General features: G+C 62.6%; 208 protein-coding genes, 3 tRNA genes, 1 pseudogene and 1 riboswitch (2 of these 213 only partly in view). Of the genes and pseudogenes, 103 read left to right on the top strand and 109 right to left on the bottom strand.

All coding sequences use genetic code 11. The features are described from left to right. Positions 1–759, bottom strand: the 5' portion of a protein-coding gene (locus QCE63_RS02140; RefSeq protein ID WP_309830081.1) for a BadF/BadG/BcrA/BcrD ATPase family protein. 171 nt of this gene lie to the left of the window's left edge; the window shows 759 of its 930 coding nt (coding positions 1–759); it begins with the start codon at positions 757–759; its stop codon lies off the left edge, out of view. 114 nt (positions 760–873) lie between these two features. Here QCE63_RS02140 and QCE63_RS02135 point away from each other — a divergent pair, with 114 nt between their 5' ends. The 3 genes from QCE63_RS02135 (at position 874) to QCE63_RS02125 (ending at position 2,763) form a co-directional block, all read left to right on the top strand. Then, positions 874–1,479 carry a DNA-3-methyladenine glycosylase I gene (locus tag QCE63_RS02135; protein ID WP_309830079.1) on the top strand — a complete coding sequence of 202 codons (606 nt, stop codon included), beginning with the start codon at positions 874–876 and terminating at the stop codon, positions 1,477–1,479. Positions 1,480–1,942: 463 nt separating this feature from the next. Further along, entirely contained in the window at positions 1,943–2,368 is a 426-nt protein-coding gene (locus QCE63_RS02130) for a hypothetical protein (RefSeq protein WP_309833647.1), read from the top strand. Positions 2,369–2,397: 29 nt separating this feature from the next. Continuing rightward, positions 2,398–2,763 carry a hypothetical protein gene (locus tag QCE63_RS02125; RefSeq protein ID WP_309830076.1) on the top strand — a complete coding sequence of 122 codons (366 nt, stop codon included), beginning with the start codon at positions 2,398–2,400 and terminating at the stop codon, positions 2,761–2,763. Positions 2,764–2,869: 106 nt separating this feature from the next. Here QCE63_RS02125 and rpsU read toward each other — a convergent pair whose 3' ends face one another. Both rpsU and QCE63_RS02115 read right to left on the bottom strand, forming a co-directional pair. Then, the gene (rpsU, locus tag QCE63_RS02120; protein WP_309807007.1) at positions 2,870–3,082 is read right to left on the bottom strand and encodes a 30S ribosomal protein S21; all 213 of its coding nucleotides are present in this window, start codon (positions 3,080–3,082) and stop codon (positions 2,870–2,872) included. Between the two features lie 377 nt (positions 3,083–3,459). After that, the gene (locus QCE63_RS02115) at positions 3,460–4,410 is read right to left on the bottom strand and encodes an aldo/keto reductase (protein ID WP_309830074.1); all 951 of its coding nucleotides are present in this window, start codon (positions 4,408–4,410) and stop codon (positions 3,460–3,462) included. A gap of 244 nt (positions 4,411–4,654) precedes the next feature. On the opposite strand from QCE63_RS02115, the gene QCE63_RS02110 reads away from it, so the two are divergent. From QCE63_RS02110 to QCE63_RS02100, 3 genes are all read left to right on the top strand, one after another. Continuing rightward, positions 4,655–6,166 carry a flagellin gene (locus QCE63_RS02110; RefSeq protein WP_309830072.1) on the top strand — a complete coding sequence of 504 codons (1,512 nt, stop codon included), beginning with the start codon at positions 4,655–4,657 and terminating at the stop codon, positions 6,164–6,166. A 196-nt stretch (positions 6,167–6,362) separates the two neighbouring features. Further along, a complete protein-coding gene (gene fliD / locus QCE63_RS02105) occupies positions 6,363–7,889 on the top strand; it encodes a flagellar filament capping protein FliD (RefSeq protein WP_309830070.1) in 1,527 nt (508 codons plus the stop codon). A gap of 9 nt (positions 7,890–7,898) precedes the next feature. Beyond that, complete coding sequence (locus QCE63_RS02100) at positions 7,899–8,198, top strand: flagellar protein FliT (protein ID WP_309830068.1); 300 nt, start codon at positions 7,899–7,901, stop codon at positions 8,196–8,198. 256 nt (positions 8,199–8,454) lie between these two features. Here QCE63_RS02100 and QCE63_RS02095 read toward each other — a convergent pair whose 3' ends face one another. Then, complete coding sequence (locus tag QCE63_RS02095; protein ID WP_309830065.1) at positions 8,455–9,465, bottom strand: sodium:calcium antiporter; 1,011 nt, start codon at positions 9,463–9,465, stop codon at positions 8,455–8,457. A 97-nt stretch (positions 9,466–9,562) separates the two neighbouring features. Beyond that, a riboswitch (yybP-ykoY riboswitch) is annotated at positions 9,563–9,747 on the bottom strand. Positions 9,748–9,959: 212 nt separating this feature from the next. On the opposite strand from QCE63_RS02095, the gene QCE63_RS02090 reads away from it, so the two are divergent. Beyond that, positions 9,960–11,558 carry an ABC transporter substrate-binding protein gene (locus QCE63_RS02090; protein ID WP_309830063.1) on the top strand — a complete coding sequence of 533 codons (1,599 nt, stop codon included), beginning with the start codon at positions 9,960–9,962 and terminating at the stop codon, positions 11,556–11,558. A gap of 7 nt (positions 11,559–11,565) precedes the next feature. Here QCE63_RS02090 and QCE63_RS02085 read toward each other — a convergent pair whose 3' ends face one another. Then, positions 11,566–12,639, bottom strand: a complete 1,074-nt coding sequence (locus QCE63_RS02085; protein ID WP_309830061.1) for an MBL fold metallo-hydrolase — start codon at positions 12,637–12,639, stop codon at positions 11,566–11,568. 104 nt (positions 12,640–12,743) lie between these two features. On the opposite strand from QCE63_RS02085, the gene QCE63_RS02080 reads away from it, so the two are divergent. The 4 genes from QCE63_RS02080 to QCE63_RS02065 are packed head-to-tail and all read left to right on the top strand — an operon-like array spanning position 12,744 to position 17,012. Then, on the top strand, positions 12,744–13,166 hold the full coding sequence (locus tag QCE63_RS02080; protein ID WP_309830059.1) for a MerR family DNA-binding transcriptional regulator: 423 nt from the start codon (positions 12,744–12,746) through the stop codon (positions 13,164–13,166). A gap of 28 nt (positions 13,167–13,194) precedes the next feature. Next, positions 13,195–14,997: a bifunctional isocitrate dehydrogenase kinase/phosphatase gene (gene aceK, locus QCE63_RS02075; RefSeq protein WP_309830057.1), complete on the top strand. Its 1,803-nt coding sequence runs from the start codon at positions 13,195–13,197 to the stop codon at positions 14,995–14,997. A gap of 31 nt (positions 14,998–15,028) precedes the next feature. Beyond that, positions 15,029–15,820, top strand: coding sequence for a carbonate dehydratase (gene can / locus QCE63_RS02070; RefSeq protein WP_309830055.1), 792 nt, complete (start codon positions 15,029–15,031; stop codon positions 15,818–15,820). Further along, complete coding sequence (locus QCE63_RS02065) at positions 15,813–17,012, top strand: acetyl-CoA C-acetyltransferase (RefSeq protein ID WP_309830054.1); 1,200 nt, start codon at positions 15,813–15,815, stop codon at positions 17,010–17,012. The genes can and QCE63_RS02065 overlap by 8 nt, the downstream gene beginning before the upstream one ends. A 45-nt stretch (positions 17,013–17,057) precedes the next feature. Here the strand turns inward: QCE63_RS02065 and QCE63_RS02060 are convergent, their stop codons facing one another. Genes QCE63_RS02060 through QCE63_RS02050 form a run of 3 tightly spaced genes read right to left on the bottom strand, consistent with a single transcriptional unit; the run spans position 17,058 to position 17,987 of the window. Beyond that, positions 17,058–17,477 carry a type II toxin-antitoxin system VapC family toxin gene (locus QCE63_RS02060; protein WP_309830053.1) on the bottom strand — a complete coding sequence of 140 codons (420 nt, stop codon included), beginning with the start codon at positions 17,475–17,477 and terminating at the stop codon, positions 17,058–17,060. Beyond that, positions 17,464–17,721 (bottom strand): hypothetical protein, encoded by a 258-nt coding sequence (locus QCE63_RS02055; protein WP_309830050.1) that lies wholly within the window; start codon positions 17,719–17,721, stop codon positions 17,464–17,466. The genes QCE63_RS02060 and QCE63_RS02055 overlap by 14 nt, the downstream gene beginning before the upstream one ends. After that, positions 17,721–17,987: a hypothetical protein gene (locus QCE63_RS02050; protein WP_309830048.1), complete on the bottom strand. Its 267-nt coding sequence runs from the start codon at positions 17,985–17,987 to the stop codon at positions 17,721–17,723. The genes QCE63_RS02055 and QCE63_RS02050 overlap by 1 nt, the downstream gene beginning before the upstream one ends. A 179-nt stretch (positions 17,988–18,166) precedes the next feature. On the opposite strand from QCE63_RS02050, the gene QCE63_RS02045 reads away from it, so the two are divergent. The 13 genes from QCE63_RS02045 to QCE63_RS01985 all read left to right on the top strand — a co-directional run bounded on the left by QCE63_RS02045 (position 18,167) and on the right by QCE63_RS01985 (position 30,011). After that, entirely contained in the window at positions 18,167–18,844 is a 678-nt protein-coding gene (locus tag QCE63_RS02045; protein ID WP_309830046.1) for an SDR family oxidoreductase, read from the top strand. A 37-nt stretch (positions 18,845–18,881) separates the two neighbouring features. Further along, entirely contained in the window at positions 18,882–19,487 is a 606-nt protein-coding gene (locus tag QCE63_RS02040) for a glutathione S-transferase family protein (RefSeq protein WP_309830044.1), read from the top strand. Beyond that, complete coding sequence (locus QCE63_RS02035; RefSeq protein WP_309830041.1) at positions 19,484–19,909, top strand: YchJ family protein; 426 nt, start codon at positions 19,484–19,486, stop codon at positions 19,907–19,909. Before QCE63_RS02040 ends, QCE63_RS02035 begins: the two co-directional genes overlap by 4 nt. 339 nt (positions 19,910–20,248) lie before the next feature. Next, positions 20,249–21,505: a prolyl oligopeptidase family serine peptidase gene (locus QCE63_RS02030; protein ID WP_309830039.1), complete on the top strand. Its 1,257-nt coding sequence runs from the start codon at positions 20,249–20,251 to the stop codon at positions 21,503–21,505. A 296-nt stretch (positions 21,506–21,801) separates the two neighbouring features. Continuing rightward, positions 21,802–23,109 carry an adenosylmethionine--8-amino-7-oxononanoate transaminase gene (locus QCE63_RS02025; RefSeq protein WP_309830037.1) on the top strand — a complete coding sequence of 436 codons (1,308 nt, stop codon included), beginning with the start codon at positions 21,802–21,804 and terminating at the stop codon, positions 23,107–23,109. Beyond that, positions 23,106–24,296, top strand: a complete 1,191-nt coding sequence (gene bioF, locus QCE63_RS02020; protein WP_309830035.1) for an 8-amino-7-oxononanoate synthase — start codon at positions 23,106–23,108, stop codon at positions 24,294–24,296. The genes QCE63_RS02025 and bioF overlap by 4 nt, the downstream gene beginning before the upstream one ends. Then, positions 24,293–24,994: a dethiobiotin synthase gene (gene bioD / locus QCE63_RS02015; protein WP_309830033.1), complete on the top strand. Its 702-nt coding sequence runs from the start codon at positions 24,293–24,295 to the stop codon at positions 24,992–24,994. The genes bioF and bioD overlap by 4 nt, the downstream gene beginning before the upstream one ends. Positions 24,995–24,998: 4 nt before the next feature. After that, a complete protein-coding gene (gene bioB / locus QCE63_RS02010; RefSeq protein WP_309830031.1) occupies positions 24,999–26,072 on the top strand; it encodes a biotin synthase BioB in 1,074 nt (357 codons plus the stop codon). A gap of 12 nt (positions 26,073–26,084) precedes the next feature. Then, positions 26,085–27,026 (top strand): glyoxylate/hydroxypyruvate reductase A, encoded by a 942-nt coding sequence (locus QCE63_RS02005; protein WP_309830029.1) that lies wholly within the window; start codon positions 26,085–26,087, stop codon positions 27,024–27,026. A 34-nt stretch (positions 27,027–27,060) separates the two neighbouring features. After that, positions 27,061–27,984, top strand: coding sequence for a hydroxymethylglutaryl-CoA lyase (locus QCE63_RS02000; RefSeq protein ID WP_309830027.1), 924 nt, complete (start codon positions 27,061–27,063; stop codon positions 27,982–27,984). Positions 27,985–28,000: 16 nt separating this feature from the next. After that, positions 28,001–28,498, top strand: a complete 498-nt coding sequence (locus QCE63_RS01995; RefSeq protein ID WP_309806979.1) for a YbaK/EbsC family protein — start codon at positions 28,001–28,003, stop codon at positions 28,496–28,498. Beyond that, complete coding sequence (locus QCE63_RS01990; protein ID WP_404990076.1) at positions 28,495–29,091, top strand: DUF1289 domain-containing protein; 597 nt, start codon at positions 28,495–28,497, stop codon at positions 29,089–29,091. Before QCE63_RS01995 ends, QCE63_RS01990 begins: the two co-directional genes overlap by 4 nt. Then, entirely contained in the window at positions 29,088–30,011 is a 924-nt protein-coding gene (locus QCE63_RS01985; protein WP_309830026.1) for an MBL fold metallo-hydrolase, read from the top strand. The genes QCE63_RS01990 and QCE63_RS01985 overlap by 4 nt, the downstream gene beginning before the upstream one ends. A gap of 203 nt (positions 30,012–30,214) precedes the next feature. Here QCE63_RS01985 and QCE63_RS01980 read toward each other — a convergent pair whose 3' ends face one another. Next, the gene (locus tag QCE63_RS01980) at positions 30,215–31,105 is read right to left on the bottom strand and encodes an alpha/beta hydrolase (RefSeq protein ID WP_309830024.1); all 891 of its coding nucleotides are present in this window, start codon (positions 31,103–31,105) and stop codon (positions 30,215–30,217) included. 246 nt (positions 31,106–31,351) lie between these two features. Between QCE63_RS01980 and QCE63_RS01975 the strand changes: the two genes are divergently transcribed. Beyond that, the gene (locus QCE63_RS01975; RefSeq protein WP_309830022.1) at positions 31,352–32,308 is read left to right on the top strand and encodes a nitronate monooxygenase family protein; all 957 of its coding nucleotides are present in this window, start codon (positions 31,352–31,354) and stop codon (positions 32,306–32,308) included. 77 nt (positions 32,309–32,385) lie between these two features. Here QCE63_RS01975 and QCE63_RS01970 read toward each other — a convergent pair whose 3' ends face one another. Next, complete coding sequence (locus tag QCE63_RS01970; protein WP_309830020.1) at positions 32,386–33,495, bottom strand: porin; 1,110 nt, start codon at positions 33,493–33,495, stop codon at positions 32,386–32,388. 518 nt (positions 33,496–34,013) lie between these two features. Then, positions 34,014–34,358, bottom strand: coding sequence for a hypothetical protein (locus QCE63_RS01965; RefSeq protein ID WP_309830018.1), 345 nt, complete (start codon positions 34,356–34,358; stop codon positions 34,014–34,016). A gap of 539 nt (positions 34,359–34,897) precedes the next feature. Here QCE63_RS01965 and QCE63_RS01960 point away from each other — a divergent pair. The 9 genes from QCE63_RS01960 to QCE63_RS01920 all read left to right on the top strand — a co-directional run bounded on the left by QCE63_RS01960 (position 34,898) and on the right by QCE63_RS01920 (position 42,675). Next, complete coding sequence (locus QCE63_RS01960) at positions 34,898–35,917, top strand: bile acid:sodium symporter family protein (RefSeq protein WP_309830016.1); 1,020 nt, start codon at positions 34,898–34,900, stop codon at positions 35,915–35,917. A gap of 293 nt (positions 35,918–36,210) precedes the next feature. Continuing rightward, on the top strand, positions 36,211–37,260 hold the full coding sequence (locus tag QCE63_RS01955) for an acyl-CoA dehydrogenase (protein ID WP_404990075.1): 1,050 nt from the start codon (positions 36,211–36,213) through the stop codon (positions 37,258–37,260). Beyond that, the gene (locus QCE63_RS01950; RefSeq protein WP_309830011.1) at positions 37,248–38,051 is read left to right on the top strand and encodes a PIG-L family deacetylase; all 804 of its coding nucleotides are present in this window, start codon (positions 37,248–37,250) and stop codon (positions 38,049–38,051) included. Before QCE63_RS01955 ends, QCE63_RS01950 begins: the two co-directional genes overlap by 13 nt. Then, the gene (locus QCE63_RS01945) at positions 38,048–38,659 is read left to right on the top strand and encodes a class I SAM-dependent methyltransferase (protein WP_309830008.1); all 612 of its coding nucleotides are present in this window, start codon (positions 38,048–38,050) and stop codon (positions 38,657–38,659) included. Before QCE63_RS01950 ends, QCE63_RS01945 begins: the two co-directional genes overlap by 4 nt. A gap of 198 nt (positions 38,660–38,857) precedes the next feature. Continuing rightward, a complete protein-coding gene (locus QCE63_RS01940; RefSeq protein WP_309830005.1) occupies positions 38,858–39,913 on the top strand; it encodes a LacI family DNA-binding transcriptional regulator in 1,056 nt (351 codons plus the stop codon). Beyond that, the gene (locus tag QCE63_RS01935; protein ID WP_309830003.1) at positions 39,910–41,163 is read left to right on the top strand and encodes an AGE family epimerase/isomerase; all 1,254 of its coding nucleotides are present in this window, start codon (positions 39,910–39,912) and stop codon (positions 41,161–41,163) included. Before QCE63_RS01940 ends, QCE63_RS01935 begins: the two co-directional genes overlap by 4 nt. A gap of 5 nt (positions 41,164–41,168) precedes the next feature. Further along, positions 41,169–42,080, top strand: a complete 912-nt coding sequence (locus tag QCE63_RS01930; RefSeq protein WP_309830001.1) for a carbohydrate kinase — start codon at positions 41,169–41,171, stop codon at positions 42,078–42,080. Between the two features lie 77 nt (positions 42,081–42,157). Then, positions 42,158–42,379: a hypothetical protein gene (locus QCE63_RS01925; RefSeq protein ID WP_309829999.1), complete on the top strand. Its 222-nt coding sequence runs from the start codon at positions 42,158–42,160 to the stop codon at positions 42,377–42,379. Between the two features lie 50 nt (positions 42,380–42,429). Then, positions 42,430–42,675 (top strand): hypothetical protein, encoded by a 246-nt coding sequence (locus QCE63_RS01920; protein WP_309829997.1) that lies wholly within the window; start codon positions 42,430–42,432, stop codon positions 42,673–42,675. Positions 42,676–42,711: 36 nt separating this feature from the next. On the opposite strand, the gene QCE63_RS01915 is transcribed toward QCE63_RS01920, so the two are convergent. Further along, positions 42,712–43,356 carry a glutathione S-transferase gene (locus QCE63_RS01915; RefSeq protein ID WP_309829995.1) on the bottom strand — a complete coding sequence of 215 codons (645 nt, stop codon included), beginning with the start codon at positions 43,354–43,356 and terminating at the stop codon, positions 42,712–42,714. 247 nt (positions 43,357–43,603) lie between these two features. On the opposite strand from QCE63_RS01915, the gene QCE63_RS01910 reads away from it, so the two are divergent. Beyond that, the gene (locus QCE63_RS01910; RefSeq protein ID WP_309829993.1) at positions 43,604–47,182 is read left to right on the top strand and encodes an indolepyruvate ferredoxin oxidoreductase family protein; all 3,579 of its coding nucleotides are present in this window, start codon (positions 43,604–43,606) and stop codon (positions 47,180–47,182) included. A 27-nt stretch (positions 47,183–47,209) separates the two neighbouring features. Here the strand turns inward: QCE63_RS01910 and QCE63_RS01905 are convergent, their stop codons facing one another. Beyond that, on the bottom strand, positions 47,210–48,529 hold the full coding sequence (locus QCE63_RS01905; protein ID WP_309829990.1) for an EAL domain-containing protein: 1,320 nt from the start codon (positions 48,527–48,529) through the stop codon (positions 47,210–47,212). A gap of 387 nt (positions 48,530–48,916) precedes the next feature. Here QCE63_RS01905 and QCE63_RS01900 point away from each other — a divergent pair, with 387 nt between their 5' ends. After that, a complete protein-coding gene (locus tag QCE63_RS01900; protein ID WP_309829988.1) occupies positions 48,917–50,584 on the top strand; it encodes a Na+/H+ antiporter in 1,668 nt (555 codons plus the stop codon). A gap of 45 nt (positions 50,585–50,629) precedes the next feature. Here the strand turns inward: QCE63_RS01900 and QCE63_RS01895 are convergent, their stop codons facing one another. From QCE63_RS01895 to QCE63_RS01875, 5 genes are all read right to left on the bottom strand, one after another. Then, complete coding sequence (locus tag QCE63_RS01895) at positions 50,630–51,931, bottom strand: solute carrier family 23 protein (RefSeq protein ID WP_309829986.1); 1,302 nt, start codon at positions 51,929–51,931, stop codon at positions 50,630–50,632. 171 nt (positions 51,932–52,102) lie between these two features. Further along, a complete protein-coding gene (locus tag QCE63_RS01890; RefSeq protein ID WP_309829984.1) occupies positions 52,103–53,659 on the bottom strand; it encodes a methyl-accepting chemotaxis protein in 1,557 nt (518 codons plus the stop codon). Between the two features lie 668 nt (positions 53,660–54,327). Next, positions 54,328–54,870, bottom strand: a complete 543-nt coding sequence (locus QCE63_RS01885) for a response regulator transcription factor (RefSeq protein ID WP_309806955.1) — start codon at positions 54,868–54,870, stop codon at positions 54,328–54,330. 42 nt (positions 54,871–54,912) lie between these two features. Beyond that, positions 54,913–56,202 (bottom strand): ATP-binding protein, encoded by a 1,290-nt coding sequence (locus tag QCE63_RS01880; RefSeq protein ID WP_309829983.1) that lies wholly within the window; start codon positions 56,200–56,202, stop codon positions 54,913–54,915. 137 nt (positions 56,203–56,339) lie between these two features. After that, positions 56,340–56,567: a cysteine-rich CWC family protein gene (locus QCE63_RS01875; protein WP_309829981.1), complete on the bottom strand. Its 228-nt coding sequence runs from the start codon at positions 56,565–56,567 to the stop codon at positions 56,340–56,342. A gap of 153 nt (positions 56,568–56,720) precedes the next feature. Here QCE63_RS01875 and argB point away from each other — a divergent pair, with 153 nt between their 5' ends. The 6 genes from argB (at position 56,721) to QCE63_RS01845 (ending at position 62,677) form a co-directional block, all read left to right on the top strand. Continuing rightward, positions 56,721–57,620, top strand: coding sequence for an acetylglutamate kinase (argB, locus tag QCE63_RS01870; RefSeq protein ID WP_309829979.1), 900 nt, complete (start codon positions 56,721–56,723; stop codon positions 57,618–57,620). 67 nt (positions 57,621–57,687) lie between these two features. Then, positions 57,688–58,437: a pyrimidine 5'-nucleotidase gene (locus QCE63_RS01865; RefSeq protein WP_309829977.1), complete on the top strand. Its 750-nt coding sequence runs from the start codon at positions 57,688–57,690 to the stop codon at positions 58,435–58,437. Positions 58,438–58,684: 247 nt separating this feature from the next. Then, positions 58,685–59,830, top strand: a complete 1,146-nt coding sequence (locus QCE63_RS01860; RefSeq protein WP_309829975.1) for a homoserine O-acetyltransferase — start codon at positions 58,685–58,687, stop codon at positions 59,828–59,830. After that, positions 59,827–60,435 (top strand): methionine biosynthesis protein MetW, encoded by a 609-nt coding sequence (metW, locus tag QCE63_RS01855; RefSeq protein WP_309806948.1) that lies wholly within the window; start codon positions 59,827–59,829, stop codon positions 60,433–60,435. Before QCE63_RS01860 ends, metW begins: the two co-directional genes overlap by 4 nt. Before the next feature lie 44 nt (positions 60,436–60,479). Further along, a complete protein-coding gene (locus tag QCE63_RS01850; RefSeq protein WP_309829973.1) occupies positions 60,480–61,766 on the top strand; it encodes an AmpG family muropeptide MFS transporter in 1,287 nt (428 codons plus the stop codon). After that, entirely contained in the window at positions 61,763–62,677 is a 915-nt protein-coding gene (locus QCE63_RS01845; RefSeq protein WP_309829971.1) for a M48 family metallopeptidase, read from the top strand. Before QCE63_RS01850 ends, QCE63_RS01845 begins: the two co-directional genes overlap by 4 nt. A 12-nt stretch (positions 62,678–62,689) precedes the next feature. Here QCE63_RS01845 and QCE63_RS01840 read toward each other — a convergent pair whose 3' ends face one another. The 5 genes from QCE63_RS01840 to gatC form a co-directional block, all read right to left on the bottom strand. Beyond that, on the bottom strand, positions 62,690–63,475 hold the full coding sequence (locus QCE63_RS01840; RefSeq protein WP_309829969.1) for an exodeoxyribonuclease III: 786 nt from the start codon (positions 63,473–63,475) through the stop codon (positions 62,690–62,692). A gap of 46 nt (positions 63,476–63,521) precedes the next feature. Continuing rightward, positions 63,522–64,361 carry a PPK2 family polyphosphate kinase gene (locus QCE63_RS01835; protein ID WP_309829968.1) on the bottom strand — a complete coding sequence of 280 codons (840 nt, stop codon included), beginning with the start codon at positions 64,359–64,361 and terminating at the stop codon, positions 63,522–63,524. Positions 64,362–64,443: 82 nt separating this feature from the next. Continuing rightward, entirely contained in the window at positions 64,444–65,916 is a 1,473-nt protein-coding gene (gatB, locus tag QCE63_RS01830) for an Asp-tRNA(Asn)/Glu-tRNA(Gln) amidotransferase subunit GatB (protein ID WP_309833644.1), read from the bottom strand. Beyond that, positions 65,916–67,412 carry an Asp-tRNA(Asn)/Glu-tRNA(Gln) amidotransferase subunit GatA gene (gene gatA, locus QCE63_RS01825; RefSeq protein WP_309829966.1) on the bottom strand — a complete coding sequence of 499 codons (1,497 nt, stop codon included), beginning with the start codon at positions 67,410–67,412 and terminating at the stop codon, positions 65,916–65,918. Before gatA ends, gatB begins: the two co-directional genes overlap by 1 nt. A gap of 92 nt (positions 67,413–67,504) precedes the next feature. Beyond that, positions 67,505–67,804, bottom strand: a complete 300-nt coding sequence (gene gatC / locus QCE63_RS01820) for an Asp-tRNA(Asn)/Glu-tRNA(Gln) amidotransferase subunit GatC (protein WP_309829964.1) — start codon at positions 67,802–67,804, stop codon at positions 67,505–67,507. Positions 67,805–68,181: 377 nt separating this feature from the next. Between gatC and QCE63_RS01815 the strand changes: the two genes are divergently transcribed. The 5 genes from QCE63_RS01815 (at position 68,182) to rodA (ending at position 74,646) form a co-directional block, all read left to right on the top strand. Then, positions 68,182–69,225: a rod shape-determining protein gene (locus QCE63_RS01815; protein ID WP_004189550.1), complete on the top strand. Its 1,044-nt coding sequence runs from the start codon at positions 68,182–68,184 to the stop codon at positions 69,223–69,225. Positions 69,226–69,453: 228 nt separating this feature from the next. Then, positions 69,454–70,578, top strand: a complete 1,125-nt coding sequence (gene mreC / locus QCE63_RS01810; protein ID WP_309829962.1) for a rod shape-determining protein MreC — start codon at positions 69,454–69,456, stop codon at positions 70,576–70,578. Next, the gene (gene mreD, locus QCE63_RS01805; protein ID WP_309829961.1) at positions 70,575–71,087 is read left to right on the top strand and encodes a rod shape-determining protein MreD; all 513 of its coding nucleotides are present in this window, start codon (positions 70,575–70,577) and stop codon (positions 71,085–71,087) included. Before mreC ends, mreD begins: the two co-directional genes overlap by 4 nt. A gap of 122 nt (positions 71,088–71,209) precedes the next feature. Then, positions 71,210–73,474 (top strand): penicillin-binding protein 2, encoded by a 2,265-nt coding sequence (gene mrdA / locus QCE63_RS01800; RefSeq protein ID WP_309829959.1) that lies wholly within the window; start codon positions 71,210–71,212, stop codon positions 73,472–73,474. Positions 73,475–73,497: 23 nt separating this feature from the next. Beyond that, positions 73,498–74,646 carry a rod shape-determining protein RodA gene (rodA, locus tag QCE63_RS01795; protein ID WP_309833643.1) on the top strand — a complete coding sequence of 383 codons (1,149 nt, stop codon included), beginning with the start codon at positions 73,498–73,500 and terminating at the stop codon, positions 74,644–74,646. Between the two features lie 13 nt (positions 74,647–74,659). Here rodA and QCE63_RS01790 read toward each other — a convergent pair whose 3' ends face one another. From QCE63_RS01790 to def, 14 genes are all read right to left on the bottom strand, one after another. Continuing rightward, entirely contained in the window at positions 74,660–75,340 is a 681-nt protein-coding gene (locus QCE63_RS01790) for a tetratricopeptide repeat protein (RefSeq protein ID WP_309829957.1), read from the bottom strand. Beyond that, entirely contained in the window at positions 75,337–76,119 is a 783-nt protein-coding gene (locus QCE63_RS01785) for an aldolase/citrate lyase family protein (RefSeq protein WP_309829955.1), read from the bottom strand. Before QCE63_RS01785 ends, QCE63_RS01790 begins: the two co-directional genes overlap by 4 nt. A 186-nt stretch (positions 76,120–76,305) precedes the next feature. Beyond that, positions 76,306–76,752: a 6-carboxytetrahydropterin synthase QueD gene (queD, locus tag QCE63_RS01780; RefSeq protein ID WP_309806937.1), complete on the bottom strand. Its 447-nt coding sequence runs from the start codon at positions 76,750–76,752 to the stop codon at positions 76,306–76,308. 5 nt (positions 76,753–76,757) lie between these two features. Continuing rightward, positions 76,758–77,390, bottom strand: a complete 633-nt coding sequence (gene queE, locus QCE63_RS01775) for a 7-carboxy-7-deazaguanine synthase (RefSeq protein ID WP_309829953.1) — start codon at positions 77,388–77,390, stop codon at positions 76,758–76,760. Positions 77,391–77,417: 27 nt separating this feature from the next. Next, positions 77,418–78,152: a 7-cyano-7-deazaguanine synthase QueC gene (queC, locus tag QCE63_RS01770; RefSeq protein ID WP_309829952.1), complete on the bottom strand. Its 735-nt coding sequence runs from the start codon at positions 78,150–78,152 to the stop codon at positions 77,418–77,420. A gap of 432 nt (positions 78,153–78,584) precedes the next feature. Continuing rightward, positions 78,585–78,660, bottom strand: a tRNA-Phe gene (locus QCE63_RS01765). Positions 78,661–78,780: 120 nt separating this feature from the next. Beyond that, entirely contained in the window at positions 78,781–79,491 is a 711-nt protein-coding gene (gene esaR, locus QCE63_RS01760; protein ID WP_309829950.1) for a response regulator transcription factor EsaR, read from the bottom strand. Further along, positions 79,492–81,921 carry a PAS domain-containing sensor histidine kinase gene (locus QCE63_RS01755; RefSeq protein WP_309829948.1) on the bottom strand — a complete coding sequence of 810 codons (2,430 nt, stop codon included), beginning with the start codon at positions 81,919–81,921 and terminating at the stop codon, positions 79,492–79,494. A 22-nt stretch (positions 81,922–81,943) separates the two neighbouring features. Continuing rightward, positions 81,944–82,540: a DUF4390 domain-containing protein gene (locus tag QCE63_RS01750; protein ID WP_309829946.1), complete on the bottom strand. Its 597-nt coding sequence runs from the start codon at positions 82,538–82,540 to the stop codon at positions 81,944–81,946. Beyond that, complete coding sequence (rsmB, locus tag QCE63_RS01745; RefSeq protein ID WP_309829944.1) at positions 82,537–83,991, bottom strand: 16S rRNA (cytosine(967)-C(5))-methyltransferase RsmB; 1,455 nt, start codon at positions 83,989–83,991, stop codon at positions 82,537–82,539. The genes QCE63_RS01750 and rsmB overlap by 4 nt, the downstream gene beginning before the upstream one ends. A 165-nt stretch (positions 83,992–84,156) precedes the next feature. Continuing rightward, positions 84,157–85,011 carry a zinc metalloprotease HtpX gene (gene htpX / locus QCE63_RS01740; protein ID WP_309829940.1) on the bottom strand — a complete coding sequence of 285 codons (855 nt, stop codon included), beginning with the start codon at positions 85,009–85,011 and terminating at the stop codon, positions 84,157–84,159. Positions 85,012–85,142: 131 nt separating this feature from the next. Then, positions 85,143–85,790 carry a LysE family translocator gene (locus tag QCE63_RS01735; protein ID WP_309829938.1) on the bottom strand — a complete coding sequence of 216 codons (648 nt, stop codon included), beginning with the start codon at positions 85,788–85,790 and terminating at the stop codon, positions 85,143–85,145. Positions 85,791–85,860: 70 nt separating this feature from the next. After that, complete coding sequence (fmt, locus tag QCE63_RS01730; RefSeq protein ID WP_309829936.1) at positions 85,861–86,838, bottom strand: methionyl-tRNA formyltransferase; 978 nt, start codon at positions 86,836–86,838, stop codon at positions 85,861–85,863. A 3-nt stretch (positions 86,839–86,841) separates the two neighbouring features. After that, positions 86,842–87,345, bottom strand: coding sequence for a peptide deformylase (def, locus tag QCE63_RS01725; protein WP_309829934.1), 504 nt, complete (start codon positions 87,343–87,345; stop codon positions 86,842–86,844). A gap of 201 nt (positions 87,346–87,546) precedes the next feature. On the opposite strand from def, the gene dprA reads away from it, so the two are divergent. From dprA to QCE63_RS01710, 3 genes are all read left to right on the top strand, one after another. Then, positions 87,547–88,752, top strand: coding sequence for a DNA-processing protein DprA (gene dprA, locus QCE63_RS01720; RefSeq protein ID WP_309829932.1), 1,206 nt, complete (start codon positions 87,547–87,549; stop codon positions 88,750–88,752). Positions 88,753–88,883: 131 nt separating this feature from the next. Further along, positions 88,884–89,261, top strand: coding sequence for a thioredoxin family protein (locus tag QCE63_RS01715; RefSeq protein WP_309829930.1), 378 nt, complete (start codon positions 88,884–88,886; stop codon positions 89,259–89,261). Positions 89,262–89,500: 239 nt separating this feature from the next. Continuing rightward, positions 89,501–92,155: a DNA topoisomerase III gene (locus QCE63_RS01710; protein ID WP_309829928.1), complete on the top strand. Its 2,655-nt coding sequence runs from the start codon at positions 89,501–89,503 to the stop codon at positions 92,153–92,155. 195 nt (positions 92,156–92,350) lie between these two features. Here the strand turns inward: QCE63_RS01710 and QCE63_RS01705 are convergent, their stop codons facing one another. Together QCE63_RS01705 and QCE63_RS01700 are read right to left on the bottom strand one after the other, a co-directional pair. After that, the gene (locus tag QCE63_RS01705; RefSeq protein ID WP_309829927.1) at positions 92,351–93,439 is read right to left on the bottom strand and encodes a LysR family transcriptional regulator; all 1,089 of its coding nucleotides are present in this window, start codon (positions 93,437–93,439) and stop codon (positions 92,351–92,353) included. A gap of 352 nt (positions 93,440–93,791) precedes the next feature. After that, positions 93,792–95,663, bottom strand: coding sequence for a phosphoenolpyruvate carboxykinase (GTP) (locus QCE63_RS01700; protein ID WP_309829926.1), 1,872 nt, complete (start codon positions 95,661–95,663; stop codon positions 93,792–93,794). 482 nt (positions 95,664–96,145) lie between these two features. Between QCE63_RS01700 and QCE63_RS01695 the strand changes: the two genes are divergently transcribed. Continuing rightward, complete coding sequence (locus QCE63_RS01695) at positions 96,146–97,162, top strand: D-2-hydroxyacid dehydrogenase family protein (protein ID WP_309829924.1); 1,017 nt, start codon at positions 96,146–96,148, stop codon at positions 97,160–97,162. Between the two features lie 7 nt (positions 97,163–97,169). Here the strand turns inward: QCE63_RS01695 and QCE63_RS01690 are convergent, their stop codons facing one another. From QCE63_RS01690 to QCE63_RS01680, 3 genes are read right to left on the bottom strand one after another with little or no spacing between them, the layout of a single operon-like run. Then, complete coding sequence (locus tag QCE63_RS01690; RefSeq protein ID WP_309829922.1) at positions 97,170–97,646, bottom strand: OsmC family protein; 477 nt, start codon at positions 97,644–97,646, stop codon at positions 97,170–97,172. A 16-nt stretch (positions 97,647–97,662) separates the two neighbouring features. Beyond that, positions 97,663–98,532, bottom strand: coding sequence for a patatin-like phospholipase family protein (locus QCE63_RS01685; protein ID WP_309829920.1), 870 nt, complete (start codon positions 98,530–98,532; stop codon positions 97,663–97,665). Then, positions 98,533–98,940, bottom strand: a complete 408-nt coding sequence (locus QCE63_RS01680) for a PaaI family thioesterase (RefSeq protein WP_309829918.1) — start codon at positions 98,938–98,940, stop codon at positions 98,533–98,535. Between the two features lie 163 nt (positions 98,941–99,103). On the opposite strand from QCE63_RS01680, the gene QCE63_RS01675 reads away from it, so the two are divergent. Next, positions 99,104–99,179 (top strand) — tRNA-Lys (locus QCE63_RS01675). 571 nt (positions 99,180–99,750) lie between these two features. After that, positions 99,751–102,333, top strand: a complete 2,583-nt coding sequence (locus QCE63_RS01670) for a DNA phosphorothioation-associated putative methyltransferase (protein ID WP_309829915.1) — start codon at positions 99,751–99,753, stop codon at positions 102,331–102,333. Between the two features lie 24 nt (positions 102,334–102,357). Here QCE63_RS01670 and QCE63_RS01665 read toward each other — a convergent pair whose 3' ends face one another. From QCE63_RS01665 to QCE63_RS01635, 7 genes are all read right to left on the bottom strand, one after another. Next, positions 102,358–103,575: a DNA phosphorothioation-associated DGQHR protein 1 gene (locus tag QCE63_RS01665; RefSeq protein WP_309829913.1), complete on the bottom strand. Its 1,218-nt coding sequence runs from the start codon at positions 103,573–103,575 to the stop codon at positions 102,358–102,360. An 11-nt stretch (positions 103,576–103,586) separates the two neighbouring features. Further along, a complete protein-coding gene (locus QCE63_RS01660; RefSeq protein WP_309829911.1) occupies positions 103,587–104,129 on the bottom strand; it encodes a hypothetical protein in 543 nt (180 codons plus the stop codon). Positions 104,130–104,193: 64 nt separating this feature from the next. Then, a complete protein-coding gene (locus QCE63_RS01655) occupies positions 104,194–105,726 on the bottom strand; it encodes a DndE family protein (RefSeq protein WP_309829909.1) in 1,533 nt (510 codons plus the stop codon). Then, positions 105,723–107,774: a DNA sulfur modification protein DndD gene (gene dndD / locus QCE63_RS01650; protein ID WP_309829907.1), complete on the bottom strand. Its 2,052-nt coding sequence runs from the start codon at positions 107,772–107,774 to the stop codon at positions 105,723–105,725. The genes QCE63_RS01655 and dndD overlap by 4 nt, the downstream gene beginning before the upstream one ends. A 15-nt stretch (positions 107,775–107,789) precedes the next feature. After that, positions 107,790–107,990, bottom strand: a complete 201-nt coding sequence (locus QCE63_RS01645; RefSeq protein ID WP_309829905.1) for a DNA modification system-associated small protein — start codon at positions 107,988–107,990, stop codon at positions 107,790–107,792. Beyond that, positions 107,983–109,161, bottom strand: a complete 1,179-nt coding sequence (dndC, locus tag QCE63_RS01640) for a DNA phosphorothioation system sulfurtransferase DndC (protein WP_309829903.1) — start codon at positions 109,159–109,161, stop codon at positions 107,983–107,985. The genes QCE63_RS01645 and dndC overlap by 8 nt, the downstream gene beginning before the upstream one ends. A 40-nt stretch (positions 109,162–109,201) precedes the next feature. Then, complete coding sequence (locus tag QCE63_RS01635; protein WP_309829901.1) at positions 109,202–109,501, bottom strand: helix-turn-helix transcriptional regulator; 300 nt, start codon at positions 109,499–109,501, stop codon at positions 109,202–109,204. Between the two features lie 828 nt (positions 109,502–110,329). Here QCE63_RS01635 and QCE63_RS01630 point away from each other — a divergent pair. The 5 genes from QCE63_RS01630 (at position 110,330) to QCE63_RS01610 (ending at position 114,497) form a co-directional block, all read left to right on the top strand. Then, positions 110,330–110,698, top strand: a complete 369-nt coding sequence (locus QCE63_RS01630) for a hypothetical protein (RefSeq protein ID WP_309829899.1) — start codon at positions 110,330–110,332, stop codon at positions 110,696–110,698. Positions 110,699–110,847: 149 nt separating this feature from the next. Continuing rightward, positions 110,848–111,822, top strand: coding sequence for a DUF932 domain-containing protein (locus QCE63_RS01625; RefSeq protein WP_309829897.1), 975 nt, complete (start codon positions 110,848–110,850; stop codon positions 111,820–111,822). 111 nt (positions 111,823–111,933) lie between these two features. Continuing rightward, complete coding sequence (locus tag QCE63_RS01620; RefSeq protein ID WP_309829895.1) at positions 111,934–112,932, top strand: lambda-exonuclease family protein; 999 nt, start codon at positions 111,934–111,936, stop codon at positions 112,930–112,932. A 43-nt stretch (positions 112,933–112,975) separates the two neighbouring features. Further along, complete coding sequence (locus QCE63_RS01615; protein WP_309829893.1) at positions 112,976–113,932, top strand: phage capsid protein; 957 nt, start codon at positions 112,976–112,978, stop codon at positions 113,930–113,932. 265 nt (positions 113,933–114,197) lie between these two features. Next, positions 114,198–114,497, top strand: a complete 300-nt coding sequence (locus tag QCE63_RS01610) for a hypothetical protein (protein WP_309829891.1) — start codon at positions 114,198–114,200, stop codon at positions 114,495–114,497. A gap of 373 nt (positions 114,498–114,870) precedes the next feature. Here QCE63_RS01610 and QCE63_RS01605 read toward each other — a convergent pair whose 3' ends face one another. The 4 genes from QCE63_RS01605 to QCE63_RS01590 all read right to left on the bottom strand — a co-directional run bounded on the left by QCE63_RS01605 (position 114,871) and on the right by QCE63_RS01590 (position 120,976). Then, on the bottom strand, positions 114,871–116,049 hold the full coding sequence (locus QCE63_RS01605; RefSeq protein ID WP_309829890.1) for an inovirus-type Gp2 protein: 1,179 nt from the start codon (positions 116,047–116,049) through the stop codon (positions 114,871–114,873). Between the two features lie 1,547 nt (positions 116,050–117,596). After that, on the bottom strand, positions 117,597–118,397 hold the full coding sequence (locus QCE63_RS01600; protein ID WP_309829888.1) for a hypothetical protein: 801 nt from the start codon (positions 118,395–118,397) through the stop codon (positions 117,597–117,599). A gap of 55 nt (positions 118,398–118,452) precedes the next feature. Beyond that, entirely contained in the window at positions 118,453–119,829 is a 1,377-nt protein-coding gene (locus tag QCE63_RS01595; RefSeq protein WP_309829887.1) for an integrase arm-type DNA-binding domain-containing protein, read from the bottom strand. 265 nt (positions 119,830–120,094) lie between these two features. Continuing rightward, a complete protein-coding gene (locus QCE63_RS01590) occupies positions 120,095–120,976 on the bottom strand; it encodes an AraC family transcriptional regulator (protein ID WP_309833641.1) in 882 nt (293 codons plus the stop codon). A gap of 189 nt (positions 120,977–121,165) precedes the next feature. Between QCE63_RS01590 and QCE63_RS01585 the strand changes: the two genes are divergently transcribed. Together QCE63_RS01585 and dbpA are read left to right on the top strand one after the other, a co-directional pair. Further along, the gene (locus QCE63_RS01585; protein ID WP_309829885.1) at positions 121,166–121,360 is read left to right on the top strand and encodes a hypothetical protein; all 195 of its coding nucleotides are present in this window, start codon (positions 121,166–121,168) and stop codon (positions 121,358–121,360) included. Between the two features lie 5 nt (positions 121,361–121,365). Further along, the gene (dbpA, locus tag QCE63_RS01580; protein ID WP_309829882.1) at positions 121,366–122,748 is read left to right on the top strand and encodes an ATP-dependent RNA helicase DbpA; all 1,383 of its coding nucleotides are present in this window, start codon (positions 121,366–121,368) and stop codon (positions 122,746–122,748) included. A 6-nt stretch (positions 122,749–122,754) separates the two neighbouring features. On the opposite strand, the gene QCE63_RS01575 is transcribed toward dbpA, so the two are convergent. Next, entirely contained in the window at positions 122,755–124,143 is a 1,389-nt protein-coding gene (locus QCE63_RS01575; protein WP_309829880.1) for an MFS transporter, read from the bottom strand. A 213-nt stretch (positions 124,144–124,356) separates the two neighbouring features. Here QCE63_RS01575 and QCE63_RS01570 point away from each other — a divergent pair, with 213 nt between their 5' ends. After that, positions 124,357–124,743, top strand: coding sequence for a DUF488 family protein (locus tag QCE63_RS01570; RefSeq protein ID WP_309833639.1), 387 nt, complete (start codon positions 124,357–124,359; stop codon positions 124,741–124,743). A gap of 9 nt (positions 124,744–124,752) precedes the next feature. Here QCE63_RS01570 and QCE63_RS01565 read toward each other — a convergent pair whose 3' ends face one another. From QCE63_RS01565 to dnaA, 4 genes are all read right to left on the bottom strand, one after another. Then, complete coding sequence (locus QCE63_RS01565; protein WP_309829878.1) at positions 124,753–125,676, bottom strand: phosphorothioated DNA-binding restriction endonuclease; 924 nt, start codon at positions 125,674–125,676, stop codon at positions 124,753–124,755. Between the two features lie 90 nt (positions 125,677–125,766). Continuing rightward, positions 125,767–128,250, bottom strand: a complete 2,484-nt coding sequence (gene gyrB / locus QCE63_RS01560; protein WP_309829876.1) for a DNA topoisomerase (ATP-hydrolyzing) subunit B — start codon at positions 128,248–128,250, stop codon at positions 125,767–125,769. 114 nt (positions 128,251–128,364) lie between these two features. Further along, complete coding sequence (gene dnaN, locus QCE63_RS01555) at positions 128,365–129,468, bottom strand: DNA polymerase III subunit beta (protein ID WP_309829874.1); 1,104 nt, start codon at positions 129,466–129,468, stop codon at positions 128,365–128,367. A 274-nt stretch (positions 129,469–129,742) separates the two neighbouring features. After that, positions 129,743–131,317, bottom strand: coding sequence for a chromosomal replication initiator protein DnaA (dnaA, locus tag QCE63_RS01550; protein WP_309829871.1), 1,575 nt, complete (start codon positions 131,315–131,317; stop codon positions 129,743–129,745). A gap of 415 nt (positions 131,318–131,732) precedes the next feature. On the opposite strand from dnaA, the gene rpmH reads away from it, so the two are divergent. The 4 genes from rpmH to yidC are packed head-to-tail and all read left to right on the top strand — an operon-like array spanning position 131,733 to position 134,496. Further along, positions 131,733–131,867, top strand: coding sequence for a 50S ribosomal protein L34 (gene rpmH / locus QCE63_RS01545; RefSeq protein ID WP_006998755.1), 135 nt, complete (start codon positions 131,733–131,735; stop codon positions 131,865–131,867). A 20-nt stretch (positions 131,868–131,887) separates the two neighbouring features. After that, positions 131,888–132,427, top strand: coding sequence for a ribonuclease P protein component (rnpA, locus tag QCE63_RS01540; RefSeq protein ID WP_404990110.1), 540 nt, complete (start codon positions 131,888–131,890; stop codon positions 132,425–132,427). 57 nt (positions 132,428–132,484) lie between these two features. Next, the gene (gene yidD, locus QCE63_RS01535; RefSeq protein WP_309833637.1) at positions 132,485–132,820 is read left to right on the top strand and encodes a membrane protein insertion efficiency factor YidD; all 336 of its coding nucleotides are present in this window, start codon (positions 132,485–132,487) and stop codon (positions 132,818–132,820) included. Between the two features lie 8 nt (positions 132,821–132,828). Further along, positions 132,829–134,496 (top strand): membrane protein insertase YidC, encoded by a 1,668-nt coding sequence (yidC, locus tag QCE63_RS01530; protein ID WP_309829870.1) that lies wholly within the window; start codon positions 132,829–132,831, stop codon positions 134,494–134,496. A gap of 125 nt (positions 134,497–134,621) precedes the next feature. Here yidC and QCE63_RS01525 read toward each other — a convergent pair whose 3' ends face one another. Beyond that, on the bottom strand, positions 134,622–135,038 hold the full coding sequence (locus tag QCE63_RS01525) for a transcriptional regulator (RefSeq protein WP_309829868.1): 417 nt from the start codon (positions 135,036–135,038) through the stop codon (positions 134,622–134,624). A gap of 308 nt (positions 135,039–135,346) precedes the next feature. Here QCE63_RS01525 and mnmE point away from each other — a divergent pair, with 308 nt between their 5' ends. Then, positions 135,347–136,735: a tRNA uridine-5-carboxymethylaminomethyl(34) synthesis GTPase MnmE gene (gene mnmE / locus QCE63_RS01520; protein WP_309829867.1), complete on the top strand. Its 1,389-nt coding sequence runs from the start codon at positions 135,347–135,349 to the stop codon at positions 136,733–136,735. Between the two features lie 2 nt (positions 136,736–136,737). Here mnmE and QCE63_RS01515 read toward each other — a convergent pair whose 3' ends face one another. Together QCE63_RS01515 and QCE63_RS01510 are read right to left on the bottom strand one after the other, a co-directional pair. Further along, positions 136,738–137,208: an SgcJ/EcaC family oxidoreductase gene (locus QCE63_RS01515; protein ID WP_309829865.1), complete on the bottom strand. Its 471-nt coding sequence runs from the start codon at positions 137,206–137,208 to the stop codon at positions 136,738–136,740. Further along, positions 137,205–137,831, bottom strand: coding sequence for a LysE family translocator (locus QCE63_RS01510; RefSeq protein WP_309833636.1), 627 nt, complete (start codon positions 137,829–137,831; stop codon positions 137,205–137,207). Before QCE63_RS01510 ends, QCE63_RS01515 begins: the two co-directional genes overlap by 4 nt. A gap of 401 nt (positions 137,832–138,232) precedes the next feature. Here QCE63_RS01510 and sap1 point away from each other — a divergent pair, with 401 nt between their 5' ends. Continuing rightward, on the top strand, positions 138,233–138,577 hold the full coding sequence (gene sap1, locus QCE63_RS01505; RefSeq protein WP_309829863.1) for a surface attachment protein Sap1: 345 nt from the start codon (positions 138,233–138,235) through the stop codon (positions 138,575–138,577). Positions 138,578–138,839: 262 nt separating this feature from the next. Further along, positions 138,840–139,382 (top strand): YaeQ family protein, encoded by a 543-nt coding sequence (locus QCE63_RS01500; protein ID WP_309829860.1) that lies wholly within the window; start codon positions 138,840–138,842, stop codon positions 139,380–139,382. Here QCE63_RS01500 and QCE63_RS01495 read toward each other — a convergent pair. After that, positions 139,372–139,803 (bottom strand): VOC family protein, encoded by a 432-nt coding sequence (locus QCE63_RS01495; protein WP_309829859.1) that lies wholly within the window; start codon positions 139,801–139,803, stop codon positions 139,372–139,374. The two genes, QCE63_RS01500 and QCE63_RS01495, sit on opposite strands and share 11 nt — an antisense overlap. A 322-nt stretch (positions 139,804–140,125) precedes the next feature. Here QCE63_RS01495 and QCE63_RS01490 point away from each other — a divergent pair, with 322 nt between their 5' ends. The 4 genes from QCE63_RS01490 to QCE63_RS01475 all read left to right on the top strand — a co-directional run bounded on the left by QCE63_RS01490 (position 140,126) and on the right by QCE63_RS01475 (position 145,096). Beyond that, complete coding sequence (locus QCE63_RS01490; protein ID WP_309829857.1) at positions 140,126–141,499, top strand: integrase family protein; 1,374 nt, start codon at positions 140,126–140,128, stop codon at positions 141,497–141,499. 273 nt (positions 141,500–141,772) lie between these two features. Next, the gene (locus tag QCE63_RS01485) at positions 141,773–142,690 is read left to right on the top strand and encodes a hypothetical protein (RefSeq protein ID WP_309829855.1); all 918 of its coding nucleotides are present in this window, start codon (positions 141,773–141,775) and stop codon (positions 142,688–142,690) included. 175 nt (positions 142,691–142,865) lie between these two features. Further along, the gene (locus QCE63_RS01480; RefSeq protein WP_309829853.1) at positions 142,866–143,075 is read left to right on the top strand and encodes a hypothetical protein; all 210 of its coding nucleotides are present in this window, start codon (positions 142,866–142,868) and stop codon (positions 143,073–143,075) included. Between the two features lie 875 nt (positions 143,076–143,950). Beyond that, positions 143,951–145,096, top strand: a complete 1,146-nt coding sequence (locus QCE63_RS01475) for an inovirus-type Gp2 protein (RefSeq protein WP_309829851.1) — start codon at positions 143,951–143,953, stop codon at positions 145,094–145,096. 64 nt (positions 145,097–145,160) lie between these two features. Here the strand turns inward: QCE63_RS01475 and QCE63_RS01470 are convergent, their stop codons facing one another. The 5 genes from QCE63_RS01470 to QCE63_RS01450 all read right to left on the bottom strand — a co-directional run bounded on the left by QCE63_RS01470 (position 145,161) and on the right by QCE63_RS01450 (position 153,693). Continuing rightward, positions 145,161–147,479 carry an ATP-binding protein gene (locus QCE63_RS01470; RefSeq protein WP_309829848.1) on the bottom strand — a complete coding sequence of 773 codons (2,319 nt, stop codon included), beginning with the start codon at positions 147,477–147,479 and terminating at the stop codon, positions 145,161–145,163. Next, positions 147,476–148,945 carry a metallophosphoesterase gene (locus QCE63_RS01465; protein ID WP_309829846.1) on the bottom strand — a complete coding sequence of 490 codons (1,470 nt, stop codon included), beginning with the start codon at positions 148,943–148,945 and terminating at the stop codon, positions 147,476–147,478. Before QCE63_RS01465 ends, QCE63_RS01470 begins: the two co-directional genes overlap by 4 nt. Positions 148,946–149,057: 112 nt before the next feature. After that, complete coding sequence (locus tag QCE63_RS01460; RefSeq protein ID WP_309829844.1) at positions 149,058–150,383, bottom strand: hypothetical protein; 1,326 nt, start codon at positions 150,381–150,383, stop codon at positions 149,058–149,060. Between the two features lie 307 nt (positions 150,384–150,690). Continuing rightward, positions 150,691–151,695 (bottom strand): hypothetical protein, encoded by a 1,005-nt coding sequence (locus QCE63_RS01455; RefSeq protein WP_309829842.1) that lies wholly within the window; start codon positions 151,693–151,695, stop codon positions 150,691–150,693. A gap of 216 nt (positions 151,696–151,911) precedes the next feature. Continuing rightward, positions 151,912–153,693 carry a hypothetical protein gene (locus QCE63_RS01450; protein ID WP_309829840.1) on the bottom strand — a complete coding sequence of 594 codons (1,782 nt, stop codon included), beginning with the start codon at positions 153,691–153,693 and terminating at the stop codon, positions 151,912–151,914. A 299-nt stretch (positions 153,694–153,992) separates the two neighbouring features. On the opposite strand from QCE63_RS01450, the gene QCE63_RS01445 reads away from it, so the two are divergent. Continuing rightward, entirely contained in the window at positions 153,993–154,340 is a 348-nt protein-coding gene (locus QCE63_RS01445; RefSeq protein WP_309829837.1) for a helix-turn-helix transcriptional regulator, read from the top strand. A gap of 36 nt (positions 154,341–154,376) precedes the next feature. On the opposite strand, the gene QCE63_RS01440 is transcribed toward QCE63_RS01445, so the two are convergent. The 6 genes from QCE63_RS01440 to QCE63_RS01415 form a co-directional block, all read right to left on the bottom strand. Beyond that, positions 154,377–154,676 (bottom strand): hypothetical protein, encoded by a 300-nt coding sequence (locus QCE63_RS01440; RefSeq protein ID WP_309829835.1) that lies wholly within the window; start codon positions 154,674–154,676, stop codon positions 154,377–154,379. A gap of 188 nt (positions 154,677–154,864) precedes the next feature. Further along, positions 154,865–155,206, bottom strand: coding sequence for a hypothetical protein (locus tag QCE63_RS01435; protein WP_404990074.1), 342 nt, complete (start codon positions 155,204–155,206; stop codon positions 154,865–154,867). A 61-nt stretch (positions 155,207–155,267) separates the two neighbouring features. Continuing rightward, entirely contained in the window at positions 155,268–156,497 is a 1,230-nt protein-coding gene (locus QCE63_RS01430; RefSeq protein WP_309829833.1) for a hypothetical protein, read from the bottom strand. A 405-nt stretch (positions 156,498–156,902) separates the two neighbouring features. Next, the gene (locus QCE63_RS01425; RefSeq protein WP_309829831.1) at positions 156,903–157,919 is read right to left on the bottom strand and encodes a phage capsid protein; all 1,017 of its coding nucleotides are present in this window, start codon (positions 157,917–157,919) and stop codon (positions 156,903–156,905) included. Between the two features lie 20 nt (positions 157,920–157,939). Continuing rightward, positions 157,940–158,938, bottom strand: a complete 999-nt coding sequence (locus QCE63_RS01420; protein ID WP_309829829.1) for a lambda-exonuclease family protein — start codon at positions 158,936–158,938, stop codon at positions 157,940–157,942. Between the two features lie 115 nt (positions 158,939–159,053). Further along, on the bottom strand, positions 159,054–160,028 hold the full coding sequence (locus QCE63_RS01415; protein ID WP_309829827.1) for a DUF932 domain-containing protein: 975 nt from the start codon (positions 160,026–160,028) through the stop codon (positions 159,054–159,056). Between the two features lie 180 nt (positions 160,029–160,208). Between QCE63_RS01415 and QCE63_RS01410 the strand changes: the two genes are divergently transcribed. After that, complete coding sequence (locus QCE63_RS01410; RefSeq protein ID WP_309829825.1) at positions 160,209–160,490, top strand: hypothetical protein; 282 nt, start codon at positions 160,209–160,211, stop codon at positions 160,488–160,490. Between the two features lie 206 nt (positions 160,491–160,696). Here the strand turns inward: QCE63_RS01410 and QCE63_RS01405 are convergent, their stop codons facing one another. Next, complete coding sequence (locus QCE63_RS01405) at positions 160,697–161,263, bottom strand: hypothetical protein (RefSeq protein WP_309829822.1); 567 nt, start codon at positions 161,261–161,263, stop codon at positions 160,697–160,699. 355 nt (positions 161,264–161,618) lie between these two features. On the opposite strand from QCE63_RS01405, the gene QCE63_RS01400 reads away from it, so the two are divergent. Together QCE63_RS01400 and QCE63_RS01395 are read left to right on the top strand one after the other, a co-directional pair. Beyond that, a complete protein-coding gene (locus tag QCE63_RS01400; RefSeq protein ID WP_309829820.1) occupies positions 161,619–164,300 on the top strand; it encodes a TrlF family AAA-like ATPase in 2,682 nt (893 codons plus the stop codon). 327 nt (positions 164,301–164,627) lie between these two features. Further along, positions 164,628–165,947 (top strand): phospholipase D-like domain-containing protein, encoded by a 1,320-nt coding sequence (locus QCE63_RS01395; protein WP_309829817.1) that lies wholly within the window; start codon positions 164,628–164,630, stop codon positions 165,945–165,947. Here the strand turns inward: QCE63_RS01395 and QCE63_RS01390 are convergent. Next, complete coding sequence (locus tag QCE63_RS01390; RefSeq protein WP_309829815.1) at positions 165,944–168,970, bottom strand: DNA methyltransferase; 3,027 nt, start codon at positions 168,968–168,970, stop codon at positions 165,944–165,946. The genes QCE63_RS01395 and QCE63_RS01390 overlap by 4 nt on opposite strands. A 217-nt stretch (positions 168,971–169,187) precedes the next feature. Here QCE63_RS01390 and QCE63_RS01385 point away from each other — a divergent pair, with 217 nt between their 5' ends. Beyond that, positions 169,188–170,429 (top strand): hypothetical protein, encoded by a 1,242-nt coding sequence (locus tag QCE63_RS01385; protein WP_309829814.1) that lies wholly within the window; start codon positions 169,188–169,190, stop codon positions 170,427–170,429. A gap of 167 nt (positions 170,430–170,596) precedes the next feature. Here QCE63_RS01385 and QCE63_RS01380 read toward each other — a convergent pair. The 5 genes from QCE63_RS01380 to QCE63_RS01360 all read right to left on the bottom strand — a co-directional run bounded on the left by QCE63_RS01380 (position 170,597) and on the right by QCE63_RS01360 (position 172,986). Continuing rightward, positions 170,597–170,672: transfer RNA gene (locus tag QCE63_RS01380), tRNA-Ala, on the bottom strand. 69 nt (positions 170,673–170,741) lie between these two features. Further along, positions 170,742–171,080: a c-type cytochrome gene (locus tag QCE63_RS01375; RefSeq protein ID WP_309833634.1), complete on the bottom strand. Its 339-nt coding sequence runs from the start codon at positions 171,078–171,080 to the stop codon at positions 170,742–170,744. A gap of 2 nt (positions 171,081–171,082) precedes the next feature. Further along, entirely contained in the window at positions 171,083–171,898 is an 816-nt protein-coding gene (locus QCE63_RS01370; RefSeq protein WP_309829812.1) for a BON domain-containing protein, read from the bottom strand. Positions 171,899–171,922: 24 nt separating this feature from the next. Then, the gene (locus QCE63_RS01365) at positions 171,923–172,510 is read right to left on the bottom strand and encodes a phosphoheptose isomerase (RefSeq protein ID WP_309829810.1); all 588 of its coding nucleotides are present in this window, start codon (positions 172,508–172,510) and stop codon (positions 171,923–171,925) included. A 122-nt stretch (positions 172,511–172,632) separates the two neighbouring features. Further along, positions 172,633–172,986: a YraN family protein gene (locus QCE63_RS01360; protein ID WP_309829808.1), complete on the bottom strand. Its 354-nt coding sequence runs from the start codon at positions 172,984–172,986 to the stop codon at positions 172,633–172,635. A 79-nt stretch (positions 172,987–173,065) separates the two neighbouring features. Here QCE63_RS01360 and rsmI point away from each other — a divergent pair, with 79 nt between their 5' ends. Beyond that, on the top strand, positions 173,066–173,980 hold the full coding sequence (rsmI, locus tag QCE63_RS01355; protein ID WP_309829806.1) for a 16S rRNA (cytidine(1402)-2'-O)-methyltransferase: 915 nt from the start codon (positions 173,066–173,068) through the stop codon (positions 173,978–173,980). Positions 173,981–174,051: 71 nt separating this feature from the next. Here the strand turns inward: rsmI and QCE63_RS01350 are convergent, their stop codons facing one another. After that, positions 174,052–174,660 carry a septal ring lytic transglycosylase RlpA family protein gene (locus QCE63_RS01350; protein WP_309829804.1) on the bottom strand — a complete coding sequence of 203 codons (609 nt, stop codon included), beginning with the start codon at positions 174,658–174,660 and terminating at the stop codon, positions 174,052–174,054. Positions 174,661–175,324: 664 nt separating this feature from the next. Between QCE63_RS01350 and QCE63_RS01345 the strand changes: the two genes are divergently transcribed. The 3 genes from QCE63_RS01345 (at position 175,325) to QCE63_RS01335 (ending at position 177,152) form a co-directional block, all read left to right on the top strand. Further along, entirely contained in the window at positions 175,325–175,969 is a 645-nt protein-coding gene (locus QCE63_RS01345; RefSeq protein WP_309829802.1) for an MBL fold metallo-hydrolase, read from the top strand. After that, on the top strand, positions 175,966–176,589 hold the full coding sequence (locus tag QCE63_RS01340) for an exonuclease (RefSeq protein WP_309829800.1): 624 nt from the start codon (positions 175,966–175,968) through the stop codon (positions 176,587–176,589). Before QCE63_RS01345 ends, QCE63_RS01340 begins: the two co-directional genes overlap by 4 nt. A 104-nt stretch (positions 176,590–176,693) precedes the next feature. Beyond that, complete coding sequence (locus QCE63_RS01335) at positions 176,694–177,152, top strand: Lrp/AsnC family transcriptional regulator (protein WP_008352298.1); 459 nt, start codon at positions 176,694–176,696, stop codon at positions 177,150–177,152. 30 nt (positions 177,153–177,182) lie between these two features. On the opposite strand, the gene QCE63_RS01330 is transcribed toward QCE63_RS01335, so the two are convergent. The 3 genes from QCE63_RS01330 to QCE63_RS01320 all read right to left on the bottom strand — a co-directional run bounded on the left by QCE63_RS01330 (position 177,183) and on the right by QCE63_RS01320 (position 179,896). Then, on the bottom strand, positions 177,183–178,358 hold the full coding sequence (locus QCE63_RS01330; protein WP_309829798.1) for a cation diffusion facilitator family transporter: 1,176 nt from the start codon (positions 178,356–178,358) through the stop codon (positions 177,183–177,185). A gap of 204 nt (positions 178,359–178,562) precedes the next feature. Then, the gene (locus tag QCE63_RS01325; RefSeq protein ID WP_309811155.1) at positions 178,563–178,865 is read right to left on the bottom strand and encodes an H-NS histone family protein; all 303 of its coding nucleotides are present in this window, start codon (positions 178,863–178,865) and stop codon (positions 178,563–178,565) included. 365 nt (positions 178,866–179,230) lie between these two features. After that, on the bottom strand, positions 179,231–179,896 hold the full coding sequence (locus tag QCE63_RS01320; RefSeq protein WP_309829795.1) for a DUF2470 domain-containing protein: 666 nt from the start codon (positions 179,894–179,896) through the stop codon (positions 179,231–179,233). Positions 179,897–180,047: 151 nt separating this feature from the next. On the opposite strand from QCE63_RS01320, the gene QCE63_RS01315 reads away from it, so the two are divergent. Continuing rightward, complete coding sequence (locus tag QCE63_RS01315; RefSeq protein WP_309829793.1) at positions 180,048–181,274, top strand: MFS transporter; 1,227 nt, start codon at positions 180,048–180,050, stop codon at positions 181,272–181,274. 57 nt (positions 181,275–181,331) lie between these two features. Here QCE63_RS01315 and QCE63_RS01310 read toward each other — a convergent pair whose 3' ends face one another. Then, on the bottom strand, positions 181,332–182,477 hold the full coding sequence (locus tag QCE63_RS01310) for a branched-chain amino acid ABC transporter substrate-binding protein (protein WP_309829790.1): 1,146 nt from the start codon (positions 182,475–182,477) through the stop codon (positions 181,332–181,334). 543 nt (positions 182,478–183,020) lie between these two features. On the opposite strand from QCE63_RS01310, the gene QCE63_RS01305 reads away from it, so the two are divergent. After that, the gene (locus QCE63_RS01305; protein ID WP_309829788.1) at positions 183,021–183,725 is read left to right on the top strand and encodes a dienelactone hydrolase family protein; all 705 of its coding nucleotides are present in this window, start codon (positions 183,021–183,023) and stop codon (positions 183,723–183,725) included. A 64-nt stretch (positions 183,726–183,789) separates the two neighbouring features. Here QCE63_RS01305 and QCE63_RS01300 read toward each other — a convergent pair whose 3' ends face one another. Both QCE63_RS01300 and QCE63_RS01295 read right to left on the bottom strand, forming a co-directional pair. Beyond that, complete coding sequence (locus QCE63_RS01300) at positions 183,790–183,972, bottom strand: hypothetical protein (RefSeq protein WP_309811135.1); 183 nt, start codon at positions 183,970–183,972, stop codon at positions 183,790–183,792. 242 nt (positions 183,973–184,214) lie between these two features. Beyond that, the gene (locus tag QCE63_RS01295; RefSeq protein ID WP_309829786.1) at positions 184,215–185,468 is read right to left on the bottom strand and encodes an MFS transporter; all 1,254 of its coding nucleotides are present in this window, start codon (positions 185,466–185,468) and stop codon (positions 184,215–184,217) included. Between the two features lie 325 nt (positions 185,469–185,793). On the opposite strand from QCE63_RS01295, the gene QCE63_RS01290 reads away from it, so the two are divergent. The 3 genes from QCE63_RS01290 to QCE63_RS01280 all read left to right on the top strand — a co-directional run bounded on the left by QCE63_RS01290 (position 185,794) and on the right by QCE63_RS01280 (position 188,001). Continuing rightward, the gene (locus QCE63_RS01290; protein WP_309811131.1) at positions 185,794–186,006 is read left to right on the top strand and encodes a hypothetical protein; all 213 of its coding nucleotides are present in this window, start codon (positions 185,794–185,796) and stop codon (positions 186,004–186,006) included. 54 nt (positions 186,007–186,060) lie between these two features. Next, entirely contained in the window at positions 186,061–187,101 is a 1,041-nt protein-coding gene (locus QCE63_RS01285) for a serine/threonine protein kinase (protein ID WP_309829784.1), read from the top strand. A gap of 171 nt (positions 187,102–187,272) precedes the next feature. After that, the gene (locus QCE63_RS01280) at positions 187,273–188,001 is read left to right on the top strand and encodes a PepSY-associated TM helix domain-containing protein (RefSeq protein WP_309829781.1); all 729 of its coding nucleotides are present in this window, start codon (positions 187,273–187,275) and stop codon (positions 187,999–188,001) included. Between the two features lie 35 nt (positions 188,002–188,036). On the opposite strand, the gene QCE63_RS01275 is transcribed toward QCE63_RS01280, so the two are convergent. The 12 genes and pseudogenes from QCE63_RS01275 to mgrA form a co-directional block, all read right to left on the bottom strand. Further along, positions 188,037–189,056, bottom strand: a complete 1,020-nt coding sequence (locus QCE63_RS01275) for an XdhC family protein (protein ID WP_309829780.1) — start codon at positions 189,054–189,056, stop codon at positions 188,037–188,039. Continuing rightward, complete coding sequence (locus QCE63_RS01270; RefSeq protein ID WP_309829779.1) at positions 189,029–189,592, bottom strand: carbon monoxide dehydrogenase subunit G; 564 nt, start codon at positions 189,590–189,592, stop codon at positions 189,029–189,031. Before QCE63_RS01270 ends, QCE63_RS01275 begins: the two co-directional genes overlap by 28 nt. Continuing rightward, positions 189,583–190,781: pseudogene (locus tag QCE63_RS01265) on the bottom strand (vWA domain-containing protein). Before QCE63_RS01265 ends, QCE63_RS01270 begins: the two are co-directional and overlap by 10 nt. Beyond that, positions 190,778–191,671: a MoxR family ATPase gene (locus tag QCE63_RS01260; RefSeq protein ID WP_309829776.1), complete on the bottom strand. Its 894-nt coding sequence runs from the start codon at positions 191,669–191,671 to the stop codon at positions 190,778–190,780. The pseudogene QCE63_RS01265 and the gene QCE63_RS01260 overlap by 4 nt, the downstream one beginning before the upstream one ends. Positions 191,672–191,676: 5 nt before the next feature. Then, positions 191,677–192,477: a xanthine dehydrogenase family protein subunit M gene (locus tag QCE63_RS01255; RefSeq protein WP_309829775.1), complete on the bottom strand. Its 801-nt coding sequence runs from the start codon at positions 192,475–192,477 to the stop codon at positions 191,677–191,679. 11 nt (positions 192,478–192,488) lie between these two features. Next, positions 192,489–194,870: a xanthine dehydrogenase family protein molybdopterin-binding subunit gene (locus tag QCE63_RS01250; protein WP_309829774.1), complete on the bottom strand. Its 2,382-nt coding sequence runs from the start codon at positions 194,868–194,870 to the stop codon at positions 192,489–192,491. 55 nt (positions 194,871–194,925) lie between these two features. Then, the gene (locus QCE63_RS01245; RefSeq protein WP_309829773.1) at positions 194,926–195,402 is read right to left on the bottom strand and encodes a 2Fe-2S iron-sulfur cluster-binding protein; all 477 of its coding nucleotides are present in this window, start codon (positions 195,400–195,402) and stop codon (positions 194,926–194,928) included. A 215-nt stretch (positions 195,403–195,617) separates the two neighbouring features. Next, the gene (locus QCE63_RS01240) at positions 195,618–197,111 is read right to left on the bottom strand and encodes an amino acid permease (RefSeq protein ID WP_309829772.1); all 1,494 of its coding nucleotides are present in this window, start codon (positions 197,109–197,111) and stop codon (positions 195,618–195,620) included. 145 nt (positions 197,112–197,256) lie between these two features. Beyond that, entirely contained in the window at positions 197,257–197,910 is a 654-nt protein-coding gene (gene rqpR, locus QCE63_RS01235; protein WP_309829770.1) for a response regulator transcription factor RqpR, read from the bottom strand. 8 nt (positions 197,911–197,918) lie between these two features. After that, on the bottom strand, positions 197,919–198,794 hold the full coding sequence (locus tag QCE63_RS01230; protein ID WP_309829767.1) for a sensor histidine kinase: 876 nt from the start codon (positions 198,792–198,794) through the stop codon (positions 197,919–197,921). A gap of 341 nt (positions 198,795–199,135) precedes the next feature. Then, on the bottom strand, positions 199,136–199,906 hold the full coding sequence (locus QCE63_RS01225; protein WP_309829765.1) for a ferredoxin--NADP reductase: 771 nt from the start codon (positions 199,904–199,906) through the stop codon (positions 199,136–199,138). 486 nt (positions 199,907–200,392) lie between these two features. Then, on the bottom strand, positions 200,393–201,436 hold the full coding sequence (gene mgrA / locus QCE63_RS01220) for an L-glyceraldehyde 3-phosphate reductase (RefSeq protein ID WP_309829763.1): 1,044 nt from the start codon (positions 201,434–201,436) through the stop codon (positions 200,393–200,395). Positions 201,437–201,666: 230 nt separating this feature from the next. Here mgrA and QCE63_RS01215 point away from each other — a divergent pair, with 230 nt between their 5' ends. Together QCE63_RS01215 and QCE63_RS01210 are read left to right on the top strand one after the other, a co-directional pair. After that, entirely contained in the window at positions 201,667–202,464 is a 798-nt protein-coding gene (locus QCE63_RS01215) for a mechanosensitive ion channel family protein (RefSeq protein ID WP_309829761.1), read from the top strand. Between the two features lie 90 nt (positions 202,465–202,554). After that, positions 202,555–202,758, top strand: coding sequence for a DUF3185 family protein (locus tag QCE63_RS01210; protein WP_309811085.1), 204 nt, complete (start codon positions 202,555–202,557; stop codon positions 202,756–202,758). A 15-nt stretch (positions 202,759–202,773) separates the two neighbouring features. Here the strand turns inward: QCE63_RS01210 and QCE63_RS01205 are convergent, their stop codons facing one another. Next, positions 202,774–203,550, bottom strand: a complete 777-nt coding sequence (locus QCE63_RS01205; RefSeq protein WP_309829759.1) for a phytanoyl-CoA dioxygenase family protein — start codon at positions 203,548–203,550, stop codon at positions 202,774–202,776. A 309-nt stretch (positions 203,551–203,859) separates the two neighbouring features. Here QCE63_RS01205 and QCE63_RS01200 point away from each other — a divergent pair, with 309 nt between their 5' ends. Then, positions 203,860–204,210 carry a hypothetical protein gene (locus tag QCE63_RS01200; RefSeq protein WP_309829757.1) on the top strand — a complete coding sequence of 117 codons (351 nt, stop codon included), beginning with the start codon at positions 203,860–203,862 and terminating at the stop codon, positions 204,208–204,210. On the opposite strand, the gene QCE63_RS01195 is transcribed toward QCE63_RS01200, so the two are convergent. Next, the gene (locus QCE63_RS01195) at positions 204,207–205,295 is read right to left on the bottom strand and encodes an alkene reductase (RefSeq protein WP_309829755.1); all 1,089 of its coding nucleotides are present in this window, start codon (positions 205,293–205,295) and stop codon (positions 204,207–204,209) included. The genes QCE63_RS01200 and QCE63_RS01195 overlap by 4 nt on opposite strands. 119 nt (positions 205,296–205,414) lie before the next feature. Continuing rightward, a complete protein-coding gene (metK, locus tag QCE63_RS01190; protein ID WP_309829753.1) occupies positions 205,415–206,602 on the bottom strand; it encodes a methionine adenosyltransferase in 1,188 nt (395 codons plus the stop codon). 276 nt (positions 206,603–206,878) lie between these two features. Between metK and QCE63_RS01185 the strand changes: the two genes are divergently transcribed. The 12 genes from QCE63_RS01185 to QCE63_RS01130 all read left to right on the top strand — a co-directional run bounded on the left by QCE63_RS01185 (position 206,879) and on the right by QCE63_RS01130 (position 220,088). Further along, complete coding sequence (locus QCE63_RS01185) at positions 206,879–207,763, top strand: lipid A biosynthesis lauroyl acyltransferase (RefSeq protein WP_309829751.1); 885 nt, start codon at positions 206,879–206,881, stop codon at positions 207,761–207,763. A gap of 61 nt (positions 207,764–207,824) precedes the next feature. Next, entirely contained in the window at positions 207,825–208,697 is an 873-nt protein-coding gene (dapF, locus tag QCE63_RS01180) for a diaminopimelate epimerase (RefSeq protein WP_309829749.1), read from the top strand. Between the two features lie 16 nt (positions 208,698–208,713). Beyond that, a complete protein-coding gene (locus tag QCE63_RS01175; RefSeq protein WP_309829748.1) occupies positions 208,714–209,433 on the top strand; it encodes a DUF484 family protein in 720 nt (239 codons plus the stop codon). Positions 209,434–209,436: 3 nt separating this feature from the next. Next, complete coding sequence (gene xerC / locus QCE63_RS01170; RefSeq protein WP_309829745.1) at positions 209,437–210,360, top strand: tyrosine recombinase XerC; 924 nt, start codon at positions 209,437–209,439, stop codon at positions 210,358–210,360. A gap of 48 nt (positions 210,361–210,408) precedes the next feature. Continuing rightward, positions 210,409–211,608, top strand: a complete 1,200-nt coding sequence (locus QCE63_RS01165) for a class I SAM-dependent rRNA methyltransferase (RefSeq protein ID WP_309829743.1) — start codon at positions 210,409–210,411, stop codon at positions 211,606–211,608. 129 nt (positions 211,609–211,737) lie between these two features. Continuing rightward, on the top strand, positions 211,738–212,817 hold the full coding sequence (locus QCE63_RS01160) for a GTP-binding protein (RefSeq protein WP_309829741.1): 1,080 nt from the start codon (positions 211,738–211,740) through the stop codon (positions 212,815–212,817). A 566-nt stretch (positions 212,818–213,383) separates the two neighbouring features. Further along, positions 213,384–213,800 carry an RNA polymerase-binding protein DksA gene (gene dksA, locus QCE63_RS01155; RefSeq protein WP_309829739.1) on the top strand — a complete coding sequence of 139 codons (417 nt, stop codon included), beginning with the start codon at positions 213,384–213,386 and terminating at the stop codon, positions 213,798–213,800. A gap of 377 nt (positions 213,801–214,177) precedes the next feature. After that, a complete protein-coding gene (gene hslV / locus QCE63_RS01150) occupies positions 214,178–214,714 on the top strand; it encodes an ATP-dependent protease subunit HslV (protein WP_309829736.1) in 537 nt (178 codons plus the stop codon). A gap of 12 nt (positions 214,715–214,726) precedes the next feature. Further along, on the top strand, positions 214,727–216,067 hold the full coding sequence (hslU, locus tag QCE63_RS01145) for an ATP-dependent protease ATPase subunit HslU (RefSeq protein WP_309829734.1): 1,341 nt from the start codon (positions 214,727–214,729) through the stop codon (positions 216,065–216,067). Between the two features lie 352 nt (positions 216,068–216,419). Further along, positions 216,420–217,502, top strand: coding sequence for a bifunctional DNA-binding transcriptional regulator/O6-methylguanine-DNA methyltransferase Ada (gene ada / locus QCE63_RS01140; protein WP_309829732.1), 1,083 nt, complete (start codon positions 216,420–216,422; stop codon positions 217,500–217,502). Positions 217,503–217,741: 239 nt separating this feature from the next. Continuing rightward, the gene (gshA, locus tag QCE63_RS01135; protein ID WP_309829730.1) at positions 217,742–219,361 is read left to right on the top strand and encodes a glutamate--cysteine ligase; all 1,620 of its coding nucleotides are present in this window, start codon (positions 217,742–217,744) and stop codon (positions 219,359–219,361) included. 154 nt (positions 219,362–219,515) lie between these two features. Continuing rightward, positions 219,516–220,088, top strand: coding sequence for a hypothetical protein (locus QCE63_RS01130; protein WP_309829729.1), 573 nt, complete (start codon positions 219,516–219,518; stop codon positions 220,086–220,088). 5 nt (positions 220,089–220,093) lie between these two features. Here the strand turns inward: QCE63_RS01130 and QCE63_RS01125 are convergent, their stop codons facing one another. Both QCE63_RS01125 and QCE63_RS01120 read right to left on the bottom strand, forming a co-directional pair. Then, a complete protein-coding gene (locus QCE63_RS01125) occupies positions 220,094–221,647 on the bottom strand; it encodes a DHA2 family efflux MFS transporter permease subunit (protein WP_309829726.1) in 1,554 nt (517 codons plus the stop codon). Positions 221,648–221,770: 123 nt separating this feature from the next. Then, on the bottom strand, positions 221,771–222,259 hold the full coding sequence (locus tag QCE63_RS01120) for a MarR family transcriptional regulator (RefSeq protein WP_309829725.1): 489 nt from the start codon (positions 222,257–222,259) through the stop codon (positions 221,771–221,773). 212 nt (positions 222,260–222,471) lie between these two features. On the opposite strand from QCE63_RS01120, the gene QCE63_RS01115 reads away from it, so the two are divergent. Both QCE63_RS01115 and QCE63_RS01110 read left to right on the top strand, forming a co-directional pair. Continuing rightward, a complete protein-coding gene (locus QCE63_RS01115; protein WP_309829723.1) occupies positions 222,472–222,774 on the top strand; it encodes a hypothetical protein in 303 nt (100 codons plus the stop codon). A 234-nt stretch (positions 222,775–223,008) separates the two neighbouring features. Then, positions 223,009–224,592, top strand: a complete 1,584-nt coding sequence (locus tag QCE63_RS01110) for an efflux transporter outer membrane subunit (RefSeq protein ID WP_309829721.1) — start codon at positions 223,009–223,011, stop codon at positions 224,590–224,592. Positions 224,593–224,603: 11 nt separating this feature from the next. Here QCE63_RS01110 and QCE63_RS01105 read toward each other — a convergent pair whose 3' ends face one another. The 5 genes in view from QCE63_RS01105 to QCE63_RS01085 are tightly spaced (at most 37 nt apart) and all read right to left on the bottom strand, a layout consistent with a single transcriptional unit that may run on beyond the window. Then, positions 224,604–225,383, bottom strand: a complete 780-nt coding sequence (locus tag QCE63_RS01105; RefSeq protein ID WP_309829719.1) for a type II secretion system protein N — start codon at positions 225,381–225,383, stop codon at positions 224,604–224,606. Next, positions 225,380–225,883, bottom strand: a complete 504-nt coding sequence (locus QCE63_RS01100) for a type II secretion system protein M (RefSeq protein ID WP_309829717.1) — start codon at positions 225,881–225,883, stop codon at positions 225,380–225,382. Before QCE63_RS01100 ends, QCE63_RS01105 begins: the two co-directional genes overlap by 4 nt. Beyond that, positions 225,880–227,232, bottom strand: coding sequence for a type II secretion system protein GspL (gspL, locus tag QCE63_RS01095; RefSeq protein ID WP_309829715.1), 1,353 nt, complete (start codon positions 227,230–227,232; stop codon positions 225,880–225,882). The genes QCE63_RS01100 and gspL overlap by 4 nt, the downstream gene beginning before the upstream one ends. A 37-nt stretch (positions 227,233–227,269) precedes the next feature. Further along, on the bottom strand, positions 227,270–228,397 hold the full coding sequence (gene gspK / locus QCE63_RS01090; protein ID WP_404990073.1) for a type II secretion system minor pseudopilin GspK: 1,128 nt from the start codon (positions 228,395–228,397) through the stop codon (positions 227,270–227,272). Continuing rightward, positions 228,394–229,010, bottom strand: the 3' portion of a protein-coding gene (locus QCE63_RS01085; protein ID WP_309829711.1) for a prepilin-type N-terminal cleavage/methylation domain-containing protein. The gene runs 67 nt beyond the window's last position; only the last 617 of its 684 coding nucleotides appear in the window; its start codon lies off the right edge, out of view — the gene reads right to left on this strand; its stop codon occupies positions 228,394–228,396. Before QCE63_RS01085 ends, gspK begins: the two co-directional genes overlap by 4 nt.

Raw genomic sequence — 229,010 nt, 5'->3', positions numbered from 1 at the left:
GCCGTGCGGGTCGAGCGCAGCCACGAGCGTTTCGATCTCCTGGGCCGCCTGCTGGAGCAACCGTGTGGCGACGGGGTGATCGCGGAAGGCGAAGACGGTGGGCGCGAGCGTGGCGTAAGCGGTTTGATTGGCGTTGCAGAGCCACACGACGAGACTGTCCCGATCCGTCGCGCCGGTTAGGGCGAGCAATTCACGGGACCAGCCGTCTTCGGCCGCCCGGCCGTCGAGCACGCGCTGCAGATGAACCACCGCGCGCAGCCCGAGCCAGGCCCCACTGGCCTCGTCGCCGCTCGGGAAGCCGTAGCCGCCGGCGATGCGGCATACCCCGGCCTCGTCCAGCGAAGCCGCGATGCTGCCCGTGCCCAACGCGACGATCACGCCGGGTTCACCGCCATGTGCGCCGACCACCGTGGTGCAGGCGTCGCTCTCGACGCGCAACGCGCGCACTTCGGGCGCGGCCGCGAGGAAGGCGGCCAGCCAGTCGGCGTTGTTCACGCCGGCGAGGCCGCAGCCGAGCGCGCAGGCACGCCAGTCGAACGGCAGCGCCGCGCTGGCGAACGCGCGGCGACACGCGTCCTCGATGGATTGCCACGCGCGCTCGACGCCAAGCCCGAGGCCCGACGGTCCGCCGCTGGAACGTGCAAGCTCGACGCCCTGCGCGTTTGCGAGAATCACGCGCGTTCCGCTACCGCCGCCGTCAATGCCGAGCAGAAAAGTGTCCGTTGCCGCGAAGGAAGTCATGGTCGAAATGGATTTCATGGACGCCAGCTTACCGGCCGCGGCGGCCTGCGCCAATTAGCCGAATGGACGAGGTGGCGGGACAGGCACGTTCCGCTATGCTGACGCGACCTTGATGACCACCGGGAACCGCACATGGCAGACACTCAACTGGCCCGCTGCGCGTGGGCAACCACCGACGCGATGATCGACTACCACGACCATGAGTGGGGCGTGCCGTCCCACGACGACCAGCATCTGTTCGAGATGCTGGTGCTCGAAGGCGCGCAGGCGGGGCTGTCCTGGTCGACCATCCTCAACAAGCGCGAGGGTTACCGCGCCTTGTTCGCGCATTTCGACATCGGCCGCGTGGCGCGCTTCACGGACCAGGACGTCGCGCGGCTCGTGCAGGACGCGCGCATCGTGCGCAATCGCGCGAAGGTTGCGTCGGCGGTGCTCAACGCGCGCGCGGTCCAGCAGATTCAGCAAGAGCACGGCTCGTTCGCGAACTTCGTCTGGTCGTTTGTTGGCGGCGTCACCATCGATACCCCGCGCGACGCGAAGCATCCCACGCCCGCATCGACGGCCGAGTCGGATGCCCTGAGCCGCGCCCTCAAGCAGTACGGCTGCAAGTTCGTTGGTACGACCATCTGTTATGCCTTCATGCAGGCGACCGGCATGGTCAACGATCACGCAGCCGGATGCATTGCCCGAACCGCTGCCAAGACCAAACGCAAGGGCGCCTCGCCAAGGTCGAAGTGAAGGTCTGCGAGTGCGGAGAGTTTTAGTTTTTTGGCCACTTTTTCGAGTGCGATGCCTCTTGCTAGGGAAAGTCCTGATATAGGCGTGTTTTTTTGCAGTGAAGCACGCGCGAAACCCCGAACAGCAAGGCTTTTGACCGGGTTTTCCGCACTGCACGAACGTACGGTACGTGTAAAAATGGCGTCCTCGCGTGCGCTGGCGCACCTTTTTACCGGACCGAACCGTTATAAAGACGGTGTACGGATCGTTCATCGAGTGTCGAAATCCGACGCGAGCACACAGGGCGAAAGTGAGACCGAACGCCCAGGCCGGGAAAAGTGCCGTGCTCGAAGCAGTAACCGGAAGGCATCAGCGTTTTTTGATGTTGCTGAACATCGCAACAACGCTGCCGTTCCGGAGCAGCAGGTGCAGGTTCTCGAATTCAAACGCATGGCCGCTGCGCAGGGGCGCAGGGGAGAAGATCATGAAAAGCTTGAACTTCCTGACCCATCAGGAGATTTTCAACAGCGCCGTCCAGCATCTGTTCCTGCAGGGACAAGCCGCATTGCTCCCGCATGGCGGCGGCGCCTATCGCGGCTACTGCGGCGGATGCCCTGTCGGCCGTTTCATCAAGCCGCGCGACTACGTCACCGCGATGGAAGGCGTGCCCATCCGCTACATCGCAAAGCCACCCGAGCATGTGCCGGCCTACATGGATGTCGGCGTCGCGGCGCTCAAGCGCGCCCTGCTCCGCGCGCGCATCAACGTGTTCGATCCCAATACCGTCGAATTGCTTTCTTGCCTGCAAAACGTGCATGACGTCTTCGGCAAGTGGGAATGGCGCGAACGTCTCTCGTCGATCGCGCGTCAGTTCGGGCTTTCTGCCGAACTTCTTAAAACGGCTGCTTGAGTACGGTAGGTGCTGTGATGTTGAGTCCGATGAAGATGTTGAGCCCCAAGGACATTTACGAACGCGTCAGCACGCATCTGCTGACCCAGCGCGCGGTGTCCGAAGACGACAACGGTTCCTGCCGCCTGCGCAGCCCGGACGGCCGCAAGTGCGCGATTGGTTCGCTCGTGCGTGACGATCTGTACGAAGCGGCGCTGGAAGGCGTCGGCATTTCTTACTATCGGCATGCGCAGGACGGCGAGCTGATGCGCGCGCTCTACGCGTCGAATGTGAACGCCTACGATCCCAACATCATCGATCTGCTGATCGAACTCGAACAGGTTCACGACGACGCCGACGTGGAAGAGTGGCCGCATCTGCTGGCGGCGCTCGGCAAGCGTCACGCGTTCGTCTGACGCCGGTTTCTCTCACACAAAGCAAAACGGCGGTGCGCCCTCACGGGTCGCACCGCCGTTTTGCCATGCAAGCCGAGGACGACACTCCCCGGCTTGCACGCGATGCTTAGTGCATCTTCTTCGGCAGCATCTGGCTGCGCAGGCGCTTGCGCAGACGCGCGACAGCGGCTGCCTTCTTGCGCTTGCGCGCGGTGGTCGGCTTTTCGTACGACTGGCGCTCGCGCAGTTCGGCGATGGTGCCGTTGCGCTCGATGGTGCGGCGGAAACGCCGAATCGCGACATCGAACGGCTCGTTTTCTTTGAGGACGATAGTGGTCATGTAAATCCTGGTTTGCTAAACGTATTTCTAAGCGCGCGACGATGAAACCGCCGCGCCCCGGCACTCCGATCGTCCACCGGACGCGGCACTGGATGACACCAGACAGCGCGGCGCAACGGACACGAGCAAAGCGGCCACGGAGGCCGGAACAGAGAGAGTTGGGATTCAGCCGCCGAAGCGGCATGCGCATTCGAAAGAACGACGTGAACGCGCGATTCGGAGCCGTTCGCCGCCGGATGTTGACAGTGTCGCTGTGGACGTTGTCATTCGGAAGCGAAGGCAGAAAATCGGGCACATTTCTCGATTCGGGCGCGATGTTACCAGAACAGCGCGCCGCTGCCAACACCTCGAGCCGCCCAACTCCTTGATGTGACAGATTATTTCTGCCACGCACTGGCTTCGTCGAGGAGCCTGACGTCTTCGCTCGACAAGACAAGGCGCGTCGCGGCCGCGAGGCTTTCCAGTTGTGCGACGGACGTGGCGCTCGCGATCGGCGCCGTGATGCCCGGACGCGCAATGAGCCACGCGAGCGCGATCGTCGCAGGCGTCGTGTCGTTGCGCTTCGCGACTTCGTCGAGTGCATCGAGGATCTTCAGGCCGCGTGCGTCCAGATATTTCTCGACGCGCGAGCCGCGCGCCTTGTTCTGCGTGTCCGCCTTAGAACGGTACTTGCCCGACAGAAAGCCGCTCGCCAGCGCGTAGTAAGGCACGACCGCCACCTTGTGCTTCTCCACGACCGGTTCGAGAGCAGTCTCATAGGCTTCGCGATCGTAAAGGTTGTATTCGGGCTGAAGGATCTGATAGCTCGGCAAGCCCGAGTCCTTCGCGATCTTCAAGGCTTCTTCCAGACGCTCGCCGGTGTAATTCGACGCGCCGATCACCCTGACCTTTCCCGCCTGGATCAGCTTCTGATAGGCGTTGAGCGTCTCGTCGAGCGAGGTGGCTTCGTCGTCGTGATGCGAGAAATAGACATCGATGTAATCGGTCTTCAGCCGCCGGAGCGAATCGTCGACGGCTGCGGCGATGTTCGCGGCCGTCAGCCCCGGGCGCGTGCTGAGCTTGCCCACTTTCGTCGCGAGCACGATCTTGCGGCGCTTGCCGCTCTCCTTGAACCACTTGCCGATGATCGTCTCGGATTCACCGCCCTGATGACCTTCGACCCAGGCGGAATAAACATCGGCGGTATCGATGAAATTAAGTCCGTGATCGACGAATGCGTCGAGGATGGAAAACGACGTGCGTTCGTCGGCGGTCCAGCCAAATACATTGCCGCCAAATACTAAAGGCGCGACTTTCAAATCCGATATACCGACATTACGTGTCTGCATGAATGCTCCGAATCCGCGTGGAAGAGGGACTGAAAAGCATACGCGTGATTCGGAAGGCTTGCTGGGCGGGCCTTCGAAGGCTTTCGACACTATTCGTTACACAAATCGGTTAGCCCGGCCTTAAGTTTTTTTCGAGTGGCCCGATAACCTCAAGTAGGCGGCCGGCTATCACCGAGCGCAGGACCGCCAGGCAACAACTCGGTGCCATTAGCCAAAGCCAGATAAGTCTCCCAGGAGAGAACAAATGATCGGTATCAATAGCAATATCAACTCGCTGGTTGCTCAGCAGAACCTCAACAGCACGCAAAGCGCGCTGTCTTCGGCGATCACCCGCCTGTCGTCGGGCAAGCGCATCAACAGCGCGGCCGACGATGCAGCAGGCCAGGCCATCGCTTCGCGCATGACCTCGCAGATCAACGGTTTGAATCAAGGTGTGTCGAACGCCAACGACGGCGTCTCGATGACCCAGACGGCTGCTTCGGGCCTGTCGCAGATCTCGGACAACCTGCAACGTATTCGCCAGCTGGCCGTGCAGGCTTCGAGCGGCTCGCTGTCGTCGAGCGACCAGGCTTCGCTGCAAAAGGAAGTGACGCAGCGTATCGCTGAAGTGAACCGTATCGCTTCGCAAACGACCTACAACGGCACGAACGTGCTCGACGGCTCGGCTGGCACGGTGTCGTTCCAGGTTGGCGCGAACGTCGGCCAGACGATCGGTATCGATCTGAGCAACGGCGTGTCCGCAGCTCAACTCGGTGGCGGTCTGCCGCAACAAGGCGCGACGATCGGTACGCTGTCGGGCCTGAGCCTGACGAGCGCAGGTGCTGCAACGACCGGTACGACCAAGGCCGACATCACGTCGATCAACGTGCTGGCTGACGGCAAGGGCGGTTTCACGTTCACCGACCAGAACAACCAGGCACTGTCCAGCGCCGCAACGACCGCGCTGTTCTCGGGCACGACGGCCGGCACGGGCACGTCGCTGACGCTGACGGCCAACACCGCGGGCGCACTCGGCACGGCGACGCAAACAAGCGCGAAGACGGCAGCTCAAACCGCACTGACCGCACTGAACACGGCCAGCGCTGCTGCAACGCTTCCGACGACGGGCAACACCGCAGTGTTCGGCACGGTCTCGGGCCTGAACGTGGACGCCACTGGCGCTGCCGCTGCGGCCGGCGCGGGCACGATCACGTCGATCACCATCACGCAGAAGGATGATGGCACGATGACGTACACCGACCAGAACGGCAATGATGCTGCTGCCGCTGGCGCTGCCCTGTTCACCGTCACTGCAAACGCGGGTACGCCGGCGAACGGCAGCTCGGTCGCGTTCAAGACTACCGGCGCTCTCGGCACGACGCCGACCGGCTTCTCCCTGAACAACTCCAACGCCACGGCCGCCACGACCGGCATCGCTCAAGCGAACGCGCAAAACGTGCCGCCGAAGGTTTCCGACATCGACCTGACGAAGGCCAATGGCGCGAACCTCGCGATCGAATCGATCGACAACGCATTGAACGACGTCAACTCGATTCAAGCTGACCTCGGCGCCGCGCAAAACCGCTTCTCGTCGATCGCTGCCACGCAGACGGCTCAGTCGACCAACCTGTCGTCGGCACAGTCGCAAATCACCGACGCGAACTTCGCGCAGGAAACCGCGAACCTGTCGAAGGCTCAAGTGCTGCAACAAGCTGGTATCTCGGTGCTGGCTCAAGCGAACTCGATGCCCCAGCAAGTTCTGAAGCTCCTCGGCTAAGCATCACAGCCGGCGTAGCAAGGCGGCGCGCATCAGGCAGTACAATGCGCGCCGCACGCAACAAATCGCAACAAAGCGCAGCAAAAGCATCAAAGCAGTCAGCGCAAAGGGAGCTCGTCTCCCTACGCGCGTTTTCGGAAGATGACGACTTCCGCCCTATTCCAAACGATCGCGAAGCAACACGAGCGGAGCACACATGACCACCGTAGCCACGACATCGAGTTCCACTGTCGATCCGACCAGCGCCGTACAACAGGCCGCACAGTCGATCATCAGCGGTTCGACCAACTCGACGATGGACGTGAACTCGCTCGTCACCGCGATCGTCAACGCGAAGGTCGCAGGCCAGACCGACGCGCTCAACAACAAGAAGACCGCCGACAACACGCAGCTCACCGCGATCGGCACGCTCAAGTCCGTGCTGTCGCTGCTGCAAAGCTCGATCACGAATCTCGCCAACGGCAAGACGCTCGGCTCGTTCACCGCCACCGCCGACGGCAAGGGCCTCACCGGCAGCGCCGACACCACGGCAGTGGCCGGCAGCTACGCGGTCAACGTACAGAACATCGCTTCGGCACAATCGATCACGTCCGGCACGTTCTCGACCACCGACGCGCTCGGCACCGGCTCGATCACGCTGAAGGTCGGCAACAACAGCAGCACGATCAAGCTCGACAGCAGCAACAACACGCTCTCGGGCATTGTGTCGGCGATCAACTCGGCATCCGACAATCCCGGCGTCACCGCGACTATCGTCAACGGCTCGGACGGCGCGCACCTCGTGCTGCGCTCCACGTCGACGGGTCTCGGCAACCAGATCGGCGTCGATGTCACGGCGGACGACAGCACCTCCGCCATCAACAAGCTTCAGGTCAGCTCGTCCACCACGACAACCGATCCGGACCCAACCGATCCGACCAAGACCATCACCGTCCCCGAGCACACCACGATCAGCAGCACCAGCGGCTGGACGCAATCCAGCGCGGGCGTGGACTCGCATTTGACGGTGGCCGGCACGCCGGTCACGAGTTCGAGCAACACGATCAAGGAAGCCGTGACGGGCGTCACGATGAACATCACCGCGGACTCGGTCGGCACGACGCAGACGCTCACGATCGGCCAGGACGTCACCGGCCAGAAGACCGCCATCGATGCCTTCGTCACCGCGTATAACAACTTCGTCAGCACGGCGTCGTCGCTGACGTCCTTCGACTCGACCGCCAGCTCGCAAGGTGCGCTGCTCGGCGACTCGATGATGAACACGATCAAGAACACGATCTCCAGCACGATCAGCAAGGGCATCGGCGTGGGCACGGGCAAGGTGAACCTGGCGTCGATCGGCATCACGCTGCAGCCGGACGGCACGCTCTCGACCGACGAAGACGCGCTCACCAACGCGCTCACCAACAGCAGCGGCACGGTCGCCTCGCTGTTCAACTCGACCGACGGCGTGGCCGCGCAGCTCAACACGAGCCTGACGGCGTTCCTGCAGACCGGCGGCATCATCGACACGCGCACGACCGCGCTCAACGACGACCTGACCAGCATCGCCGATCAGCAGACGCAGCTCACCGCGTACACCGCGCAGCTGACCACCTCGTACAACGATCAGTTCACGGCGCTCAACTCGTTGATGTCGTCGATGGCGACGCAGTCCAGCTATCTGACCGCCCTCTTCGGCGGCACCAATAGCGCCGGCGCGCTGGCCACCAACAAGAGCTAAGGACGGGACATGAACCAGCACGAACTGATTCAGGAAGCCTGGTCGCTGACCGAGGCAATCGAAACGGCAGTGGGCAACGAAGACTGGGCCCGCGCCGCCGAACTGACCCAAGCGCGCGCACCGCTCGTCATGGCAATGCGGGCCGAGCAGCCGGTGGAGTCGCTCGCGGTCATCCGCAGGATCCAGGCGAGCATGGATGCCGTCGCATCGCGCGCGCAGATGGCGCAGACGGCGCTTGCCGCGAACTATCGCCGTTCGATGGATGGCGCCAAAGCCGCAAGCCGCTATCAACAAGCCGCGCGCTTCTAAAGTTCTCAGCTGCCGCGCCGATAACACAAGAACAACAAGAACAACGCGTCGATGTCGGATGCGCTGCTTCGCTCTTGATGCCCGCCTCGTGCGGGCATTCTTATTTGCGGCGCGGCTGCAGGGTTCTGGCTTCAAGGCATCCGCTTCAACGCATCTGCATCAACGGCTCCGCTTCGGCGTCCCCGCTTCAACGTCTCTGCGTCAGCGCCTCCGCTTCAACGCCTCCGCATCCACGCCCCGCTTCAACGCCGCCGTTTCATCGTCCCAGCGTCAACGCCAGATACGCCGCATACAGCACGCCGTTCCCCAGCAACGCCCACAGCACCACGCCATTCGGCTTCGCGTTGAAGCGCAGCCAAGCCGCCGCCGCCAGCGTGATCAACACGCCGGTCAGCACTTCCACACGCGGTTCCCACGGCGTCAGCATGATGCCGATCGCGGGCAGCAAGGTGCCCTGGAACACCATCGCGCCGGTGATGTTGCCGAACGCGAGCGTGTCCTTGCCTCTGCGCGCCCACAGGATGCTGTTCACCTTTTCGGGCAATTCGGTGGCGATCGGAATGATGATCAGCGACAGCAGCAGCGCGGAAATGCCGAGTGCCTGCGACACCCCTTCGACGCCGTGGATGAAGCCCTTCGCGCCGCCCACCAGCAACACGATACCCACCAGAAACTGCAGCATGATGCTGCCCATGGACGTCTTCAACCCCAGGCGTGAAGCAAATAGCGCTTCCGGCGCTTCGGTGCCGTGCCCACTTTCGACCAGGTTCGCCGACGCCCTGAACGTCGAGATCACATACAGCACGTACAGCCCGACGAGCCCCGCTGCGAACATCGCCCGCACGGGCCACGCGTGATGCGGGACGAACATCGCCGCGCACGCGATCAGGAACGCGAACAGGAAGAAGTTGAGATCCCGCGTGAAACCGCTGCGCTCCGGCACGATCCGTCCATGCAGACCGCGCGACTGGAGTACCGCGATCGTCATCAGGCAGGTGGAGAGCGTCGCGAGCATCAGCGGGGCGCCGAGAATCGCGCCGACGCCGATTTCCTCGTTGACCGCGCGACTGGGCGTGCCGCCGAGCAGGGCGATGATCGGCACCGTGGTTTCGGGCAGCGCAGTGCCGACGGCGGCGAACAGCGAGCCGGTCACGCCTTCGGAAATGCCGAGCCGCTCGCCGAGATGTTCGAGCGCGTTCGTGAAGAGTTCGGACGCGATCAGGATGATCGCGAGCATCAGCGCGAGTTCGATGAAGAGCATCGTCATGCGGCACCTCGCATGAAGCGATGCGACGAACGCGACGGATGCGTCGAAAGACGCGTGAGAGGGAGACGTTGTAGTTGTAGGGACACGATCTTTCCACGGCCGGACGCTGAGCGAACCACGATGCACCACGCGCCGTCCGGCCAGGAACGACGCAGTGCATCGATGGTCTCGCCAAACCGGTCCGGTCGAACGCGCCACGGCAGCAGGGCCGAGGATGTTGACGCGTTCTCCTTCGCACGAAGCGCACGAAGGAAGGCTACTCCCCAAAGACGGCGCAAGTGTAGCCCGAGGCCTCCCGTTTCGGCAAGCCGCGCCTTTTCGCCTGGCTCACGATAGACATATGCGTATGCGGATCGAATCGTTGTCGATGCAACGAGCATTCGCTATGCTGGCCGCGCCGGGCGCGCTGCTTGCTGCGCCTGCCGACCGACCCTCGGACCTGATCCGCCAACCAGAACGAAACGCCGTGTGACCATCGGGTCACGGGAGATCTCATGCGCCTGACATTCGTCGCCGCCGCCGCCGCCGCGGCCATCCTGCTCGCCGCGCCGGGCATCGCGCTGTCGAAGCCGCTCACCGTCTGCACCGAAGCGTCGCCGGATGGCTTCGACGTCGTGCAGTTCAACTCGCTCGTGACCACCAACGCTTCCGCCGATGTCATCTTCAACACGCTCGTCGCCTACGACGAAGCCGCGAAGAAGGTCGCGCCCGCGCTCGCCGAGAAGTGGGACGTGAGCAGCGACGGCCTCACGTACACCTTCCATCTGCGTCCGAACGTGCAGTTCCAGACGACCGAGTGGTTCAAGCCGACGCGGGCGCTCGACGCCGACGACGTCGTGTTCACCTTCTCGCGCATGCTCGACGACACCAATGCGTGGCACAAGGTCGCGGGCGCAAGCGGCTTTCCGCATGCGCAGTCGATGGGTCTCGTGAAGCTCATCAAGGCCGTGACCAAGGTCGATGACCACACCGTGAAATTCGAGCTCAACGAACCCAACGCCACTTTCGTGCCGATCCTCACGATGGGTTTCGCTTCCATCTATTCGGCCGAATACGCCGACAAGCTGCTCAAGGCGAACCAGCAGACCGACCTGAACAGCAAGCCGATCGGCACCGGTCCGTTCGCGCTGAAGAGCTATACGAAGGACTCCGTGATCCGCTACGACGTGAACCCGGCCTACTGGGGACCGAAGCCGAAGATCGACCGGCTGATCTACGCGATCACGCCGGACGCCGCCGTGCGCGCGCAGAAGATCAAGGCGGGCGAATGCCAGATCGCGCTGTCGCCGAAGCCGCAGGACGTCACTGACGCGAAGAAGGACCACGCGCTGAAAGTGAGCGAAACGCCGGCCTTCATGACAGCGTTCGTCGCGCTCAATACGGAGAAGAAGCCGCTCGACAATCCCAAGGTGCGGCAGGCGATCAACATGGCGTTCGATCGCACGACCTACATGAAGACCGTGTTCGACAACACCGGTACGGCCGCGGTGAATCCGTATCCGCCGAATACGTGGAGCTATGACAAGAACATCGCGGCCTATAAATACTCGCCGGATGCAGCGAAAAAGCTGCTCGCCGAAGCGGGCTTCCCGAACGGTTTCGACACGACCATCTGGGTGCGTCCGAACGGCAGCGTGCTGAACCCGAATCCGAAGGTCGGCGCCGAGTTGCTGCAGGCGGACCTGGCGAAGATCGGCGTGAAGGCGCAGGTGAAAGTAATCGAGTGGGGCGAGCTGATCCGCTCGGCGAAGCTGGGTCAGCACGACATGCTCTTCATGGGCTGGGCTGGCGACAACGGCGACCCCGACAACTATCTGTCGCCGCTGTTCAGCTGCAACGCGGTGAAGTCCGGCATCAACTTCGCGCGTTACTGCGACCCGCAACTCGACAAGCTCATCGCCGACGGCAAGGCGACGCCGGATATCGCCAAGCGGACGCAGTCATACATGGGCGCGCAGAAGATCATTCACGATCAGGCACTGTGGATTCCGCTCGTCTACCCGACCGCCGCCGCCCTCACGCGCGCGAACGTCAGCGGCTTCAACGTGAGCCCGTTCGGGCGGCTGAACCTGGGTGGCGTGTCGGTGCAGTAAGTGCGGATCAGGCCGGCGTGAAGCGGATCACACCGTCGCCGCCGGTCTGGCGCTTGAGCGTTCCGTCGAGCCACAGCACATGCAGGTGGGCGAGCGCCTCACCAAGCGCGAACGTCATCTGATGAATGTCGAGCTTGCGCTTGAACATGATGGGGACGATGTCGGCAGCGCTGCACGGTTTCTCCGTGCACGCCTCGCGCACTTCCGCCAGCCGCGCGCGATGATGATCGCGCAGTTGCCCGATGCGCGTCCGCACGCCGCGGAAAGGCTTGCCGTGCGAGGGCAGCGCGAGCGTGTCGGCGGGCATCGGCTCGTAGCGGCCAAGCGATTCCAGAAACAGCGCCAGCGGATTGCTTTCCGGTTCCAGCGCGAACACCGACACGTTCGTCGAGATGCGCGGCAACACCATATCGCCTGAAATCAGCAGCTTGTCCGCCGCGCAGAACAGCGCGCTATGCTCCGGCGAATGGCCGAAGCCCGCCACCACCGTCCACTCGCGCCCGCCGATGCGGATGACGTCGTTGTCGCGGATACGCCGGTATTCATGCGGAATGGAAGGCACCAGCGTCGGATAGTAGCTGTCGCGCTTGCGCAGCGCGTCGAGCGAGGCTTCGTCGGTCAGGCCGTGCGCCGCGAAGTGCGCCGCCGCGCGCTCGCCGCCCGCATTCGAGCCGTCGCCCGCGGCCATCACGCGGCCCATTGCGTACTCGCCCAGTGAGATCAACAGCCGCACGTTCCAGCGCTGGCTGTCACCGCCCTTGCAGATCCAGTCGGCCAGGCCAAGATGGTCCGGATGACAGTGCGTGACGATCACGCGCAGCACCGGCAGGCCGTCGAGCACGGTATCGAACACACGTTCCCAGTTCGCGCGAATCGTCTCGTTCGAAATCCCGCAATCGACGACGGTCCAGCCCTGCTCGCCGTCGATCTCGTCGCGCAGCAGCCAGAGATTGATGTGATCGAGCGCGAACGGCAACGGCATGCGCAGCCAGAACACACCCGGCGCGACTTCCTTGACGCCGCCCGCTTCCGGCAATTCGTCCGCAAAAACATAGTCGAGCTGGCTTTCGAGTGCGTTCATTCGGTCCTTGCCTCCGGGTTTGCGCCGCGTTGCAATCTGGCGAAGTTGACGATAACGTAAACGTCCATTCTAACGTTGCGTGCGCTTTTGCGCTGCCGGCCGCGATGACCCAACCGACGCACTACACCATCACCGACCTGGCGCGCGAGTTCGACGTCACGCCGCGCGCCATTCGTTTCTATGAAGACCAGGGCTTGCTCGCGCCGCAGCGCGCGGGGTCGAACGGCTTGCGGCGCGTGTATTCGCCGCGCGACCGCACGCGTCTGAAGCTCACCTTGCGCGGCAAGCGGCTCGGTTTCACGCTCTCGGAAATCCGCACGCTGCTCGATCTCTACGACTCGCCCACCGGCACGAACACGCAGTTGCAGGCTTTCGTCGATACCATCGCGGCGCACCGGGAAGTCCTCGAACGTCAGCTGGAAGACCTGAACACGACGCTCGCCGAACTCGCCGCCTATGAGGAACAGGGCCGCGCGCTGCTCTCGGCAGGCGAGGAAAAGCGTCCGCGCAAGCCCAGGGCGGCATGAGCTGATCTCAGCGGAGGCGCAGGCCGACATGAATCACTTCCCCAAGCTGCTTTCGTCGCAGATCGGCTTCGACGTCGCGCAGACGATGCTCGAAGGATTCGATCGCCATTACCACGTGTTCCGCGACGCCGCCATCCGCGCCAAGCCGCTGTTCGAGCGCGGCGACTGGCCGGCCTTGCAGCAGCTCGCGCGCGATCGCATCGCGTCCTACGACGAGCGCGTGACGGAATGCGTGATGCGGCTCGAAGACGAATATGACGCCGAGAATATCGACGACGAGGTCTGGCAGCAGATCAAGCTGCACTACATCGGCTTGTTGACGACACACCGTCAACCTGAGTGCGCCGAAACCTTCTTCAACTCGGTGTGCTGCAAGATCCTGCATCGCTCGTACTTCAACAACGACTTCATCTTCGTGCGGCCCGCGATCTCGACGGAGTACATCGAGAACGACGAGCCCGCCGCCAAGCCCACGTATCGCGCGTATTACCCCGAGAAAGACGGACTTGCCGGGACGCTCGAGCGCATCGTCACGAACTTCCAGCTGGAGACGCCGTTCGAAGACCTGACGCGCGATGTGCAATGCATCCTGGAGGCGCTGCGCGACGCATTCGGCACGCTGACGCCCGCGCCCAACTTCCAGATTCACGTGCTGTCGTCGCTGTTCTTTCGCAACAAGGCGGCGTATATCGTCGGCCGCATCATCAACGGCGATGCGCTGCTGCCGTTCACCATCGCCATCCGTCATGCGCATCCCGGACGGCTTGCGCTCGATACCGTGCTGCTGTCGCCCGAACAGGTGCTGATCATCTTCAGCTTCTCGCACTCGTATTTTCTGGTCGACATGGAGGTGCCGTCCGCGTTCGTGCAGTTCCTGAGCACCATCATGCCGCGCAAGCCGAAGGCCGAGATCTACACGTCGGTCGGCTTGCAGAAGCAGGGCAAGAACGATTTCTATCGCGACCTGCTGCACCATCTGTCGCATTCGAGCGACCGCTTCATCGTCGCGCCCGGCATCAAGGGCCTCGTGATGATCGTCTTCACGCTGCCCTCGTTTCCCTATGTGTTCAAGCTCATCAAGGACGCGTTCCCGCCGCCAAAGGAAACCACGCGCGAGAAGATCCAGGACCGCTATCAGCTCGTGAAACGGCACGACCGCCTGGGCCGCATGGCCGACACGCTCGAATATTCGAGCGTCGCGCTGCCGCTCGCGCGCCTCGACGACGCGTTGATCCGCGAACTGGAGCGCGACGCGCCGTCGATGATCGAAGTCGAAGGGAACAACCTGGTGATCCGCCATGTGTATATCGAGCGCCGCATGGTGCCGCTCAACCTCTTCCTGCAGAACGGCAGCGACGAAGCGGTCGAGCACGGCATCAAGGAATACGGCGACGCGATCAAGCAGCTGATCCAGGCGAACATCTTCCCCGGCGACATGCTGTACAAGAATTTCGGCGTGACGCGACATGGCCGCGTGGTGTTCTACGACTACGATGAAATCGAGTACCTGACCGACTGCAACGTCCGCCGCGTGCCGCCGCCGCGCCACGAGGAAGACGAGCTTTCCGGCGAACCGTGGTATACCGTCGGGCCGCACGACATCTTTCCCGAGACGTACGGCACGTTTCTGCTCGGCGATCCGCGCGTGCGCGCAGCGTTCATGCGTCATCACGCGGATTTCTTCGATCCCGCGCTCTGGCAGCGTCACAAGGACCAGTTGCTGCGTGGCGAACTCGCCGACTTTTTCCCCTATGACCGCGATGTCCGATTCTGCGTCCGCTATCCGGAACGGTTCGGCGCATCCGGTCTAACGGATGCGCCCGGCGCCTGACGGCCGCGCATCCCTGCATCGACCATCGAACATGAACTCCAATCACGACCACGACGACGCTTCCAATCCCCTCGCCCATCTGTTCTCGAACAACCAGAGCTGGGTCGAGCGCAAGCTGGCGGAAGACGCCGAGTTCTTCCAGCGCCTCGCGCATCAGCAGGTGCCCGAGTATCTGTGGATCGGCTGCTCGGACTCGCGCGTGCCGGCCAACCAGATCATCGGCTTGCCGCCGGGCGAAGTGTTCGTGCACCGGAACATCGCGAACGTGGTCGTGCACTCGGATCTCAATGCCCTGTCGGTGATCCAGTTCGCCGTCGACGTGCTGAAGGTGAAGCACATCATGGTCGTCGGCCACTACGGCTGCTCGGGCGTGGGCGCGGCACTGGTGGGCCGGCGCGTGGGCCTCGCCGACAACTGGCTGCGTCACGTCGAGGACGTGCGCGAGAAACACGCCGCGCTGCTCGACGAATGGCCGATGGGCGAGGCGCGGCATCGCCGGCTGGTGGAATTGAACACGATCGAGCAGGCCATCAACGTGTGCCGCACGACCATTGTGGGCGATGCATGGGCGCGCGGCCAGACGCTCACCGTGCATGGCTGGACCTACGGCGTGCACGATGGCCGGCTGCGCAACATGGGCATGATGATCAGCGCGCCGGCCGAGGTCGATCCGGTGTATCAGTCGTGCATCGCCGCGATGAGCCGCAGCGGCGCGCATTCCGCGGAGAACGACGTCCTCGCGTCTGATGCGGCGCTGGCCGCGCGTCTGGGCGACGTTCCCGCCGTCATTCAAGGCGTCATCAAGGAGCTCAAACATGAGTGAGACACGCAGGGATCCGGTCGTCATCGTGGCAGCGGCGCGTACGCCGATGGCCGCGTTTCAGGGCGAATTCGCGCCGCTGACGGCGGCGCAGCTGGGCGCGGCGGCGATTGCCGCGGCGCGCGAGCGCGCCGGCATCGCGCCCGAGCAGATCCAGGAAGCGATCATGGGCTGCGTGCTGCCGGCCGGACAGGGACAGGCGCCCGCGCGTCAGGCGGCGCTCGGCGCCGGCCTGACGCTCGCCACTGGCTGCACGACGATCAACAAGATGTGCGGCTCGGGCATGCGCGCCGCGATGTTCGCGCACGACATGCTGCTGGCGGGCTCGGCCGAGGTGATCGTCGCGGGCGGCATGGAAAGCATGACCAACGCGCCCTATCTGCTGCCGAAGGCGCGCGCCGGCATGCGCATGGGACACGGCCAGGTGCTGGATCACATGTTCCTCGACGGGCTCGAGGACGCGTATGAGAAAGGCCGATTGATGGGCACTTTTGCAGAGCAGTGCGCGTCGTCGTATGCGTTTTCACGGGAGTCGCAGGATGCGTTTGCGATCGAGTCGCTGAGCCGCGCGCGGCGCGCGAACGAAGACGGTTCGTTCGGCTGGGAGATCGCGCCGGTGACGGTGACGGTGCAGGGCAGGAAGGGCGAGGTCGTGATCGACCGCGACGAGCAGCCGTTCAAGGCGAACGTGGAGAAGATCCCGTCGCTCAAGCCGGCGTTCGCGAAGGACGGTACGGTGACGGCGGCTAATTCTTCGTCGATTTCGGATGGCGCGGCCGCGCTCGTGATGATGCGCGAATCGACGGCGGAGCGGCTGGGCGTGACGCCGCTCGCGCGGGTCGTCGGGCACAGCACGTTCGCGCAAGAGCCTGCGCTCTTCACGACGGCGCCGGTTGGGGCGATCCGTGCGTTGTTCGAGAAGAACGGCTGGCGTGCGGGTGACGTGGATCTTTACGAGATCAATGAAGCGTTTGCTGTGGTGGCCATGGCTGCGATGCGCGAGCACGATCTGCCGCACGACAAGGTGAATGTGAACGGCGGAGCGTGTGCGCTCGGGCATCCGATCGGCGCATCCGGCGCGCGGATTCTGGTGACGCTGCTCGGCGCGTTGAAGGCGCGCGGGTTGAAGCGCGGGGTGGCGAGTCTGTGTATCGGCGGCGGGGAAGCGACGGCGATGGGCGTGGAGATGGTTTGAATGTCGCGGGCCGGTCTGGGTGGAGTGGGTGCCGGACCGGCCGCGTCAGTCTTCGAGGGGGTTGATCGCCCGTACGCCGGTTTGCTCAAAGTCCCGGACGTTGCGTGTGACGACCGTCAGGCCGTGAGAGATTGCTGTTGCCGCAATGAGCTTGTCCACAGAAGGTTCCAGGTGTCGCGAACGAAGCGTGCCCCAGAGTTCACCGATGTCCCGGTTGACTGACAAGAACTTGCCGTCGTACTCGACCAGGACATCCTTCAACCAGGCATCGATCCTTTCGGCTTGCACAGCGTCGCCCCGCCGTCGAAGTTGCTCCACGCCACGGCGCAGTTCTCCAACCGTGATAACGGACAGATGAATGTCACGTTCATCGACTCTAGCCTGCCGAAAGAACGCGCGAACGCCTTTGTTCGCGCGATGCAGTCGTCTGGTCTCACTGATGACGTTCGTGTCAGCCAGATACATCCGAATCTCCCCGGCCGGGATGTCTTGCAAAGATGTCGTCTTCGCAGTCGATCTCGGGAAAATTCAAAAGAGCGTCGATGAAGCGCTCGTTCAGATCCGGCGGATCCTCTTTTCCAAGAATCTTCCGAGCCAATGCCAGCGCCTCTCGCTCGGCCCTTCCGCGCTCGCGCAGCTCCTCAACCCATTCCCTGCTGAGCCAAGACGGCCACTCATGCTGCACTACTTTGAATTCAACTCTATCCATTACTTTCCTCCCTTCGTAGCCACCACGGCCGGTTGATTTGGATGCCGCGCGAAGATGTCGTCTTCGCAGTCGATCTCGGGAAAATTCATGAGATGGTCGATAAAGCGCTCGTTCAGACCCGGCGGATCCTCCTTTCCCAGAATCTTCCGAGCCAATGCCAGCGCTTCGCGCCTTGCCTTCCCGCGCTCGCGAAGCTCCTCAACGTATTCCTTGCTGAGCCAAGACGGCCACTTACCCTTCACCGCCTTGAATTCAACCCTATCCATCACCTTCCTCCTTCCCAAGCGGCCCCGGACGCTTCATCTTTCGCCAAATCAATCAGCATGACTAGTCATCCGGACGGCCAGGTTGCGCCCCGCTCATCCCCCGACGCATCCTAGCCGAAGCGCAAGCGCTTCTCACGCGCTATATTCCGAAAATCAACTCCCCAAGGAAAACTTCGCTCATGAAAACCGTCCTGATCGTCGGCGCTTCTCGCGGCCTCGGCCACGAATTCGCACGCGAGTATTGCCGCGACGGCTGGCGCGTGCTCGCCACCGCCCGCGACAAGGCCTCGCTCTCCGCCCTCGACGCGCTCGGCGCGCAGACCTTCTCCGTCGACGTCACCCAGCCCGAGCAGATCGGCGCGCTGGCGTGGCAGCTCGACGAAGAGCGCATCGATGTCGCCATCCTCGTCTCGGGCGTCTACGGACCGCGTAGCGAAGGCGTCGAGACGATCGGCGCCGACGACTTCGATCAGGTCATGCACACCAACGTCCGCGGCCCGATGCAGTTGATCCCCGTGCTCCTGCCGCTCACCGACGCCGCCCATGGCGTGCTCGCGGTCGTGTCGAGCAAGATGGGCAGCATCGGCGAGGCCAGCGGCACGACCGGCTGGCTGTATCGCGCGAGCAAGGCGGCGCTCAATTCGGCGCTGAAAACGGCGTCGCTCGAATCGCGCCATTCCACCTGCATCGCGCTGCATCCCGGCTGGGTGCGCACGGAAATGGGCGGGCCGAGCGCGGCAATCGACGTCGCGCACAGCGTGTCCGGCATGCGCGCGGTGATCGCCGAAGCCGGCGCCATGCGCGAACAGTTCAATGGAACCTTCGTGCAGTACGACGGCACCAAGCTCGAATGGTGATCAGACAAAACTGAAGGTAATCAAAGGAAACCCGCTCGTGACCTATCACGTCCACGGCGTCTCGCCGTCCGGCAATTGCCACAAGGTGCGCCTCGCGCTCGAACAACTGGGCCTCCCGTATGTCTGGCATGAAGTCGACATGATGAACGGCGCGACCCGCACCGAGGCCTTTCGCAAGATCAATCCGAACGGCAAGGTGCCGGTGCTCGTCATCGACGAACAGACGATCCTGTCCGAATCGAACGCCATCCTGTGCTATCTCGCCGATGGCACGCCGCTCCTGCCCGATGACCGTCTGGAACGCGCGCAGGCGCTGCAGTGGATGTTCTTCGAGCAATACAGCCATGAGCCGTATATCGCGGTCGCGCGCTTCATCCTGCAATTCCTGAAGCAGCCCGACGACGCACGCCTGCCCGACCGGATTGCCGGCTCCTATCGCGCGCTCGATGTGATGGAGCAGCATCTCGCAACGCGGACGTTCTTTGTCGCCGAGCGCTACACGGTCGCCGATATCGCGCTCTATGCCTACACGCATGTCGCCGATGAAGCGAACGTGGACCTGTCGCGCTATGCGGCCATCCGCGCGTGGCTCGAACGGGTGCGCGCGCAGTCGCGTTACGTCGCGATGCCGGGTGTCGAATGATTGCGCCCGTGGATTGTCCCTGCGGCGGCGCGGCGCCGGATGCGCGACCCCACGCGCCCGCACCACGTTACGAAGCCTGCTGCGGCCGCTTCATCGAACAGGGAGAGAAGCCCGCCACCGCACTCGAACTGATGCGCTCGCGCTACACCGCCTACGTGCTCGGCAACACGGCCTGGCTGCGCGCGACCTGGGCTGCGTCGACCTGCCCGCCCGACCTCGATGTCTCCGACACCATTAGCACCCGTTGGCTCGGCTTGCAGATCAAGCGGCACCAGCAGACCGACGAAGCGCACGCGGAAGTCGAATTCGTCGCGCGCTACAAGCTGGGCGGCCGGGCACATCGTCTTCATGAAGCAAGCCGCTTCGAGCGGAACAGCGCGGGCCACTGGCTTTATGTCGATGGAGAGGTCCAGGAAAAGTAAATATACCTTTAAGAAACGTGCGCTCTACCACGGTATTAATTTCCTGATAATCCTTTCAGATTAAACAGTTACGGGGTAACGCTTATTGTGCAGCGCAATTTTGAACAGTTAATCTGTTCACGTCAGGGCGTAGTCATTCCCGCGCCCGGCGCTCGCAGCGAAGCCCGTACGGAAGTCCTGTTTTGAAGCCATTTGTCATGCCTGTTCAGGGCATGACTCCCGGAACCCGCAACCGATACTGCTCACGCAGAGCAGCGCGACCGGTTTGTGACTTCAAAAACGCACGTCGGGGCCAAGCCGTATCAATGTCTCATTGGAAAGTGCGGTCGGAGTTCACGGATGGCGATCAGAACCTGGTTAGTCGGATGCAGCGTGGTGTGCTCGCTCGCGACGTCGTTCGTCACATCCGGCGCGCGCGCCGAACCCATCGGCGGCGTGCGTCAGTCCGAAGGTCTCCAGGCTCCCGCGTTTGGCCAGGCGCTCCCGCACATTCCCGATTCCCTCGACGCCGGCCTTCCCGCCGCCGCGAGCGGTCTGAACGAAGCCGTCATCGACATTCCCGAAGCTGACATCGCGCTCCAGACCACCGTGTTCAAGCCGGACGGCGCCGGCCCGTTCCCGATGATCGTCTTCAATCACGGCAAGCTTCCCGGCGACTCACACGCGCAACCGCGCAACCGGCCGGTCGCGCTGGCCCGTGAATTCGTGCGTCACGGCTATGTCGTGGTCGTGCCGAACCGCCGCGGGTTCGCGGGTTCGGGCGGCGACTACGCGGGCCATGGCTGCGACGTCGAAGCGAACGGCTTCGCGCAGGCCGAGGACGTCGCCGCGACGGTCGCCTACATGAGCGCGCAGTCGTACGTCGACAAGACGCATATGGTCGTGGCGGGCACCTCGCACGGCGGCCTGACGACCATCGCCTACGGCGCGCGCGATGCCATCGCCGCCCCGGGCGTGCGCGGCCTCATCAACTTCTCCGGCGGCCTGCGTCAGGACGAATGCGAAGGCTGGCAGAAAAATCTCGTCACCGCATTCGGCGACTACGGCCAGAACGTGCGTCTGCCGTCGCTGTGGCTCTACGGTGACAACGACTCCGTCTGGCAAGGCGATCTGTCCGCGCAGATGTTCACGGCCTTCACGTCGCACGGCGCGCGCGCCAACCTGATCGATTTCGGCAACTACAAGAACGACGCGCATCGTCTGGTCGGCGATCGCGACGGCGTGCAGATCTGGTGGCCGCGCGTGAAGACCTTCCTCACGCAGATCGGCATGCCGACCGCCGTGCAGTACCAGGTGTCGGAGCCGAGCATGCCGAAGGCCAGCGACTTCGCCAATCTCGACGCCGTGCAATCCGTGCCGTTCATCGATGAAAACGGCCGCGCCGGCTATCGCAATTTCCTGTCGCAGTACTCGAGCCGCGCGTTCGCCGTGTCCGATTCCGGCGCGTGGTCCTGGGCCGAGGGCGGCGACGACCCGATGGCGGTGGCCATCGCCAGCTGTGAGCGGCAAAGCGCCGACCCGTGCAAGCTCTACGCGGTAAACAATCGCGTAGTCTGGAACGATCAACAGGCCCAGACGCAGACCGCATCGCGCTGAAGCTCCTCCGCTTTTGCTGTCTTTCGAACGCCGGCCTCTGTGCCGGCGTTTTCACATCTTCCGCGCCCGATCGTCCGGTTACGCGACGGAATCGGCGAAGTTACCGGCCATAGCGCTTTCTTGCATTTCCATTGCGCGCGAGTGCGCGGCCCAAAAACCTTCCGATTACGGAAGGTTGCGGCGCTTTTAGCGATAATTGGGAAGCGCAGTTTCCCCCGCAATTCAACCGCCATGCAGGCGCCCGGCGCCTGCGCGACGTATCCGGCCCGCTGCGCGCGCGGGCCTGGGAGCCGTTTTTGACTATCGAAGCCAATCAGGACTGGGTTGCCCGCTCGCTAGCAGCCGTGTGGCATCCGTGCACCCAGATGAAACATCACGAGCGCGTGCCGCTCGTACCGATCGCGCGCGGCAAGGGCGCGTGGCTCTACGATCCGCAGGGCACGCGCTATCTCGACGCGATCAGTTCGTGGTGGGTCAATCTGTTCGGCCACGCAAACGACGACATCAACCGTGCGCTCAAGGCGCAACTCGACACGCTCGAACACGCGATGCTCGCGGGCTGCACGCATGCGCCCGCCATCGAACTGGCCGAGCGTCTCTCGGCACTGACGCAGCACACGCTCGGCCACGCCTTCTTTGCGTCGGACGGCGCCTCGGCCGTCGAGATCGCGCTGAAGATGAGCTTTCATGCGTGGCGCAATCGCGGCCGGAGCGAGAAGCGCGAGTTCGTGTGTCTCGCGAACAGCTATCACGGCGAAACCATCGGCGCGCTCGGCGTGACCGATGTCGCCCTCTTCAGGGACGCCTATGACCCGCTGATCCGCCACGCGCACGTGGTGGCGTCGCCGGCGGCGGTAGGCGAAGACGCGGCGCTCGACGCCATGCGCGCGCTCTTCGAGCAGCGCGCGCCGCAGTTGGCGGCGGTGATCGTCGAGCCGCTCGTGCAGTGCGCCGCCGGCATGGCGATGTACGACGCGTCCTATCTCACGCGCCTGCGCGCGCTGTGCGACGCCTTCGACGTGCATCTGATCGCCGACGAAATCGCGGTCGGCTGCGGCCGCACCGGCACTTTCTTCGCGTGCGAGCAGGCCGGCGTGTGGCCGGATTTCATCTGCCTGTCGAAGGGCATCAGCGGCGGTTACCTGCCGCTGTCCATCGTGCTGACCCGCGACGAAATCTACGCCGCCTTCTACGACGACGACGTCACGCGCGGCTTCCTGCATTCGCATTCGTACACGGGCAATCCGCTTGCCTGCCGCGCGGCGCTTGCAACGCTGGACCTGTTCGAGCGCGACGGCGTGCTGACGGAGAACCGCCGCAAATCGGCTTTGCTGCGCGAAGCCCTGCAGCCGCTCGCTGCGCATCCGCGTGTGAGCAAGCTGCGCGAGCGCGGCACGATCTTCGCGTTCGACGTGAGCACCGACGACCCCACTTTCTCGCGCCGTTTCTTCGCCCAAGGCTTGCAGCGCGAACTGCTGATGCGGCCGATCGGCAAGACGGTCTATCTGATGCCGCCGTACATCCTAAGTGACGACGAGTTGCTGCTGCTCGCCCGGCGCACGCGCGAGACGCTCGATGCCACGCTGGCCGGAGAGGCCGCATGAAGGACACATCGCAGGCGCTCTACGACACGCTGAAGCAAGGCCTCGCCGATATCGACGCACACGGTCTGCGACGTCGCCGCAAGATCATCGACGGCGCGTGCTCGGCGCATCTGAACGTGGATGGCCGCGACATCATCGGATTTGCGAGCAACGACTATCTCGGTCTCGCCGCGCATGAAGCGCTGCGTGCGGCGCTGGCGGAAGGCGCGTCGCTGTATGGCGCGGGCAGCGGCGGCTCGCACTTGCTGGGCGGCCACTCCCGCGCACACGCGCGGCTGGAGGACGAGCTTGCCGCGTTCTCGGGCGGATTCGTCGACAATCCGCGCGCGCTGTACTTCAGCACCGGCTACATGGCCAATCTCGCGATCGTCACCGCGCTCGCCGGTCGCGGCACGCTGGTGTTCTCGGACGCGCTGAATCATGCGTCGCTGATCGACGGCGTGCGGCTGGCGCGCGCACAGACACAGATCTATCCGCACGCCGACATGGAAGCGCTCGACGCCATGCTCGACGCCTCGCGCGACGAAGCCGCGACCCGCCTCATCGTGACCGACACCGTGTTCAGCATGGACGGCGACATCGCCCCGCTCGCGCGTCTCGTCGAGCTGGCGGAACGGTACGGCGCGTGGCTCATCGTCGACGATGCGCACGGCTTCGGCGTGCTCGGCCCGCAAGGGCGCGGCGCGCTCGCCGCACTCGCGCTGCGTTCGCCGCATCTCGTCTATGTCGGCACGCTCGGCAAGGCGGCAGGCGTCTCGGGCGCGTTCGTCGCGGCGCATGAAACGGTGATCGAATGGCTCGTGCAGCGGGCGCGTCCGTACATCTTCACGACCGCGTCGCCGCCGGCGGTCGCGCATGCGGTGTCGGCGAGCGTGAAGCTCATCGCGGGCGAGGAAGGCGATGCGCGCCGCACGCATCTCGCCGCGCTCATCGACACCACGCGCGCGATGCTGACACGCACGCGCTGGCTGCCGGTCGACTCCCACACGGCCGTGCAGCCGCTCGTGATCGGCGGCAACGACGAAACCCTCGACATTGCCGCCGCGCTCGACCGCCACGGTCTCTGGGTGCCCGCCATCCGTCCGCCGACCGTGCCCGCCGGCACCTCGCGCCTGCGCATTTCCCTGTCCGCCGCGCACAGCGAGGACGATCTCGCGCGCCTCGACCACGCCTTGACGACGCTATGACCGCCTTATCCTATTTCGTCGCCGGGACCGATACGGAGATCGGCAAGACCCTCGTCTCCGCCGCGCTGCTGCACGGCTTCGCGCGCGCCGGACTGCGCGCCGCCGCGATGAAGCCGATCGCCTCGGGCGCCGTCCTGCGCGACGGCGTGCTGCACAACGAAGACGCCGACCAACTCGACGCCGCCGCGAACGTCGCGTTGCCAAACGAGATCCGCACGCCGTTCATGATGCGCGAGCCGATCGCACCGCATATCGCCGCCGCGCGTGAAGGCATCGCGCTGGACATCGGCCGGATTGTCGACGCGCATCGCTTCGCCTTGACGCAGGCGGATGTCGTCGTGGTGGAGGGCGTCGGCGGCTTTCGCGTGCCGCTCGACGACACCCACGACACCGCCGATCTCGCCGTCGCGCTGAACCTGCCGGTGGTGCTCGTCGTCGGCATGCGGCTCGGCTGCATCAGCCATGCGCTGCTGACCGCCGAAGCGATCACCTCGCGCGGCCTGACGCTCGCGGGCTGGGTCGCGAACCGCGTGGACCCGGACATGCTTTACCCTGACGAGAACATCGCCACGCTGAAACAACGCCTGCGCGCGCCGCTGCTCGGCGTGATTCCGCATCTCGCGCCTCCAGATGCGAACCGCGCCGCCGCCGCGCTCGACATCGGCGCCCTGACACACCCGGTTCAATACAAGGATTGAGTTCATGACCCAGCACACCGCCACCGAGACGACCGCCACGCTCAGCGCGCAACCGCTGCAACGCTGGAGAGTCGCCGATATCGTCGCGCTGTACGACCTGCCGTTCAACGACCTGCTGTATCGCGCGCAGACCGTGCATCGCGAACACTTCGATCCGAACGCCGTGCAACTGTCCACGCTGCTGTCGATCAAGACCGGCGGCTGCGAGGAGGACTGCGCCTATTGCCCGCAGTCGGTGCATCACGACACGGGCCTCAAGGCCGAGAAGCTGATGGATGTCGACGAGGTGCTGAAGTCTGCCGAGATCGCCAAATCCAACGGCGCGACGCGCTTCTGCATGGGCGCCGCGTGGCGCAATCCGAAGGACCGCCATCTCGAACCGATCAAGGACATGATCCGCGGCGTGAAGGCGATGGGCCTCGAAACCTGCGTGACGCTCGGCATGCTGGAAGCGCATCAGGCGCAAGGTCTGCGCGACGCCGGACTCGATTACTACAATCACAACCTCGATACGTCGCCGGAGTTCTACGGCCAGATCATTTCCACGCGGACCTATCAGGACCGGCTCGATACGCTCGAACACGTGCGCGACGCGGGCATTAACGTGTGCTGCGGCGGCATTGTCGGCATGGGCGAATCGCGCCGCGAACGCGCGGGGCTGATCTCGCAGCTCGCCAACCTGAGCCCGTATCCGGAATCCGTGCCGATCAACAATCTCGTGCAGGTCGCGGGCACGCCGCTCACCGGCACTGAAGCGCTGGATCCGTTCGAGTTCGTGCGCACGATCGCGGTTGCGCGCATCACGATGCCGCGCGCCATGGTGCGGCTCTCGGCGGGCCGCGAACAGATGGACGAAGCGTTGCAGGCGCTGTGCTTCGCCGCCGGCGCGAATTCGATCTTCTACGGCGACCAGCTGCTGACGACGAGCAATCCGCAGGCGGAAGCCGACCGCAAGCTGATCGAACGGCTGGGCATGCGCGCCCAGCACGCGCAGCATGTCGGCGCGGAGCAGGCGGAACGCGGTTGCGGCCACGAGCCTGCGCACGCGCATGCGCATGCGCACACGCACGCGAACTGATCTGGCGCGCTCATGAAAATCATCTTCCATGAACAGAACGCCGATCTCGACGGCTGGCTCGGCGGCCTGCGGCGCGAGTTGCCGGACGCGGACCTGCGCGTCTGGACGCCCGGCGACACCGCGCCCGCCGATTACGCGATCGTCTGGAAAGCGCCGCGCGAGTTGTTCGCGAATCGGCCGGACCTGAAGGCGGTGTTCAATCTCGGCGCAGGCGTCGATGCGATCCTCGACGTGGAGCGTCAGCAGCCGGGAACGCTGCCGCCCAATGCGCAACTCGTGCGCCTCGAAGACACCGGCATGTCGCAGCAGATGATCGAGTACGCGGTCTACTGCGTACTGCGTTATCTGCGCCGCTTCGACGAATATGATCTGCTACAGCGCGAAGGCCGCTGGAAGAAACTGGAGCAGCACGATCGCGAGTCGTTCACGGTCGGCGTGCTGGGTCTCGGCGTGCTGGGTGCGGAAGTCGCGCGGCGCCTGCTCGCGCTCGGCGTGCCGGTGCGCGGCTACAGCCGTTCGCCCAAGGACATTGACGGCGTGCAGGTGTACGCGGGGCACAAGCAGTTCGACACGTTCCTCGATGGCGTGAAGGTGCTCATCAACCTGTTGCCGCATACGCCGGACACCGAGGGTATCCTGAACGCTCGCACGTTCGGCTGGCTCGCGCGCGGCGCCTACGTGGTGAACCTGGCGCGCGGTCCGCATCTCGTCGATGCAGACCTGCTCGCCGCGCTCGACAGCGGCCAGATCGCCGCCGCGACGCTCGATGTGTTCCACACCGAGCCGCTGCCGCAGGATCATCCGTACTGGACGCATCCGCGCGTGTCGGTCACGCCGCACATTGCGGCGGAGACGCTGCAGAAGGAGAGCATCGTGCAGATCGCCGGCAAGATCCGGGCGCTGGCACGCGGCGAACCGATCAGCGGCATCGTGGATATCACGCGCGGTTACTGAACAACATATTCGCCCATCCCAGGAGGAGACAAACATGATTCCAGCCAAAGTGAAGATCGTCGAAGTCGGGCCGCGCGACGGCCTGCAGAACGAGAAAGAGTTCGTGCCCACCGAGACCAAGATCGAACTCGTCAACCGGCTCGCGCGGGCGGGTATCGTGAATGTCGAGGTCACCTCGTTCGTGTCGCCGAAATGGGTGCCGCAGATGGCCGATGCCAACGCGGTCATGGCCGGCATCGAGCGTCGCCCGGGCACGATCTACTCCGTGCTCACGCCGAACATGCGCGGCTTCGAAGGCGCGCTCGAAGCGAAGGCTGATGAAATCGTGATCTTCGGCGCGGCCAGCGAAGCCTTCTCGCAGAAGAACATCAACTGCAGCATCGCCGAGAGCGTCGCGCGTTTCGAGCCGGTCGCGCGGGCCGCTAAGGAAGCGGGCATCCGTCTGCGGGGCAGCGTCTCGTGTGCGCTCGGCTGTCCGTATCAGGGCGAAGTAAGCATCGCGTCCGTGGTGGACGTGGTCGAGCGCTTCAAGGCGCTCGGCTGCGACGAAATCGATATCGCCGACACCATCGGCGTCGGCACGCCGAGGCGCACGCGCGAAGTGATGGCGGCGGCATCGAAGGCATTTCCGCGCGAGCGCCTGTCAGGCCATTTCCACGATACCTACGGTCAGGCCGTCGGCAATGTCTATGCGTCGCTGCTCGAAGGTATCGAGATCTTTCACGCGTCGGTAGCGGGACTCGGCGGCTGTCCTTACGCGAAGGGCGCGACCGGCAACGTCGCGACGGAAGACGTCGTGTACCTGCTGAACGGTCTCGGCATCGAGACGGGCATCGATCTCGGTGAACTCATCGAGATCGGCGACTTCATTTCACGCGCGATCGGCAAGCCCAGTTCCTCGCGCGCAGGCCGTGCGCTCCTCACCAAAAAACGCGACGGCGCCGCGGTCTGCGTCTGACCTCCGGAAAACCTCAATGATCGATCAATTGCCTGAATCCGCGCGCCGGGTCGCGCTGTTACTCAAGGAACGCGGCCATCCGCATGATGTCGTGATGCTGCCCGAGACCGGCAAGACCTCGGCGGAAGCGGCGGCCGGACTCGGCTGCTCGGTCGCGCAGATCGCCAAGTCGATTCTCTTTCGCCGGCGCAAGGACGATGCGCCCGTGCTGGTGATCGCGAGCGGCGCGAATCGCGTGGATGAAGCGAAGGTGGCCGCGCGCGTCGGCGAACTGGCGCGCGCCGACGCGAAGTTCGTGCGCGAGAAGACGGGCTACGCGATCGGCGGCGTCTGTCCGATCGGCCATGCGGTCGAGCCGGTCACGCTGATCGACGCCGACCTGCTCGCGCTCGACAGCCTGTGGGCCGCTGCCGGCCATCCGCATGCCGTGTTCAATCTGTCGCCGCAAGAACTGATCGAGCTGACCGGCGCGCCGGTGGCCGACGTCGCCCTGCGCGAAACCGCGGAATCATGAGCGCGGTGGCGTCGCCGTGCGTCGACGTCTGCCGCATGGACCCGGAAACGGGTTTCTGCGAAGGCTGCCTGCGCACGATCGACGAAATCGCCGCGTGGGCGTCGGGCGGCGACAGCGAAAAACAGGCGGTACTGGCGCGCGTGGAGAGTCGTCGCCGGGGGGCGCGCGTGGTGACGATCGGCGCATCGTTCGAAGCGGCGCTCACGCTGCAGCCGGACTCGATCCGTCATTTCGCCACACTCGTCAACGACACGAATCCGCTGCATCACGACGATACCTACGCGCGCGCCAGCCGCTTCGGCTCGCTGATCGCGTCGGGCACGCAGCCGACCGCGCATCTGCTGGCGTTGATCGCCGCGCATTTCTCGACTTTCGCGCAGCCGCTCGGACTCGAGTTCGGCATCCGCCTCAAGCGCGCGGTGAAAGCGAACGACACGCTGACGATGCGCTGGCAGGTCGTCGAGGCGAAATGGAAAGCCAGCCTCAACGGCGACCTGGTGAAGCTCGAAGGCGGCGCGCGCAACCAGTTCGGCGAGACGGTCATCGAAGCGACCGCGACCATCGTCGTGATGCCGCTGGAGCGCGCGACATGAACCCATTGCCGCAGCCGCTGCGTGAATCCATGAAAGTGTTCGAACGGGGCTGGCTCTCGTCGAACAACGTGCTGTTCGCGAGCGCCGAAGGCACGGCCATCATCGATACCGGCTATGCCGCGCATGCGTCGCAGACGCTCGCGCTGGTGCAGCAGGCGCTGGGCGTGCTTCCGCTCGACCTGATCGTCAACACGCATCTCCATTCCGATCACTGCGGCGGTAACGCGCTGCTGCAACGAACCTATGCGTGCGACACGCTGGTGCCCGCCGGCGACGCGCAGGCCGTGCGCGCCTGGGACGAAGAGGCGCTGTCCTTTCGCGCCACCGGGCAGCACTGCGAGCGCTTTGCCCTGAGCGCCACGCTTGCGCAAGGCGCGACGCTAGCGCTCGGCGGCTTCGAATGGAGCGTGCTCGGCGCGCCGGGTCACGATCCGCATTCGCTGATGCTGTATTGCCCGGAGATGCGCGTGCTGATCAGCGCCGACGCGTTGTGGGAAAACGGCTTTGGGGTGATTTTTCCGGAACTGGAAGGCGAGAGCGGTTTTGCAGAAGCGCGCGCGGTGCTCGATCTGATCGCCACGCTCGATATCGATGTCGTGATTCCGGGCCACGGCGCGCCGTTCACCGAGGTGGCGCGCGCGCTCGACACCGCCGTGTCGCGACTCGATTACCTGCAAGCCGATCCGGCCCGCAACGCGAAGAACGCGCTCAAGGTGCTGATTGTCTTCCGGCTGATGGAGGTCCGCACGATGACGCTCGACGCCATCGTCTCGATGACCGCGCAGGCCCGCGCGATGCGCGCCGCCGCTGAAGCCCTCGCGCCTGCCGCGCACCAGCGGGCGCTGATTGAGAAGATCGTCGGGGAACTGGCGCGCGGCGGTGCAGTGAGGGTGAGCGGCGAGCGTGTGTCGGCGGCCTGAAAAGGCGCACTGCCAGGCGCACTGCCAGGACCACGCGCTCAAAAAGAAAGCCGCTTGTCAGCTACGGCAAGCGGCGGAATCATAGGGACGTGATCAACGTCCAGCGTATCGTAGCGCGACACATTTGCACGTGCATCGGTGCTTTCCCTACAGAATTTTTGCGCTTACCTGACCTCGCGTAAGACAAGGTGCCGGTGCGCGTGTCAGGCGGATTCGGTAGCGAAGAACGCAAGCATCTCCGCGAGCAACGCGTCCGGCTGTTCCTCGGGGATATAGTGCCCGCACGGCAATGCGCGGCCGCTCACGTCGCGCGCCACGCGCCGCCATTCGGCAAGCGCATCGAAGCATTGCGCGATCACGCCTTCCTGTCCCCACAGCACGCGCAACGGACAGCCAATCTTCAAGCCGCGCTCGAGATCGGCGCGATCGTGTTCGAGATCGATGCCCGCCGATGCACGATAGTCCTCGCACATGCCGAAGATCGCGCCCGGCGATGCCAGCGCGTCGCGATACGCCTGCAGCGCATGCGGCGCGAACGGCGCAAGGCCAGCGTGACGATTGCCCATCACGCGATCGATATAGGCGTTGGGATTGCCTTCGATCAGCAGTTCAGGCAACGGCGACGGCTGGATCAGAAAAAACCAGTGGAAGTAGGCGGTCGCGAAGGCGCGATCGGTGGCTTCATACATGGCGAGCGTCGGCGCGATGTCCAGCAGCATCAGACGGTCCACCGAGTCGGGGAAATCCATGGCCATGCGATGCGCGACACGCGCGCCGCGATCGTGCGCGCACACCAGGAAACGGTCGAAGCCGAAATGGCGCATCACCGCGACCTGATCGGCGGCCATCGCGCGCTTCGAATAGGGCGTGTGCCGCGCGTCGCTCGGCGGCTTGCCCGACGCGCCGTAACCGCGCAGATCGGTGGCGATCACCGTGAAATGGCGGGCCAGTTGGTTGGCACATCGATGCCAGATCTCGTGGGTTTGCGGATGTCCGTGCAACAGCAGCAGCGGAGGTCCGTCGCCGCCCTTCATTCCGACGATATCGACGTCTCCTGCAGCAACGCGGAACGGTTCGTAGCCTGCGAAAGACATGGTGTGGGTTCGTGGCGTTGCGAAGCATTGTAGGCGCGGGGGTTCGGTGGCTGATGGCGGCCGCGCCATGAAACCCCAAAACCGAGGACTTCTTCGGGACCCCCCGAGTGGTCACGCCGCCTGCTTCATTTACAATCGAACGACCGTTCGCAGCACGTTGCGGTGCGTGATCGCATGTGCCGCAACGTGATCTGTGCTCGTAAAATCACTCAACGCCGCTCGCGCCCCATTCAGGAGACTCGTGCCATGGCCCTGCCCGCCATCCTGCAGCACCTTGCTTTGCCGGTCGTCGGTTCTCCCATGTTCATCGTCAGTTATCCGGAGCTGGTGCTGGCGCAGTGCAAGGCAGGCATCGTCGGTTCGTTTCCGGCGCTCAATGCCCGCCCCGCCGAAATGCTCGACGAATGGCTCACCCAGATCCAGGCGTCGCTCGCGGAGTACAAGGCCGCGAATCCCGCTGCGGTCATCGGACCCGTTGCGGTGAACCAGATCGTTCACCAGTCGAATGCGCGGCTCGAACAGGACGTGCGCGTGTGCGTCGAGCATAAGGTGCCGATCTTCATCACCAGCCTGCGCGCGCCGGTCAAGGAAATGATTGACGCTGTGCACTCGTATGGCGGCATCGTGCTGCATGACGTCATTAACCTCAGACACGCGCAGAAGGCGCTCGAGGCAGGCGTCGATGGACTGATCCTCGTCGCGGCCGGCGCGGGCGGACACGCGGGCACGACTTCTCCCTTTGCGCTCGTCGGCGAAGTGCGGCGCATGTTCGACGGTCCCATCGTGTTGTCGGGTGCCATTGCCAACGGCGGCTCGATTCTGGCGGCGCAGGCCATGGGCGCCGATCTCGCGTACATGGGCACGCGCTTCATCGCCACGCAAGAGGCGCATGCGCAGGAAAGCTGCAAGCGCGCGATCGTCGAGGCGAGCGCCTCCGACATCATCTACACGAATCTTTTCACTGGCGTACACGGCAACTACATTCGCGAAAGCATCGTCAACGCGGGACTGGATCCCGACGCGCTACCCGTCTCCGACAAGACCGCGATGAATTTCGCCGATCCCAAGGCGAAGGCGTGGAAGGACATCTGGGGTGCGGGACAGGGTGTCGGGCTGATGAGCGACGTGCCGAGCGTCGCGGAACTGGTCGCTCGTCTGAAGCACGAATACGACGACGCGAAAGCGCGTCTGGCGATCGGCTGAGTTCGATCGGTTGCTGAAATGCAAAACACCGCGCACGAGGCGCGGTGTCTTGCATTTGACGAGACGAAAGACGCGCGTCAGAACTTCGCGCGAATGCCGACGCCGAACGTATCGCCCGACGAGATGCCGGTGTACTTGTCGTTCAGGTAGGCCGCGTAGACGTCGGTGCGCTTCGAAAGCGGATAGTCGTAGCCGAGCGCCCAGCTCTTGTGCGTCTGGTCGAGGCCGCCGTTGCTGCGCGAGTACGCGTAGGACGCCATCACCGTGCCCGGGCCGAGCGGCACGGTCACGCCGCCTTGTCCCGTGTTGACGTGGAAGGTGCCGACGTCGATGTCGTTCTTCGTGTACATGTACTGGGCGAAGAACTTGACGAACTTCATGTCGAACGACGCGCCCAGTTGCGCCACGCTCTGGCTCTTGAAGCCGGGGATCGTGAAGGCATTGGAGGTCGGCAGGTCGCCCGGCGTGTTGTTGAAGTTGACGTACTGGTAGACGCCGGTTGCCGCGAACGGGCCGTGGAAATACAGGAACTGCGCGCTGTACTTCTTGGAGCGGCCATCGCCGGCATTGTTGCCAAACGCGTACATCACGCTGCCCGACAAGCCGTTGAAGTCAGGCGACGTGTACTGCACCGCGTTGTTCCAGCCCGAATCGCCCGTGACGCCCTGGTCCGTCGTGTAGGTCGGGAACGTGCCCTGGCCGAGGAACACGTGATAGACCATCGGCGAGAACACATACGAATCGACGAACGGATTGAACAGGATCGTCGAGACGAAAAGTTGCGTGGTCAGGCGGCCCGCCGTGAACGTGCCGATCGGGCCTTGAATGCCGACGTAGGAGTTGCGCGCGAAGAAGGTGTCGCCCTGGAAGCGGCCGTACTGACCGTTTTGCGCGCGGAAGAAGCTTTCCAACGTGAAGATGGCCTTGTAGCCGCCGCCCAGATCCTCAGCGCCCTTCATGCCCCAGTACGACGTCGACATGCCGCCGCCGCTCACGTTCCATGCGCGATCGCTGCCCGGAAACTTCGTGGCGCCGACCCATTCGTCGACCTGGCCGTAGAGCGAAACACTCGACTGCGCTTGTGCGGATCCCGCCGTGAACATGCCGAGCATCGCTGCGGCGACGACTGTGGCCTTGACCGTTGTCTTCACCGTAGTCTTCGGCGCACGGTTGACGGTTGGCTTCATGAACTCTCCTGTCTTTGTCGAAAATTGAATGCTTGGCGGGCGAGGAACGTTGCACTCGCCTCGTCTGACCGGTTGACGGTGAATGGGCGAGAGAGGCAGCGCGTGTGGAGCGGCACCATCTTTACGGACCATTTTTCCGGTCAAAAATGTTTTTGGTTATTGCGGGTATAGCGATTCGGATACTTCGTGCCGCGCGCGCCCGGGACGCATGCAGGACGCATCGCCCGCGCGCGCAGGGCGCGCGGATCATGTCGGCGCGCGCGGCCAGCACGGGCGCGCCTGATCGAAGGAACGAAAGCTTGGCGAAGTACTGGAACGCGACATTCATCCACGCAGGGCGCATTGTCCTTGCGCGGATAAAGGAGGGAAATATTTATGAGAAAGCGGACGCTTAACTGTGGCGAGATTGCGTCAATGTGACAGCGGAACTGGACGGAGAAATTTTTTTGTCGTTCCGCCTGCCGGACGAACGCACGTGACGGCCGCCGCTTCAGGGCGCGCGATGGTGCTTCAAACGATCAGTTGCGGAAATTGCCGTTGACGGGGGCGCGGCCGGCATCAGACGGACGCCCCGGCGGACGCGGCAGGCTGCGTTCTTCGTTGTAGCGCGTGATGTCGGCGCGGATGGATCCGGCGCCGCGCAGCGGAGCCGCTTGATCTACCTGCGGCACCGTACGCACTTCGGCGCTGACGGGCGTCAGGCCGTCTTTCGACGATACCGGCGTGTAACGCAGCGATTGCCTGCTCGCGGCGGAATCGTCGAACACCGCGGGCGACAGCCATTCGACACGCGGCCCCGCCAACGCAAGCGAACCCGCCACCGCGAGTGCGCCGAGCGCAGCGGTTGCAAAAAGCCGGGTCATAGTGCGAAAGCCTGTGAGCGTCATGTCGAAACTGCCTAGATCCGACCGATATCCTCGTTCGCAAACAGGTGATTCGTGGCTCGATGCTTGCGCCTTGATCTGCCCATTCAGCGAATCACCGGCTTTGGTCGGAGTAGCCAGTCCATGCCGTTGAAACGGATGGGCATGACGTGCAAACCGGTGTATTCAACAATTTATTGGGCGCCGCGGCGGCAGTCGAGCCAAAAAGTGTTATGTCCGCTCGATGGTTGTAACACCATGTTACGTCAGAGTTTTTCCTTCCGACCGGCCGTTTTGGACGCTTAATCATGTGAGGAAAAATGCTCGATATTCGGCGTTGCATAAAGATCGGGCACACACGCATTGGGCCAGCTTCGAGCAATGGGAATTGGCCGCCCCCATGCGCCAGACGCATCAATGGTTCCAGGAAATGAATTTGCCAATTCAATCTTCTCCGGGCGAGAATCATGGTTTTCACTAATACGACGCTGGAACCGCGACGCACAGACGACCGGCTTCCCTTTGCGCGAGAATTCTGAATGGCACGGCCCAAACTCCTTCCCGACAACTTCACGCTGGCGCTCGTCGGCACCGCCATTCTCGCCAGCCTCCTGCCGTGCCGCGGCAGCGCAGCCGTTGCCTTCAACTGGATCACCAACGTCGCCATTGGATTGCTGTTCTTCCTGCACGGCGCAAAGCTCTCGCGCGAAGCCATTGTGGCGGGTGCCACGCACTGGCGACTCCACCTCGTTGTCCTGCTCAGCACTTTCGCGCTGTTTCCCTTGCTCGGTCTCGTGCTCAAACCGGTGCTGATGCCCCTCGTCACGCCCGCGCTCTATACCGGCATCCTGTTCCTGTGCACCTTGCCCTCCACGGTGCAGTCGTCCATTGCCTTCACTTCGATGGCCAAGGGCAACGTGCCGGCCGCCGTCTGCAGCGCGTCCGCCTCGAGCCTGCTCGGCATTTTCATCACCCCGGCGCTCGTCGGGCTCGTGGTGAGCAATCACGGCGCGACAACCGGCTCGCCATGGCACACCGTCGGCAATATCACGCTGCAACTGCTGGTGCCTTTTATCGCGGGACAATTGCTGCGCCCGGCGATCGGCAGATGGGTGGACGCGCATCGCGCCATCCTCAAGTTCGTGGATCAGGGCTCGATCCTGCTGGTCGTCTACGTTGCCTTCAGCGAGGCCGTGAACGAAGGTATCTGGCATTCCATTTCCCTGGGCACGCTCGCGGGCCTCGTGGCCGTGAACATCCTGCTGCTGGCCGCAGCGCTCTTTATCACCGCATTCACGGCGAAGCGTCTGGGCTTCAGCCGCGCAGATCAGATCACCATCATTTTCTGCGGGTCGAAGAAGAGCCTTGCCTCGGGCATTCCGATGGCCAAAGTGATCTTCGCTTCGCACGCCGTAGGCGCGGTAGTCCTACCGTTGATGTTGTTCCACCAGATCCAGTTGATGGTCTGCGCCGTGCTCGCGCAACGCTGGGGCGCACGCAAGACCGCTGCTGAACCGGTGCGCAAAAGCGAGAGCGCCGGAGCGCCCGCACGCCGCTGACCTTTTTCCTGCCCGCTTCCTCCCTGACGAAGGCCGCTCCGCGCGGCCTTTGTGTCATTTGACGCCGGCTGCGCGTCGCTGTCGATTCGGCTGGATGGCATAGGCCGGAACATCGGCTTTCACTCAAGCATTCACGAAACTCCGCTGACTGACGTCCGGCGCTTTTGCCTATGTCTTCCGGCGGAATGGCGGCCGGGCATGTCCCTTGCCACACTTCTGTTCAAGACACGCAGCAGGAACCGTGAGGACATCATGCGAATAGCACTCGCGCCGAACCAGCCAAGGCGGAAGCAATGAATCGGGCAGAGACAGTCAGCACGCCTCGCGCAGAGGCCGGCGCCTTGCAAGCGTTTCTTGCCACGCTGGCGTTTGAACGCGGCAGCGCCGAGGCAACGGGCGGGGCACTGCGCGCGCTGATCAATGCGCGGCTGGACCGCCCGCCGCTGCCCGGTCATGGCGAAACCGCTGCGCGTTGGCGCGCGCTCGGCGCGGTCGCCGGCTTCGACCTCTCGGTCGTCAAGCTGTACGAAGGCCACACCGATGCCGTCGCCATCCTCGCCGAGCTCGATGAGCGCGAGCCCGAAGCTGGCAATGCCTGGGCCGTGTGGGCAGCTGAACCGCCGGATGCGCGGCTCACCGCCCTCGGCGACGCGAGCAACGGATCCGTGCTGCTGCAAGGCACGAAGGCCTGGTGCTCGGGCGCGGCATCCGTCACGCACGCGCTCGTGACCGCCTGGAACGAAGGGGGCGAGCCAATACTCGCCGCCGTCGCACTGGATCATCCCGGCGTGAAGGTCACCGGCTCCGGCTGGAGCGCTGTCGGCATGCGGGCCAGCGCGAGCGTCGAAGTGCGCTTCGAGCGCGTGCCGGCACGATGCATCGGTGGCGCGCGCGCCTATCTGGAACGCCCCGGTTTCTGGCAGGGCGGCGCGGGCATCGCCGCATGCTGGTTCAGCGCTGCGGCCGCCATCGCGCAGTTCGTCGCGCGCGACGTGCGCAAGCGCCCCGCGCCCTACAAGCTCGCGCATCTCGGCGCAATCGATACCACGCTCAGCGCAACAGCCGCCCTGCTGCGCGAGACCGCGACGTTCATCGATCGCGAGCCGCACGCGCACGCCATGGCACATGCGATGCGCGCTCGTCTCGCAGCGGAAGGCGCGGCGGCGTGCGTCATCGAGCGCGCCGGACGTGCGCTGGGCGCCGGGCCGCTATGCCGCGACCCGCACTTCGCGCAGCTGATGGCAGATCTGCCGGTATTCATTCGACAAAGCCACGCCGAGCGCGACGAAGCCGCGCTCGCTGAATGCGTCATCGAGGAGGAAGAGACTTCATGGCAAGTGTGACCACGAGAGCGCCAGCCGAACCCGAACACGACACCAGCGACCATGACCGCGCCATTGTCGGCGACGGCACGCCCGAAGCCGCATGGCAAGGCTGGGCGCGCCTCAGTGCGCTACCGGAGGTCGATCCAGCGGAGCTCGTGCCGTTTGGCGCGCGCGCGGTCGTCGTTGCGCCTCATCCGGACGACGAGGTGCTCGGCACCGGCGGCCTGCTTGCGCGGTTGTCGCAGCTCAGCCGGAGCATCCTCATCGTCGCCGTAACCGACGGCACCGCCAGCCATCCCGATTCCCACGGTTGGCCCGCCGAACGGCTCGCACGGGAACGCCCGCAAGAAACCAAGGACGCGTTGCAGCGTCTGCATCTGCGCCAGGTGCAGGTCGTCCGGCTCGGACTGCAGGACGGCGGGGCCAGGCAGTTCGAACCGGTTTTGGAAGAGCGCCTGTCGCGGCTCCTGCAACCCGGGGATGTGGTGTTTACGACCTGGCGCAACGACGGCCATCCCGATCACGAAGCCGCTGGGCGCGCCGTGCATGCGGCTGCCGGCGCACTTGATCTTCCCTGTGTCGAGGTGCCGCTGTGGACCTGGCACTGGGCGTCGCCCGACGATACGCGCGTGCCCTGGAGCCGGGCGCGCCGGATCGTGCTCGACGAAGCCACCCATGCGCGGAAGCTGCGGGCCGTGCAGGCGTTCCGCAGCCAGATCGAGCCCGACGCAACCACGGGCCGCACACCGGTCTTGCCGGATCATGTGCTGGCGAGGCTGACACGGCCTTTCGAGGTCGTACTCATATGAGCGCGCCCGGTCAAGAGCGCAAGCAGCACTTCGACAGCCTGTATCAGGACAGCGACGACCCCTGGGAAATCAGACAGCGCTGGTACGAACGCCGCAAGCGGGCGCTCACGCTCGCGGCGCTGCCCGAAGCGTATTACGCGCGCGCCTTTGAGCCAGGCTGCGGCAACGGCGAACTGACCGCGCTGCTCGCATCACGCTGCAGCGAACTCCTTGCCGCCGACATCGCGGAACACGCCGTGTCACTCACGCGCCGGCGCGTTTCAAGCGCGCTGAACGTGAAAGTCGAGCAGATGCAATGGCCGGACGTCTGGCCTTCCGGCACCGTGGATCTCGTCGTGATGAGCGAGATCGGCTATTACCTCGACGAACCGCAACTGCTGCGCGTCGCCGACTTCCTGCACGAACGCCTCTCCGCTTCCGGGGCGGTCGTCGCGTGTCACTGGCGCAAGGACATCGCGGGCTGGCCGCGCAATGGCGACGCCATACACGCCATGCTGCGCGGCCGCCTGAACCTGCCGCATCTTTGCCGCTATCAGGATGACGACCTGGTGCTCGACGTGTGGACCCGCGACACGCGATCCGTCCATGAGCGCGAAGGCCTGGCGTAATGTTTTGCGGTTTTACTAAACAAAAAAACCGCAAGGAATCGCTTATACATCAGGGTGATACTGGTTTTCTCCTAGCTTGATTCGGGTTTTTTGCCGCGATTTTTACTATACAATCGCCAAGACCAGAATAACCCGGCAGTCGCGATAAACACCGCACACACCAAGCGCGCCGGCAATAGCGGAGACAGGAACACTACGATGGCCACCACCATTCGCGATGTCGCACGCGCCGCCAGCGTCTCGATCGGCACCGTATCGCGCGCGCTCAAGAATCAACCCGGGCTGTCCGAGGCCACGCGCGTGCGCGTCGTCGAAGTGGCGCAGCAACTGGGCTACGACTCCGCACAACTGCGCACACGCATCCGTCGCGTGACCTTCCTGCTGCATCGGCAGCACAACAACTTCGCCGTCAGTCCGTTTTTCTCGCACGTGCTGAACGGCTTCGAGGAAGCTTGCCGCGACCGTCGGCTGGTGCCGTCCGTGCTCACCGCCGGTCCAACCCAGGATCTCGCGCAACAAATGCGGCTCCATGCGCCCGACGCCATTGCGGTCGCGGGTTTCGTCGAGCCGGAATTGCTCGCGCATCTGCACGCCCTTGCGCGCCCGACCGTGCTCATCGACCTGCGCGCGCCGGGTTTCCGCTCCGTCAATATCGACAACGCGCGGGGCGCAGCGCTCGCAATGCAGCATCTGTTCGCGTCCGGACGGCGGCGCATCGCGTTCATCGGCGGCTCGCTCGCGCATCACAGCATCGCGCAGCGCGCGCTGGGGTATCGCAAGGCTTATTTCGACGCGGGTCTCCTGTTCGATCCGATGCTGGAAATCATGACCCAGCCCGGCCTGCCGGCGGATCTCGCCGCCGCCGACGCCATGGAACGCCTGATCGCCGACGCGCGCGCGCAATCCGCGCCGCTGCCCGACGCTGTTTTCGCCTATAACGATGCAGCGGCCCTCGCGGCGATGCGTGTCTGCGTCGCTCATGGCTTGCGCGTGCCGGAAGACATCGCGTTCGTGGGTTTCGACGACATTCCCGCCGCCGCGCAGAGCACACCGCCGCTCTCGACTGTCGCCATCGACAAGGAAGCGCTCGGACGCCGCGGCGTCGAACTGCTGCTGGAGGACACGTCCGGGCCGCCGAATCAGGCCGATACGCTCGTCGCAGTCGACTTCATCCCGCGCGCGAGCTCCGGCGCGGGCCCTCAGGGGAAACCGGCATCAAGACAGCACGCGAACCAGGACATCAGCACGCCATGAACATGACTGCCTCACCCGCCTTCGCGGAAGCAGCGCCGGCAGAACGCGCGATCGACTTTCGCAGCCACGACTTCCTGCTCGCGCACGTGCGCGACACCCTCGCGTTCTACGCGCCCCACGCCCGCGACCCGTCCGGCGGCTTCTTCCACTTCTTCAAGGACGACGGCAGCGTCTACAACCACACGACGCGCCACCTCGTCAGCAGCACGCGTTTCGTCTTCAACTACGCAATGGCGTACCGGCAATTCGGCGACGCGCGCTATCAGGATGACGCGCGGCACGCGTTCGGCTTCCTGCGCGCGGCGCACTGGGACGCAGCGCTGGAAGGCTACGACTGGGAAATCGAGTGGCACGACGGCCAGAAACGCACCCTCGACGGCACGCGACACTGCTACGGCATGGCCTTCGTGCTGCTCGCGTGCGCGCACGCGGCGATGGCGGGCATCGACGAAGCCCGGCCGATGATCGATGAAACCTTCGCGCTGATGGAGCGACGCTTCTGGGACGCCGATGCCGGCCTGTACGCCGACGAAGCCACGCCCGACTGGCGTCTTTCGGACTATCGCGGGCAGAACGCCAATATGCACGCGACCGAGGCGCTGCTCGCCGCGTACGAGGCAACCGGCCATGTGGTCTACCTCGATCGGGCCGAAAAGATCGCGGGCAACATCACGCTGCGCCAGGCCCGACTGTCGAACGGGCTCGTGTGGGAGCACTTCAGGCCCGACTGGTCAGTGGACTGGCACTACAACGAGTCCGACAGTTCGAACATCTTCCGTCCGTGGGGCTTCCAGCCCGGTCATCAGACCGAATGGGCGAAGCTGCTGCTGATCCTGGAGCGGCATCGCGCGCTGCCGTGGCTCGCGCCGCGCGCGGTCGAACTGTTCGACGCCGGTTTCAACCGCGCGTGGGACAGCCGGCACGGCGGCCTGTACTACGGCTTCGGTCCCGACGACACGATCTGCGACCACGACAAATATTTCTGGGTCCAGGCGGAGAGCTTCGCGGCGGCGGCGCTGCTCGGCGCCCGCACGGGCCGGGAGCGTTTCTGGGACTGCTACGACGAACTCTGGCGCTACAGCTGGCAGCACTTCGTCGATCACGAATACGGCGCGTGGTATCGCATCCTGACCTGCGACAACCGCAAATACGGCGACGAAAAAAGTCCCGCCGGCAAGACTGACTATCACACCATGGGCGCGTGCTACGAAGTGCTGAACGCGCTCGCCTCGTCACAACATTCACGGTGAAATCGATGGCAAGCGAGCACAGCCCCTTCCCGCAATTCGTCTCCGCCGGCGACATCCTCACCGACATGATCCGCACGGACGTGTCGAGCTGGCTCTCGCGTCCGGGCGGCGCGGGCTGGAACGTGGCCCGCGCGGTCGCGCGCCTCGGCCTGCCGACCGCCTGCGCCGGCTCGCTCGGCACGGACAACTTTTCTGACGACCTGTGGGACGCCAGCGTCGCATCCGGCCTCGACATGCGCTTCATGCAGCGCGTCGAGCGGCCGCCGCTTTTGGCCATCGTCCACAAGACGCAGCCGCCTACCTACTACTTCATGGGCGAGAACGGCGCCGATCTCGCCTTCGATCCGTCGCGCCTGCCGCAAGGCTGGATGGAGCGGGTGAAGTGGGCGCATTTCGGCTGCATCAGTCTCGTGCGTCAGCCGCTCGGCGCCACGCTGGCGGCGCTTGCCCGGCAGTTGCGCGAGCACGGCGTGAAGATCAGCTTCGACCCGAACTACCGCAATCTGATGGAGCACGGTTACGAGCCGATCCTGCGCAACATGGCCGGCCTCGCGGACCTCATCAAGGTGTCGGACGAAGACCTGCACATGCTGTTCAAGGACAAGTCCGAGCCGGACGCCCTCGCCGCCATCCGCGCGATGAATCTGCACGCCACGGTGCTCGTCACGCGCGGCTCCGCGCAGGCGACGCTCTACGCCGGAGACGAGCAATTCAGCGCGCGTCCGCCGAGCGTGGAAGTGGCGGATACGGTCGGGGCCGGTGATGCGTCCATCGGCGGATTGCTCTACAGCCTGATGGCGCGCCACGGCGACTGGCCGGAGCATTTGAAGTTCGCGCTCGCAGCGGGTGCGGCGGCCTGCCGTCATTCGGGCGCGCATTCGCCGACGCTCGACGAAGTCGAAGCGCTGCTGAAATAAAGCAGCAGGCGGGCGTCGTACGCGTTACATAGCTGCGTGCTAGCATGGTTTCGTCCTTGCCCGGAGGCGTATCCACCATGGAAGACACCACCTACACGAAAGGCATCTACACCGCGAAGATCGGCGTGCGCGCCATCGACGACGGTCAGTTCCAGGGCCTCGTTTCGCTCACGCGCGACGACGGCGAGGACACCGAGGCGACGCTCCACGAAGTGGAGGCCGCCTCCAGCAATGAAGAAGAAGCGCTCAACGAAGCGCGCGCGCTCGCGCACCGCATCCTCGGGGAAATCGAACTGTAGCGGTCAGGCGGCGCTTGGTCTTGCGCCTGCTGACTGCAATGGAGGACACCATGCCGGAGCAGATCTTCCTATACGGCGTCTATGCGATCCACGTGAGGCCAGTCGAGCTGCAAGGCTCGCGCTGGGACGCGGAATACGAAATCCGCCACCACGACAAGGCCGTGCAGGCCTGGACGACGGTCGGCGGCGACGAAGGGCTGGTTGATCGTGCCGAAGCCGTCGAGCTTGCGCATCAACGCGGCGTGGCAGATATCGAAGCCGGCGCGGGCATTCCGAAACCGCGCGCCTTTCCCTGATCTTTCGCCCCGGCGCGAACACGCACGACGCTCCGCTCAGCGTGACGCGTGCGCCACGCCCGCTTGCGAAGCGGGCGCGAGCCGCGCGGCCTCGCGTCGATCGATCGCCGACGCACGCTCATGCCCCTCGCGTGCCAGTGAGCGCTCGACATACTCGAACAGCACGCCCTCCGGCGGAATCAGCTTCGCAACCAGCGCAATCTGCAGCGTGCTCGCCGCGAGCACATCGGCGGCGGTGAACTGTTCGCCGAGCAGCCACGGTCCCTCCTCCAGCGCGCTCTCGATCGCGTGCTCGACCCGCACCAGATCGCCCCAGCCGAAACTCACGGTGTTGCCCGGCGCGCCGGTCATGCGCTCGGCCATCGCGGGCTCCAGGCAGGAGCCGGTGAAAAACATCCATTGCAGGAAGCGGCCGCGCGCCGGATCGTCGACGGGCACGCCCAGCCCGCTCTGCGGATAGCGATCCGCCAGATACAGCAGCACCGCACCCGATTCCGCCACGCGCACGCCGCCGTCCTCGAGCGCGGGCAGTTTCGACATCGGATTGACGCGGTTGAACTCAGGGCCGTTTTGCGCACCCGCGCGAATGTTCACGTACTCGAGTTCGTACGGCGCGCGCATTTCCTCGAGCATCCACAGCGCGCGAAAGGCGCGCGTCTTCGGCCAGTAGTAGAGCTTCATCGGTCTCGTCTTCTTCGCTGGTTTCAGTGTCGTTCAGGTTAGTCCCAAAACTCTGTGGCACGTGGTCTGAACGATCCGGGTTAACGCGCACACGATCCAGATCGAGAAGATTTCTCTCGCATCGGCCGCAATTGATCCGTCTGTTTCTCGATTCCAGCCGAATCCCGGACAGTGCGCAAAAACATTCCGCTTTCGGCGGCAAAGAATGACGCATTGCCCCACATACCAGAACGAGACCGGAGATTCCATGAACGCTCGCGTCCCCGCCGATGCCTGCCTGACTCCCGCGCTGTCGGATTACCAGCTCGGCGACAACCTGAGCGCCACGCATGGCCGCATCTTCCTGACCGGCACCCAGGCGCTCGTGCGCCTCGTGCTGATGCAGCGCGAACAGGACCGCGCAGCGAACCTGAACACCGCCGGCTTCGTCAGCGGTTATCGCGGCTCGCCGCTCGGCATGGTGGACCAGCAATTGTGGAAGGCGAAGAAACTGCTCGCGTCGCACGATGTGCGCTTTCTGCCCGCCATCAACGAAGAACTCGGCGGCACCGCGGTGCTCGGCACGCAGCGCGTGGAGTCCGACCCGGAACGCACCGTCGATGGCGTGTTCGCAATGTGGTACGGCAAGGGACCGGGCGTCGATCGCGCCGGCGACGCCCTCAAGCACGGCAACGCCTACGGCTCGTCGCCGCATGGCGGCGTGCTGGTCGTGGCGGGCGACGACCACGGCTGCGTGTCGTCGTCGATGCCGCATCAGAGCGACCAGACGATGATCTCGTGGCACATGCCGGTGGTGAATCCGTCGAACGTCGCGGACATGCTGGAGTTCGGCCTGTACGGCTGGGCGCTGTCGCGCTTCTCGGGCGCGTGGGTCGGCTTCAAGGCGATTTCGGAGACGGTGGAATCCGGCTCGACCGTCGATCTCGACGCCGTCCACCGCGACTGGCCCGCGCCCGGCGACTTCACGCCGCCCGCCGGCGGCCTGCACAACCGCTGGCCGGACCTGCCGAGCCTGACGATCGAAGCGCGCCTCGCCGCCAAGCTCGACGCAGTGCGCCACTTCGCGCGCACGAACAGCATCGACAAGTGGATCGCGGCGAGTCCGCGCGCCAACGTGGGCATCGTCACCTGCGGGAAGGCGCATCTCGACCTGATGGAAGCGCTGCGCCGCCTGGACCTGACCGTCGCCGATCTCGACGCCGCCGGCGTGCGCATCTACAAGGTCGGGCTGTCGTATCCGCTGGAGACGACGCGCCTCGAAGAGTTCGTCGACGGCCTGAGCGAAGTGCTCGTGATCGAGGAAAAGGGACCGGTCGTCGAGCAGCAGATCAAGGAGCATCTGTACAACCGCACCGACGGCGCGCGTCCGGTGGTGATCGGCAAGCATGCGCGGGATGGCGCCGCGCTGCTGAGCGCGCTCGGCGAACTGCGGCCGTCGCGCGTGCTGCCGGTGTTCGCGCAATGGCTCGCGCATCACAAGCCCGCGCTGGATCGCCGCGACAAGGTGGTCGATCTGGTCGCGCCGCAGATTCTCTCGAACGTCGCCGACGCCGTGAAGCGCACGCCCTACTTCTGCTCGGGCTGTCCGCACAACACGTCGACGAAGGTGCCGGAAGGATCAATTGCGCATGCGGGCATCGGCTGTCACTTCATGGCGTCGTGGATGGAGCGCGACACGACCGGCCTGATCCAGATGGGCGGCGAAGGCGTCGACTGGGCGTCGCACTCGATGTTCACCAAAACGCCGCACGTGTTCCAGAATCTCGGCGACGGCACCTACTTCCATTCGGGCATTCTCGCGATCCGTCAGGCGGTGGCAGCGAAGGCCAACATCACCTACAAGATCCTCTACAACGACGCCGTCGCGATGACCGGCGGCCAGCCGGTCGACGGCAGCATTTCCGTGCCGCAGATCGCGCGTCAGGTGGAAGCGGAAGGCATTGCGCTGCTGGTGGTCGTGAGCGACGAACCGGAGAAGTACCAGGGTCACGAGGACCAGTTTCCGCGCGGCACGACTTTCCATCATCGCGGTCAGCTCGACGAGGTCCAGCGCCGCCTGCGCGACACGCCGGGCGTGACCGTGCTGATCTACGACCAGACCTGCGCGGCGGAAAAGCGTCGCCGCCGCAAGAAAGGCGAATTTCCCGACCCGGACAAGCGCCTGTTCATCAACGAAGCCGTCTGCGAAGGCTGCGGCGATTGCGGCGTGCAGTCGAACTGTTTGTCGGTGGAACCGGTCGAGACGGAACTGGGCCGCAAGCGCCGCATCGACCAGTCGTCGTGCAACAAGGATTATTCGTGCGTGAATGGCTTCTGTCCGAGCTTCGTCACGCTCGAAGGCGCGAAGCTGAAAAAGGCTGAAGGCCACGCGTTCGATCCGGCGGAACTCGCGCGCCGCGTCGAGGCGCTGCCGCCGCCCGCAACCCGGCTCGACGACGCGCCCTACGACATCCTCGTGACGGGCGTCGGCGGCACGGGCGTCGTGACGGTCGGCGCGCTGATCAGCATGGCGGCGCATCTGGAAGGCAAGAGCGCGTCGGTGCTCGACTTCATGGGCTTTGCGCAGAAGGGCGGCTCGGTGTTGTCGTTCGTGCGCTTCGCCGCCACCGATGCACTACTCAACCAGGTGCGCATCGACACCCAGCAGGCCGACCTGCTGCTCGCCTGCGACCTGGTGGTCGGCGCGAGTCCGGAGGCCTTGCAGACGGTGCGGCACGATCGCACGAAGCTCGTCGTGAACACGCACGCGATTCCGAATGCCACCTTCGTGCAGAACCCCGAGGCCAGTCTCCACGCGGACGCGCTGCTCGACAAGCTGCGCCACGCGGCCGGCCCCGGCGCGCACGATGCCATGCGCAGTTGCGATGCCCAGGCGCTGGCGCAGCGCTTCCTGGGCGACACCATCGGCGCGAATATCCTGATGCTGGGCTTCGCGTGGCAACTCGGCCTCGTGCCGCTCTCGCTCGCGGCGCTGATGCGCGCCCTCGAACTGAACAATGTCGCGGTCGGCGCGAACAAGCTGGCGTTTGCCATCGGCCGTCTGGCCGCCGCGGACGCAACGGCGCTCGAAGCCTTGACCGCGCAGGTGAGCGCGCCGCACGTGACGATGGAACAGATGTCGCTGCCGGAACTCGTCCGCGATCGCGAAGAACGCTTGCTCGCCTACGGCGGCGCGAAAGTCGTTGCGCGTTTCCGCAAGCTGGTGAATGCGGCGGCGGGCAACGAAGCGCTGGCACGCGCCATCGCTATCGCGTTCTACAAGCTGCTCGCGGTGAAGGACGAGTACGAGGTGGCGCGCCTGCACGCGGACCCGTCGTTCCGCGCCGCGCTGGCCGCGCAGTTCGAAGGCACGGCGGGCGAAAGCTACACCGTCAAGTTCAATCTCGCGCCGCCAACTTTGTCGCACGCGGCGCATGGCGGCGTGCCGAAGAAGAAAGTGTTCGGCCAGTGGATGTGGCCGGTCTTCGGCGGCCTCGCGAAGCTGCGCATGCTGCGCGGCACGCCGCTCGATGTGTTCGGCCGGACGCTTGAACGCCGCATGGAACGCCGCCTGGCCGACGACTTCGAGATCACCATGACGCGCGCGCTGGCCCGGCTCGACGCGGCGAATGCCAAGGACGTGCAAGCCCTTGCGTCACTGTACGAACGCGTGCGCGGCTATGGTCACGTGAAGCTCGCCAACGTCGCGATGGTCAAGCGCAGCGAGCGCGACGTGGCGGCGCGCATCGGCATCGAGGCGGCGACGGGCGACGCCGTGCGCGCCGCGCTCGATACGATGAAGGGCGCGACGTCGCTCAAGGGCATTCCGGTCGTGGTGGCGAAGTAAGCGAAATGAGCGAAGTAAGGCGCGGGTTCAATCGACGAGATCGTCGGGCAACCAGTCGATGTCGCCGCACAGCACGCAGCGCCGCCCCCTGGAGCGCGTCTCCACCGAGAGCGTGACGCACGGCATCGCCTCGTTGATCGACAGATACGGATTCGTCACGTGGACCCGCTCCGGGTCGCCGAGCGCCGCGCGGAAGTACGGGCGGCGCAGCCAGTTGGCGCCTTGCGCGTCGATCAGCGGCAGAAAGCGCGCCTCGTGCGCCGCGCGGTCCGCGCGCAGCACGACGTTGCGGCCGCTCTGCTTGCCGTTCTGGTCGAGCAGGAAACACCGCGCGGCGTTGTCGAGCGCCAGAAAGTTCCAGCAGACTTCGTCGAGCGGTTCGCCCGCGGCAAGCCGTTCGGCCGCGCGCTCGAAGGCGCGGATATACGGTTGCAGCCGCGTGGCGACGCGCCGTTCCCGCGCTTCCGTCTGCAAGCGGTAGCGTTCTGTCAGCTCGCCGATCACCGTCTGCGCGTGGGCGCCGTCCGCGAGTCCCGGATGCGGCCGCGCGAAGAAGAAGCCTTGCACGAAGTCCGCGCCGCTGGCGAGCGCGAGTTGGGCTTCATGCTCCGTCTCGACGCCTTCGATCAACACGAGCTTGCCCGCCTCGTGCAGCAGCGACACGATGCCCGACAGCACCGCTTCCATGTTCTGCCGCTGCTTGAGCGAACGCGGCGACAGTGGCGCATGCACGTTGTGGCCCGCGTGCGACAGCATCACTCGATCGAGCTTGACGATATCCGGATCGAGTTGCCAGATGCGCTCGATGTTGGTGTGCCCGGCGCCGAAGTCGTCGAGCGCGATCAGGAAACCCTGCTCACGGAACTGCTGCACGGCGAGCGCGAGCCGCTCGATGTCTTCCGCGCTCTGCTCCAGCACTTCCAGCACCACCCGGCGCGGCTCGATGTGCAGGCGCTTGAGGTTCGCCATCAGCGCGGCGGCGTGGTACGGCTCGGTCAGCGCGCCGGGATGCACGTTGAGGAACAGCCACTCGGTCTGGGCGCCGAGCATCTTGAAGTTTTCGAGGTGCAGGGCCTGCGCGAGCCGGTCGATCTGCAGCGCCTCGCCGACGCGCGATGCCTGGCCGAACACGTCGAGCGGCGACACCGGCCGGTCGAAGCCGTCGTGCGCGCGCAGCAAGCCTTCATAACCGACCGCGCGCATGTGCGACAGGCTGAAGACCGGCTGGAACACGCTCGAGAGCGTCCAGTCGCCATGCTCGACCGAATAGCGGTTGAAACCCGACATCACGCCCAGTTCGAAACTGCGTGCGGAAATCGTCGACTTCTCGGGGTTTGCGATCACCATGTCGATACCCTCGCCTGCTGCGTTCGGCGAAGCGCGCTCGACCTGCGCGTGCCTTGCGTCGTTGATGCCGCCGGACCCTTGCCGGATCCGTCCCGTAACGTCTTCATAAGAACAGCCCTCGATGATCTCGTCGGGAGTCTCGGTGTCCCGTGGCTTTCGTTAAAGCAAGCTCCATGCTCGGAGCGCGGCCGGTTTCGTCGTGCTTTTGCCGCCAGAATGCACCGCCGGCAGGCGATTTGTCGTGCAAACGCACCGTATCGGTGCAAAAGCCAAAGCAGCCCCGTCGCTGCCTGCAGCGCACGCACGGGCTAAACTTTCGGCTCATCCCAGACAATGCTAGACGCCGCGCGCGCCCGCCGGGCGCAGGTGTCGTGCTGTAGCGCACATATGGAAATCGTCTTTACCGTCCTCATCCTGCTGCTGGCCGTGGCGCTCTCGGGCCTCGGCCTGAGCCTGCTGCCGGTCAAGCTGCCGCTGCCGCTGATCCAGATCGCGATCGGCGCGTGTCTCGCCTGGCCGAAGTTCGGGCTGCACGTCACGTTCGACCCCGAGTTGTTCATGCTGCTGTTTATCCCGCCGCTGCTGTTCGCGGACGGCTGGCGCATTCCGAAACGCGAGCTCTACCTGCAACGGCGCGCGATCCTGATGCTCGCGCTCGGGCTCGTGTTCCTCACCGTCGGCGTGCTTGGCTATTTTCTGCACGCGATGATTCCGTCGATGCCGCTGCCCGTCGCCTTCGCGCTCGCCGCCGTGCTCTCGCCGACCGATGCCGTCGCGCTGACGGGCATTGCCGGACGCAAGCGCATTCCGGCGGGCCTCATGAACATCCTCGAAGGCGAGGCGCTGATGAACGACGCGTCCGGCCTCGTGGCGCTGAAATTCGCGATCGCGGCCGCGCTGACCGGCGTGTTCTCGATGCGCGACGCCACCATCAGCTTCTTCATCATCGCGGCGGGCGGACTGTCGATCGGCGCCGTGATCAGCTGGGCCGTCACCGAGATTCCCGCGCGCCTGCTCAAATTCTCCGAGGACGACGACCCCGCCGCGGGCGTCATCCTGACCATCCTGATTCCGTTCGCCGCCTATGTCGTCGCCGAGCGCGCGGGCTGCTCAGGCATCCTGGCAGCGGTGTCGGCGGGCATGGTGATGAACATCCAGAGCCTGCGCCCCAGCATCCCGAGCGCGGTGCGGGTGCGCATGACCAGCACGTGGACGATGATCGAGTTCGTCTTCAACGGCATGGTCTTCATCCTGCTCGGCCTGCAGTTCCCGCACATCCTCGGACGGGCGCTGATCGTGGCGCATCGCGACGGCAATGCGCAGGTCGGCTTGCTGCTCGGTTATGTGCTCGCCACCCTGGTCGCGCTGTATGCGCTGCGCTTCGTGTGGGTGTATTCGCTGCGCTGGCTCGCGGCGCGCCGGACGGCGAAGCAGGGACTCGAAAGCGCCGAGCCGGGTTTTCGGACGCTCGCGCTGACGACCATCAGCGGCGTGCGCGGCGCAGTGACGCTGGCAGGCGTGCTCTCGTTGCCGGTGACGCTCGACAACGGCACACCGCTCGCCGGGCGCGATCTGGCGATCTTCATTGCGTCGGCGGTGATTCTGGCGTCGCTGCTGATCGCGGTGGTCGGACTGCCGATCATGCTGAACGGCATCGAGCGCGAGCGTAATCCGCACGCGGCGGAGGAACGCATGGCGCGCCGCCGCGCGGCGCAGGCGGCGATTCACGCCATCGACGAAAGTCACGACGAAATGGTCGAGGAAATGGATGCCGCTGCATCCGCGCGTTGCGCCGATTCCACGGCCCGCGTGATGGGCATGTACCGGCGCAGGCTGGAGTCGCTCGGCGAAGACGAAGCGCCGCGCGTGGCCGCGAAGAAAAGCGAACTGATGGAGACAAAGCTGAAGATGGCGGCGCTGCGCGCGGAGCGGGCCGAGCTGCTCCGGCTGCGCGCCGCGCAGGACATCAACGACGAGACCTTGAACAAGCTGCTGCGGGAAGTGGATCTGTCGGAAACGGCCATTGTGAACCGGAAGCGGGGGACGGCGGGGTAGAACTGCCGGTCCGCGCGTTTCACGCAAACCGGCAGGCGGTCTGCTTCAGACCACGCCCGCCCCGCGCCGGCGCAACAGCGCATAGAAGATGATCGCGCCGAACGTCGCGGTCCCGATGCCACCGAGCGCGAAGCCGCCGAGCTTCAGCGTGAAATCGCCGGTGCCGAGCACGAGCGTGACCGCCGCGACGATCAGATTGCGGTTGTCGGAGAAGTCGACCTTGTTGACCACCCAGATGCGCGCGCCCGTCACCGCGATCAGCCCGAACACGACGATCGACACGCCGCCCAGCACCGGGCCCGGAATCGTCTGGATCAGTGCGCCGAACTTCGGCGAGAAGCCGAGCACGATCGCGAACAATGCGGCGATCACGAACACAAGCGTCGAATAGATCTTGGTGACCGCCATCACGCCGATGTTCTCGGCGTAAGTGGTCACGCCGGTGCCGCCCGCGAAGCCCGAAACGATGGTCGCGAGACCGTCGCCGATGAACGCCCGGCCGATGTATTTGTCGAGGCTCTTGCCGGTCATCGCGCCGACCGCCTTGATGTGGCCGAGGTTCTCCGCGACCAGGATGATCGCGACGGGCGCGAGCAGGGTCATCGCGGGCGCTTCGAACACGGGCGCGGTGAAGTGCGGCATGCCGAACCAGGCGGCATTCGCGACCACCGCGAAGTCGATGGGCTTGCCCATGCTCATGCCGTTGGTCAGCGTTGCATAGATGAGATACGCGATGGCGAGGCCGATCAGGATCAGGAGGCGCTGCGCCATGCCGCGCGCGAACACCGCGACCGCGCCGACGCACAGCACGGTGACCAGCGCCATCCACGACTCGAAGCTGCTGCCCATGACGCCCTTGACGGCGATCGGCGCGAGATTCAGTCCGATCACACAAACGATGGAGCCCGTCACGACCGGCGGCATCAAGGCCTCGATCCACTTCGTGCCGACCGCCGCGACGATCACGCCGATGATCGCGTAAGCCACGCCGCACGCGATGATGCCGCCCAGCGCCACCGGAATGTTCAGGTTCGGCCCATGGCCGCCGTAGCCCGTCACCGCGATCACGAGTCCGATGAACGCGAAGCTCGAACCGAGATAGCTCGGCACGCGCCCGCCGACGAGCACGAAGAACAGCAGCGTGCCGATGCCCGACATGAAGATGCACAGATTGGGATCGAAGCCCATCAGGAGCGGCGCGAGCACGGTCGAGCCGAACATCGCGACGACGTGCTGCACGCCCATCGCGATCATCTGCGGCCAGGGCAGACGCTCGTCGGGCGCCACCACGCGGCCCTCGCGGGCATCGGGCTGGACCGGCCAGCGGGGGAAGAAGGAATCGGACATCGGCGGGCCTCCTGTGCGGCGATGAAGCGCCGTCCGTGCGGCGCACTGATGAAAAATCAGGCGCGAGTGTACGGAGCGGGCTGTCGAGTGGCAAGCGAGCCGATGATACGGCCGTTTGGGCGTCGCCTGCCCGCCACGCGCCCGTGCTTGCGCCTGCTCGCGCCCGCCCGTTCAGGCGTGCTGCAACGTGAACACGGCCACCGCGTGCTTCAGCTGCTCGGCCTGGTCGGCCATCGCGCCTGCAGCCGCGGCGGCCTCTTCGACCAGCGCCGCATTCTGCTGCGTCACCTCATCCATCTGCGCGACGGCCAGGTTCACCTGCTCGATGCCCGAACTCTGCTCGTGCGACGCCGACGAAATCTGCGCCATGATGTCCGTCACGCGCTGCACGGCGTGGGTGACTTCAGCCATCGTCGTGCCGGCGCGTTCGGCGAGCGCCGCACCGCTGTCGACACGCGCCGTGGACGCCTCGATCAGCTCCTTGATTTCCTTCGCCGAGGTCGCGCTGCGCTGCGCCAGCGCACGCACTTCGCCTGCGACCACCGCAAAGCCGCGCCCTTCTTCTCCGGCGCGCGCCGCTTCCACCGCCGCGTTCAGCGCGAGGATGTTGGTCTGGAACGCGATGCCCTCGATCACGCCGATGATGTCCGTCATGCGCCTGGACCCGGCGGCCAGCTCGCGCATGGTGCCGGCCACGTCACCGACGAGTTCGCTGCCGCGCGCCGAGATGTCGGATGCACCGCGCGCGAGACCGCTGGCCTCGTCCGCGTGATCGGCGTTCTGGCGCACCGTCTGCGTGAGCTGCTCCATGCTCGACGCCGTTTCCGCAAGCGACGCCGCCTGTTCCTCGGTGCGCTGCGACAGATCCGTGTTGCCCTGCGCGATCTCGCGCGACGCATGCAGGATCGAATCGCTCGAATGACGAATGCCGCCGACGATGTCCGAAAGCTTCACGCTCATGTTGCCGAGACTCGCGAGCATGCTGCGCTCGTCGCCGGGACGCGTGGCGACACGCGTGGTCAGGTCGCCGCGCGCGATGCGGTCCGCGATGTCCGCCGCATAGCCCGGCTCGCCGCCGAGCTGCGCCGCCAGACGCCGGCCGATCAGCACCGCGAGCAACGCGCCCGCGGCCATCGCGCCGAACACCAGCGCCAGCATCACGGCGCGCATGGTCTCGTACTCCGACGCCGCGTGCTGGCGCGCTTCGGTCGCGCGCTTGCGCTTGAAGTCCGCGAGCTGCTCCAGCGAAGCACGCGCTTTCTCGCTCGACGCGATCGCGCGGCCAATGAGGCCCATCTGGTCGACGTCGATCGGCATGGGTTTTCTACCCATCTGCATCAGCACGATGTCCTCCCACGCCGACACCGACTGATGCGCGGCGTCGTAGAGCGCGGTGCCTTCGGCGGAGAGAATCGTCGGGCGCACGCGTTCGAACGCGCGGTGCATGTCATCGAGCGACGTCGACATGCCTTCCTTGAGTTTGGTCTTGCCGGCGTCGTCGGCGAAAGTCAGGTTGGCGGCGGCGAGATCCGTGTCGAGCTTGTGCTTGTTGATTTCCTCGACCCAATAGAGCCCGTCCAGATGACGTTCGCCAATGTCGCCGATCAGGCCGTTCATCTTCGCGAGCGATGCCACGCCGGTGACGCCCACGCACGCAGTGAACAGGATCACCACCGCGAACGACAGCAACAGCTTGTTGAGCACGGACAGGCGGTCAAACCATTTCATCGATGTCTCCTCTTGCGCGCCCCACGGACGGCGTCCATGGACAGCGCAGCGCGAACGCCGGTCCGCGCACAGCGTGGTTACGGCCCGGTGCAGGCCGTTCTTGAGCGCGTATGCAGGAGATAACGCGGGTGGGATATGCGCTGGAAGGCGCGTGTAAGCAAGGGGACCCGATGAAGGGATTTCAGGCCGCTCGCGTCTGATTGCAACGGCTAAGTCGAGACCTTCCCTTGATTAAGAGTTCTCTTTCCCTTGATTAAGAGTTCTCTGATAGGGAGGGAGAAAGGCGGCACGTATGCTGTTTGTGCGCGTGTGTCGATGTTCGCGCACGAAGTTGGCACATTCAGTTCGCGCATGTAGTCGTTGCAACTCTCCGACTCCCGCCCTTGGCTTCCCCGGCTTGGGCGGTTCTTTTTTTTGGGGCGGTGGGTTCGGCTGTTGTGCTGCCGCCTCTGGGCTTCGGCCTCTGGGCTTTGGCCTCTGGGCTTTGGGCTTTCGGCTTTGCGCTTTGGCCTCTGCGCTTTGGCCTTCGCGCTTTGGCCTCTGCGCTTTGGCCTCTGCGCTGTGGCCTTCCCGCTGTGGCCTTCGCGCTTTCGCCTCTGCGCTTTAGCCTTGCGCCGTGGCTGTTGCGGCTCGCCCGCCACAGCCACTTCCTCCAGCCGCTTCCCCCTTTACTGCCGCACCGGCTTCTTCGCCAGCTTGCGCTGCAGCGTGCGTCGATGCATGTTCAGCGCGCGCGCCGTCGCGGAGATATTGCCGTTGTTCTCGGCCAGCGCCCGCTGGATGTGTTCCCACTCAAGGCGCGCCACGGAAAGCAGCGTCGGATTCTCGATGGCTTCCTCGGCCGTCTGCTCGCTGGCCTGCTCGTGAAGCGCCGCGAGAATCGTCTCGACGTTCGCCGGCTTCGCCAGATAATTGTCCGCGCCGTCCTTCACCGCCTGCACCGCCGTCGCGATACTCGCGTAACCGGTCAGCACGAGAATGCGCGCATCAGGTTGCAGATCGCGCAGCGGCGCGACCAGCCGCAGGCCGGAATCGTTGCCGAGATGCAGGTCCACCGTGATCTGCCCGAACTTGTGCTGGTTCGCGAGCTTCAGCGCTTCATCCGCGTCGTGCGCCTGATGCGCGGTGTAGCCGCGCCGCGTGAGACCGCGGGCAAGGATGCCGGCGAAGACTTCGTCGTCGTCGATGATCAGAAAATTGGTATCGCTCATGCTGTTTTCTCCGTGATTCACCCGTAGCGTCCCGATTCGAGTTCAGGCCGCCTTGCTTCGTTCAGTTCGTCCCGCCTGCACCGCCGCGCCGCGATTCGGCAGACGCAGCACCGCGCGCGTGCCGTGCGGCTCGCCATCGTGCAGTTCGATCGATCCGCCCAGCCGCGCCGCCGCCGCGAACGCCAGATACAGGCCGACGCCATGTCCGCCCTGCGTGCTGTCCACCGGCGCCGCGCCGAGCGCCACACGCAACGCGGGCGGAATGCCGGGACCGCGGTCGGTGACGTCGAAACGCACGCACGGCGCGGCATCGATGGTTTCGGCGCTCGCCTGCAAGGTCACCGATTCACTGCTGGCGCGCGCCGCGTTGTCGAGCAGGATGGTGAGGATCTGGCCGACGGCCACCGGATCGTCGATCGACGCCTCCACCGGCGCCGCGCCGATCTGCGCGAACTTCACCTGCGGATGCCGCAGCCGCCATTGCTCGATGAAGCTGGCGAGCCATTCGTCCAGCGCCTGACGGCTGGACGGCCCGGTCGCGCGGCTGCGCAGGCGCGCGAGCGCCGAGGTGCACAGCGCCATCTGCTGTTCGAGCAGTTCGAAATCCGCGGCGTAGGGCGCGAGGTTGCGGTCGTGGGCAGCGGAATCGCGCAGTTCCTCGGACAGCATCGCGATGGTCGACAGCGGCGTGCCCATCTCGTGCGCCACCGTGGCGGCCTGAACGCCGAGGGCGACGGCGCGTTCGTCGCGCAAGTGGCGCTGCTGGGCGTCCGCAAGGGCGGCGTCGCGCACGCGCAGCGCCCGCGACATGCGCGCGACGAACCAGCCGATCAGCCCGACGCTCACCATGAAATTGACCCACAGCCCCATGCGGAAGTAGTCGAACAAGTTGGCCGGATTCTCGATATTGAGCGGCACGTAGTTGTAGCTGAGCAGCGCGTAGCACGCGACGGCGAACAGCGCGAGGCAGGTCATCATGCCCCACGGCAGCACGGCGGCCGCGATCGCGAGCGACGGCAAATAGAGCGTGACGAATGGATTGGTCGCGCCGCCCGAGAGGAACAGCAAGGCCGAGAGCGCGCCGAGATCGACGCACATCTGCCCGAACAGCTCCATGTTGGTTTCCGGCCGCGCCCGCGCGACGCGCAGCCACGTGAGGCCGTTGAACACCATTTCGAGCGCGATGACGAACAGCATCGCCGGCAGCGGCAGTTTCGCGCCGTAGAAGATCTGCACGACGGCGATGCTCGTCAGCTGGCCGATGATCGCGAGCGAGCGAAGCCAGAAGAGATGACCGAGATTGACCCGTCCGGTGGTGGTTATGCGATGCATCTGATTGAGTATCCGTCGACGCGTGGCGGAACGCCGGGCGCCAGGCGCGCGCCCTGACGACATTATCCCGCTTGCATCAGGCTTGCAGCGGCATCTGGCGCGATTTGTCGCACCTCGGCGCTACGGCATGGGTTCTGCTAACGAGGAAGTCCGGCACGCTCGATCGCGGCCGCCAGACACGACGGACACAGGCACGCCGCATCTGCCTGCAGCCGGTCGAACGGCAGTTTCGGAAAATCCGCGCACCAGCAGGCCGCGTCGCCCGCCAGCACGCCGCAGCGAAACGCCGCGCCACAGCGGGCGCAGGTCTGTGCAACCGCCATCGTGGCTGGCGGCGCCTGCGCGGCGACCTTTTTCAAAGCCATGTTCATCATCTCGTCACGGTTCTGACTGAACGATGATCGCATGCCGGCAGCCCGCCGGAGACGCTGATGCGGCGCGCGGCAATTCGTCCTGCTGCGTTGCGTCAGTCCTGTACAATTCGGCGTGTTTAAACGCTCCTCGCCTCATTTGCCGCCATGTCCGAGCTTCCCGACCTCACGCAAATCGCCCCGACCCTGAAGGCCGAAATCCTGGCCGAGGCGCTGCCCTATATCCGTCAGTATCACGGCAAGACGGTCGTGATCAAATACGGCGGCAACGCCATGACCGAGGAACGCCTCAAGCAGGGCTTCGCGCGCGACGTGATCCTGCTGAAGCTGGTCGGCATCAATCCGGTGATCGTGCACGGCGGCGGTCCGCAGATCGACCAGGCGCTCAAGAAGATCGGCAAGCAAGGCACCTTCATCCAGGGCATGCGCGTCACCGACGAAGAAACCATGGAAGTCGTCGAATGGGTGCTCGGCGGCGAAGTGCAGCAGGACATCGTCACGCTGATCAATCACTTCGGTGGCCACGCGGTGGGCCTGACCGGCAAGGACGGCGCCCTGATCCACGCGCGCAAGCTGATGCTGCCGGATCGCGACAATCCGGGCCAGTTCATCGACATCGGCCAGGTGGGCGAAGTCGAAGCGATCAATCCGGCCGTCGTGAAGGCGCTCCAGGACGACGCGTTCATTCCGGTCATCTCGCCCATCGGCTTCGGCGAAGACGGCCTCTCGTACAACATCAACGCGGACCTCGTCGCGGGCAAGCTCGCCGTCGTGCTGAATGCGGAAAAGCTCGTCATGATGACGAACATCCCCGGCGTGATGGACAAGGAAGGCAACCTGCTCACGGACCTCTCCGCGCGCGAGATCGACTCGCTGTTCGCGGACGGCACCATCTCCGGCGGCATGCTGCCGAAGATCTCCTCCGCGCTCGACGCCGCCAAGAGCGGCGTGCGTTCGGTGCACATCATCGACGGCCGCATCGAACATTCGGTGCTGCTCGAAATCCTGACCGAACAACCGTTCGGCACGATGATCCGCTCGCATTGAGCCGTATCGCATCCCTCCCGACGCCCGCCCCCGCGCGGGCGTTTTCTTTGGCGCCCGGCACCCCACCATGACTCCGCAACGTCCCGCTCGCCGTCGTCACGTGAAAACGCGCGGCCCCGTCTGGCTCTTCGACCTCGACAACACGCTCCATCACGCGTCACACGCCATCTTTCCGGCGATCAACCGCGGCATGACGCAGTACATCATCGACCGGCTGGGCGTGGACATCGACGAAGCGAACCGGCTGCGCGTCGGCTACACGGTGCGCTACGGCGCGACGCTGCTGGGTCTCGTCAAGCACCATGGCGTCGATCCCGCCGACTTCCTGCGCGTGGTGCACACCTTCCCCGACCTGCCTTCGATGGTGCGCGCCGAGCGCGGTCTCACGCGCATCCTGCGCGCGCTGCCCGGCCGCAAGATCGTGCTCACCAACGCGCCGACGCTCTATGCGCGCGCGGTCATGGCGGAACTGGGCATCGGCCGGCTGTTCGAGCGCGTGATTGCGATCGAGGACATGCGCGAAGGCGAGCGCTGGCGCGCCAAGCCTGACGCGACGATGCTGCGCCGGGAAATGCGCCGCGCCCACGTGCATCTGCGCGACGCGATCCTGGTCGAGGACACGCGCGGCCATCTGAAGAGTTACCGGCGGCTCGGCATCCGCACGGTGTGGATCGTCGGGCACTTGCCGGTGGCGAAGACGTCGAGCGGCGGTTTGTCGACGCGCCTGCCGGGCATCGGACGGCCGCATTATGTGGACCGCACGGTGCGTTCGTTACGCGCGTTGACGCTCGGCATGCGCGGCGGCGCGATGCGCTGAACGGGACTCGCAGGTCCACGTGCCGCCTCGGCGGCCTTATGACGTTTTCCGCTATACTTCCTCGCTAACGAGATTTTCTCGTATCACTCACACGCGCCGATTTGCTGACTCGATTGCGGGCGCGCGAACCTCACAGGGCATCATCGCGAGGTTCACTATAAATGCGGCTAAAGAGGTCGTCAGCCGCGCACGCTTTCCCCTCGCGCATCGCCGACACCCGTTTAGCCGCTCGAACAAGGCGGAATGAATGGAATCGATCGGCATCGTCACGCCCCAGACCCTGCGTTTCACCGAGCCGCTTGCCATGCAGAACGGCTCGTCGCTCGCCGACTATGAACTGGTCGTCGAAACCTATGGCGAACTCAACGCCGCGCGCTCGAACGCCGTGCTCGTGTGCCATGCGCTGAACGCCTCGCATCACGTGGCGGGCGTGTATGCAGGCGAGCCGAAGAACGTCGGCTGGTGGGACAACATGGTCGGCCCGGGCAAACCGCTCGACACGAACCGCTTCTTCGTCATCGGCGTGAACAATCTCGGCTCGTGCTTCGGCTCGACCGGCCCGATGAGCGTCGACGGCACCACCGGCAAACCCTATGGCGCGCGCTTTCCGGTCATCACGGTGGAAGACTGGGTGCATGCGCAGGCGCGCGTGGCCGACCGCTTCGGCATCGAGCGCTTCGCGGCCGTGATGGGCGGCAGTCTCGGCGGCATGCAGGCAATGGCGTGGAGCATGATGTATCCGGAACGGCTCGGGCACTGCATCGTCGTGGCGTCGACACCGAAGCTCTCCGCACAGAACATCGCGTTCAACGAAACGGCGCGCTCCGCGATCCTCTCCGATCCCGACTTCCACGGCGGCGACTACTACGCGCACGACGTGAAGCCGCGCCGCGGCCTGCGGGTCGCGCGCATGATCGGCCACATCACCTATCTCTCCGACGACGACATGGCCGTGAAATTCGGCCGCGCGCTGCGACGTGCCGAAGGCGCGCTCGATGCCTACAACTTCAACTTCGACGTCGAGTTCGAAGTGGAGTCGTATCTGCGCTATCAGGCGGACAAGTTCGCCGAATACTTCGACGCGAACACTTACTTGCTGATCACGCGCGCGCTGGATTATTTCGATCCCGCGAAGGCTTTCGACGGCGATCTCACGAAAGCGCTGGCCAACACGCAGGCCAAGTATCTCGTCACGAGCTTCACGACCGACTGGCGTTTCGCGCCCGCGCGCTCGCGCGAGATCGTCAAGGCGCTGCTCGACAACAAGCGCACGGTGAGCTACGCCGAGATCGATGCGCCGCATGGCCACGACGCCTTCCTGCTCGACGACGCGCGCTATCACAACCTGATGCGCGCCTATTACGAGCGCATTGCCACGGAGATCGGCGCATGAACCAGAACACACTCGATTCGCTCGCGCTGCGTTCGGATTTTCGCGCCATCGCGCGCTGGGTGGAACCGCGCTCGACCGTGCTCGACCTCGGCTGCGGCGACGGCTCGCTGCTCTCGCTGCTCGGCGAGGAACTCGACGTGACGGGCTATGGCATCGAGATCAACGATGCCGGCGTGCTCGCGTGCGCCCAGAAAGGCGTGAACGTGATCCAGCAGAATCTCGAAGACGGCCTGCGACTCTTCGAGGACGACAGCTTCGACTTCGCGGTCCTCTCGCAGACCTTGCAGACCATTCACCAGACGGCCGCGATCCTGCGCGAAACCGTGCGCGTCGGGCGTCAATGCATCGTGTCGTTTCCGAATTTCGGTTACTGGCAGCATCGGCTTTCGGTGTTGCAAGGACGCATGCCGGTGTCGCGCTCGCTGCCCTATCAGTGGCACAACACGCCGAATGTGCGCGTGCTGACCATCGAGGACTTCGAGGCGCTGGCGCCGGAGGTGGGCATCGAGATCCTGGATCGCGTGGTGCTGCATGGCGGACAGGTGGTCCGTTGGGGCGCGAACTGGCGTGGTAGTCTTGCGGTCTATCGCGTGAAGCGCCGGTAATCGCCGCCGGTGCGCTCACGCATCGACCACTGCCCGTACACGACATGCCCGATACGCCACACGAGGCGCCCGCTCTAACCGCTCACGAAGAACATCCAGGCTGGCGCGCGTTTCTCAACAAGCGCATCCTCATTTGCGTCTTTCTCGGCTTCACCTCCGGATTGCCGCTGTTCACGCTGTTCAGCCTGTTGCAGGCCTGGCTCACCACGGCGCACGTCAATGTGAAGGAGATCGGCCTGTTCGCGCTGATCGGACTGCCTTACACGTGGAAGTTCGTCTGGTCGCCGCTGATGGACCGCTTCGTCCCGCGCTTTCCGGGCTGGCGTCCAGGCCGGCGGCGCGGCTGGATGTTCGTCACGCAAGTGCTCGTCATGCTGGCGATCGGCTCGTTCGGGTTCTTCTCGCCTGAACAGAACATCTGGGCCGTCGCGGCCGTGGCCGCCCTGGTCGCGTTCTTCGGCGCGAGCCAGGACATCGTCATCGACGCCTACCGGCGCGAACTGCTCGCCGACACCGAACAAGGCCTCGGCAACGCCGTGCACGTCAATGCGTACAAGGTCGCGGGGCTGGTGCCCGGCTCGCTGTCGCTGATTCTTGCCGGCTTCCTGCCGTGGAAGACGGTCTTCATCATCACCGCTGCATTCATGCTGCCGGGGCTCATCATGACGCTCGTCGTCAAGGAACCCGAGATTCACGGCACGCCGCCGAAAAGCCTGCGCGAAGCGATCGTCGAGCCGTTTCACGAATTCATCACGCGCGACGGCTGGCGCGCCGCTTTGCTCGTGCTCGGCTTCATCTTCCTCTACAAGCTCGGCGACACCATGGCGACCGCGCTCGCCACCAAGTTCTTCCTCGACATCGGCTTCTCGCTCACGCAGATTGGCGTGATCGCCAAGGCGGTCGCATTCTGGGCGAGCATTGCGGGCGGCCTGCTTGGCGGCATTGCGCTGGTGAAGATCGGCATCGCGCGGGGGCTGTGGATCTTCGGCGCATTGCAGATCATCGCGACGCTCGGCTTCGCGTGGCTCGCGAAAATCGGGCCTTCGCCGCTGGCGCTCGCCGTGCTGTACGGCTTCGAAACCTTTGCCACCGGTCTTACGCTCGCCACGTTCACCGCGTACATTGCGAGCACCACCGACCCGCGCTACACCGCCACGCAATTCGCGCTTTTCACGAGCCTCGCGGCCGTGCCGCGTACCTTCGCCGCGGCGGGCAGCGGCTATCTCGTGAGCGAGGCCGGCTGGTTTCCGTACTTCCTGATCTGCGTCGCGCTGTCGCTGCCGGGCATGTTACTGTTGCCCAAAATCGCGCCCTGGAGAACTCAACGATGACGGTGTCTTACCCGCGTCGCGCCCTGATTTGCGTATTGGCATGGGCGACGTGCGCGCCTCTGTCCGCGCGCGCTCAGGATGAGAAAAGCGCGCCGCCGCCGTTCACCGCGCCGAACAACCAGATTCGTTTCGGCAATACCGCACTGTTTCGCAATCTGATTCCGCCCGCGACACTGGAAGCCCAATCCGCGCAGGAATACGCGCAGGTCATCCACGACGCCCAGCGCGACAAGACGCTGCTCCCGGATACGAATCCGCTGGTCAAGCGCGTGCGCGACATTGCGAATCACGAGATTCCGTTCGCGCTCAAGTGGAACGACCGCGCGAAGAACTGGAAGTGGGAGATCAACGTCATCAAGTCGTCCGACGAGCGCATGGTGTGTCTGCCGGGCGGGAAGATCATCGTGTATAGCGGGCTGATCGACCGACTTCATCTGAACGACAACGAGATCGGCATGATGATCGGTCACGACATCGCCCACGCGCTGCGCGAGCATGCGCGCGAGCGGCTCGGCCGGCAGCAGGCCGCGCAACTGGGCGCCGGCACGATGCCGCAATACCTGGGTTTGTCGAACTATGGGTCGCAGCAGCCGGATATCGGCGACCAACTCATGTCGATGCGCTACTCCCCCGCCGATGAAACCGAAGCCGATGTGATCGGCAGCGAGATCGCATCGCGCGCGGGATACGATCCGCGCGCAGCCGTCACACTGTGGAACAAGATCGATACCGGCACGCGCCGTACCGACGATGGCTTCATCTGGCTGCATCCCTACGGGCCGGACCGCCGGCAGGATCTGCTCAAGCGCATGCCGGACATGATGCCGCTGTATGCGAAGGCGGTGGGCAAGACCATCGATCAGTTGCCGAATTATGCGGGGCTCGGCCGGTTCAAGAAGTCCGGCCGCTGAGCCACGCCTGCATTACTTCTTCTTGCCCAGCTTCCAGTCGTAGTCGATGATCAGCGGTGCGTGATCGCTGAACTTGATGTCGCGGAAGACCGAGGTCTGCTTCGCCGTGGCGGCCACTTCCTGCGTCGCGATCTGATAGTCGATACGCCACCCGACGTTCTTCGCATACGCCTGGCCGCGATTGCTCCACCACGTGTACTGCTCGGGGCGCGTGTCGAGCGTACGGAACACGTCGACATAGCCGACGTCGTCGAAGAGCTTCGTGAGCCACGCGCGTTCTTCGGGCAGGCAGCCTGAATTCTTCTGGTTGCTCTTCCAGTTCTTGATGTCGATTTCCTTGTGGACGATATTCACGTCGCCGCACACGATCACTTCGCGCTCTTGCGAGAGTGCTGTGAGATGCGGCATGAATTCGTCCATGAAGCGATACTTCGCTTGCTGGCGCTCGTCGCCGCTGGAGCCGGACGGCACGTACACGGAGATGACCGAGAGCTTGCCGAAACGCGCTTCCACATAGCGCCCTTCCGGATCGAACTCCTCCGAGCCGAAGCCGATGATCACGTCATCCGGTTCATGGCGCGTGTACAGGCCCGCGCCGCTGTAGCCCTTCTTCACCGCATGCTGGAAGTAGCCTTGAAAGCCGTGCGGCGCGAGGAATTCGGGCGTCAGGTCGTCCTGCGAGCACTTGATTTCCTGCACGCACACGACGTCGGATTTCTGCTCGCCGAACCAGTCGAAGAAGCCTTTCTTCGCGGCCGAACGGATGCCGTTGAGATTGGCGGTGATCACGCGAAACATACGCTTCCTTTTTGTTGAGTTCGTTGCCTGGGTTGTGCTTCTCGACTCATTCCACCTTCACGCCCTTCAGCGATTCCTTCGCGGCCGGGAATTCCAGCTTCATGCCCTGCATCGTGCGCAGCAGCAGTTCGGCCACCATCAGGTTGCGATGCGTCTTCGAGTCGGCCGGAATGATGTACCACGGCGCCTCGTCCGTCGAGGTCGCGCCGAGCGCAGCGGCATAGGCGTCCTGATACGCGTCCCATTGCTTGCGCGCTTCGAGATCGGAGACGTCGAACTTCCAGTGCTTGGTCGGATCGTCGATGCGCGCCTGCAAGCGTTCGCGCTGCTCGTCCTTCGAAATATGCAGGAAGCATTTGACGATGGTCGTGCCGCTGTCCGCAAGCAGCGCCTCGAAGCCGCGCATATGGCGATAACGGCGCTCGCATTCGTCGGCGTCGATGGTCTTCAGCACGCGCGGCACGAGCACGTCTTCATAGTGGCTGCGGTTGAAGACCGCGAACTCGCCGGCCATCGGCGCCTGCGCGTGCACGCGCCACAGGAAGTCATGCGCGGCTTCCCGTTCCGACGGCGCGCGAAACGGCACGATGCGCAAGCCGAGCGGATCGACGTCATGGAACACCGCGCGCACGGTGCCATCCTTGCCGCTCGTGTCCATGCCTTGCAGCACGAGCAGCACACGTTGACGACGCTGCGCGTGGAGCTTTTCCTGCAGGTCGTCGAGCTGCGTGCCGATGGCCGCGAGCCGCTCGCGGTCCGCCTCCTTCGAGCCGAGCGAAAACGGCTTCGCGGCGGGATCGACCGCGCTCAGGTTGAACGGCTTCAGCTTCTTGTCCGCGTCGTAGAAAGGGATGCGGAAGTCGTCCAGTTCAGGTTTCTTTGCCATGTCTGTTCTTTGACGTCGCCAATGAAAACGGGCTGCGGCCAGGCTTAACCGGCAGCAGCCCGTTCATGCGTGATTCGGACGCTCAGGATAGCTTCTTCTTCAGCAATTCGTTGACTTGCTGAGGGTTGGCTTTGCCCTTTGTCACCTTCATCGCCTGGCCGATCAGCGCGTTGAACGCCTTTTCCTTGCCGGCGCGGAATTCCTCGACCGATTTCGGGTTTGCCGCAAGCACGTCGTCGATGATCGCTTCGAGCGCGCCGGTGTCCGAGATCTGCTTCAGCCCCTTCGCCTCGATGATGCGGTCGGCCGCGCCTTCGTCGGTGGCCTTCTCTTCCCAGATCGACAGGAAGATGTCCTTGCCGATCTTGTTCGAGATGGTGCCGTCCGCGATGCGCTGGATGATCTGCGCCAGTTGCGCGCTCGACACCGGCGACTCGCCGATCTCCAGCGACTCGCGGTTCAACTGGGCCGACACATCGCCCATGATCCAGTTCGCGGCGATCTTCGCCTGGCTCGCGCCCGCCTTCTGCACGAGCGCCTCGAAATACGACGCCATCGCCTTCGACGCCGTCAGCACGCCCGCGTCGTACGGCGTGAGGCCGTAGGACTCGACGAAACGCTGCTGCATGTCCGCCGGTAGCTCAGGCATTTCGCCCTTCACGCGATCGATCCACGACGCCTCGATCACCAGCGGCATCAGGTCCGGGTCCGGGAAATACCGGTAATCGTGCGCGTCTTCCTTGCTGCGCATCGAGCGCGTTTCGCGCTTGTCCGGGTCGTACAGACGCGTTTCCTGCACCACCGTGCCGCCGTCCTCGATCAGTTCGATCTGGCGGCGCACTTCATACTGAATGGCTTCTTCGAGAAAGCGGAACGAGTTCAGGTTCTTGATCTCGGCGCGCGTGCCGAACTCGGCCTGCCCCATCGGCCGGACCGAGACGTTTGCGTCGCAGCGGAACGAGCCTTCCTGCATGCTGCCGTCGCAGATGCCGAGCCACATCACGAGACCGTGCAGCGCCTTCGCATACGCGACCGCTTCCGCGGCGCTGCGCATTTCCGGTTCGGTGACGATCTCGAGCAGCGGCGTGCCCGCGCGGTTCAGGTCGATGCCCGTCATGCCCGCGAAGTCTTCATGCAGCGACTTCCCCGCGTCCTCTTCCAGATGCGCGCGCGTCAAGTTGACGGTCTTCGAATACGCTTCCTTGCCGGCCTTTTCGTTGGCCGGCACCTGGATCGTGAGTTGTCCGCCCTGCACGACCGGAATCTCGTACTGGCTGATCTGATAGCCCTTCGGCAGATCCGGATAGAAGTAGTTCTTGCGCGCGAAGATGCTGCGCGGCGCGATGTGCGCGCCGATGGCGAGGCCGAAGCGGATCGCGCGCTCCACGGCGCCGCGGTTCATCACCGGCAGCACGCCGGGCAACGCGAGATCGACGGGGCTGGCCTGCGTATTCGGCGCCGCGCCGAACTGTGTGGCCGTGCCGGAAAAAATCTTGGAGACGGTGGAAAGCTGCGCGTGCGTTTCCAGACCGATGACGACTTCCCACTGCATGATCAGACTCCCGCTGCCGATGGTGCCTTACGGTGCCAGTCGGTCGCGCGCTGATACGCGTCGGCGACCTGGAGCATCCGGGCTTCGTTGAAATAGTTGCCGATGATCTGCAGGCCGACCGGGCGCTGCGCGTTCGCACCCGCGCCGAAGCCGCACGGCACGCTCATGCCGGGCAGGCCCGCGAGACTGACGGACAGCGTGTAGATGTCGGCGAGATACATCTGCACGGGATCGTCGGCCTTCTCGCCGAGATTCCATGCCACCGACGGCGCCACCGGCCCCATGATGACGTCGCACTTCGTGAACGCTTCCTGGAAGTCGCGCGCGATGATGCGGCGGATCTTCTGCGCCTGCAGGTAGTACGCGTCGTAGTAGCCGTGCGACAGCACATAGGCGCCCACCAGGATGCGGCGCTTCACTTCCGGCCCGAAGCCTTCGGCGCGCGACTTCTTGTACATGTCGAGCAGGTCGCGGTAGTCAGCCGCGCGATGCCCGTAGCGCACGCCGTCGAAACGCGACAGGTTCGACGACGCTTCCGCCGGCGCAATGATGTAGTACACGGGAATCGAAAGCTCGGTCTGCGGCAGCGAGACGTCGACGAGCGTGGCGCCGAGCGCTTCGTATTGCTTCAGCGCGGCGTCGATGGACGCGCGCACGTCGTCGGCCAGACCGGCGCCGAAATACTCCTTCGGCAAGCCGATGCGCAGGCCCCTGAGCGGCTGGCTCGCGTCGTCCGAACCGTTCCAGCTCTTGCCGAGATGGCGCGTGTAATCCTCGTTCTCGCGTTCGAGGCTGGTGGAATCGCGCTCGTCGAAACCGGACATCGCGTTGAGCAGGAGCGCGCAGTCGGCGGCGCTCTGTGCCATCGGGCCGCCCTGATCCAGCGACGACGCGAACGCAATCATGCCGTAGCGCGACACGCGGCCATACGTGGGCTTGATGCCCGTGATGCCCGAGAACGACGCGGGCTGGCGAATGGAGCCGCCGGTGTCGGTGCCGGTCGCGGCGGGCGCGAGGCGCGCGGCCACGGCCGCTGCAGATCCGCCCGACGAGCCGCCCGGCACGGCCTTCGTGTCCCACGGGTTCTTCACCGCGCCGAAGTACGAGTTTTCGTTCGACGAGCCCATCGCGAACTCGTCCATGTTGGTCTTGCCGAGCGTGACCATGCCGGCCTGCTTCAGGCGGGCGACGACGGTGGCGTCGAACGGGCTCGCGTAGTTTTCCAGCATGCGGGAGCCGGCCGTGGACGCCCAGCCGCGCGTCACGAACACGTCCTTGTGCGCGACCGGCACGCCGGTCAGCGCGCCGGCCTTGCCTTCGGCGATCAGCGCGTCGGCGGCCTTCGCCTGTTCGAGCGTGAGCTCGCGATCCAAGCCGATGAACGCATTCAGGTCCTTCGCGGCCTCGATGCGCTGCAGATAGGTCTGCGCCAGCTCGACTGCGGAGATGTCCTTCGAGTCGAGCGCGGCGCGCAATTCGGTCAAGCTTTTTTGATGCATTGCAGTTCCCTGATGGGCGCGGCTGTCATGTGGCCGCGCGCGGTGTCGCTGTGTGGCTGAGTCCGGCGCGCGCAGCGCCGGCGGCCGTTGACTTATTCGATCACCTTGGGCACGAGATACAGGCCGTCCTGTACGGCAGGCGCGGAACGCTGGAACTCTTCGCGCTGAACGTGCTCTGAAACAGCGTCGTCGCGCAGACGCAGCGCGACTTCCTCGATCTGTTCGATCGGATGCGCGAGCGGTTCGATGCCGGTCGTGTCAACAGCCTGCATCTGCTCGACGAGGCCGAAGAAGTCATTGAGCCGCGCGAGTGTGAGTTCGGCTTCGTGCTCGGGCAGTTCGAGCCGCGCCAGATGCGCGATGCGTTTTACGTCGGTCAGGGTCAAAGACATGGGATCACCGGAGAAAAGCGTGGACCGCCCCAGTTGCGAAAACTCTAGCTGCGTCAGCCAGTTACGAACCTGGAAGGAGCCCCTGGAAGCAGGCTTTGGGATGACGGCGGATGCCATCCATTTCCTGTAGATGCCCCCAAATTATAAGGTATCATTACACGTTCGACTCACCTCTGGATCGGCCTGTCAGCGGCTTTCTCCCTGGATTCGTCCCTTGCGAGAAACGTTTGCATCGGACCATCCGCTCAGCAGTAGATTTTCTCCCGGTTTTGCGGCCTGCGGCGTCGGTTTGCCGCCCGGCAAACCGTTACTTTTCCGCTGCCGTTTCCGGCGCTTCGAGCGACGAACGGCCATCCCCAGCGAGACAGGATTTTTGAATGTTCGGTTTTTTGCGCAGCTATTTCTCCAACGACCTGGCCATTGACCTCGGCACCGCCAACACGCTGATCTACATGCGCGGCAAAGGCATCGTCCTCGACGAGCCCTCGGTCGTTTCCATTCGCCAGGAAGGCGGTCCCAACGGCAAGAAGACCATTCAGGCGGTCGGCAAGGAAGCCAAGCAGATGCTCGGAAAGGTGCCCGGCAACATCGAAGCCATCCGGCCGATGAAGGACGGCGTGATCGCCGACTTCACCGTCACCGAGCAGATGATCAAGCAGTTCATCAAGACCGCGCACGAATCCCGCATGTTCTCGCCGTCGCCGCGCATCATCATCTGCGTGCCGTGCGGTTCCACCCAGGTCGAGCGCCGCGCCATCAAGGAAGCCGCGCACGGCGCCGGCGCCTCCCAGGTGTACCTGATCGAAGAACCCATGGCCGCGGCCATCGGCGCGGGCCTGCCGGTTTCGGAAGCCACCGGCTCCATGGTGGTCGACATCGGCGGCGGCACGACGGAAGTCGGCGTCATCTCGCTGGGCGGCATCGTGTACAAGGGCTCGGTGCGCGTGGGCGGCGACAAGTTCGACGAAGCCATCGTCAACTACATCCGCCGCAATTACGGCATGCTGATCGGCGAGCAAACCGCCGAAGCCATCAAGAAGGAAATCGGTTCGGCCTTCCCCGGCTCCGAAGTCAAGGAAATGGAAGTCAAGGGCCGCAACCTCTCCGAAGGCATTCCGCGCAGCTTCACTATTTCAAGCAATGAAATTCTCGAAGCGCTGACGGACCCGCTGAACCAGATCGTGTCGTCGGTGAAGATCGCGCTGGAACAGACGCCGCCGGAGCTCGGCGCGGACATCGCCGAGCGCGGCATGATGCTGACGGGCGGCGGCGCGCTCCTGCGCGACCTGGACCGCCTGCTCGCCGAGGAAACCGGCCTGCCGGTGCTCGTCGCCGAAGACCCGCTGACCTGCGTGGTGCGCGGCTCGGGCATGGCGCTCGAGCGCATGGACAAGCTCGGCAGCATCTTCTCCTACGAGTAAGCCGCTCCGTGGCAGTGCCGCCGCAACGCCCGCTGATTCCCCCGCTCGCCGCTGTTCGCGGGCAATCGGCGCGGTCTTCGGCACGGCCACTACAATGTCCCGCGTAACGCGACGCGAGCACGGCCCGGCAGGCGTCCGGGCCGTTGTCGAACCCGCGTAGGGCAGGCCCCGCTTCTAGCGGCCAAGCCTGCAGCATCGATCCATCCGTTCACGCCCTCGGCGCCGACCATGGAATACAGTCCGCCGCCCCTTTTCAAGCAAGGCCCTTCCGCGCTCGCGCGCCTGATCTTCTTTGTGGTCCTCGCGATCGCATTGCTGGTTTCGGACGCGCGTTTCAGCACGCTCGAAATCGTGCGCGGCATGCTCGGCGCGGGACTCTATCCGCTGCAGCGCGCGGCGCTCGTGCCGCGCGACATCTTCATGGGCGCGGCGGATCTCGCCGTGACCAGCGCCACATTGCGCCATGAGAACAAGAAGCTCGCCGACAAGAACCTCGAACTCTCCGCGAAGGCCGGCGACGCGGCGCAACTCGCCGTCGAGAACGCGCATCTGCGCGCGCTGTTGAACCTGCAGTCGCGTGCCTCGACCGACGAAACCCCCGCCGAGATCCAGTACGACACGCGCGATCCGTTCACGCAGAAGGTCGTGATCGGCAAGGGTTCTCAGCAGAACATCCAGGACGGCGCGCCGGTCGTTACCGAAGATGGCGTGATCGGTCAGGTGACGCGCGTGTTCCCGTTGCAGTCGGAAGTGACGCTGCTGACGGACAAGGATCAGGCCGTGCCGGTGCAGATCGCCCGCACGGGCTTGCGCAGCGTCATCTACGGCACGCCGAAGGGCGACACGCTCGACCTGCGCTTCGTGCCGATCAGCGCCGATGTCCAGGCCGGCGACGACCTCGTGACCAGCGGTCTCGACGGCATCTATCCGCCGGGGCTGCCGGTCGCGAAGGTGCTGCGCGTCGACAAGCAGGCCGACACGGCGTTCGCGCGCGTGGTGTGCGTGCCGGTGGCGGCGGTGCGCGGCGCGCGCCAGTTGCTCGTGCTGCACTACAACCGCAACGAGCCGCCGAATCCGATCGAAGTGGAAGCCGCCGCGGCGGCCAAGGAAGCGAAGGAAAACAAGGGCAAGAAGAAGCCCGCGGCGAAATCGGCGGCAGTTGCAGCCGGGGCCAGCGGCGCATCGGCGCCGGCTGCGGGCTCCGCGCCCGCAGCCGCGGAAAAGCCCGCAGAGAAGCCGGCTGAAAAACCCGCCGCGAGGGCCGCAGCGCCCAAGGCGGCATCGAATCCGGCGGCGCGACCGTCGAAGAAAGCGCATATGCCCAAGCCCGCTTCATCGGGAGCCGCGCGATGAACCGCCCGCAATACATCCTGCAGCCGGTCAATCCGTACTTCATCACCTTCAGCCTGGCCGCCGCCTTCCTGCTGAACCTGATGCCGTGGGGACGCCTGATCGGCGTGCCGGACTTCGTCGCGCTGGTGCTGCTGTTCTGGAACGTGCATCAGCCGCGCAAGGTCGGCATGGGCATCGCATTCATGCTGGGCATCCTGATGGACGTCCACAACGCCAATCTGCTGGGCGAACACGCGCTGGCCTACACGCTGCTGTCCTACGGCGCGATCACCATTCACCGCCGCGTGCTATGGATGGCGCTGCCGGTGCAGATGTTCGTCGTGGCGCCTTTGCTGGTGGGCACGCATCTGGTGCCGTTCGTGATCCGCCTGATGACGGGCGCCGCCTTTCCGGGCTGGAGCTATCTGGTCAACGGTTTCGTGGAAGCGCTGCTGTGGCCGGTCGCGAGCTTCTTCCTGCTGATGCCGCAGCGCCGCGCCGCCGACCCCGACGACACCCGCCCGATCTGACCCGGCCCCGCCGCCGCAATCGAGCGCCAGCCGATGCAGCGCCCGCGGGCGGACTACACTTGAATCGCGAGACCCCGGCCGAACGAATCGCACACGAATCGCACGAGAAGCACACAACGCGCATGACCGAAATCAAGAACACCGAGCAGCAGTTGTCCAGGTTCCGCCTGCGCGTAGCAGCGGCGGGCCTGTTCGTGTTCGTCTGCTTCGGGCTGATCGGCTTGCGGTTCCTGTATCTGCAGGTCTGGCACTTCAGCAAGTATTCGTTGCAGGCGAACGAAAACCGCATCTCGGTGGCGCCGATCGTACCGAATCGCGGCATCATCACCGACCGCAACGGCGTGATCCTGGCGAAGAACTACTCGGCGTACACGCTCGAAATCACGCCGTCGAAGATCAACGGCACGCTCGACGAAGTGATCGACGAGCTCGCGCAGGTCATCTCGATCGACTCGCGCGACCGCCGGCGCTTCAAGAAGCTGCTGGAAGACTCGAAGAACTTCGAAAGCTTGCCGATCCGCACGCGTCTCACCGACGACGAAGTCGCCAAGTTCACCGCGCAGCGCTTCCGCTTCCCTGGCGTGGAAGTGCGCGCGCGGCTGTTCCGTCAATATCCGCTGGGCATGACGGCGGCGCACGTGATTGGTTACATCGGGCGCATTTCGCAGCGCGATCAGGAACGCATCGACGACGCCAGCGACGCCAACGACGAAAACTCCGACCACTACGATCCGCGCCTCGATGCCAACAACTACAAGGGCACGGATTACGTCGGCAAGATCGGCGTCGAGCAGAGTTACGAAACCGAACTGCACGGGCTGACCGGTTTCGAGGAAGTGGAAGTGACGGCGGGCGGCCGTCCGGTGCGCACGATGTCGCGCACGCAGGCCACGCCCGGCAACAATCTCGTGCTGTCGCTGGACATCGGCTTGCAGCAGGTGGCCGAACAGGCTTTCGCGGGCAAGCGCGGCGCGCTCGTCGCGATCGAGCCGTCCACCGGCGACGTGCTCGCGTTCGTGTCGGCGCCGAGCTTCGATCCGAATTCCTTCGTCGACGGCATCGACCAGCAGAACTGGGACGCGCTCAACAACTCGCCGGATCACCCGCTGCTGAACCGGCCGCTGCACGGCACCTATCCGCCGGGCTCCACCTATAAGCCGTTCATGGCGCTGGCCGCGCTCACGCTGCACAAGCGCACGCCGGGCTGGGGCTTCCAGGATCCGGGCTCGTACACCTTCGGCGGCCACACGTTCCGCAACGACGTGCGTTCGGGTCAGGGCTGGGTGGACATGAACCGCGCGATCGTGGTCTCGAACGATACCTACTTCTACATGCTGGCCCACGACCTCGGCGTCAACGCGATGGCCAACTTCATGAAGCCGTGGGGCTTCGGCCAGATCACGGGCATCGACATCGCGGGCGAGGCGCGCGGCATCCTGCCGTCCACCGAGTGGAAGCGCAAGGCGTATCGCCGGCCGGAACAGCAGCGCTGGTATGAGGGCGAAACGATCAGCCTGGGCATCGGCCAAGGCTACAACTCGTTCACGATTCTGCAGCTCGCGCACGCCATGGCTACGCTCGCGAACAACGGCGTCGTGATGAAGCCGCACCTCGTGCGCGACATCGAAAATCCGATCAGCAAGGCCATGCGCGTCGTTGTGCGCGATCCGAGCAACAAGATCAACGTGCAGCAGAAGGACATCGACTTCATCAAGCGCGCGCTGGAAGGCGTCGTCAACAACGGCACGGCGGCCAAGGTCTTCGCGGGCGCGCCGTATCAGGCGGCGGGCAAGACCGGCACGGCCCAGGTCTATTCGCTGCAGGGCGCGAACTACAAGGGGCATGCGCTCGCCGAACATCTGCGCGACCACGCGCTGTTCACCGCGTTCGCGCCGGCGGATCACCCGACGATCGCGCTTGCGCTGATCGTCGAGAACGGCGGCTGGGGCGCGGAATCGGCCGGTCCGATCGCGCGCAAGGTGCTCGACTACTATCTCGTCGACCGCCTCAAGCCGGGCGCCGAAGCCGCTGCGGTGGCCGCCGCCGCGTCCGCCACGACCGATGCCGGCCTGCCGATGATCGGCGGCACCGAGTCACCTGCCACGGCCGCATTGCCTGCGTCGGTCGCGAAGTCATCACCGGCGTTTTCGCCGCAGGCGGCGTCGAATCCCGCGGTCGCGAAAGCGGCTTCAGCGCCGCCGCTGCCCGCCTCCGCAGCGAAGGCGCAGAAGCCGCGCGCCGCGTCCGCCGCCGCCCTCCCCGCGTCCGCGCCCGGCCGCACGCCCGCGCCGAAGAAACGCCCGGCGGAAAGCGCGCCCTCGATGGTGCGCGGCAACGAGAACGACGGCGTGCGCGTGCTTGCGCCGACCGGCGGCATCGACGAATAAAGGAAACCGTCATGCAACTGCACATGCAATTCGACAAGCGCGAGTGGCTTGACCGCGCCAAGCGCATGTTTGCGGGCTTCGACAAACCGCTCGCGCTCATCGTGTTCCTGCTGCTGTGCGTCGGCATCGTGACGCTGTACAGCGCGAGTCTCGACGTGCCCGGCCGCGTGGAAGACCAGCTGCGCAACATCATGCTGACCTTCGGCCTGATGTGGGTGCTCGCCAACATCCCGCCGCAGACGCTGATGCGCTTTGCCGTGCCGCTCTATACGGTCGGCGTCGCGCTGCTGATCGCGGTTGCCACCTTCGGACTCACGCGCAAGGGCGCGAAACGCTGGCTCAATGTCGGCGTGGTGATCCAGCCGTCGGAGATCATGAAGATCGCGATGCCGCTGATGCTCGCCTGGTACTACCAGAAACGCGAGAGCAACATTCGCTGGTGGGACTACGTGGTCGGCTTCGTGATCCTGATGCTGCCGGTCGCCCTGATCGCCAAGCAGCCCGACCTCGGCACGGCCGTGCTCGTGTTCGCCGCGGGCGCGTTCGTCATCTATTTCGCGGGTCTCAGTTTCAAGCTGATCCTGCCGGTGCTCGCGGCGGGCGTCGTGGTGATCGCGTGCGTCGCGGTGTTCCAGGACCGCATCTGCCAGCCGGACGTCAATTGGCCGATGATGCACGACTACCAGAAGCACCGCATCTGCACGCTGCTCGATCCGACCTCCGACCCGCTCGGCAAGGGCTTCCACACTATTCAGGCGGTCATTGCCATCGGCTCGGGCGGCACGCTCGGCAAGGGCTGGCTGCAGGGTACGCAGGCGCACCTGGAGTTCATTCCCGAGAAGCACACGGACTTCATCTTCGCGGTGTTCTCCGAGGAGTTCGGGCTCGCGGGCGGGCTCGTGCTGCTGTTTCTCTACATGGCGCTGGTCGCGCGCGGGCTGTTCATCGCAGCGAACGGCGCGACCTTCTTCGGGCGCTTGCTGGCAGGATCGCTCACGCTCGCGTTCTTCACCTACGCGTTCGTGAACATCGGCATGGTGAGCGGGATTCTGCCCGTGGTCGGCGTGCCGCTGCCGTTCATGAGCTACGGCGGAACGGCGCTCGCGACGCTCGGCGTGGCGGTCGGACTGATCATGAGCGTTGCGCGGCAGAAGCGGCTGATGCAGAGCTAGTCCACACCGCGCCTTATTGCGGTTTCTGCTGTTCGAGTTCGGCGCTCAACTGCAGATACTTGAGCTTCGCGGCCGGATCGCCCTGCGCCGCCGCTGCCGCATAGTAGGCCCGGGCGACGTTCAGATTGCGTTCGACGCCATCGCCGCCGCGTTCATAGAATGATCCCGCCACATACTGCGCCGTCATGTCGCCGCCCTGCGCGGCCTTCTTGTACCAGGCGAACGCCTGCGTGTTGTCGCGCGCGGTGCCGCGGCCATCGAGAAACTGGTTGGCGAGCGCCAGTTCCGCCTGCACGTGCCCCTGATTCGCCGCGCGCAGGAACCAGCGATGCGCTTCCGCCGGATCCTTCTCGACGAACTGGCCATCGTCGTACATTTTGCCGTACACGTACTGCGCGTGCGTCATGTTGGCGTCCGCCGCGCGCCGCAGCCACTTCTTGCCTTCCGGCACATCCGCCGGGCCGCCTTCGCCGTTGAGCAGCATCATCGCGTAATTGAATTCGGCGAGACGGCTGCCTTTCTGCGCCGCGCGCCGGAATTCCGAACGCGCCGCCACGAGATTGCCGGCGTTGTAATCGGCGACGGCGTTCTGCGTGGCGAGATCGGTTGGCTTGGGCGCGGTGTCGGCATGCGCCCAAGCTGCCGCCAGCGACAGACTCATCGCCGCGATCACCCACGCCCGCGCGGTGTTCATGATCTCGCCTCCTGCAATGCCTGGCGCGTCGCCTTCAACAGCCACATCACGTCGGCGCCGATCGCCACCAGCTTGATGCCCGCCTGCGCGTACTGCTTCGCGCTGGCGGCATCCATCGCGAAGATGCCGCTCGCGATGCCCGCGCGCTGCGCCGCGTCGGCAATCTTCGTGATGGCGGCCTGCACGTCGGGATGCTTGCCGTCGCCGAGATGGCCGAGACTCGCCGCCAGATCCGCCGGCCCGATGAACAGACAGTCGACGCCCGGCGTCGCCGCGATCTCATCGACGGCTTCGAGCGCCGCCACCGATTCGATCTGCACGATGGTCACGATCTGCGCGTTGGCGGTGGTCACGTAGTCGCGGCGCATGCCGAAGGCCGCGGCGCGCACCGCGCCGGCGACGCCGCGCAGGCCGTCGAGCGCCGCCTCGGTCGGATATTGCGTGAGGCGCACGATACGCGCTGCCTCTTCCGCCGATTGCACGTTGGGGAACATCAACGTGCGCGCGCCGGCATCCAGCGCGCGCTTCACGAGCCAGCCTTCGCCGGAGGGCACGCGCACGATCGGCTCGCTTGGCAGATGCGCGGCGGCAATCGCGCGGAGTTGCGCGACCACGTCGACGCTATCGTTCGGCGAGTGCTCCATGTCGATGCAGAGCCAGTCGAAGCCCGCGTGCGCGAGCGCTTCGGCGGCATCGGCGCTGCCCAGCGACAGCCACAGGCCGAACAGGGGACCCGGCTCGGCGAGCCGCTGCTTGATGGGATTCGTGAAGGTGCTCATCGCGCGGCTCCCTCGTGGAGTGAGAGAGACGCCGCGCGCGGCCGCAGGGAGAAAAACGACGGAAGAAGTGACGGCATGCGTGCGCTCCGTGTCGTGTCGCCGTGGAGGGTGGCGACTTACCGGACGATCATACCGTGACACAAGCGCGGGCGTCGGACGTGCTTTCGCCCGCGACGGCCCGGCGTTTCAGCTGCGCTCGACGTCGGCCCAGCAGTTCGGCGTCTCGTACAGACGCAGGCGCTTCAGCTTCAGATTGACGCCGTAGTGCGCGTCGTAGACGTTCGCGAGGATGTCGAACGCGACGGCCGCCAGATTCTCGACGGTCGGAATGCGGTCCAGCACGACGGTCTTGTGATCCGTCAGCGTTTGCAGGAACTCCCGCACCTTGGTATCGCCCGAATAGACGATGAACGCATGGTCCCACTGATTGACGAGATGCTCCATCGCGAGCGCCTTGACGTCGGCGAAGTCCATCACCATGCCGCGATCCGGCGCGCCTTCCACGTCGACGAGATCGCCTTGCAGCGTGATTTCGAGCACGTAGCGATGGCCATGCAGATTACGGCACTGGCTGCGGTGATCGGGAATGCGGTGGCCCGCGTCGAATTCGAGTTTTCGGGTGATCGTCTGCACGGCGTTCAGGGGATGTTCAGGTATTTGTGGGTCTGCATCGACAGCCGCCACTTCGGATGACGCTTGCACCAGTCGATTGCCAGCTTCGTGTTGAGGTCGCGCGACGGGCCGTCCATCGGCTGGACGAGGAAGTACTCGAAGTCGAGCTTCTCATAGTCGGCCAGACGTTGGTTGTCTTGCGGCACCACGACCTTCAGTTCGTTGCCCTTCGTCACGACGAGCGGCGCGTCCGCCTTCGGGCTCACGCAAATCCAGTCGATGCTCTCCAGCACGGGCAAGGAACCGTTCGTTTCGATCGCCATCTCGAAGCCGGCTTCATGCAGCGCGTCGACGAAGGGCGCGTCGATCTGCAGCATCGGTTCGCCGCCGGTGCACACGACGAACTTGTGTTGCGCGCCTTCCGGCCACAGCGAGGCGATCTTCGCGACGAGGTCGGCGGGCGTGCGGTACTTGCCGCCATTCTCGCCGTCAGTGCCGACGAAGTCGGTGTCGCAAAACTGGCAGACGGCTTCCGCGCGATCTTCCTCGCGCCCCGACCACAGGTTGCAGCCCGCGAACCGGCAGAACACGGCCGGACGCCCGGCGTTGGCGCCTTCGCCCTGCAACGTGTAGAAGATTTCCTTGACCGCGTACGTCATGACTGCCCTGTGAACCTCGAATAGAAATCAGACTGGCGCTTCGGTGACCTGCTCGCCCGCGCGATACGCCTCGTAACCCCGCTTGCGCAGCTTGCATGCCGGACACTGGCCGCAGCCGAAGCCCCAGTCATGCAGTTCCGCGCGCTCGCCGACATAGCAGGTGTGCGTTTCCACGCGCACCAGTTCGACCAGCGCCTCGCCGCCGAGCGTTTCCGCGAGACGCCAGGTGTCGGCCTTGTCGAGCCACATGAGCGGTGTCTCCAACGCGTAACGCGTCTCCATGCCCAGATTGAGCGCGACTTGCAGCGCTTTCATGGTGTCGTCGCGGCAATCGGGATAGCCCGAGAAATCCGTCTCGCACATGCCGCCCACCAGCACCTTCAATCCACGCCGATACGCCAGCGCTGCCGCAATCGTCATGAACAGCAGATTGCGGCCCGGCACGAAGGTATTCGGCAGGCCGTTCGCGGTGGCCTCGATCTCGATCTCGCGCGTCATCGCGGTTTCGCTGATCGCGCCGAGCACCGAGAGATCGACCATGTGATCCTCACCGAGACGCTCGCTCCAGTGCGGGAATTCACGCGCGATCGCGGCGCGGAAACCGTCGCGGCATTCCAGTTCGACGCGATGCCGTTGCCCGTAATCGAAGCCCAGCGTTTCGACCGTTCTGTATCGTTCGAGCGCCCAGGCCAGGCACGTGGCCGAATCCTGGCCGCCCGAGAACAGCACGAGCGCACTGTCTTTAGCGTCTGTCCGAGTCACCGTGAAAACTCCGTACTCCGTGTATGAGAATGGCGTCGCGCGCCGTCAGGAAGTCGGAATGACCGGAATTCGCGATGAGCGGCACGGGCAGCGACGCCCCGCGCGTCCAGTATAGGCCGGCGACCTGCGCCCGGACCTGCACGCCCTTTTATGCCGTCGATAGCGGAACGGGAAAGCTCGCGTTGCGCCGCGCGATGCACGGCGCGACCGGTTCGGAGCGTCGAAAAGAAAAAGACTTGCGGGTCCGAGGACGAGGCAAGTCCTTAATTCGGCGCGAATTTTAGCATGGGAGGCGAGGATTCGCCGAGCTGGGCGCGGGGGCCGGATAAAGCGACTGCGAAGCAACCGCGCAAGATCCGATCAACGATGATCTGGCGACACGCCACAAAGAAAAAGCCCGAGAGCGTTGAGACTCTCGGGCTTTTAGCATTCTGGTGGCCTGGGTCGGAATCGAACCAACGACACGCGGATTTTCAATCCGCTGCTCTACCAACTGAGCTACCGGGCCAACGAAGAGGTGAAACTATAGCAGGATCCAACACACGCCTCAAGCCCCCGACGCAAATTTTGCTCGCTGCGGTGCGAAGAGGCGTTGGAATGAACGGCGCACGCGACGAAGTCAGCGGAATCAGACTTCGTTCTTGTTCTTGCCGAGATCCACGCCCAGTTGCTTGAGCTTGCGATACAAGTGCGTGCGTTCCAGTCCGGTCTTCTCCGCGACGCGCGTCATGCTGCCGTTCTCGCGTGCGAGGTGATATTCGAAGTAGGCGCGTTCGAAGGCATCGCGGGCATCGCGCAACGGAATGTCGAACGAAATGGACGCCGTCTGTCCCGTCTGCCCTTGCGCCGCGCCCGCTGCCGCCTCGCTCGACAGACCCGCGCCCGAGGCGCTCGGCAGCGCGGCGGCCACCGGCACGCCCGCTGCGCCCGCGCTCGCCGGCGGCTTCGCCGGGATGGCTGCGGGCGAAGGCGCCGTGCCGTGAGCCAGACCCTGCTCGACCGCCTTCAGCAGCTTCTGCAGCGCGATCGGTTTCTCCAGGAAATTGAGCGCGCCGATCTTCGTCGCCTCGACCGCCGTGTCGATGGTCGCGTGACCCGACATCATGATCACCGGCATCGTGAGCTTGCCCTGCGCGGCCCACTCCTTGAGCAGGGTGACGCCGTCGGTATCGGGCATCCAGATGTCGAGCAGCACGAGATCGGGCCTCTGTTGCAGACGGTAGTCGCGCGCGTGCTGCGCGTTTTCCGCCACGTCCACGACATGGCCCTCGTCGCTCAGGATCTCCGAAAGCAGTTCCCGGATCCCCATTTCATCGTCTACCACCAGGATGGTTGCCATTTACGCTGCCCTTGTCTGCACTGTTGCTTTTGTCGTTCCGTGACTCGCCGCCGCACCGCCGCCCGAGGCCGTGGCGCCGGGCGCCGCGGTATCGTCCGCCAGCTGTAGAAACAGGATCGATATCTGCGCGCCTTCAACCACATCCGCCGCCTTCGAGCGGTTGCGTATGTCGATGCGCGCGCCGTGCTCATCGACGATCTTCTTCACCGTTGCAAGTCCCAGGCCCGTGCCTTTCGCCTTCGTTGTGACGTAAGGCTCGAACGCGCGCGACAGAATCCGCGCCGGAAAACCCGGACCGTTGTCCGATACCGTCAGCCGGACCGCGACACGCGCGTGTCCGGAGGCATCGGGCTCGCCATATTCTACTGTTCTCGTTTCCAGCAGCACGCGCGGCTCCGCGACGTCCGCCACCGCATCCTGTGCGTTCTGCAACAGGTTGTGAATCACCTGGCGGATCTGCGTGGCATCGCCACGGATGACCGGCAGCTTCGTGAGGTCGACCTTTATCGGCGTCTTGCCGTCTTCGATGCCATACAGGGTCAGCACTTCGGCGACGAGTTCGTTCAGTTGCAGGTTGCCGAGCACCGCGGGCGGCGTACGCGCGTATTCGCGGAAATCGTCGACCATCTGCTTCATCGCCTGCACCTGATTAACGATGGTGGTTGACGCGCGCTTCAGCACCTCGGCATCCGGCTGCGAGAGCTTGTCGGCGAGCTTCATCTGCAGGCGCTCGGCCGACAGCTGAATGGGCGTGAGCGGGTTCTTGATTTCGTGTGCGAGCCGTCGCGCGACTTCGCCCCACGCCACCGAACGCTGCGCGGAAATCACGTCGGAGATGTCATCGAACACGACCACGTAGCCGGTGGTTTCCGCGTCCTCGGAATCGCCTTCGCTCACCCCCAGCAACTGCGTGCCGCGCACCAGCAGCGTGAGCGGATCGTTCTCGCCCGGCACCGTCACCGCCACCTGCTGCTGCCAGTGGCCACGGTCGCCGATCCGATGATCGCTGCCGCCCGCGGCCGCATCGCGTTCGGCGAACGCCTTCCTGACCATCGCGCCGAATTCGGCAAGCACGCCGATCTGGTCGAGCGGATGGTTCAGCAGCGCGCCGAACTGCTGGCGGAAGATGCGCTCCGCGCCGCGATTCACGGTAGTGAGACGGAACTGGCGGTCGAACACGAATACGCCCGCCGTCAGGTTCGCGAGGATACTCTCCAGATAGGCCTTCGAATGCTCCAGCGCAATGCGATTGTTTTCGACCGCCGCGCGCGCCTCGGACAGCTGGCGCGTCATCGCGTTGAAGGATTGCGTGAGGAAGCCGAGTTCGTCGCGCGAATTGATTTCACGCTTCGGCGTGTAGTCGCCTTCCGCGACCTCCTTCGTGCCCTGCGCCAGCAGGAACAGCGGCCGCGCGAGCTGATTGCCTAGCGCGAGCGCCAGCATCATCGCAATGAAGGTGGCGAGGAACAACGCGAGCGTCAGCGTGCCGATATACATCTTGCGCAGGCCGGTGCGCCCGAGGCGCTTCTCCTGATACTCGCGATACGCCCGCTGCACGGCATCCGCGTTGCGCGCGAGCTCCTGACTCACGGGCTGCTCGATCTGCAGGAAGCGGTCGACGTGCTGGAATTCCGTGGTGGTGGACGGGTCGGGAATCTTCGTAACCACCCGCAGCCGCAGTGCGCCCTTCGGCCCGTTCGAGGTTGGATCGCCGTCGATCTCGCCTTCAATCGCGCCATACGGATGATCCTGCGCCTGCTTGAGCATCGTGCCGGTGGGCTCGTTGGCGGGCAGCAGCGCGTAGTAGTTGCCGGACGCCTGCGCGACCGTGCGCAGACCCGGCACGCGCGACGAGCCGCCGTTCACCGAGAGGTCTTCGCGGTTGTACTGGTCGCGCGGACGTTCGAACACCACGGCGTCCTGCACGCCGTACTGGTCGCGCAGACGCAGCAGCGCGAGCGTGAGGCTCGACGGGTCGGCGCTGGCGAGCTGGTCGCTCATCTGACGGCCGCGGTTCTTGAAGTCAGCGAGCGAGGTTTCGAGCATGCCGCGCCCGAGCGTCAGACCCGACGTGAGCGCGGTTTCCACGTTCACGTCGAACCACGACTCGATGCTGCGCGAGACGAACTGATACGAAACCACGTAGATGATCGCGCCCGGCACCACGCCGACGAGCGCGAAGATGAACGCGAGCTTGGCCAGCAGCCGCGTGCCGAAGCGCCCCTGTCTCACCCGCGTCACGATGATGATGAACAGGCTGATGACGATCAGCATGAAGACGACTGCCACCGCGACGTTGGCCGCGTAGAGCCAGCCGTAATAGCGGTCGAAGAACTCCGTGTTCGCGCTCGCGAGCGCGAGCATCACGAGCAGGAGCACTGCCGTGACCGCCACCGTGGAGACCAGCAAGCGGACGACGAAACTCTTCATGTCCGTGCGGCCGCGTCGAAATCTATTTCGCACGTTCTGCCGCCGTAAAAGTGAAACGCTTCCAGTCGGAAGCGAGGTTCCAGTCGCGGTTGTTCACCGCGTCGATCTGGAACGGCTTGGGCATCAGCGCGATGTCGAGTTGCATGCGCACCGATGCGGTATACGTTTGGCCGCCCTGCACCTGATTGCGGTCGATCACATGCCACGAAGTGACATGCTTGATGACCGCGAGCGCTTCGTCCAGTGAGGCGAAACGCAACTGCAAGCCGCCTGTGGATACGCGATATTCGTTGGTCAGCGGCTGATAGGACAGGCGAATGCTTTGCGAGACATTGACCGGCTCTTCGTCGAACCAGTACCAGCGCGGCCGCGACAGATTGAAGTCGATCGTGAAGTAGAGCGGGACGCTGCGGTTCACGGCTTCTTCGAGGCTGCTGTTGAGGTCGAAGTCGAAATGCGCGTCGAGGCTCCAGCCGTTGCTGTCCGCCTGCAGCGACGCGCGCTGCACGCCGATGGTTTCGGCGTGGGCGGCATTGGGCGCGGCGAAACTCAGCCAGAGCGCCAGCGCAGTCCAGATGACGGCCGCGAGCCTGAGCGGAAGGAAGCGTTTGATCGTCACCGTTTCTGAAAGCGCGCGTAGAAGAATCCGTCGTGATCCGCGATGGCCGCCGCGTGCCGACCGGACGATGAACCGGCGCCTGGCGCCTCGACCGGAACAGAGCCTGCGAGATTTGTACCGTCCGGTAAACCGTGCGCCGCGCCCGCGCCTGCGTGCGCCGCAGTCGGCAGCAATTGCCCCGGCGCGTCCAATCGTACCGCATCTTCATGGACCGTTCCAAACCAGCGGGCCTGCTCCTCGCCTTCCTCGGGAAAGATCGAGCACGTCACGTAGAGCAGCTCGCCGCCCTTCGCCAGCAACGGCCACAGCGCGGACAGGATGCGCCGCTGCTCGGCGACGAGCGCGGCAATGTCCGACTCGCGCCGCAGCCAGCGAATGTCCGGATGACGACGCACGATCCCCGAGGCCGAACAGGGCACGTCGGCGAGGATGCGATCGAATGGCTTGCCGTCGAACCAGTGCGCGGGGTCGCCGGCGTCGCCGGTCTGGATGTGCGCTTCGAGTTTCAGGCGCGCGAGATTCTGTGCGATGCGGGTGGCGCGCTCGGCGTCGCTCTCCAGCGCGATCAGCTCGACGTTCGCCAGTTCGAGAACGTGACCGGTCTTGCCGCCGGGCGCCGCGCAGGCGTCGAGCACACGCATGCCGTCCTGCACGCCGAGCAGTTGCGCGGCGACTTGCGCGCCCGCGTCCTGCACCGAGACGACGCCTTCGTCAAAGCCGGGAATGCGGTCCACGGCCAGCGGCGTTCTCAGCCGCACCGCGTGCGTGCCGACGACGTCGGCTTCGATATGGGCTTCATGCAGGCGCGCCAGGTACGCTTCGACGCTCGCCCGGCGCGCGTTCACGCGCAAGGTCAGCGGCCCCTGATGATTGCCTGCTTCGAGAATGCGCTCCCAGGCCTCCGGCTGGCCGCGCTTCACCGCGTCGATCCACCACTGCGGATAGTTCCAGCGCACGACGGGTTGCGTGCGAGCTTCGTCGATCAACGCGTCGCGCTCGCGCAGGAAAGCGCGCAACACCGCGTTCACCAAGCCCTTCGCGAACGCGAATTCGCGGCGCGCCGCGATCGCGCCCACCGCTTGATCCACCACGGTGAATGGCGCGTAGGCGGCGTGGGCTTCGTCATCGGCGAGCAGGGTGAATGCGCAACTCAGCACGTTGCCGACGTGCGGCGGCGGCGCTTTCTTCACGAGCTTGCGCAACAGGGCATCGGCGAGAGCGAGGCGGCGCATCGTGCGATACGCGATGTCCTGCACCGCGCCGCGCGCGCTCGCCTGCCTCGATGCCGCGATGACCGTCTGCAACGCCGCCGGCAGCGACGAGCCAGCACGCACCGCGCCGACGGCCTGCGCCGCGCAATCGAGCGCGAACCCGAGTGAATCGGGCGCGAGGCGAAGCGCGCTCAGGCGTGAGTGCGCGGCGGCGGGCCGGCGGGAAGGCTGTTCGGTCATGAGGAAACGGAAACGGTCGGACGACAAGCGGACGGCTTGCGTGGAACGGGGATTGTAACGTGCAGGATTCGCGAGCCCGGACATGCGGCGGCGAGGCGCGTCCCGCGCGCAAAAAAAAGCCGTTCCGCTACCTCCGGAACGGCCTTCGTCACACGCCTGGAAGCGTCAGAAGCGGCCCGTGCGCGCCATTTCCATCAGCCGCGCGACGCGCTCTTCAGTGGCCGGGTGCGTCGAGAACAAGTTGGCGATGCCGCCGCCCGAGAGCGGATTCATGATCATCATCTGCGCGGTGGCCGGATGCGCTTCCGCCGTCGGGAACGGCACGCCGGACGCATAGGCGTGGATCTTCTCGAGCGCGCTCGCAAGCGACTGCGGATCGCCGGAAATCTCCGCGCCGCCGCGATCCGCTTCGAATTCGCGCGCCCGCGAAATCGCCATCTGGATCATGGCGCCCGCGATCGGCGCGAGGATCGCCACCAAAATGCTCGCTATGGGATTCGACGGCCGGCCTTCCGAATCGCGTCCGCCGAAGAACATCGCGAAGTTCGCGAGCGCCGAGATGGCGCCGGCCATGGTGGCCGAGATCGTCGAGATCAGGATGTCGCGGTGCTTCACGTGCGCCAATTCGTGCGCCATCACGCCGCGCATTTCACGCTCGGACAGCACGCGCAGAATGCCCGTGGTCGCCGCTACGGCCGCGTGCTCCGGATTGCGGCCCGTGGCGAACGCATTCGGCGCGTCTTCGTTGATCAGGTAGACGCGCGGCATCGGCAACTGCGCCCGCGTGGCCAGCTCCCGCACCATGCGATAGAACTGCGGCGCGGTCGTCTCGTCCACTTCCTGCGCGTTATACATGCGCAGGACCATCTTGTCCGAGAACCAGTACGAAAAGAAATTCATGCCCAGCGCGATGAGCAGCGCGAGCATCATGCCCTTCGACCCGCCGATCACGCCGCCGATCACGGCGAAGAGGGCCGTGATCGCAGCCATCAGCATCGCGGTTTTGACCCAGTTGAACATATGCGGAACTCCTCTCCCTATGTACGGTGCGCGCGAGGCGCGGTGCTCCCGGCCCATGCGACCGGAACAATGATTGTAAGCAAAATGTTAGATAGGGGTGTCCGTCGATAATTCAATTGGCCGGACGCGATTTATCGATGCGACGTCGCGAGCTTGATGCCCAGCCCGACAAAGGCGCCGCCGACCGTGCGGTCGAGCCATTTGCGCACGCCTGTCTTGCCTGCGAAGCGTTCGGTCACGCTGCCCGCAATCCACGCAACGAAGCTGTTCCAGACCGTGCTCATGGCAATGAAGACCATGCCGAGCGTCAGGAAGGCGAGCGTCTTGTGCTGACTATCGGCCGCGACGAATTGCGGGAAGAACGATACGAAGAACAGCACGACCTTCGGATTCAGCACATTGGTGATGAAACCTTGCGCGAACAGCCGGTGCAGCGGTTTGGGCGCGGCCTTTTCGGATGCTTGCGGGTCGTGGGATGCGGCCGCGTCCTCATGCTTCGCGAACAGCAAACGGACGCCGAGATAAATCAGATAAATCGCGCCGGCAATCTTGACGACCGTGAAGGCCGTTGCCGATGCCGCGAGAATCGCCGTCAAGCCGAACGCGGTGGCGAGCGTATGCACGATGCAACCCGCGGAAATGCCGAGCGCCGACACGACGCCCGCGCCACGCCCCTGCGCGACGCTTCGCCCGACGATATAGGCCGTGTCGGGACCCGGCGTGACGTTCAGCAGGAAAACAGCAATGAGGAAGAAGGTGAAACCGGTAATGCCGAGCATCGGGAACTCCAGACTGACAGACGCGTGTTGACAGCTTCTTATTTTAGCGCCGCGCCTGTTTGCACGTTCTTCAGATCAGCGTGAAACGCTGCCCTTTCACCAGCGGTGCGCCGGCAAGAAACTCGCGCACGGGCAGACGCTTGCCGCCCGGTTTTTGCAGTTGCGTGAGCTTGAGCGCCCCGCTGCCGCACGTCACGACGATGCCGTCCGGACCGATCTCCGCGATCGTGCCGGCGTTGCCCTGAGACGCGGCAGACTCGACTGGCTGGGCCGCCCAGATCTTGATCGCCGCGCCGTCCAGTGTGCCGAACGCGCCGGGGAAGGGATCGAGCGCGCGGATCTGGCGTCCGAGTTCCTGCGCGGAGCGTCGCCAGTCGAGCGCCGCTTCGTTCTTGGCGATCTTTTCGGCATACGTGATGCCTTCTTCCGGCTGAGGCGTGGACGGCAGCGCGCCGTCGCGTTCCAGGTCGCGCAGCGCGGCCACGATCAACTCCGCGCCCATCTGCGCGAGCCGGTCGTGCAGCGACGCGGTGGAATCGTCGGGACGAATGGCCGTGCGCCCTTCGCGGATCATCGCGCCCGTGTCGAGGCCGGCGTCCATCTGCATCAGCGTGATGCCGGTTTCGGCGTCGCCCGCCTCGATGGCCCGGTGGATCGGCGCGGCGCCCCGCCAGCGCGGCAGCAGCGACGCGTGAATGTTGATGGCGCCGCGCGGCGCAATGTCGAGCACTTCCTGCGGCAGGATCAGCCCATAGGCGGCGACCACCATCACGTCATGCGGCGTGGCCTTCAACAGATCGATGGCTTCGGCGGCTTCCTGCGGATACTTGCCCGCGCGGCGCAGCGAGGTGGGTTGCGCGACGGCCAAACCGTGCTCGACGGCAAAGCGCTTGACCGGACTGGCCGTCAGCTTCATGCCGCGTCCCGCTGGCCGGTCCGGCTGCGTCAGGACCAGAGGCACCGAAAAGCCCGCCGCGTGAATGGCCGCCAGCGCGGCGGAAGCGAATTCGGGTGTACCGGCGAAAACCACACGCAGCGACTGGCTCATGACTTACAGCGCCTTTTCCAGCTTTTTCATCTTGCCGCGAATACGGGTCTGCTTGAGCGTGGACAGGTATTCGACAAACACGTGACCCGCCAGATGATCCATTTCGTGCTGGATGCACACGGCAAGGAGCTCCTCGCAATCGAGTTCGAAGGTTTCGCCCTTTTCGTTGAGCGCCTTCACGCGGACCTTGTCCGGCCGCTCCACGAAGTCATAGATGCCCGGCACCGACAGACACCCTTCTTCCCACTCTTTCTTGCCCTCGCTCGACCAGACGATTTCCGGATTGATGAAGACCATCAGTTCGTCATGCGCGTCCGAGGTGTCGATCACGATCACGCGCTCATGCACGTCCACCTGGGTTGCAGCGAGGCCGACGCCCGGTGCGGCATACATGGTTTCGGCCATGTCGGCGACGAGCTTGCGGATGCGGTCGTCCACGACGGCGACGGGCTTCGCCACCTTGTTCAGACGCTTGTCCGGGTAGTTGAGTATCTTGAGCAGAGCCATGATTCGGATTGTCTACGCGCGCCGCGACGCGTGTAAATCGGCCATTCGGCCAGGTTGCGGGGAAGGAGCGGCTTGCCAAAAAATATGCGGGTGAATCCGCTGGATTCAACGCCGCCGGCAAGCGGCCCGTACGCGTCGCATCAGGCCTGAGCGCGAGGCCGGGCGACGTTTCTCAATGTCTTTCGGATCAAAAATCTTAACATGACGACCGTCGCCCCGCCGACCGGAGCCAGCGCCTCTCCGCCCGCCGCAGAAGAACTCCGCGCCTGGCTGCGGCTCGCCCATGCTCGCGGATTGCGGCCACTCCCATTGCGCCAGTTGCTGGCGGCCTTCGGCGGACCGTGCGAAGTGCTGGCGGAGAGCTTTGCGTCGCTCGCGCGAATCGCCGGCCCGGGCGCCGCAGAAGCCGTGCTGGCGCCGGCCGCCGAGATCGAAGGGACATCGTTCGGCCACTATATTGAAGGAGCGCTCGCGTGGGCGTCCGAGCCGGGCAACCGCATCCTGACGCTCGCCGACAGCGACTACCCGCAAGCCCTGCTCAACATGCCCGATCCGCCCGCGCTGCTGTACGCAAAAGGCCGGCTCGAGCGGCTGCAGGCACGCGCGGTTGCCATCGTCGGCAGCCGGCACGCCACGCCACAGGGACTCGAGGACGCGCGGCGGTTCGCACTCGCGCTGTCGGGCGCGGGGCTCGCCGTGGTGTCCGGCCTGGCGCTCGGGATCGACGCCGCCGCGCATCGCGGGGCGCTGGCGAGCGCTGCCGGCACCATCGCCGTGATCGGCACGGGCGCGGACCTCGTCTATCCGTCCGCGCATCGCGCGCTCGCGCATGAAATCGCCCGGGAAGGCGCCATCCTGTCCGAATGGCCGCTCGGCACGCCCGCGCGGTCCGCCAACTTCCCGCAACGCAACCGGTTGATTGCGGGCCTGTCGGGCGGCGTGCTGATCGTCGAGGCCGCGATGCGCTCCGGCTCGCTCATCACGGCCCGCCTTGCCAACGAAATGGGGCGCGACGTCTTCGCGCTTCCCGGGTCCATTCATGCGCCGCTGGCTCAGGGTTGTCATCGGCTGATCAAACAAGGAGCCAAGCTCGTGGAAACGCCGGAGGAGATCCTCGAGGAATTCGGCTTTCCGGCTCCGGCTACCGCCGCCGCTGGCCGCAGTACGGCATCGCGGCCGGTCAGCGCATCGTGGGCCTCCGCGCGCTTGCCCTCGGAGAACGAGCTCGGCGAGCAGGCCGCGCGCGTGCTCGCCGCCCTCGGCCACGCACCGGCGACCCTTGAAATACTCGCCGCGCGCACCCAGTTCGACGGCGCGGCGCTGCAAGGTACGTTGCTGCAACTCGAAATGAGCGGCCGCGTGACGCCGCTGCCGGGCGGCCGTTACACGGCGGTGGAGCGGCCATAACGTGCCAGCAGGTCACGCCGCTGCCGGGCGCTGGCTATTCGGCCGTGAAGCGACCTTAACGCGGCGTCATGCTACATTCGCGAAAAAAATGTACCGCCCCCGCCGTCGAACAAGAGGATTTCGTTGAAACCATGCCCGCGCTGAATCTCGATACCGATGCCGAGCGCATCGCTGAGCGCATCGCCGAGCCCGGCACGCTGTTCGTCGCCTGCCTGTGCGCCGAATGGTGCGGCACGTGCCGCGAATATCTCGATGGTTTCAATGCGCTGGCCGACACACATCCCGATATCTGTTTCGCATGGATCGACATTGAAAATCATGCCGATCTCCTCGACGACCTCGACGTGGAAAATTTTCCGACGATTCTGATCGAGGACTCGGTCACAACCCGTTTCTTCGGCACCGTGCTACCGCAAGCGTCAATCGTCCAGCGCCTGCTGACCGACCTCACCGCGCTGCCCAATATGGCCGGCGCGCCCAAGTTGCGGCCCATCCTTGCCATGGCGTGACCGTCGCCCCTCTGCATCGGGACGGAGCGCGAATGTGTAGAAGTGCCCAAAAAAGGGACAGGAAACGGACAAAAGGCGGGCACGAATTGCGCGCAGCGCCATGTTCAATTCACCTTTTCGGGCAGCCGAGCGCAACGCCGCCCTCGCGCTTCGACGCCCACCGCCCAAAGCCTGTGCTATAAAGCGGTCGTTGAAGCAGCCCAAACTGGGCCGCTGCCAGTTACCAAATTTATTGAGTCATGTCCAAAGCCCTGATCATCGCTGAGAAGCCCTCCGTCGCGAACGACATCGCGCGGGCGCTGGGCGGCTTCACCAAGCATGACGAGTACTACGAGAGCGACGACTACGTGCTCTCGTCGGCCGTCGGCCACTTGCTGGAGATCGCTGCGCCCGAGGAATACGACGTCAAGCGCGGCAAGTGGAGCTTTGCCAATCTGCCGGTCATTCCGCCGCATTTCGACCTGAATCCGATCGCGAAAAGCGAGTCGCGCCTCAAAGTGCTGACCAAGCTGATGAAGCGCAAGGACGTCGACCGCCTCATCAATGCATGTGACGCGGGGCGCGAGGGCGAACTGATCTTCCGCCTGATCGCGCAGCATGCGAAGGCGAAGCATCCGGTCCAGCGGCTCTGGCTGCAATCGATGACGCCCGCCGCGATCCGCGACGGCTTCGCGCACCTGCGCAGCGACGCCGACATGCAACCGCTCGCCGACGCCGCCCGCTGCCGTTCCGAAGCCGACTGGCTGGTCGGCATCAACGGCACGCGCGCGATGACCGCATTCAACAGCAAGGGCGGCGGTTTCTTCCTGACCACAGTCGGACGCGTTCAGACGCCAACGTTGTCGATCGTCGTCGAACGTGAAGAGAAAATCCGCCGCTTCGTGCCGCGCGACTATTGGGAAGTGCGCGCCGAATTCATCGCCGCGAAGGGCCTGTATGAAGGCCGCTGGTTCGACCCGAAGTTCAAGCGCGTCGAGAACGATCCCGAGCAGCGCGATTCGCGCCTGTGGAGCCTCGCGGCCGCGGAATCGGTCGTGGCGGCCTGCCGTGGCAAGACCGGCATCGTCACGGAAGAATCGAAGCCGTCCACGCAGATGTCGCCGCTGCTCTTCGACCTGACGAGCTTGCAGCGCGAAGCTAACGGCCGCTTCGGCTTCTCGGCGAAGAACACGCTCGGTCTCGCGCAGGCGCTGTACGAAAAGCACAAGGTCCTCACCTACCCGCGTACCGATGCACGCGCGCTGCCCGAGGACTACCTGAGCACGGTCAAGGACACCATGACCATGCTCAAGGACAGCAATAACTATCTGCCGTTTGCCAAGCAGGTGCTCGACAAGGGCTGGGTGAAGCCGAACAAGCGCATCTTCGACAACTCGAAGATCAGCGATCACTTCGCCATCATCCCGACGCTCCAGGCCCCGAAGGCGCTGTCCGAGCCGGAGCAGAAGCTGTACGACCTGGTGGTCAAGCGCTTCCTGGCGGTGTTTTTCCCGGCGGCGGAATTCCTCGTGACGACACGCATCACCGAGGTCGCCGGGCATCACTTCAAGACCGAAGGCAAGGTGCTCGTCGAGCCGGGCTGGCTGCAGATCTATGGCCGTGAAGCCGCGGGCGAAGACGGCAATCTCGTGCCGGTGCAGAAGGACGAGAAAGTCGATGTCGAGAAGGTCGCCGCTCACGGCCTCGTGACCAAGCCGCCGGCGCGCTATAACGAGGCTTCGCTGCTCTCGGCCATGGAAGGCGCGGGCAAGCTCGTCGAGGACGAGGAACTGCGCGACGCGATGGCCGCCAAGGGTCTCGGCACGCCGGCGACGCGCGCGGCGATCATCGAAGGCCTGCTCGGCGAAAAGTACATGGTGCGCGAAGGCCGCGAACTGATTCCGACCGCCAAGGCGTTCCAGTTGATGACGCTCTTGCGCGGTCTCGGCGTCGAGGAACTCACCGCACCCGAGCTGACGGGTCAGTGGGAGCACAAGCTCTCGCAGATGGAACGCGGCAACCTGCATCGCGACGCCTTCATGCAGGAAATCGCGCGCATGACGCAGACCATCGTCAAGCGGGCGAAAGAATACGATTCCGACACCATCCCCGGCGATTACGCGACGCTCGAAACGCCCTGCCCGCATTGCGGCTCGCAGGTGAAGGAGAACTATCGCCGCTTCGCCTGCACCCAGTGCGAGTTTTCGATCTCGAAGATTCCGGGCGGCCGGCAGTTCGAGATCCCGGAAGTCGAGGAGTTGCTGCGCGAGAAGACCATTGGGCCGCTGTCGGGTTTCCGCAGCAAGATGGGCCGGCCGTTCTCGGCCATTCTCAAGCTCGCGCTCGACGACGAGATCAAGAACTACAAGCTCGAATTCGACTTCGGCCAGGACAGCGGCGGCGAAGACGGCGAACCGCCCGATTTCTCCGAGCAGACGCCGGTCGGCGCCTGTCCGAAGTGTCAGTCACGCGTGTTCGAGCACGGCATGAGCTACGTCTGCGAGAACTCGGTCGCGAATCCGAAGACTTGCGACTTCCGGTCGGGCAAGGTCATCCTGCAACAGGAAATCGCGCGAGAGCAGATGCAGAAGTTGCTCGGCGAAGGGCGCACGGACCTGCTGACGGGGTTCAAGTCGTCGCGCACCGGGCGTAACTTCAAGGCGTTTCTCGTCAAGCAGCCGGACGGCAAGATCGGCTTCGAGTTCGAGAAGAAGGAAGGCAAGCCGGCGGCGAAATCGGCGGCGGCCAAGCGCGGCGCGGCTCAAGCCGAGGCGCAAGCGGACAGCGGCGACGACGCGGGCGACAACGATGTCGCCATAGCCGCCAAGACCACGCGCGCCAAGCCTGCCGCTGCCAAGAAGGCGCCTGCGAAGAAAGCTGCCGCAAAGAAGGCCGCGGCGCGCAAGACGAGCTGAGCGCATTTCAGTTGCCTGTGGCCGGTAGCCGGCGGTTCCGCCGGCTCCAACGCGCTCCGCGAAGAAGACCACGGCGCAGACGAGCTGAGCGCCTTCCGGCTGCTCAGCCGGCGATTCGGTCGGTTCCAAACAAAAACCCCCGCGAAGCGTCTTCGCGGGGGTTTTGCTTTTTCATCTGCGCCGGGCGCGAGCCTTTCAGAACGGCGATGCCGCCGGCACGCGCCCACGCGTCCGTGAGGGCTTCGCGAGCTTCGGCCCCAGTTCGCCATCGATCGGGCGCGAACGCGGCGGGGGGACCGGTTCGTCGTCGGCGTGCTCGTAGTGCGACTGAGCGGCAGGCGCGACCGGCTGGCCACGACCATCGCGAATCCATTGCTCGCCGAGCTGGTGATTCGGCGTCTGGCTGAAATGCTCGACCAGATGGTCGATGAAAGTGCGCACCTTCGCCGGCAAGTGACGGCGGCTCGGATACGCGACGTTGATCTCGACCTGCGGCAATTGATGGTCGCCAAGCAGACGCACGAGCTGGCCGCGGGTCGTATCGGTGCCGATCAGATAGCTCGGCAGGATCGCGATGCCCATGCCGAGCAGGGCGAACTGCCTCAGCATCTCGGTGTTGTTCGCGATGATCACGTTCTGCGGCCGCACGCGCACTTCGCCTTCCGGACCCGTAAACACGCGCTCGTCGCCCCAGTATTCCGACGGCAGGCTCAGGCAAGGATGCTCAAGCAGATGCTCGGGGCGCGTCGGCGTACCGTGTTTCTCCAGGTACGCGGGCGTCGCGCAGACGGTCATGCAACCCGTCGTCAGGCGCCGCGTGACGACGCTCGCGCTCTTCACCTGCCGCGCGATGACGATGCCGACATCGAAACCTTCCTCGACCAGATCGACCTGACGGTCCACCAGCGTCACATCCGGAATCACCTTCGGATAGCGCTGCGCGTAGGTCTGCAACACCGGCGCGAGATTGTGCAAGCCGAAGACCACCGGCGCGACGATCCGCAGCGAACCCAGCGGTTCGTGATTGCGCGCCACCACCATTTGTTCGACGTCTTCGAGCTCGTCGAGAATTTGCCGCGCCCGCTCCAGATAAACCTGACCGGACTCGGTGAGCGAGAGACTGCGCGTCGTGCGATTCAACAGACGCGTGCCAAGGCGACCTTCGAGGTCCGCAACGTGACGCGTCGCGACTGCATTGGAGATGTCCATCGCGCTCGCGGCCCGGGCGAAACTCCCCAGGTCGGCAACACGGACGAACACTCTCATCGACTGCAAATGATCCATAAGACAACTCCTGCCGCCATGCGGCTTGAATTCTGCTGCAACGCAATTCAGGATTATCCTAGGACTGGGCGTTTCGTGCAGAAGTTGCCGGGAAACAGGAAAAAGTCGAAAAAAAACGGTCGGCGGGGCGTGTTACGCAGATGAAAGATCACCGATTGTTGCGGATCGCACAACGCTTGATCGGCTGTATTCCTGTAAGCGGAATTTTGTCCAGGCTGGCGGGGCGGTTTTTGACGGTGTAGATGCGCAGAAAACGGGCCCGGTGCGATGGGCCCGATATTGGGGATTGATTTGATCGGTGTTACCAATCCGGCATGCAACCTTGCCGAATCGTCCCGCCGATCAAGCCGACTCAGGCCGCCAGACGCTTTTCCATTCCAGCCTTGGCTTCCGGCAACGCGCCCGGAAGACCTTCCTGCAACTTCGTGAAAAGCTCGTCGTGCAGCGCGAGTTCGTCGCGCCAAGCCGTGTCATTGACGGAAATGACCTGTTCGAACTGCTCGCGCGAGAAACCGAGCGCACCCCAGTCGATGTCCTCGTAGCGCGGCGAAATGCCGAACGCATGCTCCTCGCCCTGCGACGTGCCTTCGATCCGGCCGATCATCCAGTTCAGCACGCGCATGTTCTCGCCGAAGCCCGGCCACACGAACTTGCCGTCGTCACCCTTGCGGAACCAGTTCACGCAGAAGAACTTCGGCACTTTCGCGTTCATCGCGTCCAGGCGCTCGCCCATCTTGAGCCAGTGCCCGAAATAGTCCGCCATGTTGTAGCCGCAGAACGGCAGCATCGCGAACGGGTCGCGGCGCACGACGCCCTGTTGGCCCGCGGCGGCGGCCGTGGTTTCGGAGCCCATCGTCGCGGCCATGTAGACGCCTTCGTTCCAGTCGCGTGCTTCCGTCACCAGCGGCACCGTATTGGAGCGGCGGCCGCCGAAGATGAACGCGTCGATCGGCACGCCGGCCGGATTCTCCCAGTCCGCGTCGATCGACGGACACTGTGACGCCGGCGCCGTGAAACGCGCGTTCGGATGCGCCGCCTTCGCCCCCGTTTCCTTGGCGGTCGCAGGCGTCCAGTCGCGGCCCTGCCAGTCGATCAGATGCGCGGGCGGCGTATCCGTCATGCCTTCCCACCAGACGTCGCCGTCATCGGTGAGCGCGACGTTCGTGAAGATCACGTTTTCCTTCAGCGTGGCCATTGCGTTGAAGTTGGTCTTCTCGCTCGTGCCCGGCGCGACGCCGAAATAGCCTGCTTCCGGATTGATCGCGTACAGGCGGCCGTCGCGGCCCGGCTTGATCCACGCGATGTCGTCGCCGATGGTCGTCACCTTCCAGCCGTTCAGGTCGCTCGGCGGAATCAGCATCGCGAAGTTGGTCTTGCCGCACGCCGATGGAAACGCCGCCGCGACGTGATACTTGCGCCCTTGCGGCGACGTCACGCCAAGGATCAGCATGTGTTCGGCGAGCCAGCCTTCGTCGCGGCCCATCGTCGAGGCGATGCGCAGCGCGAAGCACTTCTTGCCCAGCAGCGCATTGCCGCCGTAGCCCGAACCGAAGCTCCAGATCTCGCGCGTTTCCGGAAAGTGGACGATGTACTTCGTATCGTTGCACGGCCAGGGCACATCCTTGCGGCCGTCCGCCAGCGGCGCGCCTACCGAATGCACGCACGGCACGAACTCGCCTTCCTCGCCGAGCACGTCGTACACCGCGCGGCCCATGCGCGTCATGATGCGCATGTTCGTCACCACGTACGGACTATCCGACAACTCCACGCCGATATGCGCGATCGGCGAGCCGAGCGGGCCCATCGAGAACGGCACGACGTACATCGTGCGGCCGCGCATGCAGCCGTCGAACAGGCCGTCGAGCGTGACGCGCATTTCTTGCGGTTCGATCCAGTTGTTCGTCGGACCGGCATCCTCGCGACGCTGCGAGCAGATGAACGTGCGGTCCTCGACGCGCGCGACGTCGGACGGATCCGAGCACGCGAGAAAGGAGTTGGGGCGCTTCTCGGGGTTGAGCTTCTTCATCGTGCCGGCGTCGACCATTTGCTGGCAGAGGCGGTCGTATTCTTCCTCCGAGCCGTCGCACCATTCGATACGATCCGGCTTCGTCACGGCTGCGATGCGCTGCACCCATTCGATGAGCTTGCGGTGCCGGACATGAGCCGGCGCGTCAACTTCGTTGGACTTGATATTGTGATCTTCGACTACTGCGGGCTGGTTCATCGAGCTTGTCTCCGTTCTCTGCAATGAAAACCTGGGCCCTCTGACGCTGCGTGCGAGAGGCTTGCGAGTCGAACCACCGGGCGTTTTCGTGCGGTCCCGATGGACGGATTCATCGCACGAAATGCAGTTCGACAGCCGGTGCGGCGTCACGGGCATGAATCCTTCAGCATAAGTGCCGGACCGCTGCCCGGCTTGCGTCGCGAAGGAACAAACTGTTAAAAAGAGATACTAAGTGGCCGGTCTCGTTGCGGATTACCGTGGTTTCCGCAAGTTGCGCTGAAATTCTTTCTTTTGGCGCTGCGAAACAGGGCTCCTGAAATGTGGGAGTCAAGCATAACATCGCATCGCGCAGCGGCCGTAATGCAGCGCAGCAGGCCCGCTGGAGCACAATTTATCGGTATTTACCCGAATTCAAGTGCTCTATTCTCGCGCTTGCCCGAAATACAGCACGTTTGATGCCTAACAAAAGCCAACCAATGCCCATGAAAATCGCCATCCTCGACGACTACCAGGACGCCGTCCGGAAGCTCGGCTGCTTCCATCTGCTCGATGACCATGAGGTAAAGGTCTTCAATAACACGGTGCGTGGGCTCGGACAGTTGGCCAGCAGACTTTCGGAAGTCGACGCCCTGGTGCTGATCCGCGAACGCACGCGCATCAGCTCGCAACTGCTCGACAAGTGTCCGAAGCTGCGCATGATCAGCCAGACGGGGCGGGCCGGCGGCGGACACATCGACATCGATGCCTGTACGGAACGCGGCATCGCGGTGCTCGAAGGCACGGGCTCGCCGGTCGCGCCGGCCGAACTGACGTGGGCGCTCATCATGGCGGCGCAGCGGCGCATTCCGCAGTACGTCGCGAATCTCAAACAGGGCGCGTGGCAGCAATCCGGATTGAAGACGTCCGCCCTGCCGCCGAACTTCGGTCTCGGCCAGGTGCTGCGCGGCCAGACGCTCGGCATCTGGGGTTACGGCAAGATCGGCAAACTGGTGGCGGGGTATGGCAAGGCGTTCGGCATGAACGTGCTCGTGTATGGCCGCGAGCATTCGCAAACGGCCGCGCGCGAAGATGGTCATGCGGTGGCCGAGAGCCGCGAGGCGCTGTTCGAACAAAGCGATGTGCTGACGCTGCACCTGCGTCTGTCCGATGAGACGACGGGCATGGTCAAGCAGGACGATCTGATGCGGATGAAGCCCACGGCGCTGTTCGTCAACACGAGTCGCGCCGAATTGCTGGAAGACAATGCGCTGCTCAACGCACTGCATCACAACCGGCCGGGCATGGTGGCTGTGGATGTCTTCGAAAGCGAGCCGATCCTGCAAGGCTACGGCCTGCTGCGGCTGGAGAACGTGATCTGCACGCCGCACATCGGTTATGTGGAGCGCGAAAGCTACGAGCTGTACTTCAGCGCCGCGTTCAAGAACATCCTCGCATTCGACGCAGGCGATACGTCAAGCGTGTCCAACAAGGAAGCGTTGCAGCAAGCGCGGCGGCGCTGAAGGGGCGCTATAGCGTCGAGATGTCGATGTCCGGTTCGCAACGTACCGGACAGTTCACCGAGTTGGCGATGAAGCAATAGCGGTGCGCCTCTTCATGCAGGCGCGCCGCGAGAGCTTGGTCGCCCCCCGCGCCGATGGTCACGCGGGGGCGCAGCAACACATCGACGAAGCGGCCGTGGCCCTGCGCTTCCTCCTGCATCGTGCCGACGGCTGCATCGACATAGCCGGTCACGACGATTCCATTCGTCGCGCAGAGATGCAGATACCAGAGCATGTGGCACGACGACAGCGACGCCACGAACAACTCCTCCGGATTGTGACGCGCAGGATTGCCGCGGAAGGCGGGATCGCTCGAGCCTTCTATTGCCGTCTTGCTGCCGGCGCGCACGAGGTGATCGCGCGAATAGGCGTCATAGGCGGAGGTGCCCGAACCCAGGTTGCCCGTCCAGTCGACGGTCAGTTCATACGTGTGCTGCTTCGCCACGATGTGCTCCTCATCCTCAGACAGGTTGCGATGCGGTTTCGACCAGACGCGGCAGGCGCTCGAGGAAGTCATCGGCGTCGGCGCGGCCCAGGTCATAAGCATGTTGCATCTGGGATGGACTCGTATAGTCCCAGCTTGAAATCGGCACCTTGCGCGACGGCTGAACGTAGATGCGTCGCTGTGCTCCATGCGGTACGACGAACATGCGCTCGCGCGGATAGAGCCGCGTGACCATGACGAGGACGAGACCCGGAGCGGCATCGAGCGCGGAGACGGGCACGTTGTCGACCATGCCGCCGTCCAGCACGGGACGGCCGTGGCGACGCAGGATCGGCGTGAACGGCGGCGTGCTCGACGATTGCAGGATGAGGTCGGCGAGATCGTCCACCGTGGCGCAATCCTGTGCCTTCACAAACTCCGGATGGAAGCCGAGCGTCTGGCCGAGAGTCGGATGGAGCGTCTTGCGCAGGTATTTCTCGATGTTGTACGCGATGATCCCGGCCGCGACCGCACTGCGCGCGCCGAGCCAGCGCGGCAGATGCGACACGCCGATGCGGATCTCGGGCGCGTGCCGGAGTTCGGGAAAGCGGTCCGCGAAGATGTCGAGCAGCGCCTGACGGTAGATGCGGTAGTGCGGGAACACCGACTCGCCGCGCAGCAGGTTGCCCCAGTAGGCGTTTCTCGTGTTGTCGCGCAGGACGTGGGCGTAGTACGCCATCACGCGGCGCGATTCGTTCGTGTAGAGCATGCAGGCCGTGGCCGCGCCCGCCGAAATGCCCGCGATGATGCGCGGCTTCAGATCCAGTTCTGGCCGGATGACGTCCCAGAAGCCGGCTTGCCACCAGCAGCGGTTGCCGCCGCCCGCGAATACGACTTGGTCGAACATTTATTGGTTGATGAGCGCGTAGGTGGTGGTGGCGTGGGCGGCGAGTTCGCCTTGTGCATCGCGCATTTCGATGTCGCCGAAAACGAGATTGCGGCCGCGTCGCTGGACGCGGGCGGTGACGAGGATGTCGCCGGACTTCACCGGGCGCATGAAGGTGGTGTTCAGGGAGACCGTGGTCATCGGCGAAAAACCGCCCATGACGTGTGAGATGGCGACGACCATCGCGGTGTCGGCGGCAGCCATGAAGACCTGGCCGCAGATGACGCCGCCCGCGTGACGCAGGTGGTCGGCATGGGGCAGGCGGAGGGTGATGGCGTCGTCGGTGATCGTGGATGGGGTGAGGTGCAGGTCTTTGACCCAGGGCGCGAGGATGCTGTCGAGCAAGGCGCGGATGGCGGGATCGTCCATGAGGTTCTTTGGAGTCGTCGGGCGGGAGAATGCGCTCATGATAACGGGATGGGGAGGTAGGCTGGTTGCCCTCGCGACGTTGCCGCGCGCCGGAATTTTTCAGAAATTTGCTAAAAGGGACTTGCGCGTGGTCGAAAACCACCGCTATAATTTCGCTTCTGTCGGGGCGTTAGCTCAGTTGGTAGAGCAGCGGACTCTTAATCCGTAGGTCGAGTGTTCGAGTCACTCACGCCCCACCAAAAAAATCAAACACTTAGCCCGGTCATTTGACCGGGCTTTTTGTTTTCACGAGTTCTGTGTAGGCACCATGTAGGCATATTAGATCGCCGTCAATCAATGCGATGTGATGAGCCGCAGGCGACAACAAGATGCGGGAACGCCAGCAAGCTCCCTGCCATTCGCGTCGAATGCCATCGCAACTCGTTCAAGACAAACACCCTAGAAACCTGCCTGGCGTTGCGCTGGACGTGGACGACCGCGATGCGTTTGTTTGCGAGCCGCGGAAGGGCGTATTAGACGCTTGAGTGGAATGGACAGTCTCACGACACTTGCATCCTAGCCGCTTGCGCCTTGAGCGCGCGCATTCTCCTTTGAGCCGGCAAGGAACAAACGAGGTAGCCTAGCATAAAGCCTCTCTTACCAACGAACGCCACCATATCGGACTTCCGCAACCGCAACTCTCCAAGATGAAGAGGCAAGCGAACGGACAGGCCGGTGAGAATTATGAAATGCACAGTCGCGCCGACTAAGTGATGGCGTCGGTCTGGAGGGAGAGATTGCTCGACGAACATTCGACGAAGTGAGTCACGCATGACCGCGCCCGGTAAAAAAATCGCCGACGAGTTCTATATTCATCTGTCGGCGGTCGAGACAATCTGTGATCCGAGCATTCGCCAGGCAATTGACCGTGCGATCGAAAGCTTGTCACCACAGCATTCGGACTTGCCGAACGTCGCGAAGATCAATGTGCGTACGGGACGGTTGTCGCTCCTTTCATACCCTGACTTCTTCGACGCGCCCTTTCCCGTCCTTGCGGCGACATGGGTGTTTCCGCCTGGCGAAGCAGGCCCAGCCTCGCATCGAACCTATGCGGATTCGCTGAACCCTCCCATCCTGCACCGTAAGGAACTACTGCTCCCCTTGTCGCATCCCATGCGGGAGCAATGGGCAAACTTAACAAAGACCGCCGAGAATCTCGGCCTGTTCGACGATGTTGCCACCATCGGGTTTCGCCTTAACTGGGATAGGGTAGTACAAAGCAAGGGCTACCGCCTGGTAGGCAACGACTTCCTTCCGATAGGAAACGATTACAGCGCCGGCAACGAGCTTCCAGGGCAGAACTCTGGCGGAGCGATCCAGCGTCATCTAACCGCACTCTCGCGAGCAGGCCTTTCGGCGCCCGTACAGATGCTAGTTCGCCATGGCTTAATCCAGACTGGAATGTCGTTCTTCGACTATGGCTGCGGTCGAGGCGGGGACGTTTCCGCGCTCAACTCTGAAGGCATCTCCGCCCACGGCTGGGATCCCCACTACTTTCCTCAAGCGTCTATCGCACCCGCGGACGCTGTTAATCTCGGTTTCGTTATTAACGTAATTGAGGATCCCGGCGAGCGAGTGGAAACTATCGTGAAGGCGTTCAGATTAGCGCGGAATGTGATGTCCATCGGCGTCATGCTTTACGGTGGTGACCTTCCCGGAAAACCTTTTGGCGACGGCTTCCTTACCTCACGAAATACCTTCCAAAAATACTATTCACAAGTCGAATTGAAGGACTATATCGAGCAGGCCCTTCAACGCGACGTTTTCATGGTTGGACCAGGTATTGCCTTCGTCTTCGCAAATATCGAAGCTGAGCAGCGCTTCAGCGCTGGCCGCTACCGACGCAGCGACGTCGCTCGGCGACTCTTGGCCACCCGCCCGCCCAAGCCGGCCGACGCAACGGTCGCTCGTGAAGCCAAGACACGTGATTTGCGGCTTCCTCCCATCTCACGCGCGGCGCAGCGTCTTGCTTGTGCGCGTCCGCTGCTCGACGAGCTTTGGGCGAGAACTCTCGATCTCGGCCGCACCCCTCGCGACAGTGAAGTCACGAACCTCGCGTCAATCGACGCTGAACTTGGTGGATTGCCCAGGGCACTACGGCTCTTGACCCGCCACTACGATCAGACGATGCTCGGGGCGGCGGCGGAAGCTCGGGCGGATGATGTTCGTCTTCTAATGGCAGCACAGCAGTTTGCGAAACGCCCCGCCTATCGACACCTTGAGCAACGGCTACAATTCGACATAAAGGCATTTTTCGGAAGCTATCGGTCGGCACAAACTGCGGGCCAACAACTACTGCGCGATGTGGCCGACCCTTCAAAAATTATGGCGGCTTGCCGGCTTGCCGCGACTCAAGGTCTTGGATGGCTTGACGGGGAACATTCGCTGCAACTACATATATCACTTGTAGAACGCCTTCCCGCGCTCCTTCGCGTATATGTCACTTGCGGGCTGATCATCTGGGACGCGGTCAGCGACGTACAGCTCGTCAAGATTCACATTGCCTCCGGCAAGCTGACGCTAATGGAACTCGAGGCCTTCGACGAAGAGCCGCTTCCTCGCCTACGCCGCCGCATCAAGATCTCGCTGCGCAAACTTGATTGCCAAGTTTTCGACTACGGCAGCCCGGACTATCCTCAGCCGTTGCTTTATCGCAAGCACCGCTATCTACACGAAGATCATCAAGGGTATGCCGAACAACTCAACTTCGATGAGGCTCTGGATCGATCAGGCATACTCAGTGACGACTGCGAGTTCGGACCGACAGCCGAAGCGTTGCTAGCAATGCTTGAGGACAAGCGATTGACCATTGACGGAATGAGGCTTAGCCGGTGCTCATCGATCCCCGATCTAAACGCTCCCTGTGGCGCGTTCCTCACGTACCGCGCGCTGATTGAGTGCGGAGAAACGCGACAGCGTCTTGACATTGCCAATCTGCCGCTGAATCCAGAAAGCTACAATGCACTTCATGACCTTGCAACCCAGATATTGGATCCGGTGATCGAGTACTTCGGGGCTATACGGCTCACTTACGGATTCTCGTCAGCCGAGCTAACGCGAAATATTAAGCGCGGGATTGCCCCGGAGCTTGACCAACACGCCGCCTGCGAACACGGGCCCAAGGGAGGGTTCGTGTGTGAGCGCGGGGGCGCGGCCTGCGATTTTTTTATTGAAGACGAAGATATGCACGATGTCGCCGAATGGATAATCAGCAATCTACCGTTCGACCGGCTCTACTACTACGGACCGGACAGACCTCTTCACGTCAGCTATACCCCGGAGCCTGCGCGTCTGTCGTACCGAATGATCTTGTCATCAAGCGGGCGGGTGATGCCTCGCCCGTTCCCTTTGTGAGCGAGCGCTATGCGTGCCCCTGCCTCAAATCTTTGTTATAGCCGCTTCGATGGTTCGACGGATGAGCGATCTACCGGAGCCGCTCGCATTCCGGAAGGAGTCTTCCGAAAAGTCAATGGCGCCTGCGGGCCCAAGCCTGTTCACGAAATACTTAGAGCTGATATCGCGCGCTTCGTAAGCGTCCGCCGCAAGGCCGCGCAATATATCGAACAATGCTTGAACCCCGACAGTCTTAGTGATGAATGATCCCGTTCCCGCCTTCGACCAGAATACCCCCTCACACGCAATGAGAAAGTTGAGCACCATCGTGTAAATGACTGCGTCCTGGCTCTCAAGGTACGCGGCACGCAGTGGAGACTTATCTTTACGAAGAGCTATAAGAGCGCTTCTCTTCTTCCTTTCTCCGTCCAGCAGGCCCGCGTTGTCCTTCTTTGGGTTCGACGTAATCAGCCGCATGATCCCTTCGACGACAACGGCGGTTGAGACCTTCCATGGAGCCCCTGCCCCCATTCGGGCAAGCGCGTCATCTTTTTTAGGCGCAATCACAATTCGGCCCTTGAGGGGCGACTTTTCGTCCGTGCCAAGCTTTCGCGTCAAGAAGACTGCGAGCTTGTCTGGGCTCCAAAATTTTTCGTCTTCTTCGTCGATATTGTAGCCAAACAGTTCATAAGTGAGGCTCTTGTCGACCGGCTTTTGCGTCGAGTTGATCGTTGCAAAAAGCTGCGCTTGATACGGCTTTGGCAAGTCAAGGAATATCGAGCAAATGAGGTTCATGTCGAGGCGCTGCGGTCGGGCGCTTACGAAAGCGAACAGTCTGTGCTGCCCATCGATAATTGCCGCAAGCTTCTCCTTGGTTGGAATACGCAGAACGCAACAACCGTCATCTTGCTCGGTAATTGACCAACGTCGGCCTGTTGCCTCCGGACGCCGCTCCTCGATCTCCAGATCATCGTCTTCAATCAGACCGTCTTCCTTACGAAAATTAGCGGCGAGAATTATCGAATTGGGGAATGCCGCGTCCGGGCGATTGATGTAGTCGGCGATCAACTGCAATCGCTTTGGGTTCATCAGCCTCTGCGTGCCGTCCAAGTCGTAGTAGTCGTCGCCTTCGCGCAGGTTGGCGCTTAGCACATCGCTAAATGCTACCTCGAGCAGCACCCGAGCTTGGAGAATCGCGACATAGTAGACGCCCATCGGCTGTTCTACCCGCAACGCTCGCACCTCCAGCGGAAATTCAAGCATGGCGTTGCCCCCTACGTGTTGAATTGGTCAAGACTGCCGGGCAGATCGCCATCAACAGCCTTTCCCCCTGTCGCGGCATCAGGATCAAGTAAATCTTGTTGCTTTGCGTTCGCTATCCACCACGACCATAGAGCAAGTACAGACGCTGCCGCTCCGACAACGAGCGCGGCGCGGTCTGATACGGCTTCAGGGGTGATGAAGAAAATTGCAACTATTAGGGCCGCCAACACTACTATTGCAAAAGCGCGCAGTGAGCGTTCGTGATCTTCAGCCCAAATCAATTGCATGCAGGATGAGCCGGCAAGGGCAGGGAAAAAGGTGATCACAGCCGTACGGAGGGAAGCAAGCGAGGCGAGCGGCTCATGGGCAGTCGGCACAAAGTACAGGTACGACCGAAGTTCTGTCCAAATGCCCGCACCACCAAAGATGAAGACAGCAACAACAAAATACGAAACGAAGCTAAAGTGCCCCAAGGGCTCCCGGCTTCGCTTCCCTAATTCGCGCGCAAGCCTTTTCCATGATGCCGCCTTTCCTTCGATCGAGCTCCCTGCCATTCCATCTCCCCATTTCGGCAATCGAGGTTATTAGTCTGCGCTACAGTAGCGGACCCGGAGCCACCTAAAACGCCTTCACCTTGATGGGCCTCGAATCCTTTACTGTCATAAACACGCCAGTGGGCAGTGCGGCGAAGCTGACCTTGCCTCGGAACATGTTTTGAAGTACCTGGTTGCTCGCTGCGTTCGTCTTGAAGCAAATCGGCAGCCCAATATTTTCGAGATGGTCGTCGCCGGCCCCGTCGTAGTCATCGGGGCTCTGTGATGCGAGCGCGACCATGAGACCCTTAGAACGGTGCAGCCTGATGTTGTCAGACAGCGCTTTGTGCCGAGAAGCGAGTAGATGGCGAGCTTCATCGACCGCAAGGACCGCACGTATGGCACGGTGGCCCTCGGCGTCCTGAGGCGCTTCGCTAGTTCGTTTAAGGAAAGTGTTCAGGGTATCGAGAAGCATGTAGGCCGCGAGGTTTTTTTGTGTATCGTGCGCACCCGCGAAGGTGATGATCCAGCTCTGGGCAAAAAATTGGGCAGGTGGCATTTCGGGCCGAAAAATGGTGCGCTCGGTCAAGTCGCTGATCGTCGAAATCACGCTGTCAGTCTTCAGGCTCCGATCCTGATAAAAGTCCCGCAGTGCTTGGCCGACGTCTTCAAGACTGATTTGCTTGCGCATTGAGAAGAGCGGGCGGAGCGCGTCCTTTATAGCCTCCAATTGCACCGCGCCCGCTTTGCTCTGCATCACCTTGGCAAACGAGTCGCGGAAGCCCATGATGGCATCCGATGCTGCCAGATCCGACCCGTCCGATCCAAAAAACATGTCGAGTGGTATCGGCTCGTCGGGCACTCGCACGACGCGAGCGCCGACAGCCTTGATGAAGTCATGCCGGTTGGCAAGGTCGCCTTTGCCAAGATCGAGCAGGATCACCGGCGCACCGCTCTGCTTACGCACTTGAGCAATCATCTCGAGCATCGTGCGGGTCTTTCCCGACCCGGCCTGACCCATGACTGCAACGTGCGGTGAGTACCCGACACCGTTGACCGTCCATCGGAACGGCCCGTCCACGTCCACTGTCCGCCCAAGATCTACGATGACGGGGGCGGGGTCTCCGTTTGAACCTTCCCACTGCGTGCCAGACACGTCCGCCGTCGCGGTAGGACTTACTCCGCCACTTTCAGGAAGGTTTGCTCGCCTACGGACAAGCACATCGACGAACTTGTTATAGTCCTCGCCCGCCTCCTCCCAATCTTCAAACAGCAGCGCGATGCCGCGATTCCAGTGCCGCCTGACGAGGTCCTGTAACGTCGACAGCGTCATCTCCGAGCGAGGGTCGGTTCGGCGGAGATGCGTGAACAATAGACCCACCCAGAGCGGAAGCTCGTCCACGCCGAACAGAACATCCCCTTTGATTGACTTTCCCGCCCCGTCCAAGTTACCGGTCGGATAGGTGCCTTCGGAAAGGGACCGTCCGATGGCAAGACGCGCAACGCGGTTCCTAGCCTGCAGGCCGAGACTTGAGCGCAGCTGCTCAGTGCGCTTGTCTGCATCAGCTGATGTCTGGAAGCCAGCGAGGAGCACCTGTTCCAAAGTGACGGCGCTCATTGTGTCAGATCCATAAAGTACTCGTTCTCGATAGCCAACGTACGGCCCACGCCGCTGCCAATCTCAGCGTGCTGAAGCAAGTACGTAATACCAATGTTGGGCTCCATAGCCGCATAAGTTTCGCGGTCAATTTCCTTGTCCTGCGACAGGAGGATCACTTGCCGCTTCTTGTCGGAAACCCAATATTTGAGAATGTTTGCTCTGTGCGAGCTATCGAGACGGCCCAGCGGCGTATCGACAACCAGCGGCGCATCGATACCGGAAATATCAGCCAAGCCGGCGAGCAGCGCAGTCGCGAACACCTGATTCTCTCCTGCGGATTTGTCGAATGGGATCTCCTCACCTTCCTTGCTCAGGATAGTGGTTCGGCCCGACTCATCGATATGAATACGATTCACATGTTTCTTGTGCGCGAGCTTTTTGTATACGCCCGTCATAGCCTCAGCGAGCTGCTCCACCTTAAGCGCATACAGCCGAGGGATCAAATCGTTGATGAGGTCGCAGACGCGCTCGGCTCGACCCACCATGGACTTGACCGGGTTCGCCTGGACAAACTTCTCATGCTCCCGGGCATAGAGTGCGCGCTCCTGGTCGATGGTGCCCTTGAGGCCTGACATCTGCCGCTCAACGTCGCCTAACTCCCTTTGGCGCTGATCCAAGGTTGCATTTACCGCAGTCAATTCACCGTTAAGCTTTGCAAGCGAGCCGTCGCGGTCTACGCCTTCGATCTTGGTGTAGCGATTGACCAGTTCCCGAATCTTCTTTTGCAGAGACTCGCGTTTTGCTACAAGACCGAGCACATCCTGCGCGCCCATGCGAAGGCCGTTCATAGCCTGAAGCAGCGCAGCACGCTTAGGCCCGAGGTAATCGTGCACTACTACTTCGGCGCAGCCCGGCGGCATAGGGTAGAACAAGCTTTCCCATGCCGCGTTCAAACGTGACTGCAGAGCGGCCTCTTGCTCCGCAGTTAGCTCCGGCGTCATTGGTGGCTCGGCGGTCGCGTAGAACGTCCCAATGAATTTGGCCTTCTCGGGCTCCAAGCTCCGCTTGCGAGCGTCCCAGCTATCACGCGCAATTTCTTCCTGTACCTGCTTCGACAGCCCTTCCATGAGCTCGCGCGCGACTAGATGGAAAGGAAGCTTGCTCGCGACCAAATCATCCAGCGCATCCTCGGTGACTTTAAGTTCAGTTTCAGCATCAGCCTGCTGCTTAACTACGTCCGAAACGCTGGCCACATCGCCTGCGCCAGCGCCGAGCTGCATCATCCGATTCGTCAAGTCTGTGCGTTGCGCCTGCAGAGTTTTGACCGCCTCGTCCAGCGATTGCTGTTTGCGTTCGGCGTCCTCGTATTCGCGTTCGTGTTGCGACAAGGTCTCGAATAGCTCGCGGTGCTTCTGTTCATCCATGACCGAGATGCCGGTCGAACGATTTGTTTGGAATTCCTCCAAACGCTTCTTGAGCTTGCGTAGCAATACAACGCCCAACAATCCCTCGATCCCGGTGCGAATTTGATCACCACGACTTTGGTCCGCGAGCTTCTTTACCTCTTCACCATCAAAGAAGAAAAACGGCGCGACGTGCGCGGGAATAAATCGCTGGTCCAGCAGCTCGGGAAGACGATCCGAAGCAACCGCCCGGCCCCTAATTCCGTCGCGAACCTCGTAGATGACTACCTCGTCCTCGCCGGTCCAATCGCCCGAGCGGCTGAAGAACCATTTACGGGTCACTTCGAAACCCTCAGCCTTAGACTGGTTGATCTGGATCTTCACCCACATCGAGTCCCGTCCGGTGCGAATCGCCGTGCCGTGCAAAGCACGCTCGACAAACTTTCGGTAGCCCACATCGTCCTTCAGGCCGGCGCGGCCAAGATGCTCCACCGCCTCTTTACCGAAGAGCCCGAGATAAAGAGCCTCAAGTATCGAGGTCTTGCCGTATCCATTCATACCGCCTATCAGCACGATATTCCTGCCGCCGCGCGGCTGCGGGAATTCAAAAATCTGATGCTGATAGCTCTTGAAGTTGAACAGTTCGATCTTTGCAATCCACATGGCGTCGTTGATCTTCTAGTCCATGCGGCTAAGGGTTTCTTCGATGCGGGGATACACGTTGCGTGCCCGCTCCTCACCAGAGCGTTCTCGCTGAATACCGACCAGATCTTCGAGCACGTCCATCGGCACGCCATGCTTCACGCATAATTGTTCCAGGACGGCTCGTGCGCTAGCATCCGACCAAAGCGGCAGATCGCCCAGAAAAACATCACTCATTATTCGTCCCTCGTTGTTTGGTCGGCCGGCTGATTTCTTCGGCCCAAGTCGCCTGGATTCGTTCGATTTCATCTGCTGATATCAACGTCTCGCCGTATTCAGCCTGAGTTGCCAGCAATTTGTCTAGAATCATCTTCCGCGCCTGAATCGTAAAAGGACCCGGCACATGCTGAATCTGTTCGCCGCGAGGATTAAATCGAATTTCGCCGTTGCGTCGTTCGACCGAGCGATAGCGTGGATCATTACGAATGTCCTTCAGCCATTGCCGGAAGTGGATGAGCGCGGAGAAGTGGTGGTTGCCGGAATCAACGAACCCTTGAAGGCTCTTATCTTTCTCAACCACCGTGCATGTCCAGCAGCCGAAGCGGCTGTTGGCGGTCCCGCATCCAGGTGCCTCATCCTTACTCAAGACCACGGGGCACTCGCCGCCCTCGGCGTCCCTATAGAGCTGGATCAAGTCGCGGTGCGTTCCGCCCCAAGGAGGCTCGCGCCCGCCGAGCACTTCCCACACATCGTCGATCGTTAGATGCACGATCGGCCGGTAGATGAAAGCACCCGGCAACTCGGAATGCGGCGTTAGATTTGAATCGGCAAGATTTCGGAACTTATTTATTGAGTTGCGTCGGCTCTCGCTCTCGTCAAGTCGCACGCCGAGCGCGACGATCGCCGCCCCATGCGCTGAAACGTGGTCGAGGATGTAACGACTAGTCGGTTGAATCTTGAGCCGATCAGTACACCAGCGCATAGTCTGGTTGGGGCTTGGATAGCCCTTTCCAATGAGCAACGCCCAAAACGTCTTGTCAGCAGCCGGACGCGTCGTAGCCACGGTAACGGGCAAGCGAAGGCTTCCGGCCATTTCACGAAGCGCCGTTTGCACTTTCGCGAGGTGTGCCATGACGAGCGGACTTTCAACCTGCGTGTCGTTTGAAACAACGTGAACGTGCCGCTTTCGGCGCGACGGTGGGACCTGAAGCAGCGCCTCGAAGACCGCCTGCGCCACGACAGTCGAGTCCTTGCCGCCCGAAAACCCGATAATCCAAGGGTAATCTTGGACATCGGACATGTATTCTGCTCGCACAGAGGCGACAACTTCGTCCCAGACGTCGAGCGTCTCGCAAGGCGCCGCCTCAACTCGAGCGTCAGGCCCAACAACGGTCTGTTCGGTTATCATTTGAAAATTTGCCCCTTGGCGTTCCAGACTCGCGGCCAGCCTACCGACCGCTTCGCTCGAAGGTGATCTTGAGGCGCGCGCCTACGGCATCGGCGAATTTTTTGAGCGTTCGGGTCGAAGGAATTGTTCGACCTGCTTCCAAGCGAGCGATGTTGCTTTGGGTTGTCCGCATCCGCAGCGCGACTTCCTCTTGCGTCAAACCCGCACTGCCGCGTGCTTCTGCAATGGCATCCGCCAATGCGCGCCAAGCGTCCTGCGATGCACGCGGTTTCACGCTGAGCACCGCTTTAGGCAATTCAAGATCCTGTTTTTCGCGTCGTGCCACCTTACCTTTTTCCATATCTCTCCGAGGCGCAGGGACAACGGAAGGCTGTCGAACACGCACCCTGTTGCCGGCAGGCGGTTGGCGTTCTGTTTCTGGAATGATCGTCGTGGCGTGCGTCATGCTAACATCATATCGAAAATGATATGCAACCGCAACGCGACGACCTCCCGCGGTCTCCTGTTGCGCCTATGTGCGACTGAAGATCAATCTTACCGACGTGTCGCCTCCGTAGTTGCGCCATGTATACGGACGCGTGACGCTGACGGCAGTTCCACACCTTCGACGCTACTCTGGACCTGACGGGGAAAACCACCTCGATCTGACGAGTGTACCGGTACACCTTCGAAGTGCGTCGGTGTGCGTCGCCTTGGGCCGGGCTTCCGGGCTATGCACGGGACCTTCATTGCGTTCCGGCCACCACGGGCGTCGACGCCAATTTTCTGGCCTTCCGATACCGGCCCGGACCGGGACTCAATATCGGCTCCAGTTCGCGTTCGCCGCCTTCGCTCATGCTGGCAAATTGCGAGGCATCGCAGTGTACGGAGTTCGCGCTCGACACGCCGCGACTATACCCAAGCGCGTTCTGACAAGGAGATGACGACCGCGTTGCGTCGCGCACATCAGCCCATCAATTCGCGGTGACGGGCATGCTGTTTTCCTGCAATTAGTCTGCACACGTATGGCATCAGGCTATGAGCGGCAGCAGAGGGACAACTGCTGCCCTCCTTGTGACCTAAAGAATCGAACCTAGAAGATTTGAGACGTATATCACTGACGGGAGACAAGGAATGGTCCTCGCTCAACCGTTAACTATCCATACGGTTCAAATTTTCTGGAAACCACATGTTCTCAGATACTTCATTTTTAAATCGCACCGCGCTTGAATGTCCCCGCTGTCAGTCACCCCGCATTGAGGCCCGCAACAACGCTCGAAAAACGGGAGGAGCAATTGGCGCGGTGGCTGGTGCGGCAAGCACTGCAACCGCCGCGATGTCGGGCGCAGAAATTGGCGCAACCGCCGGGATGATCGGTGGCCCTGTCGGTTCAATCTTCGGACTGGTTGCAGGCGCGGTTATCGGCGGACTTCTCGGCGGGGCCGCAGGCTGTGCAGCGGGTACCGCCATCGGCGAAGCCATCGACGATAACGTCTTAGATAACTACCGGTGCCTTGAGTGTGGTCACACATTCAGCTGGTGCAAATTCGAAGCCTGACCCCGAAACTCGCGTCGTAAGGCCATTTACCTGCCGATGCTCCACAGTCTTCCCACAGTCCCAATTCCCTAATTTTAATCTCAGTGCTCGCGTATAAGCCCAGGCTCGCGCCGGTCTTATACGTTCGTTCCGTTACAAAGGAGTCGAATATGCATCTAATACAAACTATGGCCTACGTCAACGAGACCCCGTGGCACGGCCTGGGCAATCAGCTAGCGCACAACGAGCCGTTGGAAGTCTGGGCGCGACAAGCGGGTATGAACTGGAAGATCGAAGAATCCGAGGTTCGTTTTGTTGCGGGCAAAGCAGGCCTCGGTTCCATCCATGCCTTTCCGGAACAGAAGGTGTTGTATCGCTCGGATACCAGAGCGCCGTTGTCCGTTGTATCAAGTCGCTATCAGGTCGTCCAGCCTGAAGAGATTCTGGAATTTTATCGGGATCTCACCGAGGTCGGTGGTTTTGAACTCGAAACAGCAGGTGTTCTGAAGGATGGCAAAAAGCTCTGGGCGCTCGCACGCACTGGCCAAACCGTGTCGCTCAAAGGCCGTGACAAAGTCAACGGCTATCTCCTTCTTGCCACAGCATGCGACGGCACGCTCGCGACGACCGCACAGTTCACTTCCGTTCGTGTTGTCTGCAACAATACACTGGCCATCGCGCTCGGCGACAGCAACGGTGCGATCAAGGTGCCGCATCGTAGCCAGTTCGATGGACAGGCTGTAAAGCGCCAACTTGGCATTGCGATCTCGTCGTGGGATGGATTCATGGTGCGGATGAAAGCGTTGACCGAACGAAAGATCTCTGCCGAATCGGCCGAAGCATACTTCAGGCGCGTGTTGACCTATCAGACGAGTAGTGCGTCCAACACGCCGGACAAACCGGCCACGACAGCTAACGACAGCGCGATACGAGTCGTTCACGATCTCTTCGCCGGACGCGGCAAGGGATCCACGCTGGCGTCTGCCTCCGGGACGGCTTGGGGACTGCTCAACAGCGTGACCGAGTTCGTCGATCACCAACGCCGGGCACGGAGCGAAGACCACCGGCGCGACGCTGCTTGGTTCGGTCAAGGGGCGACGCTCAAACAAAAGGCGTGGGACGAAGCGCTGAAACTCGTCGTCTAATCGCTACCTCTGCATGGTCGTACCTTTAACCATTGTCTGCTTCCGTCATACGGCGCCCGGTTGAGCTCAGGCTCACCGGGCGCTTTTTATTTGCCCGTCGGGAAGAAAGCCATGTCGCGACTTAACCAACAAGCAAAACCCGCAAAGAAAGGATCCGCATTGCGTTTGATCGAAACCCGCAGTCTGAGCCGGGACAACTGGCTAGAAGTGCGCAGGACCGGTATCGGCGGGTCCGACGCCGCCGCCGCAGTGGGTTTGAATCCGTACAAGAGCGCTCTCCAACTATGGCTCGAAAAAACCGGGCGTGACACTGGGCTCGCGCAACTCGATCCACACGATACCACCCAGCCTGTCTACTGGGGTTCACTACTCGAACCCATTGTCGCGGCAGCCTACACTCAGCAGACCGGTAACCGCGTTCGCAAGATCAACGCCGTCCTCCAGCATCCAACTATTCCCTTCATGCTCGCTAATCTCGACCGCGAGATTGTGGGCGTGCCGGGGTTGCAAATCCTGGAATGCAAAACGGCTGGCGAATTCGGGGCGCGACTCTGGCGAGGCGGTGTGCCGGAGTATGTGCAGCTGCAGGTCCAGCATCAGCTTGCGGTCACGGGCAAGGGCTCCGCCGACGTCGCTGTGCTGCTATGCGGCCAGCAACTCAACGTTCATCGCATCGTACGCGACGACGAACTGATTGCCCGGCTCATCCCGCTCGAAGCGGCGTTCTGGCAGTACGTGACCACCGACACAGCACCGCCTGCGGATGGCTCTGATTCCGCTGATCGCGCCCTGCGTTGCTTGTATCCGGGGCGTACGGACACGGTTGATTTCAAGGATGACCGTAGGCTCTCTGCGGCGTTCGCCGATCTCATTGCGGTACGCGCCGGGATTGAAGCGGCCAAGGAGCAGGAGGCCCGGCTTAAACAGACCATCCAGCAGGCGATGGGCAACGCTTCCCGTGCGCGGTTCGAAAACGGCGAGGTCTCGTTCAAACGCAGCAAAGACTCAACTGGCATCGACCTGAAGCGGCTGCTCGCCGATCACCCGGAATTTGAATTGCAATACGCCACCACGAAACTCGGCTCACGCCGCTTTCTGGTTTCCGTTTGAACCACTACCTCGTTTTAACCCGCCCTGCATTTAGGAGATTCACATGCTTAGAGGTCTGGCCATCACGCCTCCAATCGTCGGTCGGATCACGATCGGCCGCGTCGTCGAAAAGAATGGTAAACGCCTGCCTGAGAAGGACGATCAGTTCACTCTCACCAGCCAGATGCGGCACGCGAGCGGTTGGCTCCCGCACCCGCTCAACGAACTGCTTCGTAAAGCGACTACGGGCAAACTCCGCTCCATTCCGGTCAGGATGCTGTTTAACGATCCGGACCTTAACCTACGTGCCGAATACAGCCTGTTTGATCGCAGGACCGGTCGTCCGGTCTGTGTCGGCGACGGCGAAACCTGCCGGCGCGTCACGGACGGCGGTATTGCGGTAATGGGCTGTCCGACCCCTGACGGGTGCGAGTTGGGAGAGGCCGGTGGGTGCAAGCCGTACGGACGGCTCAATGTTACGGTCGGCGATGAAGATGAGTTGGGCTCCTTCATTTTCCGCACCACCTCCTACAACTCGATCCGCACCCTCTCAGCGCGGCTTCGGTACTTCAGTGCGGTGTCGGGTGGATTGCTCGCCTGCTTGCCGCTCGAATTGAAGCTGCGTGGGAAATCAACCACGCAGAGCTACCGCTCGGCTATCTTCTACGCCGATCTGGGCGTGAGGGCTGGCAGCAATCTCGAGGACGCCATCGGGCAGGCGCGTGAGCTTGATATGCGCCGGCGAACAGTCGGGTTCGATCAGGCTGCACTTGATGTCGCAGCCCGCACAGGCCTCGCAAACGGGGCCTTTGAAGAGAGTGCCGAGGAAAGCGCTGCTGTGACGGAAGAGTTTTATTCCCGCGCCGAACCAAGTGATGGAACCGGCGCAGGTAATTCTGGGGTTGTGGCTACTACGCGAATTGTCGACGATACAACGAGTACAAGCGGAAAACAGGGAAAACCGACGCTGCGTGACAAGCTCGACAGGCGCGCTGCACTGCTGGGAGGAACGACGGCATGATACGCAAGTATAGTGGGGCCGCCAGCCACTCGCATCGCAATGCGTCGGGGCGACACCGGCGTTGGTAGTCGCCGCAATGGCGACGGCAATCTGCGTATCCGGCTTGGCCGCAGCACAAAAGGCGCCGCCTGCGTGCTTTCGAGTCTCGCACTAGCCCATCACAGTCCGGACCGGTCGTGACGGGAAATCCCGGATTCCCTTCACATTCCTAGCATCCGATTTCGTTCGGAGGCGTTCATTCGTCCATGCCTGGAGAAATATTGTCATGAATCAGCTAGCTGTAACACCCACGAGACGCCGGTTTATATCCGGGCGACTTTATGCCACGCCCGCAGCGCTCGAAGAGTTGCGGGCCGTTAACGTTTCAGTCGGCGACTTGTTGAGCCGCCATCTGCGCGGTGATTGGGGCGACCTAAGCGCTGAAGACCGCGTGCAGAACGATCTCGCGCTTCAGATCGGTCTGCGTGTGCTGTCCTGCTATGCGCTTCCCGGAGACGGAAGTGTATGGATCATCACCGAATGGGACCGGTCGATAACGACCGTACTGCTTCCTGCCGACCATTAGGCACCGGCTTTTGGCATGTCTCGATTTCGCCGCCTGAGATGTCAATGCGCACTTCGAACCCTATAGGGTTCGAAGTGCAAATCAAAGGGATCCACTTCCTCCAACGCTTCTCCGTTTGAACGTTGGTGCTCATCGACCTCTGGGCGATTTCTCATCGTGATCTGCGTCCCTATTTTTTTGCCTTAAGTGCTACTGGCTTCCCCAACAAAAGGATGAAAGCACCGCAGCGGCACCGAGTCGACGGAGCCGCTTAGGCGCAACCCGTTAAACATAGTTCGGCTTAGCCTAGTCATCGGACTCTCCAGCTGCATGACCGTACAATTCAAGATGGCTAAAGCGCACGTCGTTCCGGCCGGGCCTGAAACCCCGCCCTCTAAGCTTCGAGCGGGCCTTTGCTCCGAGGGCGCCCTGCAGGTGACTCGTTCGATCTCCATCCGCTTGTCTGAAACACGCGGCACTTACACCCGGGCTTCACTCGAACATACTGATCGCGCTTCGCAAGGTACGAGAGCGCCTGATCGAGCAGCGCGCGCTTAGGCAGATCGTAATAATCCACCCTGCCAATTCCCCAGTTCCGATACGCCCGCCGGTCACGGTTGCAGTTGTGCGCGAAGCCGCGACCCTCAGTGATCGTCTCCCAGTGGTCACCGATCAATCCCGCGACGAAGGCATCTCTCTGCACTCTTGAGCCGTCGAAAAAGAAAACGCAATGGAAATGGTAACCTCCCCAGCGGGACCACTCCATCTTCCAGATGTATCCCACCATGTTACTGAACGTTTTGTTACCACGCATCTGACGAACAAAACGCCGCAGGTCCCTTTTAGCAGTATGGACGTCAATGCGAGCAAAATTCTCCGCTGCAACCGAAGATTCCACTCCGTCGAGGTGCCGCATCACATCCCTCTGTGCTTTTGCTTGCAATCGCTCCCCGGCCGCGTGAAGCTCGTCTTCCGCAAGACATGTTTCGCGGTAGAGGAGATCCACCCGCAGCACGAGCAGTCGGGCTGTCCGTCCAAATATGCTGCTCACACACTTCCGAATACTCGCGAGATTTTTATTTGCATTACGCTTCCAATCGGCAACTTTTTTGCAAGTTCCCTGCACTTTTGCCTCCGCACGCATTGTTGCAACGAAATCGTTGAACAGGTCAGCTTCAATGAGACCACTCCCCGCTGGCGTGCACGGATCGTCGAAGAAGCATTGCGTGACTACATGCCCGCGCAAACAATCGAAGAACAGCGATATGTCTGGACTGTAGTTAACATCATCAGAAAACAGTTCCATGAGTGTGCGGAATATGCAGAAGAAGCCCGAAAGCTTGGAGGTAGCCTTCGCCTCCTTTCGTCGCGTACCCATCGTCACCTCGAACGCCGGATCGTCAGTTGCCAGCACCAGACCTGTGAACCTGATTAGCCGCCAGAGCTCATTGGTATATTGCCCGAGCATAAAGACCTTGCCATTCTGCGAAACAACACTGTTGAGTTCCTCATCGATCCCCTCAGAACAAATTTGCTCCATCGTCAACTTGTCGTGTTGGACGTTGTCAGCCATCGTTTCTCCCTAAGCGAGCTCCATCATGCAGAGCCGGAGCACTAATTGCATCGGATATCGGTTGTTCACGGACAGATACCCAATGGCGTGTCCATGCATGGACCGCCATTCGCTCACCGTCATTCTCTACGTTTCTCAGTCGAATACCCACTAACCCGTATTTTCCCTGCGCGTTCTCCCTTCCAATCTTTCAATATCTTTATGAAATCGTCGTTACCGTCCGGCCTCCCATTACGTTACTGTTCACACGTGCGCGATGAATCCTCGAATCTCAATCTTAATCTCATTAATTAACCAGAATCGCTCTTTGCAAAACCCTCGCATTCAGTGCTTCTTGCGATCAACAATCCCGACGTACGTCGGGGATTTCAGGAAACAAGGGCATGCGAAGTTATGCCGAAAGTCCTCTTAGGCATAACAGATTCATATCGTCGCGTACACCTGTAGCCAAGCCACCGAAGTCCGATCAGAAAGCAGGCGAGCAAACAGGAGGGTTCCAAGACGCGTCTGCCCCTACAAGAACTAACTCCCATTCAAAAGAACTAATTTTCAGCCTCCGCCTGTGTCCGGCTACGCGACGCTTCGAGGCTGGGCACGTCTAATTTGATCCTTTTTTGAGAGAGCGCGCGCCACAGTAGTACTTGCAGCGTGCGCGATTAAACGGCGTAACTTGAGGAGTCCATGCCTTGTCAGTTTGACAAGGCATATTGGCTTCTTCGTCATACAAAGATCAAGAAAGTAGAACTAGCATGCGGCACGAGTACAAGCGTTTATTCGTCTTCGAGTGGATCACACATAGTCTGATAGTCCATATCAGAGATATAACCCGCAAATCGGTCCACCGGGATTGCGTACTGGTGTGCCAAATCCGTTATGACGACGTCACTAGCATACGAACTGGCCTGCCGGACGGCCTCGCTTTCAGCGTATCCGATCACAAAGCCGACTTGAAATTCGAGGGCGTATGAAATCATTTCGAATGCGGACAGAGGGTTTCCCGCGCCGCTTCCTGCGTTATAACCGGCTCCGAATTGGTCAGAACGCCCGCTTCGCGGCCGTTTTCTTCGAACCATCTTAGCGCGTGGTGCCTTCGGCTGTTGGGCCGCATCGCTGTGAGTGTTTGCAAAACGACGAGGGCGGTGCATCATTTCGCGCTCCAGGTAAGCAGATGCGAAACAGCGTCGGCAGGCCATCTAAGCTTCCCGTTTGGAAGCTTGACAGGCCGAACGCCAAAATAGCTTCCTGTCTGCGAATAGCGCTTTCTGATGGATTGTGCATTCATTGCGAGCGCCGCAGCGAACTCAGCGGTAGTTATGCGGCGGCTCTCGAATGCGGTCGAATGGTTTGACGACATGTTGGCTCCAAGCTGATCGTGACGTAATGTGTCGCGGTGCGAAAGGGACCGGGTCGATAAACTAAGTTTATCGCCGCACCCCTCAACGCTTATCGCTTGAGGCCAATAATAAAATCCCGGTGTGGAACTGAGTCCTCGGCCGGGATTTATAACCCAGCCGGGACAGTCGTTTCAAGCTTTCCGGCCACGATTTTCAGGGCTTTCTGGGGAGGTTTTTGACGTCGCCATATTCAAGGACCGCAAGTTCGAACTGCTGCCACTCTGTCCGCCACTTCGCCAACGACTTGACAGTCTGAAACCGCTCACGAAACGCTTTAATGCGTATCCCGCGCGCCTCAATCGCTAGTCGCGCCAAAAGGACCGGATCCCAAGTCGCGGTTTTCCCTCGGCCGCGCCCGCCTCCGACTCTGGCGGGCCGCGGCCAAGCAAGCTCAGTCAAGTTTTTTTTCCATTGGTCTGCCGTCCATCCTTCTTCACCCCAGCGGCCGATGCCATCGAAAGCGACGGCGATTGCCAGCGTTGGCAAAAGCGGCGGCTTGCCGTCCACGCTTGCGCCCCGCGATGCGCTAGACCCTGCCTTGAACTCTACATCCCGCTCGGATGCTTGAGCCGGCGACTCAAGCTTTACTCTGCTTAGGAGGACAGGCGCGCGGCTGATCCTTGCTCTTGAGCGAAGCCGTTCAGAATTCTGAAACTCACGAATCCACGGTGTGTCAATCGCTTCTTCGCCACACCAAGCAAGGAACTCGCGCGGACTAACATGAGGCGGTTTGCTCTGCTCCTGCCACTTTCTCACGATGCGAAGTGCAATCTGGAGATCGTCAGACTCGCCAATTGGAATTTCGTCGCAATCCAGAGACGGTGCGAAACCACACGCAAGTAACGCCCCGACGACCGGTGTCCAAACACGTTGGTCCAAAAATCTCTTCACATACTCGTGCTTCTCTCTGATCGCTCTAATTCGGTCGACGAGGGGAATTTTTTGTTCAGTCATACGTTCCGGGCGCGAGCGTGGCTCCATTGCAATACCGCCATCTTATTCATATCCGTTAAGGTGTTTCGGGAAGCTGTCGTTCCCGCCTGAATTGCGCGGCATCGAACGGGATTCCAGCCTGGGCGAGGAGCCACACCTCGATTTTGTCATGCCACATCCGAAGTAGATCCAACGGACGACGCCGATAATGCTTTTCCGCGATGGCTGACGGTTTATGTCCTTGAATCTGCGCGACCACGCCTACCGGGACTTCGCACCACTCCGACAGAGTCCCGAAAGAGCGGCGAAGCCCATGCAGAGTCACGTGTGGTAGTCCAGCCGCTTTCAATGCTTTCACATGGGCGATTCGCGGTTCCGCAATCTTGCCATCGGAAGCGGTACAGCTAGCGAAGACCCACTGTGACGGAGCCCACGTCTTGCGCTGCGCAGCGAGGCGAGCAGCTTGGCGTGGGTTCGGCGGCGTCTCGTTAATCCGCTTTAAATCCAGCAATAGCGATGACAAGTAAGGCGTCAGCGGAATCGAGCGGCCACCCGAACCCTCAACTTTGTCATCTAAGACCAGACTGCGCCACTGAAAATCGACGTCCTTCCAACGCAACGCCGCCAACTCTTCGCGCCGTGCGCCGGTAAGCAGTAAGCCCTGCAGATAAGCGCTGATGACCGGATTCCCGATGTCGCGCACGCCGCCAAACCATGAAGACAATTGCTCTCGCTGCAGTGAATCGCCCTCCTTCGCTCTAACGCGGGGAACGGCGTCTTTCACACTGCGCGCCCTGTATGCATCGGCCGGCACCAATCCGCGGTAAGTGGGAGTTTCCGACGTCCAGCGAATAAAGCCTCGCAATAGTCGAAACGAAAGTGCTGCCATCGTTGGACGTTCGGCCGTTTGGGACACCAGCCATTCAGCAATTCGCTCACTTGTCAGCTCGATGAGCTTGTTTTGACGTAGCGCTGCAAGCGGGCCGGCTTGAGTCGTACCTTCGCCACGCTTCTTAGGCTTACCGCCAGCGACCGAATGTTGCAGGTGGTCACGGTAGTGTCGTGCGCTCCAAAATGACTTGCGCGATTCAACATATTCATCCCATGCATCGCTGAAGGTCGCATCCTGGCGCCGCGCGTCTGCCCGGCGCGCCGCGTGCGCTATCTGCTCTTCAACGCGGAGTTCGCGTGGATCTTTCCCGTCGTCAATTAGCGTTTTAAGCCTGCTTGCCTCGGTGCGAGCCTTTCCAAGCTCCCAAGCCCTAGCATCCCCTATTGTCAGCCGAATTGTCTTGCCGAAAAGACGCGATTCAAAAATGTACGCGCGTGAGCCAGCGGCAGTTACTCGCAACCCGAAGCCTGGCGTTTTCGCGTCCCAGTAGATACTTTGTTGCTTTGCAGATTCGCACACGAAGCCCTCGACGCGCGCTGCAGTGAAATTTTGCTTTTCCATCTCGTCCGTGTGTAGGCACCATGTAGGCAATTGATCGGGAAATCGATCAATTCAAATCAACCGAAAGATCCGTGCAAAACACTGCAGCCCCCTTATTTTACTACTGACTATGTGCCTACATGGAAATACATCTATCTGGAAGACCGTCGTTTTTTTCGGACTCTTAATCCGTAGGTCGAGTGTTCGAGTCACTCACGCCCCACCACCCGATTCATGCAAAAAGCCCAGTCCTCGTGACTGGGCTTTTTGCTTTGCGGGACCTCATCTACCTCACCGCCACCCAGATTTCCGTCACCAGATCGGCAGGCGCGGTCTCCCTCGGATCATTGAGATACACCTCGAACACTGGCGCATCTCCCGTTTCCCTACCCGACTTCGGCAGCCACTCCCCATACAGCCACTGATACGCAAAACAAAGCTGCGCATACGGTCCGACATGCGTGAGCACGGCAAACTCCCCACCCGGAACCTCGACGCGCGAAACCGGCGCCTCGAACTTCACCGCATCGGGCTCGAACAACTCGCAGCATGCCATCGACCGCAATTCCTCAGCCGGCACCGCCGATGGATCATCGAAGTAAATGCCAAGGGACCTCGCCCGCGAATCGACCAGTCCACGCGTCGCCAGCCAGTGAAACAGCATCTCGAACGCGCGACCAATGCCCATGTAATCACCCCGATGCTCAATCGCCGCGACACTGAATCCTTCCTGCGTACGAATATCGACCTGATGTTGTTGCATCGCTCCCTCCTTCGATCCGAAACCATCGATCGCCCCGAACATCGAGGCCCCGCCCTCGTTCCTGAACTGTCCCGGCGCCATCCGGTAACTCGCCTGAAACGCTCGCGAGAACGCCTGCGCGCCGCTGTAACCGGCCCGCGCGGCAATGGCGTCGATCTGCGCCTCACCATGCAGCAACTCGTTCGCCGCCCGATGCAGCCGCAAGCGCCGCACGGTCGCCGCCGCCGTCTCGCCATAGAATCCGTGATAGATCCGATGCCAGTGATACGGCGACAGACACGCCACCTCGGCGAGACGATTGAGATCGAGTTCGTCGTCGAGATGATCGTGGATATAGGCGACCACGCGCGCGAGCCGCGTCTCGTAAAGCTTTTCGGCCATGCTGCGCTCCAGGAAGAAGTGCATACGATGCTCAAAAAGTAGCACGACCCGCCTTAGCATTTCTTGCTGACTTTCCACACTGCGTCGGAAGCTCACGCCGCCCGCATCGCCTCGCCTCGCGAGACGCGTACACTTCCGTCTTTGAACGAAGCAATCACGCCGCGCCGCGCACACCGGGCGCTCCGCGCGATGCAACAACGAGAACCATCGAACATGTTCACCTGCCGAAACCAGTCCTGCGAAGCACAGTGGGAGCCGTCGGACGTCGTCATCAAGAACGAGGGCCAAGGCCTCTTGTTCCGCTGCCCGATGTGCGGCGCGCGCAATTACGTCGCCCGTCACGAAGCGGCCGACGGCAACGTCTCCTACGAACAACTCCGCGACGTCCCGCCCCACGGCGAGCGCTGATCGACATGACCACCGACACCTCTTTCAGCAGCCTGCCGCTCACGCCCGCGATGCAGGCGAACCTGCAGCAGCTCGGCTATCAATCGATGACGCCGATCCAGGCCGCCAGCCTGCCGCCCGCGCTCGCGGGTCACGATCTCATCGCGCAGGCGAAGACCGGCAGCGGCAAGACCGCCGCGTTCACTTTGCCGCTGCTCGCCAAGCTCGATCCGAAGCAATTCGCCGTGCAAGCCCTCGTGCTCTGCCCGACCCGCGAGCTCGCCGACCAGGTCACGCAGGAAATCCGCCGTCTCGCGCGCGCCGAGGACAATGTGAAAGTGCTGACGCTCTGCGGCGGCACACCGATGCGCCCGCAGATTGCGAGCCTTGAACACGGCGCGCATATTGCCGTCGGGACGCCGGGGCGCATCATGGATCACCTGGGGCGCGGCACGCTCGCACTCGACGCCGTGCGCACTCTCGTGCTCGACGAAGCCGACCGCATGCTCGACATGGGCTTCTTCGACGACATCGCATCGGTCGCGCGGCAATGTCCAAAGGATCGCCAGACCTTGCTGTTCTCGGCAACCTATCCGGAAGGCATCGTCAAGCTGAGCCAGCAGTTCCTGCGCAATCCGCGCGAAATCAAGCTCGCCGAACAGCACAGCAACGCGAAGATCAAGCAGCGCTTCTATGAGGTCGCGGATCACGAACGCCTGCATGCGGTCGGCCTGTTGCTGGATCACTATCGCCCGGTCAGCACGCTCGCGTTCTGCAACACCAAGCAGCAATGCCGCGATCTGCTCGACGTCCTGCTCGCGCAAGGCTTCGAGGCGCTCACGCTGCACGGCGAACTCGACCAACGCGAGCGCGATCAGGTGCTGGTGCAGTTCGCCAACCGCAGCTGCTCGGTGCTGGTGGCAACCGATGTCGCCGCGCGCGGTCTCGATATCGCCCAGTTGGAAGCAGTGATCAACGTCGATGTCACGCCGGATCCGGAAGTGCATGTGCATCGCATCGGCCGGACGGGACGGGCGGATCAGGAAGGCTGGGCGCTGTCGCTGGCGAGCATGGACGAGATGGGGCGTGTCGGTTCGATCGAACAGGCGCAGCGCGCGGAAGTGGAGTGGCATCCGCTTGCCGAACTGACCTCGGCTGCGCCCGGGCATCTCAAGCCGCCGATGGCGACGCTTCAGATCCTCGGCGGCCGCAAGGACAAGATCCGTCCCGGCGACGTGCTCGGCGCCCTCACCGGCGAAGCGGGCTTTGACGGCAAGCAGATCGGCAAGATCAACGTGATGGACATGGTCACTTACGTGGCGATCGAACGCGGCGTCGCCGACGACGCCGTGCGTCGGCTCGGCAACGGCAAGCTCAAGGGGCGCAAGGTGAAAGTGCGCCGCATGTAGTCAGGCTCAGACTTTCTGCGAAGGGTCGCGGGCGATGGTGTCCGGCTTGGAAGTCGCGTTTGCAGGATTGCGCGTCATCAGCCGCAGCCCGCTCGCGATACTCCCCGCGCCCGCGAAGGCCGCGCCCAGCGAGAGCGCAAGCGTCGGTCCATGTTTGCCGGCAAGGCTGAAGCACAACGCCACGAGCGCCGCGCCGGTCGCCTGTCCAATCAGACGCGAGGTCGCGATCACGCCACTCGCGCCCCCGCTGCGTTCGCGCGGTGCGCTCGACATGAACGCCTTCAGGTTCGGCGACTGAAAGAACCCGAAGCCCGCGCCGCAGATGGCCATGCGGACGCAAATCTCCAGTACATGCGGCTGCGCGGGCAGCATGGCCAGCGACACCATGCCCACGCACAGCAGCGCGAGTCCGATTCCGCCCAGCAAGCCTGGCGATTGCCGGTCGGACAGACGGCCGGCAATCGGCGCCATCAGCGCGACCAGCGCGGACCACGGCGTCATCAGGAATCCGGTCTCGACCTGGCTGCGGCCCAGCACGCTCTCGAAGAAAAACGGCAGCGACACGAACGCGAGCCCCTGCGCGGCGAACGAGCAGATGGCGGTCATTGTCGAGAGGGCGAACATGGGGCGGCGGAAGAGATCGACGGGCAGCATCGGCGCGGGATGACCGCGTTCACGACGCAACAGCAACACGCCCGCCACCAGCGTCACGCCGAACGATGCGAGCACGATCTGCGTCGGCGCACGCTGCGACGCCTCGCCAAGCGCGAAGATCAGCGACGCGAATGTGATGACGTTGAGCAAGGCCGCCACGCGATCGAAGCCGTGCTCGGCACGTTTGGTCTGCGGCAACGACGGCCACGCGATGATCAGCGCGAACACGCCGACCGGCAGGTTCACCGCGAACAGCCATGGCCAGGTGCCGAGCGAGAGCACGATGGACGCGACCGTCGGCCCGACAGCAAACGCGATGCCGACGACCAGCGCATTCAGCCCGACGCCGCGCCCCAATCGATGCGGCGGAAAGATGGCGCTGATGAGCGCGGCGTTGACGCTCATGATGGCGCTCGCGCCGAGGCCTTGAAGCAGACGCGCGGCGACGAGCGTCGGCAAGGACCACGAGAACGCACACAACGCCGACGAGATCAGGAACACCACCAGCCCGCCCAGATACACGCGCCGATGCCCGAGGATGCCGCCGAGCGCGGCGAACGGCAGCAGCGTCGCGACCATCGCGAGCTGATACGCGTTGATGATCCAGACGGACGCGGCAGGCGTCGTATGCAGGTCGGCGGCGATGGCCGGCAACGCGGTGTTGGCAATGGCTGTGTCGAGTGTCGCGAGCGCGACCGACAACAGGATCGCCGCCATGCCGCGCCGTTCGAGCGGGGTCATTGGGGCGTCGGGATCGTGGGGCAGGTCTTGGTCTTGGGGACGTTCTTCGGTGGGCACGGCGCTGAATCCGGATTAAGCGAAAGAAGAATAAGCCGAAACGATACGGGATGGCGGCGGTTTTTGCTGGGGCAAGGATGGAGGGCTTTCAGATGGCTTTCCGGAAGGGTGCGCGGGTATGCTCTGGCGATGGCGTCGATCATGGGAGACCGGGAGATGGCGATTCGAATCGTGAGGCTGGGGACGCCGCGTGCGCAGGGTGAAGGCTTGCGTATCGGCACGGTGCGGAGGCCGCCGCGTGGGGTGCCCAAGGCGGAATTCGCAAAGCGTGATTTCTATGACGTGTGGTATCCGGTGCTGTCGCCGACGCAGGATTTGGTGACGGCTGCGCTTCATGCCGAGAGCGACAAGGAATGGCGCGCCTTCGTGAAGAAATTCAAGACGGAAATGGCCGCGCCGGATGCGAGCAGGACGCTGGACCTGCTGGCCGCGCTGTCGCATCAGACGAACATGGCACTGGGATGCTATTGCGAGCACGAGGCGCGGTGTCATCGCTCGGTGCTGCGGGAGTTGTTGACGGCGCGAGGGGCGGAGGTGGTTTGAGCCTGGGCTTCAGAGTGGTCGCGCGCTGCCCTTGAACACCTGCTGTCGATGCCACTCGACGAAGCCGCCCGCCGGGTGGTGTTCGGTTCGCACGGGCGCGTTCAACTGGCCGCCGTGGTGTCGAAGGAGGATCTCTTCGAAACGTTGGCCGCCGTGGGCTTTCTCCGAGACCAGCACGCGACGATGATCGCCGAGCGTGAAGGCGCCGATATCGAAGAGCTTGTGATGCAGGCAGCACAGCGCGATACCGTTCTCGACGGCGTCCGGCCCGCTCGCCTGATGCCACTTGATGTGCGCCGCTTCGAGGCCAATTGTGATGTTGCCGATGCGCAAGTCCAGATCGCATAGCGCGCATCGGTACTGGTAGGCGGTCAGCACGGCTTCGCGGAATCTCGGGTCGCGGCGGCGCTGCCTGGCGGCGGTTTCGTCTTCGTTTTTTAATGTGGTTGAGTCATCGAGAGCAAGACCGACGGCATCAAGAATGTCGCTGTGAATGCTCTCCGGGAAATGAGCGGTGAGCAGTACGCGGGCAATCGTAGTGATTGCCTTGGGGTCGCTTTCCAGGAATGTCTGAACGTCGGGTGAGAAACGTCCGCTTGCGTCCAGGTTTCGCAGTTGCCCCTTGCTTAAATCGTTTTCGAGCAAGACGATATTGCGATTCGTGCCGAGCGTGACCTCCCAGATGGCGTCATTCTTCAAGCGCACAAAGGGGGCCTCGGGATAAAGCGTGCGACGCTGAGGCGCGAATTCTCTCAAGAGCTCGCACAGACGAGACTCGTACTCGCGAAAAGGTATGTCTCTGACGCCTTGCTGGAACAAGGCCAACGCCATCAGAATCAGCAGCGGCTTGTGAGGCGCACGCTCGCCGTTGCGCCGCCAGATATTCAAGTTCTCAAAGCTTTGCAGAATTCCGGATGGGCCGATTGCGGTCATGACTCAGACAATGTTCATCGACAAAGAAAAACCCGTGACGCATCGTGCGATCACGGGTTTGTGGAACCGGAAACGGGGTCTGTCTACCCCTCAAACATCAATATTCCCCGCCCTCAACGCATTGCTCTCGATGAAGGCCCGGCGCGGCTCCACATCATCCCCCATGAGCGTGGTAAAGATCCCGTCCGCCGCGATCGCGTCCTCGATCTGCACGCGCAACAGCCGCCGCACACTCGGATCCATGGTCGTTTCCCACAGCTGCCCGGGGTTCATCTCCCCCAAGCCCTTATAGCGCTGCTTCGAAACATTGCGCTCCGCATCCGCGATCAACCACTTCATCGCGCTCTTGAAGTCCGTCACAGCCATCGACCGCTCGCCGCGCTTGATCAACGCACCCTCGCCGATCAAGCCCTTGAAGGTATCCGCCGTCGACACGAGCTGCTTGTAGTCCGCCGTCAACTGAAGGTCTTCATCGATCACCGAGACCTTCACATTCCCATGATGACGCCGCTTGATATGCAGCGACCGCAGCTCGCGCACCTGATCGTAGGCCGGCACGACGTTGACTTCCGGCTTCAACGGATCCGCCCGCAAGCGCGCTTCCAGATGCTTCGCCGATTCCTCCGCCGCCTCTTGCGACGACAGATCGAGCACGACACCATCCATCACCGCCTCGAGCGACGCCGAATCGTAGATCCGGCTCAACCGATCGATCACCGCCTGCGCCAGCAGATACGCCCGCGCCAGTTCGCCGAGCGCATCGCCCGCGATCGCATCGGCGCCTTCGGCCGGGATCAGCTCCGAGCCCTGCAGAGCCAGCTTGAGCATGTGCTGATTCAGCTCATGCGCGTCCTTCATATACCGCTCGTCCTTGCCCGCCTTGATCTTGTACAGCGGCGGCTGCGCGATATAAATGAACCCGCGCTCGACGATCTCCGGCATCTGCCGATAGAAGAAGGTCAGCAGCAGCGTCCGAATGTGCGCGCCGTCCACGTCCGCATCGGTCATGATGATGATGCGGTGATAGCGCAGCTTGTCCAGGTTGTAATCGTCCTTGCCGATGCCGCACCCGAGCGCCGTCACCAGCGTCACGATCTGCTCCGAAGAAATCAGCTTGTCGAAGCGCGCCTTCTCCACGTTCAGCACCTTGCCGCGCAACGGCAAAATCGCCTGGAACTTGCGGTCACGCCCCTGCTTCGCCGAGCCGCCCGCCGAGTCGCCCTCGACGATATAAATCTCCGACTTCGCCGGATCCTTCTCCTGGCAATCGGCCAGCTTGCCCGGCAACCCAATGCCGTCGAGCACGCCCTTGCGGCGCGTCATCTCGCGCGCCTTGCGGGCCGCATCGCGGGCACGCGCGGCATCGACGATCTTGCTCGTGATGATCTTCGCGTCGTTCGGCGTTTCCTGCAGATAGTCCTCGAGCGCCTTCGCGACGACTTCCTCCACCGGCGCGCGCACTTCGGACGACACCAGCTTGTCCTTGGTCTGCGAGCTGAACTTCGGCTCGGGCACCTTCACCGAGAGCACGCACGACAAACCTTCGCGCATGTCGTCGCCGGTCGTCTCGACCTTGGCCTTCTTGGCGATCTCGTTGTCGATGATGTACTTGTTGATGACCCGCGTCATCGCCGCGCGCAGACCGGTCAGGTGCGTGCCGCCGTCGCGCTGCGGAATGTTGTTGGTGAAGCAGACCACGCTTTCGTTGAAGCTGTCGTTCCACTGCATCGCCACTTCGACGGTCACGTTCTCGCGCTCGCCCACCGCATGGAACACGTTCGGATGCAGCACCTGCTTCGCCTTGTTGATGTACTCGACAAAGCCCTTCACGCCGCCGCCGAACGCGAAATCGTCTTCCTTGCCCGTGCGCTGATCCGTCAGGCGGATGCGCACGCCGTTGTTCAGGAACGAAAGCTCGCGCATGCGCTTGGCGAGGATGTCGTAGTGAAACTCGACATTGCCGAAGATCGTGGCATCCGCAAGAAAATGCACTTCGGTGCCGCGGTTCTCGGTGTCGCCGACCACCGGCATCGGCGAATACTGCACGCCGTTTTCCTCGACGATCTCGCGGTTCTGCACGAAGCCGCGCGCGAACTCCATGAAGTGCTTCTTGCCGTCGCGACGCACCGTGAGGCGCAGCCATTCGGACAGCGCGTTCACGCACGACACGCCCACGCCGTGCAGGCCGCCCGACACCTTGTAGCTGTTCTGGTCGAACTTGCCGCCCGCGTGCAGTTCCGTCATGACGATCTCGGCGGCGCTGCGCTTCGGATCGTGCTTGTCGTCGCGCTTCAGGCCGGTCGGCACGCCGCGGCCGTTATCGGTCACGGAAATCGAATTGTCCGCATGGATCACGACGTGAATGTCGTCGCAATAGCCGGCGAGCGCTTCGTCGATGGAGTTGTCCAGCACTTCGAAAACGAGGTGATGCAGACCGGTGCCATCCGACGTATCGCCGATATACATGCCCGGCCGCTTGCGCACCGCCTCCAGACCCTCAAGGATCTGAATGGACGAGGCGCCGTAGCTGTTGTCGGGCGTGTTGTCGGGTTGCGAATTTGTGTTTTCAGTCATGGAATTTTCCGGTTCTGCTTCACTGCCTGGGTTACCGCTCGAACTTTTCTGAACACCATTAAAAACGCCAAAGGGGCGCGCCGCCCCTTGGAGTGTTCACCGTGAATGCGCGGGTCAGATGCGCATCGGCATCACTACGTACTTGAATTCCTCGTTCTCGGGAATCGTGATGAGCGCGCTGGAATTGGCGTCGCCGAGGCTGACCGTCAGCGTGTCGACCTTCAGGTTCGCGAGCACGTCGAGCAGGTACGTGACGTTGAAACCGATGTCGACGGTGTCGCCCTGATACGCGATCTCCAGTTCTTCCTGCGCCTCTTCCTGATCAGCGTTCGTGGACATGATCTTGAGCTGGCCCGGCTCGACGAGACAGCGCACGCCCTTGAACTTGTCGGAGGTCAGGATGGCCGCGCGCTGCAGCGAGCGCTGGAGTTCCTCGCGGCCGATCTCGAAGCTGTTCTTGTGCGACTTCGGAATCACGCGCTGGAAGTCCGGGAACTTGCCCTCGACCAGCTTCGACACGAGTTCCACCTGGCCGAAGCTGAACTTCACCTGCGTGGCGGCGATGTCGATCTTCAGATCGTCGTCGATGTCTTCCAGCAGGCGCTGCAACTCGAGAATGGTCTTGCGCGGAATGATGACTTCCTGGCGCGGGAACGAACCTTCGATCTTTATCGACGAGAACGCGAGACGGTGGCCGTCCGTTGCGACCGCCATCAGCTGGTCGCCGTCCACCACCAGCAACATGCCGTTCAGGTAGTAGCGAATGTCCTGCTGCGCCATCGCGAAATAGACCATGCCGAGCAGCTGGCGGAACGTCTTCTGCGGAACCGAAAGGCTCGCGCCGAAGTCAGTAGCCTGGTTGACGGTCGGAAATTCGTCGGCGGCGAGGGTCTGCAGCGCGAAACGGCTCTTGCCGGAACGCACGGTCAGGCGCTTGTCGGAAAGATCGAGCACGACTTCACCGGAAGGCATGGCGCGCAGGATGTCCAGCAGCTTGCGCGCGGCGACCGTGGTGGCGACCTGGTCGCTGCCGACGCCGAAGTCGGCGCGGGTCGTGATCTGGAGTTCGAGGTCGGTCGAAAGGAACGACACGTCGGCGCCGTTCTTGGTGATCAGCAGATTGGCGAGGATCGGCAACGTGTGGCGGCGTTCTACGATTCCGCTCACGGTTTGCAGCGGCCTTAGAAGATTATCTCGTTCGGTCTTGACCAGTTGCATAGAGTTCCTTCGTTGATGTGTCGGCCCGTCCGCCGGTTTCGCCACCACTGGGTTTGCCACCCTGACCGACGGACAACCTCGTAACCCGCGTTGCCGGCCCCCCGCCGGTCACTCGCGACAGCTTTGCGCCAAGCCGCCCAGGCCATGAGCGGCGAAACCTGTATTGTGCCTCAAAACGGCCGCGCTCCCTAAAAATGGGGGCCGTTTCGTCAAAAAACAGGCCCGCGCGCGCAATATCTGACGCGTACGCCCGCAGCGCTCCGTGAATCGCGCGTCAGCCCTTCAAGGTCTGTTCGAGCACGTGCAGTTCGTGGTTCAACTGCGCATCGGTGCTGCGCTCGGACCCGATCTTGCGCACGGCGTGCAGCACGGTGGTGTGATCGCGGCCGCCGAACAATTCGCCGATCTCGGGCAGGCTTTTCTGCGTCAGTTCCTTCGCGAGATACATCGCAATCTGGCGCGGGCGGGCAATGTTAGCCGGCCTTTTTTTCGAATACATGTCGGCGACCTTGATGTTGTAGAAGTCGGCCACCGTCTTCTGGATGTTCTCCACCGAGATCTGGCGGTTCTGCACCGTCAGCAGGTCCTTCAGCGCTTCCTTGGTCAGTTCGATGGTGATGTCGCGGCCATGGAACTTCGAATACGCGAGGATCTTGCGCAGCGCGCCTTCGAGCTCGCGGACGTTCGAGCGCAGATGCTTGGCCACGAAGAACGCCACGTCCTCCGAGAGGCTCACGCCCTCCGACTGCGCCTTGCGCATCAAAATGGCGACGCGCATTTCCAGCTCGGGCGGCTCGATTGCCACCGTTAGGCCGGAGTCGAAGCGCGAGATCAGACGATCGTCGATGCCGGAGATTTCCTTCGGATACGTATCGCTCGTGATGATGACCTGCGCCTTGTTGGCGACCAGCGCCTCGAACGCGTAGAAGAACTCTTCCTGGGTGCGCGACTTGCCGGAGAAGAACTGAATATCGTCGATCAGCAGCAGGTCGAGCGAGTGGTAATAGCGCTTGAAGTCATCGAACGCCTTGCGCTGGTACGCCTTCACGACGTCCGAAACGTACTGCTCCGCGTGGATGTAGCGGATCCGCGCGCCGGCCTTGTCCATCAGCAACTGATTGCCGATCGCGTGAATCAGGTGCGTCTTGCCGAGGCCCACGCCGCCATACAGGAACAGCGGGTTGTACGAGATGCCCGGATTGTCCGCGACCTGGATGGCTGCGGCGCGCGCGAGCTGGTTCGCCTTGCCGGTCACGAAGTTGTCGAAGGTCAGCACCGGATTGAGCTTCGAACGCTCGTAGGCGGAATCGTTTTCACCGCCGGCCGGCGGAGCGCCGCCGGGACGCCACGTGCGACGGCCCGCGGCGGCTTCGTTCGCATCGAGGCTAGGAAGGTCGAGGTCGGCGGGGTCTTCGGGCATCGACTGCGCGTGTTGCGCGGCCTCGGCAGCAAGCGCGTTGATATGCGCGGCCGCGTTGGCGTGCGCGACGACCGAAGGCGCGGGCGGCACGGCCGCCGCCGGCGCCGGTGCGCGCGGCGCGACGGGCGCGCTCGGCCGCGGCGCGGCGTTCGGACCGCCGCCGATTGCGTTGCGCGCGGTCGCCTTCGGGTCGAGGACGAACTGGACGTCGATAGGCGCGCTGAAGAAATCGCGCGCGACGTCGGTGATTCGTCCGGCGAACTGGCTTTTCACCCAGTCAAGCTTGAAACGATTGGGAGCAGCGATGCGCAATGTGTGCGCATCGGCATCGAATTCGACCGGGGTCAGCGGTTTGATCCACGTGACGTACTGCTGCGGCGTCAGTTCCCGCGCCAGCAGTGCGGAACAGTGTTCCCAGAAATCGTTCATCGAATGCGGTCGTTTTGGTTGCTCCGCGCACCTGAGGGCCGTGCTTGCCGAACGTTCGTCCGTTGACGGCAAGTCCCGGCACAGCCGAGCAGACCTGCTCCGGAGCCTTGCGCCGCAAGGGTTTGCGGGCGGACAGCGAGCCGAAGCAGCGAGCGGATATTTGGGAGTAAGGCGAGATTCTAACGCCAAAAGAGACCGGCGCGCGAGTTATCCACAGGGACACATCAGGGTCCCGGAAGCCTGCAAAAGCAGTCTGCGAGCGCTTGGCGTGCCGCTAAGCTATTGACGGTCAATAGAAAAGCAGTTTAAATAGCGGGTTCCGCGAAAACAGAATTCCTGAACCTCCGGCCATCGCGCTTGCAGTGATCACACTGGAGCCAAGCCCGCGCGGTCAATCAACTCAAGTGAGAGCACCATGAAACGTACTTACCAACCTTCAGTGACGCGCCGCAAGCGCACCCATGGCTTCCGCGTTCGCATGAAGACCGCGGGTGGCCGCAAGGTCATCAACGCGCGTCGCGCGAAGGGCCGCAAGCGCCTGGCAGTCTGAGTCTGCTGGCATTGCCGCAGATGGCCGCTCGTGGCGTTTCTGCCGACGAGCCGATCATGCGCCGCACAGAAGTCTTGAATCAGGACATCGTTCAGTTGCCGGCGCAGGCCACGTTCCCCAAGGCCGCAAGGCTGCTGAAAACGGATGAGTTCTCATCCGTTTTTCGTTTGCGCCCCTGGCGACGTTCGCCGCACTTCGTCCTGTACGGGAAGCCAACGGGTCATGCAGCACGGCTCGGGCTGGTCATCGGCAAGAAGCAGGCGCCGCGCGCCGTCACGCGCAACCTGGTCAAGCGGCTGGCGCGCGATGCGTTCCGGTTACGGCGCGAGCAGCTGAGCGGCTTCGATATCCTCGTGCGGCTGCATTTGAAGATCGACCGCAAGGCCATGCCGAGCGCGAGTTCGCCGCCGCTTCGGGCGCTCATCGGTCAGGAACTGGAAGCCTTGTTCGACCGTGCGGTACGCGAAGCAGCGCGCCGTTCGGCCGATTCCGTGACGGAGCCGCCCAAGGCGCCCCCCGTCGACGATTCATCCGACCCGAGCAGTTCATCCGGGTCATGAAGCGCAGATGCGCCAGGTTTTGTCTCCGTGACGAACCCGGCGCGCAGCGCGAAGCTTATGCAAACGGCACTCATCGCGTTGTTGCGCTTCTACAAGCTTGCTGTGAGCCCCCTGCTCGGCAACCGCTGCCGCTTTTATCCTTCCTGTTCTGACTACGCACGCGAGGCAATCCAGTATCATGGCGCCGCGCACGGCACGTATCTCGCCGTTAAACGGCTCTGCCGCTGCCATCCTTTCTCGGCCGGCGGCATCGATCTCGTGCCGGCTCCTCCGGGGCACGTCGGCGAACCCGACAAGCCAGCTTCGCAACCGGATTCCGCATCGTCGGACCCGTCCGCGCGCAACAAGCTTTCAACACTAAACGGCGCTGAAGCGCTTTCCGATCGACACTGAGACAACGCATGGATATCAAACGCACCGTCCTATGGGTCATCTTCTTCGTGTCAGTTGTCTTGCTGTTCGACAACTGGCAACGGGACCATGGGCGCCCGTCGATGTTCTTCCCGAGCGCGACGCAGCCGGCCAAGACCGCCGCCAACCCCGCACCCGGATCGGCGACGCCGGGCACACAGCCCTCCGAACTGCCGAACGCACCGGCCGGCGCCGCGCCTGGCACGACGACGCCGCCCGCCACTGCCCAGGCGCAGGTCGTCAAGTTCTCGACGGACGTGTATTCGGGTGAAATCGACACGCGCGGCGGCACGCTCTCGAAGCTCGCGTTGATGAAGGAAGGCGACGGCAAGCAGCCGAACCTCTACATCACCCTGTTCGATCACACCGCGAACCACACCTATCTGGCGCGCACCGGCCTGCTCGGCGGCGACTTCCCGAACCACAACGACGTCTTCACGCCGATTCCCGGCCAGACCTCGCTGACCGGTGACGAGAAGACGTTGAAGATCGCGTTCGAATCGCCGGTAAAGGGCGGCGTGAAGGTCATCAAGACCTACACGTTCACGCGCGGCAGCTATGTGATCAACGTCGATACGAAGATCGAGAACGTCGGCACGGCGCCGGTTTCGCCTTCGGTGTACATGGAGCTCGTGCGCGACAACACGCCGGTGGAAACGCCGCGCTTCTCGCACACGTTCATCGGGCCGGCGGTCTATACGGATCAGAAGCACTTCCAGAAGATCGACTTCAGCGACATCGACAAGAAGAAGCAGGACTACGTCAACTCCGCCGACAACGGCTGGATTGCGATGGTCCAGCATTACTTCGCGTCCGCGTTCATTCCGCAACAGGGCGTGAAGCGCGACATCTACGTGGAGAAGATCGATCCGGATCTGTACCGCGTCGGCGTCAAGCTGCCCGTGCAGACGATCGCGCCGGGACAGAGCGTCAACGTCGATGCCCGTCTCTTCGCCGGACCGGAAGAAGAGCGCATGCTCGAAGGCATCGCACCGGGTCTCGAGCTGGTGAAGGACTACGGCATGGTGACGATCATCGCCAAGCCGCTGTTCTGGCTGCTGGAGAAGATCCACAGCTACGTCGGCAACTGGGGCTGGGCGATCGTGCTGCTCACGTTGCTCATCAAGGCGGTGTTCTTCCCGCTGTCGGCGGCGAGCTACAAGTCGATGGCGCGCATGAAGGAAATCACGCCGCGCATGCAGCAGATCCGCGAGCGCTTCAAGGGCGATCCGCAGAAGATGAACGCGCAGCTGATGGAGCTGTACAAGACCGAGAAGGTGAATCCGTTCGGCGGCTGTCTGCCGGTCGTGATCCAGATTCCGGTGTTCATCTCGCTGTACTGGGTGCTGCTGTCGTCGGTGGAAATGCGCGGCGCGCCGTGGATTCTGTGGATTCACGATCTGTCGCAGCAAGACCCGTACTTCATCCTGCCGGTGCTGATGGCCGTCTCGATGTTCGTGCAGACCAAGCTGAACCCGACGCCGCCGGATCCCGTGCAGGCCAAGATGATGATGTTCATGCCGATCGCCTTCTCGGTCATGTTCTTCTTCTTCCCCGCCGGCCTGGTGCTGTACTACGTGGTGAACAACGTGTTGTCCATCGCCCAGCAGTACTACATCACGCGCATGATGGGCAAGAACCGCAAGAAAGCGGCGTAAGCGCGCGGTTGTGATTTGCATGTGAGAACGCCCGGCTCTGGCCGGGCGATTTCGTTTGGGCGACTACTCTTTGGCGATGACTCAGCGTGAGCGCTTGCGCTCTGCCGAAGTGTCACGAGGATGACTCACCGTTTCACCGCCCCATAGAACTGCTCGATGAGCTCCTCAAGCAAATACCGATGGTGCGGCGACAGCGATTCGATCTTGGTCGCCAACTCGAGCGTCTCGCCCGACGCCGGATATTTGTCGTCACGAGCCAGAGGTTTGGGCGGCCCCTTCGGACTGCCGCTCGGCGGCGGGCCATAGTGCAGCCAATGCTGATCGACCTTGAACCATTCGGAGAGCGTCTTCAGCTTGTCGGCGGTTGGGATCGACCGCGCGGTCAGCCATTTGTGCGCCGTCTGGGGCGAAACCGATTCGCCCCGATAGCGCAGATTGAAATGCAATGCGAGATCGGTCGCGCCGCGCATCTTTTCAGGTGCGCGGGTCATCGAGAATTTCAGCCGCTCAGAAAAATCGGCCTTTTCTTGTGGTGTAGGCATGACCGAATTGTGCGAAATATCCGCTGACAACAAGTCAACCGGTTGCGCTAGATATGGCTTGTTTCGTCCGCATTTATCTTGCTTACGTTGATTGAATCGTTGCTTATCAACAGCATCATTTCCTCAACAATGTCCTTCATTGTTGACTTATACGCCGATTCTCTTGCCAGCGCGGGCAAGCCGAGCGTTAAAGTCGAGTATCTCAAATAAGATAACGCAAGAATCGTCCTAATAGCACGGCAGGTCGATTGGATTTGTCGCCGCGATACAATGCGCGCACCCTTCATCCCTCCGTTTTGACTGCCTTCATGTTGAGCAACGACACCGATCCGATCGTCGCAATCGCCACCGCACCCGGACGTGGCGGCATTGGCGTCGTGCGGGTGTCGTTCGGGCGAGCGGGGGCATCGGCGGCGCAGCAGGCCATGCTCGCGCTATGCGGCGAGACGCTGTCGCCTCGGCATGCGAGTTACGTGCCGTTCATGGATGCGGGGGGCGAAGCGCTCGATCGCGGCATCGCGCTTTACTTCCCCGCGCCGCACTCGTACACCGGCGAGCATGTGCTTGAATTGCAGGGGCACGGCGGACCGATCGTGCTGCAACTCGTGCTGCAGCGCGCGATTGAAGTGGGCCGGGCGTTCGGCCTGCGGCTGGCCGAGCCGGGCGAATTCACCCGGCGCGCGTTTCTGAACGACAAGCTCGATCTCGCCCAGGCCGAAGCCGTCGCGGATCTGATCGAAGCCAGTACCGAGGCCGCTGCGCGTTCAGCCGGGCGATCGCTGGACGGTGTGTTCTCACGTGAGATTCATGCGCTCGTCGAGGACGTGATCAATCTGCGGATGCTGGTGGAAGCGACGCTCGACTTTCCCGAGGAGGAAATCGATTTTCTCGAAGCCGCCGATGCGCGCGGCAAGCTTGCGCGTATCCGGCAACAACTCGAGACCGTACTCGCCGACGCGCGCCAAGGTGCGTTGTTGCGCGAAGGTCTCTCGGTGGTGCTCGCGGGACAGCCGAATGTGGGCAAATCGTCGCTGCTGAACGCGTTGGCGGGGGCTGAACTCGCCATCGTCACGCCGATCGCCGGAACCACGCGCGACAAAGTGGCGCAGACGATTCAGGTCGAGGGCATTCCGCTGCATATCATCGACACGGCGGGCTTGCGCGAAACTCAGGACGAGGTGGAGCGGATTGGCATTGAGCGGACGTGGGGCGAGATCGAGCGTGCCGACGTGGTGCTGCATCTGCTCGACGCACGCGAGGGTTTGAGCGTCGAGGACCGCGACATCGCCGCCCGCTTTCCGCAAGGCGTGCCGGTCGTCCGGATCATGAACAAGACCGATCTGGCCGGCATGCCCGCCGCTGCGCATGATGGCGAAGGCCACATTCGCGTCGTGCAGCTCTCAGCGAAGAATGGGGATGGTATCGCGCTGCTGCGTGGCGAACTGCTCAAGATCGCCGGCTGGCAGGCGGGTGCCGAGAGTGTCTATCTGGCACGCGAACGGCATCTGATTGCGTTGCGTGACGCTCGCGAACATCTAGCGCTGGCTGCGGGACATGCCGATCAGCGATCGCAAGTGCTCGATTTGTTTGCCGAAGAGCTACGGCTTGGGCAGGAGAAACTCAACGCGATTACCGGAGAGTTCAGCTCCGATGATCTGCTTGGCGTGATCTTCAGCCGCTTCTGCATCGGCAAATAAGCTCATAGCCCGTGCGGCTTCCCAACGCCGCGCAGTTCGCTGCTGAGGTTCTCAACCTCTTCCGGACGCCCGTGAAACGCGGCGGGCGTGTTCTGGAACATTTCGATCCGATAACCGCCATCGCACAGCGAAAGCAGCATTGTCTGGATGGCGTTCAGCTTTGGATCGAGTGCGGTCGCACCGCGCGGCCACATACCCGCGATCGCGCGCACGAGCAGCGTGTGCCCATTCGCCATGCGCCGCACCTCGCGCACGTTCGCGACGAAGAGCGGCGTTGGATGTTGCTCGAAGATGGGCCGCAGATGAGCTTCGATGCAAGTGCGGCCATCGACCGGACTGCCGTCGAACCCGACAAGGCTGCCGCGTTCGGTAAAGCGCGCCGCCAGCGCGCGGGCGTCCTGGCGGTTCCAGTCTTCCAGCAGCCCGAAGTAGACGCGCCGCGCGCTGGTCGTCCAGTCTTCAGCCTCGCTCATGCCGCCTTCTTCCATGCTGCGGCAAAAATGCCCGCTCCCATCAGGAGCGCCCCGCCGGTGCGATTCACGGCTCGCTGGACGGATGGCTTGCGAATCGCCTTGCGCGCGCCAGAAGCAAGCAGCGCGTAGGCGAACGCATTGGCCGCCGCCAGACCGACGAAGGTGGCTTCCAGAATCGCAATCTGCGACACGCTGGCTGTATGGGGATCCACAAATTGCGGCACGAACGCGACGAAGAAAATGATGCTCTTCGGGTTGAGTGTCGTGACAGCATAGGCGTGCGCGATGATGCGGCTCATGCGCACCTCGCCTGTGGGTTGAGGGGCGTCGGTATCGACGACTGGCGCCCGCCACAGTTTTACGCCCAGATAGACGAGATAGGCTGCGCCGATCCATTTGACGAGCATGAACAGTTCGGCCGAGGCCGCCAGCAGCACGCCGAGTCCGAGCATCGACGCGGTCATTGCAGTGAGATCGCCAAGTGCAACGCCCAGCGTGGTGGCCAAAGCGAACTTGCGCCCATGGCCGAGCGCGTATGAGACGACCAGCAACACGGTGGGCCCGGGGATGGCGACGAGAATCGCGGAGGCGATCGCAAACGGCAACCATTGTGCAAGGGTCATTGTTTTCTCCTGAAGTCGAAGCGTCGATTTATCCATGAACGCACGGATGTGGCAATAGGCCGCTTGGCCAGCTTGACGGCTCGATGCCGTTGCGCGGGGCTACCGACGCGCCGATGAACGCAAAATCGTGCGGTGCAATATGCATTGTCTTGGGAGATTTTCAGCGACGGAATGACGCAGTTCGAAATCTTTCATTTCCGATTGGCCGCCTTTCAGGTTTTTTCGGTTAATCGCTGCCGTTAGCCGATCGGAATCGGCCACGCCGCGACATTCTGCCTTGTTGCGGACGCACACAACTTGTGCTTGCAACTTTTTCTCACTCCATTAGCATGACTTTTGCGGTCAACCGCTTTTAAATACGTAGCTAATTTCGAGTGATAAGTCGTTCGGAGGCTAAATATATGCAGAAACGCGCCACTGCTCTTTTTGCGATGGTCGGCCTGTTCGCCATTGTGTCCACCGCGCAAGCCCAGGACAGCGTTGTTCAGCCTCAGCAGACCTTCACCTTCCGGCCAAATTCGTATGGGTGCTTGTCGAAAGACAAGTTTGATTCGGCCGATCAACACCAGAAAGCCGGAGAGCATCAAAAGATGCAGCAGTATTTCGAAGGCTTCGAGTGTATTTCGACTCCAGTCGATTCTCACTTCCGTGTATTACGCGTTGTCGGTCATGACGTCGAGTTCGTCAATGCGGCGAACAGCGATACACAAGGTATGTGGACGACGGATCGTTTCATCGATCAATAATCTGGTTCGTATTTCAATTGCATTTAATTCGTACGGCGCGATTTTCTAATCGCGTCGGCGAACGCGCTTCGTCTTGATTCGGCTGCTGGCTTAAGTCTCCTTTTTTTCCCACGCGTCGGACTTTTTGGTGCGTGTGCGTCCTCACGTCTTCCCATTTCCCTCGGATTCCCCGCACAATACCGGTCGCGCGTGCTCGTGTGCGCCGCACCGACCGCTTTTGCTCACCTGATTCGCCGGCCAAGCAGCCGGCGCCCGACGCTGAATGGCTCTCAAATCCACCATCTATAAGGCAGAGCTTCAGATTGCCGACATGGATCGCCACTACTACGGCGATCATTCCCTGACCATCGCGCGTCATCCGTCCGAAACGGACGAACGCATGATGGTGCGCATTGCCGCATTTGCGCTCTTCGCGAGCGAACGATTGGAATTCTGCAAGGGCCTTTCCGACACCGATGAGCCCGATCTCTGGCAGAAGGATCTCACGGGGCAGATCGAGACGTGGATCGAGGTGGGTCAGCCGGACGAACGACGTATTGCCAAGGCGAGCGGCCGATCTGGGCGCGTGATCGTCATTGCTTATGCGGGCCGGACGGCGGACATATGGTGGCAGGGTGTGAAGGGCAAGATAGATCGTTTGCGCAATGTGACGGTCTGGTCGCTTGAGGAAGGCGTTGGCGACGCGCTCGGCAAGCTGGCCGAACGGACCATGCGCCTGCAATTGATGATGCAGGATGGGGAGGCTTCGCTGGGTAGCGAGACGGCTGATGCTGTTGACCTGAGGTGGAGTGTGCTTAAGGGGTGATCGGTTTGTCGGCTGACGCTTCAGGCGGTCCCTTGAGTTCGATCATGTTGCCCTCGGGGTCGAAGAGGTAAAGGGAAGGGCCGTAGCCCTCGGCGCCGTAGCGTCGCGCTTCTTCGCCCAAGTTCACGCCGTGTTTTTCGAGGTGAGCGCGGATTGCTTCGGCGTCGAAGGGCTCGACGCGTACGCATAGATGATCCATGTTGCGGCCTGCGCTTGGGTCGCCGCTGTCCGGTCGGTCGATTTTTGCACCTACGCTCAGGAGGTCGATCAGTGAACGGCCTGCGCGCATTTGGATCAGACCTAGGTCGCGCTGCTCCTTTTCGATCGGGCAGTTCAGCACGATGCGGTAGAAGTTCACCATGTTGTCGAGGTCAGCGCAGCGGATCACGACGTGATCGATTTCGCGGATGGTGAAGGGCATGGCGGGGCGCTCGCGGTGGGAGTTGCGAGGGAGTTTAGCGCGGGGGAGGTGGGAATGAGAAAGACCTGGCGGGTTAGGCCAGGTCTTTTTGGATTCGTGGTGGAGAGGATGAGGATCGAACTCACGACCTTCGCATTGCGAATACGAACAAGTCGAAATTTATCTGGATAGACTGGCATGCATCGACACCAACAAGTTATTGTATTTAAACAAATATCTTGAAATCAACCACTCGTTCACGTTGATCTAAATACCTTCACTACCGCATAATCCGGTTACACAGTGGTTACACGGGATTGCGGACTCACAAAGAGGAGGCTCGGTGGCGAAGGTCAATTTCACTGCGGCGCGGGTAGAAGCCCATCGCTGCGCCGAAGGTAAATCACAATCGTTTCTCTGGGACAGCAAGACCCCGGGGCTAGGCTTGCGTGCCACAGTTGGCGGCGCCAAAGCGTACATTTTCCAAGGGAAGATACATGGTTCGACGGTGCGAATCACGATCGGTGATCCGAAAAGTTGGACGATCGACGCGGCGCAGGAGCGAGCGCGTAGCCTCCAGACGCTCATCGACGGCGGCATAGATCCGCGAGAGCAAGAGGCTGAGCAGAAGGCAGCACACAAAGCTCGACAGGCAGCCAGGCGCCGTCAGGATGTGACCGTCGGCGAAGCATGGGAACAGTACATGGAGCATCTGCGAACGAAGATTTCACCCAAGACGAAGAAGCCGAGGTCGGAAAGATACATCACAGACCATATCAACCTCTCCGCGCCCGGTGGTGGCATCGCAAAACGTGGCGGCAAAGAAAAAGTGCGCGGCCCCTTGGCACCGCTCATGCCACGCAGGTTGTCCGAAATCACGGCAACGAGTATGGCCGACTGGCTTGAGGTTGAAATCGACCGAGGACCGACGAACGCGGCTCATGCGTTTGGCCTGTTTAAGGCATTCATCCGGTGGTGTGACACGCACGAGACGTATGCAGGCACTGTATCTCACGACGCGTACGCGTCGCCAAAGGTAAAGGGAATTCTGCCTCGTAGCGTCGCAAAAGACGACTGTCTGCAGCGCGAGCAGTTGTCTGTTTGGTTTAGTGCCGTACGTGGCATCGCGAACCCTGTCATCAGTGCATACCTGCAAGGCCTGCTGATCACAGGCGCTCGTCGGGAAGAGCTAGCAGCATTGCGCTGGGAAGATGTGGACTTCCGCTGGCGCAGCTTGACCATGAACGACAAAATTGAGGGTACCGGCGGCAGAACCATCCCGCTGTCTCCGTACTTGGCGAGCTTACTATTGAATCTGAAGCGACTAAACGAGATTCCTCCAAACAAGCGGCAAGCCGTGCGTCTCGCTAAAAATGGCGAGCAGTGGGCGCCGTCCCAGTGGGTATTTGCCAGTAAAACGGCATCCGACGGGAAGATTGCTGAACCACGGCATGCGCACAACCGCGCGTTAGCCCCCACAGGGCTACCGCACATCTCACTGCACGGCTTGCGCCGATCGTTCGGCACGTTGTCCGAATGGTGCGAAGTACCAGTGGGCGTCGTCGCGCAAATCCAAGGGCACAAGCCGTCGGCGATCGCCGAAAAGCACTATCGTCGCCGTCCCCTTGACCTATTGCGCATGTGGCACGACAAAATCGAGGCATGGATGCTGGAGCAGGCGCGGATAGAATTCCTTCTTGAGCAGAAGGCTGGATAAATTTCGGGCCATAGAACACGTCGAGACATGCAGATAGACCGTCCATCGTTCTTACTGCGAGTCTATCTCGCCCTACCCCGCCGGGATAACTCGCATAAAATCTCAAGACGATAGCTGAGAAGGATCAGCCGTCGATAAAGTCTGATCGTGCACGGCAAGCGGCGAACGGCGGGTTCGCATTTTCTTTGCATCTATCTAGATGGTAAGGCGAAGTAGCATAAATCGGCCGAATCCAGTCTGGAGAGACGTTTTACTCATATTCAATGGTCGAGAATGGACGGAAAAATTGAGTTTATTTCGTTAACCGATGCCGTAAACGCCATCGCGGATCGCGTTCCCGAACCCGAAAGCTGGAAAGGCATCATGCCAATGCTCATAGAAAACATTCCGAAAGACCTTAAACCGGGATCTCTCGAGGACTTCGAGCGCTGGGTTCATGCAAACAATATGCGCGACGTCGCGTCTCTCTTGATGCTTGCCTATCGCTGCTCGGAGGGCGCCAGTACGCTAGACGCGTGTATTTGCAATGCGTCGGCATGGAGCCCTAGATGGTTTGACATTCGCCCGACTGGAAGGCCAAGGCAAAACCCGGCCTTGCGCGACGAAGCGACCGATATTCTTCTGCATATGACAGGATATTTCCCCCGCTTTAGGGATGGCGTAAAAATCGGAAAATTTGATACCTGGCCTGCGAGTAAAATTGAATTTCACGAGGGGCAATATAAAAGTCACGAAACTTACCAAAGATCACGTGAAATTGGCTTTAGCCGCCCGGAAATTGTCAGATTTCTAGATGACAACGATATTCTGCACCAACTCGGTGCCCAGGCCATGGACTACTCTGCGGATACGGAATCAGTTGTCACACCTACGGCCAGCTCGAAGGCAATCGATGGTTCCCCCGCATCGAGCGAAGTCGAAAATCATCAGCCCAGAAAGTTAAGAGGTGAATTGGCCGCCCCTATCACAAAGGCATGGCGAAGACTTAACTTCATCGACGACTATCAAGCTGTATGGGTCGAGTTTATAAAAATAGTAATGCATGAATCGTCTGATTATCGGCATTTAAAATTGAGCTACGTGGCCGATGAAGAAAACGTTAAATGGATCAATAGCAACGGGGACGTCGAGTTTTTTGGTAAGGACACTATGCGCAAGCGGATCGATTCAAAAGCGCGAGGGAAGCGTTAAGCGCCCGCAAAAATGCCCGTAGGCGCCCGCATTTGCCCGGTAGCTGGAGCCCGCTGACTTCGATTCCTATGATTCGCTCAAGCTGATCCAAACTGATCCGAATTGATCGATCTGGACTGCCGCACGCACCGCAAATCCGTGTCCTGATTTGCGACAAAGCTTGGAGTGAAATGAAATGGGAAACGTGCCCTCTAACATCCGTTGCGCGCAGTCGCATGTCCCCACGGAAGAAGCGGCGACCATGTTGATGGTTCAGCCGCAAACGATGCGCAAGCAGTTTTCACAGAAAGGCGAATACTGCGGAATCCGCCCACGACGTCTGCCGAACCGCCGGCTCGCATGGCCGTTGGCGGAAATTCAAGCGCTGCTGAATGGAGGCGCATGATGACTGGGACCATCCGGAAATCGGGCACACGAGCCACGACTCCACCGCCGCCACATGTGCCGATCGAGCAAATCGACGCATTTCATCTGGAGTCGTGTCTGCGTCTTCACTCCACGAGAACGGGGCATTTGGCTATCCTCAGAAGCGATCTTAAAACCTGGCCCTCCGGCATGGGCATGAGTCGCCCCCGGTTCTGTCGCGCCTTGGAAGTGCTTCGTACGACAGGACGGCTGAGTATCGATACGAATGGGAAGGCGAGTCATATCCATCTGCACCCGCAACATACACCCTGGCAGCCGGACAGGTGGCGGCCCCCGTGCTTTTAACCTTGCTACCCATAAAGTACAACGCGGCATTAACGTCCGTAGTACGCGTACGCAGCGCGTCCCGGACGACATAGTTGTCCGGGACGTGCTGCCTGACACCGTCTGCTTCAGGGAAAAGTTAGCAATACAAGATACGTCGAAAAACACAAATTACAACCGAGCCCCTTATTTGACGGGCGAACTCGGGTTGCTGTCTCCAAATGACGGATGACGAGGCTTGCTATCGGACGCGAAGCGCTCAAGTCTCTCCTGCCGTTGGCAGGAGTTGTTTTGCCTGTGTTAGTGCGGTCATAAGTGTGTATATCCGCAAGATATTGATTTCCCGGTGTCTGTCGATCTTTTGATTGTCGGCATCCCGAGAGTCCTCACATTTGAATGGGTGGTGACTTATGGGTTTTATGTAATGAAAGAGTTTACAGATACTTACCAGGTTCATAACGATGAGTGGGCTGTTAAAAATTCATGATCTTTAGAAGGGCATGTCGCAGGTATCGGATATGGAAATTCTGATGCCTATCGATATCACAAAAATTAAATAGGTAAATGAAGATGTCTTATGAAGATGACGAATTCAGTAGAATCTACGAGTACACTGATGTAGTAAAAAACACAGAAGGAAAAGTCATTGATGGCGTCGATAATGTGGCTCTTCGCCACGACTATAGGTTACTGTGTCCATTGCTCGCTGAGATGGAAGCGTTGGCTCGTGAGCTTGAGTTTGCCAAAGACAGTTCAGGCTTCACGATTAAACGTGACAAGTACGGCAAGCTGGTGATACTGGAGAAAGCGCTGGGGAAGCGTTACTTCTATTCGTTGAAAGCTTTCTTCCATCAGGATGCTTTCAATGAGCGCTATATCTACAGTCTTCACGTGTTGGCTTTATGTGAAGCCTTTAAGGCGCTAGGCTTGCATCCGTCCACCTTTACCTTCGGCGACCCCGGTTCACTGGAGCATAAATCAGGTAAAGCACATGGCGAGGTGTTCAACGAGGTAATTGCCAAGCTTGGCGAGATCCTGGGTACATCGCGGTTTCGTGAGCGCTTGCGAGTTCGTGTGCGCGGTGCGAAGCGTAATCAGGAGAGGGCACTGACGATCGAGCAACAGGTGTTCGAGACGAAGTCCAGGCACCTTGTGCTAATGCTGCATTTTGGCTTCCAGGAGAAATACCGCCACAAAATCACGCTCGAGCAAATCCAGAAGCACCGCGAGAAATTCTTCAATAATCGTCGCACAAACCGCTTGTTGCGAGGCATCGTTGATTACATCTGGACGCTGGAGGAAGGGGATGAAACCGGCTTGCACCTGCACGTACTGATCTTCTACCGGGCTGACGATGTGCGTCGTGACGTGCTTATCGCCCGGCTGATCGGCGAGTACTGGGAGAACGTCGTGACCAAGGGCGAAGGGCAGTACTGGAACAGCAATGCCGACAAGTGGTTTCACGAGAAGTACGGGCACGGCGTTGGCACAGGCGAAATCAACTGGGATGATCATGACAAGCGTAAAGCATTGCGCAAGAACATTCAGTACATGACTAAGGCCGATCAGTTTCTGAAGATGAAATACGGCGAACAGTGTCACGTGTTCGGCACCAGCCAGGCCAAAGCGAAGAAAAAGGCTGGGCGCCCACGCAAGCAGGCGTCAGATGGAAAGACGGTAGATGCATCGCCGTCGGACAAGACGCTGGACGATTAAATCGGACCGTTTCCGGTGTCGCACCTAAATCATCGGTCAAACGCACGGTGCAGCCGCAAACGTCCTAGCGAATGGCGTCGATGTAGAGTAGGTCGCAGCGGACCTCAAGTCGTTTGACTTCGCCCATTTCAGGCATGAATGCTTCCTGTAGTGGAGCGGGCACAGGAATGAAGATCTGGTTCTTCATTACGATGGTGCAGGTCTCGAACGAGCCGCCTCCGGGGGAGGATGCCACGGGCTCACTCATCTGGACATCGTAATAGAGGCCAACTTCGCCAGAGTGATGCTCGAAGATAAATAGCGCCTTTTGTCCGCCCCATACCACGGAAGTGCGGTGTGGTTGCAGGAAGAACTCGCCTCTTTCCTCCCGGATGCGCTTACTGAGCGCGAGGAAGCACCGATACCCCTTGAGGGGGGGATCCGCTTCCTCAATGGTTAGTAGCTTTCTGTCAGTTGAGATGTCAGTGCGCTGGATGGGAGGCATCGCGCCAAAATCGGGGGCGGCGCCAGCAGTGCTATTAACGAACTGCTCTCCTTCGGTCACATCGGGAACGACGTCGCGGACCCGTCCCGTAGTGGCGGGATCGAGCACCTGATAGCTGCGCCGAACGGCTGCTGACTTGACGGATGCTTGTTCCAGAGTGATCTTGCCTTCGAGATAGTCTGTCCAGAGCAAAGTCAGATTCTCAAGATCACCGCGTTCATATTCGAACACGTCACGGGTACGCTGGAGGGTTTTCAGGAAGGCCTCCGTCCCTTGCCGCGTGGCGCTGGGGACGTGCTGGCTCACTCTCGGGAAAATCACATTGCGCACGAAGTCCTTCGCGAGATGACCGAATGCGCCGTATTCCTTCTCGTAGATCTGCAGCATGACCCTGACGTTGGACGCATCAGGATCCAGCACGATAGAAACGGGAGTTTGCGCGCTAACCAGTATCGGCAGCCCATGAGAGATCGTGCCAAAGTCGATGTTGGCGGAGAGAAAATAGTCCGAGTTCAATATTTCCGCCAGGCGGAATACAAGGGCTAATTGCGCCGTCGTCAGCTCGGCTTTCTGTAGGCGCTGGAGGACCTTCGGTTCGTCAGCAAGCAATTCGGCACGGCTGTATTGCAACAGGTAATTTTGTTCGCACTGACGGCGCTGAGCGTTACGTGCGAGCTGAACCAGTGGCCGTTCGCTTGATGCATATTTCAGTGTAGCAGGGTCGCTTCCCGCGTAGACGAGTAATGGGTTTGACTTGCTCGCCCCGGCCAGCTCGCTCAAGGTCGCTGAATCGCCCGGCTCAATGCGTGCGCGGAGCTGACCACAAAGGTCCCAGCGCTGGTGACTAGCTGTCCAATTGATGAATGCCTGGCTGTTATTGGCCTCGGGGCGATTTGCGAGGTGTTCGGAAATCAATGCGTCAACCGGTGCCGCAAAAAGGTTTAGAAACGCCAGGCTTTCCGTTGTGAGCGCTTCTCGTCCAGCGGTTGGCTTTAAAATCAGAAAATCGGCGACACCGCCGAGCTGGTAAGTTGAGGGAATTGACGCTATCGCCAATCCGAAGCGGCTACGGAAGGTCCGGAGCGCATTTACGCCTTGTCGCAGTACCATCTGCCCGGCAATGGGCTCGCCATTCAACTCGATATCGGAAAGCTCTACGCGAACCTCGCCGGTGCCGGCGCCCGTCAGCACTACATCAGCTGTAATGTGCGGTCCAAGCACAACGCGCGCACCGTCCCATCGCCAACTCACCGCTAGCTCGGCGACGGCCTGGGCGAGTGGAGTCTGACTGACGATAGTGCCATTCACGCGGACGGGGAGTTCTACGAAGCGCACAAACTCCGCGATATAGGCCACGGCCTGCGTCACGTCAATAGAACTACCGGCGGGCATCGTCGCCATGACAACAGTCCCAGGTTCGTCGGTAACTGGTTGGTCGGCGAATTCGATACAATCATCCGTAACGGAAAGCGTTGCGCGTTCGGCTATACAGCGGGTCCGTTCGGGAGTGTTCGCGCTTTCACTTACCACTTCGAGCCTATCGGCAATGCCGAAGTTGGCCATTGCGCCAATACCGAAGGTGCCCACTACGCCAGCTGCACGAGCATCGTCGGTATTCTTTGAGCTCGAGCCTGCCCGCCAGAAATGATCTCGAAGTTCCTGACGCGACATGCCGATACCATTGTCCGACACGATGATTCGAGTGGGCTCAATTACAACATCGATAGCAGGTTCAAAAACTTGGCCGGCATGTCGACGCAGCATAATCGCATCGAAAGCATTTTGTACATTCTCCCTCAGCAAGGCGAATGGCGAGGGATAAATTTGAGATGCGAGCAGCTCGATCATCCGGCTGATGTCGATACTGAACGGAATGGCTTCCTTTGATCCGTTTGTCACGATTTGATCCGCTTCGTCAGTTTAATCTTGGTTTGCAGCTCGGTCTTGATCGGCGCGGGCAAAGATAAGCGCACGGCGTGTTGTGAAATCACTAACTCTGCTTTCGCATCATTACCGCTAGCGATGTAGGCATCTACTAATTGCACCAATTCGGTGATTGTCTGCGGCTCGCCCATGACCTCGATGAGCTTTTGCGGATCACTATGTGCAGCAGCAGCCTCTATTACCAATCGTCGGCCAAATGTATCATCGGTAACGTCGATTTTGGACAGCAAACTCAAGGCCTCAACTGGGTCGTTCCGCCCGTGGAGTGCATCCTCCGCCTTCCGCAAGATGGCGATGCGCTCTTCGTCGGCAGGATTCTCGGACCGGCCAGCTGCATCCAGCGGCGTTGTCCATTCTAGATCTACGTAGCTGCGCCCCTCGAAGTCACGCAGTATTGCGCGAGAAAATAGATTGGCAACGCGCATCTCACGGACATGGACTCGTGCGCCGGAGTAGTCCTCTTGGATCTCGATGATGCTGTAGCCGCGCAGGGCTCCCATTGGTAGCTCGCGTCGGCCGGCACATAGCGAACCTGCGCTGGCTACCACCATCGTTTCCTGGTCCAGCAGGCGGGCATGTTGCGGCGTAACCTGTACACGGTGCTGGTGGCCATAGAGGCCAAGTCGAAACCCACGGCCGATCATGCCGCGCACGATCTCGAGATCCATGTAATCGGCGCGCTGTGGAGGTCCTTCGATATCGTGATGCCAGACCGCAACACGCAGCCTCCAGGGCCCGAGATCCTTGAGGTCGAGATGCGCCCGGGCAACCGCCTCGCGCGGTATCTCGCCGTGAAAAGCAAAGCAGTCGTTGGAAACACAAGAGTTAAAAGCAGCGACCGCAATGCGCCCGTTGTCTAGGCTGTAGAGATTCGCATCCGACCATGGGGCCACCCGCAACATCCCGTCAAAGCCAGCGTAGAAGCGTTCGAAGAATGCCCAGAAGGCGGCCAATCGCGTGTTATATAGATCTTGATTTTTAATTCTGTACAGGTGACGCGTCTTCCAATCCCATCGATAGGGAGAGTCCGGCTCAAACAGCGCGATTGGAAGATTTGACGGCAGTTCGCTTTCGCCAACAGGCTCCATTGAGCTAAATGCGGCATTCCAGTCGATGTCGTGGTTTCCGGGCACTATGACGACTTTCGTGCGATCGCCATTGAGGAATCGATCGGCAAGGCTAACGAGAAAATCGTGTGCTACCTCGTATTGTGTTGAAAGCTCGCGCTCGAAATCAGGCTGGTTAAGCGTCACTCCTTGGATGACGTCGCCACTTACGACTATTGCGTCGGGTGGTTTGATGGGAGGGGTTTCTCGTTCGTAACGTTCGCGATCGCTGATAAGCGCCGAGAGCAGTTCCGCGTTGGAGATCGGATCGCTCTTCGCACGATGGAGGTCGGTGATATGCAGTATCGAATACATTGCGTGGAATGTAATGGGCCAAGCGATTCTACTGCAATCATGGCGACAAAACGCGGGCCTGTGTCCAATCGGGAACAGCAGATTAAAATAAGCGGCAGCTGGCAGCCTATTTTTAGATCACAGCAACGGCACTGACGTTACTCTCGCTGTCAAACGTCATCGCCAGCCGTATCTTGCCGTCGTCACGGCGAATCCGCCGGACGTTGTCATCAAGTCTGCGCATCAGGGATTCATAGCCATCCTGATGTTCCACCGCAAAATGCTGCAGATCCTCTGATAGGCCAACAAGTTCACGGCGCCGTTTGTCGAGTGTTTCCTGGCTGTTCCAGAGTGCACGCGAAAGCAACTGGTTCGATTTGTCGCGAAGCGACATTGTCAGCTCCGCAAATCCGGTCGCAAGCGCAGACAGTCCTTTAGGCCACGACTGTGGGACCGGACGCATGTTCAGTGGGTCGATATAGGCGCCACACAGCCGCAACAAGGCCATGACGCGCAACAGCAGATTACGTTTCTCAACGAGCCGATGAGCGGAATCTGCGAGCACCTTCAATGCCGAATACGTATTCTCGGTTCCTCCGAACGTGTCCTTGTCCACCTGAGACGCGACGTTTTGTCGAAGCTGATGCAGTTCGGAACTAAGCTGATCCACCCACTCCGAGACCTCCCGGGTAATCGCCTCGATCTGAACCTTCTTCTCGACGGGAATATCGCGAAGCGATTTCATGGCATTGATGTCCGCGCCCAGTTCCGACAGGTAATCGCAAGCGCCTACAAGCTTCGAGCGGTCCTTGTGGTCAAGATAGAGCCGCAACTCCGTCACTTCTTTCCTGATGTCGGCGAGACTGCGATTGATGTCGTCCAGGTGCGATTGCGCAACCGCGATGCTGATCAGCTGAAATGCACCGGCCGCGACCTGACGAACTTTTCCTCCTTCGAGGATGCGCCCGTGCCCAGCAAACGCCTTTGTATCCTTTTGCCTCGCTATTGCGCGAACCCCACCCTTAACGGCAGGTACGATCTCGAGCGATCCTTCTGCCAGCCCGCGCTGGATATGCGGATCGAACACCAGTTCGACCGTCTTGTTGGGCAGACTTACCGCCCCTTTGAAAACGTCCGCCGCCAACTGGCGGGCTCGCGCAAGCGCCACGCCCCCGCCGTCTGATAGTGACTGCGCCCCTTCCGGTATAGCAGGCAGAAGCCGGGTGTTAAAGACGACATTGCCGGTGCTGTCGAGGAACTGAAGGTCCGTGCTGGACAATGCATCGCCCGTTTCCGCCGGCGCCGAGCGAGCCTTAACGAGATCGGCGGGCCGGACGGTCGCATCTATGCGTTCTGCACTTGCGGTATTGGTACGGCGTGTCGCAAAAAAACGAAGTCCTGCCCCGCCACCGAGCAATGCAACGACGGCGGCCACTCCCCCGACAATAATCTCGTTCAAAATTTTCTCTCCCGATGTCCCGAAAGCCGTTCAGGCAAGGATCGCGTCTTCGCGAAGCACGAAGACTAAGCTAACAATGTTATCGGCTAAAGCTAGACGAACTTGAAGTGACACCGTGGAGCACTATCAGACCTTAGCGTGCGTCCAACGGTGCGGCAGCAACTGAGCGATTTCGTCCACTCCAACCTGCACGCGGGTCAGCGAAGGGGCAACGGCGCATTGCCAGAACCTGAGAGAGTCGCATTTTGCATCTGTGGCGCCACCAGACGCCCTGCAACAAGAGCAATATGCGGAGCCTGCTGAGAAATCAGTCTGGTAATTTTCCCTGCTGGCACGACGCTTCCCACTGCGCGACTTCTTCCTGCGGGCTGACGGTATGGACTTCCAGCACCATGCCGACCCGTTGCCATTTCTTCATGCAGTCCGCATAGGCCATTCCGGCTGTTGCATCTGACGCCGCCTGCTGTTCGGCCGCTGTCGGCACCAGCGTGCCGTCCCGATAGGTATCGTCGGTTACGAGATTGCCGCCGGCATCCCACTTCCTGTAAGCCCCGTTCATCCGGTCATTCTGCCACCCGATATGGGACGTCGGTTTTCCCGCAACGTTGTCAAACGTATCCTCAGCGCCGTCTTTCTGCCCGTGGACATAGTGAAGTTTGTGAAAGACGATGCCGTCAGGCGTTGATTCCACATAATCGCCGTCGAGCTTCCCCTCGTCATCGAACTGACTGTGGAAGGTCATCTTGCCGGTTCCGGCATCGAAGCGTGACTGATCGCCGACCGCTATCCCACGTTGCCAGTGCAGGTCGTACACGAGGTTCCGGGTGACAATGTTGTAGACCTTCTGCTCGCCGTCCGCGCGGCCCTGCTCGAAAGAGACCTCCGAGATCACATTGTTGTCGCTGGTCGGCGCGAAGACCTTGAAGTCGCCGTCAAGCGCGCCGCCTGTGAACGCCATTTCGTAACGGGTGAGACCGGAACCGGCCTCCTTGCACGTCGCCTTGCCGTCGAGGTAACCCTCTTTCACATCGACGTCGCAGAAGACCGTTGACGCACTACCATGAAAGTTCTGGTTGCCCAGCCCGACGAACTGCATGATCTGCGCAAGTCCGCTCTGTGAATTTCTGAGTTGCTGGTCCGGCAGACTGGTCAGATGACCGCTGAAAGGGCGGTTGTCGTCCCCAGCAAAAATCTTCCCGTTCGATATATGGGCGTTGCGGTAGTCCAGCGTCTTGCTGCCGCATGCCGCAAGTCCGAATATCGTGATGCCGGCGACGCCGGCCGATAGAAGTATGCGTCTGAGATCTTTCATAGTTCTGGTTGAGTTGAATTCGCGCCGACCAAGAGGGCGAACAAAAAAAAGATGCCGGGCGTTTCGGTCGTCGGTGCTCCTGAAAAAAGCGGGCGCAGCGGGGCACCAAATGTCGGCCATCAGCCGAATGCCCGATGGACAGAGGCGGCTTATGGGGTCTCGGGATGCACGGGGCGCGTCTGAAAAGACAACCACGCCCCGCGTCCAGGCTGCCGCTCAGGAACCGACCGAACTCCAGTAAGCAGTGGCTGCTGCATTCACCGCGTCGAGCAACGGTTGCGGCAACGCTGAGCCGAACTGCACCGACCTGTCCGTGTAGGTCGTCGGGAACAGCCAGCCCACCATCAGGCTGTTGTTCACAAGCGCTACCACGGTCGACGCGCCGTTGAGTACCGGTACTGTCTGCGGATCGACCTGTGCCTGTTGCTGCGACGCAGCCGCAGCCCGCAGCACGGCCATTTCGGCCGCATTGAATGTGACAACGATCACATTGCTGTTACGGCTATACGTCGTCCACGAGCCGATGTTAGGGTTCGTGACCGTCACAGGCGTCCCGGGTGCGTTCGGCTGGACCTGCTGCACAGTGCCGTTGGCCAATAACTGGAAGTACGATCCGCCGCCCGGCGCGAGCATCGTCAGACCCACCGCCTGCTGGACTGAGTTGTAGCTGGCCGCCGTCGGTGTCGAAACTTCGACGACCTGTGCGCCGTCCATGACGGCCGGTGCTCCCCCGCACGTCAGGCCGCTGGTCACTGCCGGCGCGTCGCATATGGGTTGCCACACCGGAATGACCACTCGATCTGCCGCATACGAGAGCAGACCGGCATACGCTTTCGTGCCTGCCGCAAACTTCGTCGATGTCATCGCCGATGAAGTCCAGAGCGGGAAAAGCGATTCGCCATTCGGAAAAACAGCCACAGACATGGGCTCACCACTCAGGTCCACGGTGCGATACTCATAGGTGAACGCGATGCCGGTAATGGGATCGGTGCCGGTGAGCGTGGGGCCGACGCCGGAGAGCGGCAGCGCGTTGTATTGCGAGAGTGGCACGTATGGCGAGAAGCCCGACGCGTCTGCCTTCAGTTCGTAAGCGCCGATCATCTGGTTGTATTTCCTGATGTCCGGCGTGGACCACGCGTTGTTGACGAACTCCTGCTGGGTGCTGGTGAGTACGTTGGCCGCGAGCTGATGGATCGTCTGGACCGGTGCCTGCTGGTTCGTGCCGTTTTTCGGTCCATTGACCCAGTCGTACAGATAGCCGTCGAGCGAAGACGTCGGACTGGCCAGCACCTGCGTTGCATCTGCGGGCAGATAAACGGGCTGACCGACCTGCGCCGTGACCTGGGCCTGCGTGGGCGTCGTGGTGTTGTTGATCACCATTGCCTGAAGCACCGAGCGCACGGTGCTCACCGATGTCGCGCCGTTCGTCCCGAACGAGGTGACCGTGTTCACGACGTTTGTCGCAAAGGTGGACGCGGTCGTGTCATTCGCTGCGATGTAATCGGTCGCCAGGTTCACCCGCTCGCCCAGCAGGTTCGACACCGCAGCCGTTGCTGCCGACTGGCTTATGCCGGACTGCATCATCGCGACCACCATCGTCGAGATCGGCGTAACGGGCGCCTGCCCGGTCTCGTCCGTGACAATGCCCGAGAGCGTGAACGACGCCGGAAACATGTAGCCGGGACGCGAAAGATCCTTTGTCGTCGGCGAAACGACGACCAGTAACTGTCTGCCAACGACGTTGCCGTTCGGCGTGAGCGAGTAGTTGCCGTTCGCATCGGTGGTGGTCGAAGGCTGCGTCGTATCGCACGCACCCTGACCGTTGTCGAAACAGACGGTCGCACCGGACAGATAGCCGTCGATGGCCTTGCCGGTGAGTTGCGCCTTGCTGTCTCCAGCCGGCGAAGCTGGGGCGCCTGCGTTTGCGCCACCACCGCCACCGCCGCCACCACACGCGGCAAGCGTTACTGCGAGCGACGCGCAAAGCGTCAATCTCACCAATCCTGCACTCTCGAAAGTCTTCAATTTCTTGTCCTCTTAGGTTTGTCAGCGACGAACGGGCCGACTACCGGCCTACCGGGCTGCTTCGGCGACCGGATTGCGTGGCTGTTTCGTTCAATGCCGGACAAGGCCGGCCATACGTGCCCGGGCGTCCCGCCTGCTGACCGATTGAGCAGACTGGGAGACGGCGTACAAAAGGGATAACGGCAAACATCTCAAAAGGTTGAATATCAACCTATAAAGCCCTTCATGTCAGTGGGGTGATCGCCAACTATTCGGGTGGAAAAGGAGGGCGAATGCCGGGAACCGACATGGATCGACTGGCTGGGATGGTGGGGCGGGCGATCGCGAGAAACCGCGTCACAGCGGAGCTGACCCAGGAACAGGTCGCAGAACAGCTGGGAATAGGAAACGAGGCCGTCTCGCGAATCGAGCGGGGGCTGGTCATGCCCAATGTGGCGCGGCTCATGGAGCTGGCCGACATCTTCGATTGCGACATTGCGGATCTGCTGACCGAGGTCAGCAGCCGTTCGAGCGATCAGGCGAGGCACTTGGCACGCTTACTGACGGGTGTGGGCAGCACGGACCGGGAAATGATCGTGGAGATCGTGGAGCGTTTGACGTCCAGGTTTGCCAGGCGTTGAGGGGGCGGCGGTGAGCCTGATAGCGGGGCCGTCGCGCTAATCGGTTTCGACGAGCAAGATCGTCGTGGCGGACCGATCAGCCTCGGTGACGATCCAGGTGACGGAGCCGGTCGGCAGTACAAAGCGCGAGAGAATGCGCATGTCGAGCAATACGGCGAGTTCGTTTTGAAGGCAGTCGCGCTCGCTCAGGTCGCCCCAGTCGCCGTGAAGGTGGCGTGCGAGCAGTAGCAGCTCCGGGACTTGGGCTAGCTCAAGGGCCGCTGCGGCAGCGGGTGTGACGTTTGGACGGCCCGCCTTGAAGCGGACTCGGTTCGCGGTATCGGTTTGTGAGGGCATGATGGTTCCAGTGTGAAAGTGTTTCGCCCCGGTGGCGACGCTCGACGGCGATCGCGGCACGCGGTGGCAAGCAGGGGATGAGTATTAAGAAAGGAAAGCGGGAAACAGCAGAAAGAGAAACCGAGGTCGCTCAGACGCGATGGCGCTGAAGGTCGAACATGGGAAGGTGGCGATGCAAAAGCCGGGCCTCAGTAATCACAGGGCAGCAGCACCGTCGTCACCGAGCGATCCCATTCGGTGATGATCCAGACCTTCACGTTCGGAGAAAGCACGTAGCAGGACAGAACGCGAAGCCCCAATTCAAGGGCGAGTTCGTTCTGCTTGCGGTCTTCTTCAGAGAGAACGCCCCAGTCACCGCGCAAGTGCCGGGAGAGCAGATCGCCGGCCGATACGCTGGTGGCGCGCAGCGCGTCAATCGCGCCGGGTGTGGCAAAGAGACGGCCAAGCCGCAGACGCGGCCTGACCGGTCGCACTTGATATGCATGCATGTTGCGATTCTCCAGATAAAGGTCCTCATAGAGGACGCGCACGTGCCTCCGGGAACCGGATGCACAGGAGGGGAAAAGGAATGACGGCCCGAACGGACCTGCGCTACGGACGTTCGGCAGTCGCTGCTTCAGCGCGCATTGATCGGTCTGTTGACGCGGTCAATTGTGTTGACTGGAAGCCGAGGTCTCGCCGCAACGCGGTGGCTTTGGCCTGTGAACAGCCGAGGTAGCGCCGGATGTCCGCGACCGTCGCACGTACCTGCCCTGCCTCGATGGCTTGCACGAGTCTTGCCAAATCGGTCGGTGGTTGACAGGCCACCGCCGCGTCTGTCGGCGTGACTGCTGGTATGGCTGTCGAATGCAGCGGCACGACGGACACGTGACTCGCCGCGACCGGCGACGACGCTGGCGCGACCGCGCTGACGGCCGGTGAGTCACCGGACCCGACCTCCGGCGTGACTGAGGCGTCCTCAGAAGTCGCGCCGACTACTCGATCACGCGTCCGGTTAGCCGGTCCTAGCGCCAGAAACCAGAACAGACACGCGACGCCTTCGAGTACGCCCGCGAAGACAAGTCCCGATGCGAGGTCTACACGCGCCGCCGTGACGCCGAGTGAATTCGCCAGGCGACTCGTGACCGGATCGTCGCGTACCGAGTCACGCAAAACGTCACGCGCCGCCGTCAAACGTTCCGTTTCTTCGCGCTGACGGTCTTCGGCTACCTGCCACCGCTTCGCTTCGTCGGCTTCCACATCGAGCGCGTCGAGTTTCGCGGCAAGCGACACCCGGATCACGCGCAATGCAGGGCAGTCACCAGCACAATGCCGTGCATCGGCACGTGCTAGCGCCGCCACCACATCAGCGTGTTCTGCGGCAATCGCGGCCGGACCGCGCACAGTCCGTCGCCCCGACGATGACATCATCGGCGCAGTGGGCACGACCACGACCGGCAATGCCGCCACGCGCAAGGCTGCGGCATGTTCCTGCGCGAGCAGGAAGAACGTCGCGTGCCCGTAGCACGTCGTCACCATGCATACGACCCACAAGCCTGCGCCGCCGAGACGCACCACTACGGAAGCCGTACGGCAGAGTGCGGGCAACACGTGGGCACTGACCACCAGCACAGCACCGATGGTGACCCACGCGATGCGCTCGGACAGCCAGCCGCCGCGCTGCCAGCCCGCGAGCACCGAGATGCACAGCGCCGTCACGGTCGAAGCGAGCGCTAGCCAGAGTGCCCACCCAGCAGGCGGAGCGCGACGCTGGACAGTGTAGATCAACGCCATTGTCGATTTCCTCCGTAGTTGGGTTTGCGCTACCGGTTTGCGGTTCACGCGTTTCCTCCTTGTGGTAAAAGACCGTCCAGTCGCCGAAGTACCAGCCATCGAAGAAGAGCAGATCCTCTGCAATGCTCAGTACAGCCTCCAAGCATGGCGTGCACTCTCCGGTCGTCAGGTTGGTGATGTCGCCCGTATCCGGGAAGTACAGCGTTGCGCGCTGTCCATCAATGAAGCGCAGCTTGACCTCCGACGCGTAGGTGGTGTGCACATATTCGAGTGGACCGATGACCGGGCCTGTAAAGCCCCAATCGTCCATGTCGGCATCGGGCGCCTCGCGCCCATGAAAGAGACCGAGATAGAGTCCCGCAGGCAAGTTGGCGTCACGCTCGCCGTACGGCGGCAAACACCGACCATCGCGGCAGATGAAGCAGGGGGATTGCGCAGATTGAGCGACAGCGTTCATGCGGCCTTCCCCGACAGCGCCGCCGCCTTACCATCAAGCTTGTCCAGCAGACTCGGCTTGCTGTTGTCCTGACTACCGTTCCTGTTGTCGGCTCTGCGCGCCGCCGTCCTGTTGCCGGCCGTTGCCGAAGTAGCCGCCGCATCCGGCCCAGTTTCATGAACACCTTCGCCTGATTCGCCACGCTCGTTGCCTTCGCTATCTCGCCCGTCCGACATTTTCGGATAAAACTCTTCCGCCACCGCCGCCCCTTCCTCGATACAGTCTTCGAAGGCGCCGTTGCTGAACCCGATCCGTGCAGCGGCATCGAGCGCCGCCTGATTGAAGCCCGCTGCGCGGCGACGTGCATCCAGCTCACGTGCCTGTACGATGGCTTCCTCCAACGAGCTGCCAGCCCGCACGCCAAGATCAACGTAGTAGATCGCAGAGCGGAAGCTTTGCGTGGTGGACTTGCCGCGCAGCTTCAGTTCCAGTGGCAGACAGGCGAGCAACCCACCCGATACGGCGTTGAAGTAATGCAACCGCGCCGCCAGCGTGCGGATCGAGTTGTACGAGGTGGTGCGGAGGATGAACGAACCGAGTTCATCCTCGTCGCCGATTGCGACGTTTAGCCGGCCGTACGGCTTGCAGCCACCGGCTTCGCCAAACGCGCAGCCGTCCGGGGTCGGGCAACCCATTGCCGTGATGCTGCCATTGGTCACGCGTCGGCACGTTTCACCGTTGCCGACACACAAGGGTCGTCCGGTTTTGCGGTCGAACAGCGAGTACTCGGCGCGCAGGTTCAGGTCCGGATCGTTGAACAGTAGCCTGACCGGGATCGAGCGCAGCTTGCCAGTGGTCGCTTTGCGAAGTGTGTCGTTGAACGGATGCAGCAGCCAGCCGCTTGCGTGCTGCATCTGGCTGGTGATGGTGAACTGGTCATCTTTCTCCGGCAGACGTTTGCCGTTCTTCTCGACAATGCGGCCGATCATGATACGGCCAACAACGGGGGGCGTGATCGCCAGACCCTTGAGCATGGTAATTCTCCTTGGGGACATCAGACGTTAATGAGGAAGCGACGTGAGCCGGGTTTCGTGATGGCATATTGCGACTCAAACTCAGGGTGATCAGCGATAAGCCGCTTCAGATCGATACCGTCTGAATCCTTGCTGCGTCTGAACGAGATTTCGCCGGTCTCGAACACAGCACGGGACGCATCGCCCATCGCCTGCTGAATCGTCTGTTTGAGCTTCGCTTCTTGTCGCTGGCGCGCTTCAATGTCCGCACGAACCGCCACCAGATCCGCGAACGCCGCGCACAGTCGCCGGTCATCCGCGAAATCCACCGTGTCGGCATTACCCGGATACAGACAGCGCAGTGCACGGTCAGCCGATTCGGAACCGTCTGCCGGGGGCGGGGTATCGCTTATGACGTACTGCCAGAACTGCGCTTCGAGCGGGATCAGCCGGGCGATTAGCGCGTCGTCGCGCTCGATGCGGTGGACCGCCAGTTGCTGGCCGCACAGCAATACCGCGACGTCGGCCGCTCGCTTGCCAGTGACGGCAAACTGGTGCTGTACCTGCAACTGCACGTATTCCGGCACGCCGTCACGCCAGAGTCGTGCACCGAACTCGCCCGCCGTCTTGCATTCCAGAATCTGGAGCCCCGGTACGCCCACAATCTCCCTGTCGAGATTGGCCAGCATGAAAGGGATAGTCGGATGCTGAAGGACCGCGTTGACTTTCCGCACGCGGTTGCCGGTCTGTTGCGTATAGGCTGCAGCGACGATGGGTTGGAGTAGCATTCCCCAGTAGACCGGCTCCGTGGTGTCGTGCGGATCGGGTTGGGCGAGATTCGCGTCGCGCCCGGTCTTTTCCAGCCACAGCTCGAGCGCACTCTTGTATGGATTGAGGCCCACTGCTGCTGCGGCGTCGGAGCCACCGATGCCCGTCCTGCGGACCTCCAGCCAGTCGTTGCGGCTCAGGCTGCGTGTTTCGACCAGACGTAATGCAGAACCTTTCCTGATGCTTTTTTCTTCCTGGATGAGTTGCGACATGGTCTTCTCCCAGACGGATAAATAAAAAGCGCCCGATGAGCCGAAGCTCAACCGGGCGCCTTATGACGGAAACAGACGATGGACGACAGGTAACGATGAAACCAGCGGCAATGATTCAGACGACGAGCTTCAGCGCTTCGTCCCATGCCTTCTGCTTGAGCGTTGCTCCGTGACCAAACCACGCAGCGTCGCGCCGGTGGTCTTCGCTGCGCGCACGGCGCTGGTGGTCGACAAACTCGGTGACGCTATTGAGCAACCCCCACGCGGTCCCAGAGGCAGACGCGAGCGTCGCGCCCTTGCCTCGACCGGCGAACAGGTCGTGCACGGCACGGATCGCGCTATCGTTGGTGGTCGCATTCGGCTTGTCCGCAGCCCCCGATGCGCTACCGGTCGGATAGGTCAGCACGCGCCGGAAATAAGCTTCGGCGGATTCGGCCGTCACCTTGCGTTCCGACAACGCTTTCATCCGCACCATGAACCCGTCCCACGACGAAATGGCGATGCCGAGTTGACGCTTCACGGCCTGTGCATCGAACTGGCTACGGTGAGGAACCTTGACCGCTCCGGTGCTGTCACCCAACGCAATGGCGAGGGTGTTATTGCACACGACACGAACAGAGGTGAACTGTGCAGTAGTCGCGAGCGTGCCGTCGCATGCGGTGGCGAGCAGCAGATAACCGTTGACCTTGTCACGCCCCTTGAGCGTCGCGCTCTGGCCGGTGCGGGCGAGCGCCCAGAGCTTCTTGCCGTCCTTCAGGACACCAGCCGTTTCGAGCTCGAAGCCGCCGACCTCGGTCAGGTCGCGATAGAACTCCAGGATCTCTGCGGGCTGGACGACCTGATAGCGGCTTGACACGACGGACAGCGGTGCCCTGGTGTCCGAGCGATACAGCACCTTCTGTTCCGGAAACGCATGGATGGAACCGAGACCAGCGTTGCCCGCTACAAAGCGAACCTCAGACTCTTCAATCTTCCAGTTCATACCTGCCTGATGCGCCCATACTTCGAGCGGCTGGTTGTGGGCGAGTTGATTGCCGAGGCCGTGCCACGGGGCTTCGTTGACGTAGGCCATGGTTTGTACGAGATGCATGAATAGCTCCTTTGTGAAAAGACGAGCGCATAAAGCCCGGCCGAGACCGGGCATACGCGCGCGTTGAAATCAGGATGAGGGAATTCGGGACAGCAGGAGGGCGGTGGGCAAGACTGCCAGGTGAAAGGCCCGACAATGCGGGGGGCGGGTTCAGGCTTTAAGTGGGCGTCTGCTGAACGTGTGGCCGCACTCAAGGCAACGGTAGTTATCGAGGACGTTGTCGTCGATGACTTCACCGACGGTTGTGCCCGCCGCACAGCCTGCGGCTCCGCCGAGGAGTCCACCAATAACGGCGCCTGCGATCAGCCCGAAGACGGAGCCGACAGGGCCGCCGATCATGCCAGCGGTCGCGCCAATTTCTGCGCCCGACATGGCGGCGGTTGCAGTGCTTGCCGCACCGGCGACCGCGCCAATTGCGCCGCCCGTCTTCCTTGCGTAATTTCTCGTTTCGATCTGTTCTGACTGGCACTTTGGACATGGGTGCATATAAGTCATCCCTTCGTGATGGATCTGGTTGGGTCAGGCCGCCTGCGCAGCGTGGACTGCCGTCTTGAGCCGGTCGATCTCTCTGAGCAGGCCGACCGTTGAAAGCACGCTCGCCAGGAACACAATGGCGAACGCGATCAGCACGTCGAGGGGGAAGGCACGGGAAACATGAGCTATTGTCCCTAGGGTTGAAATGCCGACAGGCAAACGCAAGCATCGAACCGGATATGCCGCTCCCACTCGGATACCGATGGCAGCGTTCGAACAAGTTCAAAGATCGGTGTCGTCTTCGAATCGAGCTGCACCTGCGTGCCTTCGAGAATCACGGTTTGCAGATAGAACAGATCGGCGAGCGCATGCACGCCGTGTTGCTCCGCCACGGCACACAGCGATTCGACCGAATTGAGGACTTCGTTCGCAAAGCGTGCGGCAAGCAGTCCGCGTTGCAGTGTGGTGATGGCGGCAAGCGCAAGACTCGCCTGCCTCAGCGGATCGTTCTCTGGAACCTTCAAAGCGCCGAGCACACCGATGTCGACGAGACGATTGATCACGTCGTCCGCAAAGTCCGAACACGAATAGGTCATAAAGGGAATTCTCCAGAATAGCGTCGTATGAAACCGGTCAGGTGAGAAACCGGCGACGTACAGGAGTGGAAGAAAACGGAATGCGTTGATATGACCGGGAATGGGTATCCCCGATACACGTATCTGATCCGTTGCCAGACAAAGCACACAACTGGCTTTGTCCAACGAGGTGATATGTGGCCGAGATTTTTTTGAATCGCGGCAACCAGTCGAAGCCGCTGTACGGCGGGCTCAGACGCACTGCCACCAAACAGCATAAAGCCCAGGGGGTCGCGCCCTTGGGCTTTATGCTGTTTGGTTGAACGGGTGACAGGGGCACAAGTCAACGCGCTAAAACGCGCCAGATGTGCCCATCGCGACCTGGAATTATTTAAAATGATCCGTGCGATCTCGGCAACAAGATTACTGCGCAGACTTTCGCGCACAGGTGCCCAACGTACGATTACGTCGCCAGACGCCCAAAGCGTTGGCCGGCACAGCGGGTAACGATGCGCCCGGGTATTTGAGATACGGAAGAAAGATGACTGAAAAATTACAAGAATGTCTGGTGCAGCCAAACGGGGCGCATTTTTATCGGGGTGATCTCCATATCCACTCTTATGTCGCATCTCACGACGTAAGCGACACCGGAATGACGCCGCAAGCCATCATCGATACTGCGGTACAAGAGAATCTGCAGATTATCGCGGTAGCGGATCACAATGAGATCGGCAATGTTCAGGCTGCTGTTGCAGCCGGCACAGCCGCAGGTATTCTCGTTGTTCCAGCCGTCGAACTCTCCACGCCAGAGGGGCATCTGCTTTGCTATTTTCCGACGGCCGATGTACTTGCACAGTTCCATGGCAGACTCGACCTTGCGGACCGAGGCCAGAGCAATAGCCGCTGCCGCACCGCCATGCATGCCTGCCTGGAACTGACCCAGCAACTCGGCGGATTCTGCATACTCGCCCACGTTGACGTGGGCAATGGCCTCGAAACCAAAGTTCCGGGTGGCTCGCCTCACAAGATTGACATCCTCTGCCACAAGGCCCTGCTTGGCATCGAACTCAGCGCGGCGGGATCGCCGGTGCGCTATGCGCCTGATGACCCCGATAACGTTCGGGCAAACATCGGCAAGCAACGCATTGAAAGGCTCGGTTTGGGGGAACGCCAATATCTTGCTCGGATTCTAAGTTCCGATTCTCACACCGTGAAAGCCCTCGGCCGCAATGCGAATCTGGATCGGAAGCTCACGCGCTACAAGATGTCAACCCCGTCCTTTGAAGGCTTGCGCCACGCGCTTGAGGAGGGGGACTCTCGCATCCGTCTTGAAGAAGAGGTTCCGACGGCCACCCCATACATCCTGGGCGCGATCATAGGTGGCGGATTTCTCAGGGGGCAAAGCATTCATTTCAGCCCCAATCTCAATTGCATCATCGGCGGACGCGGAACAGGAAAATCCACCACATTCGAAGCGGTAAGATGCCTTACAGGCACGGCGTCGGGAGCCGAGGTCGTTGACTCCGAGGTGTGGCCGCAGCTGCTGCATCTTTTCTGGCAGGACGAGGCCGGTCAGCAACATTCAATTTCCAGGGCGATCGGCGAAGGTCTCACGAATCTTGACGATCCGCTTGACGGGCCAGTTGCTTTCGAACTCGATTGCTTCGGTCAGGGAGAAGCGGGCCGCGTGCGGGAGCAGGCCAGGAGTGATCCACTTGCTCTGATGAAGTATCTTGACACATTCACGAGGGCTCAGGATGCGGTCGATGAGGAGCATATAGTCCGGGACAATCTGGCGACCCAGCGTGAAAAGATCATCGAGGCCGAAAAGAAGGTGGAAGCCATTGCACCCACGCAACGCGCATTGAGTACGATACAGCAGCAGCTAAAAGCGTTTGAAGCCGTCAAGGGTTCCGAAGTGATTACGCTTCAGCGTAGTCTGGCAAGCGAGAAAACCAGGCGTGACCTTTTCGAAGAAGAAATGGCTGACCTGGAAGAACAGATCGGGGATAGCTCGCTTGTCGAGGCAGCGGCATCACTACGCTCGATCGTCGATGCAACGGATATTGTGACCGGGCGCACCGAAGCCGCCGAAGTCCTGGCGGCCGTGAAGAGTTTTCGCGGTTATCTTGAACGGACGCGAGATGAAGTCGCCTGCGAATTTGACGAGTTTCAGACCAAGGCGAATGCAGCGCTCGAACGCTGGGTCGCGAAAGAGAAGCCGATTCGCGAAGAAATCGAAACCAAGCGAGCCGCTCTGGAATCGAAGGGAATCAAGCTTGACATGGCGCATGTGGCGCAATTGACGAAAGACGAAGCAAAGCAACAAAAATTGCTGGCGAATCTGAAGACGTTCGAGCCGCAGCTCAAAACATTGCGCGCCCAGTACGTGACGCTTCTCTCCGAAAGATGGCTGGCCCGGAAAAAGGTCGCAGCACTACGGCAGGCTTACGCCATCAAAGCGTCTCGCGCACTCGCCGAGGTCCTGTCGGACTTCCAGGTCAAACTGCAATATGTCGAAAGCGGGTTTTCTACTGAGGCAGTAAGCATCATCGCCGGCGCGATGAGCTGGCGCACGGTGAACCATTCCAAGTCGCGCCTGATTGTTGAAAAACTTACTATCCCTGGCCTGCTCAACGCGATCTCAAAGTCGCAACCTACTGCACTGACGGAAATCAGGAATGGCGATATTCAAGAGTTTTCGACCTCCGAGGCCCGGGAAATCCTGGAAAAACTGAGCGAGCCGCCATTGCGTGCAGCGCTTGAACACTGTCATCTCGATGATTTGCCGCGATTGACGGTGAGCCGGCGAATCGATGGCGGGGAGAAGCCGAAATTCATGCAACGCGACTTCTCTCAACTCTCGTTGGGGCAACAGCAGTCCGTTCTACTTGCACTCATTCTCTCTTCTGACAGCAAACGTCCACTCATCATCGACCAACCCGAGGACAACCTCGACAGCGAGTTCATTTTTCACACCTTCGTTCCCGTGCTGCGTCGCGCGAAGGAACGGCGACAGGTGATCATCGTCACCCACAATGCCAATATCGCCGTTCTTGGCGACGCCGAGCAGTTGATTGTGTTCAAGAGCAACAGCGACCACAGCGTGATCGTGGCGCGGGGTTCAATTGACGACAAGGTAGCTCAAGATGCAGCGTGCAAAATCCTTGAGGGCGCGCGGGAAGCGTTCACACGTCGGGCAAGGATCTATGGAATAAACTGACATGCTGAATGATCGCTTAGCGATCGCTCGTCTTCTGGCCGTGCAACTGCACTCCGACGGGTGAATATGGTAGGGGCGCATCCGGGTATTATGTTGCCGTGCGCGAACTTTGAGTTTGATTCGAGCCCCGCCGACCGTGAAATGGTCGGGGAGCGAGTGCCTAGAGGATCAGGTGAGCGGGCGGACATCCGCTCGCGCAGCTCGTGTAGGCCGGCATAAATCAAGCGTGCGCTAAGGAAAATAAAAATGCCCCTGCGAATCCACAGACGACCGGACATTTCCGCTGCAATGTCAAGCCAATCAAACTGCGCCATATAAGGAAAGAAGATGCAGGTTCGATTTGTCGCACAACCACACGGTAACCAATTAGGAAAACTCTTTTTAAGCGAGCTGGCGAACCCTCAGCCGCCCACGGCCGTGACCATCGTGTCAGCGTTCGTAGCGCGTGCAACAATTCACCGCTTGAAATCTCGCCTTCGCGAGCTTCATGCCGCTGGAACGAAAGTACGGCTTGTGATTGGTGTCGATATGGGCGGCACGAGCAAGGAAGTCCTGCGAGAGCTTTGCTCCTGGTCCCCGATTGAGGTCTTCGTTTTCAAGAACAAGAAAGCCGGCGTCACATTCCACCCGAAGATCTACGTGGTCGAACGCGATCACGTAGCTGACTTTTTCGTGGGATCAAACAACCTTACTGATGGCGGACTCTTCAAGAACTACGAGGGGGCTGTTCATCTGTCATACTCCTTACCGACAGATGCAGCTTCGCTTACGGCCGCGAAATCCGAACTGTCAAAGTTCCTTACCCCCGACGCACCTGTTGCAAAGCTGCTCGACGAAGAATACTTAACGAAACTGCTTGAGAGATCAGACATCCCCAGTGAGGCAGAAAGTCGACAGCGCGCAAGAGCAGCCAAGGTAGGATCGCCCTCGTCGGCAGCTGACGATGTCTTCGGCTTTGAACCGACTCCCGGTGCACTTGAGTTGCCACCGAACTACCAAGATCTGGTACTTACGGCCAATTCCGCAAAACTATCTGAAATCAAAAAGGGGGCTAAAAAAGCCGCCCAATCCGGCACGAAGAAGGTTAAGAAGGGCGGGATTATGGCTGCTGAGCCGCTGGCTCAGATTGCCCCTGTCTCTTTCTACATGGAGCTAAATGCCACAGAAGGGGCCAAACCAAAAGCGGGCGAGAAGTCCAACATCCCTGGCGAACAACGTATCCCTCTACCAGCCATCTGGTCAGCCCAGGATTATTGGGGGTGGCCCGACAATTACACCCTATCCATAAATCCAGGCGCCAATAGAAAACGCGCAAAGAAAGACGAAGATCCGAACAAGGAAAAAGTGGATCGCATCTACCGTAACTGGTATCCCATTTGGGATTTATCTCTAGTCGGAGACGCCACCAAGAGGATTCGCAGAGCGGTCCGAATGTACTTCTACGAAAATAGTTCTGACTTCCGCTTTACGGCAGGGGAGCTGAAGTCGTGGGGCGAACCTGGAGACATCGTCAAAATCACCCGAGTCGATGACGGCACGGTAGATTTCAGTTGCGAACTTGTGAAAAAGGCCCACCCGCTCCATGCTAAGTGGGCCGCCTACTGCAAGACGGGGGAGAAAACGGATCGCGGCTTCGGATTCGATTAACCGTCTTTGCGAAGCCGGAGGACTACGTTTTCTGTGATCGCGTTTTTTATATGCACCAGGTTCTCCGTGGTCACGGAAATGTCGATGCGCTCCATCCGTCTGAAGCCGCAGGCTTCCGCAATGTCTTCGACCAGGTCGGTGGACGGAATGCGGATGTCTTGGTCGTCCACTGTCATCTTGCTGTCGCCGATCACAATCATAGCTTCGGCGCCGACTTTGCAAAGGCGATGAAGTTGTGTAAGTACCGCCTGCATGTCGCTCAAGAAGCGATGGATGAGTGCCGGCATGTTCTGTTTGCGAAACCCGGCCTCGTCCGATTTACTTACCCTATCGTGCAAGTCCCGAACGAAGTGCAGGCACGACACAGGTAGTGCGTCGTCATCTTTGAAGGTGCCCTCGATACGTTTGCGCACACCAGTGGAAATCTCTCGGCTTCCAATCAGGGTTTGCTCGATTGGGCGCCGGCCAGCGCCTCCCAAGCCGAACAGCGTTAGGAGGGAGAGTCGATCGGTATCAATGTAGGGCAATGCCATAGCGTACGGCGGGCTGGTCAAGACCATATCGACGGTGCCGGCGCTCAGGCCCAAGGCGTCGTAAGTTGCGGCAATTCTGTTGTCCCCCACGACAGCCGAAGCCGAATGAAACGCGTTGGGAGCGTGGCCCCGCACCTTCCAGAACTTCTCGACCCTCGAAAACTGCAACGACAGTTGTTGGCGGAAAAGGCCAAGCACATCCGCGTCCTCAAGCATTTCTTTTCGATAGCGGATTCTCAGGTCGCTGGGCTCCTGCTGCGAAACATCCCGAATGATCGAACTGAACACCACTTCGAGAAAATCCCGGCTTACACCCTCACTTCCCGCGCGGATGGTCTTCAATAGCCAGTTCAACTTCCTCGCCACCGGTGTCGCGAACCAGTTGTAAATCTCGTCCATGCACGCGGGGTCGAACTGATCCAAAGTGTTCGGCATCTTTGCGGGTGCGCCGTCCAGTGCTTCGAGCACACTAGATACGACCTCGGTGAGAACGTCAGGGTCCTGGTCGAGCACGTTGCTCTTGGCCTTTGCAATTTTCGCGGCCAAGGGGTGAACATCGCATCCAAGCGCGGAGTAACCGTTGAGATAGCCTTCCAGCAGGGTGGTTCCGCTCCCGCAAAACGGGTCGAGAATGCGCGCTCCCTGCGGCAGCGAGCGCTGGTTGATTAGCGCTTTCGCTAGCTGGGGATAAAACTTACCCTTGTAGGGATGTAGGCCGTGCGTCACATATTTCGGATCTTTCCGTGCGGCTGGGCTGGATGCCATGCCATTTTCGAGTATGGCCTGCCATGTGGGTTCGCTGTGCCCCGAAGGAAACTCTACCTTGTGGGTGAACGCCATCGAACGGTATCGCACGAGATCGGCCACGCTGGCCTCAATCCCTGTTTCGGGTTCTGCCGTGCCCCCTTCACGAACCCTCAGCGTTTGCTCGTAGGGCCAGAACTTGTACGGTGGGGGCTGAAGTAATACGTGCGTCGGACCTTCCTTCTTCCGCAGCACAAGGATACTTTCCTTGGACGCTCGCCTTCCCGCCGGCGTGAACGATCGTTTGACCCTATGAACTTCGCGTTCGAAGACGTCTGCCGCATCGAATCCGAGTCTTTCCGCATCGCGAGCGAGGATGCGCGCCGTGTCATACGTGGTGCCCTCGTAGACCGAGTCCCCGATCACCAGTACGGCATAACGCCCATTTTTTAGAACCCTCGACATTCCCTCAATGGCCGCCACCATGTCATTGTGGTATGTGTCGAAACCACTCGACTCGCGTTGGTGTTTCAGATGCGAGCCGATTTCGAGCTTACCGAACGCGACAGGGTCGTGACCAAGCCAGAGCAGGCGGAAGCGATGGTAAAGGTGATAGTCCATCGCGTTGCCATAAGGCGGAGACGTGACGATCAAATCCACCGAGCCGTCAGGAAGCCCATCTTCCGGGATCGCCCTGACGTCACCCGTCAGAAAATACGACACGCCGTAACGCGTGGCCGCAGCGTTCCTGGCCACGGAGCGCATAACCAGTTCGAACTCTTTGATGAACCGCTTAGTTGTTTCACCCACCGGGATTTCGCGGGGCACGCTCTTGTAGCGTGTCTCCGAATCCTGGAATGATGCGGACAGTACCGTTCGTGACAACGCAAGGGAAACGATGTCCTTCGCCGTATCGTCGGCCAATGCCGCGATGCGTTGCCGAATATGAGCCAGTTCGCCATAGGAGGAGTCAGGAAACCACTTCTCGCGGTTGGTGATGACCGGCGCGAATTGAGCGTACTTCCTGACCGTCTCGGCTGGATCGCGGGGAAGGGTCGGCACCAGAGCACGGAGTGCTCCATGTAGCAAATGAAGTTCGGCGGTTGCTTCGGCGCTCACTCGTGCGGTTTTGACTCGCCCGATAAGAGCTGCAACCGGATTGGCATCCAGGCTCACCGCCCGACGACCGAGACGGATCGCTTCCAAAGCGGTAGTTCCGCTGCCACCGAATGGATCGAATACGAGTTCCCCCTTCGAACTTAGGAGAGAAACGAAGGTGCCTGGCAACTGTGGAATGAACTTTGCCGGGTAAGGATGCAGATCATGCCCCAAGAACCGGGTGTCGTCGTCCGTAAACGACAGATCAATGGTTTTCAAATATGCGATTGCCGCATCGGCGGTCCCGAAATGAAGCGGGCTTTCCTCGTAGATGGGAACAGTAACGTCGGCTTCGTCGGTCGCGGCGAAAATTGAGAGCTGAGCTTGAGCATTGGGTCTAGGATTGGCCATGACCACCTTACATCTGGGATTTTTTGACATACCCAGATTTTCTCTCAATAGACAGTACATGGCAAACTGCAAATGCAGCTTTTCGATGCATACCATCGTTCTCACGTCGCCTGCTGCCGGGTGCTTCGGATGCATGTCGCCTTGGCATAAGGCAGGCACCGTCAGCATTGAACCTGCGACCAGCGTATTAAGAGTTGGGTCGCCGCTTTTGTTTCGGCTGGCGAGTCTTCTCTGCATCTTGGCATGACATACGATCGGAGCGGCCGACAGACGCGGCAGAATGGTTGGCGGACCAGCACAGAAACCGCCTCAGCATGATGCTGTGGGCGCATCTAGTTCTCAGTACCGCTCCGAATGATCCGGAAATCGCACGGTGCATGGCCTTCACGTGGTACGCGCCACCCTTGGGCGAACAAGGTCACTCAGCAGCGTGTAACGCTCATAGGGAAAATGAATGTCGAACAGGCGTGATCTGAATTCATTCCATCGGGCGCAGCTTTACGAAGAGGTCTGGACCATCCCGATGGTGCATGTCGGCAAAAAGTATGGCCTTTCTGGAACCGCAATTAAGCGCATATGCGACGAGCTTCATATACCTGTTCCCGAGCCAGGACATTGGACGCGGGCGGAGCTGGGACATTCTGTTCAGCGCCCTCCGCTTCCGGCATTGTCGGAACAGCCGACGACCAAAGCGGCATCTCCGATCGGCGCCCGGCCGGTACGCAAAAGAGGGCTCGTCGAGACACCACGACCTGCGTCTGATGAACGTGCAGTAGATCGCATCGGGATGGCGGCCAGACAGACGCGTGAACGTTGGCACCCAATGCTCAACGGCCTGCGCCAACAGATGGAGAAAGACGCCGGTAAAGCAGACCAACTGAAGAAAAAACATGACTGGGAACAAGCTCATCCGGGAAAGAAATACCCCACGCTCCCGGAAGTCATTTATGGGAACTGGGAATATTTTTGCGACGCCGGACAATTGCTCCTGACGTTAACTCACCGGAAGTTGGTCGCCCGCTTGTCTTTGGACTGCTACAAGAGAGGACTCTCCTTGCTCAATGCCATCTGCCATCAGGCCGAACAGAGGGGATACTCAGTAAGTATGCAACAAGGCGAAGAGCGACTCAGGTTGTCTCGAGACGAAGCCTATGTCGAGCTTCGGATTACCGAAAAACTGGTTGCTGGAATTCGATACCGCGTGAATAGCTGGGACAAGTCTAGGCAACCTGTTCGGACACGAACCGCTACGGGGAAACTTGCGCTATTTGTGGAGCGACAAGGTACGGGGCAGACGGAGCTCGCCGACCGCCCAGATGAATTGCTGGAGAATCAATTCGATCGGATTTTCGAGGCCATCGAACATCAGCATAAAGGGTCACTGGCACGAGTTGCCGAACGGGCGAAATGGGAACAGGACAGGAGAGAGTCAGAAATCAGACGACAGGAAGAAGAGCGACAGCGGAGGGAGGCGCAAAGAAGGTGCGAGGAGGAGACCCAGCAGCGTCAGGCATTGATTTCGGAAGTCGATGATTGGCAACGCGCCGAACTGATCCGTGCTTATCTGACAATGCTCGATAGCCGCATCGGCGACGGTGGTCAAACAATGGACGGTTACTCTCAATGGCGGGCCTGGGCGCAAGTGGTTGCCAACGACCTCGATCGTAGTGACCATCGCGTTGGACCATGCGCTTGAATCAAGCGCGCCGCCCTCGCGACATGAGGGAACGAACGCGGACGCTCTCTCAATACATGTGGATTGAGATTGTGCGACGTTGACAAAAATCGGTTACAGGGGGGTTACATGACATCGTAAAATGAAAAAGGGTTACAGGCAAATCACCTGTAACCCTTTGCTATTCTTGGTGGAGAGGAGGAGGATCGAACTCCCGACCTTCGCATTGCGAACGCGACGCTCTCCCAGCTGAGCTACCCCCCCAACGAAACAAAATAATATCACAGCGGATTGGCCGAGGTGCGAGCCATCGGACGATAGCGGCTCACCGGCTTACTTGCTAGGCGCGCCAGCCAGCACCCAGGCCACAACCGTCTTGATATCTGCGTCGCTCATTCGCGGGTGGGAAGGCATCGGAATCGATCCCCAGACTCCTGCGCCTCCGTTCTTAACCTTCTTCTCAAGCTGCACGCTAGCTTGCGGTTTCCCTTTGTACTTCTCCGCCACTTGCTGAAACGAGGGCCCAACGAGCTTGCGATCAACCGCATGACACCCCATGCAAGCGTTACTGCGAGCGATGGCCATCGCGTCAGCGGCAGAAACAGCCTGCTCCGCCGCCTGCGCATCGATAGCCACCGCAACCATCGCAACAACAACCACCCCCCCCCGCATCGTCATTTAACCGCCGGCGCAGAAGAAGACCCTGAGGAAGCCCCCGGATGCACATCCGAATTCTTCACCGGCGCCGGTGCCTGCTGATCAAGCGGACGCGACGTCACGCCCGAATCAGGCACCGTCCCCACCGTAGCCTCAGCCGGAGCCGGCGCACCCGCCGCCGACACCGCGCTTGCATCCGATGCCGCCGCAGCCTCCAGCGCCCGCGCTTCTTCCGGCTTGATGTACTGATACACCTTCACCACTTGTTCCACACCCGGCACGCGCGCCGCGACATCCGCGCCATGCGCACCTTCATCCTGCGTCACAAGCCCCATCAGATAAACGATGCTGCGCTCGCACACCACCTTGTAGTAATTCGCGCGCAGATCCTTCTCGCCGACCATCGCCGTCTTCACGCGCGTTTCGAGATACGAGTCATTAGCCCGCGACGAAAGCGAACTCGCCCCCTGCACCGACAGCTCATTAACAATGCTGCCCACGTTGTTGATGTCGCGCACCACCGCCTCGGCCTTCTGCTTTGCCGCATCATCAGGAACCTCCCCAGTCAGCAGCACACGGCGATTGAACACCGTCACGTTCACATGCGCGGTATCGGGCAGGTTCTCGTTGATGCGCGAAAGCGCCTTCACCTGAATCTCGCGGTCTTCCGTCTGGGCACCGAGCGTGCGCCGGTCAGTAGCGATCAATGTTCCTCCAGCCGCCGCGCCGACCACTGCAAGCGCACAGCCCTGCAACGTCAACGCAACTCCCGACAACATGCTCAGCACCAGCGTGGCATTGGCCAAAGTCGCCTTGACGCGTGTCTTGTTCATCAACTCCGTTCCCCCTTTCAGTTTTCAATCGTCGCCGAGCAGCATCGCATCGATGCCGTCGCACAGACAGTGAATGGTCAGCAACTGGACTTCCTGGATCCGCGCCGTCCGCTCCGACGGCACGCAGACATGGATATCGGTTTCGGCCAGTACGTCGTTCATGGCGCCGCCGCCGTCGCCGGACAGCGCGATCACGAGCATCTCGCGCTCGTGCGCCTCCTGAATGGCTGCCAGCACGTTCACCGCGTTCCCCGACGTACTGATCGCGAGCAAAACGTCTTCCGCCTGCCCCAGCGCGCGCACCTGGTTCGAGAAGATCTGCTCGAAGGCAAAGTCGTTGCCGATGGCCGTCAGGATCGATGTATCCGTGGTCAGTGCGATCGCCGGCAAGCCCGGACGCTCCCGCTCGAAGCGGCCAATCAGATGCGCCGCGAAACGCTGCGCATCCGCCGCCGAGCCACCGTTGCCGCACACGAGAATCTTGTTGCCATTGGCCAGTGCGCCGAACAGCGTGTCGACGGCGGCCGCGATCGGGACCGCCAGCGCATCGAGTGCTTCGAGTGTGAGCGACGCGCTGTCGCGAAAATGCTGCTGGATACGTTCGACTGACATCGCTCTCGATCATCGGCCGCAACCTGCGGCGCCGTTCAGCATAAAGGTAATCGCCCGAAGCGCTGCCCGGGGCGAAGGTTGTTGCGCAGTTTACCGCATGCATCACGCAGCACGCCGCTGCTTCAGGCTTCGTCCGCGCGAAAGGCGTCGGGCATCCAGTGAATACGGCCGGCATCGAACGTGACGACATCGAACCGGCACGCCGGCAACGCGCCGCGCCATGTCGTCAGGAAATACTCCGCGGCTCGCACGAGCCGCGCACGTTTCCTTGCATCGATACTCGCGGCCGCCTGCGCAAACCGTCTGCTCCGTCTCGCCCTCACTTCGACAAACACCAGCGCGCCATGCGCATCGAGCATCACGAGATCCAGCTCGCCGCCGCGGCACGTCACGTTGCGCGCGACCAGGCGCATACGTCTTCGCTGCAGATAATCGAGCGCATGAGCTTCGAATGCATCGCCGAGCGTCTTGGACATGGCTTCTTCCTGAAAGTTGTCGACGGGACGGCTACATCGCACGTGGCAAAATGACTTCCTTTCTCCCGATGCCCGTCACATGTCCTCACTTTCCGCGTCACTCTCCGGCCTCGCCGATGGACAGAGCTATCCGACGGGCGCCCTCTATGTCGTCGCCACCCCGATCGGCAATGCCGCGGATATCACCCTGCGCGCGCTGCATGTGCTCGGACTGGCGGATCGCATCGCCGCCGAAGACACGCGCAACACCTCCCAATTGCTCGCGCGCTACGGCATCTCGAAACCGTCTATCGCGGTACACGAGCACAACGAGAAGAGCGCCGCCGAACGCGTGATCGCGCATCTGCGCAACGGCGAGCGCATTGCGTGTGTCTCGGACGCCGGCACGCCGGGTATCTCCGATCCCGGTGCGCGTCTCGTGGATGCCGTGCGTGAGGCCGGTCTTCCCGTGATCCCGTTGCCGGGCGCCAGCGCGCTCACGACAGCATTGAGCGCGACGGGCGCCTGGGTGAACAGCTTCACGTTCATCGGCTTCCTGCCGACCAAGGCGAAGCAACGCACCACGCACTTGCGGACGCTCACCCAGCATCCGATGGCGCTGGTCTTCTACGAAGCGCCGCATCGCATTGTCGAGACGGTGCGCGCGCTTGCCGAGGCTTTCGGCGGCGAGCGGCAGTTGTTGATTGCCCGTGAGTTGACGAAGTTACATGAGAGTCTGCATCGCTGCACCCTGGCCGAAGGGCCAGCATGGCTCGAGGCGGATGCGAACCGTCAACGCGGGGAATTCGTGCTGGTGGTGGAAGGTGCGCCCGATATCGAGGACGCGGATGACGCCCACGACGGCCTGCTCGGGACCTTGCTGGACGAGTTGTCGGTGAAGAGCGCGGCGCGCATCGCTGCAACCTTGACCGGCGGATCGCGCAACGTGCTGTACGAGCGCGCGCTTACGCTCGCAAAACGCGCGGGGCACGAAAGCCAGGACGAAGAGGAATAAAAAACGGGCCGTCGCAAGACGGCCCGTCATGGTTCTGGAACGAAGGAAATTCGTTCAGGCGATCAGCACGATCAGTTCACGCTGCCGTCGGCCAGCGACTGTGCCTGTTCTTCGCGAGCGTCACGCGCTTCCTGCTGCGTGAGCCCTTCGATCTTCACCTTCTGCGTACCGGTGCCGCGCATGCCGAGCACAGCCGCGGCGGCATACGAGAGGTCGATCACGCGTCCGCGCACATACGGGCCACGGTCGTTGATCTTGACCACTACCGTCTTGTGATTCGCCTCGTTCGTCACTCGCACCCACGACGCCAGCGGCAACGTGCGGTGCGCGGCGGTCAGGGCGTTCATGTTGAACTTCTCGCCGCTCGCGGTCTTTCGGCCATGAAACATGCGGCCGTACCACGACGCCTTGCCCTTCTGTTCGAAGCTGCCGACGTCCGGACCGGAGGTGATCGGCTCGGCGTCAGACAGCGACTGCGACGGCTGCGCCGGCTTGTCCGCCGGAAGCGCGGAAAGGTGCGAATCAAAGGCGAGCGGCCCGACCGGGCGGGCACTGCTCGTGCTGAGAGACTTTGTAGTCTGAGGATTGGATGCGACATTGCCCGAACCCGGCGCGGCGCAACCAGCCAGCACACCAACGGCTAGCAGGCTCCCGACATGTCGAATAAATCGAGCATTCATAGACGTGTACCAATGATAAAAGCGCAGCCGCGCTGCGCTGGTCGGCGCGCGCAAGGCTGCACAAGGCATGGCCGCGCAAAAGCACAAAGCCGCTCGGTCAAGCGAACGGCAGGCCCTGCACGGATGCGGCGTACTCGTGCCGCAAAGCCCGGTTATTGTTCACGTCTGGCGCAACCTGTCCCCGGCAGCCTGACCAGACCCCACATGCCGCCATCGAACATGGCATCACGCTCGTGCGCTGGACAAACCAGTAAAAGCGCAGGAACGGCGGCGTAGGCCCCATCCGGCGTGACGGCAGCAAGGCCATCTGACAGACGCGCAGCGTCTGGCCGGACAAGACGTGTGCACCTACGAAAGGTGCCTGAATTGCGATTGCGAGGCTTTTGGCCCCCAACAGCGTACTGAAGGCAATTGTAAAAACGCGCTAGCGTCTGAACATTCACCTGATGACAGCATGGTGACTCCCATGCACAAGTAGTGCCATTATACAAAAAACCCGGGGTTTAGCTCGTCGGACTGTGCAAACCGTCATTGATTTTCACTATGACCGTAAGAATTGCCGGTTCCCGCCTCGTTTTCAGTCACAAAACGCGGCTTATCGCTCCCCAATGCGGCTCGGTACAATGGACGTTTTTACAGCCTCGCTTGTACCCACGACAGTCATATGAAAGTCATTCTCGTTCCCGTGACGCCGTTCCAGCAGAACTGCTCCATCGTCATCTGTGAAGCGACCCGGCGCGCGGCTGTCGTCGACCCGGGCGGCGACATCGAACGCATTATTGCCGAGGTCGAGCAACAAGGCGTGACGGTCGAGAAGATCCTGCTGACGCACGGTCATCTCGATCACTGCGGCGGCGCCAAGGCGCTCGCGGATCACTACGGTGTACAGATAGAGGGCCCGCATCGGGAAGACGCCTTCTGGATCGATCAGTTGCCGGAGCAGACGAAGCGCTTCGGTTTCTCGAATGCCGAAGCCTTCACGCCTGCGCGCTGGCTCGACAACGGCGACACCGTGCAATTCGGCGACGAAAACATGACGGTCTATTTCTGTCCCGGCCATACGCCGGGTCATGTGGTTTTCTTCAGTGAGGCGCATCAACTGGCGTTCGTCGGCGACGTGCTGTTTGCCGGATCAATCGGCCGCACCGACTTTCCGCGCGGCAATCACGCGGATCTCGTCCGTTCGATCCGTGAAAAGCTCTGGCCGCTCGGCGACGACGTCACGTTCGTGCCGGGCCACGGCCCCGCCTCGACGTTCGGCGAAGAGCGCCGCACCAATCCTTTCGTCGGCGATGGAGTCCTTGCGTGAACGCCATTCCTGAAATCTACGTCAGCACCGACGTCGAAGCCGACGGGCCCATTCCCGGTCCGCATTCGATGCTGAGCTTCGCATCGGCCGCCTTCACTGCCGACAAGCAGCTCATCGCCACGTTCTCCGCGAATCTCGAAACGCTCGAAGGCGCCGCGCCGCATCCGGTGCAGGCCGCCTGGTGGAAGACCCAGCCCGACGCGTGGGCCGCCTGCCGCAAGGACCTGCAAAAACCGGAGCCGGCATTGCGGGCCTATGTCGAATGGGTGGAGGCGCTGCCGGGCAAGCCGGTGTTCGTCGCGTATCCGGCGGGCTTCGACTTTACCTATATGTTCTGGTACATGATGCGCTTCGCCGAGCGCTGCCCATTCTCGTGGTCGGCGCTCGACATCAAGACACTCGCCTTCGCGATGACCGGCCTGCCGTACCGCAAGGCCATCAAGCCGCGTCTGCCCAAGCACTGGTTCGACGAGTTGCCGCATACGCACGTCGCACTCGACGATGCCATCGAGCAAGGCGCGCTCTTCTGCAACATGCTGGCGGAGTTGCGTGCCAGCCAAAAGGCGGCCAGCGCCACGGCCGGCACACCCGAAGACACGGAAGGTAAAACCGCGCAGTGAGGCCAATGAGTTAGGGAAACTCCCTCAGTGCAGCCTCGTTGCATTGCGTTTCTTTTCCGAGGCCTCTACTATGAGAGTCAGATCGCGACCGAACGGAGGCGCAGTTGACTCTCGATACATTCTCACAAAAAATCCTGCGTCTTCTGCAACTGGATGCACGGCGCTCCGTTCAGGAAATCTCGGATCAGGTCGGGCTGTCGAGCACGCCGTGCTGGCGTCGCATCAAGGACATGGAGCAATCCGGTGTGATCCAGCGCTACACCGCGCTGCTCGATCGCGAAAAGCTCGGCTTGCATGTCTGCGCACTCGCGCATATCCACCTCACGCGGCACACGGAAGGCGGCGTCGAGCAATTCGAGCGCGAGATCGCCACCTGCCCCGAAGTGACCGAGTGCTACAGCACCACTGGCGAATCGGACTACATCCTCAAGATCGTGGCGCCGGACATCAAGGCATACGACGCATTCCTGCACGACCGCATCTTCAAGATCCCGGCTGTCGCGCAGGTTCGCACCAGCGTCGTGCTGCGCGAGATCAAATTCGATACGCAGTTGCCGCTTTGAGTCGAAGCACCGTCGCGCTGGCCTGACGCTTCAGGTTGCGCGGTCGGGATGCGGAGTGCGGGAAAGGGCAAGCGCCTGGGTCACGCGAAGTTCACGCGCGCCGATCCGTCGGCCGAGCGCGCCGAAGTCAATGGCTCCGAGCCGTGCGGCGGTGTCGTGCGCCGCCGGGGCCGGCAGAACGATCTCGACGTCAAAGCCGCCGCTCAGATAATGCAAGCCCAGCGACTGCACCGCCAAGCCGTGCTGAGCAAACGCACTGCGCACGGTTTCGCTGACCATGGAACGCAAGGGGAAGTTGCCCGGCAACGGATTGAGCTCGTCGCTCTCCGGATCGACATGAATGAGCGCGTCGAGCACGCGCGAGTCGGCTCGGACATGGGCGCGCGCCGATTCCGCGATAAAATGACCTTCCGAAACCGATATCAGCGGATCCACCAGAATATGCGCGTCGACCATGGCGAGATCACCCATTTTTCTCGTGCGCAGCTCATGCACTTCACGCACGCCGGGCGTGTTCAGCAAAATCACGCGCAAATCATTCGTGGTGGTTTGATCGAGCGCGCGGTCAGATAAATCCTGCAAGGCGTCCCACGCGAACGTCCATCCCATTTTCGCAATCAGAAATCCTACAAGCGCGGCGGCGATTGGATCGAGAATACGAAAGCCCGCCAGACTCCCGACGATTCCCAACGCCACCACCAGCGAAGAAGCCGCGTCAGAACGCGCGTGCCATGCATTTGCAACAAGCATGGCCGAGCGAACCCTCTCCGCAGCACGAAGCATGAATCGAAACAACGTTTCTTTCGAAATCAATACAACGATTGCTACAACCAAGGCGATGGCGTGAACCGGCGGAATATCCTGAAGGTTCACGAGTCGCGTTCCCGCCCGCCATAACATCCCGACTCCGACCGCAATCAACAATCCACCGAGGAATAATGACGCGACGGTCTCATAGCGGCTATGCCCATAGTTATGATCGAGGTCCGGCGCGGCGGCCGCATGACGATTGGCGATCAGAACAATGAAATCGGACACGATATCGGCCAACGAGTGAAACCCGTCCGCTATCAATGCTTGGGAGTGAGCAAGAAAACCAACGACGAGTTGCGCAATTACGAGTCCGCTATTCAGCCCAATGCTCGCCCAGGTCGTCCGGCGGGCAACTTCCTGCTTTTCGGCAATATTCGAACTCGAAAGTGACATGTCAATGTGTCTCGGCTTGCTCAGACGGTCACTTTAACGCGCGGCGCGCAAAGGATGCCAGGTTTGGATCGGATGGTCCAATCCAGGCTGCAAGGACCTTGGACACGATACTGCGGCGCCATGGCCGCAACAAAATCCGTTCGACAAAAAACAAAGGCCGCGCCCCTGGGGCGCGGCCTTTACCGGCAGTCTTGACGCAGAAATTTACTTGCTGATCAGGAAACTGTCGCGGTCCTGTCCGGCAATCCATTTCGGCGGCTTGCCGCGGCCCGACCACGTGCTGCCGCTTTCCGGGTCGCGGTATTTCGGTGCGACGCCCGAACGGCTGCGCGATGCCTTTGATACCTTTGCACCCCGGCCGCCAGCGAGTTCCTGAAGCGTGATGCCGTAATCCGCCATTTTCTGCTTGATCTCATTAAGCACTTCGGCGTATTCGCGCGACTTCGCTTCTTCAATCTGGCGTTCGAGAGACTCGCGCTGTGCGAGCAGTTCCTTGTATGAAGGCATGGCAATTCCCTAAGTGGTTTGCTGATTTACGAATCGACTCGCTCGCTTGCAGTTTTCGGTATAGCCTCGGACTGGCACGCAGATTAACACAGTTCTGATTAACGCGACACGGGCGGTTTGCCGCTTAATAAACTTTTGCGACTTTCTTCGTAAGATTTGCCGATTATTCCGATCTCCGAAGCACCGCCCATTAGGCTTAAAAAGATACGACCCAATCAAAATAGCCAAGCCTCACTGGCATCGCATGAGAACAATCAAGCTGATGCTCCTCGAACGTTTCATGGAATGACAGCTTGGCAGACGCTTTCACCAGATTTTGTAATGTACATGAGAAGCGCCTGCCGCTTTTATCATTCAGTGGGAATTCAGACGTTTCGCTCGAAACAATCGATAAGCGCAAGCTTCAGTTCATCCCTTGTTTGCATGGGCTTATCGAATGTAAAACGATTGCGACAACTTTCATGCTGCAAATCGCATCCGTAACGGTCAATCCCCATTAACCGAATTCCGGCGGGCCGGGCCGGGTAAGCCTCGAAATATTCACACAGCGTTGATTCGTCATCGTGTGAAAGCGGCTCAAGCGGATCCAGCTGGTCTTCGCCGAGCCAGCCCATCGCGCCAAAGCCGCCGATATAACGCATGCGCGCCAGTTTCATCACCCAGAAAGAGAAGTCGCCCAATTCAAGGTAACGCGCCGCGTGCGGGTGATAGCGCAGATAGCGCCGCGCGAGCTGCTCGCTCTCTTCCGGCCCGGCGGGCAAGAAGGCGCCGAGCATCGTCAGACGCTGTCCTTCCAGCACGTTGCCGTGTCCCGCGTGCGTGACGAGAAAGCCAGCCTGCGCATTGGCTTGCAGGTTGCGCGTGTGTTCGGCGAGACGGCTGATCAGCAGCATCGGCATGTGCTTCGCGGTCAATGCAAACGGCAAGACGGTCGGATACGGAAAGCCCTCGGGTTCGCGCGAATGCGTCGCGAGCGTGCCTTCCGCGACGTGATGCAGCAAATGAAGCGGGGCTTGGGATGGAATATGCATTGAATCCTCGTGCGGCGGCGATGTGTCCACGCGATGGTAATGCAGCGCCCTCGAGCGTGTCTCCTGGCCGTTCGATAGAATCGAAAACCTTCGCACAAGCAGGCAAGCTGTCAGGTTGCGCTGCGTTGCGCCTCACTTCAGAAGCTCTCTCGTGTCAGACTCGACCACCGCCTCTTCCGCCGTCCGCGAAACCAGTCCGGCGCTCGCGCTGCATCGCAGCCTTCCCTACGCCACGCGCGTGCGCGCCCGCTACGCGACGATGGCCATCTTCTTCATCGCCGGCATGATGTACGCGTCGTGGGGCGTCCACGTGCCGACGGTGCGCGACAAGTTCTCGCTCAGTCCCGGCATGCTGTCCCTTGCGCTGTTCGCGGTGGCGGGCGGCTCGATTTTCGCGATGCTCACCGCCGGCTCGTGGATCGCGCGCGCCGGCACGCGGACCGCGTGCATGACGGGCGGCGTCCTGATGATGCTCTGTGGCGCGCTGATTCTCGTGACGCCATGGTTCTGGCTGCTGCTGCTCGTGCTCGCCTTGTTCGGCTTCGGCATGGCCACGCTCGACGTCGCAATGAACGCCGAAGCCAGCGCGGTCGAAGAAGCGCTGGACCGGCCGATCATGTCGTCGCTGCACGGCATGTTCAGCATCGGCGGGATGGCGGGCGCGGCGGCGGGCGGCGCGCTGCTCGCGCACGGACTCGCGCCGGCGGCGCATTTCGCGCTGGCATCGGGCGTGAGCCTGCTGGTGCTGCTCGTCTCCATCCCCGCCACGCTCCCGCACGTGCCGCATCACGATGAACACGCGAAGGCGTCGTCGTCGAAACGCTGGCGCTCGGGCGCGCTGTGGGCGCTCGGCGGCCTGGCGCTGATCGCGCTGATCGCCGAGGGCGCGATGTACGACTGGGCCACCGTCTATATGCGCGACGTGGTGGAAGCCACGCCTTCGGTCTCGAGCGCCGCCTACGCTGCTTTCTCGGGCGGCATGGCAGCGGGCCGTTTCGGCGGCGACGCGGTGCGCGCGCGTTTCGGCGCGCCGCAACTGATCTTCGGCAGCGCGGGGCTCGCGTTCGTCGGCATGGTGATGGCGCTCGTGCTGCCGAACACGATCTTCACGATGACCGGCTTCACGCTGATGGGACTTGGTCTCGCGAACATGATGCCGGTGCTGTTTGCCGCTGCGGCGCGCGTCGAGGGCGTGACGCCCGCCGAAGGACTCGCGCAGGTCGCGGGTCTCGCTTATTTCGGACTGTTGCTCGGGCCAGTGCTGATCGGCGGTGTCGCGCAGGTCACGAGTCTGCCCATCGGCCTGTGCGTGGTCGCCGCCTGTTGCGCGGTCATCACGCTGATCGGACCGAAAATCCTCAGGCGGCTGAAGATATGAAAAAACGCGCGGCCCTTGCGGCGCCGCGCGTTTCTCAGGACCGAAGTCCCGTGTGACTTACATCTTGACGACGTCGAGCAGGGTTTTCTTGCCCTTCTTGTAGTCGTACAGCGAGATCACGCCGTGCTTCAGGTCGCCCTTCGAATCGAAGCTCGTCTGACCGATCACGCCCTTGTAGTCCGTGTTCGGCATCGCGGCGAGGATCTTCGCCGGATCGGTCGAGTTCGCGCGCTTCATCGCGTCGACGATGATGTACACCGCGTCATACGTGAACGGCGCGTAGATCTGGATCGGCTGGCCGAAACGCTTCTGGAACTTGGCCGCGAATGCCTGGCCGCCTTCCATCTTCTCGAGCGCCATGCCGGCTTCCGAGCACACGATATTGTCGGTCGCGTCGCCGGCGAGGTCGGCCAGCTTCTCGGTGCAGACGCCGTCGCCAGCCAGAACCTTCGCGCGCAGGCCGAGCTGCTTGGCTTGCTTCGCGAACGGGCCGCCGGTGGCGTCCATGCCGCCGTACATCACGGCGTCCGGGTTTTCGCCCTTGATCTTCGTCAGAATCGCGCGGAAGTCGACAGCCTTGTCGTTCGTCGCGTCATGCGAGATCACCTTCAGGCCGAGCGACTTGGCGGTCTTCTCGAACTCGTTCGCGAGACCCTGGCCATAGGCGGTCGAGTCGTCGACGACGGCAACCGTCTTCACCTTCAGATTCTTCGCCGCGTAGTTGGCGAGTGCCGGGCCCTGTTGCGCATCGGTCGCGACGACGCGGTACGTCGTCTTGAAACCTTGCTGCGTGTAGGCCGGGTTCGTTGCCGACGGGGAGATCTGCACGATGCCTGCATCGCTGTAGATCTTCGACGCCGGGATCGAGGTGCCGGAGTTCAAGTGACCGACAACGGCGACAACCTTGTCATCGACGAGCTTCTGTGCGACTTGCGTAGCGGTACGCGGGTCAGCGGCATCGTCTTGCGGGTCCAGTTGCAGCGTGATCTTTTCGCCGCCGATCGTGAGACCCTTTGCGTTGATCTCTTCGACTGCCATCCGCGCGCCGTTTTCGTTGTCCTTGCCCAGGTGAGCAATGCCGCCGGTCAGCGGAGCGACGTGACCGATCTTGACGACCTGGTCGGCTGCTGCGGTCGTTGCCAGCGTGGCGAACAAAACAGCCGCGGCGCTGATCGGCAACAGTTTGTGAAGCTTGGTGTTCATGTAAGTCTCCAGTTTCGGTCCCAAAAACAACGTAATCGCCCTGTGCCCCGTCTTTCATCTCGATCGCTCAGTCCCGTGGACGACCACGCCGGATGCATCGTCATGCACTTGGCAAGTCCTTCTGGCGGGCCGTTCGTGGCGGCCGCCATCCGCACTGCGCGCAAGTGTAGGGTTGTCAAATTAATTTAGGGAAGTTTTTTAGGATACTGGTATCACTACCGATTAACGGCCAGTTGTGAGCGCCGTCGGTTTGTGCTGGCGTTTGCGCGAAGACGCCCTGTTCATGCGGGTTTCCGAGATATCGGCTTACAGTCTTTTGAGCGTCATTCAAGTTTCATCACACGACGCCGATAATCTCCGGCCATCAGATCATTAGGCTGATTTTTAAGCCGCGCTTTTAGGCGGCGATTAGGCTCATCGCTCTACATAATGCTGCGCATGGTCAAGCATCGTGCCAGGCGGCGACAAAGCGGACCAGGGCAGCTGAAAGGGAAAGCTGGCACACTCACCCGCCTCGGCATCTCACACACAAGGAGCTTCGACGTGACCGTACCCGTGACTTCCCGCTGGATCGACATTCCCGCCGATGGCGGCAGCTTCCAAGGCTATCTCGCGCTGCCCAAGACGGGCAGCGGACCCGCCGTCATCATCCTGCAGGAGATCTTCGGCGTGAACGGCCACATCCGCAGCGTCGCGGATCAATATGCGGCCGATGGCTATGTCGCGCTGGCGCCGGACGTCTTCTGGCGCACGCAACCGCGCGTCGAGCTGGGCTACGAAGGCGCGGATCGCGAGAAGGCGATGGAACTGCTGCAGAAGACCAAGGTGGAAGCTGCGGTGGCCGACGTGGGCGCGGCGGCCAAGGCGCTGAAGGCACTGCCGGAAGTGACGGGCAAGGTGGCGGCGATCGGCTACTGCTTCGGCGGCCGGCTCGCTTATCTGGCGGCGGCGCAAGGGTCACTGGATCTGGGCGTGGCCTATTACGGCGGCGGCATTCAGAACGCACTCGACCAGGCCGATCAGGTCAAGGTGCCGATGCAGTTCCACTACGGCGAGCTCGACGCCCACATCCCGGCGGACGCCGTGGATGCCGTGCGCCAGAAGTTCGCCGGACGCAAGGACTCGGAACTGTATGTGTATCCGCAAGCCGATCACGGCTTCAATTGCGGTGATCGCGCTTCGTACAACGCGAAGGCATCGGCGCTCGCGCACGGACGCACGCTGACGTTCCTCGGCGAACACCTGTAAGAACCCGACAGCGCGCGCACGCAAGCGCGCGCCGGTCAGTTATCTGACGGACTGCCGGGCCTGCCTAAATCAGCGCAGGCAGTCCCTCGACCAGCAGGAACGCGGCGAGCACGCCTAGCAGCGCGCCACACACGCGCAAGGTGTTGTTCTTGAAATGCGTCGCACAGGGAATGGCCCCGAGAAACAGGGCGCCGGCGAGCGCCATCGGAATGATCAGGATGAAGTCGCCGATCGTGAAATACGTCATGGTGCGTCTCCCTTCGTCCAGCTTGTGCCTGGGTTGTCGCGCGCTGAAGTTCTGTTCTGTACGTCGACATTTTCGAGTATAGGCGGCGCCTCGAAGGGCGTCGGGCCTTCTTCGTCCGGCGGGAAACGCGCGGGATCGTAAAACCCTTGCGCGACAAGGGCTTGCGGGCGACTTTTTTAAGCGCCCACGTAAAAACCCTTACTTTCTTCGTATTTCAACTGGCTTTCTGATTAACGCGCGGCCTATCGCGCAGGCGCGGTTCCGATCCGTTCCCTGCGATCGAGATACACCGCAGCAGCCAGGCCGACGAGCAGCAGCGCGCCAATGAGCCCAGCCACGCCCGACCAGCCGAACGCGGTCCAGAAGTGGCCGCCATACGAGCCGATCACGCTCGAGCCTAGGTAATACGCGAGCAGATAGAGCGCCGCCGCCTGGCCTTTGGCCTGCGCGGCGAGTCGTCCGACCCAGCCGCTCGCGACCGAATGACCGGCGAAGAAACCGAAAGTCAGGCAAGCGATGCCCGCGATGATCACCGGCAGCGACATCGACAAGGTCAGCGCGATGCCGAGCATCATCAGCAGGAGACTGGCGATCAACACACGGCCACGCCCGAAGGCATCGGCCAGCTTGCCTGAGCTGGGCGATGCGATGACGCCCGTCAGGTAGACGGTGAAAATGGCGCCGATCTGCGTCTGGTTCAACCGGAACGGCGCACCGAGCAGACGATAGCCGACGTAGTTATAGAGCGTGACGAAGCTGCCCATCATGACGAAGCCCAGCAGGAACAGGAACGGCAGGCCGCGATGGCGCACGTGCCCGGCCAACGAGCGTCGATGCTGCGTGAAACCGACGCCGCGCCGGGGCTGAAAGCGTTGTGACGGCGGCAGCAGCGCGCGAAAGATCAGCATGGCAAGCAGTCCGAGCACCCCGATTCCGCCGATCGCCACGCGCCAGCCGAACAGATCCGCCAGCACGCCGCTGATCACGCGCCCGGCCATGCCGCCGATCGCCGTTCCGCCGACATACAGTCCCATCGCGAGACCGAGTCCTTTCGGATGTACTTCCTCGGCGAGATAGGCCATCGCGACGGCGGGCACGCCGCCGAGCGCGAAACCGGCGAGCGCGCGCACGATGAGCAGCGCGTGCCAGTCCGGCAGCACGGCCACGAGCACCGTCAGCACCGATGACGCCAGCAGCGACAGCGTCATCAGCCGGTGGCGGCTCCAGCTTTCGGAGACGAATCCCGCGATGAAGATCGCGACCGCCAGGGCGGCTGTGCTGACGGACACCGCCAGCGCGCTGACCGCCGGGCTGACGCCGAACGCCTTGGTGAACTCCGGAAGCAGCGGCTGCACGCAATACAGCAGCGAGAAGGTGGCGTAGCCGGCAAACAGCAGCGCGAGCGACGCCCGCCAGTACGCTCGCGAGCCGCGTTCAAGATACGGGGGCTCGCCGACATCGCCTTCCAGGGTTGACCCGGCCGAAGCAGCACGCATTTTTTAAGTATTCTTTGACAAACCTTCAACGATACGCTGCGACGAGGGTTTTGCCTAATCTGCGGCAGCTAATAATTGACGATCAGCGCGCAATTACTTCCAATCGTCTGCGCTCGACAACATAAGACGGCAATTGGCGTCGCGTCGGCGCGCCGCGATGCGCTAAAGTAAGCGCACAATCGTTCATGAACGCCGCGCGCCGAAGCCCCACGCGCCAAGGCTGACGAGGCGAAAGTCTGGTGCACGGGCCCTCGCTGGCCTGTGTTTGTTGCGATATTTTTGACCGGCGCGTCATCCTCAGCCGGCGTTGAAACGGGGATTCATCATGCAAATCGGTTCGATTGTCCGCTCAGTGCATATTGCCGTGCCTCAGGGCGCGCGCGGTATCGTCATGCGCATTCTCGGCGACATGGCCATGGTCGCCTGGTACGCAGGCGAGCCCGGCGTCACCCAGCTGCTCAACACGGAGCCGTTCTTTCTCGAAGACCTGATCGACACCGGCGACATCGTGCGGCCCGCGAACACCGTCGTTCACTGACGCTCACTGAAAACCGCCGATGCCATCCGCGCGCCGGCGCGGCACAATGCCGGGATGAACTCAATCGATCCCGACTCCCACGGCGCGCCCGTTCCCCGTGATGGCGACGCGCCTCCCTTCGCCGGCCTCACGCCCGAGCGTGTGCTCGATGCACTCGACAGCGTCCTGCTTCCCGCAGGCACGCGCACCGACGGCCGCCTGCTGCCCCTGAACAGCTACGAGAACCGCGTCTACCAGGTGGGTGTCGAGGACGGCGCGCCGGTCGTCGCGAAGTTTTATCGGCCGGAGCGCTGGTCGGACGGCGCAATCCTGGAAGAGCATGCGTTCGTCGCGAGCCTCGCCGCACGCGAAATTCCGGCCGTGCCCGCGCGCGCGCTCGAAGGCGCCACGCTGCACACGTTCGGCGGCTTCCGCTTCTCCGTGTTCGAACGCCGCGGCGGACGCGCGCCCGATCTCGATCGCAGCGACACACTCGAATGGCTCGGGCGCTTCATCGGGCGGATCCACGCGGTGGGCGCGATCGAGCCGTATCGCGAGCGCCCGACGCTCGACATCGCCACCTTCGGCTACGAACCGCGCGACTACCTGCTCGAACACGGCTTCATTCCCGCCGACGTGCGCGAAGCATGGGAAACGGTCGTCGCGATGGCGCTCGAAGGCGTCGCACACTGTTTCGAGCGCGCGGGCGACGTGCAGCATCTACGCCTGCATGGCGACTGTCATCCGAGCAATGTGCTCTGGACCGACGGCGGCCCGCACTTCGTCGATTTCGACGACAGCCGCATGGGCCCGGCCATCCAGGACTTGTGGCTGCTGCTGCCGGCGGGCCGCGCGGATGCCTCGCGTGCGCTGACGGACCTGCTCGCGGGCTACGAGGATTTCTGCGAGTTCAATCCGCGCGAATTGCATCTGATCGAAGCCCTGCGCACGCTGCGGCTGATCCACTATTCCGCGTGGCTCGCGCGCCGCTGGAACGATCCGGCCTTCCCTGCCGCGTTTCCCTGGTTCAACACGCAGCGCTATTGGGAGGAGCGCATCCTCGAATTGCGGGAGCAAATCGGCGCCATGCAGGAAGGGCCGCTCTGGCCGGTCTGAAATCTTTCGTGACACGCAGGCGCCTTAAGCAATCACAAAAGATTGCAAAGCCTTTTAGCGCGTGTAACGATAACGATTCTCATCTTCCCGTCTCCGTTCGATCGCCGTGTTTGCACGCGTTTGCGATCGGGGCGGGGGTGTGCATCCCACTTCGAATTCCTGGAGAGACGCTTGAACGCGCCTAACACCCTCAATCCGCAGCCGCCTGCAGCGAGCGGCCCGGCCCATTATCGTCCGCATGGCCGTCTGATCGACGATGCCGAGCAATTCGTGCGCAAGAACCGCTCGCGCCGCTCGACCTTCCTCAAATGGCTGCGCAAGGTGCATGGCTGGATCGGTCTGTGGGGCGCGTTGCTCGGGCTGCTGTTCGGTGTGACGGGCTTTCTGCTGAACCATCGCGCGCCGCCGCTGCGCATCTCGACGGGCGAGCCGCAGGTGTCGCAGTTGCAAATGCCGTTGCCGGCGGAAGGCTTCAAGACGCCGCGCGACATGGGCACCTGGCTCAAGCGCGAACTGAAACTCGACGGCAATCTCGGGCGCACGCGCCGCGAACCGTCGCATCCCGTGGGCTGGGGCGACAAGAGCACGATGCAGCCGGAACAATGGTCGGTGATGGTGGCTTCGCCGGGCGGCAACGTGATGGCCGAATACTGGGTGGGCAACAACTTCGTTTCGGTGAAGCGCACCGACAACACCTTCCTCGCGATGATGACCAACCTGCACAAGGGCGTGGGCCTGAGCGTGGGCTGGGTGCTGCTCATCGATACCTTTGCGGGCAGCATCGTGCTGCTGTCGCTGACGGGCGTGCTGTTGTGGACCGAGCTCAACAAGAAGCGCACGGCAGGCGCGGTGATCGTGGCGGCTTCGCTGATTGCGGCGGTGGTCTGCGGGTTGATTTGATCACCGGTTGATCGCGCATCGGCGCGATCAACCGCTCACACGCCGCACACTTCCCCTTTCCCCGCCACTTCACGCGCCGCCTTCGCGCCTTCCACCTGCAGCAACTCCGGCAGCGAGACGCCGTTCTTGGCGGCGGTGACTTCGGCCAGTATCGAAACCGCGATCTCCGGCGGCGTCCTGCTGCCGATATAGATGCCCACCGGCCCATGCAGCCGGGCCAGCTCGGCTTCGCTGAGATCGAACTCCTTGAGGCGTTCGCGCCGCGCCGCGTTGTTGCGCCGCGAACCCAGCGCGCCGACATAGAATGCCGGCGTCTTCAGCGCTTCCATCAGCGCAAGGTCGTCGAGCTTTGGATCGTGCGTCAGCGCGATCACCGCACAGCGTTCGTCGAGCTGCATCTCCATGACGGTGTCGTCGGGCATGGTGCGGACGATCGTCGTGCCCGGCACGTCCCACTCTTCCGTGTATTCTTCGCGCGGGTCGCACACCGTCACCTGATAATCCAGCCCGACTGCGATGCTGCACAGATAGCGCGACAACTGCCCCGCGCCGATCACCAGCATCCGGTAGCGCGGGCCGTGAATGGTCAGCAGTTGCTGGTCGTCGAAGAGCACGCCGTCGGTGGCCTGGGCCGGTTCCAGGCGCACGGCGCCGGTCGCCATATCGAGCTTGCGCGCCACCAGCCTGCCGCTTTCCACCGCCGCACATAGCTCTGCGATGCCGCTCGCGCGCGTGAGCGGCTCGAGCACGAGCTGGATGATGCCGCCGCACGGCAAGCCGAAGCGATGCGCCTCCTCAGCGCTGATGCCGTATTTCACGGCCTCGGGCACGGTCTGCTCGATGCCCCGCTGGCGCACCCGCTCGATCAGATCATCCTCGATACACCCGCCGGATACCGATCCGACCACGTGTCCATCGCCGCGCACGGCGAGCATTGCGCCTTCGGGGCGTGGCGACGAGCCCCATGTTTTGACGACCGTGACGAGCAGTGCACGATGGCCTTCTTCGAGCCATCGCGCGCTGTTCTTCAGGACTTCGAGATCCACGCTGTCCATGATTTCTTTCCCTTTTGCTGCACGTCCTGTTCTTCGGGCGCATCCGGCGCGTCGCCGTTGCCTTCGGCTGCGGCATCCTGCGGCGCCTGATCGCCCTGAAGCTGCGCGCCAAAGCGCTTGAAAAATTCTGCCGCAATCTTGCGGGCCGCGCCGTCGACGAGACGCGAGCCGATCTGCGCCAGCTTGCCGCCCACCTGCGCGTTGGCGGTATAGCTGAGCTTCGTTGAATCGGCATCGTCGCCGGGTTCGAGATGCACGGTCGCACTGCCCTTGCTGAAACCCGCCGCGCCGCCCTGCCCTTCGAACACGATCGTATAGGTGCGGGGCGCGTCGATGTTCGTCAGCTCCATTCTGCCCTTGAAACGCGCCTTCACCGGACCGACCGCCGCCGTCATCGCAACGGCATAGGCGTTTTCGCCCTCGGCTTCGATGCTGTCGCAGCCCGGAATGCAGGCTTTCAGGATCGACGCGTCGTTGAGCGCTTCCCACGCGCGTTCCTGCGTGACGGGCAAGGTGTGCGTTTCGGTCAGTTCCATCGCGGGCCTCCGGAGGGCGGATGTTGCGACAAAGTGGCGAGTTCGCGTCCGACGGCCGCGAGACTGTCGAGGTTATGCGCCGCGAGCATCGCATCGCGTGCGGCAGGATGGCGCGCGCACCCCGCGCGCGCGGCGTGAATGCGGCGTAGCGCAGCAACGGATTGAGCCACACGAGCCGGTGGGCGAAACGCCTGAGCCGGTGCATCTCGGCATCGAGCACGTCGATGGCTTCATGATCCAGGCCATCGGTCACGAGCAGGACCGTCGCGCGTCCCGCCAGCACGCGGCGCGCCCAGCGCCGGTTGAACTCCGCGAGCGCCGCGCCGATGCGCGTACCGCCCGACCAGTCCGCCACGCTCTGTCCGAGTGCGGCGATGGCGATATCGGGATCGCGTTCGCGCAGCGCGCGCGTGGCGTGAGTCAGGCGCGTGCCGAACAGGAACACTTGCAACCGTTCACGCGACTGCACGAGCGCGTGGCAGAAATACAGCACCGCGCGCGAATAGGCGCTCATCGAACCTGAAATGTCGAGCAGCAGCACCAGCGGCGGGCGGCGCTCCACGGCCGCGCGATACTTCCACACGGTCCAGTCGCCGCCCGAACGGACGGCATGACGCGCGCTCGCTTTGAGGTCGGCATGCGTGCCGCGCGACGCGGCCTTGAGCCGGCGCGTCGGCTCGGTCGCGAGCGGAATACGGTGCGCGCGAATCTGATGCCGCAGCGTGCGCCATTCGTCGGCGCTGAGCGTGTCGAAGTCGCGGTGACTCAAACGTTCTTGCGCACTGAACGTGATGCGCGCGTGCGCCTGCTCCGGTTGCGCGTCCGGAGCCGGCGGCTGCGGGGTCTGCACTGACGCGGCGCGCGCCGCCAGCGCATCGGCCAGACGGTTGTTGCGCTTGGGAGGCGGCATGCCGTTCGTCACCTTCGGCAACAACAGCGCGCGCAGCTTGCCTTCCCAGTCGGGATCGCGCCAGAACAGATCGAAGGCCGCGTCGAAAATCTCGCGCTCGTCGCTCGCATGCACCAGCAGACAGGCGAGCGTCGCGCGGACATCATCGCGCCGGCCGAGATCCACGTAACGCAGCGCGTCGAGTGCATCGACGGCCTGCGCAGGCGACATGCCGAGCCCCGCGCCACGCAGCAGCCTCACGAAATGCACGACATTGCGTGCGAATGGCCCCAGCGTCATGGCGCCGCCGCGAGACAGCGCGCGAGCGTATCGGCGTCCATGCGCGCGAGATCGTCCTGGTACTTGAGCAGCACGCCCAACGTGTCCTGTACCGATTGCGGATCGAGCTCCGACACCGACAACGCCGCCAGCGCACGGCACCAGTCGATCGTCTCCGCCACGCCCGGCGCCTTGAACAGGTCCAGCGAGCGTAGCGCGTGGACGAACGCAACGGCGCGCTCTTGCAAGGCCTGCCCCGCTTCGGGCGCGCGCGCCGCGACGATCGCCAGTTCCACGTCGCGCGCCGGATAGCCGATCCACTGATACAGGCAGCGGCGCTTCAACGCGTCGTGCACTTCGCGCGTGCGGTTCGACGTCATCACGACGAGCGGCGGCCGCGCGGCGCGCACCGTGCCGTACTCGGGTATCGACACCTGGAAGTCCGACAACAGTTCCAGCAGAAAGGCCTCGAACGGTTCATCGGCGCGGTCGATTTCATCGATCAGCAACACACGGCGCGCGTCCGGATGCGCGGCATCGGGCAGCAAGGCCTGCAGCAGCGGACGCTTGAGCAGGAATTCGCCGCGATACAGCGAATCGTTCGACGGCGTCTCGCCCGCCGCTTCCGCCAGCCGCAGCGCCATGATCTGCCGCGGATAGTCCCATTCGTACAGCGCGCTCGCGGTATCGAGTCCTTCGTAGCATTGCAGCCGCAGCAGCGTCGTGCCGCACACGCCGGCGGCCGCCTTCGCGAGCTCGGTCTTGCCGACGCCCGGCTCGCCTTCGAGAAACAGCGGGCGCTGCAGCTTCAGCGCGAGAAAGAGCGCCGTCGCGAGTTCGCGGTTCGCGAAGTACTGCTGCTCGCGCAGGCGCGCGAGCGTCTCGTCGATGGAAGCGGGGTCGTCCTGCATCGCCGCTAGAAAGACAGCGCGCGTTCGACCGCACGCCCCGCGAGCACCGGTATCAGGTGCGCGCGGTATGCGGCGCTGGCGTGCATGTCGGCGTTGAGCTGATCGGGCGCAATCGTCACGCCGCGCGCCGACGCCACCGAAAAGTCCTTCGACAACGCCGCCTCCAGTTCGGCGTGCCGGAACACCGAAGGCGCCGCGCCCGTCACGCCGATGCGCACGCCGTCCTTGAACTTCGCGACGAACACGCCGACCAACGCGAAGTGCGACGCGGGATTGCGAAACTTCTCATACGCCGCGCGCTCCGCCAGTGGAAACTCGACTGCGGTGATGAGTTCATCCGGTTCGAGCGCGGTCTGATACATGTCGATGAAAAAGTCGTCGGCGGCGATGCGCCGGCGGTCTGTCACGACGGTCGCGTTCAGCGCGAGCACGGCGGACGGATAGCACGCGGCGGGATCGTCATTGGCGAGCGAGCCGCCGATGGTCCCGCGCTCGCGCACCTGGCGGTCGCCGATCCGGCCCGCGAGATCCGCGAGGCCCGGCAATGCCTGCTGCACGTCCGGGTTCGCCGCCACCCCGGCATGGCTCACGGCGCCGCCGATGGTGAGCGTGCCGCCATTCAGCGTGACCGCTTTCATCGACGCGATGCGCGTCACGTCGATCAACGCCGACGGCTGCGCGAGACGCAGGCGCATGGTCGGCAGCAGGCTCTGGCCGCCGGCGAGGAACTTGGCCTCGTCGTTCGCGGAAAGCGCCGCGACGGCTGCCTGCGCTTCGCCCGGCCGCTGATAATCGAATGAGTACATGGCCGATCTCCTTAGGCGGTTTGGGCGTTGTGCATCGCGGTCCAGACGCGGTGCGGCGTCGCGGGCATCTGCAGGTCCTTCACGCCAAGCGGCGCGAGCGCATCGAGAATCGCGTTGATGACAGCGGGCGGCGAACCGATCGCCCCCGCTTCGCCGCAGCCCTTCACGCCGAGCGGATTGTGCGTGCACGGCGTGCCCTTCGCCGTCTCCACGGTGAAATTCGGCAGATCGATGGCATGCGGCATCGCATAGTCCATGAACGAGCCGGACAGCAACTGGCCGGTGCTGTCGTCGTACACGCAGCGTTCGAGCATCGCCTGCCCAATGCCCTGCCCCAGCCCGCCGTGTACCTGACCTTCGACGATCATCGGATTGATCACGTTGCCGAAGTCGTCGACGGCCGTGAACTTCTGGATGCGCGTCTCGCCCGTGTCCTGGTCCACTTCCACTTCGCACACGTAGGCGCCGGACGGATAGGTGAAGTTGGTCGGATCGTAGAACGCGTTCTCGTTGAGACCCGGCTCCATTTGGTCGAGCGGAAAGTTGTGCGGCACGTAGGCAGCCAGCGAGACATCGACGAAGCTCTTGGTGCGGTCTGTGCCCGCCACCCGGAACACGCCGTTCTGGAACTCGATGTCCTCCACCGCCGCTTCTAGCAAATGCGCGGCGATCTTCTTCGCCTTCGACTCGACCTTGTCGAGCGCCTTCATGATCGCCGAGCCACCGACCGAGATCGACCGCGAGCCGTAGGTGCCCATGCCGAAGGGAATGCGCCCGGTATCGCCGTGAATGACTTCGACGTTTTCAATCGCAATGCCGAGCCGGTCCGCGACCACTTGCGCGAAGGTCGTTTCATGGCCCTGGCCGTGACTGTGCGAGCCGGTGAAGACGGTGACCGAGCCGGTCGGATGCACGCGCACTTCGCCTGCTTCGAAAAGGCCCGCGCGCGCGCCGAGTGCGCCCGCCACGTTGGACGGCGCCAGTCCGCACGCCTCGATGTAGCACGAGTAGCCGATGCCGCGCAGCCTGCCATTGCGCTTCGATTCTTCGCGCCGCGCCGCGAAGCCCTTTACGTCGGCGAGTTCGAGCGCGCGATCGAGACAGGCGTCGTAATCGCCGATGTCGTAGGTCAGGCCGACCGGCGTCGCATACGGAAACTCGCGGATGAAGTTGCGGCGCCGCAGTTCCACGGGGTCGATGTTCAGCTCGCGCGCCGCCGTTTCCACCAGCCGCTCGACCACATACGTGGCTTCCGGCCGGCCCGCGCCGCGATACGCATCCACCGGCACCGTGTTCGTGAACACTGCTTTCACTTCGGCGTAGATGGCGGGCGTCGTGTATTGGCCGGCGAGCAGCGTCGCATAAAGCACGGTCGGGATCGACGAGGCGAAGGTCGACAGATACGCGCCCATGTTCGCCGTCGTATGCACGCGCATGCCGATGAACTTGCCGTCACCGTCGATGGCGAGTTCCGCCTTCGTCACGTGGTCGCGGCCGTGCGCGTCGGAGAGGAAGGCTTCCGAACGTTCCGCCGTCCACTTCACCGGCCGTCCGACTTTCCGGGAGGCCCACGTCAGCGCGACATCTTCCGCATACAGGAAGATCTTCGAGCCGAAGCCGCCGCCCACGTCCGGCGCGATCACGCGCAGTTTCGACTCCGGCAGTTGCAGCACGAACGCCGCCATCAGCAGGCGTTCCACGTGCGGGTTTTGATTCGCGACGTAGACCGTGTAGCTCTCGTCGTGCTTCGAGTAGCTCGCGTTGACGGCGCGCGGTTCGATGGCATTCGGCACGAGTCGCTGGTTGACGATATCGAGCGTCGTCACGTGCGCGGCCTGGGCGAAGGCGGCGTCGGTCCGGGCCTTGTCGCCGTGGCCCCAGTTGTAGCAGATGTTGTTCGGCACGCTGTCGTGGACCAGCGGCTGGCCGGCGTCGGACGCGCTTCCGGTATCGACGGTGGCGGGCAACTCGTCGTAATCCACCTCGATCAGTTCGAGCGCGTCCTTCGCCTCCTTCACTGATTCCGCGATCACCAGCGCCACCTGATCGCCCACGTGCAGCACCTTGTCGTGCGCGATGACCGGGTGCGGCGGTTCGTGCATCGGCGAGCCATCGGTGCTGTGGATCAGCCAGCCGCACGGCAGGCCGCCGACGTTTTCGCCCGCCAGATCCCGGCCCGTGAAGATGCCGATCACGCCCGGCGACGCCTTCGCCGCCTCGATATCGATGCGCGTGATCCGCGCGTGCGCATGCGGCGAGCGCAAGAACACGCCATGGCTTTGCTGCGGGAGGACCACGTCGTCCGTGTACTGGCCCGCGCCGGTCAGGAAGCGATAGTCTTCCTTGCGCTTGACGCCGGCGCCGATCAGTTTCTGTTGCTCAGGGGCATTCATCGCGGTCTCCTGTTCAGGCGCGATTCATCGTTTCGGAGGGGGATCGGAGCCGGGATCAGGCGCCCGCTTTCATGTCCTGCGCGCCTTGGAGAACCGCTTTGACGATGTTGTGATAGCCCGTACAGCGGCACAGATTGCCGTCGAGCTGCTCTCGGACTTCTTCCTCGGACAGGTCGGTGGACTGCGCGGCCAGTGCGCTCGCACTCATCACCATGCCCGGCGTGCAGAAGCCGCACTGCAAGCCGTGACAGGCCTTGAAGGCCGCCTGCATCGGATGGAGCTGGCCGTCTTGCGCCATGCCTTCGATGGTCGTCACGTCCATGCCGTCCGCCTGCACCGCGAGCATGTTGCACGACTTCACCGCGCGGCCTTCGAGGTGCACGGTGCATGCGCCGCACTGGGCGGTGTCGCAGCCAATGTGGGTGCCGGTGAGGCGGAGTTGATCGCGGAGAAACTGGACCAGCAGAAGATGCGGTTCGACGGTGGCGGTCACGGGCTTGCCGTTGACCGTCAGGCTGATGCTGAGCGCCATTTCACTGTCTCCATGTGAGGACGGACCAGCTTCACGCCGTTGCACCTGCCTTACTGCCGCCGTGAGCGTTCAGCTGGGTTGGGTGTTGTGTTTGTGGCATCGAGTAAAACACAAATCGACGGGCGTCGCCATCCGCGCGAACGCACGTTTGAATCGGCGAGCCGCAACGCAAAACGCCGCCTGGCGGGCGGCGTTCAGAAGGATGCGCAACGCGTTCAATGCGTTGCGGTTTCGCGCTCTCTCACACGGGCAGAGGCGTCCGGTGCTTCCGGCGGCACGCGGCCCAGCAGCGCGTGACGGCGCGAATAGGCGAAATAGATCGCCAGCCCGGCCACCAGCCACACGAGGAAGGCAATCCACGTGGTCGCCTGGAGGTTGGCCATGAGGAAGAGGCACGAGGCCACGGCGAGCACCGGCACCACCGGCACGCCCGGGCAGCGGAACGCCCGCGGCAGGTCGGGATGGGTGCGGCGCAGGATCAGCACCGCGACGGACATCAGCGAGAACGCAGCCAGCGTGCCGATATTGATCAGCTCCGCCAGCACGTTGAGCGGCACGAGCGCGCCAATCAAGCCGAAGACGATGCCGACGAGCCAGGTGGTGAAGAAAGGCGTCGAGAATCGCGGATGCACCTTCGACAGGCGCGCAGGCAGGAGACCGTCGCGCGACATCGCGTAGATGATGCGGGTCTGGCCGTAGCTCATCACAAGAATCACGGTGAGCATGCCGAGCACCGCGCCGAGATCGATGAAGCCCGCCACCCAGTTCTGCCCCGCCACCTGCAGCGCGAACGACACCGGATGCGGATTGTTCGCGAACTGCGCCGACGGCACGATGCCCGTCACGACACCCGCGACCGCGACGTACAGCACGGCGCACACGACCAGCGACGAGATGATGCCGATGGGCAGGTCGCGCTTCGGATTCTTGACTTCCTCCGCCGCCGACGACACCGCGTCGAAGCCGATGAACGCGAAGAACATCACGGCGGCCGCGCCGAACACGCCGGACCAGCCGTGCGGCATGAACGGATGCCAGTTCACGGGCTTGACGTGGAACACGCCCACGGCGATCACCAGCAACACGACCGTCACCTTGATCGCGACCATGAGGTTGTTGACGCGGGTGGATTCCTTGATGCCGACCGAGAGCAGCGTGGTGATGGCCATCATCACCAGGAATGCGGGCAGGTTGAACCAGGTGATCTGGCCGGGCAGCGCGCCGGGCGCGGCGGTCAGGACAGTGGGCAAGGCGACGCCGAAGCCGGACAGCAGCGATTGCAGATAGCCGGACCAGCCCACGGACACGGCCGACGACGCGAGCCCGTACTCGAGCATCAGATCCCAACCGATGATCCAAGCGGCCAGTTCCCCGAGTGTCGCGTAGGAATAGGTGTAGATGGAACCGGCGACGGGAATCGTCGATGAGAATTCGGCGTAGGCCAGCGCCGCGAAACCGCAGGCGACGGCCGCGACGATGAACGAGACCATCAGGGCCGGGCCTGCTTGCACGGCGCCGGTGCCGGTCAGCACGAAAATCCCGGTGCCGATGATCGCCCCGATGCCGAGAAAGGTCAGATCGAGGGCGCCGAGCGTTTTCTTGAGCGACGTGCCGGACGTGCCGGACGTGCCGGACGTGCCAGACGTGCCAGACGTGCCAGACGCGCCGGCCAGCATGTGCTCGACATTCTTCCTGCGGAACAACGACATTGCGATGAATCTCCTTCTGGCGCGCGGGCGCCCTGCTGCGGGAAAACCCGGCATCTTATCGGAGACTCAGAGAGTGCCCGGATATGGGGCAGATCGCGCGTGTCGCGGCGAATTTTCACGACTTTATCTTGTTAAAGATAAATTCTCAGCCGGCGATTCCCGGATTCATGTCGACGAGACGGTTGCTCATGACGTAGAAGGTCAGCTCCGCGTTGTTGGCGAGCTTCATCTTCTCCAACAACCGCGCGCGATAAACACTCACCGTTTTAACCGAAAGCGATAACGCGTTCGCGATATCCGTCAGGCGCTTGCCGGAGGCCAGCATGCACAGCGTCTGGAACTCGCGGTCCGACAGCTTTTCATGCGGCAGCCGTTCGGTATCGAGCGAAACGTAAGTGGCGAGCGCTTCGGCCATCTCCGGGCTCACGTATTTCCGGCCCGCCGCTACCTGGCGAATCGCGCCGAGCATCAGCGCGGGATCGGCCGTCTTCGACAGATAGCCCGCCGCGCCCGCCTTCAGCGCCCGCACCGCGTACTGATCCTCGCGGTACATCGAGAACATCAGCACCGGCAAGCGCGGCACGTCGCGCTTGATGCGCTTCAGCAGGTCGATACCGTTGACGTCGGGCAGCGAGATGTCGAGCATCGCGACATCGAACGCGTGGCGCGCGACCAGCGCGAGCGCCTGCATGCCGGTTTCGGCCTCCGACACTTCGGCGGCGACACCGCGTTCCACCAGCAATTGCGCGACGCCGCGGCGCACGATGGCGTGATCGTCAGCGAGCAGGACCTTGAGCATCGGCGGCCTCAGGCGCTGACGACGCCGATCGCGAACAGCGCCGGCCGCGCCGCGGCCCATGGCAGACGCGCGCGCACGACGGTTCCCGCCGGTTTTGCGGCCACGACGCGCAGGCTGCCGCACAGCGACTCGCAGCGCGCACGCATGCCGGACAGGCCGAAGCGGCCGCTCTTGCGGCGCGCGGCTGCGCTGATGCCGATGCCGTCGTCCTCGACGGTCAGCGTGACGGCGTCGCTGTCGGCGTCGAGGGTGACGTTCGCATGCGTCGCGCCGGCGTGGCGCGCGACGTTGCCGAGCGCTTCCTGCGCCACGCGAAACAGCGCGAGCGACATGTCGTCGGACAAATGGTCGAGATGCGCGTCTTTCGCGCAGGCGAACGTCACGGAGAGCGTCGTGCGGGCGCGAAAGCTGTCGATCCAATTGAACAGTTCGGCGCCGAGACCGGCTGCGAAGGTCGGCGCGTGCAAGCCCTCGACAATGCGATGGCTCGTTTCGCAGACCTCCGCCAGCGCGGCGCGCGCCTGATGCAGCGCGTCGTCGAGCGCGGCGGGCGCGTCGGCGGGAAGCCAGTGTCCGGCGCGTGCGAGCGCCAGATTGGCAACGGTGAGCGCGGCGCCGGTTTCGTCGTGGAGATCCTGGGCAAGCGCCTGGCGCGCGCGTTCTTCGGTGGCGGCGAGCAGCGCGGCCAGTTCCTGCACGCGCGCGGTCAGACGCTGAATCTGCCGGTCGCCTTTGAGCTTGGCATCGATCAGCGCGGACCAGGGAGACGAAGACGGAAGGCTAAACGACGCGCCGGGACATTCCGGCGGCGGTGACGACACCCCGCGCAACGAGGCGCGGCGAATCGGACTCTCGTCGAGCGAGATCATGGCCGGCGGGTTCATTCACATTCCTCGCTTTGAGCGCAACTGGAGCTACGCCCTCGGTAGACCCGCGAGCGGCGTAACTGAATTTACACTCTGTAACATCGAAGACGGAGCGCGCGGCGCGCGCGCCCTCTCTGGCGTAAACGGATCATATCTCAAAAATATGATAAATCCATGTCCGACAAGGGCTGGAACGGAGAACTTCATGTCGTTTGCCAAGTTCGGCGCACACAATGCGTAGGAAAAACACCTACTGCGCGTGGCAACCAGCGGCTAATTTGTAACTGCGCAGGTAGTCGAGGCGAAAAAAAACCGGAGCGCGAGGCTCCGGTTTTTAGTGAACGAATGCAGCGCGGTGATCAGCCGACGAACGCCTTTTCGACGACATAGTGGCCAGGATGGTTGTTGCTGCCTTCCTTGAAACCGAGGCTGTCGAGCAGTTCGCGGGTGTCGCGGAGCATGTGCGGGCTGCCGCACAGCATGACGCGGTCGTTCTCGACGGAGAACGGCTCCACCGCCAGATCCGCAAACAGCTTTTTCGTTTCGATCAGATCCGTGATACGGCCGCGGTTGGCGAATTCCTCGCGCGTGACAGTCGGGTAGTAGACCAGCTTCTCCGACACGATCTCGCCAATATGCTCATGCGCCGGCAAATGCTCGGTGATGAAGTCCTTGTACGCGAGTTCATCGACGAAACGGCAAGTGTGCGTGAGCACGATCTTCTCGTAGCGGTCGTACACGTCCGGGTCCTTGATGATGGACATGAACGGCGCGAGCCCCGTGCCGGTCGACAGCAGCCACAGCGTCTTGCCGGGCAGCAGGTTGTCGGCCATGAGCGTGCCCGTCGGCTTCTTGCCGATCAGCACGGAATCACCCACCTTCAAGTGCTGCAGGCGCGAGGTCAGCGGACCGTCCGGCACCTTGATGCTCAGGAATTCGAGATGGTCTTCGTAGTTGGCGCTCGCGAGGCTGTAGGCGCGCAGCAGCGGCTTGCCTTCGACTTCGAGACCCACCATCGTGAACTGGCCGTTCTCGAAGCGGAACGAGCTGTCGCGGGTGCAGGTGAAACTGAACAGCGTGTCGGTCCAGTGATGGACGCTCAGGACGGTTTGAGAATTAAGGTTGCTCATGGCTTCTTGAACTGTGCGAAAACGGTGGCGCTCCGACGATCGCGGCCGGCTTGCGGCAACCATCGCCACGCCGGGACCGCGCTGCAAACGCGCGCACGACGAAGGCGCTGCGCTGCGCGAAAGGACCTTCGAGTGGTGGCGGCCGCGGATCGGTACGACCCAGGCGCTTCGGTACGACTCAGGCTACAACCCATGCAGCGCGACAGTGCGGCGGAGTCGCGTATTTTAACCCGATAGCGAATCCGCGTCGTCCGGGGCCGCGCGGGACGCCGCTGCGGCTCGGACATGCACGCCGGACCAAAGCGGGCCGAAGCGCGCGCTGGACGGTTATCGCTGGCTGGCGTGTGGCTGGCGGGCGGCGGGCTTCAGCGGGCTTCCCGGCAATGATCGAATCGCCGGAAGCCGCCGAGCCCGCATGATAGCAACGGAACCGTCGCCGACTGGAAAACCCCTTTCCGCAGAAAGGCTTGGACGCGTTTGCGCGGATCAGATGCGCTGGTCGGTGGACGGCTTCTCCCACAGATTGATGCCGCCTTCCTGCGCATGCCGATCGATTTCGGCGAGTTCTTCCGCGGTGAACTCCAGGTTCTTCAGCGCGGCGACATTCTCCGCGACCTGCTCCGCGCGGCTCGCGCCGATCAGCACCGACGTCACCCGTGAACCGCGCAGCGCCCACGCCAGCGCCATCTGCGCAAGACTCTGGCCGCGCTTCTGCGCCAGTTCGTCGAGCTTGCGCACATGCGCGAGATTGGCCTCGCTCAGATGCTCCTGCTTGAGCGACCCTCCGCCCGGCTTGTTGACACGCGCGTCCTGCGGCACGCCGTTCAGATACTTGTTCGTCAGCAGCCCCTGCGCGAGCGGCGTGAACGCAATACTGCCGGCGCCGATGTCGTCGAGCGTGTCGAGCAGTTCCTTCTCGATCCAGCGGTTCAGCATGTTGTAGGACGGCTGATGGATCAGCAGCGGCACCTTGTGTTCGGCGAGCAGCTTCGCCATTTCACGCGTTTTCGTTGCCGAATACGACGAAATCCCCACGTACAGCGCCTTGCCGGAATGCACCGCCGTGGCGAGCGCGCCGGCGGTTTCCTCGAGCGGCGTGTCGGCGTCGAAACGATGCGAGTAGAAGATGTCGACGTAATCCAAGCCCATGCGCTTCAGGCTCTGGTCCAGGCTCGCGAGCACGTACTTGCGCGAGCCGCCGCCCTGGCCGTACGGTCCCGGCCACATGTCCCATCCGGCCTTCGACGAAATCAGCAGTTCGTCCCGGTACGGCCGGAAATCGTCCTTGAAGAGGCGTCCGAAGTTGGTTTCGGCGCTGCCGTAGGGCGGGCCGTAGTTGTTGGCGAGATCGAAATGCGTGACGCCCAGATCGAACGCGGTGCGCAGGATTTCGCGCTGGGTGGAAATGGGCGTCGTATCGCCGAAGTTATGCCACAGGCCCAGCGAAAGCGCCGGCAGCTTCAAACCGCTTTTGCCGCAGGTGCGGTACTGCATTTGCGTATAACGCTCGGATGATGCGTGGTAAGCCATGGCGATTCCTCTGCGGTTTGCGTGTTGAACGGTTCTGTGGCCGGCATGACAGCGTGGGCACGTGCCCTGCCAAGGGCGTTCATGGTAAGCCGATCAACTGCGGGCGTGCAGCGTCCTTTTCGCCGTCCCGCTATTTGGCACCACCCTTTCTTTCCTCAAACGCTGCAAGCGCAGTGAACGTTCGCCGGCCCAGCCGGACCAATGCTCATCCCGTTTTCCGGAGCTTCCCCATGGATTCAATCGACAGACTGCGCCCCGCCTACGATTCCTTCACCGCCATCGCCGTGACCTACGGTGTCGACATTGTGCTGGCGCTGTTGATCCTGCTGGCCGGATGGTGGATCTCCAATGTCGTCGCCAATGCGCTGCGCCGCGCGCTGGCCCGCACCAGCGTCGACGCGACGCTCACGCCGGTGCTCGCCAGCATCGCGCTATGGGCGATTCGCGTGGTCGCCATCGTCGCGGCGCTCGGCAAGTTCGGCATCGCGGCGGCCAGCATTCTCACGGTGCTCGGCGCTGCGGGTTTGGCGATCGGGCTGGCCTTGCAGGGCACGCTGCAGAACATCGCGGCGGGGCTGATGCTGTTGCTGCTGCGGCCGTTCCGGGTCGGCGATTACATCGAAGGCGTCGGCACCACGGCGGGCACGGTCAACGAAATCGGACTGTTCACCACGCGTCTGACGAAAGCCGACGGCATCGTCATGTATGTGCCGAACAGCCTGATCTGGGCGAACGCGATCACCAACTACAGCGCGAACGATCGCCGGCGCGTCGTCATCAACTTCCAGGCGCAGCACGGGCTGAAGGTGGACCACGTGCTCGGCGAATTGCGCCGGCTGGTCGGCGAGGACGCGCGCATCGTGCAGGAGGGACCGTCTGCGCCGTGGATCGCGGTGACGGATTACACCGATACCGGCGTCAAGTACAACCTCGGCGCGTGGACGAGCCGCAGCGACCACGCCGGCGTAATGGCCGATCTGTTGCGCAAGATCCAGCCGCTGACGCGCGAGGAAGCGCGGGCCGCCTGAATCGATCCGCTCGCCGGTGAGTAGCAGTCGGGTGGACGAGGGCTTGCGAACCGATTAATCTGACGCGCCTTTCAGTCACGAGACCAGACCATGACCCGAGCGATTTCCGTTGCGCTGCTTGTCGGCGGCATTGTGTTGCTTTACTTCGGCGGCCAGTCGTTCCATTCGCTGTCCAACGACGTCGCGCGCTTCTTCACGGGCTCGCCCACGAACAAGACCATCTGGCTGATCGCGGGCGGCGTCGTTGCCTGCCTGGCCGGGCTGATCGGGCTGGCGATTCCTTCGCGGCGCTGAACCCGCCCCGCCCGCTCAGGCGAGCGCCACCTCCGGCTTTGATGCCGAACGCGTGCCGGGCAACGGCGCGTTGCTCGCCCCGCGATAGGTGTACACGAGCGAGAACTTCACCTGGTCGGTCAGGTTTTTGCCGGCCGAATGCAGCGTATTGCAGTGGAAGAACACGACGTCGCCCGGTTCGAGTTCGGGCGATACCGCCGTGCGAATCAGCGCGGCGTTTTCGGGGACATCCGAGCGGAAGAACTTGGCATCGTCGAAACGGTCCGACGTGAACGGCAGCTTGTGCGATCCCGGCACGAACCACAGCCCGCCGTTATCCACCGTCTCGCGACCGATCGCCACCCACGCCGACACCAGGTCGTCCCGTTCGAACGCCCAGTAGCGCACGTCCCGATGCCATCCGGTCAGGCTGCCGTACGCCGGATGCTTGGTCATCATGCAGTTGTGATGCGCGCGCGAAAGATACGGCGTTTCCCCGAAATACAGTTCCATCCAGCCGCGCACTTCGGGCGATGTCGCGAACTCCGCAAACAGCGGATGTCGCGCGTAGGCGTCCAGCAGACGGCGCACCGTGTGCCCGCCGGGCGCTTCCTTCGAATCCGGCGCGCCGGGATACTTGAGGTCCGCTTCGAACTCGGCGGGCGCCGCAGCGTCCACGAGCTGCCGGCGCGCCACATCGCGCATGGCTTCGCGGCGTTCATTGGGCACGAGTCCCTTGACGATGACGAAGCCGGTTTCGCGCAGTTCACGCACCTGCTCTTTTTTGGATTTCAGCCAGTTTTGATCAGACATTTCAGTTCCACGTGCCTTGGCTAGATCACTCATGCCAATGACGCTATATCCGGAATGGGTTCGAATTCTTCAATTGTAATTCCGTCGTGGCGCCAAGGCCCGCGTGGCCGCGCTTTACCTGATTCTTGTCAGCGAACACTTCAGAAAAATGCAGGGAAAACGCGGACTTACCCGGGTCATGAAGCTTCTGTAAATTGGCCGCATCGATTCGGTGCAACTTGATGAGTCGAGTTGGATCGAAGGCTTGAACGTTATTTTTGAGACGACTACCGTCGGGTTTGCCTTCCAGCGAACCGACCTCCCGCCGACATGAAATCCCGAATCACCCTAGGCCTTTCCCGTGCAGCATCGCGCGCGGCGCGTCCTGCCCGCCGCGGCATGATCCGCGCGCTGCGCCATCATTCCACCCGCACCCGCCTGCTCGCCGAGCAGTTGAAGCAGGTTCATCCGGTCGATGGCATCCGCTCCTGGTTCCGCGGACTCTTCTTCAATCTTCGGGTACGCGCGGCGTCGCGCCGCGTGTCGCTGCGCGCCTTGCTGCGACGCCCGGTGTCGCTGCGCGCGCCCACGCCCAAACCGAAGCCGGCGGCCTTGACGAGCCGCCGTCCGCGCCGCCTCTCGACGAGCAGCGCCGGCTGGTACGCATTCGCCGCGCGCTAGGCGTTCTTTTCGTTCAGCGCCAAATAGTCGGTATAGCCCGCCTCGCCGCCGCCTCGAAGGGTCGCAGAATCGGCCTCGACCAGCGGCGCATTCTCCTTCACCCGTTCCGCCAGATCCGGATTCGCGACAAAGGCGCGGCCGAATGCCACGGCATCGGCTGCGCCGCGTTCGATCAGCGCGTTCGCTTCGTCGATGCGCCAGTCGCCGGCCGCGATGATCGCGCCGCCGTACGCATCGCGCACGCTGCGAAGCAAGGCGTCGTCGAAATCGGCAAGCTGCAGATACGCGATGCCGATCCGTTCAAGCGCATGCGCCAGGTACGCCGCCGATTCTCGTGCTTCGGCATCCTCGATATCCGCGCCGTTGAAAAGCGGCGACAGCCGCAAGCCGATGCGGTCCGCACCGAGCACGCCCGACACCGCCTCCAGCACGTCCACGATGAGCCGCGCCCGCCGCTCGACGCTGCCGCCGTATGCGTCGCTGCGCCGGTTCGTGCCGGTCGCGAGGAACTGATGCAGCAGCGCACCGTCCGACGCATCGATGTCGAGCAGGTCGAAGCCCGCGCGATCGGCGCGATGCGCGGCATCGACGTACTGCAGCACGACGCTCGCAATCTCGTTCGTTTCCAGCGGGCGAGGGTCGTCGGCGTCGATGAATGCGAACGCGCCGTCGTCCTCGCGCATGAAGATTTTCGCGTCGCGCGCACGGATCGCCGAGGGCGCGACGGGCGGCGCGCCGTCTTCCTGCAAGCGGCGATGAGACAGACGCCCGGCGTGCGCCAGTTGCAGCGCGATGCGTCCATGCCGGGCATGCACCGCGCCCGCGACGCTTTTCCATCCCGCTTCCTGCGCATCCGAATACATGCCGGGCGTGGCGAAGCCGCCGCGTCCCGCAGGTGAAATCTGCGCGGGCTCCGTGACGATCAGGCCGGCGCTCGCGCGCTGCGTGTAATAACGGGCATTCATTTCAAAGGGAACGTCGCCGGGCTGCGCTGCGCGATGCCGCGCGAACGGCCCCATGACGATGCGATTCGGCAGTTCGAGACGGCCGATGCCAAGTGGCGAGAAGAGCGTTTCATGCGACATGGCGGCTCCGGAAGATCCGATGATCCGCGCATTGAGGTGCAAGAAACGTGCGCAAAAAACCGGCAGGCGCGCTGCCTGCCGGTTTCCTTGCGACGTGTACGACGGTGCGGCGAAGCGGGTTACGCGACGCTCGCGACCGGCTCGGTGCCGGCGGCTTCGGCCAGCACCAGCGCCTTGTCGGCGGCTTCCCACGAGAACTCGGGTTCTTCGCGACCGAAGTGGCCGTAGGCAGCGGTCTTTTCGTAGATCGGACGCAGCAGGTCGAGCATCTGGATGATGCCCTTCGGACGCAGATCGAAGTGTTCCTGCACGAGCTTCGTGATCTCGGCGTCCGAGATCCGGCCCGTGCCGAACGTGTTGACCATGATCGAGGTCGGACGCGCCACGCCGATCGCATAGGACACCTGGATCAGCGCGCGCGACGCAAGGCCCGCCGCGACGATGTTCTTCGCGACATAACGGCCCGCATACGCGGCCGAGCGGTCCACCTTCGACGGATCCTTGCCCGAGAACGCGCCGCCGCCGTGCGGAGCCGCGCCGCCGTAGGTATCGACGATGATCTTGCGGCCCGTCAGACCGCAATCGCCTTGCGGACCGCCGATCACGAAACGCCCGGTGGGGTTCACCAGGAACTTGATGTCGCCCTTGATGAGTTCCTTCGGCAGCGTCGGCTTGATGACCTCTTCGATCACGGCCTCGCGCAGTTGCCGCAGGTCGATGTCCGGTGCGTGCTGGGTGGACAGCACCACGGTGTCGATGGAATGCGGCTTGCCGTCCACGTAGCGCACAGTGACTTGCGACTTCGCATCCGGACGCAGCCAGGGCAGGCGGCCGTCACGGCGCAGGTTTGCCTGACGCTCGACCAGACGGTGCGAAAGATGGATGGGCAGCGGCATGAGTTCGGGCGTTTCGTCGCATGCGTAGCCGAACATCAGGCCCTGGTCGCCGGCGCCTTGATCGAGGTTGTCGTCGTGCGCCTTGTTCACGCCTTGCGCGATATCGGGCGACTGCTTGTCGTAAGCGACGAGCACCGCGCAACCGCGATAGTCGATGCCGTAATCCGTGTTGTCGTAGCCGATGCGCTTGATGGTTTCGCGCGCGACCTGGATGTAGTCGACGTTGGCCGTGGTGGTGATTTCACCGGCGAGCACGACGAGACCGGTATTGCAGAGGGTTTCCGCCGCGACGCGCGAATACTTGTCCTGAGCCAGGATGGCGTCGAGGATGGCGTCGGAGATTTGATCGGCGACCTTGTCCGGGTGGCCTTCGGAAACAGATTCGGATGTAAAGAGATAGTCGTTCGACACGCTTCAGACTCCAGTTTGAGTACGGTTGGTGTTCACGTAGCCGACTTCGTTTGGAGTCTGAAGCGGCGACGCTTTAGCGGATATCCTTACCAGGTCTGAGTCTTCCATACCGCTTGAAGTCCCCGACCCGCTTCGCCCCGCAAGTTGTCCATTAACTCGGCGAAGGTTTTATTATACCGGTTTCCCTTATTTTTTCAGAGTCGACCGCTTGACGCCAATCGCCCCGCATCAATTTTCTGTACCTCGCGGCCACCCGTATGTTCGCTGGAGCACCTCATGCTAGGGCGCATCGGGGTCGCCCTTGCGATTGGCTTTCTCAAGTTCCTCGCGGTCATTCCATACGGCATCACGGCGCGTTTCGGCGACGGACTCGGCTGGCTGCTCTATCAGATCCCGAGCCGCCGCAAACGCATCGTCCACACCAACCTGAAACTGTGCTTTCCCGAGTGGTCCGACGAGAAGCGCGAGGACATCGCGCAGAAGCATTTCCGCCACGCGATCCGAAGTTATGTCGAGCGCAGCGTGCAATGGTTTGGCTCGGCGAAGAAGCTCGAAAAGCTGATCCAGGTGGACAGCGCCGTGGACCTCAGCGATCCCGACCTGCCGCCCACGCTGTTTCTCGGACTGCATTTCGTCGGTATCGAGGCGGGCTCGATCTTCCTCAACTACTCGCTGCACCGTCAATGCGGCTCGCTCTACCAGCCGTTCTCGAACCCGCGGGTCGAGGAGATGGCGAAGCAGCAGCGCGGCCGCTTCGGCGCCGACATGGCAAGCCGCGCCGACAGCGCGCGCGTCGTGCTGCGCTGGCTGCGCGACCGCAAGCCCGTGATGCTCGGCGCGGACATGGACTATGGCATGCGCAACTCGGCGTTCGTGCCGTTCTTCGGCATTCCCACGTGTACGCTGACGGCGGTCGGCCGGCTCGCCAAGACGGGGCGCGCGCAGGTGGTGCCGTTCATCGGCGAAGTGCTGCCCGACTACAAGGGCTACCGGCTCAAGATCTTCGCGCCGTGGGACAACTATCCGACCGGCGACGACGAAGCCGATGCCCGGCGCATGAACGCGTTCCTCGAAGAGCACATTCCCGACATGCCCGAGCAATACTACTGGGTGCACAAGCGCTTCAAGACGCGGCCGCCGGGCGAGCCCGGCTTCTACTGAAGCGGCACTGAAGCGGGCGCGGCAGAAAACGCCGCGCGGCGGCTCACATACAATAGCGGCCATGAAACTCAAATTCACCAAGATGCAGGGCGCGGGCAATGACTTCGTCGTGCTCGACGGCTACTCGCAGGCGCTTGACCTGAGCGCCGCGCAGGTGCGCGCGCTGGCCAACCGTCATTTCGGCATCGGCGCGGACCAGTTGCTGCTCGTCGAGAAGCCGACCCTCGACGGCGTGGATTTCAAATACCGCATCTTCAATTGCGATGGCGGCGAAGTCGAGCATTGCGGCAACGGCGCCCGCTGCTTCGTGAAGTTCGTGCGCGAGCAGCGGCTGACGGAAGCGTCGAGCGTGCGCGTGCAGGTGCAAAACGGCGTCATCACGCTGACGATGCAGGACAACGGCGAAGTCGTCGTCGACATGAGCACGCCCGTGTTCGATCCGCCGCAGGTGCCGTTCGACGCGCACGGGCTCGACGGCCGTCGCGAGGGCAACGACACGCTCTGGCCGCTCGATGTCGCCGGCGAGACGCGCTGGATCTCCGCCGTCTCGATGGGCAATCCGCACGCGGTGCAGATCGTCGCGGACGTCGAGGCGTATCCGGTGTTGGCAGAAGGCCCGCTGATCGAACGACACGCGCGCTTTCCGAAGCGCGTGAACGCAGGCTTCATGCAGGTCATCGACCGTCATTCCGTCAAGCTGCGCGTCTTCGAACGCGGCGCGGGCGAAACACTCGCATGCGGCACGGGCGCCTGCGCGGCCGTTGCGGCGGGCATCCGCCGCGGCGTGCTGGACTCGCCGGTGCGCGTCGAGACCCACGGCGGCACGCTCACGATCAGCTGGGACGGCGCGCGCGATGCCTCCGCCGCGCTGTTCATGGCGGGCCCGGCCACGACGGTCTTCGAAGGCGAAATTGAGCTCGACCGCATCGTCTAACGCAACCCTATCGATCATGAATCCACGCGAAGTCGCCGACTACCTGCTCGACAATCCCGATTTCTTCGTCGAGCACGCGGAACTGCTCGGCAGCATCCGCCTCTCGAATCCGCATGGCAAGGCCGCCGTGTCGCTGCAGGAGCGGCAGATGGAAATGCTCCGCGACAAGAACAAGCAGCTCGAACGGCGCCTCGCCGAACTGCTGCGCTACGGTCACGAGAACGACAGCATCTCGACCAAGTTCAACCGCTGGACCGTGCGCGTGATCTCGCAGCGCGATCCGTACGTCCTGCCCAAGACCATCAGCGCGGGCCTGTGCGACGTCTTCGACGTGCCGCATGCGGCGCTGCGTCTGTGGGACATCGACGAAGCGTATCGGCAGGCGGACTTCGCGCGCCAGGTGGGCGAGGAAGTGCGCATCTTCGCGAACAGCCTCACCGCGCCCTACTGCGGCGCGAACACCGACTTCGCGGCGGCGCAATGGCTCGGCGTCGAGAACTCGGCCTCGGCGACGGTCGCGCCCGGCGACGGTCCGTCCGACGTCGAACGCAAGGTGGAATCGGTCGCGCTGATCACGCTGCGCGATCCGCAGGCCGGTCCTGACGCGCCGAGCATCGGCTTGCTGGTGATGGGTTCGCCCGACCCGCGCCGCTTCCACGACGGCATGGCGACCGACTTCCTGATCCAGATTGGCGCGCTGGCGAGCGCGGCCCTGTCCCGCCTGCTGCCGCACTGAGCCATGGACACCGCCGAGGCCATCGCCACCTATCTCGCGATGCTCGAACACGAGCGGCGGCTGTCCGAGCACACGTTGCGCGCCTACGCCTACGAACTGGGCGAACTGCGCGCGCTGGCCAAGGAGCGCCCGCTGCCGACGCTCACCGCCGCCGATATCCGCGGCGCCGTGGTGCGGGCGCATTCGGGCGGACTGTCGCCGCGCTCCATCGCGCACCGGCTGTCGGCCTGGCGCGCGTTTTATCGCTGGCTCGCCGAACGGGTCGAGATGCCGGCCAATCCGGTCGCGACGGTGCGCGCGCCGAAGGGCGAAAAGACCTTGCCAAAGGCGCTTTCCGTCGATGACGCCATGGCGCTCATGGACGCGCCGCAGTCCGGCACGACCGAAGCGTTGCGCGATCACGCGATCCTCGAACTGTTCTACTCGTCGGGCTTGCGGCTTGCGGAACTGGTCGGCCTCGACGTGCGCTTCGTCGAAGCGGACGGTTACCGCTCGGCGGGCTGGCTCGATCTCGAGCACGAAGAAGTGACCGTGCTCGGCAAGGGCAGCCGGCGGCGCTCGGTGCCGGTCGGACGCAAGGCGATCGAGGCCTTGCGCGCGTGGATCGCCGTACGCGACGAATTCGTCAAACTCGATCCGCACGCGCTGTTTCTCTCCGTGCGCGGCAACCGCATGGCGCCGGGCGTCGTGCGTACGCGCGTCAAGCGGCTTGCGCTGCTGGCAGGCATTCCGTCGAACGTGCATCCGCACGTGCTGCGCCATTCGTTCGCCACGCACGTGCTGCAATCGAGCGGCGATCTGCGCGCCGTGCAGGAACTGCTCGGTCACGCAAGCATCACCGCGACGCAGGTCTACACCTCGCTCGACTTCCAGCATCTCGCCCGCGTGTATGACTCGGCGCATCCGCGCGCCAAGAAACGCGACTGAGCGCACGATTAATCCGGCCGCGTTCAAGCGCGGCTCATCCGTATGGCCATGAACACCCTCACCCTCAAACCAGCGAAGGACAGATCGCTCGCCCGCCGTCATCCCTGGATCTACTCGAACGCCATCGCGCGCATCGACGGCGATCCGGCGCCGGGCGCCACCGTGACCGTGCGCGCCGCCGACGGCCGCTTTCTCGCGCGTGCCTCGTACAGCCCGCAGTCGCAGATCCGCGCGCGCGTCTGGACCTTCGACGAGAACGAACCCGTCGATCACGCGTTCTTCAAGCGCCGCGTGCAGCGCGCGGTCGAGCATCGGCGCACGCTGGTGAAGGACACCGGCGCGACCCGCCTCGTCTTCGGCGAGGCGGACGGGTTGCCGGGTCTGATCGTCGATTACTACGTCGCGGACGACGGCACGCACGCGCAGCTCGTCTGCCAGTTCATGGCAACCGGTGTCGAGGCCTGGAAGGAAGCGATCGTGCAGGCGCTGATCCACGCGACCGGATGCCCGAACATCTATGAACGCTCGGACGTGTCGATCCGCCAAAAGGAAGGACTCGAACAGATCACCGGCGTGCTCGCGGGCGCCGCGCCGCCCGAGACGCTCATCACCAACGAATGCGGCGTGCGTCATCACGTGGACGTGCGCCACGGGCACAAGACCGGCTTCTATGTCGACCAGCGCGACAACCGCGTGCTGGTCGCCCAGAGCGCGGCGGGCCGTGAGGTGCTGAACTGCTTCTGCTACACGGGCGGCTTTTCGCTCGCGGCGCTTAAGGGCGGCGCGACGCACGTGACCTCGGTGGATTCGTCCGGCGATGCGCTGGCGCTCGCGCGCGAGAACGTCAAGGCGAACGGCTTCAACGCCGACAAGGCCGAATGGCTCGACGCCGATGCGTTCAAGACCCTGCGTCGCCTCTACGACGAAGGCCGGCGTTTCGACCTGATCGTGCTCGATCCGCCGAAGTTCGCGCCGTCGAAGGAAACGGTGGATCGCGCCGCGCGCGCGTACAAGGACATCAATCTGAGCGGCTTCAAGCTGCTGCGTCCGGGCGGCCTGCTGTTCACGTACTCGTGCTCGGGCGCAATTGACTCGGACCTGTTCCAGAAGATCGTCGCGGGCGCGGCGGCGGACGCTCGCGTCGATGCCCGGATCCTGAAGCGGCTGGGCGCCGGCGTCGATCATCCGCTACTGACGGCGTTTCCCGAAGGCGAATACCTGAAGGGCCTGATGTTGCAAATCGCGTGAGCGTCTCCATCTCTCCGCGATGACGGCCGCGCGGACCGCTGCGGCGTCCGCTTGACAAATATGTTTCAATAAACAGTTCGACGCGCCGCCGCGCATCTCCTGAACACAGACAAGGACACAGGCGACACCATGATTCCCGTAACCATCCTGACCGGCTTTCTGGGCAGCGGCAAAACCACGCTGCTCAAGCGCATCCTGAACGAGCAGCACGGCATGAAGATCGCCGTGATCGAGAACGAGTTCGGCGAAGAGAACATCGACAACGAAATCCTCGTGCAGGAAACGAACGAGCAGATCATCCAGATGAGCAACGGCTGCATCTGCTGCACGATTCGTGGCGACCTGGCGCGCGCGCTGGAAGACCTGGCCAACCGCAAGAAGGCGGCCACACTGGATTTCGACCGCGTTGTGATCGAGACCACCGGTCTCGCGAATCCGGGTCCGGTGGCGCAGACCTTCTTCATGGACAACACCGTCGCCGACGAATTCCTGCTCGACGCCATCATCACGCTGGTGGACGCGAAGCACGCGAATCAGCAACTGGACCAGCAGGAAGTGGTGCAGCGCCAGGTCGGTTTCGCGGACCGCCTGTTCATCACGAAGTCCGATCTCGTCGATGCCGCCGCGCTCGACGCACTCAAGCATCGTCTGCTGCACATGAACCCGCGCGCGGCGATCAAGGTCGTCAATTTCGGCGAAGCGGACATCAAGGAAATCTTCGATCTGCGCGGCTTCAATCTGAATGCGAAGCTCGAGATCGACCCGGATTTCCTCGCCGAAGACGAGCACGATCATGCGCATGACCACGATCACGATCACGACCATGACCACGCGACCTGCGGTCACGACCACAGCCATGATCACGAGCCTGGGCATCATCACCACAACCATCATCACGCGCATCACGACGACAAGATCAAGTCGTTCGTGTACCGCAGCGACAAGCCGTTCGACCCGAACCGCCTCGAAGACTTCCTCGGCGGCATTCTGCAGATCTATGGCGAGCGCCTGCTGCGTTACAAGGGCGTGCTCTACATGAAGGGCGTCGATCGCAAGGTCGTCTTCCAGGGCGTGCACCAGATGATGGGCAGCGACCTAGCGAGCAAGTGGCTGCCGATCGAGAAGAAGAACAGCAAGATGGTGTTCATCGGCATTGAACTGCCGAAGGACCTGATCACCGACGGTCTCGACGCCTGCCTCGTCAAATAAACCGGCACGCATCTCGCTTGAACTGCGCGCAGTCCGCGCGGTGCCAGCAGCCTCGAAAGACAAGACGCCGCCACGGGCAACCGCGCGCGGCGTTTTTTTCGACGCCGGCTTTCGGCACGGATATGTAATCGCGGGCACGCTTCGGCATCGCTTTTTGAACGACCAGGCGTTATATTTTTGGGATTCCGGCACGAATCGACAGGGTTTTCCTCGGTTGTCGTCGGAAATTGCGGTTCAGTTACAATACAGCCCCACTGGAGAAGGGCAGTTTCGTTGGACGTTCGTCTTCGGATGTTCAGCCAGCGGACCAGGAGAAAGGATGTCCCGTCGGGACGATGCCTCGATTTGCCGGGGGAAGGCAAATCAAGTCAAAGCACCGGGGCCGGTCATGTCGGGCCTTGCAGCACACGCCAGTCAGTCCGGAGCATCATCCAGAATCGGTTTCCAGAGGAGTTCGGCCCCGCATGGGCGTGTCGCCTGATGCTCGCGCGTACCGGTGCGTTGCATGCGGGTAACGCAGTTGCGGGCGTTGCGAAGACAGCGCCTCACATTGAAGAAGCAAGCAGATGACAACGAAACTCTTGACCGAAGCCGAAATCCTGAAGATGAGCGAGAAGGACTACATGAACGCGGATCAACTCGCCTTCTTCAAGAACCGGCTCGAACAGTTGCAAGCGGACATTCTGAAGAATGCCGGCCAGACGACCGAAAATCTCCGGGAAACGGTGATCGTGCCGGACCCCGCGGATCGCGCGACCATCGAGGAAGAGCATGCACTGGAACTGCGCACGCGTGACCGCGAACGCAAGCTCCTGAAGAAAGTGCAGCAGTCGCTCGCGCGCATCGACTCCGGCGATTACGGCTGGTGCGAGGAAACGGGCGAACCGATCGGCATTCCGCGCCTGCTCGCGCGTCCGACCGCCACGCTCTCGCTCGAAGCCCAGGAGCGCCGCGAACTGCGCCAGAAACTTTTCGGCGACTGATTCCGCGGCAATCGGGCGTTCGCTGCGGGACCGCCCGCAGCGGGGAACCCGCCGCCGCGAAAAGCCGGACCACGGCACCGCGCTCAATAAAAAGGCACACGTCGACGTGTGCCTTTTTTGCTTTCTGCCCGTAAAAAGCGGATGCATCCGTTTCCGCACGTCTTGATTATTCCTCCCTCGCCCTAAAATCAACCCGACGCGCCTCGTGAACGCACAATGCGGCATCAATGCGGCCGGGCGCGTGCGCGGCGCCGTTCGTCCGTGACGACTCGCAGACGGAACCCCGCGCCGTGCACTCCATCGAATTCTCGACTGCGTGGCGGCCTTCGAAGACACGAAACCGCCCCGCGTTCATCCGGTTTTCTTAAGGAACGCACATGGAACAATTTCACGGCACGACCATCGTCTCCGTGCGCCGCGACGGCAAGGTCGCGCTGGGCGGCGATGGTCAGGTGACGCTCGGCAACATCGTCATGAAAGGGGGCGCGAAGAAGGTGCGCCGCATCTATGGCGGCAAGGTGCTCGTCGGTTTCGCCGGCGGCACCGCCGACGCGTTCTCGCTGCTCGATCGCTTCGAGGCGAAGCTCGAGAAGCATCAGGGCAACCTGACGCGCGCCGCTGTCGAACTCGCAAAGGACTGGCGCACCGACCGCATGCTGCGCCGCCTCGAAGCCATGCTCATCACCGCCGATGCGCACGCCACGCTCGTCATCACCGGCAATGGCGACGTGCTCGATCCTGAACACGGCATCGCCGCGATCGGCTCGGGCGGCGCCTACGCGCAGGCCGCCGCGCAGGCGCTGATGGAAAACACCGACCTCTCCCCGCGCGACATCGTCGAGAAGGCGCTGACCATCGCCGGCGACATGTGCATCTATACCAATCACAATCGCGTCATCGAGACGATCGAATAAAGGACTATGACGATGACCACCATGACTCCCGCCGAAATCGTCTCCGAACTCGACAAACACATCATCGGCCAGGGCCGCGCGAAGAAGGCTGTCGCCGTCGCGCTGCGCAACCGCTGGCGCCGTCAGCAGGTAGCCGAGCCGCTGCGCCAGGAAATCACGCCGAAGAACATCCTGATGATCGGACCGACCGGCGTCGGCAAGACCGAAATCGCGCGGCGTCTCGCCAAGCTGGCAGACGCGCCGTTCATCAAGATCGAAGCGACCAAGTTCACCGAAGTCGGCTACGTGGGCCGCGACGTGGACAGCATCGTGCGCGATCTGATCGAAATCTCGGTGAAGCAGACGCGTGAGTCGGAGATGAAGAAGGTGCGCACCAAGGCCGAAGATCGCGCCGAAGACCGCATTCTCGACATCCTGCTGCCGGGCGCGCGTCCGGTGGGCTTCGGGACGGCGGATGCGTCGTCGGGTGAAGGCGACAATGCCACGCGGCAGACCTTCCGCAAGCGTCTGCGCGAAGGTGCGCTGGACGACAAGGAAATCGAGCTCGACATCGAGATGCCGCAGACCGGCATGGACATCATGGGGCCGCCGGGCATGGAAGACATGACCGAGCAGATCCGTTCGATGTTCGCGAACATGGGCGGCGGCAAGAAAACGCGGCGCAAGGTGAAGGTGAAGGAAGCGCTCAAGCTGCTGACCGATGAAGAAGCTGGCAAGATGCTCAACGACGAAGAGGTCAAGAGCCGCGCGGTGCAGAACGTCGAGCAGAACGGCATCGTGTTCCTGGATGAAATCGACAAGATCGCGTCGCGCAGCGAGGCCGGCGGGGCCGAGGTGTCGCGTGCGGGCGTGCAGCGCGACCTGCTGCCGCTCGTCGAAGGCACGACCATCAACACCAAGTACGGGATGATCAAGACGGATCACATCCTGTTCATCGCGAGCGGCGCGTTCCATCTGGCCAAGCCGAGCGACCTGATTCCCGAGCTGCAGGGCCGTTTTCCGATTCGCGTCGAGCTGGATTCGCTGTCGGTCGGTGATTTCGAATCGATCCTGAATTCCACCGACGCCAGTCTCGTCAAGCAATACAAGGCATTGCTCGCGACCGAAGGCGTCGAACTCGACTTCACCGAGGAAGGCATCCGACGTCTCGCCGAGATTGCGTTCTCAGTCAATGAGAAAACGGAGAATATCGGCGCGCGGCGGCTGTACACGGTGATCGAGAAGCTGCTGGAAGAAGTGTCGTTCGCGGCCGGCAATCACGCGGGTCAGCCGGTGCGGATCGACGCGGCCTATGTGGAGCGCGCGCTCGGCGACGTGGCGCAGGACGAAGACCTGTCGCGTTACGTGCTGTGAGGGATTGAGCGGCCTTCAATATGCCGTCCAGCGAAGCCGGGCCAAGGTGCCCGGCTTTGTCATTCGTGCCCGGAACGAAATCAACCGGAACATACAGACGAAAAAAAGCCCGCCTAGGTTGGCGGGCTGAATCCATATCAGGAGGAGACATGGAGGAGACAGTTCCAATAATACACAGCCCCTTGATGCGACGCAATAGAAATTTTAGTAAAAACCCCTATGGCGTCACTATGACGTATCTGCCGGTCTTCTCTCGCGCCCGACCCTTCGATGACAGCGCAAGAATCGGCGCGTAAGCTCACCGGCAGGGCTCTACAGTGGTCGCATACCCACTGAGCCGCCGAGGTTTGTGATGAACACCGAAACCGTCCCCGTTTTCTCCTCTGACGACAGCCGCTGGCAAGCCGTTGTCCAGCGCGACGCCCACGCCGACGGCGCCTTCTTCTTCGCCGTGCGCACAACGGGTGTGTTCTGCCGGCCGTCGTGTGCGTCGCGGGCGCCGCGCCGGGAGAATGTCGAATTCTTCGCGACGACCGACGCGGCGGAAACCGCCGGCTATCGGGCCTGCAAGCGTTGTCAGCCGACGCGTCTGCCGCGCGACCTGGCCATCGTCGAACGGGCGTGCAAGGTGCTCGACGCCCATTCGCAGCAGCGCATGACGCTCGCCCAGCTGAGCGATGAAGTGCACGTCAGCCCGTTCCATCTGCAACGGCTGTTTTCGCGGATCGTCGGCATTTCGCCGCGCCAGTATCAGGCGGCCCAACGCGCGGGCGTGCTGCGCGACGCGTTGCAGCGCGGCCGCGACGTCACCCGCGCCACGCACGACGCCGGATTCGGCTCGCCGTCGCGCATGTATGACGCCGTGCCCGCCGAACTCGGCATGACCCCTTCCGCCTACAAGCGCCAGGGCGCGGGCCTGACCGTGCATTACACGACCGCCGACACGCCGCTTGGCATCGTGATCGTCGCGGCCACGGACAAGGGCGTGTGCAAGATCGCGTTCGGCGACGACGCCGCCACGCTCGTCGAGCAGCTCGCCACCGATTTCTCGCAGGCCGAGCGTCTCGAGGACGCCGCGCGATTGGAACCGTTCGTCGCACAGATCCGGGCCTATCTGCACGGCACGCGCGAACGTTTCGACTTGCCGCTCGACATCGGCGCGACCGCGTTCCAGCGACGCGTCTGGGACGCGCTGCGCCACATTCCGTATGGGCAGACGCGCAGCTACAGCGACATCGCGGAAACACTCGGGTCGCCGCGCGCGGTGCGGGCCGTCGCGAACGCGTGCGCATCGAATCCGGTGGCGCTCGCCATTCCCTGTCATCGCGTGATCGGCAAGGACGGGGCGATTGCGGGCTATCGCTGGGGTGCGTCGCGCAAGGAAACGCTGCTCCACACCGAGCGCACGCAACACGCCACCGACGAAATCGCCTGACTGTTCCACCCACGCTCGTCACTGTTCCACACGAAGCGCCCGGCGGCGCTTCGTTCTCCTCGCGAGCCGCTCCAGACGGCTCCGACACCCTCCGCGAAACCCGCCGCGAACACCCCGAAAAACCCGCAGACCCTTGCTGGTCTTGCGCTCAAGCACGCCTTACACCGAGATGTTAAAGTGCCCGCTACCCTAAAAATACGACTCGGGCTTCATCGCTCGCGCGCCTCGCAGATCGCTTCATGGCAAACCAGAATCCCGTTCATCCCCAAGCCGGCGCCTATCAGCGCAGGCTCGCCGCGCTCGCGTCCGGCACGCATGCCGACGCCTTGCGTCAAGGCCTGCGCGGCATCGAGAAAGAAAGCTTGCGCGTGACGCCGCTGGGCGAACTCGCCATGACGCCGCATCCGCGTGCGTTCGGGTCCGCGCTCACGCATCCGCTGCTCACGACCGATTACTCGGAAGCGCTCGTCGAACTGATCACGCCCGCTGAAACGGATGTGTCGATCACGCTGGAACGGCTCGATGAACTGCATCGTTTCGTGTATTCGCGCATGGGCGACGAGCTGCTGTGGAACAACTCGATGCCCAACACGTTGCCGCCGGAAGACAAGATCCCGCTGGGAACGTATGGCACGTCGAACATCGGCAAGCTGAAGCACGTGTACCGGCACGGCCTCGCCTTGCGCTATGGCCGCACGATGCAATGCATTGCCGGCATCCACTACAACTATTCGCTGAACGAGAACGTCTGGCGCGCCTGGCAGGCGCTCGATCCGTCGAGCACGCTATCGGCGAAGGACTTCCAGTCGGAGCGCTATTTCGCGCTGATCCGCAACTTCCGCCGCACGAGCTGGCTGCTGATGTATTTGTTCGGCGCATCGCCGGCGTTGAACCGGCGTTTCGTCGAAGGCCGCGCGCATCATCTCGAAACCTTCGACGCCGACACGTTCTTCCTGCCGCACGCCACCAGCCTGCGCATGAGCGATCTCGGTTACACCAACAATCCGGCGCAGGCCGATCTGCTGCCGAGTTACGACAACCTCGGCGCCTATCTGCGCGTGCTCTCACGAGCGGTCAGCCAGCCGTACGGGCCGTATGAAGACATCGGTACGCAGCGCGACGGCGAGTGGGTGCAGATCAACACCAACGTGCTGCAGATCGAAAACGAGTTCTACTCGACGATCCGTCCGAAACGCATCACGCATTCCGGCGAGCGTCCGTTGCACGCGCTGTGCGAGCGGGGCGTGCAGTACATCGAGGTGCGTTGCCTGGACATCGATCCGTTCGAGCCGAACGGCATTTCGCTGGAGACCGCGCGTTTCCTCGATGCCTATCTGCTCTACTGCGCACTGGAAGACAGTCCGCTGCTGCCGCCCGACGCGAATGTCGAAGCCAACGCCAACTTCAGCGCGGTGGCGAAGGAAGGGCGCAAGCCGGGGCTCGAATTACAGCGCAACGGCGCCAGCGTGCCGATGCAGCAATGGGCCGAAGAACTCTTCGATGCCATCGCGCCCGTGGCAAAGACGCTCGACGACCTCGTAGGCCGTGACGATCACACGCGCGCGCTCGCGGCACTGCGGCCGCGGCTGGCGGATGCGTCGCTCACGCCATCGGCACGCGTGCTGCGCACCATGCATGACAAACAGCAATCCTTCGACGCATTCGCGCTCGAACTCAGCGCGCGCCATGCAGCGGCGTTTCGTGAACGGCCGCTTGCGGCGGACGAGGAACGCAGGATGGAAGAGCTCGCGGCGAAATCGCTGGTGGAACAGGCCGAGGTCGAAAGCCGCGACAGCGAATCGTTCGAGGCTTTCGTCGCTGCCTATCAGGCCTACAAGCCGGACACCGAAAGCGTCTGATCACGCCATCCGCCGCGCACTGGCAGAATTGCCACGCTGATGACCGTCGCCGGCGGCAACGCTTACCGGCGTGTGCAACAGTGCGCAACGCAGCGCAACATCGGCCGGTCTGACAGGTCAAAATGTTGCTCATTTTTCGACGATCGGGGGAGCAATGAACAAGAAGTTCTTCGGCGCGGCCGCGCTGGGGGCTGCGTCGCTCGCGTTACTGGGCGGCTGCGCGGTGCAGGATCAGGTCAGCAGCACGACGATGGAGCAGGCCACCCAGCCGCTCACCTGCATGAGCAAGCCCGAATGCGACGCCTGGTGGGCCCGTGCGCAGGTCTGGGTCACGAATCATTCGGAATACCGCATTCAGACCGTCACCGACTCGATCATCATGACGGCCGGGCCATCGAGCGGCAAACGCGCGCTCGCGTACCAGGTCACCAAGACGCCGACCAACGAGGGCACCGCGACCATCGGCTTCGCTGCGCACTGCGACAACCCGCTTGGCTGCGAGCCGAATCCCTGGCAGGCGGGCGCGGACTTCAAGCAGTTCATCCGCAATGGTCCGGGACTGCGCAAGACGGCGACGCCGCAAGCCGCGCAGACAGGCGCGTCGCTGCCCGCGCCGGTGCCGGCTCCCGTGCCGGGCGGCGTGCAGGTCAGTCCGCTGGACACGCCGGCGCCGCTCAATCTCGAGAGCCAGCCGGGTCAATCCGCGACCCCGCTCACGCCGCAGTAACGCCCTCAATGCCCCATCGAGGCTGACGCGCCCTTCCGGGGCCGCGTCAGCCAGACCATCCCGGCCAGCACCAGAAACGCATAGTACGAAATGCGGAAGAAGTCGTTGGTCGACATCATGTACGCCTGCGCAGACACCACGCGATCCAGCTGCGCAGTGAGCGCCTGGCCGCTCAGCCCGAGCCCCGCCAACAGATCCGAATAGGCCGTCGTGCCTGTCGCATACGGCGTGACGGACTCGGTGAGCCGCGCGTGATGACGGATCATGTCGTTCTCCCAGAACGTCGTGCTGACCGCCGTGCCGATCGCCCCCGACAGCGTCCGCAGAAAGTTCGACAATCCCGCCGCGCCCGCGAGCCGTTCGTCGGAGACGCTGGAGAGCGTGATGGTCGTCATCGGCACGAAGAAGCAGGCGACGCCGATGCCCTGGATCAGACGCGGAACGATGATCTGATGAAAGGGCGTGTCGAGCGTGAAGGTCGAGTTCCAGTGCGACACGAACGCGAAGGTCAGGAACGCGAAGCTCGCCACGACACGCAGGTTCAACCGATGCATGTTCTGCCCGATCACCGGCGACAGCACGAGCGCGAGCAGGCCGACCGGCGCGGTGGCGAGACCCGCGAGCCACGGTGTGTAGCCGAGCACGGTCTGGAGCCAGAGCGGCAGCACGACGACCGAACCGAAGAACGCCAGAAAGCCCAGCGACGTGATGAGCACGCCCATCGCGAAGTTGCGGTCGCGGAACAGCGAGAGGTCGATCACCGGTTCCTTTTCGGTCAGCTCCCACGCGAACATGAATGTGAGCGAGATCGCCGAAACGATTGCCAGCGTCGTGATCAGATGCGAGCTGAACCAGTCGCGGTCCTTGCCGAGGTCCAGCATCATCTGCAGGCTCGCGACGCCGATCACGAGCAGCGTGAGCCCGACGCCGTCGATGCGTTGCGCGGTCGTTTTCGTTTCATGACCGCGCAGCAGGAACCACGCGAGCGCCGCCGACAGCAAGCCGATCGGCACGTTGATGTAGAAGATCCACGGCCAGGTGAAGTTGTCGGTGATGTAGCCGCCCATCATTGGGCCGAAGATGGGCGCGACGATCACCGTCATGGCCCAGAGTCCGAGCGCGAGCCCGCGCTTGTCGGGCGGATAGCTGCGCATCAGGATGGTTTGCGACAGCGGCACCATGGGCCCGGACACAAGCCCTTGCAGCAGCCGGAACGCGATCAGCGATTCGAAGTTGTGCGCGAGACCGCATAGCGCCGAGGCGACGGAAAACAGCAGTACCGAGATCGTGAACAGCTTCACCTCGCCGACGCGCCGGGCGAGCCAGCCGGTCAGCGGCACCGCGATCGCCGACGCCACGGAGTAGGAGGATATGACCCAGGTGCCTTCGCTCGTCGCCACGCCGAGACTGCCGGAGAGGGTCGGCACCGCGACATTCGCGATGGACGTGTCGAGCACCTCCATGAAGGTGCCGAGCGCGAGGCCCAGCGTCAGCAGGGCCAGGATGCCGCCCTTGAGCGGCATGGGAACAGGTGCGGCGGAGGTTGCCGTTGTTGACATCGTTTTATCTCCAGCAGCAAGGCAAGCATGGAAGCTCGCATCGCATGCAATCTTTCTCTTGTCGCGACATTCTCTGCCCAGACAGCGAAATGGGCGGTTGAATACCTTGATTGAAACCCGCTGTTATTCGTCGCTGAGGGGACAGGTCGGGCAGTCGCCAGCGGACGCATTCCCGATGAAGCGCGCCAGCAGTCCGATCAACTGATCCAGCTCCGCACGGCTGAAACCGTCCAGTTGCTCATTGAGCACCGCGGCGCCAATTGCCGGAAGCTGGCCGGCTGCGGCGCGCCCGCGCTCGGTCAGCGTCAGTTCGACGATGCGGCGGTCCGCGGCGCTTCGTGTGCGGCTCACGAAGCCCTTCTTTTCGAGCCGGTCGAGCATGCGCGTCATCGATCCGCTGTCATACGACATCTCGCGCGACAACTCCAGCGACGTATGCGCGCGCCCCGAAGCCAGCGCCAGCATCACGCCGATCTGCTGAGCGGTGAGATCGAGCGGCTTGAGCGCCTGATCGGTCCGCGCGACGAGTACGTTACGCGCCTTGGCGAGCAGATAGCCAAGGCTCGTTTCGAGCCGGATGGTGGACGGATCGTATAAAGGGTCGCTGTTCATTGCGGCTCATGTCTTGCTAGAGAGGCGAAGCCCGCGATGCTGCACTGCGTTACACCGGGGCCACACTCATAAAAAAGCCATCGGAAGTATCTTGAAAATTACTTGCACAGTCAATATTATTTCATGCAACGAGTTACGCGCATCGTGCGCCGCCCGAGACCATGTTCTGATCGCCCGCAGCGTCGTCCCCCGACGCCCCAAGGACCCCTCCCATGACCCGCTTCGTACGCACCGCCCGCCGACGTTTCGGCACTGTCAGCAGCACGATCGCCCGCGCTTCCCGTCAGTTCGTCCCGCCGAAGCTGAATACGTGGAAGTTCGCGCTCTATCTGATCGTGTTCCTGCTGCCGGGCGGATCGTTCATCGTGCTGGGCATGGGCTGGTACGAGAACCGGCATCGGCGCAAGGACGCAGCACCCGCGAAAGCACCCGCAACGCCTCCGGTGGCCGCCCGGCCGCTGCTCCAGCCACCCTGCTCGCCCTGCCCGGGAAACGGCGGCGCCACCAGCGTCTGAGCCCAGACCGTAACGCGTCGTAACCGATTTCCTCAGTCGCGTAACACCCGGCTTACGGCGAACCCGGTACGCTAACGTCTGCCCGACACGCCCGACAGGTACGCCAAGTCTGTTCAGGCGCAGAAACAGTACTTATCGAGCGTCGCGCGCGTTCCAGGCGTGCTCCACACTCATCCCGGCAGCCGCGTCCGCCGTTTCGAACGGCGCGGCGCCGACAGGACTTCCGACCCGCAGATGCCGCACCGTACCGCCCACTCCGTTTCCCTCAGCCCGCGCCGGCTCACTGCCACGGCGCTCGCCGCCACGCTCGCGATGCTGATCGCCGGATGCGCCGTCGGACCCGACTATCAGCGTCCGTCCGTGACGGTCCCGGCAAGCTTCAAGGAAGCGCCCGAAGGCTGGAAGGTCGCACAGCCCGCCGATCAGTCGGACCGCGGCACCTGGTGGACCATCTACAACGACACGCGTCTCGACGCGCTCGAAACCCAGCTGAATCAGTCGAACCAGACCGTCACGCAGTATGCCGCCGCTTATCGGCAAGCGCGCGCGCTCGTCGGCGAAGCGCGCGCGGCCTATTTCCCGACCATCGGCGCCTCGGCATCGGGGTCGCGTTCGGGTACCGGCGCCGGCAACCGCTCGACCAGCAGCTCCAGCTTCGGCCAGCAAGGCTCCGTGAACAACCAGTTCAGCGCTTCGCTCGATGCCTCTTGGGAGCCGGACCTGTGGGGCACCGTGTCACGCACGGTGGCGTCGCAGAAAGCGGGACAACAGGGCGCCGCCGCCGACCTCGCCAACGCCCGGCTCTCCGCGCAGGCCACGCTCGCGCAGACCTATTACCAGTTGCGCTCGCTCGACGCCCAGCAAAGGCTGCTCGACGACACCGTCGCTGCCTACGGGCAATCGCTCAAGCTCACGCAGAACCAGTACGGACAAGGCATCGTCGCGCGCTCGGACGTGATCCAGGCGCAGACGCAGCTGCAGTCCGCGCAGGCCGCGGCGATCGACAACGGCGTCACGCGCGCCCAGTACGAACACGCCATCGCCGTGCTGGTCGGCGAGCCGGCCTCCACCTTCTCCATCCCGCCCATTCCGCTCGACGCCACCCCGCCGACCGTCCCGGTGCAGATGCCGTCGGCCATGCTCGAGCGGCGTCCGGACATCGCGTCCGCGGAACGCAAGGCCGCCGCGGCGAACGAGCAGATCGGCGTGGAAATGGCCGCCTATTTCCCGACCCTCACGCTGTCGGCGCAAGGCGGTTTCGAGAGTTCGGTGCTGTCGCAGCTGCTGCGCGCGCCGTCGCGCTTCTGGACGCTCGGGCCGGATATCGCGGCCACGCTGTTCGACGGCGGCCTGCGCTCCGCCCGCACCGACGCCGCACGCGCCGCCTACGACCAGAACGTCGCGACCTATCGGCAGACCGTGCTCACGGCGTTCCAGGACGTCGAAGACAACCTCGCGTCGCTGCGCATCCTGGAAAAGGAAATCGCCGTGCAGCAACAGGCGGTTGAATCGGCACAGCAGGCGCTGGCGATCATCAACAATCAGTACAAGGCGGGAACGGTCGCGTATATCAACGTGCTGACCGCGCAGACCACGGCCTTCACCGCGCAGCAGAAGCTCGCGAACATCGCGGGACAGCGGATGGTGTCCTCGGTGGGCCTGGTGAAGGCGCTGGGCGGCGGCTGGGACACCGCGCAGATGGACCACGAAACCGGCGACGTGCAAGCGCCCGCCGCTGCGTCAGCCACGTCAGCCACGTCCGCTGCATCGGCTCCGATGGCGAAGACAGCGGACGCAAGCCACACGACGGAGCGCTGAAGGCGTCAGCTTCAGCGCACGAAGACGAGCGCGACGGTGTCCGGATCAGAGTGACGGCCAAGCAGGTTGAGCAGCCCGGCGAGATTCTCGCGCTGTTCGGGCGCGGCGGTCGCGGTGCCCTGGAACGACGTCGATTCCTGCGAGATCGAGCCATTGCCCTTGAGGATCAGCGGGCCCTTGCTCGTGGACAGATCGATGCTCGCCTGCGCGCCCTCCGCCTGCAACGCCACGCGATATGAACCGAGCGGCTTGATCCGCGAGACGCTCGACGCCATGTCGTCGAGCGTCACCACCACCTGCCCGTAGGCCTTGCGATTCAACAGGCGCAGTTCGGTCCAGGCGAGCCGCACGTTGCCGTCGAAATTCAGCGTGTTGAACGGCGCGCCCAAGCCCGACAGCAGCGTCGCCGGCACGGCAATCTCGCTCGCGCTGAGCGTCGCGCCGCGCGGGCTGGCGTCGACGATCACGGCGTCGGGCATCGCCTGCGTCTGGCGCATGGTCATGTGCACGCGGCCGGTGAAGAGCGGCCAGAACGCCGTCGTCCATTCGATGCGCCCCGGCAGCAGCGTCGCGCCCGAACCATCGCTGCCGGCCGCAAGCATCAGGGTCGCGGAACCGCGCCACAGCGAGCCGGACGGATCGACCAGGTTCACGTGTCCGTCGGTGGCCTTCGAGAACTGCGGCACGATCCACACGGCGGGCATCATCACGAGCAGCGTCCCGCCGATCGACACGAACATCACGAGCAGCGCCGGCACCGCCAGCCGGATGCGTCGGGTCCAGTAGCTCATTTCACGCCGGCCGGTTGCAGCGACGCCGTCAGGTCCACCTGGCCATCCGGCTTCAGCGCGGTGATGTGCGCCTCCGACACCTGCACCTTGTACTGCTTGCGCGCGTCGTCGAGCCACATCGTCCAGTTCGGGAACGACGCGTTCTTTAACTGGATCTGCACCGCCGCGCCGATCACCTGCACCTGCGTCGGCTGCATGCCGTTGTCGGTGAGCGATTTCTGCAACGCGTCGCGCAGCGCGCCGCCGGTCGGCGTCATGCCTTCCGCGGCCGGCGCGAGCGAGCGCGCTTCATTGGCCTGCGCGTTCATGGTCGCGAGCTGGCGCTGCATTCCGGGCAAGGCGTCGCGCAGCCGCGCGCGGCCTTCGAACGCCGGCGCCCACAGCACCAGATACACGAGCACGATGGCGAGCGCGAGGCCGCCCCACATCAGCATGGTCTTTTCGCGCGGCGTGCGCGCTTCCCAGAATTCCGCCAGGGAACGGAGGAGTTCCGCTTTCATTGGCCGCTCCCGATGGTCCATTTGCCGGTATTGCTGTCGATCGAACCGCTCAGGCCGTTGGCGGCGAGGCGCTTCGTGAGGTCGGGATCGACCTTGGTGTCGGGCTTGAAGGTCACTTCCAGATGACGATCGCGATAGTCGAGTCCCGCGACGCCGTTCACCGGCACGGGACCGAGCGAACGCGCGAGCCCGTCCGCGAGCGACAGGAAATCCGCCGGCGACAGTTCCCCCGACGCCGTGCGCAGGCGGTCGAGGTTGCGCGTCATCTGATCGGGCGCATCGAGCACGACGGTCGTCTTCGGGAACGCGTTGAGCAGCAGCTCGGTCATCTGCGCGTTGATTGCGTCGCGCTGGCGGGCAAGTTGCAGCCACTGCACGTTGATGCCGATGATCGACACCAGCACGGACAGCGCCACGAGCGCGATCGGCACGCGCAGCCGCCGCACCGTCGCGCGATCGAGCTTCCACGGCTGCGCGGCGAACTCGAACTGGCACAGGTCGAAGCGGCTGGCGAGCGCGTTGCGCGCGAGCGTTTCGAAGGCGATGGGCTGCGCGCCTGGTATGTCCACGTGGCCCGCGACGGGGCGAACGCTGGCGAGACGCGGCTCGTCGCCGGGCAGATCGACGAGTGAATAGAGCGTCGCTGGATGATCGCCTGCGAGCGCCGTCAGCGTCGGCACGATGGATTCGGCGGACAGCGCGAGGCCTTCGCCGAGCGCGGCGCGCTCACCGCGCGCGATTGCGATCTCGATGCGCGGCGCGCCGAGCGACGCCGGCGTGGGCGCCGCCATCTCGCCGATGAGCGCGGGCGCGGTCGAGATCACCGGGCCCAGCAGGCCGACGATGAACGGCGTCGACGGCACGGCGTCCACCTCGACCTCGGCTTCAGTGCTCTCCACGATGGCCGCCGGCACCGGCAGGCAACGCATCGCGGGCACCGCCTTCACGTTGCGATGGCCCGCGCCCGCGAAGGCGCTGAGGACGAAGCGGAACCAGCCGCGGTCGATCACGGCCACCACCCGCCGCCCGTTCGCCAGCGCGACGGGATCGACGGCCATATGACACGTCTGCGGATCCTGAATGAGCTGGTCTTCCACCACGTTCGGCAGCGCCTGCCGCAAACGCGGCCCCTTGAGCGGCGGCAGGGTCGCGGCGAGCAACAGCGTGTCGCGCGCGGCGACGATCAGCACCGTCGCGCTCGCGCGCGGCAGAAGCCCGAGCGCCGAGCGGCCGATGCGTTGCGGCTCGCCGCGCTTGTCGAGCAGCAGAAAAGGCAGATCCGGCAGATGCCACTCTTCCGAGCGCACCGCGGGATCGCGCGGCGGTAATGAAACGATCAGTGTGCTCAAGCGACACTTCCCCTCAACAATGACTGCGACACGGCCATCAGGTCGCGTCGCGCGTATAGACAATGCGCGTCGTGTGCGTCGTCGGATCGCGATAGACGAGCGTCGTGCGCTCGAGCTGCGCGCGTTCATGATCGACGTGTCCGTGAATCACGAAGTATTTCGTCGTGACATCGAGTTCGTTCGGATCGATCGAGGTCGTCTTCACGCCTGCGCCCGTCAGCGCGAGCTGCACGCCGGCCGCGTCGTGAAAGAACACCGTCTCGCGGCGCGCGACGAACGCCTGCGCCTGCGAGAGGCTCATGCCCTGCACCATCGCCGCCACCACTTCGGCCGGCGCGGTGTTCATGTTGACGGCGGAGGTCGTGGGCAACACCGTCACGAACGGCCGCAGCTTCGCGACCGCCTCCGGCGAGAAACCCGGCACGTCGAGCAGCGAATCGACCGTGATCATCTGCAGCGGTGCGACCGGCGCGTTCTCGTCGGCGTCCTTCAGGCCCGGATCGTCGGTGAAGTTGCCGCCGCCCACGCCGCCGCCCTGCGCGAGCGCGGCGATCTGCGCTTCCGCCGTCGTGCCGCTGGCGGCGCCCGCGGCGGCGCCGGTCTGCGTCTGGAAGCGCGTCGCCGAGCGCTGCAAGCCCGCGCGGATCTGCAGGGCAACCGTCTTCGCGAGCGAGCCGTTGATGCCGAGCATCGTCAGGAGCCGCTGGAACGCCTGGATCTGCTCGACGTTGATGGTGAGCACGCCGGGCGTCGGCGTCGACACCAGATTGCGCAGGTTGAACTTCGCCTGCGCGTCCTCGATCGAGCCGGACAGGTAAGTCGATGCGCCCTGCTGCGCGCGCACTTCGCCGATCTGCCCGAGAAAGTCCGACAGCTTGGTCCGCGCGATCGGCACGCCCCAGACGCCGCCGAGATAGGTGACGGTAGGCGAGGTATCGGCTTCCGAGCGCAGGATGAGGCGCGTCCAGTCGAGCGCGCTGCGCGAAATCCATTGCGCCTGCGCCAGCAGCCGCTGGTTCTCGATGCGCCGGATCTGCACCTGCTGGCGCCACAGCAGGCCCGACACGAGGATGGCCGTCAGCGACACGACCAGCAGCGCGGTGATGATGGCGACGCCGCGTTGTTTCCTTTGCAGCCGGCGGTTCGAACGGTGGCGCATTGTCATTCTCCGACCAGGAACACGCGGGTGAGCGGCGCTTTAAGCGTCTGCGCGGCGACGGCCACCTGAATGCCCGACACCGCGCGCGGCAGCGGCGCGTTGCCCAGTTGCGGCACCTTCAGGTTGTTGTCGTTCTGGTTGATCTGCGCGAGCACGTCGCTCATGCGCGTCGTCCAGCCTTTCTCCGGGATGAACACGCGCGTTGCGAGCGAGCCCACGCCGCCCATCAGCGGAATCGAACTCCAGCCGCCGGTGTCGCCGGACAAGGCGCGCCGCACCTCGCCGACGTTCGCCAGCGGCGGCGACGCATAGCGCACGATACGCCCGTTCGACAGCCGGTAGCGGACCACTTGCAGGCGCGGCGGCACGTTCGCCGCGAACACGCCGCGCACGATCTGCAGCGAGCCGTCGCCGATCTGCACGGCAGGCTGTCCGGCTTCGTCGTCGGTGGCGGCCTGGCGGGCGTCGATACGCATCTGGTCGAACAACTGCGCGACGATGCGCTCGTCTTCCATCGCATTCTCGATGGTCGCGCGGGCGCGGATCATGGCGTCCAGTCCACGCCACGACAGCACCGCGATCACCGCGAGAATCGCGATGGCGATCAGCATCTCGAGCA

Source organism: Caballeronia sp. LZ065 (assembly GCF_031450975.1).
Taxonomy (GTDB): domain Bacteria; phylum Pseudomonadota; class Gammaproteobacteria; order Burkholderiales; family Burkholderiaceae; genus Caballeronia.
Note: the sequence above shows the minus strand (reverse complement) of the source record. Positions and strands in the feature narration are given on the sequence as shown.

Excerpts from the sequence above, each read along its gene's own strand:
- QCE63_RS02135 (WP_309830079.1), top strand. The coding sequence starts at position 874 with ATGGCAGACACTCAACTGGCCCGCTGCGCGTGGGCAACCACCGACGCG.
- QCE63_RS02130 (WP_309833647.1), top strand. The coding sequence starts at position 1,943 with ATGAAAAGCTTGAACTTCCTGACCCATCAGGAGATTTTCAACAGCGCC.
- QCE63_RS02125 (WP_309830076.1), top strand. The coding sequence starts at position 2,398 with ATGAAGATGTTGAGCCCCAAGGACATTTACGAACGCGTCAGCACGCAT.
- rpsU (WP_309807007.1), bottom strand. The coding sequence starts at position 3,082 with ATGACCACTATCGTCCTCAAAGAAAACGAGCCGTTCGATGTCGCGATT.
- QCE63_RS02115 (WP_309830074.1), bottom strand. The coding sequence starts at position 4,410 with ATGCAGACACGTAATGTCGGTATATCGGATTTGAAAGTCGCGCCTTTA.
- QCE63_RS02110 (WP_309830072.1), top strand. The coding sequence starts at position 4,655 with ATGATCGGTATCAATAGCAATATCAACTCGCTGGTTGCTCAGCAGAAC.
- fliD (WP_309830070.1), top strand. The coding sequence starts at position 6,363 with ATGACCACCGTAGCCACGACATCGAGTTCCACTGTCGATCCGACCAGC.
- QCE63_RS02100 (WP_309830068.1), top strand. The coding sequence starts at position 7,899 with ATGAACCAGCACGAACTGATTCAGGAAGCCTGGTCGCTGACCGAGGCA.
- QCE63_RS02095 (WP_309830065.1), bottom strand. The coding sequence starts at position 9,465 with ATGACGATGCTCTTCATCGAACTCGCGCTGATGCTCGCGATCATCCTG.
- QCE63_RS02090 (WP_309830063.1), top strand. The coding sequence starts at position 9,960 with ATGCGCCTGACATTCGTCGCCGCCGCCGCCGCCGCGGCCATCCTGCTC.
- QCE63_RS02085 (WP_309830061.1), bottom strand. The coding sequence starts at position 12,639 with ATGAACGCACTCGAAAGCCAGCTCGACTATGTTTTTGCGGACGAATTG.
- QCE63_RS02080 (WP_309830059.1), top strand. The coding sequence starts at position 12,744 with ATGACCCAACCGACGCACTACACCATCACCGACCTGGCGCGCGAGTTC.
- aceK (WP_309830057.1), top strand. The coding sequence starts at position 13,195 with ATGAATCACTTCCCCAAGCTGCTTTCGTCGCAGATCGGCTTCGACGTC.
- can (WP_309830055.1), top strand. The coding sequence starts at position 15,029 with ATGAACTCCAATCACGACCACGACGACGCTTCCAATCCCCTCGCCCAT.
- QCE63_RS02065 (WP_309830054.1), top strand. The coding sequence starts at position 15,813 with ATGAGTGAGACACGCAGGGATCCGGTCGTCATCGTGGCAGCGGCGCGT.
- QCE63_RS02060 (WP_309830053.1), bottom strand. The coding sequence starts at position 17,477 with ATGTATCTGGCTGACACGAACGTCATCAGTGAGACCAGACGACTGCAT.
- QCE63_RS02055 (WP_309830050.1), bottom strand. The coding sequence starts at position 17,721 with ATGGATAGAGTTGAATTCAAAGTAGTGCAGCATGAGTGGCCGTCTTGG.
- QCE63_RS02050 (WP_309830048.1), bottom strand. The coding sequence starts at position 17,987 with ATGGATAGGGTTGAATTCAAGGCGGTGAAGGGTAAGTGGCCGTCTTGG.
- QCE63_RS02045 (WP_309830046.1), top strand. The coding sequence starts at position 18,167 with ATGAAAACCGTCCTGATCGTCGGCGCTTCTCGCGGCCTCGGCCACGAA.
- QCE63_RS02035 (WP_309830041.1), top strand. The coding sequence starts at position 19,484 with ATGATTGCGCCCGTGGATTGTCCCTGCGGCGGCGCGGCGCCGGATGCG.
- QCE63_RS02030 (WP_309830039.1), top strand. The coding sequence starts at position 20,249 with ATGGCGATCAGAACCTGGTTAGTCGGATGCAGCGTGGTGTGCTCGCTC.
- bioF (WP_309830035.1), top strand. The coding sequence starts at position 23,106 with ATGAAGGACACATCGCAGGCGCTCTACGACACGCTGAAGCAAGGCCTC.
- bioD (WP_309830033.1), top strand. The coding sequence starts at position 24,293 with ATGACCGCCTTATCCTATTTCGTCGCCGGGACCGATACGGAGATCGGC.
- bioB (WP_309830031.1), top strand. The coding sequence starts at position 24,999 with ATGACCCAGCACACCGCCACCGAGACGACCGCCACGCTCAGCGCGCAA.
- QCE63_RS02005 (WP_309830029.1), top strand. The coding sequence starts at position 26,085 with ATGAAAATCATCTTCCATGAACAGAACGCCGATCTCGACGGCTGGCTC.
- QCE63_RS02000 (WP_309830027.1), top strand. The coding sequence starts at position 27,061 with ATGATTCCAGCCAAAGTGAAGATCGTCGAAGTCGGGCCGCGCGACGGC.
- QCE63_RS01995 (WP_309806979.1), top strand. The coding sequence starts at position 28,001 with ATGATCGATCAATTGCCTGAATCCGCGCGCCGGGTCGCGCTGTTACTC.
- QCE63_RS01990 (WP_404990076.1), top strand. The coding sequence starts at position 28,495 with ATGAGCGCGGTGGCGTCGCCGTGCGTCGACGTCTGCCGCATGGACCCG.
- QCE63_RS01985 (WP_309830026.1), top strand. The coding sequence starts at position 29,088 with ATGAACCCATTGCCGCAGCCGCTGCGTGAATCCATGAAAGTGTTCGAA.
- QCE63_RS01980 (WP_309830024.1), bottom strand. The coding sequence starts at position 31,105 with ATGTCTTTCGCAGGCTACGAACCGTTCCGCGTTGCTGCAGGAGACGTC.
- QCE63_RS01975 (WP_309830022.1), top strand. The coding sequence starts at position 31,352 with ATGGCCCTGCCCGCCATCCTGCAGCACCTTGCTTTGCCGGTCGTCGGT.
- QCE63_RS01970 (WP_309830020.1), bottom strand. The coding sequence starts at position 33,495 with ATGAAGCCAACCGTCAACCGTGCGCCGAAGACTACGGTGAAGACAACG.
- QCE63_RS01965 (WP_309830018.1), bottom strand. The coding sequence starts at position 34,358 with ATGACCCGGCTTTTTGCAACCGCTGCGCTCGGCGCACTCGCGGTGGCG.
- QCE63_RS01960 (WP_309830016.1), top strand. The coding sequence starts at position 34,898 with ATGGCACGGCCCAAACTCCTTCCCGACAACTTCACGCTGGCGCTCGTC.
- QCE63_RS01955 (WP_404990075.1), top strand. The coding sequence starts at position 36,211 with ATGAATCGGGCAGAGACAGTCAGCACGCCTCGCGCAGAGGCCGGCGCC.
- QCE63_RS01950 (WP_309830011.1), top strand. The coding sequence starts at position 37,248 with ATGGCAAGTGTGACCACGAGAGCGCCAGCCGAACCCGAACACGACACC.
- QCE63_RS01945 (WP_309830008.1), top strand. The coding sequence starts at position 38,048 with ATGAGCGCGCCCGGTCAAGAGCGCAAGCAGCACTTCGACAGCCTGTAT.
- QCE63_RS01940 (WP_309830005.1), top strand. The coding sequence starts at position 38,858 with ATGGCCACCACCATTCGCGATGTCGCACGCGCCGCCAGCGTCTCGATC.
- QCE63_RS01935 (WP_309830003.1), top strand. The coding sequence starts at position 39,910 with ATGAACATGACTGCCTCACCCGCCTTCGCGGAAGCAGCGCCGGCAGAA.
- QCE63_RS01930 (WP_309830001.1), top strand. The coding sequence starts at position 41,169 with ATGGCAAGCGAGCACAGCCCCTTCCCGCAATTCGTCTCCGCCGGCGAC.
- QCE63_RS01925 (WP_309829999.1), top strand. The coding sequence starts at position 42,158 with ATGGAAGACACCACCTACACGAAAGGCATCTACACCGCGAAGATCGGC.
- QCE63_RS01920 (WP_309829997.1), top strand. The coding sequence starts at position 42,430 with ATGCCGGAGCAGATCTTCCTATACGGCGTCTATGCGATCCACGTGAGG.
- QCE63_RS01915 (WP_309829995.1), bottom strand. The coding sequence starts at position 43,356 with ATGAAGCTCTACTACTGGCCGAAGACGCGCGCCTTTCGCGCGCTGTGG.
- QCE63_RS01910 (WP_309829993.1), top strand. The coding sequence starts at position 43,604 with ATGAACGCTCGCGTCCCCGCCGATGCCTGCCTGACTCCCGCGCTGTCG.
- QCE63_RS01905 (WP_309829990.1), bottom strand. The coding sequence starts at position 48,529 with ATGGTGATCGCAAACCCCGAGAAGTCGACGATTTCCGCACGCAGTTTC.
- QCE63_RS01900 (WP_309829988.1), top strand. The coding sequence starts at position 48,917 with ATGGAAATCGTCTTTACCGTCCTCATCCTGCTGCTGGCCGTGGCGCTC.
- QCE63_RS01895 (WP_309829986.1), bottom strand. The coding sequence starts at position 51,931 with ATGTCCGATTCCTTCTTCCCCCGCTGGCCGGTCCAGCCCGATGCCCGC.
- QCE63_RS01890 (WP_309829984.1), bottom strand. The coding sequence starts at position 53,659 with ATGAAATGGTTTGACCGCCTGTCCGTGCTCAACAAGCTGTTGCTGTCG.
- QCE63_RS01885 (WP_309806955.1), bottom strand. The coding sequence starts at position 54,870 with ATGAGCGATACCAATTTTCTGATCATCGACGACGACGAAGTCTTCGCC.
- QCE63_RS01880 (WP_309829983.1), bottom strand. The coding sequence starts at position 56,202 with ATGCATCGCATAACCACCACCGGACGGGTCAATCTCGGTCATCTCTTC.
- QCE63_RS01875 (WP_309829981.1), bottom strand. The coding sequence starts at position 56,567 with ATGGCTTTGAAAAAGGTCGCCGCGCAGGCGCCGCCAGCCACGATGGCG.
- argB (WP_309829979.1), top strand. The coding sequence starts at position 56,721 with ATGTCCGAGCTTCCCGACCTCACGCAAATCGCCCCGACCCTGAAGGCC.
- QCE63_RS01865 (WP_309829977.1), top strand. The coding sequence starts at position 57,688 with ATGACTCCGCAACGTCCCGCTCGCCGTCGTCACGTGAAAACGCGCGGC.
- QCE63_RS01860 (WP_309829975.1), top strand. The coding sequence starts at position 58,685 with ATGGAATCGATCGGCATCGTCACGCCCCAGACCCTGCGTTTCACCGAG.
- metW (WP_309806948.1), top strand. The coding sequence starts at position 59,827 with ATGAACCAGAACACACTCGATTCGCTCGCGCTGCGTTCGGATTTTCGC.
- QCE63_RS01850 (WP_309829973.1), top strand. The coding sequence starts at position 60,480 with ATGCCCGATACGCCACACGAGGCGCCCGCTCTAACCGCTCACGAAGAA.
- QCE63_RS01845 (WP_309829971.1), top strand. The coding sequence starts at position 61,763 with ATGACGGTGTCTTACCCGCGTCGCGCCCTGATTTGCGTATTGGCATGG.
- QCE63_RS01840 (WP_309829969.1), bottom strand. The coding sequence starts at position 63,475 with ATGTTTCGCGTGATCACCGCCAATCTCAACGGCATCCGTTCGGCCGCG.
- QCE63_RS01835 (WP_309829968.1), bottom strand. The coding sequence starts at position 64,361 with ATGGCAAAGAAACCTGAACTGGACGACTTCCGCATCCCTTTCTACGAC.
- gatA (WP_309829966.1), bottom strand. The coding sequence starts at position 67,412 with ATGCATCAAAAAAGCTTGACCGAATTGCGCGCCGCGCTCGACTCGAAG.
- gatC (WP_309829964.1), bottom strand. The coding sequence starts at position 67,804 with ATGTCTTTGACCCTGACCGACGTAAAACGCATCGCGCATCTGGCGCGG.
- QCE63_RS01815 (WP_004189550.1), top strand. The coding sequence starts at position 68,182 with ATGTTCGGTTTTTTGCGCAGCTATTTCTCCAACGACCTGGCCATTGAC.
- mreC (WP_309829962.1), top strand. The coding sequence starts at position 69,454 with ATGGAATACAGTCCGCCGCCCCTTTTCAAGCAAGGCCCTTCCGCGCTC.
- mreD (WP_309829961.1), top strand. The coding sequence starts at position 70,575 with ATGAACCGCCCGCAATACATCCTGCAGCCGGTCAATCCGTACTTCATC.
- mrdA (WP_309829959.1), top strand. The coding sequence starts at position 71,210 with ATGACCGAAATCAAGAACACCGAGCAGCAGTTGTCCAGGTTCCGCCTG.
- rodA (WP_309833643.1), top strand. The coding sequence starts at position 73,498 with ATGCAATTCGACAAGCGCGAGTGGCTTGACCGCGCCAAGCGCATGTTT.
- QCE63_RS01790 (WP_309829957.1), bottom strand. The coding sequence starts at position 75,340 with ATGAACACCGCGCGGGCGTGGGTGATCGCGGCGATGAGTCTGTCGCTG.
- QCE63_RS01785 (WP_309829955.1), bottom strand. The coding sequence starts at position 76,119 with ATGAGCACCTTCACGAATCCCATCAAGCAGCGGCTCGCCGAGCCGGGT.
- queE (WP_309829953.1), bottom strand. The coding sequence starts at position 77,390 with ATGACGTACGCGGTCAAGGAAATCTTCTACACGTTGCAGGGCGAAGGC.
- esaR (WP_309829950.1), bottom strand. The coding sequence starts at position 79,491 with ATGGCAACCATCCTGGTGGTAGACGATGAAATGGGGATCCGGGAACTG.
- QCE63_RS01755 (WP_309829948.1), bottom strand. The coding sequence starts at position 81,921 with ATGAAGAGTTTCGTCGTCCGCTTGCTGGTCTCCACGGTGGCGGTCACG.
- rsmB (WP_309829944.1), bottom strand. The coding sequence starts at position 83,991 with ATGACCGAACAGCCTTCCCGCCGGCCCGCCGCCGCGCACTCACGCCTG.
- htpX (WP_309829940.1), bottom strand. The coding sequence starts at position 85,011 with ATGTTCAACTGGGTCAAAACCGCGATGCTGATGGCTGCGATCACGGCC.
- QCE63_RS01735 (WP_309829938.1), bottom strand. The coding sequence starts at position 85,790 with ATGCTCGGCATTACCGGTTTCACCTTCTTCCTCATTGCTGTTTTCCTG.
- fmt (WP_309829936.1), bottom strand. The coding sequence starts at position 86,838 with ATGAGCCAGTCGCTGCGTGTGGTTTTCGCCGGTACACCCGAATTCGCT.
- def (WP_309829934.1), bottom strand. The coding sequence starts at position 87,345 with ATGGCTCTGCTCAAGATACTCAACTACCCGGACAAGCGTCTGAACAAG.
- dprA (WP_309829932.1), top strand. The coding sequence starts at position 87,547 with ATGACGACCGTCGCCCCGCCGACCGGAGCCAGCGCCTCTCCGCCCGCC.
- QCE63_RS01715 (WP_309829930.1), top strand. The coding sequence starts at position 88,884 with ATGCCCGCGCTGAATCTCGATACCGATGCCGAGCGCATCGCTGAGCGC.
- QCE63_RS01710 (WP_309829928.1), top strand. The coding sequence starts at position 89,501 with ATGTCCAAAGCCCTGATCATCGCTGAGAAGCCCTCCGTCGCGAACGAC.
- QCE63_RS01705 (WP_309829927.1), bottom strand. The coding sequence starts at position 93,439 with ATGGATCATTTGCAGTCGATGAGAGTGTTCGTCCGTGTTGCCGACCTG.
- QCE63_RS01700 (WP_309829926.1), bottom strand. The coding sequence starts at position 95,663 with ATGAACCAGCCCGCAGTAGTCGAAGATCACAATATCAAGTCCAACGAA.
- QCE63_RS01695 (WP_309829924.1), top strand. The coding sequence starts at position 96,146 with ATGAAAATCGCCATCCTCGACGACTACCAGGACGCCGTCCGGAAGCTC.
- QCE63_RS01685 (WP_309829920.1), bottom strand. The coding sequence starts at position 98,532 with ATGTTCGACCAAGTCGTATTCGCGGGCGGCGGCAACCGCTGCTGGTGG.
- QCE63_RS01680 (WP_309829918.1), bottom strand. The coding sequence starts at position 98,940 with ATGGACGATCCCGCCATCCGCGCCTTGCTCGACAGCATCCTCGCGCCC.
- QCE63_RS01670 (WP_309829915.1), top strand. The coding sequence starts at position 99,751 with ATGACCGCGCCCGGTAAAAAAATCGCCGACGAGTTCTATATTCATCTG.
- QCE63_RS01665 (WP_309829913.1), bottom strand. The coding sequence starts at position 103,575 with ATGCTTGAATTTCCGCTGGAGGTGCGAGCGTTGCGGGTAGAACAGCCG.
- QCE63_RS01660 (WP_309829911.1), bottom strand. The coding sequence starts at position 104,129 with ATGGCAGGGAGCTCGATCGAAGGAAAGGCGGCATCATGGAAAAGGCTT.
- QCE63_RS01655 (WP_309829909.1), bottom strand. The coding sequence starts at position 105,726 with ATGAGCGCCGTCACTTTGGAACAGGTGCTCCTCGCTGGCTTCCAGACA.
- dndD (WP_309829907.1), bottom strand. The coding sequence starts at position 107,774 with ATGTGGATTGCAAAGATCGAACTGTTCAACTTCAAGAGCTATCAGCAT.
- QCE63_RS01645 (WP_309829905.1), bottom strand. The coding sequence starts at position 107,990 with ATGAGTGATGTTTTTCTGGGCGATCTGCCGCTTTGGTCGGATGCTAGC.
- dndC (WP_309829903.1), bottom strand. The coding sequence starts at position 109,161 with ATGATAACCGAACAGACCGTTGTTGGGCCTGACGCTCGAGTTGAGGCG.
- QCE63_RS01635 (WP_309829901.1), bottom strand. The coding sequence starts at position 109,501 with ATGGAAAAAGGTAAGGTGGCACGACGCGAAAAACAGGATCTTGAATTG.
- QCE63_RS01630 (WP_309829899.1), top strand. The coding sequence starts at position 110,330 with ATGTTCTCAGATACTTCATTTTTAAATCGCACCGCGCTTGAATGTCCC.
- QCE63_RS01625 (WP_309829897.1), top strand. The coding sequence starts at position 110,848 with ATGCATCTAATACAAACTATGGCCTACGTCAACGAGACCCCGTGGCAC.
- QCE63_RS01620 (WP_309829895.1), top strand. The coding sequence starts at position 111,934 with ATGTCGCGACTTAACCAACAAGCAAAACCCGCAAAGAAAGGATCCGCA.
- QCE63_RS01615 (WP_309829893.1), top strand. The coding sequence starts at position 112,976 with ATGCTTAGAGGTCTGGCCATCACGCCTCCAATCGTCGGTCGGATCACG.
- QCE63_RS01610 (WP_309829891.1), top strand. The coding sequence starts at position 114,198 with ATGAATCAGCTAGCTGTAACACCCACGAGACGCCGGTTTATATCCGGG.
- QCE63_RS01605 (WP_309829890.1), bottom strand. The coding sequence starts at position 116,049 with ATGGCTGACAACGTCCAACACGACAAGTTGACGATGGAGCAAATTTGT.
- QCE63_RS01600 (WP_309829888.1), bottom strand. The coding sequence starts at position 118,397 with ATGACTGAACAAAAAATTCCCCTCGTCGACCGAATTAGAGCGATCAGA.
- QCE63_RS01595 (WP_309829887.1), bottom strand. The coding sequence starts at position 119,829 with ATGGAAAAGCAAAATTTCACTGCAGCGCGCGTCGAGGGCTTCGTGTGC.
- QCE63_RS01590 (WP_309833641.1), bottom strand. The coding sequence starts at position 120,976 with ATGCACTTCTTCCTGGAGCGCAGCATGGCCGAAAAGCTTTACGAGACG.
- QCE63_RS01585 (WP_309829885.1), top strand. The coding sequence starts at position 121,166 with ATGTTCACCTGCCGAAACCAGTCCTGCGAAGCACAGTGGGAGCCGTCG.
- dbpA (WP_309829882.1), top strand. The coding sequence starts at position 121,366 with ATGACCACCGACACCTCTTTCAGCAGCCTGCCGCTCACGCCCGCGATG.
- QCE63_RS01575 (WP_309829880.1), bottom strand. The coding sequence starts at position 124,143 with ATGACCCCGCTCGAACGGCGCGGCATGGCGGCGATCCTGTTGTCGGTC.
- QCE63_RS01570 (WP_309833639.1), top strand. The coding sequence starts at position 124,357 with ATGGCGATTCGAATCGTGAGGCTGGGGACGCCGCGTGCGCAGGGTGAA.
- QCE63_RS01565 (WP_309829878.1), bottom strand. The coding sequence starts at position 125,676 with ATGACCGCAATCGGCCCATCCGGAATTCTGCAAAGCTTTGAGAACTTG.
- gyrB (WP_309829876.1), bottom strand. The coding sequence starts at position 128,250 with ATGACTGAAAACACAAATTCGCAACCCGACAACACGCCCGACAACAGC.
- dnaN (WP_309829874.1), bottom strand. The coding sequence starts at position 129,468 with ATGCAACTGGTCAAGACCGAACGAGATAATCTTCTAAGGCCGCTGCAA.
- dnaA (WP_309829871.1), bottom strand. The coding sequence starts at position 131,317 with ATGAACGATTTCTGGGAACACTGTTCCGCACTGCTGGCGCGGGAACTG.
- rpmH (WP_006998755.1), top strand. The coding sequence starts at position 131,733 with ATGAAACGTACTTACCAACCTTCAGTGACGCGCCGCAAGCGCACCCAT.
- rnpA (WP_404990110.1), top strand. The coding sequence starts at position 131,888 with ATGGCCGCTCGTGGCGTTTCTGCCGACGAGCCGATCATGCGCCGCACA.
- yidD (WP_309833637.1), top strand. The coding sequence starts at position 132,485 with ATGCAAACGGCACTCATCGCGTTGTTGCGCTTCTACAAGCTTGCTGTG.
- yidC (WP_309829870.1), top strand. The coding sequence starts at position 132,829 with ATGGATATCAAACGCACCGTCCTATGGGTCATCTTCTTCGTGTCAGTT.
- QCE63_RS01525 (WP_309829868.1), bottom strand. The coding sequence starts at position 135,038 with ATGCCTACACCACAAGAAAAGGCCGATTTTTCTGAGCGGCTGAAATTC.
- mnmE (WP_309829867.1), top strand. The coding sequence starts at position 135,347 with ATGTTGAGCAACGACACCGATCCGATCGTCGCAATCGCCACCGCACCC.
- QCE63_RS01515 (WP_309829865.1), bottom strand. The coding sequence starts at position 137,208 with ATGAGCGAGGCTGAAGACTGGACGACCAGCGCGCGGCGCGTCTACTTC.
- QCE63_RS01510 (WP_309833636.1), bottom strand. The coding sequence starts at position 137,831 with ATGACCCTTGCACAATGGTTGCCGTTTGCGATCGCCTCCGCGATTCTC.
- sap1 (WP_309829863.1), top strand. The coding sequence starts at position 138,233 with ATGCAGAAACGCGCCACTGCTCTTTTTGCGATGGTCGGCCTGTTCGCC.
- QCE63_RS01500 (WP_309829860.1), top strand. The coding sequence starts at position 138,840 with ATGGCTCTCAAATCCACCATCTATAAGGCAGAGCTTCAGATTGCCGAC.
- QCE63_RS01495 (WP_309829859.1), bottom strand. The coding sequence starts at position 139,803 with ATGCCCTTCACCATCCGCGAAATCGATCACGTCGTGATCCGCTGCGCT.
- QCE63_RS01485 (WP_309829855.1), top strand. The coding sequence starts at position 141,773 with ATGGACGGAAAAATTGAGTTTATTTCGTTAACCGATGCCGTAAACGCC.
- QCE63_RS01480 (WP_309829853.1), top strand. The coding sequence starts at position 142,866 with ATGGGAAACGTGCCCTCTAACATCCGTTGCGCGCAGTCGCATGTCCCC.
- QCE63_RS01475 (WP_309829851.1), top strand. The coding sequence starts at position 143,951 with ATGTCTTATGAAGATGACGAATTCAGTAGAATCTACGAGTACACTGAT.
- QCE63_RS01465 (WP_309829846.1), bottom strand. The coding sequence starts at position 148,945 with ATGTATTCGATACTGCATATCACCGACCTCCATCGTGCGAAGAGCGAT.
- QCE63_RS01455 (WP_309829842.1), bottom strand. The coding sequence starts at position 151,695 with ATGAAAGATCTCAGACGCATACTTCTATCGGCCGGCGTCGCCGGCATC.
- QCE63_RS01445 (WP_309829837.1), top strand. The coding sequence starts at position 153,993 with ATGCCGGGAACCGACATGGATCGACTGGCTGGGATGGTGGGGCGGGCG.
- QCE63_RS01440 (WP_309829835.1), bottom strand. The coding sequence starts at position 154,676 with ATGCCCTCACAAACCGATACCGCGAACCGAGTCCGCTTCAAGGCGGGC.
- QCE63_RS01425 (WP_309829831.1), bottom strand. The coding sequence starts at position 157,919 with ATGCTCAAGGGTCTGGCGATCACGCCCCCCGTTGTTGGCCGTATCATG.
- QCE63_RS01420 (WP_309829829.1), bottom strand. The coding sequence starts at position 158,938 with ATGTCGCAACTCATCCAGGAAGAAAAAAGCATCAGGAAAGGTTCTGCA.
- QCE63_RS01415 (WP_309829827.1), bottom strand. The coding sequence starts at position 160,028 with ATGCATCTCGTACAAACCATGGCCTACGTCAACGAAGCCCCGTGGCAC.
- QCE63_RS01400 (WP_309829820.1), top strand. The coding sequence starts at position 161,619 with ATGACTGAAAAATTACAAGAATGTCTGGTGCAGCCAAACGGGGCGCAT.
- QCE63_RS01395 (WP_309829817.1), top strand. The coding sequence starts at position 164,628 with ATGCAGGTTCGATTTGTCGCACAACCACACGGTAACCAATTAGGAAAA.
- QCE63_RS01390 (WP_309829815.1), bottom strand. The coding sequence starts at position 168,970 with ATGCAGAGAAGACTCGCCAGCCGAAACAAAAGCGGCGACCCAACTCTT.
- QCE63_RS01385 (WP_309829814.1), top strand. The coding sequence starts at position 169,188 with ATGTCGAACAGGCGTGATCTGAATTCATTCCATCGGGCGCAGCTTTAC.
- QCE63_RS01375 (WP_309833634.1), bottom strand. The coding sequence starts at position 171,080 with ATGCGGGGGGGGGTGGTTGTTGTTGCGATGGTTGCGGTGGCTATCGAT.
- QCE63_RS01370 (WP_309829812.1), bottom strand. The coding sequence starts at position 171,898 with ATGAACAAGACACGCGTCAAGGCGACTTTGGCCAATGCCACGCTGGTG.
- QCE63_RS01365 (WP_309829810.1), bottom strand. The coding sequence starts at position 172,510 with ATGTCAGTCGAACGTATCCAGCAGCATTTTCGCGACAGCGCGTCGCTC.
- QCE63_RS01360 (WP_309829808.1), bottom strand. The coding sequence starts at position 172,986 with ATGTCCAAGACGCTCGGCGATGCATTCGAAGCTCATGCGCTCGATTAT.
- rsmI (WP_309829806.1), top strand. The coding sequence starts at position 173,066 with ATGTCCTCACTTTCCGCGTCACTCTCCGGCCTCGCCGATGGACAGAGC.
- QCE63_RS01350 (WP_309829804.1), bottom strand. The coding sequence starts at position 174,660 with ATGAATGCTCGATTTATTCGACATGTCGGGAGCCTGCTAGCCGTTGGT.
- QCE63_RS01345 (WP_309829802.1), top strand. The coding sequence starts at position 175,325 with ATGAAAGTCATTCTCGTTCCCGTGACGCCGTTCCAGCAGAACTGCTCC.
- QCE63_RS01330 (WP_309829798.1), bottom strand. The coding sequence starts at position 178,358 with ATGTCACTTTCGAGTTCGAATATTGCCGAAAAGCAGGAAGTTGCCCGC.
- QCE63_RS01325 (WP_309811155.1), bottom strand. The coding sequence starts at position 178,865 with ATGCCTTCATACAAGGAACTGCTCGCACAGCGCGAGTCTCTCGAACGC.
- QCE63_RS01320 (WP_309829795.1), bottom strand. The coding sequence starts at position 179,896 with ATGCATATTCCATCCCAAGCCCCGCTTCATTTGCTGCATCACGTCGCG.
- QCE63_RS01310 (WP_309829790.1), bottom strand. The coding sequence starts at position 182,477 with ATGAACACCAAGCTTCACAAACTGTTGCCGATCAGCGCCGCGGCTGTT.
- QCE63_RS01300 (WP_309811135.1), bottom strand. The coding sequence starts at position 183,972 with ATGACGTATTTCACGATCGGCGACTTCATCCTGATCATTCCGATGGCG.
- QCE63_RS01295 (WP_309829786.1), bottom strand. The coding sequence starts at position 185,468 with ATGCGTGCTGCTTCGGCCGGGTCAACCCTGGAAGGCGATGTCGGCGAG.
- QCE63_RS01290 (WP_309811131.1), top strand. The coding sequence starts at position 185,794 with ATGCAAATCGGTTCGATTGTCCGCTCAGTGCATATTGCCGTGCCTCAG.
- QCE63_RS01285 (WP_309829784.1), top strand. The coding sequence starts at position 186,061 with ATGAACTCAATCGATCCCGACTCCCACGGCGCGCCCGTTCCCCGTGAT.
- QCE63_RS01275 (WP_309829780.1), bottom strand. The coding sequence starts at position 189,056 with ATGGACAGCGTGGATCTCGAAGTCCTGAAGAACAGCGCGCGATGGCTC.
- QCE63_RS01270 (WP_309829779.1), bottom strand. The coding sequence starts at position 189,592 with ATGGAACTGACCGAAACGCACACCTTGCCCGTCACGCAGGAACGCGCG.
- QCE63_RS01260 (WP_309829776.1), bottom strand. The coding sequence starts at position 191,671 with ATGCAGGACGACCCCGCTTCCATCGACGAGACGCTCGCGCGCCTGCGC.
- QCE63_RS01255 (WP_309829775.1), bottom strand. The coding sequence starts at position 192,477 with ATGTACTCATTCGATTATCAGCGGCCGGGCGAAGCGCAGGCAGCCGTC.
- QCE63_RS01250 (WP_309829774.1), bottom strand. The coding sequence starts at position 194,870 with ATGAATGCCCCTGAGCAACAGAAACTGATCGGCGCCGGCGTCAAGCGC.
- QCE63_RS01245 (WP_309829773.1), bottom strand. The coding sequence starts at position 195,402 with ATGGCGCTCAGCATCAGCCTGACGGTCAACGGCAAGCCCGTGACCGCC.
- QCE63_RS01240 (WP_309829772.1), bottom strand. The coding sequence starts at position 197,111 with ATGTCGTTGTTCCGCAGGAAGAATGTCGAGCACATGCTGGCCGGCGCG.
- rqpR (WP_309829770.1), bottom strand. The coding sequence starts at position 197,910 with ATGCTCAAGGTCCTGCTCGCTGACGATCACGCCATCGTGCGCCGCGGC.
- QCE63_RS01230 (WP_309829767.1), bottom strand. The coding sequence starts at position 198,794 with ATGAACCCGCCGGCCATGATCTCGCTCGACGAGAGTCCGATTCGCCGC.
- QCE63_RS01225 (WP_309829765.1), bottom strand. The coding sequence starts at position 199,906 with ATGAGCAACCTTAATTCTCAAACCGTCCTGAGCGTCCATCACTGGACC.
- mgrA (WP_309829763.1), bottom strand. The coding sequence starts at position 201,436 with ATGGCTTACCACGCATCATCCGAGCGTTATACGCAAATGCAGTACCGC.
- QCE63_RS01215 (WP_309829761.1), top strand. The coding sequence starts at position 201,667 with ATGGATTCAATCGACAGACTGCGCCCCGCCTACGATTCCTTCACCGCC.
- QCE63_RS01210 (WP_309811085.1), top strand. The coding sequence starts at position 202,555 with ATGACCCGAGCGATTTCCGTTGCGCTGCTTGTCGGCGGCATTGTGTTG.
- QCE63_RS01205 (WP_309829759.1), bottom strand. The coding sequence starts at position 203,550 with ATGTCTGATCAAAACTGGCTGAAATCCAAAAAAGAGCAGGTGCGTGAA.
- QCE63_RS01200 (WP_309829757.1), top strand. The coding sequence starts at position 203,860 with ATGAAATCCCGAATCACCCTAGGCCTTTCCCGTGCAGCATCGCGCGCG.
- QCE63_RS01195 (WP_309829755.1), bottom strand. The coding sequence starts at position 205,295 with ATGTCGCATGAAACGCTCTTCTCGCCACTTGGCATCGGCCGTCTCGAA.
- QCE63_RS01185 (WP_309829751.1), top strand. The coding sequence starts at position 206,879 with ATGCTAGGGCGCATCGGGGTCGCCCTTGCGATTGGCTTTCTCAAGTTC.
- dapF (WP_309829749.1), top strand. The coding sequence starts at position 207,825 with ATGAAACTCAAATTCACCAAGATGCAGGGCGCGGGCAATGACTTCGTC.
- QCE63_RS01175 (WP_309829748.1), top strand. The coding sequence starts at position 208,714 with ATGAATCCACGCGAAGTCGCCGACTACCTGCTCGACAATCCCGATTTC.
- xerC (WP_309829745.1), top strand. The coding sequence starts at position 209,437 with ATGGACACCGCCGAGGCCATCGCCACCTATCTCGCGATGCTCGAACAC.
- QCE63_RS01165 (WP_309829743.1), top strand. The coding sequence starts at position 210,409 with ATGAACACCCTCACCCTCAAACCAGCGAAGGACAGATCGCTCGCCCGC.
- QCE63_RS01160 (WP_309829741.1), top strand. The coding sequence starts at position 211,738 with ATGATTCCCGTAACCATCCTGACCGGCTTTCTGGGCAGCGGCAAAACC.
- dksA (WP_309829739.1), top strand. The coding sequence starts at position 213,384 with ATGACAACGAAACTCTTGACCGAAGCCGAAATCCTGAAGATGAGCGAG.
- hslV (WP_309829736.1), top strand. The coding sequence starts at position 214,178 with ATGGAACAATTTCACGGCACGACCATCGTCTCCGTGCGCCGCGACGGC.
- hslU (WP_309829734.1), top strand. The coding sequence starts at position 214,727 with ATGACCACCATGACTCCCGCCGAAATCGTCTCCGAACTCGACAAACAC.
- ada (WP_309829732.1), top strand. The coding sequence starts at position 216,420 with ATGAACACCGAAACCGTCCCCGTTTTCTCCTCTGACGACAGCCGCTGG.
- gshA (WP_309829730.1), top strand. The coding sequence starts at position 217,742 with ATGGCAAACCAGAATCCCGTTCATCCCCAAGCCGGCGCCTATCAGCGC.
- QCE63_RS01130 (WP_309829729.1), top strand. The coding sequence starts at position 219,516 with ATGAACAAGAAGTTCTTCGGCGCGGCCGCGCTGGGGGCTGCGTCGCTC.
- QCE63_RS01125 (WP_309829726.1), bottom strand. The coding sequence starts at position 221,647 with ATGTCAACAACGGCAACCTCCGCCGCACCTGTTCCCATGCCGCTCAAG.
- QCE63_RS01120 (WP_309829725.1), bottom strand. The coding sequence starts at position 222,259 with ATGAACAGCGACCCTTTATACGATCCGTCCACCATCCGGCTCGAAACG.
- QCE63_RS01115 (WP_309829723.1), top strand. The coding sequence starts at position 222,472 with ATGACCCGCTTCGTACGCACCGCCCGCCGACGTTTCGGCACTGTCAGC.
- QCE63_RS01110 (WP_309829721.1), top strand. The coding sequence starts at position 223,009 with ATGCCGCACCGTACCGCCCACTCCGTTTCCCTCAGCCCGCGCCGGCTC.
- QCE63_RS01105 (WP_309829719.1), bottom strand. The coding sequence starts at position 225,383 with ATGAGCTACTGGACCCGACGCATCCGGCTGGCGGTGCCGGCGCTGCTC.
- QCE63_RS01100 (WP_309829717.1), bottom strand. The coding sequence starts at position 225,883 with ATGAAAGCGGAACTCCTCCGTTCCCTGGCGGAATTCTGGGAAGCGCGC.
- gspK (WP_404990073.1), bottom strand. The coding sequence starts at position 228,397 with ATGACAATGCGCCACCGTTCGAACCGCCGGCTGCAAAGGAAACAACGC.